General features: G+C 67.3%; 182 protein-coding genes and 1 tRNA gene. 104 read left to right on the plus strand and 79 right to left on the minus strand.

Going from position 1 to position 200,292, the window contains the following annotated elements; all coding sequences use genetic code 11:
* Positions 1 to 1,128 (minus strand): DNA repair protein RadA (gene radA, locus OPU70_RS10665; protein WP_498557725.1); only part of this gene is annotated, 1,128 nt, incomplete at its 3' end.
* Between the two features lie 100 nt (positions 1,129 to 1,228).
* On the opposite strand from radA, the gene OPU70_RS10670 reads away from it, so the two are divergent.
* The 5 genes from OPU70_RS10670 to cydC all read left to right on the plus strand — a co-directional run bounded on the left by OPU70_RS10670 (position 1,229) and on the right by cydC (position 7,909).
* Entirely contained in the window at positions 1,229 to 1,906 is a 678-nt protein-coding gene (locus OPU70_RS10670; protein ID WP_311878000.1) for a helix-turn-helix transcriptional regulator, read from the plus strand.
* Positions 1,907 to 2,015: 109 nt separating this feature from the next.
* The gene (locus OPU70_RS10675; RefSeq protein ID WP_042539936.1) at positions 2,016 to 3,431 is read left to right on the plus strand and encodes a cytochrome ubiquinol oxidase subunit I; all 1,416 of its coding nucleotides are present in this window, start codon (positions 2,016 to 2,018) and stop codon (positions 3,429 to 3,431) included.
* Positions 3,432 to 3,445: 14 nt separating this feature from the next.
* On the plus strand, positions 3,446 to 4,468 hold the full coding sequence (cydB, locus tag OPU70_RS10680) for a cytochrome d ubiquinol oxidase subunit II (RefSeq protein ID WP_042539938.1): 1,023 nt from the start codon (positions 3,446 to 3,448) through the stop codon (positions 4,466 to 4,468).
* A gap of 208 nt (positions 4,469 to 4,676) precedes the next feature.
* On the plus strand, positions 4,677 to 6,245 hold the full coding sequence (cydD, locus tag OPU70_RS10685) for a thiol reductant ABC exporter subunit CydD (protein WP_498557830.1): 1,569 nt from the start codon (positions 4,677 to 4,679) through the stop codon (positions 6,243 to 6,245).
* Positions 6,242 to 7,909 carry a thiol reductant ABC exporter subunit CydC gene (gene cydC, locus OPU70_RS10690; protein ID WP_498557726.1) on the plus strand — a complete coding sequence of 556 codons (1,668 nt, stop codon included), beginning with the start codon at positions 6,242 to 6,244 and terminating at the stop codon, positions 7,907 to 7,909. Before cydD ends, cydC begins: the two co-directional genes overlap by 4 nt.
* A gap of 285 nt (positions 7,910 to 8,194) precedes the next feature.
* On the opposite strand, the gene OPU70_RS10695 is transcribed toward cydC, so the two are convergent.
* Positions 8,195 to 8,971 (minus strand): hypothetical protein, encoded by a 777-nt coding sequence (locus OPU70_RS10695; RefSeq protein ID WP_042539944.1) that lies wholly within the window; start codon positions 8,969 to 8,971, stop codon positions 8,195 to 8,197.
* Between the two features lie 125 nt (positions 8,972 to 9,096).
* Between OPU70_RS10695 and OPU70_RS10700 the strand changes: the two genes are divergently transcribed.
* Positions 9,097 to 9,187 (plus strand) — tRNA-Ser (locus OPU70_RS10700).
* 789 nt (positions 9,188 to 9,976) lie between these two features.
* Positions 9,977 to 10,552: a TetR/AcrR family transcriptional regulator C-terminal domain-containing protein gene (locus OPU70_RS10705; RefSeq protein ID WP_498557727.1), complete on the plus strand. Its 576-nt coding sequence runs from the start codon at positions 9,977 to 9,979 to the stop codon at positions 10,550 to 10,552.
* Between the two features lie 32 nt (positions 10,553 to 10,584).
* On the opposite strand, the gene OPU70_RS10710 is transcribed toward OPU70_RS10705, so the two are convergent.
* From OPU70_RS10710 to OPU70_RS10725, 4 genes are all read right to left on the minus strand, one after another.
* On the minus strand, positions 10,585 to 12,999 hold the full coding sequence (locus OPU70_RS10710; RefSeq protein ID WP_498557728.1) for a glycoside hydrolase family 2 TIM barrel-domain containing protein: 2,415 nt from the start codon (positions 12,997 to 12,999) through the stop codon (positions 10,585 to 10,587).
* A gap of 89 nt (positions 13,000 to 13,088) precedes the next feature.
* Positions 13,089 to 15,503, minus strand: a complete 2,415-nt coding sequence (locus tag OPU70_RS10715; RefSeq protein WP_498557729.1) for a glycoside hydrolase family 3 N-terminal domain-containing protein — start codon at positions 15,501 to 15,503, stop codon at positions 13,089 to 13,091.
* Positions 15,504 to 15,800: 297 nt separating this feature from the next.
* Positions 15,801 to 16,793, minus strand: a complete 993-nt coding sequence (locus OPU70_RS10720) for an SDR family NAD(P)-dependent oxidoreductase (protein WP_498557730.1) — start codon at positions 16,791 to 16,793, stop codon at positions 15,801 to 15,803.
* Positions 16,794 to 16,847: 54 nt separating this feature from the next.
* The gene (locus OPU70_RS10725) at positions 16,848 to 19,247 is read right to left on the minus strand and encodes a glycoside hydrolase family 2 TIM barrel-domain containing protein (RefSeq protein WP_498557731.1); all 2,400 of its coding nucleotides are present in this window, start codon (positions 19,245 to 19,247) and stop codon (positions 16,848 to 16,850) included.
* Between the two features lie 264 nt (positions 19,248 to 19,511).
* Between OPU70_RS10725 and OPU70_RS10730 the strand changes: the two genes are divergently transcribed.
* The 5 genes from OPU70_RS10730 to tal all read left to right on the plus strand — a co-directional run bounded on the left by OPU70_RS10730 (position 19,512) and on the right by tal (position 27,580).
* Positions 19,512 to 20,933 (plus strand): MFS transporter, encoded by a 1,422-nt coding sequence (locus OPU70_RS10730; RefSeq protein WP_498557732.1) that lies wholly within the window; start codon positions 19,512 to 19,514, stop codon positions 20,931 to 20,933.
* 233 nt (positions 20,934 to 21,166) lie between these two features.
* Positions 21,167 to 23,281 carry a glycoside hydrolase family 3 protein gene (locus OPU70_RS10735; RefSeq protein WP_498557733.1) on the plus strand — a complete coding sequence of 705 codons (2,115 nt, stop codon included), beginning with the start codon at positions 21,167 to 21,169 and terminating at the stop codon, positions 23,279 to 23,281.
* 22 nt (positions 23,282 to 23,303) lie between these two features.
* Positions 23,304 to 24,305, plus strand: a complete 1,002-nt coding sequence (locus OPU70_RS10740; RefSeq protein WP_498557734.1) for a Gfo/Idh/MocA family protein — start codon at positions 23,304 to 23,306, stop codon at positions 24,303 to 24,305.
* 75 nt (positions 24,306 to 24,380) lie between these two features.
* Positions 24,381 to 26,471, plus strand: coding sequence for a transketolase (gene tkt / locus OPU70_RS10745; protein ID WP_498557735.1), 2,091 nt, complete (start codon positions 24,381 to 24,383; stop codon positions 26,469 to 26,471).
* Positions 26,468 to 27,580: a transaldolase gene (gene tal / locus OPU70_RS10750; RefSeq protein ID WP_498557736.1), complete on the plus strand. Its 1,113-nt coding sequence runs from the start codon at positions 26,468 to 26,470 to the stop codon at positions 27,578 to 27,580. The genes tkt and tal overlap by 4 nt, the downstream gene beginning before the upstream one ends.
* Before the next feature lie 527 nt (positions 27,581 to 28,107).
* Here tal and speB read toward each other — a convergent pair.
* The 10 genes from speB to OPU70_RS10800 all read right to left on the minus strand — a co-directional run bounded on the left by speB (position 28,108) and on the right by OPU70_RS10800 (position 41,241).
* Entirely contained in the window at positions 28,108 to 29,085 is a 978-nt protein-coding gene (gene speB, locus OPU70_RS10755; protein ID WP_498557737.1) for an agmatinase, read from the minus strand.
* An 88-nt stretch (positions 29,086 to 29,173) separates the two neighbouring features.
* Positions 29,174 to 30,412 carry a serine hydrolase domain-containing protein gene (locus OPU70_RS10760; RefSeq protein WP_498557738.1) on the minus strand — a complete coding sequence of 413 codons (1,239 nt, stop codon included), beginning with the start codon at positions 30,410 to 30,412 and terminating at the stop codon, positions 29,174 to 29,176.
* Positions 30,409 to 31,842, minus strand: a complete 1,434-nt coding sequence (locus tag OPU70_RS10765) for a purine-cytosine permease family protein (protein ID WP_498557739.1) — start codon at positions 31,840 to 31,842, stop codon at positions 30,409 to 30,411. Before OPU70_RS10765 ends, OPU70_RS10760 begins: the two co-directional genes overlap by 4 nt.
* A gap of 59 nt (positions 31,843 to 31,901) precedes the next feature.
* Positions 31,902 to 32,672 (minus strand): MBL fold metallo-hydrolase, encoded by a 771-nt coding sequence (locus OPU70_RS10770; RefSeq protein WP_498557740.1) that lies wholly within the window; start codon positions 32,670 to 32,672, stop codon positions 31,902 to 31,904.
* Between the two features lie 128 nt (positions 32,673 to 32,800).
* The gene (locus OPU70_RS10775; protein WP_498557741.1) at positions 32,801 to 33,457 is read right to left on the minus strand and encodes a TetR/AcrR family transcriptional regulator; all 657 of its coding nucleotides are present in this window, start codon (positions 33,455 to 33,457) and stop codon (positions 32,801 to 32,803) included.
* A 1,043-nt stretch (positions 33,458 to 34,500) separates the two neighbouring features.
* The gene (locus tag OPU70_RS10780) at positions 34,501 to 35,367 is read right to left on the minus strand and encodes an SDR family oxidoreductase (protein ID WP_192625729.1); all 867 of its coding nucleotides are present in this window, start codon (positions 35,365 to 35,367) and stop codon (positions 34,501 to 34,503) included.
* Between the two features lie 76 nt (positions 35,368 to 35,443).
* Positions 35,444 to 36,019, minus strand: a complete 576-nt coding sequence (locus OPU70_RS10785) for a TetR/AcrR family transcriptional regulator (RefSeq protein WP_498557742.1) — start codon at positions 36,017 to 36,019, stop codon at positions 35,444 to 35,446.
* Between the two features lie 806 nt (positions 36,020 to 36,825).
* Complete coding sequence (locus tag OPU70_RS10790; protein ID WP_498557743.1) at positions 36,826 to 39,843, minus strand: SIR2 family protein; 3,018 nt, start codon at positions 39,841 to 39,843, stop codon at positions 36,826 to 36,828.
* Positions 39,844 to 40,004: 161 nt separating this feature from the next.
* Positions 40,005 to 40,625: a hypothetical protein gene (locus OPU70_RS10795; RefSeq protein ID WP_498557744.1), complete on the minus strand. Its 621-nt coding sequence runs from the start codon at positions 40,623 to 40,625 to the stop codon at positions 40,005 to 40,007.
* The gene (locus tag OPU70_RS10800) at positions 40,609 to 41,241 is read right to left on the minus strand and encodes a hypothetical protein (RefSeq protein WP_498557745.1); all 633 of its coding nucleotides are present in this window, start codon (positions 41,239 to 41,241) and stop codon (positions 40,609 to 40,611) included. The genes OPU70_RS10795 and OPU70_RS10800 overlap by 17 nt, the downstream gene beginning before the upstream one ends.
* Before the next feature lie 46 nt (positions 41,242 to 41,287).
* Here OPU70_RS10800 and OPU70_RS10805 point away from each other — a divergent pair, with 46 nt between their 5' ends.
* The 6 genes from OPU70_RS10805 to OPU70_RS10830 all read left to right on the plus strand — a co-directional run bounded on the left by OPU70_RS10805 (position 41,288) and on the right by OPU70_RS10830 (position 50,930).
* Complete coding sequence (locus OPU70_RS10805; protein ID WP_498557746.1) at positions 41,288 to 41,899, plus strand: helix-turn-helix domain-containing protein; 612 nt, start codon at positions 41,288 to 41,290, stop codon at positions 41,897 to 41,899.
* Positions 41,900 to 41,996: 97 nt separating this feature from the next.
* Positions 41,997 to 42,374, plus strand: a complete 378-nt coding sequence (locus OPU70_RS10810) for a hypothetical protein (RefSeq protein WP_498557747.1) — start codon at positions 41,997 to 41,999, stop codon at positions 42,372 to 42,374.
* A 3,758-nt stretch (positions 42,375 to 46,132) separates the two neighbouring features.
* Positions 46,133 to 47,257, plus strand: coding sequence for a tyrosine-type recombinase/integrase (locus OPU70_RS10815; protein ID WP_498557748.1), 1,125 nt, complete (start codon positions 46,133 to 46,135; stop codon positions 47,255 to 47,257).
* Between the two features lie 51 nt (positions 47,258 to 47,308).
* Positions 47,309 to 48,496 carry an ABC-three component system protein gene (locus OPU70_RS10820; protein WP_498557749.1) on the plus strand — a complete coding sequence of 396 codons (1,188 nt, stop codon included), beginning with the start codon at positions 47,309 to 47,311 and terminating at the stop codon, positions 48,494 to 48,496.
* Positions 48,493 to 48,987 (plus strand): three component ABC system middle component, encoded by a 495-nt coding sequence (locus OPU70_RS10825; protein ID WP_498557750.1) that lies wholly within the window; start codon positions 48,493 to 48,495, stop codon positions 48,985 to 48,987. Before OPU70_RS10820 ends, OPU70_RS10825 begins: the two co-directional genes overlap by 4 nt.
* Positions 48,987 to 50,930, plus strand: a complete 1,944-nt coding sequence (locus OPU70_RS10830) for a DUF3732 domain-containing protein (protein WP_498557751.1) — start codon at positions 48,987 to 48,989, stop codon at positions 50,928 to 50,930. The genes OPU70_RS10825 and OPU70_RS10830 overlap by 1 nt, the downstream gene beginning before the upstream one ends.
* A 448-nt stretch (positions 50,931 to 51,378) precedes the next feature.
* On the opposite strand, the gene OPU70_RS10835 is transcribed toward OPU70_RS10830, so the two are convergent.
* Positions 51,379 to 52,335 carry a LacI family DNA-binding transcriptional regulator gene (locus OPU70_RS10835; protein WP_498557752.1) on the minus strand — a complete coding sequence of 319 codons (957 nt, stop codon included), beginning with the start codon at positions 52,333 to 52,335 and terminating at the stop codon, positions 51,379 to 51,381.
* A gap of 112 nt (positions 52,336 to 52,447) precedes the next feature.
* Here OPU70_RS10835 and OPU70_RS10840 point away from each other — a divergent pair, with 112 nt between their 5' ends.
* Complete coding sequence (locus tag OPU70_RS10840) at positions 52,448 to 53,767, plus strand: MFS transporter (protein WP_079113541.1); 1,320 nt, start codon at positions 52,448 to 52,450, stop codon at positions 53,765 to 53,767.
* A gap of 52 nt (positions 53,768 to 53,819) precedes the next feature.
* Positions 53,820 to 56,252 (plus strand): glycoside hydrolase family 2 protein, encoded by a 2,433-nt coding sequence (locus OPU70_RS10845; RefSeq protein ID WP_079113540.1) that lies wholly within the window; start codon positions 53,820 to 53,822, stop codon positions 56,250 to 56,252.
* Between the two features lie 87 nt (positions 56,253 to 56,339).
* Here OPU70_RS10845 and OPU70_RS10850 read toward each other — a convergent pair whose 3' ends face one another.
* On the minus strand, positions 56,340 to 56,969 hold the full coding sequence (locus tag OPU70_RS10850; RefSeq protein WP_079114061.1) for a TetR/AcrR family transcriptional regulator: 630 nt from the start codon (positions 56,967 to 56,969) through the stop codon (positions 56,340 to 56,342).
* A gap of 149 nt (positions 56,970 to 57,118) precedes the next feature.
* Here OPU70_RS10850 and OPU70_RS10855 point away from each other — a divergent pair, with 149 nt between their 5' ends.
* Both OPU70_RS10855 and OPU70_RS10860 read left to right on the plus strand, forming a co-directional pair.
* A complete protein-coding gene (locus OPU70_RS10855) occupies positions 57,119 to 58,450 on the plus strand; it encodes an MFS transporter (RefSeq protein WP_498557753.1) in 1,332 nt (443 codons plus the stop codon).
* Between the two features lies 1 nt (position 58,451).
* Positions 58,452 to 61,133 (plus strand): family 78 glycoside hydrolase catalytic domain, encoded by a 2,682-nt coding sequence (locus OPU70_RS10860; RefSeq protein WP_498557754.1) that lies wholly within the window; start codon positions 58,452 to 58,454, stop codon positions 61,131 to 61,133.
* A 57-nt stretch (positions 61,134 to 61,190) separates the two neighbouring features.
* On the opposite strand, the gene OPU70_RS10865 is transcribed toward OPU70_RS10860, so the two are convergent.
* The gene (locus tag OPU70_RS10865) at positions 61,191 to 61,652 is read right to left on the minus strand and encodes a MarR family winged helix-turn-helix transcriptional regulator (protein WP_079113538.1); all 462 of its coding nucleotides are present in this window, start codon (positions 61,650 to 61,652) and stop codon (positions 61,191 to 61,193) included.
* Positions 61,653 to 61,819: 167 nt separating this feature from the next.
* On the opposite strand from OPU70_RS10865, the gene OPU70_RS10870 reads away from it, so the two are divergent.
* Together OPU70_RS10870 and OPU70_RS10875 are read left to right on the plus strand one after the other, a co-directional pair.
* On the plus strand, positions 61,820 to 63,673 hold the full coding sequence (locus OPU70_RS10870) for a flavin-containing monooxygenase (RefSeq protein WP_498557755.1): 1,854 nt from the start codon (positions 61,820 to 61,822) through the stop codon (positions 63,671 to 63,673).
* 11 nt (positions 63,674 to 63,684) lie between these two features.
* On the plus strand, positions 63,685 to 64,683 hold the full coding sequence (locus OPU70_RS10875) for an SMP-30/gluconolactonase/LRE family protein (RefSeq protein ID WP_498557756.1): 999 nt from the start codon (positions 63,685 to 63,687) through the stop codon (positions 64,681 to 64,683).
* Between the two features lie 59 nt (positions 64,684 to 64,742).
* Here OPU70_RS10875 and OPU70_RS10880 read toward each other — a convergent pair whose 3' ends face one another.
* A complete protein-coding gene (locus OPU70_RS10880) occupies positions 64,743 to 65,777 on the minus strand; it encodes a LacI family DNA-binding transcriptional regulator (RefSeq protein WP_498557757.1) in 1,035 nt (344 codons plus the stop codon).
* 167 nt (positions 65,778 to 65,944) lie between these two features.
* Here OPU70_RS10880 and uidA (OPU70_RS10885) point away from each other — a divergent pair, with 167 nt between their 5' ends.
* The 8 genes from uidA (OPU70_RS10885) to OPU70_RS10920 all read left to right on the plus strand — a co-directional run bounded on the left by uidA (OPU70_RS10885) (position 65,945) and on the right by OPU70_RS10920 (position 77,213).
* Positions 65,945 to 67,717 carry a beta-glucuronidase gene (gene uidA / locus OPU70_RS10885; protein WP_498557758.1) on the plus strand — a complete coding sequence of 591 codons (1,773 nt, stop codon included), beginning with the start codon at positions 65,945 to 65,947 and terminating at the stop codon, positions 67,715 to 67,717.
* Between the two features lie 12 nt (positions 67,718 to 67,729).
* Positions 67,730 to 69,133 carry a glucuronate isomerase gene (gene uxaC, locus OPU70_RS10890; protein ID WP_475435763.1) on the plus strand — a complete coding sequence of 468 codons (1,404 nt, stop codon included), beginning with the start codon at positions 67,730 to 67,732 and terminating at the stop codon, positions 69,131 to 69,133.
* A complete protein-coding gene (locus OPU70_RS10895; protein WP_498557759.1) occupies positions 69,130 to 70,428 on the plus strand; it encodes a mannitol dehydrogenase family protein in 1,299 nt (432 codons plus the stop codon). Before uxaC ends, OPU70_RS10895 begins: the two co-directional genes overlap by 4 nt.
* Positions 70,429 to 70,559: 131 nt before the next feature.
* Entirely contained in the window at positions 70,560 to 72,113 is a 1,554-nt protein-coding gene (locus tag OPU70_RS10900; RefSeq protein ID WP_475435760.1) for an ABC transporter substrate-binding protein, read from the plus strand.
* A gap of 54 nt (positions 72,114 to 72,167) precedes the next feature.
* Positions 72,168 to 73,109, plus strand: a complete 942-nt coding sequence (locus OPU70_RS10905) for an ABC transporter permease (protein ID WP_498557760.1) — start codon at positions 72,168 to 72,170, stop codon at positions 73,107 to 73,109.
* Entirely contained in the window at positions 73,106 to 74,929 is a 1,824-nt protein-coding gene (locus tag OPU70_RS10910; protein ID WP_228385576.1) for a dipeptide/oligopeptide/nickel ABC transporter permease/ATP-binding protein, read from the plus strand. The genes OPU70_RS10905 and OPU70_RS10910 overlap by 4 nt, the downstream gene beginning before the upstream one ends.
* Positions 74,926 to 75,750, plus strand: coding sequence for an ATP-binding cassette domain-containing protein (locus tag OPU70_RS10915; protein WP_079113530.1), 825 nt, complete (start codon positions 74,926 to 74,928; stop codon positions 75,748 to 75,750). Before OPU70_RS10910 ends, OPU70_RS10915 begins: the two co-directional genes overlap by 4 nt.
* Positions 75,747 to 77,213, plus strand: a complete 1,467-nt coding sequence (locus OPU70_RS10920; protein WP_475435754.1) for a glycoside hydrolase family 43 protein — start codon at positions 75,747 to 75,749, stop codon at positions 77,211 to 77,213. Before OPU70_RS10915 ends, OPU70_RS10920 begins: the two co-directional genes overlap by 4 nt.
* Here OPU70_RS10920 and OPU70_RS10925 read toward each other — a convergent pair whose 3' ends face one another.
* Positions 77,214 to 77,828 (minus strand): TetR/AcrR family transcriptional regulator, encoded by a 615-nt coding sequence (locus tag OPU70_RS10925; protein WP_475435752.1) that lies wholly within the window; start codon positions 77,826 to 77,828, stop codon positions 77,214 to 77,216.
* A 99-nt stretch (positions 77,829 to 77,927) separates the two neighbouring features.
* Here OPU70_RS10925 and OPU70_RS10930 point away from each other — a divergent pair, with 99 nt between their 5' ends.
* The 11 genes from OPU70_RS10930 to OPU70_RS10980 all read left to right on the plus strand — a co-directional run bounded on the left by OPU70_RS10930 (position 77,928) and on the right by OPU70_RS10980 (position 91,358).
* On the plus strand, positions 77,928 to 79,172 hold the full coding sequence (locus OPU70_RS10930; RefSeq protein WP_079113527.1) for a family 1 glycosylhydrolase: 1,245 nt from the start codon (positions 77,928 to 77,930) through the stop codon (positions 79,170 to 79,172).
* Positions 79,173 to 79,199: 27 nt separating this feature from the next.
* Positions 79,200 to 80,570 (plus strand): MFS transporter, encoded by a 1,371-nt coding sequence (locus tag OPU70_RS10935; protein WP_498557761.1) that lies wholly within the window; start codon positions 79,200 to 79,202, stop codon positions 80,568 to 80,570.
* A 27-nt stretch (positions 80,571 to 80,597) separates the two neighbouring features.
* Positions 80,598 to 81,425, plus strand: a complete 828-nt coding sequence (locus tag OPU70_RS10940) for an SDR family NAD(P)-dependent oxidoreductase (RefSeq protein ID WP_498557762.1) — start codon at positions 80,598 to 80,600, stop codon at positions 81,423 to 81,425.
* Positions 81,426 to 81,503: 78 nt separating this feature from the next.
* A complete protein-coding gene (gene uidA / locus OPU70_RS10945; protein WP_498557763.1) occupies positions 81,504 to 83,297 on the plus strand; it encodes a beta-glucuronidase in 1,794 nt (597 codons plus the stop codon).
* 30 nt (positions 83,298 to 83,327) lie between these two features.
* The gene (gene manD / locus OPU70_RS10950; protein WP_079113524.1) at positions 83,328 to 84,566 is read left to right on the plus strand and encodes a D-mannonate dehydratase ManD; all 1,239 of its coding nucleotides are present in this window, start codon (positions 83,328 to 83,330) and stop codon (positions 84,564 to 84,566) included.
* Positions 84,563 to 85,078: a gluconokinase gene (locus tag OPU70_RS10955; protein WP_498557764.1), complete on the plus strand. Its 516-nt coding sequence runs from the start codon at positions 84,563 to 84,565 to the stop codon at positions 85,076 to 85,078. Before manD ends, OPU70_RS10955 begins: the two co-directional genes overlap by 4 nt.
* Before the next feature lie 23 nt (positions 85,079 to 85,101).
* Positions 85,102 to 86,139 (plus strand): LacI family DNA-binding transcriptional regulator, encoded by a 1,038-nt coding sequence (locus OPU70_RS10960; RefSeq protein WP_498557765.1) that lies wholly within the window; start codon positions 85,102 to 85,104, stop codon positions 86,137 to 86,139.
* Between the two features lie 184 nt (positions 86,140 to 86,323).
* Positions 86,324 to 87,763 (plus strand): MFS transporter, encoded by a 1,440-nt coding sequence (locus tag OPU70_RS10965; protein ID WP_498557766.1) that lies wholly within the window; start codon positions 86,324 to 86,326, stop codon positions 87,761 to 87,763.
* Positions 87,756 to 88,727, plus strand: coding sequence for a Gfo/Idh/MocA family protein (locus OPU70_RS10970; protein ID WP_498557767.1), 972 nt, complete (start codon positions 87,756 to 87,758; stop codon positions 88,725 to 88,727). Before OPU70_RS10965 ends, OPU70_RS10970 begins: the two co-directional genes overlap by 8 nt.
* Positions 88,728 to 88,755: 28 nt before the next feature.
* Complete coding sequence (locus OPU70_RS10975) at positions 88,756 to 89,556, plus strand: SDR family NAD(P)-dependent oxidoreductase (RefSeq protein ID WP_498557768.1); 801 nt, start codon at positions 88,756 to 88,758, stop codon at positions 89,554 to 89,556.
* Positions 89,553 to 91,358 (plus strand): family 43 glycosylhydrolase, encoded by a 1,806-nt coding sequence (locus OPU70_RS10980; RefSeq protein WP_498557769.1) that lies wholly within the window; start codon positions 89,553 to 89,555, stop codon positions 91,356 to 91,358. Before OPU70_RS10975 ends, OPU70_RS10980 begins: the two co-directional genes overlap by 4 nt.
* Before the next feature lie 245 nt (positions 91,359 to 91,603).
* Here the strand turns inward: OPU70_RS10980 and OPU70_RS10985 are convergent, their stop codons facing one another.
* Positions 91,604 to 92,719, minus strand: a complete 1,116-nt coding sequence (locus OPU70_RS10985) for an ROK family protein (RefSeq protein ID WP_498557770.1) — start codon at positions 92,717 to 92,719, stop codon at positions 91,604 to 91,606.
* 110 nt (positions 92,720 to 92,829) lie between these two features.
* On the opposite strand from OPU70_RS10985, the gene OPU70_RS10990 reads away from it, so the two are divergent.
* From OPU70_RS10990 to OPU70_RS11005, 4 genes are read left to right on the plus strand one after another with little or no spacing between them, the layout of a single operon-like run.
* Positions 92,830 to 95,010, plus strand: a complete 2,181-nt coding sequence (locus OPU70_RS10990; RefSeq protein ID WP_498557771.1) for an alpha-galactosidase — start codon at positions 92,830 to 92,832, stop codon at positions 95,008 to 95,010.
* Positions 95,011 to 95,046: 36 nt separating this feature from the next.
* Positions 95,047 to 96,342: an ABC transporter substrate-binding protein gene (locus OPU70_RS10995; RefSeq protein WP_498557772.1), complete on the plus strand. Its 1,296-nt coding sequence runs from the start codon at positions 95,047 to 95,049 to the stop codon at positions 96,340 to 96,342.
* Positions 96,339 to 97,277, plus strand: coding sequence for a carbohydrate ABC transporter permease (locus OPU70_RS11000; protein ID WP_079113516.1), 939 nt, complete (start codon positions 96,339 to 96,341; stop codon positions 97,275 to 97,277). Before OPU70_RS10995 ends, OPU70_RS11000 begins: the two co-directional genes overlap by 4 nt.
* The gene (locus OPU70_RS11005; protein ID WP_498557773.1) at positions 97,277 to 98,185 is read left to right on the plus strand and encodes a carbohydrate ABC transporter permease; all 909 of its coding nucleotides are present in this window, start codon (positions 97,277 to 97,279) and stop codon (positions 98,183 to 98,185) included. The genes OPU70_RS11000 and OPU70_RS11005 overlap by 1 nt, the downstream gene beginning before the upstream one ends.
* A 112-nt stretch (positions 98,186 to 98,297) precedes the next feature.
* Here OPU70_RS11005 and OPU70_RS11010 read toward each other — a convergent pair whose 3' ends face one another.
* Positions 98,298 to 98,882, minus strand: a complete 585-nt coding sequence (locus OPU70_RS11010; RefSeq protein WP_498557774.1) for a TetR/AcrR family transcriptional regulator — start codon at positions 98,880 to 98,882, stop codon at positions 98,298 to 98,300.
* Positions 98,883 to 98,886: 4 nt separating this feature from the next.
* Entirely contained in the window at positions 98,887 to 99,429 is a 543-nt protein-coding gene (locus tag OPU70_RS11015) for a hypothetical protein (RefSeq protein WP_498557775.1), read from the minus strand.
* A gap of 199 nt (positions 99,430 to 99,628) precedes the next feature.
* On the opposite strand from OPU70_RS11015, the gene OPU70_RS11020 reads away from it, so the two are divergent.
* Complete coding sequence (locus OPU70_RS11020) at positions 99,629 to 100,357, plus strand: MerR family transcriptional regulator (RefSeq protein ID WP_311878013.1); 729 nt, start codon at positions 99,629 to 99,631, stop codon at positions 100,355 to 100,357.
* Positions 100,358 to 100,386: 29 nt separating this feature from the next.
* On the opposite strand, the gene OPU70_RS11025 is transcribed toward OPU70_RS11020, so the two are convergent.
* Positions 100,387 to 101,055, minus strand: a complete 669-nt coding sequence (locus OPU70_RS11025; RefSeq protein WP_498557776.1) for a GOLPH3/VPS74 family protein — start codon at positions 101,053 to 101,055, stop codon at positions 100,387 to 100,389.
* Between the two features lie 221 nt (positions 101,056 to 101,276).
* Between OPU70_RS11025 and OPU70_RS11030 the strand changes: the two genes are divergently transcribed.
* On the plus strand, positions 101,277 to 101,798 hold the full coding sequence (locus OPU70_RS11030) for a small multidrug efflux protein (RefSeq protein ID WP_498557777.1): 522 nt from the start codon (positions 101,277 to 101,279) through the stop codon (positions 101,796 to 101,798).
* Between the two features lie 169 nt (positions 101,799 to 101,967).
* Here OPU70_RS11030 and OPU70_RS11035 read toward each other — a convergent pair whose 3' ends face one another.
* Entirely contained in the window at positions 101,968 to 102,471 is a 504-nt protein-coding gene (locus OPU70_RS11035; protein WP_498557778.1) for a hypothetical protein, read from the minus strand.
* 88 nt (positions 102,472 to 102,559) lie between these two features.
* Between OPU70_RS11035 and glsA the strand changes: the two genes are divergently transcribed.
* Positions 102,560 to 103,492: a glutaminase A gene (gene glsA, locus OPU70_RS11040; RefSeq protein ID WP_042539966.1), complete on the plus strand. Its 933-nt coding sequence runs from the start codon at positions 102,560 to 102,562 to the stop codon at positions 103,490 to 103,492.
* Between the two features lie 21 nt (positions 103,493 to 103,513).
* Here the strand turns inward: glsA and OPU70_RS11045 are convergent, their stop codons facing one another.
* Together OPU70_RS11045 and OPU70_RS11050 are read right to left on the minus strand one after the other, a co-directional pair.
* A complete protein-coding gene (locus tag OPU70_RS11045; RefSeq protein ID WP_042540138.1) occupies positions 103,514 to 103,831 on the minus strand; it encodes an NIPSNAP family protein in 318 nt (105 codons plus the stop codon).
* Positions 103,832 to 103,869: 38 nt separating this feature from the next.
* Positions 103,870 to 104,310, minus strand: a complete 441-nt coding sequence (locus OPU70_RS11050; protein WP_311878023.1) for a hypothetical protein — start codon at positions 104,308 to 104,310, stop codon at positions 103,870 to 103,872.
* A gap of 117 nt (positions 104,311 to 104,427) precedes the next feature.
* Here OPU70_RS11050 and OPU70_RS11055 point away from each other — a divergent pair, with 117 nt between their 5' ends.
* The 8 genes from OPU70_RS11055 to OPU70_RS11090 all read left to right on the plus strand — a co-directional run bounded on the left by OPU70_RS11055 (position 104,428) and on the right by OPU70_RS11090 (position 111,627).
* Positions 104,428 to 104,646: a hypothetical protein gene (locus OPU70_RS11055; protein WP_042539970.1), complete on the plus strand. Its 219-nt coding sequence runs from the start codon at positions 104,428 to 104,430 to the stop codon at positions 104,644 to 104,646.
* A complete protein-coding gene (locus OPU70_RS11060; protein WP_042539972.1) occupies positions 104,643 to 105,086 on the plus strand; it encodes a BLUF domain-containing protein in 444 nt (147 codons plus the stop codon). Before OPU70_RS11055 ends, OPU70_RS11060 begins: the two co-directional genes overlap by 4 nt.
* 183 nt (positions 105,087 to 105,269) lie before the next feature.
* A complete protein-coding gene (locus OPU70_RS11065; RefSeq protein WP_498557779.1) occupies positions 105,270 to 106,202 on the plus strand; it encodes an ATP-binding cassette domain-containing protein in 933 nt (310 codons plus the stop codon).
* Complete coding sequence (locus tag OPU70_RS11070; protein WP_498557780.1) at positions 106,199 to 107,041, plus strand: ABC transporter permease; 843 nt, start codon at positions 106,199 to 106,201, stop codon at positions 107,039 to 107,041. Before OPU70_RS11065 ends, OPU70_RS11070 begins: the two co-directional genes overlap by 4 nt.
* Positions 107,038 to 108,225, plus strand: coding sequence for a sensor histidine kinase (locus tag OPU70_RS11075; RefSeq protein WP_498557781.1), 1,188 nt, complete (start codon positions 107,038 to 107,040; stop codon positions 108,223 to 108,225). The genes OPU70_RS11070 and OPU70_RS11075 overlap by 4 nt, the downstream gene beginning before the upstream one ends.
* Positions 108,222 to 108,911, plus strand: coding sequence for a response regulator transcription factor (locus OPU70_RS11080; RefSeq protein WP_498557782.1), 690 nt, complete (start codon positions 108,222 to 108,224; stop codon positions 108,909 to 108,911). The genes OPU70_RS11075 and OPU70_RS11080 overlap by 4 nt, the downstream gene beginning before the upstream one ends.
* 89 nt (positions 108,912 to 109,000) lie before the next feature.
* Complete coding sequence (locus OPU70_RS11085) at positions 109,001 to 109,966, plus strand: TIGR03885 family FMN-dependent LLM class oxidoreductase (RefSeq protein ID WP_498557783.1); 966 nt, start codon at positions 109,001 to 109,003, stop codon at positions 109,964 to 109,966.
* Positions 109,963 to 111,627: an alpha-amylase family protein gene (locus OPU70_RS11090; protein ID WP_367824092.1), complete on the plus strand. Its 1,665-nt coding sequence runs from the start codon at positions 109,963 to 109,965 to the stop codon at positions 111,625 to 111,627. Before OPU70_RS11085 ends, OPU70_RS11090 begins: the two co-directional genes overlap by 4 nt.
* A gap of 45 nt (positions 111,628 to 111,672) precedes the next feature.
* Here OPU70_RS11090 and OPU70_RS11095 read toward each other — a convergent pair whose 3' ends face one another.
* The 3 genes from OPU70_RS11095 to OPU70_RS11105 are packed head-to-tail and all read right to left on the minus strand — an operon-like array spanning position 111,673 to position 113,489.
* Positions 111,673 to 112,533, minus strand: coding sequence for an ADP-dependent NAD(P)H-hydrate dehydratase (locus OPU70_RS11095; protein WP_498557784.1), 861 nt, complete (start codon positions 112,531 to 112,533; stop codon positions 111,673 to 111,675).
* Positions 112,517 to 113,278, minus strand: coding sequence for a histidine phosphatase family protein (locus tag OPU70_RS11100; RefSeq protein ID WP_498557785.1), 762 nt, complete (start codon positions 113,276 to 113,278; stop codon positions 112,517 to 112,519). Before OPU70_RS11100 ends, OPU70_RS11095 begins: the two co-directional genes overlap by 17 nt.
* Positions 113,238 to 113,489 carry a hypothetical protein gene (locus OPU70_RS11105; protein ID WP_042539990.1) on the minus strand — a complete coding sequence of 84 codons (252 nt, stop codon included), beginning with the start codon at positions 113,487 to 113,489 and terminating at the stop codon, positions 113,238 to 113,240. Before OPU70_RS11105 ends, OPU70_RS11100 begins: the two co-directional genes overlap by 41 nt.
* 127 nt (positions 113,490 to 113,616) lie before the next feature.
* Between OPU70_RS11105 and OPU70_RS11110 the strand changes: the two genes are divergently transcribed.
* Positions 113,617 to 114,009: a hypothetical protein gene (locus OPU70_RS11110; protein ID WP_079113498.1), complete on the plus strand. Its 393-nt coding sequence runs from the start codon at positions 113,617 to 113,619 to the stop codon at positions 114,007 to 114,009.
* Positions 114,010 to 114,027: 18 nt separating this feature from the next.
* Positions 114,028 to 114,642, plus strand: a complete 615-nt coding sequence (locus tag OPU70_RS11115; protein ID WP_153302249.1) for a cyclodeaminase/cyclohydrolase family protein — start codon at positions 114,028 to 114,030, stop codon at positions 114,640 to 114,642.
* On the opposite strand, the gene OPU70_RS11120 is transcribed toward OPU70_RS11115, so the two are convergent.
* From OPU70_RS11120 to OPU70_RS11135, 4 genes are read right to left on the minus strand one after another with little or no spacing between them, the layout of a single operon-like run.
* A complete protein-coding gene (locus OPU70_RS11120; RefSeq protein ID WP_311878036.1) occupies positions 114,628 to 115,479 on the minus strand; it encodes a galactosyltransferase-related protein in 852 nt (283 codons plus the stop codon). The genes OPU70_RS11115 and OPU70_RS11120 overlap by 15 nt on opposite strands.
* Positions 115,476 to 116,501, minus strand: coding sequence for a glycosyltransferase (locus OPU70_RS11125; protein WP_498557786.1), 1,026 nt, complete (start codon positions 116,499 to 116,501; stop codon positions 115,476 to 115,478). Before OPU70_RS11125 ends, OPU70_RS11120 begins: the two co-directional genes overlap by 4 nt.
* Positions 116,498 to 117,643, minus strand: coding sequence for a glycosyltransferase (locus tag OPU70_RS11130; RefSeq protein ID WP_498557787.1), 1,146 nt, complete (start codon positions 117,641 to 117,643; stop codon positions 116,498 to 116,500). The genes OPU70_RS11125 and OPU70_RS11130 overlap by 4 nt, the downstream gene beginning before the upstream one ends.
* Positions 117,640 to 118,752: a glycosyltransferase gene (locus OPU70_RS11135; protein ID WP_498557788.1), complete on the minus strand. Its 1,113-nt coding sequence runs from the start codon at positions 118,750 to 118,752 to the stop codon at positions 117,640 to 117,642. The genes OPU70_RS11130 and OPU70_RS11135 overlap by 4 nt, the downstream gene beginning before the upstream one ends.
* 85 nt (positions 118,753 to 118,837) lie before the next feature.
* Between OPU70_RS11135 and OPU70_RS11140 the strand changes: the two genes are divergently transcribed.
* Genes OPU70_RS11140 through OPU70_RS11155 form a run of 4 tightly spaced genes read left to right on the plus strand, consistent with a single transcriptional unit; the run spans position 118,838 to position 122,345 of the window.
* Entirely contained in the window at positions 118,838 to 119,767 is a 930-nt protein-coding gene (locus OPU70_RS11140; RefSeq protein WP_498557789.1) for a WcbI family polysaccharide biosynthesis putative acetyltransferase, read from the plus strand.
* Positions 119,764 to 120,738 (plus strand): hypothetical protein, encoded by a 975-nt coding sequence (locus OPU70_RS11145; RefSeq protein WP_498557790.1) that lies wholly within the window; start codon positions 119,764 to 119,766, stop codon positions 120,736 to 120,738. The genes OPU70_RS11140 and OPU70_RS11145 overlap by 4 nt, the downstream gene beginning before the upstream one ends.
* A complete protein-coding gene (locus OPU70_RS11150; RefSeq protein WP_052492926.1) occupies positions 120,735 to 122,036 on the plus strand; it encodes a glycosyltransferase family 2 protein in 1,302 nt (433 codons plus the stop codon). The genes OPU70_RS11145 and OPU70_RS11150 overlap by 4 nt, the downstream gene beginning before the upstream one ends.
* 15 nt (positions 122,037 to 122,051) lie before the next feature.
* Positions 122,052 to 122,345, plus strand: a complete 294-nt coding sequence (locus tag OPU70_RS11155) for a DUF7882 family protein (RefSeq protein WP_042540001.1) — start codon at positions 122,052 to 122,054, stop codon at positions 122,343 to 122,345.
* A gap of 24 nt (positions 122,346 to 122,369) precedes the next feature.
* Here OPU70_RS11155 and OPU70_RS11160 read toward each other — a convergent pair whose 3' ends face one another.
* Positions 122,370 to 122,651 (minus strand): hypothetical protein, encoded by a 282-nt coding sequence (locus OPU70_RS11160; RefSeq protein WP_498557791.1) that lies wholly within the window; start codon positions 122,649 to 122,651, stop codon positions 122,370 to 122,372.
* Between the two features lie 109 nt (positions 122,652 to 122,760).
* Between OPU70_RS11160 and OPU70_RS11165 the strand changes: the two genes are divergently transcribed.
* A complete protein-coding gene (locus tag OPU70_RS11165; RefSeq protein ID WP_042540005.1) occupies positions 122,761 to 123,087 on the plus strand; it encodes a hypothetical protein in 327 nt (108 codons plus the stop codon).
* Positions 123,088 to 123,125: 38 nt separating this feature from the next.
* Here the strand turns inward: OPU70_RS11165 and dinB are convergent, their stop codons facing one another.
* The gene (gene dinB / locus OPU70_RS11170; protein ID WP_498557792.1) at positions 123,126 to 124,322 is read right to left on the minus strand and encodes a DNA polymerase IV; all 1,197 of its coding nucleotides are present in this window, start codon (positions 124,320 to 124,322) and stop codon (positions 123,126 to 123,128) included.
* Positions 124,323 to 124,372: 50 nt separating this feature from the next.
* Positions 124,373 to 125,038, minus strand: coding sequence for an arsenate reductase/protein-tyrosine-phosphatase family protein (locus OPU70_RS11175; protein WP_311878042.1), 666 nt, complete (start codon positions 125,036 to 125,038; stop codon positions 124,373 to 124,375).
* A 113-nt stretch (positions 125,039 to 125,151) separates the two neighbouring features.
* Between OPU70_RS11175 and OPU70_RS11180 the strand changes: the two genes are divergently transcribed.
* The 4 genes from OPU70_RS11180 (at position 125,152) to OPU70_RS11195 (ending at position 127,349) form a co-directional block, all read left to right on the plus strand.
* Positions 125,152 to 125,412, plus strand: coding sequence for a DUF6458 family protein (locus OPU70_RS11180; protein ID WP_042540012.1), 261 nt, complete (start codon positions 125,152 to 125,154; stop codon positions 125,410 to 125,412).
* 7 nt (positions 125,413 to 125,419) lie between these two features.
* Complete coding sequence (locus OPU70_RS11185) at positions 125,420 to 126,094, plus strand: phosphatase PAP2 family protein (protein ID WP_311878043.1); 675 nt, start codon at positions 125,420 to 125,422, stop codon at positions 126,092 to 126,094.
* Positions 126,091 to 126,903, plus strand: a complete 813-nt coding sequence (locus tag OPU70_RS11190; protein WP_042540016.1) for a DUF1206 domain-containing protein — start codon at positions 126,091 to 126,093, stop codon at positions 126,901 to 126,903. Before OPU70_RS11185 ends, OPU70_RS11190 begins: the two co-directional genes overlap by 4 nt.
* Positions 126,904 to 126,995: 92 nt before the next feature.
* Positions 126,996 to 127,349, plus strand: coding sequence for a hypothetical protein (locus tag OPU70_RS11195; protein ID WP_042540017.1), 354 nt, complete (start codon positions 126,996 to 126,998; stop codon positions 127,347 to 127,349).
* Between the two features lie 63 nt (positions 127,350 to 127,412).
* Here OPU70_RS11195 and OPU70_RS11200 read toward each other — a convergent pair whose 3' ends face one another.
* Positions 127,413 to 128,438 (minus strand): zinc-dependent alcohol dehydrogenase family protein, encoded by a 1,026-nt coding sequence (locus OPU70_RS11200; RefSeq protein ID WP_498557831.1) that lies wholly within the window; start codon positions 128,436 to 128,438, stop codon positions 127,413 to 127,415.
* A 41-nt stretch (positions 128,439 to 128,479) separates the two neighbouring features.
* Positions 128,480 to 129,724 (minus strand): multidrug effflux MFS transporter, encoded by a 1,245-nt coding sequence (locus tag OPU70_RS11205; protein ID WP_079113486.1) that lies wholly within the window; start codon positions 129,722 to 129,724, stop codon positions 128,480 to 128,482.
* 102 nt (positions 129,725 to 129,826) lie between these two features.
* On the opposite strand from OPU70_RS11205, the gene OPU70_RS11210 reads away from it, so the two are divergent.
* The 8 genes from OPU70_RS11210 to OPU70_RS11245 all read left to right on the plus strand — a co-directional run bounded on the left by OPU70_RS11210 (position 129,827) and on the right by OPU70_RS11245 (position 136,546).
* Positions 129,827 to 130,717: a helix-turn-helix transcriptional regulator gene (locus OPU70_RS11210; RefSeq protein ID WP_079113485.1), complete on the plus strand. Its 891-nt coding sequence runs from the start codon at positions 129,827 to 129,829 to the stop codon at positions 130,715 to 130,717.
* Between the two features lie 107 nt (positions 130,718 to 130,824).
* Positions 130,825 to 132,543: an MDR family MFS transporter gene (locus OPU70_RS11215; protein WP_498557793.1), complete on the plus strand. Its 1,719-nt coding sequence runs from the start codon at positions 130,825 to 130,827 to the stop codon at positions 132,541 to 132,543.
* A 1-nt stretch (position 132,544) separates the two neighbouring features.
* On the plus strand, positions 132,545 to 133,000 hold the full coding sequence (locus tag OPU70_RS11220; protein WP_042540021.1) for a MarR family winged helix-turn-helix transcriptional regulator: 456 nt from the start codon (positions 132,545 to 132,547) through the stop codon (positions 132,998 to 133,000).
* Positions 133,001 to 133,074: 74 nt separating this feature from the next.
* Positions 133,075 to 133,593: a MarR family winged helix-turn-helix transcriptional regulator gene (locus OPU70_RS11225; RefSeq protein WP_498557794.1), complete on the plus strand. Its 519-nt coding sequence runs from the start codon at positions 133,075 to 133,077 to the stop codon at positions 133,591 to 133,593.
* 93 nt (positions 133,594 to 133,686) lie between these two features.
* Complete coding sequence (locus OPU70_RS11230) at positions 133,687 to 134,262, plus strand: NADPH-dependent FMN reductase (protein ID WP_042540025.1); 576 nt, start codon at positions 133,687 to 133,689, stop codon at positions 134,260 to 134,262.
* Between the two features lie 61 nt (positions 134,263 to 134,323).
* The gene (locus OPU70_RS11235; protein WP_042540026.1) at positions 134,324 to 134,959 is read left to right on the plus strand and encodes a DUF1684 domain-containing protein; all 636 of its coding nucleotides are present in this window, start codon (positions 134,324 to 134,326) and stop codon (positions 134,957 to 134,959) included.
* A gap of 62 nt (positions 134,960 to 135,021) precedes the next feature.
* Positions 135,022 to 136,110, plus strand: a complete 1,089-nt coding sequence (locus tag OPU70_RS11240) for an alkene reductase (RefSeq protein ID WP_042540027.1) — start codon at positions 135,022 to 135,024, stop codon at positions 136,108 to 136,110.
* 91 nt (positions 136,111 to 136,201) lie between these two features.
* A complete protein-coding gene (locus OPU70_RS11245) occupies positions 136,202 to 136,546 on the plus strand; it encodes a cupin domain-containing protein (protein WP_042540152.1) in 345 nt (114 codons plus the stop codon).
* A gap of 20 nt (positions 136,547 to 136,566) precedes the next feature.
* Here the strand turns inward: OPU70_RS11245 and OPU70_RS11250 are convergent, their stop codons facing one another.
* The 3 genes from OPU70_RS11250 to OPU70_RS11260 form a co-directional block, all read right to left on the minus strand.
* Positions 136,567 to 137,970, minus strand: a complete 1,404-nt coding sequence (locus tag OPU70_RS11250) for a threonine/serine exporter family protein (protein ID WP_042540029.1) — start codon at positions 137,968 to 137,970, stop codon at positions 136,567 to 136,569.
* A 19-nt stretch (positions 137,971 to 137,989) separates the two neighbouring features.
* Positions 137,990 to 138,334, minus strand: coding sequence for a DUF7882 family protein (locus tag OPU70_RS11255; RefSeq protein WP_042540154.1), 345 nt, complete (start codon positions 138,332 to 138,334; stop codon positions 137,990 to 137,992).
* Between the two features lie 128 nt (positions 138,335 to 138,462).
* Positions 138,463 to 139,413 carry a manganese catalase family protein gene (locus OPU70_RS11260; protein ID WP_042540031.1) on the minus strand — a complete coding sequence of 317 codons (951 nt, stop codon included), beginning with the start codon at positions 139,411 to 139,413 and terminating at the stop codon, positions 138,463 to 138,465.
* 232 nt (positions 139,414 to 139,645) lie between these two features.
* Between OPU70_RS11260 and OPU70_RS11265 the strand changes: the two genes are divergently transcribed.
* Together OPU70_RS11265 and OPU70_RS11270 are read left to right on the plus strand one after the other, a co-directional pair.
* A complete protein-coding gene (locus OPU70_RS11265) occupies positions 139,646 to 140,407 on the plus strand; it encodes a fatty acid desaturase family protein (protein ID WP_446499968.1) in 762 nt (253 codons plus the stop codon).
* A 94-nt stretch (positions 140,408 to 140,501) separates the two neighbouring features.
* Entirely contained in the window at positions 140,502 to 141,686 is a 1,185-nt protein-coding gene (locus OPU70_RS11270) for a zinc-dependent alcohol dehydrogenase (protein WP_498557795.1), read from the plus strand.
* A 74-nt stretch (positions 141,687 to 141,760) separates the two neighbouring features.
* Here the strand turns inward: OPU70_RS11270 and OPU70_RS11275 are convergent, their stop codons facing one another.
* Positions 141,761 to 142,198 (minus strand): SRPBCC family protein, encoded by a 438-nt coding sequence (locus tag OPU70_RS11275; protein ID WP_309691192.1) that lies wholly within the window; start codon positions 142,196 to 142,198, stop codon positions 141,761 to 141,763.
* 158 nt (positions 142,199 to 142,356) lie between these two features.
* On the opposite strand from OPU70_RS11275, the gene OPU70_RS11280 reads away from it, so the two are divergent.
* The gene (locus OPU70_RS11280) at positions 142,357 to 143,703 is read left to right on the plus strand and encodes a cytochrome P450 (protein ID WP_498557796.1); all 1,347 of its coding nucleotides are present in this window, start codon (positions 142,357 to 142,359) and stop codon (positions 143,701 to 143,703) included.
* 55 nt (positions 143,704 to 143,758) lie between these two features.
* Positions 143,759 to 145,042, plus strand: coding sequence for a hypothetical protein (locus OPU70_RS11285; RefSeq protein WP_498557797.1), 1,284 nt, complete (start codon positions 143,759 to 143,761; stop codon positions 145,040 to 145,042).
* Positions 145,043 to 145,392: 350 nt separating this feature from the next.
* Here OPU70_RS11285 and OPU70_RS11290 read toward each other — a convergent pair whose 3' ends face one another.
* The 7 genes from OPU70_RS11290 to OPU70_RS11320 form a co-directional block, all read right to left on the minus strand.
* Positions 145,393 to 145,950, minus strand: coding sequence for a hypothetical protein (locus OPU70_RS11290; protein WP_498557798.1), 558 nt, complete (start codon positions 145,948 to 145,950; stop codon positions 145,393 to 145,395).
* On the minus strand, positions 145,947 to 146,666 hold the full coding sequence (locus tag OPU70_RS11295) for a hypothetical protein (protein WP_498557799.1): 720 nt from the start codon (positions 146,664 to 146,666) through the stop codon (positions 145,947 to 145,949). Before OPU70_RS11295 ends, OPU70_RS11290 begins: the two co-directional genes overlap by 4 nt.
* A gap of 36 nt (positions 146,667 to 146,702) precedes the next feature.
* Complete coding sequence (locus tag OPU70_RS11300) at positions 146,703 to 147,590, minus strand: endo alpha-1,4 polygalactosaminidase (RefSeq protein ID WP_498557800.1); 888 nt, start codon at positions 147,588 to 147,590, stop codon at positions 146,703 to 146,705.
* On the minus strand, positions 147,515 to 148,210 hold the full coding sequence (locus OPU70_RS11305; protein ID WP_498557801.1) for a DUF899 domain-containing protein: 696 nt from the start codon (positions 148,208 to 148,210) through the stop codon (positions 147,515 to 147,517). The genes OPU70_RS11300 and OPU70_RS11305 overlap by 76 nt, the downstream gene beginning before the upstream one ends.
* Positions 148,211 to 148,271: 61 nt before the next feature.
* Complete coding sequence (locus OPU70_RS11310; RefSeq protein WP_498557802.1) at positions 148,272 to 149,678, minus strand: MFS transporter; 1,407 nt, start codon at positions 149,676 to 149,678, stop codon at positions 148,272 to 148,274.
* A gap of 37 nt (positions 149,679 to 149,715) precedes the next feature.
* Positions 149,716 to 150,786 (minus strand): carboxylate-amine ligase, encoded by a 1,071-nt coding sequence (locus tag OPU70_RS11315; RefSeq protein ID WP_498557803.1) that lies wholly within the window; start codon positions 150,784 to 150,786, stop codon positions 149,716 to 149,718.
* An 11-nt stretch (positions 150,787 to 150,797) separates the two neighbouring features.
* On the minus strand, positions 150,798 to 151,064 hold the full coding sequence (locus OPU70_RS11320; RefSeq protein ID WP_056374055.1) for a DUF7218 family protein: 267 nt from the start codon (positions 151,062 to 151,064) through the stop codon (positions 150,798 to 150,800).
* A gap of 123 nt (positions 151,065 to 151,187) precedes the next feature.
* On the opposite strand from OPU70_RS11320, the gene OPU70_RS11325 reads away from it, so the two are divergent.
* A complete protein-coding gene (locus OPU70_RS11325; protein WP_164481676.1) occupies positions 151,188 to 151,352 on the plus strand; it encodes a hypothetical protein in 165 nt (54 codons plus the stop codon).
* 45 nt (positions 151,353 to 151,397) lie between these two features.
* Here OPU70_RS11325 and OPU70_RS11330 read toward each other — a convergent pair whose 3' ends face one another.
* Entirely contained in the window at positions 151,398 to 151,604 is a 207-nt protein-coding gene (locus tag OPU70_RS11330) for a CsbD family protein (protein ID WP_498557804.1), read from the minus strand.
* Positions 151,605 to 151,934: 330 nt separating this feature from the next.
* On the opposite strand from OPU70_RS11330, the gene OPU70_RS11335 reads away from it, so the two are divergent.
* A complete protein-coding gene (locus OPU70_RS11335; RefSeq protein WP_475123665.1) occupies positions 151,935 to 152,210 on the plus strand; it encodes a four-helix bundle copper-binding protein in 276 nt (91 codons plus the stop codon).
* Positions 152,211 to 152,265: 55 nt separating this feature from the next.
* Here the strand turns inward: OPU70_RS11335 and OPU70_RS11340 are convergent, their stop codons facing one another.
* Complete coding sequence (locus OPU70_RS11340) at positions 152,266 to 152,613, minus strand: hypothetical protein (RefSeq protein ID WP_311878056.1); 348 nt, start codon at positions 152,611 to 152,613, stop codon at positions 152,266 to 152,268.
* Between the two features lie 313 nt (positions 152,614 to 152,926).
* Between OPU70_RS11340 and OPU70_RS11345 the strand changes: the two genes are divergently transcribed.
* Complete coding sequence (locus tag OPU70_RS11345) at positions 152,927 to 153,412, plus strand: FBP domain-containing protein (protein ID WP_498557805.1); 486 nt, start codon at positions 152,927 to 152,929, stop codon at positions 153,410 to 153,412.
* 3 nt (positions 153,413 to 153,415) lie between these two features.
* Here the strand turns inward: OPU70_RS11345 and OPU70_RS11350 are convergent, their stop codons facing one another.
* Genes OPU70_RS11350 through OPU70_RS11365 form a run of 4 tightly spaced genes read right to left on the minus strand, consistent with a single transcriptional unit; the run spans position 153,416 to position 158,948 of the window.
* Positions 153,416 to 155,719 carry a beta-xylosidase/alpha-l-arabinosidase gene (locus OPU70_RS11350; RefSeq protein WP_498557806.1) on the minus strand — a complete coding sequence of 768 codons (2,304 nt, stop codon included), beginning with the start codon at positions 155,717 to 155,719 and terminating at the stop codon, positions 153,416 to 153,418.
* 49 nt (positions 155,720 to 155,768) lie between these two features.
* On the minus strand, positions 155,769 to 156,650 hold the full coding sequence (locus tag OPU70_RS11355) for a carbohydrate ABC transporter permease (RefSeq protein ID WP_153302245.1): 882 nt from the start codon (positions 156,648 to 156,650) through the stop codon (positions 155,769 to 155,771).
* On the minus strand, positions 156,647 to 157,672 hold the full coding sequence (locus tag OPU70_RS11360; RefSeq protein WP_079113467.1) for a carbohydrate ABC transporter permease: 1,026 nt from the start codon (positions 157,670 to 157,672) through the stop codon (positions 156,647 to 156,649). The genes OPU70_RS11355 and OPU70_RS11360 overlap by 4 nt, the downstream gene beginning before the upstream one ends.
* Positions 157,653 to 158,948 carry an ABC transporter substrate-binding protein gene (locus OPU70_RS11365; protein ID WP_079113466.1) on the minus strand — a complete coding sequence of 432 codons (1,296 nt, stop codon included), beginning with the start codon at positions 158,946 to 158,948 and terminating at the stop codon, positions 157,653 to 157,655. The genes OPU70_RS11360 and OPU70_RS11365 overlap by 20 nt, the downstream gene beginning before the upstream one ends.
* Before the next feature lie 163 nt (positions 158,949 to 159,111).
* Between OPU70_RS11365 and OPU70_RS11370 the strand changes: the two genes are divergently transcribed.
* Positions 159,112 to 160,110, plus strand: a complete 999-nt coding sequence (locus OPU70_RS11370) for a LacI family DNA-binding transcriptional regulator (protein ID WP_498557807.1) — start codon at positions 159,112 to 159,114, stop codon at positions 160,108 to 160,110.
* On the opposite strand, the gene OPU70_RS11375 is transcribed toward OPU70_RS11370, so the two are convergent.
* The 6 genes from OPU70_RS11375 to OPU70_RS11400 form a co-directional block, all read right to left on the minus strand.
* The gene (locus tag OPU70_RS11375; RefSeq protein ID WP_498557808.1) at positions 160,088 to 160,993 is read right to left on the minus strand and encodes a PaaX family transcriptional regulator; all 906 of its coding nucleotides are present in this window, start codon (positions 160,991 to 160,993) and stop codon (positions 160,088 to 160,090) included. The genes OPU70_RS11370 and OPU70_RS11375 overlap by 23 nt on opposite strands.
* Positions 160,983 to 162,236, minus strand: coding sequence for a kynureninase (locus tag OPU70_RS11380; protein WP_475435662.1), 1,254 nt, complete (start codon positions 162,234 to 162,236; stop codon positions 160,983 to 160,985). The genes OPU70_RS11375 and OPU70_RS11380 overlap by 11 nt, the downstream gene beginning before the upstream one ends.
* Position 162,237: 1 nt before the next feature.
* Positions 162,238 to 163,299 carry an amidohydrolase family protein gene (locus OPU70_RS11385; RefSeq protein WP_498557809.1) on the minus strand — a complete coding sequence of 354 codons (1,062 nt, stop codon included), beginning with the start codon at positions 163,297 to 163,299 and terminating at the stop codon, positions 162,238 to 162,240.
* Positions 163,299 to 164,153 carry a tryptophan 2,3-dioxygenase gene (locus OPU70_RS11390; protein WP_042540062.1) on the minus strand — a complete coding sequence of 285 codons (855 nt, stop codon included), beginning with the start codon at positions 164,151 to 164,153 and terminating at the stop codon, positions 163,299 to 163,301. The genes OPU70_RS11385 and OPU70_RS11390 overlap by 1 nt, the downstream gene beginning before the upstream one ends.
* A gap of 93 nt (positions 164,154 to 164,246) precedes the next feature.
* The gene (locus OPU70_RS11395; RefSeq protein WP_498557810.1) at positions 164,247 to 165,962 is read right to left on the minus strand and encodes an amidase; all 1,716 of its coding nucleotides are present in this window, start codon (positions 165,960 to 165,962) and stop codon (positions 164,247 to 164,249) included.
* On the minus strand, positions 165,959 to 166,999 hold the full coding sequence (locus OPU70_RS11400; protein WP_498557811.1) for an agmatine deiminase family protein: 1,041 nt from the start codon (positions 166,997 to 166,999) through the stop codon (positions 165,959 to 165,961). The genes OPU70_RS11395 and OPU70_RS11400 overlap by 4 nt, the downstream gene beginning before the upstream one ends.
* 92 nt (positions 167,000 to 167,091) lie before the next feature.
* Between OPU70_RS11400 and OPU70_RS11405 the strand changes: the two genes are divergently transcribed.
* Both OPU70_RS11405 and OPU70_RS11410 read left to right on the plus strand, forming a co-directional pair.
* A complete protein-coding gene (locus OPU70_RS11405; protein WP_475435656.1) occupies positions 167,092 to 167,748 on the plus strand; it encodes a TetR/AcrR family transcriptional regulator in 657 nt (218 codons plus the stop codon).
* Between the two features lie 9 nt (positions 167,749 to 167,757).
* On the plus strand, positions 167,758 to 169,131 hold the full coding sequence (locus tag OPU70_RS11410) for a pyridoxal phosphate-dependent decarboxylase family protein (protein WP_079113459.1): 1,374 nt from the start codon (positions 167,758 to 167,760) through the stop codon (positions 169,129 to 169,131).
* A 17-nt stretch (positions 169,132 to 169,148) separates the two neighbouring features.
* Here OPU70_RS11410 and OPU70_RS11415 read toward each other — a convergent pair whose 3' ends face one another.
* Positions 169,149 to 170,204, minus strand: a complete 1,056-nt coding sequence (locus OPU70_RS11415; RefSeq protein WP_498557812.1) for an alpha/beta hydrolase — start codon at positions 170,202 to 170,204, stop codon at positions 169,149 to 169,151.
* A gap of 70 nt (positions 170,205 to 170,274) precedes the next feature.
* The gene (locus OPU70_RS11420) at positions 170,275 to 170,802 is read right to left on the minus strand and encodes a TetR/AcrR family transcriptional regulator (protein WP_042540074.1); all 528 of its coding nucleotides are present in this window, start codon (positions 170,800 to 170,802) and stop codon (positions 170,275 to 170,277) included.
* An 81-nt stretch (positions 170,803 to 170,883) separates the two neighbouring features.
* On the opposite strand from OPU70_RS11420, the gene OPU70_RS11425 reads away from it, so the two are divergent.
* Positions 170,884 to 171,594, plus strand: coding sequence for an MBL fold metallo-hydrolase (locus OPU70_RS11425; protein WP_079113457.1), 711 nt, complete (start codon positions 170,884 to 170,886; stop codon positions 171,592 to 171,594).
* Here OPU70_RS11425 and OPU70_RS11430 read toward each other — a convergent pair.
* The 3 genes from OPU70_RS11430 to OPU70_RS11440 are packed head-to-tail and all read right to left on the minus strand — an operon-like array spanning position 171,591 to position 174,915.
* The gene (locus tag OPU70_RS11430) at positions 171,591 to 172,142 is read right to left on the minus strand and encodes a cysteine hydrolase family protein (protein ID WP_042540078.1); all 552 of its coding nucleotides are present in this window, start codon (positions 172,140 to 172,142) and stop codon (positions 171,591 to 171,593) included. The two genes, OPU70_RS11425 and OPU70_RS11430, sit on opposite strands and share 4 nt — an antisense overlap.
* Complete coding sequence (locus OPU70_RS11435; protein ID WP_498557813.1) at positions 172,139 to 173,584, minus strand: purine-cytosine permease family protein; 1,446 nt, start codon at positions 173,582 to 173,584, stop codon at positions 172,139 to 172,141. Before OPU70_RS11435 ends, OPU70_RS11430 begins: the two co-directional genes overlap by 4 nt.
* 47 nt (positions 173,585 to 173,631) lie before the next feature.
* Complete coding sequence (locus OPU70_RS11440; RefSeq protein ID WP_079113455.1) at positions 173,632 to 174,915, minus strand: M18 family aminopeptidase; 1,284 nt, start codon at positions 174,913 to 174,915, stop codon at positions 173,632 to 173,634.
* A gap of 263 nt (positions 174,916 to 175,178) precedes the next feature.
* On the opposite strand from OPU70_RS11440, the gene OPU70_RS11445 reads away from it, so the two are divergent.
* The 3 genes from OPU70_RS11445 (at position 175,179) to OPU70_RS11455 (ending at position 178,789) form a co-directional block, all read left to right on the plus strand.
* The gene (locus OPU70_RS11445; protein WP_498557814.1) at positions 175,179 to 176,045 is read left to right on the plus strand and encodes an EamA family transporter; all 867 of its coding nucleotides are present in this window, start codon (positions 175,179 to 175,181) and stop codon (positions 176,043 to 176,045) included.
* Between the two features lie 168 nt (positions 176,046 to 176,213).
* Complete coding sequence (locus OPU70_RS11450) at positions 176,214 to 176,609, plus strand: GNAT family N-acetyltransferase (protein WP_367824203.1); 396 nt, start codon at positions 176,214 to 176,216, stop codon at positions 176,607 to 176,609.
* Positions 176,610 to 177,151: 542 nt separating this feature from the next.
* Positions 177,152 to 178,789 carry an HNH endonuclease signature motif containing protein gene (locus OPU70_RS11455; RefSeq protein WP_498557815.1) on the plus strand — a complete coding sequence of 546 codons (1,638 nt, stop codon included), beginning with the start codon at positions 177,152 to 177,154 and terminating at the stop codon, positions 178,787 to 178,789.
* 155 nt (positions 178,790 to 178,944) lie between these two features.
* Here OPU70_RS11455 and OPU70_RS11460 read toward each other — a convergent pair whose 3' ends face one another.
* A complete protein-coding gene (locus OPU70_RS11460) occupies positions 178,945 to 179,598 on the minus strand; it encodes a response regulator (protein WP_228385565.1) in 654 nt (217 codons plus the stop codon).
* Positions 179,599 to 179,824: 226 nt separating this feature from the next.
* On the opposite strand from OPU70_RS11460, the gene OPU70_RS11465 reads away from it, so the two are divergent.
* On the plus strand, positions 179,825 to 180,967 hold the full coding sequence (locus tag OPU70_RS11465) for a sensor histidine kinase (protein WP_498557816.1): 1,143 nt from the start codon (positions 179,825 to 179,827) through the stop codon (positions 180,965 to 180,967).
* 302 nt (positions 180,968 to 181,269) lie between these two features.
* On the opposite strand, the gene OPU70_RS11470 is transcribed toward OPU70_RS11465, so the two are convergent.
* Positions 181,270 to 182,013, minus strand: a complete 744-nt coding sequence (locus OPU70_RS11470; protein WP_042540093.1) for a GntR family transcriptional regulator — start codon at positions 182,011 to 182,013, stop codon at positions 181,270 to 181,272.
* 170 nt (positions 182,014 to 182,183) lie between these two features.
* Here OPU70_RS11470 and OPU70_RS11475 point away from each other — a divergent pair, with 170 nt between their 5' ends.
* The 6 genes from OPU70_RS11475 to OPU70_RS11500 all read left to right on the plus strand — a co-directional run bounded on the left by OPU70_RS11475 (position 182,184) and on the right by OPU70_RS11500 (position 188,821).
* Entirely contained in the window at positions 182,184 to 183,113 is a 930-nt protein-coding gene (locus OPU70_RS11475; RefSeq protein ID WP_498557817.1) for a phosphate/phosphite/phosphonate ABC transporter substrate-binding protein, read from the plus strand.
* Between the two features lie 137 nt (positions 183,114 to 183,250).
* Entirely contained in the window at positions 183,251 to 184,096 is an 846-nt protein-coding gene (gene phnC, locus OPU70_RS11480; RefSeq protein WP_079114046.1) for a phosphonate ABC transporter ATP-binding protein, read from the plus strand.
* Positions 184,093 to 185,835, plus strand: a complete 1,743-nt coding sequence (gene phnE / locus OPU70_RS11485; RefSeq protein ID WP_498557818.1) for a phosphonate ABC transporter, permease protein PhnE — start codon at positions 184,093 to 184,095, stop codon at positions 185,833 to 185,835. Before phnC ends, phnE begins: the two co-directional genes overlap by 4 nt.
* The gene (locus OPU70_RS11490) at positions 185,832 to 187,001 is read left to right on the plus strand and encodes a TIGR03364 family FAD-dependent oxidoreductase (protein ID WP_498557819.1); all 1,170 of its coding nucleotides are present in this window, start codon (positions 185,832 to 185,834) and stop codon (positions 186,999 to 187,001) included. The genes phnE and OPU70_RS11490 overlap by 4 nt, the downstream gene beginning before the upstream one ends.
* Positions 186,998 to 187,723, plus strand: coding sequence for an HAD family hydrolase (locus OPU70_RS11495; RefSeq protein WP_498557820.1), 726 nt, complete (start codon positions 186,998 to 187,000; stop codon positions 187,721 to 187,723). The genes OPU70_RS11490 and OPU70_RS11495 overlap by 4 nt, the downstream gene beginning before the upstream one ends.
* Before the next feature lie 9 nt (positions 187,724 to 187,732).
* The gene (locus tag OPU70_RS11500) at positions 187,733 to 188,821 is read left to right on the plus strand and encodes an alcohol dehydrogenase catalytic domain-containing protein (protein WP_079113449.1); all 1,089 of its coding nucleotides are present in this window, start codon (positions 187,733 to 187,735) and stop codon (positions 188,819 to 188,821) included.
* A gap of 47 nt (positions 188,822 to 188,868) precedes the next feature.
* Here the strand turns inward: OPU70_RS11500 and OPU70_RS11505 are convergent, their stop codons facing one another.
* Both OPU70_RS11505 and OPU70_RS11510 read right to left on the minus strand, forming a co-directional pair.
* Entirely contained in the window at positions 188,869 to 189,399 is a 531-nt protein-coding gene (locus OPU70_RS11505) for a CinA family protein (protein ID WP_309691108.1), read from the minus strand.
* Positions 189,396 to 189,917 (minus strand): FHA domain-containing protein, encoded by a 522-nt coding sequence (locus OPU70_RS11510; RefSeq protein WP_498557821.1) that lies wholly within the window; start codon positions 189,915 to 189,917, stop codon positions 189,396 to 189,398. The genes OPU70_RS11505 and OPU70_RS11510 overlap by 4 nt, the downstream gene beginning before the upstream one ends.
* Positions 189,918 to 190,066: 149 nt before the next feature.
* On the opposite strand from OPU70_RS11510, the gene OPU70_RS11515 reads away from it, so the two are divergent.
* The 3 genes from OPU70_RS11515 (at position 190,067) to OPU70_RS11525 (ending at position 192,463) form a co-directional block, all read left to right on the plus strand.
* Positions 190,067 to 190,411, plus strand: a complete 345-nt coding sequence (locus OPU70_RS11515) for a DUF7882 family protein (RefSeq protein WP_056373992.1) — start codon at positions 190,067 to 190,069, stop codon at positions 190,409 to 190,411.
* A 157-nt stretch (positions 190,412 to 190,568) separates the two neighbouring features.
* Positions 190,569 to 191,453 (plus strand): SDR family oxidoreductase, encoded by an 885-nt coding sequence (locus OPU70_RS11520; RefSeq protein WP_498557822.1) that lies wholly within the window; start codon positions 190,569 to 190,571, stop codon positions 191,451 to 191,453.
* A gap of 44 nt (positions 191,454 to 191,497) precedes the next feature.
* On the plus strand, positions 191,498 to 192,463 hold the full coding sequence (locus OPU70_RS11525; protein ID WP_498557823.1) for an EamA family transporter: 966 nt from the start codon (positions 191,498 to 191,500) through the stop codon (positions 192,461 to 192,463).
* 10 nt (positions 192,464 to 192,473) lie between these two features.
* Here the strand turns inward: OPU70_RS11525 and OPU70_RS11530 are convergent, their stop codons facing one another.
* Together OPU70_RS11530 and OPU70_RS11535 are read right to left on the minus strand one after the other, a co-directional pair.
* Positions 192,474 to 193,235, minus strand: coding sequence for a YidC/Oxa1 family membrane protein insertase (locus OPU70_RS11530; RefSeq protein ID WP_455905441.1), 762 nt, complete (start codon positions 193,233 to 193,235; stop codon positions 192,474 to 192,476).
* Positions 193,236 to 193,297: 62 nt separating this feature from the next.
* The gene (locus OPU70_RS11535; RefSeq protein WP_042540176.1) at positions 193,298 to 193,570 is read right to left on the minus strand and encodes a DUF6412 domain-containing protein; all 273 of its coding nucleotides are present in this window, start codon (positions 193,568 to 193,570) and stop codon (positions 193,298 to 193,300) included.
* A 105-nt stretch (positions 193,571 to 193,675) separates the two neighbouring features.
* Here OPU70_RS11535 and OPU70_RS11540 point away from each other — a divergent pair, with 105 nt between their 5' ends.
* On the plus strand, positions 193,676 to 194,722 hold the full coding sequence (locus tag OPU70_RS11540) for an NAD(P)H-dependent flavin oxidoreductase (RefSeq protein WP_498557824.1): 1,047 nt from the start codon (positions 193,676 to 193,678) through the stop codon (positions 194,720 to 194,722).
* Between the two features lies 1 nt (position 194,723).
* On the opposite strand, the gene purU is transcribed toward OPU70_RS11540, so the two are convergent.
* Positions 194,724 to 195,575, minus strand: a complete 852-nt coding sequence (gene purU / locus OPU70_RS11545; RefSeq protein WP_498557825.1) for a formyltetrahydrofolate deformylase — start codon at positions 195,573 to 195,575, stop codon at positions 194,724 to 194,726.
* Between the two features lie 84 nt (positions 195,576 to 195,659).
* Between purU and OPU70_RS11550 the strand changes: the two genes are divergently transcribed.
* Positions 195,660 to 196,874: a cation:proton antiporter gene (locus OPU70_RS11550; protein ID WP_498557826.1), complete on the plus strand. Its 1,215-nt coding sequence runs from the start codon at positions 195,660 to 195,662 to the stop codon at positions 196,872 to 196,874.
* Positions 196,871 to 197,329: a glutaminase gene (locus OPU70_RS11555; protein ID WP_498557827.1), complete on the plus strand. Its 459-nt coding sequence runs from the start codon at positions 196,871 to 196,873 to the stop codon at positions 197,327 to 197,329. The genes OPU70_RS11550 and OPU70_RS11555 overlap by 4 nt, the downstream gene beginning before the upstream one ends.
* A 37-nt stretch (positions 197,330 to 197,366) precedes the next feature.
* Here OPU70_RS11555 and OPU70_RS11560 read toward each other — a convergent pair whose 3' ends face one another.
* From OPU70_RS11560 to OPU70_RS11575, 4 genes are all read right to left on the minus strand, one after another.
* A complete protein-coding gene (locus OPU70_RS11560) occupies positions 197,367 to 198,089 on the minus strand; it encodes a glutamine amidotransferase-related protein (RefSeq protein WP_498557828.1) in 723 nt (240 codons plus the stop codon).
* A gap of 66 nt (positions 198,090 to 198,155) precedes the next feature.
* Entirely contained in the window at positions 198,156 to 198,896 is a 741-nt protein-coding gene (locus OPU70_RS11565) for a LysR substrate-binding domain-containing protein (RefSeq protein WP_498557829.1), read from the minus strand.
* Between the two features lie 52 nt (positions 198,897 to 198,948).
* On the minus strand, positions 198,949 to 199,356 hold the full coding sequence (locus OPU70_RS11570; protein ID WP_042540126.1) for a DapH/DapD/GlmU-related protein: 408 nt from the start codon (positions 199,354 to 199,356) through the stop codon (positions 198,949 to 198,951).
* Between the two features lie 82 nt (positions 199,357 to 199,438).
* Complete coding sequence (locus OPU70_RS11575; protein ID WP_498557832.1) at positions 199,439 to 200,212, minus strand: DNA-formamidopyrimidine glycosylase family protein; 774 nt, start codon at positions 200,210 to 200,212, stop codon at positions 199,439 to 199,441.
* Between the last annotated feature and the right edge of the window lie 80 nt (positions 200,213 to 200,292).

The following is a 200,292-nucleotide window of genomic DNA, read 5'->3' on the forward strand; positions in this document are numbered from 1 at the left end:
GATCGCGATCCCCAGGTCGGCGGCCGGTTCGGTGAAGCGCACCCCGCCCACGGTCGAGACGTAGACGTCGAGGGTGCTGGTCTTGATTCCCGCCCGGCGTTCGAGGATCGCCAGCACCATCGCCACGCGGGAAGAGTCGAGTCCGTGCACGACACGACGGGGGTTGGGTGCGGTCGTGTTGATGGTGAGCGCCTGCACCTCGACGGGCAGCGCCCGTCGACCTTCGAGCGAGATGGCGACGCACGTGCCCGGCTCCGTCGCGCCCTGCGAGAGGAAGAGGCCCGAGGGGTCGGGCACCTCGGAGATGCCCGCACCCGTCATCTCGAAGCAGCCGACCTCGTCGGTGGGCCCGAAGCGGTTCTTCAGCGCTCGAATGAAGCGCAGTGAGGTCTGTCGGTCGCCCTCGAAGTGGCAGACGACGTCGACCAGGTGCTCGAGCACTCGGGGGCCGGCGACCGTGCCGTCTTTCGTGACATGGCCGACCAGGATGATGGGCAGGCTGCGGTCTTTCGCGACGCGGATGAGAGTCGCCGCCACCTCGCGCACCTGACTCGGCTGGCCCGCTGCGCCGTCGATGAGCGACGACGACACCGTCTGCACCGAGTCGACGATGACGAGCTGCGGTGCCACTTCGTCGATGTGGCCGAGGATCGTCGCGAGATCGGTCTCGCTCGCCAGGTAGAGCTCGTCGTGCAGGGCACCGGTGCGCTCCGCGCGCAGGCGCACCTGGGCGGGAGACTCCTCGGCGCTCGCGTAGAGCACGCGACGCCCCGCGCGAGCCGCCTGCGCTGCGACCTCGAGCAGCAGCGTCGACTTGCCGACACCCGGTTCGCCGCTGAGCAGGATCGCCGCACCGGGCACGATTCCCCCGCCGAGGACGCGGTCGAACTCGCCGACACCGCTCGTGCGGCGCGGGGCGTCTTCGGTGGTGATCTGCGTGATCGGGCGGGCGGCCTTCGCCGCCGTCGGCGCGAGCGGGGTGATGCGGCTCAGGATGCCGGTCTGTGCGCCCTGCTCCTGCACGGTGCCCCACTGCTGGCACTCGGCGCACCGACCCACCCACTTGGCCGTCGTCCACCCGCATTCGGTGCAGACGTACGCGGGAGGGGCAGGTTTTCGGGTGGCCATGCAGCCAGGCTATCGCCGGGATCAGACATCCCTATCGGTTCGGGCATTATTCACGGCCCAACCCCTCGATGTCGCGCAGCAGCCACGGAATACTGGAGTCATGGCCAACGGCGGGCCCGTCTGCGGGCCGATCTCGACCTTCTCGCGAGTGCGGATCCTGCACGCGCTGTTCGAGGGCGGCTCGGCGCAGAACGACGGCACGCGGACGCGCGCGGAGCGAACGATCGGCGAGCTCTGCGAGGCGACCGGGCTGCACCCCAACACGGTGCGCGAGCACCTGCAGCGTCTGATCGAGGGCGGCTACGTCATCCAGGCCAGCGAGCACCGCACCACCCGCGGTCGCCCGCGCACGCTCTACAGTGCGGTGACGGGCGCAGCGGATGCCTCCAGCCCCATCGCCCGCAACAAGGCGAAGGCGGCCGCCCTCCGCGGCGATCTGCTGCGCCGAGTCCTTCCTGCTTCGGCATCCGCTCTGGGTCGCGATGCGACCTATCAGCTGGATGCCCTGATCGAACACTTGGAGGAGAGCGGCTTCGAGCCCGTCGTCGATGACGAGCAGCTCACCGTCGATCTCAGCCCGTGCCCGCACGCCGCGGGTCGCGCCGAAGACCGTCCGATGCTGTGCTCCGTGCACCTCGGCCTCATGCAGGGGGTGCTCACCGAAGCCGGTGGGCCGCTCGCTGCCGAGGCCGTGCGCACCCCCGCCCTCGCGGCGGACTGCGCTGTGCCTGCTGAGTGCGTGGTGCAGCTGCGCCTGACGGAGATGACCGCCGCCTAGGCGAGCATCTGTCTTATTCACGGTCTGCGGCCCCGCGGGGGCAGCGGGCACGTCGTTAGCGTGGCACCCGGGGCACGGAAGAACACGGGCACGGAAGAAGGAGTGGCTCATGGAATGGCTCGACCCGCTGGTCCTGTCTCGATGGCAGTTCGGTCTGACGACCGTCTACCACTACCTGTTCGTGCCGCTGACGATCGGCATGGCGCTCGTTGCAGCCATCTTCCAGACCGCGTGGGTGCGCACCGGCAAGGTGCAGTACCTGCACCTCACGCGGTTCTTCGGCAAGATCTTCCTGATCAACTTCGCCATGGGTGTCGTGACCGGCATCGTGCAGGAGTTCCAGTTCGGCATGAACTGGTCGGACTACTCCCGCTTCGTCGGTGACGTCTTCGGCGCCCCGCTGGCCTTCGAGGGGCTGCTCGCGTTCTTCTTCGAGGCGACGTTCATCGGCCTCTGGATCTTCGGATGGGACAAGCTCCCGCAGAAGCTGCACCTCGCCACGATCTGGTGCGTCTCGATCGGCAGCATCCTCTCGGCGTACTTCATCATCGCCGCGAACGCGTTCATGCAGAATCCGGTCGGCTACGTCTTCAACCCCGAGACCAACCGCGCCGAGCTCACCGACTTCTGGGCGCTGCTGACCAACCCCGTCGCGCTCGCCGCCTTCCCGCACACGATCTTCGGTGCGCTGATGTTCGCCGCCGGCGTCGTGATCTCGGTCTCGGCCTGGCACCTGGCTCGCGGCCAGCACTTCGACACCATGCGCATCTCGCTGAAGTTCGGGCTGTGGGCGATGATCGTCTCGACCGCCGGCGTCGTGCTCACCGGCGACCAGCTGGGCCTCGCGATGTACGCCGCGCAGCCGATGAAGATGGCCGCGGCCGAAGCCACGTTCAACACGGTCTGCGGGCCCGATGCCTCGTTCAGCCTGTTCACGCTCGGCACCCCCGACGGCAGCTCCGAGCTGTTCTCGATCCGTGTTCCGTACCTGCTGTCACTGCTGTCGACGCACACCTTCGACGCCTGCGTGCACGGCATCAACGACCTCAACGCCGAATACGCCACGACGTTCGCCGACACCGGCCTCACCGAGTTCGCCCCGATCCTGTGGGTCACGTACTGGGCGTTCCGCTGGATGATCGGCCTCGGCATGGCCGCAGCCCTCGTCGCCGTGGTCGGCCTCTGGGTCACCCGCAAGGGCGCCAAGAACCCGCCGGCGCCGTGGATGTGGAAGCTCGCGATCTGGTCGTTCCCGCTCGCGCTCGTCGCCAACATCATGGGCTGGGTCTTCACCGAGATGGGCAGGCAGCCCTGGATCGTGTTCGGCCTGATGACCACGCAGGACGGCGTCTCGCCGGGTGTGAGCGGCGTCGAGGTCCTCATCTCGCTGATCGCCTTCACCGCGATCTACGCCGCGCTCGCCGTGGTCGAGATCCGCCTCATCATCCGCGCGGCCCAGAAGGGCCCGGACACCGAAGAGCAGCCCCACGAGGAGACGGCCCAGCTGCCGTCCGTCGTGTACTGAGAAAGGGATCAGTCATGGAATACATGTGGTTCTGGATCGTCGCCTTCCTCTTCGTCGGCTACTTCGTGCTCGACGGGTTCGACTTCGGCGTGGGCATGTCGCTGCCGTTCCTCGGCAAGAACGACGTCTCTCGTCGCCAGGTGATCAACACGATCGGCCCGATCTGGGATCTCAACGAGACCTGGGTCATCGTCGCCGGCGCCTGCCTGTTCGCGTCGTTCCCCGAGTGGTACGCGACGCTGTTCAGCGGGTTCTACCTGCCGCTGCTGCTGATCCTGCTCGCGCTCATCCTGCGAGGCGTGTCGTTCGAGTACCGGCACCAGCGCGAGAGCGCGGCCTGGAAGCGCGGCTTCGACCGGATGATCGTGATCGGCTCTGCCGTGCCCGCGCTGCTGTGGGGCGTCGCCTTCGGCAACATCGTGCAGGGGGTGGCGATCGACGAGAACCACATCTACGTCGGCGGCTTCTTCGCCCTGTTGAACCCGTATGCGCTGCTGGTCGGCGTCACGACGCTGCTGCTGTTCTTCCTGCACGGCGTGCTGTTCGTCTCGCTCAAGACCGACGGACAGGTGCACGCGGATGCTCGTCGACTGGTGAAGCTCGCCGCCGGCCCGACGGTGCTCGCCGCCGCGGGAACCGTGATCTGGACCATCGGCATCGCCTGGGGGCGCCAGTCTCCACTGATGCTCATGGTGGTCGGCTGCGGGCTCCTTGCAGCGCTGGCGCTCATCGCCTCGGTCCTGTTCTCGCTGCGCGGACGCGACGGGCGGGCATTCACGGCGGGCGCTGTGACTGTGGCATCCGCTGTCGTGATGCTGTTCGCGGCGCTGTTCCCCTACGTCATGCCGTCGACGATCGACCCGGCCTTCAGCCTCACGATCGAGAACGCATCGAGCACGCCGTATACGCTGACCATCATGAGCTGGACCGCCCTGATCGCCCTGCCGCTCGTGCTGGCGTACCAGACGTGGACCTACTGGATCTTCCGCAAGCGCGTCACCCGCAGCTCGATCGAGGGGGCTCCGGCGCACGCGTGAGAGCTGACTCCTGTTCCGGTCGCAGTTCGTGCCGCATCCCTGTTCGGGGCGCGGCACGAACTGCGATCGGAGTGTCTTCGCTCGTGTCTGTGGCGCGGGAGGTGCGCTCGTGAAGCCGGTCGACGTCCGCCTGCTGCGGTATGCGAGTGCCGCGCGCGGATTCCTGCTGCTGTCGGGCGCGATCGGGGTCGTGCAGACGGCGGTCACGGTGGCGTTCGCGTGGATGCTGACGCAGGCCGTCACCGGCGTGCTCGCGGGGCGCGATGTCACGGCATCTCTCCTGTGGCTGCTCGGTCTGGCAGCGCTGCGGGGCGTGCTGATCGCCGCCTCGGATGCCGCCGGCACCCGTGCCGCGGCGAAGACGGGCATGCAGCTGCGGGCTGCGCTGATCGCGGCAGTCGGGCGTCTCGGGCCCGGCTGGCTCGCGCAGCGCAATCAGGCAGGGCTCGCTGTGACCGCCGGGCACGGACTCGAGGCACTCGACGCGTACTTCGCGCGCTACATCCCTCAGCTGGTGCTCACGGTCATTGCGACGCCGGTGCTGGTGGCGGTCATGTGGTGGCAGGACTGGCCGAGCGGACTCACCGCGATCATCACGCTCCCGCTGATCCCGCTCTTCCTGATCCTGATCGGCATCGCGACCCGCACGGTGCAGCGCACGCAGTGGCAGACGCTGCAGCGACTCGCGGCCCGGTTCGCCGACACGGTGCAGGGTCTCTCGACGCTGCGCCTGTTCGGTCGCGAGCGGCGGGCCGCCGCGCAGATCGAGGCCACGGCCGACGAGTACCGCCGCGAGACCATGAAGGTGCTGCGGTTCTCGTTCCTGTCCGGTTTCGCGATGGAGCTGCTGGCGTCGCTCGCCGTGGCGCTCATCGCGGTGGCCGTCGGATTCCGGCTGCTGTCGGGCGACCTGTCGCTCGAGGTCGGGCTGTTCGTGCTGCTTCTCGCGCCCGAGGCCTTCCTGCCGATCCGCCAGGTCGGCGTGCAGTTCCATGCCGCGTCCGAGGGGGTCGCGGCGACGGAAGACGTGTTCGAGGTGCTCGACGCGGCGGAGGCTCGCGTCGTCGGCGTTCACAATTCAGCACGGAACCGTGGCACGGTGCCGGAAGAAGAACTGAGCGCTGGTTTCCGCCGTATTCATGCTGAATTGCGAACGGGTAACGCGCGAGACCTCGTCGTCTCGGATCTGCGCGTGCGCGATCTGCCGCCGGTCTCGTTCACAGCCGTTCCTGGAACCATCACGCTGATCGAAGGACCGAGCGGCGCGGGCAAGTCGAGTCTGCTCGCGGCTCTGCGCGGTGCGGTCGAGTTCGAGGGTTCGGCTGCGATCGGCGGTGTCGATGTGCGCGAGCTCGCGCCGTCGGAGTGGCTGGCGTGGAGCGGGCAGCGCCCTCAGCTGAGCCGAGGCACGATCGCGGCGAACGTGGCGCTGGGTGATGCGGACCCGGATGGCGACCGCATCCGCCGTGCACTCGACGATGCGTGCGCGCAGGAACTGGATCCGACGTTCGACCTCGGCGTGCAGGGCAGCGGGCTGTCGGGTGGCCAGGCGCAGCGGGTCGCGGTGGCACGGGCGCTGTATCGGCAGGCCGGTCGCCCCGACGCGGTGCTGGCGCTCGACGAGCCGTCCAGCGCGCTGGATCCTGAGACCGAAGCGCGGCTCTGGGCGTCGCTGCGTGCGCGCGCGGATGCCGGTGCGACGGTGCTGCTCGTCTCGCACCGCCGATCGGCGAGAGACATCTCCGACCACGTCCTGGAGCTGGGGGTGAGCGCGTGAGCGCCGACTCCGCTCGCATCCGCGGCATCCTTCGCCTGGCGCAGCCGCCTGTTCGTCGCTTCCTCCCCGGCCTGATCTGGGGCTTCCTCTCGGCTGGTGCCGCGGTGAGCCTGCTCGCGGTCAGCGGCTGGCTGATCGTCAGCGCATCGATCGTGGACTCGCTCGTACCTCTGTCGATCGCGGTGGTGGGCGTGCGGTTCTTCGCGGTGTCGCGGGCCGTGACGCGCTACCTCGAGCGTCTGAGCGGACACGATGCGGCGCTGCGTCAGCTCGCGTCGACCCGCGCCGACATGGTGCGGCGGCTGACTCCGCTGTCGCCTGCGGGGCTCGGGCGCACCGACCACGGCCGGGTGCTGTCGGCCCTGGTCGACGATGTCGAGAACCTGCAGAACCTGCCGCTGCGGGTGGTGCAGCCGCTCGCCGTGTCGGGGCTCGTGGCGCTCGGCGCCGTCGGATTCCTCGCGTTCGTCTCGGTGCCCGCGGCTCTCACCCTCGCGGCATGTCTGGTCATCGCGGCCGCTGCGGCGATCGGTCTCGGCTGGTTGTTCGGCTCCCGGGCCGAGGCAGCCGTGTCGAGTCGCCGCGGAGATCTGTCCGCCGCGCTCATCGACTACTTCGGCTCGCTCGACGTGCTGCTCGCCTATGGAGCTGAGCCGCAGGCCCGCGAGCGCGTGCGACAGGCGGATGCCGAGCTGCGTCGCGCCGTGAGCACCGCCTCGCTCGCGCAGGCGATCGCCGCCGGGGTCGTGTCTGCGGTGGCCGGTGCTGCATCGGTGTGGGCACTGGTGGTGGCCGCGCCGGGTCTGCAGACCGGTGCGATCGACGGGCCCTGGTTGGCTGTCGCTGTGCTGGTGCCCATGGTCGTGTTCGAGGTGTTCGGCGCGGTGCCGATCGCGGCGGCATCCTGGCGGAGCGTGCGGTCGAGTGCCGAGCGCATCGTCGACGTGCTGCCCTCCGCGGTGCCGGGCGAACTGCGGTCGGACGACGGCGAGGACGCCGAGATGGTCGGCGTTCCGACTCTGCGGCTGCGGGGCGTGCGGGCGTGGTGGCCCGGTGGGGCGCCGGCGTTGCGTGGAGTGGATCTCGATCTGCATCCGGGCGAGCGCGTGCTCGTGTCGGGGCCGAGTGGGGCGGGCAAGAGCTCTCTGGCTGCTGCGCTCGTCGGATTCCTGCGGGTCGAGGGCGAGTATTCCGTGGGCGGCATGGATGCTGCAGCGCTGTCGGGTCCCGCGCTCCGCCGCACGATCGGGCTGTGCGAGCAGAGTACGCAGCTGTTCGACGAGGACATCCGGCAGAACCTGCTGTTCGCCCGCGACGATGCGACCGATGATGAGCTGCTCGCCGTGCTCGACCGGGTCGGACTCGGGTCGTGGGTGCGCGAGCGCGGGGGACTGGATGCACGGGTCGGCGACCGGGGAGGCCTCGTGTCGGGCGGTCAGGCGCAGCGCGTCGCCCTGGCTCGAGCGCTCCTGCGGGGATTCCCTGTGCTCGTGCTCGACGAGCCGACCGCGGGGGTCGATCCCGACGCATCCGATGCCCTGCTGCGCGACCTGCTTCAGGCGGCGGGGGAGCAGTCGGTGCTGCTAATCTCGCACGTCGCCCCTCCGGCAGGAACCGTCGACCGGGTCGTCAGGTTGGAAGAGGGGCGCACCGTATCGGGGTAGCCGCCGGTCATCCGCGTCCGCGGGGCCGGCCCCGCGGGCTCAGCGTCGCATGACGGGCGCGCCGCGTCGTGGCATCCGTCGTCTCGTGCGGTGTGTCGGTCTCTGCGTCCCAAGGTGTGCGCGCTGGCGCAGGCACCGATGCCCTCTCGAGACCCGGCTTCTGATCCTTCAGATGTGCCTCGGTCCTGCGATCGGTACGTGTGGACGGTCCCCGGTGTGGCGGCGGTTCGGCCCGCTCGTTGAGCGAGGAGCGCAGCGACGAGACGAAACGCGGTCAGCGTCCCGTCAGACGCTCAGGTCGGCCCGGGGCTCCATCACGATGCCCTGGGCTTCGAAGACGCGGCGGCGCTCTTCGATGCGGCGGTGCAGCTCGACCTGCGCGTCGTCGACGAGCTGCGGATCGAGATCGACCGTCGCGGGGTGCGGGTCGCCGTGGTTCGCCTCGATGTAGGCATCGAGCTCGGGGCCGGACGTCCACGACGTGATCAGGGCGTAGCGCGGAGTCGTGCCGCGGTGCCAGACCGCATGCCAGAAGCGCTGCGTGTCGACGATGATGCGCGAGCCCTCGCGCAGCGGCAGGCGGATCTCGGTCGCCGGGTCGAACCGGTCGGAGCGCAGGAGCAGCAGCGAGTCGGTGTCGTCGGAGAGGTTGTAGTAGCCGCGCACGACCCAGCCGGTGCCGTCTTCGTTGAGGCGGTTGTTGTCGTCCTGGTGCAGGTTGTAGACGGCGTCGGCGTATTCGTTGGGCTGCAGCTCGATGACGCGGCAGCGGCCGACTCCGGCACCGGGTTCGAGGGCGCGGCGCTGCAGGGTCGGGGCGATCGCGACCTGCGACTCGACCCACACGCCGTCTTTATCGGTGCGAGGAGGCGTGTGGTTCCAGAAACCGTTGCACTCGATCGCGCCGGCATAGCTCGCGAGCGGGGCGAAGCGCGTGACGCCCGACGAGCGCCACCCGATGTACTCGAGATCGAGCCACTCGGCGGGGTCGGATGCCTGGTCGTGGTCGTCGAGCACGACGTAGCCGGTCTCTGCCAGCGCCTCTGACCTGATGAAGCCCATTGCGTCCCCTCCGTGCCTGATTCCTTAGGCCATCCTAACCAGGGGACATGGTGGCCGACCGAGGCGCGGCCGGGGAAAACCCCGTCGATTCGCGCCGTGGCCCGGGTTGTCGTAAGCTAGTCCGCGGTGACGTGTCCGAGCGGCCGAAGGTGCAACTCTCGAAAAGTTGTGTAGGGTAACCCCCTACCGTGGGTTCAAATCCCACCGTCACCGCCATGGAAACCCCCGAGAAATCGGGGGTTTTTCCGTATCGGTGAACCATCGTGGTGCGTTCGTGGTGCAGATTTCGATGGTGCGCTCGGACACGATCCATTCGTCGGTCGAGGAGTCGAGATGCGATACGGGTTCAAGTCCCACCGTCACCGCCACCACGAAGGCCCAGTATCCCGTTGAAGAGATTGGGATGCGGGGTCTATGTCGTGGTGCAGATGCGGTGCCCGGTAACGCAGCGGTAATCACATCGATTCGGCGTGGGGCAAATGACGTAGTTCTCGACGTGCACCTCTCCGGGGGACCAGTAGAGCTGATGTCAGGCCGTCACGTGATCGCCGTTTCCTCGGTAGCGCTCTAACGCTGATCATCGCCCGCAACGGAGCGAACACAGGAGAACACCGCGAGGACGAAGAGGCCCAACGGCACCGCATCTCGGACGTGCGCTGGACTTCCGCAGGACCGCCAGCCTGGGCCCCGGATGATCACGAGAAGCCATGAGCTGGGGATGGTCCGGCCGGCGGATGACAGACCACAACGGTGCGGCTAGCGGCGTGGGGGAGGAGCCCACGGGCTTGGTCTTGGGGCGTCGGGAGTGGGGATCGCGCGCCGTGATAGTCCCCGCGCGGGGAGTATTCGGTATGGTTGCTGATGGTGATGACGCCTAGGTCATCGATCGAAGGTGGCACGATGACGAGTACTGATGGCGCAAAGCCACGGCGTGGACGACCACGCCTAGTCGACCGCGACAAGATCATCCAGGCTGCTCGGCTGCGGAACCCAGCAACTCTCACGATGCAGGCGCTCGCTGAGGACATCGGTGTGGACCGCAAGACGCTTCACTACCATGTGGAGAGCCGCGCGTCTTTGATGCGAATGGTCGCGGCTGATGCGTTTCGGGACGCTGTGGCGTCACACCACTTCACGGTCGAGAGCGACTGGCGCAAGGCCATCCACTCTTTCGCTCACATCACTCGGGATGCCGTGACTTCCGCCGGAGCATGGGCCAGCTACGTCGAGTTCGACAACGAGGAAGACCTCGAGGCGGTTCGTCCGGCCGAGGCAGCGACGGTGGCGCTCGTGAACGCGGGGCTTGCGGAGAGCGACGCCGGACGTGTGATCACGATGCTGGCGGAGTTGGCGTTCGCGTCGGCTCGGGCCAGGTCTGACGTTCAAGTCACTGGTAACGCCCCCCAGGAAGAGCTTCTCGAGCGGGCGTTGGACCAAGCACCGGCGGGGCAATTCGCCCTCACTCGTCGACTCTTGGGCAACAGGTCATCAACGGGTGGTGAGGAGCACTTCGCATTCCAGCTGCAGCTCGTCACCCTCGGCGTCGAGAAGCTTCTCGAAGATGTGGACGCATCGTCCTGAAAGCCGCCCGTTGCCAGACGCGTCGCCGGTGGTCAAACGGACGCGGCGATGTCCAACGGAACGACGACCGGTGAGAGGCCCGGAGAGCTGACCGTCACGACGGCGGTTCCTGCCTCCGTGGGCCGCACAACCGCAAGGGCTCGGCCGTCGAAGGTCGTCCATGTGCCGTTGTCGAAGCGTTCCGCGGTCCTAGGGTTCGCACTGCACATCCCCGCCAGCACGGCGTTGCCCTCCACCTGCACCGTCACAGAGCGATCGTCAGCGGTCACCAACGTGCCGTACTGATCGCGCAGCTCGACGGAGATGTACGCGAGCGCATCGTCGTCCGCGACGAGCTGCAACCGGTCTGCAACCGCTGAGAGGATAGGTTCGCCCCTGGCCGTGTTCAGCGCTGTACGGCCGACCTCGGCTCCATCGCGGAGCGCGATCGCTTCAAGCCGACCGGGGCGGTAGACGGTCTCAACAGACGCGATCATGGGTCGCTGCTCCCCCACGCGGGAACGTCCGATTTCCTCGCCATTCAGGAGGAGTACGACCTCTTCTGCGTCCGAATAGATCTCCACAACCACGGGCCGGCCCTCGTACCCGGGCCACGTCCATGACGCAATCGAGTCGCTCCATGCCCATTGTGATTGGGCTGCAAGGGCTTGACCGTGGCGCTCAGGCCGGAGCACGGCGATGTAGGGCTCGGCGCGGAGCCCGAACACGATCTCGCGGTAGTAGGACAGCGGACGTCTCCAACCGGTGATGTCGAGATCTCCGCACCACGCGGTGAGCCACGGGTACTCGCGCTCGAGCGACCCGTTGGAGTCGTCGTCACCGTAAGCGGTGGCTCCGAGGCCGACTTCCCCGAGGTAATCCCATCCGGTCCAGGTGAAGTCGCCGATGACGTTCGGATTCTGTGTCACCATGGGCCAGTTCTTGCCGATCTTACCGGGGAAGGTTTCGGAGCCCACGATGACACGGTTCGGGAACAGAGTGCCGTCGAGGCGGTAACGCGCTTCAGAGTAGTTGAGACCCAGCACATCGAGTGCGGCGCTTGATTCGGCGGTGCGGCGCGTCGCTGTCTCGCCGGTGCCGACGAAGTCGAAGCCGCCCTCTGCGGACATGGCTTCATTCAAACCTCCGGCGGCTTCCAGGATGGCGGGGAGTTCATCCATGACAGCGAGGAAGGGATTCACTCCGTTAGTGACGGGTCGGGTCGGATCGAGGGCGCGCACGTGCTCAGCCATGCGCCGGGCCCAGCGCGCGCCGTGGCTGGTGCCTACTTCCGCGATCTCGTTGCCGATGGAGTGCATGATCACACTCGGGTGGTTGCGGTTCTTGATCACCATGGATTCCAGGTCCGCTTTCCACCACTGTGGAAAGTCGAAAGCGTAATCATCGATCGTCTTGAACCGGGTCCAGACGTCGAATGCTTCGTCCATCACGAGCATTCCAAGTCTGTCGCAGGCGTCGAGGAGGGCGGGCGATGCAGGATTGTGGGCAGCGCGGATCGCGTTGAAGCCGGCCTCCTTGAGAAGTTCGATCCGGCGCTCGTCCGCACGTCCGATCGCTGCCGCGCCGAGCGGGCCGTTGTCGGAATGGATGCACGCACCGCGAAGAAGGACGCTCTGTCCGTTGATGCGAAGCCCTTTGCGCGGGTCGACGGTGATCTCGCGAATTCCGAAGCGGACGATGACGTCATCGTCGTCTTGGCCGTTCAGCCCGACGCGAGCGGTGTAGAGGTTGGGGGTGTCTGGTCCCCAGAGGTACGGGTCTTGGACGTACAAGCGCTGACGGACGAGTGTTGTCTCACCAGGGGCGACGGTCACAGGGGTGATATCCGCTTCGACGTTGCCGCCGTCAACTCCTTCGACGGCGGCGCGGAGATCCATCGTGCGCGTTCCGAGTCCGGAGTTCGTCACCGAGGTTGCGACCTCGATGACCGCTTGGTCGGGTTCGATGCGTGCGGTTCGAACGCTGACCCCGTCCGGCGCGATGTGGAAGGGGTCGTTCACATGCAGGAAGACTGGACGGTGCAGGCCGGCCCCGGAGTACCAGCGAGAGTCCTGACCGGAGCGAACTTCGATCCGAAGGGTATTCGTCGCGTCAAGTCGGAGGTAGGGGGTGAGGTCGACGAAGAAGCGTGCGTATCCGTCGGCGCGAGTTCCCACGAGCTCATCGTTGAGGAACACTTGAGCGCGCCGATAAGCGCCTTGCACTTCGATGCGGACGAGACGACCGTGCCATTCCCGTGGGGCGTAGAAAGACTTCGTGTACGAGTACGCGGCGTTCGGGTAGTACGCGCCCGCGCCTTTCCCCGGGACGTCCGGGGAGCGGATGGCGTCCCGCAGCGCGTCGTGGGGGAGGTGGACCGTCGTCGACTCTGCGTTTGCGCTTAGGCCTGCGAACATGCCGCTCGGTGCGCCGCACGTCCATTCGCGGTTGAACGGTGTGATGGACACGGGTATCTCCTTATGGTGCCGCTGCGCGGGACGGACTGGTCCGAGTGCGCCTGCCGCCGATGCCACGGACGGCAGGCGCACCGGCGGTGCTACTCGATCGTGCTGGAAGCGAAGAAGCCGCGCCGCGCACCATTGACGATTGCGCTGTTGTCGATGCGGAAAGAGCCCGTCGCCCTGATATCGGTCGACGACGCGCCGACGAGCACGGTCATGCTGCCCTCCTCGACCAGCCACTGCATGTCGACGTCCAGGAACGCGAACTGATCGGCGCGCACCACGAACCGGACGGTCTTCGTCGCACCGGCGGGAACTGCGAGACGACGGAAGCCGGCAAGCTCGGCGACGGGGCGCACCATGCTCGAGATGTCGTCGCGCACGTACAGCTGCACGACTTCCTCCCCGTCACGGTCGCCCGTGTTGGAGATGTCGATCGAGATGTCCACGGTACCGTCAGAGGCCACACGGGGGGTTACCGTCAGGTTGGAGTATTCGAACTCGGTGTAGCTCAATCCGGTTCCGAACGGGAACAGAGGAGCCTTCGAGTCGTCGACGTAGCGGTTCATGATCATCGAGCCGGCGCTGCTCACGCTGTTGCTCCGGCGGTGTCCCGCGTAGATGGGAATCTGACCAGCATGCCGCACAGCTGTCATAGGCAGGCGGCCAGCGGGGTTGTAGTCGCCGAAGAGGATCTCCGCGAGCGCCTGTCCCCCGGTTTCGCCAGGGAACCAGTATTCGATGACCGCGGGGAAGAGGTCAGCGACCGCCGCGCTGCCAAGCGGCTTGCTGTCCATGTGAACGAGGACAGTCGGAGTTCCCGTCTCCGCGATGCGAGCGGCGAACTCCTCTTGGATGCCGGGCAGCCCGACGTGCGCGGTATCGATGCCCTCGCCCGAGGTGCTTGAGCTTCCCCAACCGTATTTGCCCCCGAGAGTCAGGATCACCACGTCGGCGTCGGTCGCGGCGGCGATGGCTGCGTCGAAGCCGCTGCGGTCGGTGCCTGCAATGTTGCATCCCTTCTCGTAGACGACCTCGGCACCCGGAGAAGCCTGCTGGATCGAGGCGACGATCGTCGGGGTCTTGTGCCCGTAGATTCCGCGCAATGCTGCTTCGACCGCGGCCGGCTCCGAACGCACGTCACTGCCTTCATAGAGTGGGGCCAGCGGGGGGAGGTCGTAGTTCTCCATCAGCTCCGGAAGATCGAGCATCCCTGCCATCTCCGACATCGTCCCGCTCATCGCCAGGTCGACGGACGCGGGCCCGGTGTAGCAGCCGAAGAACAGACGAATCGAGTCGCCATGCGGTCCGATGACGGCGATCTTCGCGGGGCTTTTCGGCAGTGGCAGAATGCCCTCGTTCTTCAGGAGTACCGTCGCTTCGCGGGCGACCGTCAAGCTGTGCGCCAGGGCGGTGGTGGGCTCATAAGCGCTCTCGAGCAGCTCGGTGTGGGCTCCTTCGCGGTCGAAAAGCCCCAACTCGGCCTTCGTAGTCAGCCACCGGCGGACGGCACGGTCGAGGACGGCTTCGTCGAGTTCGCCGCTGCGAACCGCGTCGACGAGGCCTTCCCCGAACCCGAACGGGGTTGGGAGCTCGACGTCGAGTCCGGCCGCGAGGGCAGCAATTCCACCGGCGACAGCGTTTTCGGCGACGTTGAGATCGACGGCCAGGTTGATCGACATGTAGTCGGATACGACGACTCCGCCGAACTCCATCTCGTCGCGGAGAAGCTCAGTGAGAATGTGCTTCGAGGTGATGATGAGTTCACCGTCGATCGTGCCGTAGGAGTTCATGATGGAGGCGAGCCCCGCCTCCGTGATCGCGGCCTGGAATGGCTTCGCATACACCTCGCGGAGTTCGCGAGGGGAGATGGGATTCGATGTCATGTTGAGTCCCCCCTCGGAGAAGCCGAAACCGAGGAAGTGCTTGCCGGTGGCGGCGACACCGTTGCGCAGGTCCGAACTCTGGAGGCCACGCACGAATGCGACGCTCATCGCGGCGCACAGCGTGGGATCTTCGCCATAGGTCTCGCCTACACGCCCCCACCGAGGATCGCGAGCGACGTCCATGACCGGTGACAGCGCCTGGCGAACGCCGACGGCCATCATCTGGTGGCGGACGATCTCCGTCATCCTCTCGACGGATGCAGGGTTCCACGTTGCACCGAGCCCGATTGCGGAAGGGAACACCGTGCCTCCAGGGCCCGTCCATCCCGAGACGGCTTCACCATGCATCAGCGGCGGAATACCCGCTCCGGTCCGCTCTCGCACGTCGGCCTGGAGCTCGGTGTAGAAGGCTGCATCCGCCGTGGCGTCGCTGCCCGCGCTGATACTTCCCAGTGCGCCGACGCCGTGCGGGAAGTTGGCCAGCCCGGCTTCGTGGTGTCCTGCGACGAGAATGGTGCACTGCAGCTGTGCCACCTTCTGCTCGACAGTCATCGTCGCCAGCAGGTCATCGACGATCTGCTGCGTCGGGATCGATGAGCGGCTCTCAGCCGTGTCGTTGTTCAACGGTTCTCCTCTTCGAGCAGCGACAGCTCTCGCGTCGCTCTTTGTCGTTATGGGTAGACGCCGCGTTCAGGCGTCGACACTCGTTTTTCCCGAGGTGGGAAAAACTCTAATTTGTCTTGTTCTTGCCGTCAATGTTCATGGAGTTCAGGGCTACGTCCGCCGTTCGTCGGCGACGGTCGCCCAGAGCGCGTTCTGCCGCTCGCCCACCCGGGCCGTGTGCCCGACGCAATTGAAGGTGCAGGCCTTCGGACGTGAATACGCCGTCAGGCAAGTCTTCTGCGGTGGTTTCGGCTCGTGTCATTGGACCGACCACCCGCCGTCCGAGGCCAAGACGACGCCGTTGACGTTCGCAGAATCGTCGCTCAGCAACCAGGTGATGGAGGCCGCCATGCGGTCGGCCTCCGCGACCGCAGGCGTGAGTGACGCGAAGGGCGCCAGGCGCGCTCTGGCGAATTCGCTGGACATGCTGAATTCGATCGCGGTTGCGGTGGGACCGGGAGCCATCGCGTTGGTGCGGACGCCGGACGGGCCGTAGAGGAAAGCAGAGCTTTTCGTGATTCCGACCACGGCATGCTTGGAGGCGGTGTAGGCGGTGCCTGCTGCGTTGCCGCGCAAGGACGCTTCTGACGCCACGTTCACGATCGCTCCGTGGCCGGCGCGGAGCATCGCGGGCAGTACAGCCCGGCTGAGAGCAAAGGTACCGTCCACGTTCACTGCGAAAACGCGACGCCAGAGTTCGTCACCCGTCTCGTGCAGGGGCGTCATCGCGTCCATGATCCCTGCCACGTTCGCCAGACCGTCGATCGACGAGCCGGCGGCGTCGATGATCGAGGCGATGCCCTCGGGTGTGGTGATGTCAGCCGTCACCGTCACGAGCGCTTCACCGGGCAGCGCTTCGGCGAGAGTGTGGAGACCCGTCGATTGCACGTCGACGGCGATGACTCTGCCGCCTTCCTGGATGATCCGCCGAGCGGTTGCTCGACCGATCCCGGATCCGGCGCCGGTCACGATGACGGTCTTGCCGGCGAAGCGTTGCGGAGCAGCAGCGCTGATGTCCTCGATCTCGTCTGGGGGAATCACCCCGCCGTTGGCTTGTTTCACCAACGTCTCCACGAGCTCCTGCGGAAACGCAGCGCCCCCGAACTCCACCATCGACCGCAACGTGAGGTGTCGGGCCGGGTGCAACGCTTCTTCAGATTGTCCTGCTTGCGCGAGGATTGCACGAAGCAGCGGCCCGCCGGTGGCGTCGTCGAGCCATTCCTGGATCGTGTTCTTGGATGTGAGAGTCATCTGTCTTCTTCCGGGTGTGTCGCGGGGCGGCGAGGCGAGTGCAGGGCGAAGCTGCTACTCCGCGATGACGGTGGTCTCCGCCTGCAGACCGGTGGATGTCCGGACGACGATACGAATAGCTCCCGAACCCGTCGGGCGCACCACGGCGAGGGCGCGTCCCAGATAGGCCTGGGTCGTCGATGCCGTGTAGTCGTCCTCGCTGGCAGGCGCCGCGGTGCCGAGCCCTTGGAGCACCCCCGGTCCGTCGACGTCGACAGTGATGGTGTCATCGCGAAGGACGTGGACGATACCCTCGTCGTCGGTCAGCGAGATGTCGATATACGCGAGGTCGGTGTTGTCGGCGCGGATCTGCGCGCGATCGGCCTGCGCTGTCAGGACTGTGACGTCGGATGCCGAGTGGAGCAGACCGGTCTCTGACCGTACGCCGTTGCGAATCGCAACCGCGGTGAGATCTCCCGCTTGGTATGGGACGTCGAACGACGCCATCCAGCGGTGCGAAGGGCCCGCCGGAGCCGTGCCGATGACCTCGCCATTCAGCGAGAGCTCGACTTCATCTGCGTCGGAGTACACGTCGACGGTAAGAATCTCGCCCTCGTACCCCGGCCAGGTCCAGCTTTCCGTGCTGTCGCTCCAGGTGTAGATCGACGGCTGGAGATCCTCTCGAGGGACGTTCGGGCGATGCACGGCGATGTGAGGCGTGTGGCGAAGCCCCCACACGATTTCCCTCCAGTGGGAGATCGTGCGCCGCTGGCCGGTGATTCCAATGTCTCCTGTCATCGACAGCCGCCACGGGTAGTTGCCGAAGAACGGTTCGGATGCGGGCTTGTCAGCACCGAGTCCGGCCTCGCCTATGTACTCCCACGCGGTCCAGGCGAAGTCACCGATGATCTGCGGGAACTTCTCGACCAGCGGCCAGATCTCATCGAGCTTGTTGGGGGCGCTTTCGGTCCCGAGGAGAAGGCTCTGCGGATGCCGCTCGATGTCGAGCTGGTAGCGGGCAGAGGCGTAGTTGTAGCCGGCGATATCCAGCTGCGACATCGCGTCCTCGAGGCGTTCGGTGGCCATGTCGGATGCGACGACGTTGCCGAGGAGGGGGCCGAGATCTCGCATCAGCGAGTTGACTCCGCCTTCGCGGCCCATCTCGGCCTTGAGGTCGTGGAGCGAGCTCATCACCGGGTTGACGCCGTTGGTGACGGGGCGCGTGTCGTCTATGGCCTTGAGGGCGTCGACCATATCGCGGCCGAAGGTGGCTCCCCAGTCGTTCCCGGTGTCGGCGACCTCGTTGCCGATGGAGTACATGATGACACTCGGGTGGTTGTAATCGCGAGCGATCATCTCAGCGAGGTCCCGCTGCCACCATTCCGCAAGATCGTGACCGTAGCCGAAGCCGCCGGTGGTGGATGTCCACCCGTCGGTGAACTCGTCCATGACCAGCATCCCGATTCGGTCGCATGCGTCGAGGAGGGCCTCACTGATCGGATTGTGTGCCGAGCGAATGGCGTTGTACCCGGCTGCTTTGAGGAGTTCGATCCGGCGTTCGTCGGCACGCCCGATCGTGGCCGCACCCAGGACCCCATTGTCGTGATGGATGCACCCTCCTCGGAGCTTGACGGACTCTCCGTTGATGCGAACTCCGCGCCGGGCGTCCCACTCGAGGGACCGGATGCCGATGCGCGTTTCGTGCACCTCGACCTCAGCGTCGTTCACCATGACAGTCGTGCGGCAGGTGTGGAGGTACGGGCTCTCACACGACCACAGCTGCGGCGCCTCGACCGTCACCCGCTGCCGAAGCGTGGACGGACGGTTCGGGCGGACACCGAAGGTGGCGGAGTCTGCCGCGACGACTGTTCCTTCTGCGTCAAGGATCTCCGTCGTCACGAGAGCCGAGTGCAGCGAGCGGCCCGCATTCTCGAGAGTGATATCGATGTCGACAACGGCCGCGTCTCGATCAGCGCTCACGGTCCGGGCGCGAACGCCGTTTCGGGCGATGTGCACGGTGTTCCCGGTGAGGAGCCAGACGTCTCGGTAAATGCCCAGGCCCGTGTACCATCGCGCGTCCGCGTGGCTTCGGCACTCGACCCGGATCTCGTTCGACCCCTGATGCAGCTGCTCGTCGATCCGTACCGCAAAGGGGATGTACCCGTACGGCCGCTGCCCTACGAGGGCATCGTTGACGAAGACCATCGCACCGCGATACACACCGTCGAACTGCAGCTCGATCCTCCGGCCTTCCCAGCTCGCTGGAACATCGATGGTCTTGACGTACTCGACCACGCCATCCCCGTAGAACCCCGTCAGAGCACCCGGCACATTATCGGCAGATCGAGCGCGGCCGACAAGCGCGTCATGTGGCAGCGTCACCGGCATGGGAGGCTCGGCGTGACCGAGTACCTCCAGGAACGGACTCGTCGACGGGCGAATCGCCCATCCATCGTTGAAAGACGTACGTTCCATTGAGCTTCCTCACTCGTCGGGGGGTGGAGAAATCTCCACATAGCCGGGTGGTGGCGCGAACCCGTGCATCGACACGACTTTATTTCCCGCCCCGGGGAAAATCTACAAGCGTCCGGGGTTCTGGTCAACTCATGCTCGGTGCGCGTACGCGGAATCCCGATATTGGGGCCACTTGACGCAACCCCGATAGAGACCTATATTTTCCCTGCCCGGGAAAAACTACCCGTCATCTTGGGCGGACATCCACTTCAAGGAAGAAGAATCATGACCGACGCCACCTCTGAAACCGAACCGAAGACGGTTTCCAACGCGGTGCAATATCAGTCCAAGACCCCCGCGATGCGTCGGTACACGACGTTCTATGCCCTCGCAATGATGGGCATCTCCCTCCTGTGGGGGTCATTGCTCGCGATCCTCATCCCCCTTCATGTGCAGACGATCGAGTTCGCCAACTACTTCACCGGCGCTGACGCCGGCGTCGACCTGCAGGAACTGACGACGCTCCAAAGTGACGTCGCGGCCGGATCTGCCACCGCGACGCCCGAGCAGGAGCGGCTGCTCGATCTGCTCACGGCCTTCAACGCCGCCCGAGCGACGAGCCTCTCGCTCGTCACCTCGGCTGGTGTACTTCTCGCGATGCTGCTCTCGCCGATCATCGGCATGCTCTCGGATCGGACACGCTCACGATTCGGGCGTCGTGCACCCTGGGTGGCTGCAGGCGGTATCGCAGGGGCTGCGCTCATCTGCTTCCTCCCGGCCTCCCCCTCGATCGCAGTGGTCGTCGTCGTCTGGTCGGCGCTGCAGGTCGCCGTCGGGGTGGCGCAAGGGCCCCTGACCGCCACTGTGGCTGACCGAGTGCCCGAGGATCGTATCGGCGGCGTCTCCGCGATCACTGGTCTCGCGTCATACTTCGGCGCCATCGTCGGATCGATCGTGGCAGGAGTCCTCTTCGGGATCATCGGCCTCGGCGCTTACTACCCGATCGCGATCGTTCTTCTGCTCACCACCCTGGGTTTCGTCCTGTTCGCTCGCGACAACTCTTCGCGCGAGATGATCACGAAGAAACTCCGCTTCAGGGCCGTCGTGAAGTCGTATGGCATGGCGCTTCGGGATCGTGACTACCGCTGGGCATGGATCTCGAAGGTTGTGCTGTATCTCGGCTACGGCATCAGCTCGGTGTTCTCCCTCTACATGCTGCAGAGCTACATCACCCCCGCCCTGTCGATAGAGGCAGCGGCTGCGACGGCGCCGCTACTGCAATTCGCTGCACTCCCGGGGACGCTGATCGCCATGTATGTCAGCGGGCGATGGAGCGACAAGGTCGGCCGACGCAAGCCGTTCGTGATCGCCGCGTCGCTGATAATGGCCGGCAGCTTCTTGATCCCCTTCTTCTGGGCTACGCTCCCGGCTCTGTTCATCCAGGTCATCCTGACCGGTATCGGATACGGAGTGTTCGTGGTCGTGGACCAGGCGCTCTTCATCGACGTGCTGCCTGACCGCGATGCGGCAGGGCGAGACCTCGGGTTGTCTGCTCTTGGGCAGAACCTCGGAAACGCCCTGGGCCCGATCGTCGCCGGAGCAGTTGTGGCTATCGCCGCGGGAGCCTACGGGCCCGTCTGGCCAGTCGGATTCGCCCTGGTGGCGCTGTCCGCCGTCGCCATCGTCCGGATTAAGGGCGTCCGCTAGCCTGCGCGCGTGGAGCGGCTGGGCCGGGCGGGCAGTTCGTTGCCCTCCCGGCCATCTGCGTTTACGCCGCTATTGCTGGGCGATCTTGCTCATGATAGATTTTCCCGGTCCGGGAAATATACGCTCACCGGACATAAAGAGCTTCACGATGCTCCCATTCTTTCGTCTAGCCGAGGATCCTCATGTCACTGTCGACTACTGCCCCTACCCTCTTCGATGAAGCGGTTGCTCACGTGAGAAGCGGAGGCTCGGTCTCTGAGCAGACCGAGCTGTTGCTGTCGGAGCTCACCCCGGAAGAGAAACTCTGGCTCCTGGATGGCGATGCAGAGTTCTGGACGGGCATCGCCGAGATGAGCGCGGGGTACAACCTGCGCCCCATCGTGATGGGCGAGATCGCGCGGCTCGGCATTCCCGGTCTCCGTTTCAGTGATGGTCCTCGCGGCGTCGTGATGGGGGCCTCCACCGCGTTCCCTGTATCGATGGCCCGCGGAGCGACGTGGGACGTTGACCTCGAGGAAAGAGTCGGCGTCGCGATCGGCCGGGAGTTGCGCGCGCAAGGGGCGAATTTCTTCGGGGGTGTCTGCATCAACCTTCCTCGCCACCCGGCGTGGGGTCGCGCTCAGGAGACCTACGGGGAGGACCCCTACATTCTGGGAGAGTTCGGTGCCGCACTCGTGCGGGGGGTCCGTCGCAACGCGATGACGGTGGCCAAGCACTACGCGTTGAACTCGATGGAGAACGCGCGGTTCAAGGTCGACGTTCAGGCTGACGACGCCACGCTCCACGAAGTCTTCCTGCCTCACTTCCGGCGAGTGGTCGAAGAAGGCGTCGATGGCATCATGACGTCCTACAACGCGGTGAACGGCGAGTGGGCAGGACAGAATGAGGTTCTTCTCGAGGGCGTACTTCGTGGCCAATGGGGCTTCCAGGGCGTGACTCTGTCCGATTTTGTGTCCGGTCTTCGCGACGCAGGCCTGTCTCTCAAGGCAGGTCTGGACGTGGAAGCGCCGATGCGTCAACAGCGGGCCACTCACCTCCCGAACGATCTCGAGTCAGGACGCGTGACGTGGGAGCACGTCGACCGCGCGGCTCGACGCATCCTTCGCACGCAGCTCAGGCACTACGCCTCCGATCGCGAAGAGGAACCGTCTGTCGACATCGTCTTCTCGGAAGCGCATCGTTCGCTTGCTCGCGAAGTCGCTGCTAGCTCTATGGTGCTTCTGAAGAACGATCCAACAGGGGAGCGGCCGGTGCTGCCGCTGGACCCGACGGGTCTGTCGTCCGTCGCGGTCATCGGCCGTCTGGCTGATCTTCCCAACACAGGTGACCAGGGCTCGTCCGCGGTGCGTTCTCCTGAAGTGGTCACCGCGCTGGAAGGCCTTCGCCGTGGTCTTCCCGGTACCGATATCGCGACCGTACTCGAGGACGACCCCGCTGCGGCAGCAGAAGCCGCCGCGAGCGCCGAGGTCGCCATCGTGGTCGTCGGATACACCGCCGAGGACGAGGGAGAGTATGTCGGAGGTGACGCCATGTCCGACCCCGCCGTTCTCGCGCTGTTCCCGCCCTTCCCGGAATGGATCGACCCGTCAGCGATGACCAGCGCCGCCGGCGCTATGGGAGACGCGGAAGGCGGAGACCGAGCGAGTCTACGTCTTCGCCCGATCGACGAGGAGATCATCGCGGCGACGGCGGCGGCCAACCCGCGCACAGTCGTGGTGGTCGTGACTGCCGGCGCCGTCGTGATGGAGAACTGGCGGCACGATGTCCCTGCTGTTGTCGTCGGCTGGTACAGCGGAGTCGAGGGTGGCGGGGCTCTTGCGGATGTTCTGACCGGAGCAGTCGACGCGAGCGGGCGGCTTCCGTATTCCATCCCCACCACCGAAGATCATCTGCCGTTCTTCGACCGCGACGCCACCACCATCGTCTACGACCGCTGGTTCGGGCAGCGCCTCCTGGATCGCGACGGGCACTCTGCCGCTTTCCCTCTGGGTTTTGGCCTCTCGTACACGACCTTCTCCATCGAGGACGTCAGCATCACCTCGCGCGATGGCGAATCCATCGTCGCGTCGGTTCGGGTGCGCAACACGGGCGGCCGGGCTGGACGCCATGTGGTGCAGTTGTACGGGTCGACCGACGCTGCGGACTTTCCTTCCAGGGTGCTACTCGGATTCCGGCCGGTAGATCTGGAGCCGGGCGAGGAGAGGGTGGTTGAAGTGCAGGGGTCGCTGCGCCCCCTGCAGCGGTGGGAGGACGGCGGGTTCGTGTGGTCCGCGGGGGATGCGGTGATCTCCGCGGCCTCCTATTCGGGCGACCCCCGGGCAGTGTCGGCAACGCTGAAACTCGCCTGACCTGGTCGACGACTCGCGCAGAATGCCCGTCTCTTCCCCGCTGGTCCCTTCCCAGCCGATCCGAGTAGGAGTCCTCGGTGCTGCGAGGATCTCACCGACTGCGCTGATACGCCCTGCCCAGAGCATGGAGGGTATCGAGGTCTTCGGCGTGGCCGCCCGTGACCCTATTCGCGCACGACGTTTCGCGGCGGACTACGGCCTTGCGCGCGCCTACGACAGCTACGAGAACCTACTGGCCGACCCTCACATCGATGCCGTTTACGTGCCTCTTCCTGCGACACTCCACGCGGACTGGGTCATCGCTGCCATCGAAGCAGGGAAGCGCGTGCTGTGCGAGAAGCCTTTCGCAAGCAACTCAATGGATGCTGCACGGGTGGCAGAGGTCGCTGCGCACTCGAAGGTCATCGTGATGGAGGCCTATCACTCGGCATATCACCCTCTCCAAGATCAACTGCGAGCGATTCTGAACACGGACGTCCTCGGGCGCGTGTTCGACGCTCGAGCCGTATTCTGCATTCCGCTGCTCTCCCGCAAGGCGATCCAGTGGAATCCGGGGCTGGGAGGCGGGGGCCTTCTCGACGTGGGTTACTACCCGGTGCGTCAGCTGAGGGACCTCTTCGGAGAGCCGACCCGCATCATCGACGCGCGAGCCCGTCAATCGCGCGGGGTCGACCGCCGTTTCGATGCGTCGATGCAGTTCTCTGGAGGCGTGCACGGCGAGATCGTCACGGCCATCATGTCGCGCAGACTTCTCGCTTCACGGCTCGAGATCCGAGGGTCCGCCGGCACTCTCAGTGTGACCTGGCCGTATCACCCCCAGTCGGGAGCCAAAATGCTCCTCCGCACGAGCGGCGGAATGCGAGTCCTGCCCACCGATCGGCGATCGAGCTACATGTACCAGTTGGAGTCGTTCCGGGATTCTGTGCGAACGGGCCTCGAACCCCGCACTGGTGTCCGACAAGCTGTGACACAGATGTCTGTCATCGATCAGCTGTATCAGGCTGCGGGGATGCGCCCGCGCTAAACACCACGCGCCGGGCCAGAGAAGGCTGGTGTCGGCGAATCACGAAGCTACGACGGTCGAAGAAAGGCAATCCGAATGTTCACCTGGGATGAGATCGATCGGCGCGCGGTGGACACCGCTCGTCTGCTGGCCGCCGACGCGGTCGAGAAGGTCGGCAATGGCCACCCCGGCACCGCGATGAGCTTGGCTCCGGCCGCGTGTCTCCTGTACCAGCGCGTGCTGCGGCATGACCCGACCGACACCGACTGGCTCGGCCGCGACCGCTTCATCCTCTCGGTCGGACACTCCTCGCTCACGCAGTACGTGCAGCTCTACCTGGGCGGCTTCGGCCTCGAGCTCGATGACCTCAAGGCCCTGCGCACGTGGGGGTCGCTGACTCCCGGGCACCCCGAGTACGGTCACACCAAGGGCGTTGAGATCACCACCGGCCCACTCGGCCAGGGTCTCGCGTCTGCGGTGGGCTTCGCCTACGCCGCTCGCTACGAGCGCGGTCTCTTCGACCCCGAGGCCGCTGCGGGCACCAGCCCGTTCGACCACTTCGTCTACGTGATCGCCGGCGACGGCGACCTGCAGGAGGGCGTCACGAGCGAGGCCTCCTCGCTCGCCGGCCACCAGGAGCTCGGCAACCTCATCGCGATCTACGACTCCAACCAGATCTCGATCGAGGACGACACGAACGTCGCTTTCACCGAAGACGTCGCGAAGCGCTACGAGGCGTACGGCTGGCAGGTGCAGGTCGTCGACTGGAAGAAGACGGGCGAGTACGTCGAAGACGTCGCCGAGCTGCACGCAGCGATCGAGGCCGCGAAGGGCGAGACCTCGAAGCCCTCGCTCATCATCCTGAAGACGATCATCGGCTGGCCTTCGCCCGGCAAGCAGAACTCCGGCAAGATCCACGGCTCCGCCCTCGGCGGCGACGAGCTGGCGGCCACGAAGAAGGTCCTCGGCTTCGATGCCGACGAGCACTTCGCGATCGCCGACGACGTGCTCGCCCACACCCGCGGTCTCGCCGATCGCGCCGCCGAGACGCGTGCGGCGTGGCAGAAGTCGTTCGACGCCTGGGCCGCCGCCAACCCCGAGCGCAAGGCGCTCCTCGACCGGCTCGAGGCCAAGGAGCTGCCGGCGGACATCACCTCCGCCCTCCCCGTCTTCGAGAGCGGCAAGGACGTCTCGACCCGTGCGGCCTCGGGCCAGGTCATCAACGCTCTCGCAGCCGAACTCCCCGAGCTCTGGGGCGGGTCGGCCGACCTCGCAGAATCGAACCTCACCACGATCAAGGACTCCAAGTCCTTCATCCCCGCCGAGTGGTCGACCCACGAGTGGTCGGGTGACCCCTACGGCCGCGTGCTGCACTTCGGCATCCGCGAGCACGCCATGGGCGCCATCGTCAACGGCATCGTGCTGCACGGCCCGACGCGCGCCTTCGGCGGCACGTTCCTCATCTTCAGCGACTACATGCGCCCGCCGGTGCGTCTGGCCGCACTGATGAACGTGCCCAGCATCTTCGTCTGGACACACGACTCCGTCGCTCTCGGCGAAGACGGACCCACGCACCAGCCGGTCGAGCAGATCGCGACGCTGCGTGCCATCCCGAACTTCACCCTGGTGCGCCCCGCCGACGCCAACGAGACCTCGGCCGCGTGGCTCGAGATCCTCCGTCGGCATGAGGGCCCGGCCGGCATCGCCCTGACACGACAGAACATCCCGGTGTTCGAGCGCGGACAGGGCTCGGCTGAGGGCGATGTCTTCGCATCGACCGACGGTGTCGCGAAGGGCGCCTACGTGCTCGCCGAGGCTCCGAACGGCACGCCCGACGTGATCATCATCGCGACCGGTTCCGAGGTGCAGCTCGCGGTCGACGCTCGAGCGGCACTCGCCGAAGAAGGCGTCAACGTACGCGTCGTCTCCGCTCCGTCGCTCGAGTGGTTCGACGAGCAGGACGAGGCCTACCGAGAGTCGGTCCTCCCCAAGTCCGTCACCGCCCGCGTCTCGGTCGAGGCCGGTTCCGTGCTCAGCTGGCGCGGCATCGTGGGCGACCGCGGCCGCTCGGTCGGCATCGACCACTTCGGCGCATCCGCCGACTACAAGACCCTGTTCCAGAAGTTCGGCATCACCACCGAGGCCGTCATCGCGGCCGCACGCGAGACCATCAAGGAGAACGCATGAGCACCCCCACCGCAGACCTCGCAGCAGCCGGTGTCAGCATCTGGCTCGACGACCTGTCGCGCACCCGCATCTCCTCCGGCAACCTCGCCGAGCTGATCGAGACCCGCAACGTCGTCGGCGTCACGACCAACCCGACGATCTTCGCCAACGCGATCACCGACAAGAACAACACGTCGTACGACGCGCAGGTCACCGAGCTCGCAGCGTCCGGCGCCACGGCCGAAGAGGCCGTCTTCGCCGCGACCACGCAGGACGTCGCCGCCGCTCTCGACATCTTCCGCCCCGTGTGGGAGAAGTCGGGTCACGTCGACGGCCGCGTGTCGATCGAGGTCTCCCCCGACCTCGCACATGACACCGAGGGCACGGTCGCCCAGGCCAAGAAGCTCTGGGCCAAGGTCGACCGTCCGAACCTGCTCGTGAAGATCCCCGCGACGAAGGCGGGCCTGCCGGCCATCACCGAGGCGATCGCGGCGGGCATCAGCGTCAACGTCACCCTGATCTTCAGCCTCGAGCGCTACGCCGAGGTCATCGAGGCGTACCTGACCGGTCTCGAGACCGCGAAGGCCGCGGGCATCGACCTGTCGACCATCCACTCCGTCGCCTCGTTCTTCGTGTCGCGCGTCGACACCGAGACCGACAAGCGTCTCTCCGCGATCGGCACCGATCAGGCCGAGGCACTCAAGAGCAAGGCAGGGCTTGCGAACGCGCGTCTCGCCTACGAGCTGTACGAGCAGAAGTTCGCCGAGAAGCGTGCGCAGGACCTGATTGCGACCGGTGCAAACGCTCAGCGCCCGCTCTGGGCATCGACCGGCGTCAAGGACCCGGCTCTGCCCGACACGCTCTACGTCACCGAACTGGTGGCGAAGGACGTCGTCAACACGATGCCCGAGAAGACGCTCGAGGCGACGTTCGACCACGGCGTCGTCACCGGTGACACCATCACCGGCGGCTACGAAGAGGCACGCGCCGTGTTCGCCGGCCTCGCCGACCTCGGCATCGACTTCACCGATGTCACGCAGGTGCTCGAGGACGAGGGCGTCGCGAAGTTCATCGACTCCTGGCACGAACTTCTCGCGCAGGTCGCCGAGGGCCTGGAGGCCCAGCGGTGACTTTCGCCGTCCACGCGTCCGGTGCGGCGCGCGTGGCCATCGACGAGACCGTCCCGTCGCTCGTCCACGACCTGATCGCTTCTCGGGTGACCAGCGGCAGGCTATTCACTTGGGAGGGTCTACTCGCTTCGGTTGCATATGTCGTCCTCATCCGAGGGTTGAGCAGGCTGCAGCCTTTCGCTGCATGAGCGAAGCTCGCATTGGTTGTCCTGGCCTGCGGTTCCAGCGGCGGAGTGGCGGGCGGACGTCTATCGAAAATGCGAAGTAGCTGACCCTCAAATGCCGGAGCGCGTGCATCGTCGCTAGGTCGCCCCCCGTGATTTAGATGGGAGCTCGGTCTCGGTCGTTCTGATGTTGCCGAAGCGACTGCAGTGGCGAGGGCGACGCCACATCCAAGTGGATGCAACCGGACATCGGCGTGGACGTGACTTCGCTGCAGACCTCGACTCGGGCGCTATTCGCGCGCCGCAATCCGTCTTCTGAGCGCCGTTTCCTGCAAGCGCACGAACGAGGAGTACTCACACCCATCAACGAGGGGCCATCGCGCTGATCAATTCGTATACCGCGTGACAGGCGGCAACGGCAGTCAGCTGTGCGTGATCATACGCCGGCGCAACCTCGACTACGTCGGCGCCCACGATCTTGCGGTCCGAAAGAGCGCGAAGAATCATGAGCAGCTCTCGAGATGTCATTCCGCCAGCTTCAGGAGTGCCGGTGCCAGGTGCGTGCGCCGGATCCAAAACGTCGATATCGATAGAGACATAGAGCGGCGCGTCGCCGATGCGCGCGCGGATACGCTCGATTGCTGGGTTCACGCCGTCGCGTTCGATCGAGTCGCTCGTGACGATGGAGAAGCCCAGGCGCTCGTCATCGATCAGATCCTGCTTGTCGTAGAGCGGTCCGCGGATACCAACATGCATGCTCGCGGTCATATCAATCAGCCCCTCTTCGGAGGCGCGGCGAAACGGCGTTCCGTGAGTAGTGGGCGCACCGAAGTACGTGTCCCATGTGTCCAGGTGCGCGTCGAAGTGCAGCACAGCAATGGGGCCGTGCTGTGAGTTCAGTGCACGCAGAAGGGGCAACGCGACGGTGTGATCGCCTCCGATGACGACAAGGCGGTCAGCGCGTTCAGCGAGACTTCGCGCGGCTGTCTCGATCTCGCTCACCGCCGCGTCCAAATCGAATGGATTGGCAGCGATGTCGCCCGCGTCCGCAACCTGCTGCTGGCGGAACGGCGAGACATCTTGCGAGGGGTTGTACGGACGCAGCAGGCGCGAGGCTTCGCGAACGTGCGAAGGGCCGAAACGTGCGCCCGGGCGGTAACTCACCCCGCTATCGAAGGGAATCCCGACGACTGCGATGTCGGCGTGCTCGACCTCTTCAAGGCGCGGAAGACGGGCGAATGTCGCGATGCCGGCGTAGCGCGGGACCATGCTTGCGTCGACTGGGCCGGTGGGGTTGGAGCGGCCCTCGGTCTCGTGCGTCGGTGAGATAGGGGTGGTCATGGTAGGTCCTTCGACGTCGATGATGTGTTGAGAATCTCGGGCTACTCGGGCCACAACGCTGCGGCTGAGTAGGTGTATTGGCTGAGAACTAGCTGGAGCGGGCGTCGTCGTGCCAAAGGGCCTGGCGTGACACCTCGGGTGGCGAAATGGCATCCGCCGAACACAAATCCATCGCTGCCGAGAGATCCAGAAGGAGCGAGTCCTGGCGCTCATTGCAAGCCGCATCCACTGGCTCTGGCCATGAGGAGAACTTGACGACCACGGTGTCGGTACTTGGGTCCAACCATAAGTTCTGGCCATGAATGCCGATGGCGCTGATGTTTCCGCGTGCGTTCCCCATGCACCACCACTGGCGGGTGTAAGACCCCGCCGGGAAGGCGTTGGTGAAAGACTCATCTGTCATCGCAAGGGGATCCCCGCCCGCCATCACGGATTGAACCCACGCCCTCGGCACCACTTGACCCGAAGGGCCGCGGCCCTCGGCCAGCATGAGCATCCCCACCCTCGCGAGGTCGCGCGCCGTCGCGAGAACACCCCCGTTCGCGAAGCCGAAGCCAGACTTGTCGACCGTGATGGCCGCGTCGTAGTCGGCGCCAATCTCGGACCACAAGTAGATCGACAGGGCCGACGAGTATCGCAGTCCGGAAGCGCGCTCGATCACCCAAGCGAGAACATCAGTGTTGGCAGAGCAGTACTGGAAGGTGTCACTCGCTCCGCCGCCCCTCAAGGTCGTGAGGAACTGATAAGTGTTGACCGGGTCGCCGTCGAACCTCGGACGCCATCCGGCGGATCGGTCGTGGGTTTGCACCTGTGAAGTCGGGTCTAGATAGTCCTCGCGATACGTGACATCGACCTGCATGTCGAGGACGTCCCGAACGGTTGCACCGTCATAGGCGCTGCCGACCAACTCCGGGATGTACTGGGTGACGGAGTCCCGCGTATCGAGAAGGCCACGACCCTCTAGGATCCCGACGACAAGTCCGCACAACGATTTAGAAACGCTCATCAGCAGATGCTTTTGGTTTGGAGCAAGACCATCCCGGTGGTACTCACCGACGACACTTCCAGCGCGAACGACGAGGAACGCGTCAGTGTACGTGTCGATCAAGCGCTGGTCGAGGTCGGGCACGAGCTCCGAAAGAGCGGTCAGAGAGGCGCAGCCCCCCGAACTCGCGCGCCGGTGCGGTATCCGGGCGACCGGAAGCAGTTCTTCTAGGTTGCTGAAGGCCCAGCGATTGTGAGGAGCCGTCTGCCAGTTGTCGAGTGTTGGATCGGACACAGTTGCCCCCGAATAGCGAAGCGGATGAGATCCCACACGCGGGTTCACGCGAGCTCCTTCCGAGCCTTCGTGCGCCGAGAGAGCATTCGGTAAAGCAGGGCGGCCGTCAGCATGCCAACTGGGACAGATAGGTCGATATAGCCGAGGCGCTCTGAGATCGGCCCTGTCCAGACGTCGGTGGTGAGGCAGGCCGCAGTCGCGACGCCTCCCGCGATCATGGCGACGATTCCGGCGACGTTCCATCCCTTGAAATACCAGTACTTCGATCCTGGCCGGTCATCGAACAGATCAACCCCGCGATAGCGGGCATTCCGCATCGCAACATCCGTGACGAAGATCGCCATTGCAGGTCCCGACACGATGATCAAGAACTGCAACATGAGATTGATCGCGTCGAGAAGCGAACTTGACAGGACCAGGTAGATGGTGAGTGCGGTGCCGATGGCCCCGACAGTTACCGCCGCGGGAATTCGGCGGATGGGAAGTCCGACTGCTTGGAGCGTCATGCTCGAGCTGTAGGTTGTCATGGCATTCAAGGCCACGGTATTCAGAATCACGCCAACAACAAGTGCTGGTCCAAGCCAGATAGGAAGCGCATCCATCAGTGCCACGTCGATGCCCGCTGCAAAGGTGTCTTCGGTGAGTGCCGTCGCCAGTAGCGCACCGACGATGGTGAAGACGATCATGGGCAGCGCTCCTCCGAGCGCTGTCGCTGCGATGATATGGGATCTCTTGGTTCGGATCGGCAGGTAGCGGCTGAAGTCGGGGCTGTTCACATACGAAAGCGGTGTCGAGGCGAGGATCGCGAAACCGACAGTGGCGGCGGACCAGAGCCCGGTGCCCGAAAGTGGCTCCGACGGGCGATAACTCCAGTTGACCGTGGGGAGCACAAAGACACTCACAAGCAGGAAGATCAGTAGCAGCACGCTCGCGACCCATGGGTAGCTGCGAATGATCAGACCGTGCCCGTACACGGCGACGAGCACAGTCGCAATGGACACGACCACCGTGACAGTTATCGGCACCACGATCGGGTCGGAGAACCCGATTCTCCGCAAAGCTTCGGCGCCAAGGAATGACGATGCAAGCCAGTTAAGCGCCAAGAACACCGAAGACACCAGCCACCCGGTGAACGCGATGACGACCTTGTTCCCGATCACTCCGTACATCGCCCTCGAGATCACCGATGCGGAGGTTCCAGCGCGGGGCCCGGCGATGGAGAGAAACGCTGGGAAAACCCACGGCAACGATCCGGCGATGATGACAAGGATTGCTTGCCAGAGTTCGAGGCCGAGGAGGATCATCGTCGCCCCGATAGTGAAGTTCAGGAGGCTGAGGTTGGGCGCCGCCCACACCGAGAAAAGATCACGGGCTCTTCCGTGCCGCTGACTATCGGGGATGAGCTCGATACCCTTGGTCTCGGGATGGACTGGCGTGTCGGATGGTCGGGTTGACGCGCTCGTCTCGATGTCGTGCATCACAGGTCCTTTCGGGTGATCCGACGGCGTTGTCGGAGTGTTCTTCGATAGCGCCGCGGCTACTCGGCGGGGGCGTACGACCGCCGCGTGGCCTCGTAGGTGGCGATGAGTTCGCGCATGCGGGAACCGCTGAACGGCGCGCCGTGCCCGGGGTACACCACGCTCACGTCGAGGTCGCGCAGCCGCCGCATGCTCGCCAGGTACGACGGGATGTCTGACCCGTGGATGTCGTCCAGGAGAACGTCGTCGTACAGGACGTCGCCGCTGAAAAGGATTCCCGTGGCGTCTTCGAAGAGGCAGCAGCTTCCCGGGGAATGCCCTGGAAGGTGGAGAACACGAAAAGTCCGACCGCCGATGTCGAGCACATCCCCGTCTGCCAGATCGCTCGTCGGAGGTGCCGCCTTGACCGCGTAGTCTTCCAGGCGGAAGTTGCTCGAAGGGATCGCCGTCAGCAGGACGTCTGGCATATCGTCCCAGTCCAGACCGAGAATCCCTCGCAGTTCGTTCCCCCGGAGTGACCATGGGCGCGGGTCCTGGAGACGTTCTGACGGATGAGCCCGGCGGTCGGTGAACTCCCACGCAGATCCGGCGTGGTCGAGATGTCCGTGCGTGACGACGAGCGCAGGGTCGTTCGCGAATAGAGCGGGCAGATGCTGTCGCAACGACGCCACCCCTAAGCCCGAGTCGACGACGAGGTCGCGGACCGTGCCGCGGACGTGCCAGATGTTGGATCTCAAGAACTCATCGACGTGCGGCTCCTCGATTCGCGAGATCCAGGGCGCGACATGCTCAACACGAAACCACGGCGTTGCAACGGGCAGGCTGGACATACATTCCTCGGCGATGAGATGAGCGGTGTGGACTCACGCGCGCCAGATCTCTTATTGGCGCGAGTGCCAATAAGGAACCTAGCGCACTATTGGACATGAGCACAACAAGATCCCGATGTCGAAAGAGATCAGCCGTTCAACGCTCCGGTCGGAAGTCCCAGCTCGTGTTCCGCCGACCGGAACAGCATCGCCTTGACCTCTCCGTAGTTCAGACGGGAGTCGGCTAGCGCAAGTCGGACGGCCGCGTGGGCCGCATGTGCATCCACGAGCGCCAAGATGTTCGTGGCAGTCACAAAGGCGGAGGTGACTGAGAATTCCCCCGTATCGAGACCTTCCTGGATGAGTCTCGCAACGTGCAAGGCGTCCGCTTCCATCTCCGCGACCACGGCCATGCGGAGGCGCGGTTTGTCGGCAGCAGCCCGCCAGGCATCGAGCCACAACAGACCCATAGGATCGCGCTGGTCGGCAAGGTAGGTCTTGAGCAACTGACTCATTCGCCAGGTCGCGCTTGCAGACGCATCGCGCGAGGCGTCTAGAGCCTGCCGTTCAGACGCCACGACCTGCTGGAAGCAGGCTATGAAAAGGTCCTCGATGGTGGGGAAGTAGTGGGTGAGGAGCCCTGAGCGCACACCAACACGGTCGGCAACCCGCCTGGCCGTGAGAGCGGAAAGGCCATCTTCGAGGACGATGGCAGCCGCAGCGTCGAGTATCTCCCTCCGCCGATCCTCAGGTGATTTCCGCCGCCGAGGACCCTTCAGCTGTTCGCTCCTATCGCGGTCTGGCATACTTCCACCCTAGAGCCGAGCGCGGACGACACGTCTGCAAGCAAACACGGGCCAGGGCGCTTGAACCATTACGCCATCGATCGACACCGCCCGCGCAACTGAGGTTCGCGAAGCGTTTCTCCGTAAGACTGCGGGAGGCCCACGGCTCATACGAGCGGGAGCACCTCGCCGGGGCCGACGACGAGGAGTGGCAGTCCTGTATTCAGCTTTTCTCGCTCGAGGTGCACGGTTGCGGTCTGACCGGTCAGCCCGCTCTCTGAATTGACGTTCGAAGCTTCTACTGAGGTACCGAACGACGAACAGCCGACGCGTTGCCCGATGCGAGCTCAATCTCCGAGTCGGTTCTCAAGTTGAAGTGGTGACACAAAGTGTTACCTTGCTGATATTCGGGCATTCGTGTGTCGAGTTCGTCTCCGGCATACCGCCGCCAGCCTGCGGCGGAGCGGCGCGCGGAGATCATGCGCACGGCTGCGGGTCTAGCTCTCGTGGGCTGGCTCGATCGCGTAACGCTGAGGTCCGTCGCTGAGCGGTTGGGTGTGCGAACCGGGCTTATCAATCTCTACCTTTCGGCGATTGGCGACCTCGTCGATGAGGCGTCTGTCGTGTTTTCAGCCGTCGCGGGAGGCCAGGCTGCTGGCCAGGAAGAGGAGGACTTCGACCGGCGGGTCGTTCTCATTCGAGAAGGACCCGATCCGGAGAGTTTTTAATTCGCGACGCGGACTTCGCAGCCGCCCGGATCTTCACCGCCGTTGACGGCTTCGCCGCGTACGTCACCAGCCGGATAACGTTCGTCAAGGCCAGGTGCGAAGGCTTCATCTTGGACATCCCCGAATGATCCCTCGGGCTGGCCTCTGGTGCTCTCGGTCGCAAGTAGCTTTTCCGACGGGCGGAGGGCGTCCTCGAGCTTTGCCTTTGGGTGACGTCGCTGAAGCCGGCGCTCGAATCGATACTGGTGCTGAGCGAAGAAGACGAACGTTGCGAGACAAGCTCTTTGTTCGACCGCTGGGCCCGGTGAGGGCCCAGCGGTTGGACTCTAGGCGTGCCTAGTTCATACTCTGTCCGCCAGCGACATCGATCGTCTGGCCGCACATGTAATCGGCTGCCTCTGTCGATAGGTAAGCGACCATGTTCGCGACCTCCTCCGGTAGCGAGACTCGCCCAAGCTGGATGTACTTGTCGACAGCTTCGAGCATCGAACCCTTCGCTGCGAGGGACTGCTCGTCAGCCGCGTTGGCGAGTATGTCGCGAAGCAGTGGGTTGATCATCACCCCGGGTGCGACACCGAGAACGTTGATGCCACGGAGTGCGAACTCGTGGGCGAGGTTGCGAGTGAAGCCGATAACTCCGGACTTAGCGGCGTTGTATACCGTCAGTCCGCGATGCTGGATGCGACCACCGACCGAGGCGATGTTGATGATGCGACCGTAGCCCTGGGGCAAGAAGTGTTCAATGGCGGCGTGCGCCCCATACATCAGCATCGTGAGACTTCCGTGCACCGTGTAGTCGATGTCGTCCTTGGTGTGATTCTCGAACGAGTCCGAGACAACCTGAACGGGATTGTTCACCATGATGTCGAGTCCGCCGAGCATCTCGACGCTCGCGCGAACGACGTCATGGACCTGATCCCAATCGGAAAGATCCGCCTGAAACGGTATCGCTCGAGTACCCCAACGTGCTTCGACTTCCTTCGCCTTGGCTTTCGCGCCATCACCATTGATGTCGATGACCGCGACGTCTGCGCCGAGTCCCGCGAGCCGGTGCGCGATGGCCTGGCCCAAGCCTCCGCCGCCCGCACCCGTCACGATGGCTCGCTTGCCGCTCAGATCCATCAAGTCGGTGACACGCTTGCCGATGATGTGCGTCGGCAGCCGGTCAAACCCCATTGCATCCACAAAGTCGTGGTCGGTCATCTGCATCCTTCCGTTCACGGTCGCCTGGTGCGACTCTAAGGCAACACTATGTCGCCATAGAGGCTTTGGCTAGGGCTCACCGATGGAGGCAGAGACGAGCTAGAAAGCGGCAGTCCTCCTCTGACGGGCCATCCCGATGAGTCTGACGCCACATAACGAGGCTGAAGAAAGCGACGTGCGCGCGGTTCAGTACTTCGCTCGAGTCGATCTCTTGACGGTCAGCGGCCCTCTGCAGGACGCGGACGAAGGGAGCTAAGGCCAGGGTTCTCACTTCAGTTACGAGGGAAGCCAGCTCTTGGGGTGCCTCCAGGGATGCTTGACTGAACGCTCGTCCGACCGGGAGCTCTTCGGCCTCCTGAATGAGGAAGAGTAGCTTCTCTAGGTCACCCATCGACGACCCGGTGTCCGGTTCTTTCTCGTAGCGCGACAGAACCGGTGCGAGAACATCGCGGATCAGCTCGACTTTCGTCGGCCAGCGACGATACACAGTGGAACGGCTCACATCGGCGGCGCGGGCGACCCGCTCTATGGAGAAGCTCGCAAAGCCTTGACGGGTGAACTCATCTGCGGCTGCTGCGAGGACGGCTTCCTCTACTCGAGCGCTGCGGCCACCGGTCCTGACACGTTGAGTGCGTCTGGGCGCTTCTTTCATCACACCAACGTAGTCTCCGAAGTCCGGGGTGCCTCTTCCCGGCCGGATCGATCGCGGCGGAAGAAGTCGGCGCTGGATCGATGCTGCAGGCAAACATCGCGCCGTAGAACAGGACCACGATTCCAAGGCTGCCGTATGCGAGGTTATGTTGTGTGGCGGCCTTCATAGCGACTCGAAGAATGTGGGGTTTGCGAGCGCGGGATCGGACAGGTCGCGGAGGGCCTCGATGTCGGTGCCGTCGGGAAAGGGCTCAGCTGCTAGCGACAAGGAAGACCCCCCCTGTGCCGAAGTTCGGGATCGGGCTGTCGAAGAGCGGGGGAGGTCGGCGACAATGACGCCTTCGCCGGCGGGCTGCGTCGAGCTCATCGAGGCTCGGCGCCTCGGAAGTGAGTCTTAGGCGCGCAAGGTTTGTTGCGCTGCATTTAGTCCATCACGGCGGACGAAGGTGGGGCGATGGGTGCTGCGTCGAATACACAGGCGAGAAGTCTCCTTTACGTGACACGTCGGCTGCATGTTCGCGCCGATAGTCCGGATAAGTGGTCCTATCGTCGGTAAACGGCCAGACGGGGAAGCAAGAAGGGGCTGAGCAGGTGAGACCGCGTTTCCAGTGCTGGCGGCCGACAGGCGCGCGTCGCCCGAGATATCGTCGTCTCCGTCGTGTGCCGCCTCGTCGTGGGGGAGAAGGGGTGATGCTCAGATCGGCCATGCGCTCTCCCTGCGCGGTGCTCCGGCAGACCGTTCACGCAGCGCCGACGTCATACCTGCCGCCAACGGTCCAGTTTGGGCGTGCTGATAGGTGAGTGCGGCTAGGCCGCCGACTCGGTGTCGGAATCATGCTCTGCGCCCGGATGACTCTGGTCCAGGCGAGCCCGCTTTAGGGACTGGCGAATCTGCTCCCGGTGAGCTCGGCGCTGCCCGTCGTGCTCGTACCGATACGCGTTCACCACGATCTCCGCGCACAAGTTCCGGAGGTCTTCGTCGTCGTCCTCCGAGACGTTCTTCAGCGCATAGTCGTTCATGAGGAGAGGGAGTAGGAAGTTGCGGACGACCCAGATGTTCCTCCGGTTTTCCAGGAGCGCCCTCAATGCCCTCGGCCAGCCAGCTTCCTTGACCGAATAGAGCATGAAAGCCGAGGCAATCGTGATCTCGAGTCGCTCGTCTGACTTCGCTGCCTCGGCAACATCGTTGAGAGGTCGGAGAAGCCGTCGGGAGGCGAGGTGCTCAGTGAGCCCTCCGAGTGCGATGGCGGCGGGGAAGAGTCGGCTGAGTTCGTCGAGTACTTCTGCCCGCTCAGGGTCTTCGCTCTTCGAGGAAGAGTCGTGTGCGCCGCGGTTGACCGTTCGGTCGTATAGGCGTTCACCGAGCTCCTGCACGAACCTCTTGAAATCAGGATCCTGCTCGAGGGTGTTCATGAGGTGCCCCCAATGTTCGAGCACGTTACGGAGGACGGCTTGCTTCTTCACCCCGTCCTCGATCTGATCCGAGTCGCGCAGCACGGCGGAAACGAGCTCCAGCACACGCATTAGCCTCACGCCGGGAGGGAGCTGTTCGTGTTGAGTCGTCGGGAACGGTGTGGTGTCGCCATCGCTGGTCATTTCGAAGAAGTCGAGGTCCGTGCCAGGTGCCTCACGGGCAGGGAGCGCGTCGTCGATGCTCCGCTCTTCTATTGTTCGGGGGCCGTCGAGGACGTCCAGCTCCGAGAACACGCCCCCTGCATCGCCTTCCCACTCACCATCAACGAGCAACCGGTTCAGGCTGTCGACAAGTGGGGCGTCGTGTCTGTTCAGGGCGGCGTAGTCCCGAATGATCTGTGTGTAGTAGAGCGGGTCGGTGAGGAGATGATCTCGGAAGTCGGAATCCTGAATGCCGCGCTTGGCGGCGAACAAGTGCAAGAAGCTCGAACGAGCGAAGACGATCTTCCCGTTCGTCCGGCGCAGGACTCGTCGGTCGATGAGGCTTTGAAGCACCTCAATCGGCGACTCGCTCCACGATAGCCGCGTGAGCGCTTCCTGGAACGCTTGCACCGCGTCCGGCTCCTGAACGCCACCGGTGTTGCTGAGGACGAAGTGCTTCGCGAAGGCAGACAGTAGCGCTTCACGGGAGTTCTGGTCCAGGCCGAGACGTGCGTCCTCGTGCGGGTCGCCGCGTCCCAGAAGCGCACCAACGTAGTCATCGAGCACCGTAGTCTGCGAAGCATTCGCCGTGAGCGTCGTCCCTCGCATGAGAACAGAGATGAGCAGACCCACGGTGTACGGAGTGCGAGCGAGGCTCTCGGCAGTGAGGATGTCAACGACTCGAGCCGTGATGATGCTGTAGCCCAGTGGGCTTGCTGCGCGTGCATACTTTTCGATGTCGCGTCGATTGAGTTTGCCGAGATAGCGAATCGAGAAGTCCACGTCGAGATCCTGGAGCTTCTCCGCCACATCATCCTCCGCGCCGAGCGCGCAGGTGATGATTCGGACTTCTGCGTCGCTGTCCGCGAAATCTGAGATTGCGCGGTCGCTGATCTTCTTCACGTAAGGGCTGTAGTCGTCGAGGATCAGGACGTGCGCGGGCAGAGGGTCCTCCGTGGTTGCGGTCCATCCGTGTGAGCGAGCAGTCGCTCTGATAAGCCGGTGCAGCGGTCGAGGCCCGTTCCCTACCTGCCGGAAGGAAACGGCAAACGGAATCACACCGCCCAGGTATGTGGCAGCTTCGAGGGCGAGCCACTTGGAGGCCGTCGATAGACCGGAGCCTTCTTCGCCTACGAGCAGGAGAACCTTGCTCGTCCGTGCGTCTTCGACAGGATCCGTGCGCTTGACGTCTTGGCCGCCATCGCTAGAATCTTGCTGCGCCTTGATGAACTCTGCATGGGGCACCGGTAACAGCACGGGTGGCAGGACGACGTCGTGGAACGAAGGCTGATCCTCGCCCTCGCGGGTCTCCGCGATGATGGACTCGTTCATCAATGACTCGCTTAGCGACGCGCAAGCGTCCCCGGCCAGGTCACGCACGATGCCCGCTGAGGAGACGACGGCATCGCTGACGTTACCGGCAAGCGCTTCGATGAACACCGGGAGGTCGTCGTACGAATCTCCGTAGGAGACCGGGATGATGTGGTCCCCTAGATGCTCGCGCTCCAGCCTTTCGAGGTCGCTTGAGCGACAGAGTCTGAAGTGCTTGACCTGGCCCGCGCCGAATTGCTCGCTGTGAAGCCGGATGAGCCGCTCGAAGTTCGGATCCGCTAACCCCGCGCCGTACCCGACATAGATCAGGGACTTCAAGCTGTGGACAGAACGCTGCAGCGTTTGGAAGGCGTCTGCCCTTCCCAGAGCGTCATAGTCGTTCTTCGACAGGACGATTGATGACGCGTCGTGCCACGCACCGTGCAGGTGGCCGATATCCCTCGAGGACCCCGCCATGATGCCCTGCAGCGCCTCGTGGTCGCGCCACGTCACCGGGCGCCGGTCAGACGTCGAGAGTAGGGTGTCGTAGTTCGTGGTGAGGATCGGGAACGGGAGTCCACGGAGCGCCTCGCCTAGGCGGCCGTCCACCGTCGGAAGCTCGCCGATGTCGTTGTCGAGCCACTTCTTGATAGCAGCAGCCCCGACACGGTCGAACTCCGCCTTGAGTCGGTCGGCAGCATGGAGAACGCTCGTTAAATCGTCGTTCTGGAAGCCGAACTCGATGTTGTCACGGATGTTCTTCAACAGGGCAGCGGATGACACGCCTTCGAGCCGGTTCGTGCCCGAGTCCAGCAGGCCTTTCCATGTCGCTGTCGGAGATTTGCTGATCGCCGCGCTGACTCCGGTGCCCACGACGATGACGACGTTCTTGCTGCGCACAGCGTTCAGTACGCGCGAATCGATTTCCCCCACTGTGTCCCCCAGCCATCCCAAACCAGTATTCTGCGACACTATCGCCTACCCGCGCCGAAGGAACGGATCGTTACGACGACTGTGTGCCGCTCGTGCACGGCCGCCACCTGCATAGATGACTCAAACGGCTACAGATTTGTTTCGGCTTCGTCTTGGATCAGCTCGACAATTCTCGCCGGATCCAGCCCAACGATCAGCCAGGTCCGCGGCGTAGTCGGTTCGCCATGCACTCGTGGGCCTGTCTCAAGCGTCGTCATGAAGGACTGAGTTCTCTCGGGACCCCAATCCTTCGGGATCTTCTGGACGACGTCACGAAGACCGGGCAGGACGCCGAGCCGCTCATCGAACTGCCAAGCAGGGTAGCGGCGCCTTTTTCCAACGACGAAGAAGTACAGCTCGTTCATCTGCGCGCGGCGTCTGACCTGACGCGTTCCGATGCTGAGGAAGCTCGATACTTCGTCGTCGCTGAGGGAATCGACGACTGCTTCGATGCGTGCTCTGTATTCGGGGCGGAGTCGCCGCGTCGAGGAGGCTGAGTCGGATGGGGCGAGTACATCTTCGCCGGACTCGGCGATGAAAGCGGTCAAGGTGAGGAGTATTGCGTCGATCAGCTTGTAGTCGCGGCCCTGCTCTGCTGCCGTTTCGATAAGCGCCTGTAGGGATCGCGAGACTGTCTCGGCGTCGACAGCGGTCCAGGCGCGCTGCTCTGCTTCGTGGCTGCTCTCCTGGGATCTAGCTTCCGATGTCATAGGAGTATTTCTCGAGGATGCCTGCGACTACGTGGGGATTCTCTCCGAGATCAAGCCATTCGGACGGGGAGCGATGCCGGCCCTCGATTGTGAGTTCAAGACGTGGAGCGGCCATGAAGAAGTGCTCGGCCGATAGCGACCACGTGTATGGGACCGAGGGTCCGACGACGTCGATCCCGGAGACGACGGGTTTGTCGGAGCGCTCCGAAAACTGCCACGCGGGGTACAGCGCTTGATCAGCGACCTCAACGAGTCGGAGGTATCCCGCCTTCGTGAGACGGTCCAAGGAAGCTCTGCTGATGTGTAGCCGAGCCGCGGCGGCGGCCGGTGTGAAGGAGGCTGAAAGCGCGGCTTCATGCGAGCCTCTGCCTGAGCGGGGAGGCTTCTTGCTGACAAGAGCACGCACATACGACTTCCGAATTGCGAGTTCCTGGAATCGAGGCCCAGTGCGAAGGCTGCGCATGACGCCATCATCGAAGTCGATGTAGCCGTCTCGTTGCCATTTCGTCAGTACGAAATGGCGGAACCGGTGAACGGCGCGCGTCCGCTCTGAAGGCGGCCACTCCGCGAGAGCGGGCGAGGGGACCCCTCCTGTCTCCGGAAGCAGGTGCTTCATGACCTCCTGGAAGGTGGGGCCCACCGAGTGTCTGCGACGATAGTGCATGACGAAAAGCGAGGCCGCCAAGCCCCATTCGCTTGCTGTCTCACCTTGGGTGAAGTCAGCGACCGCAACGCTCCATGCCGCGGGAGGACATCCTCGCCCGCCCCACCAGCGAGGCGGCCTGGGGGTCGACCTGGGCTTCACCATCTCAGTTGTCGTCCTCTCATTCTTGGTCACTCAGCCCGATCGTTTGCGTAGTTCCCTCGGCAGAAGAGGGGGTGGGCTGCTCTGGGGGCGACCAAACCGACACGCATCTGGACTTGCGTGTCCACAGTATGGCTTACCAGTAAGCCCATACAAGGCTGCCATTCCCGAAACGCTTGTAGTTGTGACGAGTGGCACGAGCGCGGCCGATGCTGAGTGGCAGGACTTCGTCCTCAAACTCTCGGTGCAGCTACGACGCCACCGGTTTGCGGTTGGACTTAGCCAGGAGGAAGTCGCCCACCGTGCCGGCCTGAGTCGTTTTATCTACCGCCAGTACGAGAGTGGCGAGTCGCGACGCGGAACCGCCGCGAACCCTGCGCTTCGGTCAATCCTCGCGATCGCGCAGGTGCTGCAGGTGCCCATCGGCGAGCTGCTCCCGAATCCCGTGCCGGACTTGCGTAGTCGATAACCGCTGCGCGCGTCTGTTCTCTGCTCGGCGATGGTTGCAGTCCGGTGGATCGGTCAATGAACGCGATTGACCCGAACCACTCCGATATACAGGACTCATGCTTCGCACTCGTCTCGCGCCCGCTCTCGGTGCTCTGCTTCTCGCCGTTGTCGTGACCGGATGCTCCGCATCCGGATCTGACTCGGCAACTGACTCGTCGCCGTCGCCGTCGCCGTCGCCGTCGCCGTCGGCGACTACAGTCGCCGAAGCCACGCCGGCGCCCTCGGACACCACGGTCGAGCCGGTCCCAAATGAGTTTCCTCCGGCGCTGCAGCTGGTGAACTATTTCCAGACCGCGGGTCTCGTCGTCGAGGATCTCCGCGACAACACTGCCAAGGGTTGGTGCGACGCTGACATGTGGGACTGCTCCGAGTTCCTGACCTCGGAGCAGGTATCGATCGCCATCCTGCCAAGCCCCAAGGTGCCGAGCGACTGAGGTCCACCGGCAGCGCCTACGTTTCCAGCGACGGTCGAGTCGGACTGTCCTTCGCCGCGCAGCGCACGCCCATCGAGCAGCAGGATCAGTTCACCCGCGCGCTCGAGGACTACCTCCTCACGGTGCCCGCTCAAGGCTGAGCTGCGCTCACACTTCTTTGAACCTTCGTTGTAGTCGGGCAGCGGGGATTCTTCTTTTCGCCGGCGCTGCGCTCTGGCGACTCTGGAGATCGCCCCGGCAGCAATGACCGCGTTCTGGTCCGCTGGCGGTCACTCCCCGGTCACGTCGCGCCCACAAATGGGCGCTCTGCCCGGTCGCCGTGGTGGTTTCGAGGGCGTGTTCCCGCATTGTGACCGCGCGGTGGCCGCCTCGTGCCCGATTGTCGGTCACGGCGCTGATTTCGGGGCGAGTTTTCTCGGACGGAGTCTCGGTTCTTCCGGTCAGCCCGTTGTGGGGCCGCTAACTGGTCATGTTCCGGGCACTCGACGGCAAGACGATTCCGTCAGGGGGGCGCATAGTGACCGGATGTCGGTCATCTGTCGGCATCGATTCTCGCGCGCTCGGCGCTGGAATCCGATGTGTGAAGTGAGAAGGAAGGTGGGAGCGGAGAGCGATCTGGGCTCGCATCGGGGCCGGCGTCTGCGGCGGAGGGGGTTCCCCAGATCCCCCGTCGCTGTCTCCCTGGCTGGGTGACTCGGCAGGCTCCTCCTGCACTGTCGCCATCGCAACCGCTGGATAATCTATGCCTTGTGGCGAGCCCTGGCCCCTCAATCGATCACCTGTGAGTCCGTGCTTCCTGGCGGCTCTCGCCTCGCTGGGCACCCAGCTGGACGAAGATCGAACGGTGACCTTTCGGGCGATGGAGCGCGGGGGATCGTGAGCCGTCACCGAGGGTTCCGCCCCGGCGACGTGGATGCGTTCGCAACCGGGTCGCGTTCGCCCCAGCCGGCTCGTCGCGCCCGGCTGATGGCGCAAGAGCGAATGCCCTGGTCTCAGAACCGGACGCCGATAGACCGGCGCATCAACCAAGCTCGAAGTTCATGACGGAGCGCCACTACGACCGCGTAACCAATATCGAAGGGGCCGGCGGTCAAGGCGTCTCGGTCCGGTTTCTCAGACCGGTGCCCGCCGTGTTCTTTGGTGTCCTACGAGCTGGATTCGTCGACGCCGCTCATCCTCCGATGAGGTGCTGTGCGCCGGTCGCGCATCCTGGGGAAGTCTCAACCTTGGAGACCGATGACTTGTCTGATTCTGTGCCTGCCGCGGCGTCGCAGAGGTGGTGTCCTGGTCACTCCACAGTCGCGACCGATGGGGTCAAGGAAAGTGCTCAACGGTGTCGCTTCGCTCCGGTCGACGGTGTCCGACCGGCTCTCCTTCGTCGACCCCATCGATGGAGTGATAACCGTCAGAAGGAGGCTGCAGCACAGCTGCATCCTGCGCTGCTTGAGGACCAACCGCGACCGCCTCCGGGCGGCCGCGCCGGGGGTGGTACCGGTCCGCTTCGCTCCCCTTTCGGCGCTTCGCTCGACGACTGGTACCTGTGTGCCACTTCGTTCCAAACACCGGTACCAGTCGACCCCCGACTTCCCGGGCAAAAGGGGTACCCCAGGTACCTGACCGCCCTCTGGGTCCTGCGGATTCCGGCCAGGTACCTGGGGGTCAGGTACCGCCCCTTTTCCCCGATCAAGCAGCAAATCTGAAGCCGTTTTCTCGCTGAAGCTCGAAACTGGCGCAAAAGAGCTGAAGAGCATAAGGGGAGGTGGCACCGAGCTGCGTTTCGACCCTCGCTCCGCTCGGTCGGAATCTTGCTCTGTGGTCGGCGGGGCCGACACCTCTTCGGTCTGCCATTCGACTGTCGCTTCGCTCCGTCGCCTGGCTTCCTCACCCTCTCCGCTGCGCGTCGAAGGCCCCACGTCGGAGCTCACGCTCCTTGCCCGACAACGCCCCATCGGGGGCCTTGTCGGGTGCTCCCACCGATGCCGCATCTCCGCTTCGCTGCGACTCGGACATCGTCGACTAACCACGCCCTTCACGGGCGTGGAGCAAGAGCGCGGCAGTGCCGCGTGATGAGGCATAGGGAACCAGCGGCGAGGAGCGAACCGACCCCTCGGGATCGATATGCGGACGGTGCTCTGCACGTCAACGGCAGGAGGAAGGCGGTGCCGACCCAGGAGTTGGTTCGATGTCCGTCACAGGCTTGTTGTCTGTGACGTTTCCCGACCGTGATGGCCATGAAACCGAGGAGGCTGTTCGCGGTGGCGATGGACACGAACCGGGGTAGCCGCGAGACGGGAAGCCGGCGTGCGAGATTGGATCGAGTGTCTGACCTCGGTCGGATCTCGATGCTACGGAAGAAGAGTCGGCTGGCGAGTATGAATGTCGCGGCCGAGGCGCTTCTGTGGGACCGGCGACGTGTCGCCCGGACCGCGGAGCGACGCGTTCGACGACGTCTGGTGCTCGAGCCGGCGCGCCACCTCGCGAAGGGCCAAGGTCGGCTGATGTTGACGACGATGACTGGCTGGGGTTATGACCGCCCCTCGCAGATGTTCACGCCGACCAGGTCACTCCGGAGGGACCGGAGCAACTCATCCGACCTCGCTCGTGCGCAGTTCATCGAGGTGCATAGACACCTCTCGGAGGGCTGTCTCACCTGTTTCTGGGCACCGTCGACCCCTCCCCGAGGGTCGAGTCGTCCGCGATGCTGATCCGAACGAAATTCGCGCAGCGAGTTTTCGGAGAAATGTCCTTCACCGATTTCCCGCGATCATGCGCACGTCATACCGGGCGCTAGGCGACCACTCCCACGCCGAGAAAGAACCGCATGAGGACCCCGTCGGCTAGCAGATGCTCGTCTCGAGCGTCAAAGTCCCAACGCGCACGCCGCGATGAGGCGGGCCTGCACGTGCGCAGCGGGCAAGCGGTGCGAGACGGGTTCTGCCTCAGGGACGTGTATTGCGGGCGGTGCGTACCTGGAGGTGCCTACAGGGGTGCAGGTACACGCTCCGGCACGATTAATCCCAGGTCTGGGGTGATAAAGGCGCTCCAGTACCGCGAGCCGGTGCGAAGTGCCATTTGTGTCGTAAACCTACGCTGATCGGGCGTTTCCCGAACCGTACCTGGTGTGCCTCCACTTGAGGCGAAACCTTTCTATAGGAGGGTGTGTGTACGGGCTCAGATGGCGTGGAGGGTGGACGGCGTCTTTATCTGATTCTTCAGATCAAGCAGGTACACCAGGTACTCCGCTTCAAGGTCGTCGGAGATCCCTGCAATCACGCGGGAGTGCACGTACCTACTGGTGTGCCTGGAAGGGCCATTTCGCCAGTTACACACCAGGTACGCCGAACAGGCGAAACTGGCAAGACCCGCGGCGTGGGCGTTTGTGTACAATTGAGAGCAAGCCTCATATAAACAAACGGGCCAGAGCAAACGCTCGACGAGTGGATACGCCAAGCAACCGCTAATGGGTTCGGCTACGAAGGTCCTCTTGAAAGTTGAACCGTGCTTCTGCACGGATCTTTCAAGAGGAGACCTGTGTCTACTTCAGCCCCCACGAGCACCGCGCTGCTCGACTCTCTGATCACCCCGGCAACCCTCGCCGCGCGGCTCGGGACGACCGAACGCAGCCTCAGTGAATGGCGTATCACCGGCCGAGGACCGAAGTTCATCCGGGTAGGTCGCAGCCCGAGGTACAGGCCAGAAGCGGTCGACGCTTGGTTGCTTGCCCAGGAACACGCGAGCACCTCCGAGGAAGCCGCCTGATGGGGACCGTCAAGGCATATGCCACGAAAACTAAGGGGCGGATGTACGAGGTCTGGTACACCAAGCCCGATGGGACTCGCGGCCACGACCGCGGCTTCAAACTCAAGCGAGACGCAGAAGCGCATCTTGCCACTGTCGAGGTATCGAAGCTCCGTGGCTCTTACGTCGACCCCGCCGACTCGAAGATTCGAATCTCGGAGCTGGGACCAGCTTGGCTCGAGAGGCACAAGTCAAAAGTCACAGCCAGCAGCCACCACTCAGTCGAGAGCACCTGGCGCGTTCACGTCCTACCGCAATGGGGTCACTACTCGGTCGGCGCGATAACGCGACGCGATCTCGCAATGTGGTTGACGAAGCTGGGGGAGTCTCGATCACACACCACGGTGGCTCGAGCCCGCGACCTCCTCGGCGGCATCTTCGACGAGGCGATTGAGGACGGGCGCATCGTCAAGAATCCCGCCCGTGGAATCGCGATCAAGAAGAAGCCCTTGCCCGAGGAAACCTTCCTCACCCATCGCCAGGTTGAAGAACTCGCGCGTGCTTGCCGCTATCCGAGTCTCGTGCGCTTCCTCGCGTACACGGGTCTCCGGTGGGGTGAGGCGACAGCCCTGCGTGTCCGCAACGTCGACCTGGGCAAACGACGTCTCATGGTTCGGGAAGCTGTCGCGGAGGTGAATGGCAAACACATCCTCGGGAGCGTGAAGAGCCACGAGAGGCGGGTTGTTGCCTACCCTGGCTTCCTGGATGCCGAACTTGCTGCGCAGTGCTCAGGGAAGGGCCAGGATGATCGGCTGTGGGCAGGCGCTGACGGCGGATTCCTTCGCTCCGGCAACAGCCGAGACGGCTGGTTTCAAGCTGCGGTCAAGCGCCGCATGGCGGTCGACCCGGACATGGCTCGGATCACTCCCCACGATCTTCGACACACCGCAGCGTCCCTCGCGATTAGTGCTGGCGCAAACGTGAAGGTGATTCAGCGGATGCTCGGACACAAGTCGGCGAAGGTGACTCTTGACACCTACGCCGCGTTGTTCCCCGATGATCTCGACAACGTCACTCAGGCGCTCTCGCGCCAGCGCTTCGAACGGCTCGTCCTGGATGGGAGGGGAGAGGGGTCGCTATATTGAACGGACAATGAGTCCCCACGCCCTCTGGCCAGTTCGGGTCAGGCATCGCCCATGAGCCAGTTCGACGCGTCCGCCTCGGCCGTTGGCCATCTACATCAGTTGCGGATGGCGCTCGTCGAGTTGCTCCGCGCCGGGCGCCGGGACAAGAGCATCAGGGTCTCCATCGAAACGTACGACGACATCGCTCTTCTGGACAATCAAGGGACGGTTCAGTCAGCGACGCAGGTGAAGCACCACGGGGATCCCAACACGCTCACCGATGGCAGTGAAGATCTCTGGAAGACATTGAGAGTGTGGCTGTCCAGCCCCCGGCTTCGGGATGCCAGCGGTCCAAGACTGTACCTACTCACGACATCGTCAGTCGCTGCGGGCTCGGCCGTTTCGAAGCTTACGGCGAGCAACTTCAAGCCGGAAGAAGCAGCAGAAGAGCTGTCTCGACTGGCAACGAGCCTTAAAGGAAAAGGCACCAAAGTCGCGCGCCAACTCTGGGTCGACGCGACGCCGGCCGAAAGGCTTGGTGTTCTGCGGCGCGTGCTAATCATCGCTGATGGGCCGGACGCCGCGAGAACCGATGATCTCCTGAGGGAGGAGCTCGCCACTGCAGTTCGCGATGAGCATATGGAACTCTTGATCGAGCGACTTTGGGGGTGGTGGCACCAACTCGCACTGAAGGTCTTACTGTCAGAGGACGTTCAGACGATTTCGGCAGACATGCTCTACGGGCAGCTACACACCTTGAGAGATGACTTCCGATCTGGGTCCCTCCCGCTGGACTTGTCACTGGTGAACGTCGATGACGTGGTGATCGAGTCGCACCTTGACCGTCCGTTCGTGCAACAGCTCGAGTGGATCGGCGTTCACACGAACAACCTTCGCAAGGCGATGGTCAATTTTCACCGTGCCTACGCGCAGGCCACGAAGTGGGTGCTTGACGGAGATCTTGTCGAGGACGACATCACTTCATTCGAAAAAGAGCTAATCGAGGAGTGGGAGATTCAGTTCGAGAATATGTGCGACCGCCTCGCCTACGAAGAGGAACTGACTGAGGCGCGTCAACGACGTGCAGGCAGAGAGCTCTTCGACCTTCTATACGACACCAACAAGGTTCGCATTCGTACGTCCTTCACGGATCACTTCCTCGCGAACGGGGCTCGACACATGCTGGCAGACCGAGGTGAGCTGGGCTGGCATCCAGACTTCCGTGCTCGGATGGCCGCGCTGCTCGGAGTGGACGCGTGAGCTCACTGTTGCCATGGGATGAACGACCGAGTCTCACGGCTTCAATCCTGAATCCGGCATTGATCGCCGCGACCATCACATGGTGCGTTGCTAGATACTCCGACGCAGAACCCTCGGGCATGCCCTGGGAGTTGAGCTACCTTGTTCCGCCATTGGTCTTGCACCACGACACGCGAAAAGTGCTTCCCCGTTCAGCGGCAAGTCACCTCGCGTCATGGTCCACCAAGAATCGAGGCGTTCTTGCGGGGTTCCCTGATCGTTCGCGACGCTTCCATCCGCACGTCAACGAAGGGGTCCGGTTCGGGCTTCGAACCGGTCTACTGACGATGAGCGGATCGGCGCACCTTTCGGCGGCTATCCCCGACGGCGTGCGTCTGACTGCGGACAACGAGCTACGAGAAATTCTTCGAAAATCGGCCATGCTTGGGGTCGTGTTTGGTCAGGCCGGTTCGAGCGCAAACATTTTCACCATATTGGGAGTGAGCCCCTAGTGCAGATTGTCAGTATCAGCATCTATAGTCACGACGGCGAGCGCAGGGACGTCGAGTTCCATCCGGGCAAGCTGAACATCGTCACGGGCGACTCCAAGACCGGCAAGAGTGCGCTGCTGAGCATCGTTGACTATTGCCTGGGACGCGAGTCGTCCTCGATCCCGCATACCGTACCGTTTCAGAAGATCGCATGGTACGGCCTCTTGCTGCAGTTCCCAGATGGGAGTCGCGCGTTCGTGGCCCGAGCTAGCCCAACTCCCGGGAAGCTGAGCGCACGAGCAATGATCGAGTTCGGGGGTCCTTCATTCGTCCCGCCCGAGCATGAGCAGTTGCGCATGAACACGGACAAGGAGGGCCTGAGGTCTCAACTCGGAGCCCGAATCAAGTTGGCCGATGTGCGGGTCGAAGCTAGCGAGTACTCAAGTCGCGGTGCCGTAACCATTGGACTTGGACACGCCGTGCCGCTGAGTCTGCAAGAGCAGCACGAGATCGATAGCAAGAGCGTTCTGTTTCATCGACAGAATGAGTCCGGTATCGCTGTCGGACTGCGAGATAGCCTCCCGTTCTTCCTTGGCGCTGTCGATGAGAAGCAAGCTGCAAAGCGCTCGCAGCTTCGGGATGCGCGTAGCCGGTTGAGACACCTCGACGCGCAGATCGGTTCAGCTGAGGTAGAGCGAAGCACCTGGACGCAGCAACTCAATGATCTGTTAGCCGAGGCCAGATCAGTGCAGTTGATCACAGGTGGGTCGCAAGACGCAGATGTCCTGACGGTTTTGAATCGAGTTCGATTTCAGCGAGTTCGCCCTCCTGTTGCAGACGACGTGGACCTCCGGCGGCAAGATGATCGTCGCGACGATGAGGTGCGACGAGCGAGAGTCTCGAATGAACTACAAGCCCTTGTTGTGCATCGAGACCTTTTGCTGGATGAACGCGACAGCCAGGGCGGGTACGACGATTCGCTGGACTCTCAGACTGGGCGCTTGGCAGCTCTTCGGCTAGTCCCGGAAAACGCGGGCGCATCGCACGTTTGTCCGGTGTGCGCTCAAGCAATGCCACATCCGGATCCGACCGCCGTGCAGATGACCGCGAGACTAAATCAACTCCGTGAGGAACTGAAGGAAGTAGCCGCGCATAGGCCGGGAACGCAGAAAGCGGTGGCGGCAGTGGACGCCAAGATGCTCTCGCTTCGACGCGAGCTAAATACGCTCGATGCGGCTCTTGACGCAGCATCACAGGCCGACTCCGCTGCGTCATTGGAAGCTGCTCAAGAGTTTGTCCGAGGCCGAGTCGATGCAATCTTGAGCAGGCTTCAGTCGTTCGACGACGAAGGGCTCGCGAAACTGCGACGAGAGCGGGCCGCACTCGGTGCGCTCGTTGAAAAGCTCGGCAAGGAGCTGGATGGGGGGTCCGCTCGGGAACAGCTTCACTCACGACTTAACGTCCTGAGTGGAATCCTCGGCCGATACGCGCGCGAACTGAACCTGGAGCAAGCGGACGATCCGATCCGGCTGGACATCGACAAGCTGACGATCGTAGCGGACACCAGCTCCGGACCGCTCCCGCTCGCAAACATTGGTAGCGGTGAGAACTGGGTGGGATACCACGTTGCGGCGCATCTGGCCCTTCACGAGTTCTTCATGGAGCAAAAACGTCCTGTCCCCCGGTTTCTAATGATCGATCAGCCAAGCAAGGCACACTTTCAATCAGATCTCGCCTTGGAAGGCGAAGACCCTGATCGCGAGACGGTTCGAAACATGTTCCAACTCTTCGCGAGGTACGCAGAAGATCATCAAGAGCAGTTCCAGCTGATCGTGGTCGATCACGCAAACTACGACGACGAGTGGTTCCAAGACGCAGTGCGTTACAACTGGCGCGGGGGGCGAGCTCTTGTTCCGGAGCGCTGGCGTCCGCTCGACGAATCTGCAGAGAACGGGGAGGGCTGAGCAACACGTTCGGCAGGTGACCCCGTGGTGCATTTTGGTGCAGGACTCGGCGTCCGCATATGTACGACGATGTGAGCATCCGGGCTTGAATTCCTCGTAAACGAGTAGTTTCCAAAGAATTCAGGAGCCATCCCGGTGACCAGTAATGGGTTCAAATCCCACCGTCACCGCCACCACGAAGGCCCCGACTCCCTGGAAGCACAGGGATTGCGGGGCCTTCGTCATGTGCGGAGTGCTGGCAGCGGTAACCCAGCGATGGCCGTCTTGCTGCGCACGCTCAGACGGCTGATCGAGTGGTGAACAGCTTGATCCGATGCTGATACGGATCGCGGAGGTACAGGAACAGCGCATTGCTGATGCCGTGCCGGCCGAGGTCACGATCGATCTCGTCTCCGAAGCCGAGATCTTCGGCGACGTCGGCCGCGTGCAGAAGAGCCGTCCCTCGGCGTCAGGCGGAGTCCCCCGGTACGACGGTGAGGACGACTGGGTCGGTCGGGCGGGCAGGACGAGCGGATCCGGAGACTCGGCTCACGACGTCCCGGATCATTCTGTCCATGGCGGGCGCTGCCTCGACCTTGATCGTGGTGAGGCGTGGCGCCACGAGCGTCCCGATCCGCGTCGCGTCCATGCCCATCAGCGCGACATCTTCGGGAACCCGACGGCCGAGTTCGCGCGCTGCGCCGAGAAGGGCGATGGCCACGTCGTCGTTGTAGCAGGCGATGGCTGTTCCGAGAGGCAGAGTCCGAAGCAGGGAGACCGCCTCGTCGAGCTCGAGCGGAAGCCGGATCGACGTCGGCGCGTCGATTCCGTGCGCGAGGCAGTAGTCGGCGAGCCCCTGTTCCCGAGCGTCGCCGAAGACATCGAGGCGGGCATCTCGGAGGTGCGCGTAGACGAGGTGCCTGTGTCCTTTCGATGCCAGGTACTCGCCCTGGAGCTGGCCGATGCGGTGGTTCTCATCGCGACCGCCCTCCACGTGCAGGTCGATGAGGGTGATTCCGGCGGCATCGATGGATTCACGCTCCGCGGCTGTGGGAGCGACGAACGGCGCGATGACGGCGCGCGGTCGCACGGTGGTGATGAAGTGCTCGAGCAGCTCCACCGGCGAGCTTGCGAAGCGCAGCACGAGGATCAGTCCCGCGCGAGCGAGCTCTTCGGTGAGAAAGTCGACGAAGTCCTGCAGGTTGGTGCCGAAGGTGGTGTTCGGGACCAGGGCGATGACGACATCGCTCGTGCCTGTCGCGAGAGTGCGAGCCGCCGCCGAGGGGTGATAGTTCATGGCCGCGGCGGTCTCCTCGACCCGTCGGATGGTATCCGCTGAGAAGCGACCGCGACCGTTGAGGATCTGACTGACAGCGGGGCGGGAGACCCCCGCTGCGCGCGCGACGTCGTCGCTGGTCACTGTCATCGGGGCCCCTCCGGTGTCGTCTGCACCAGTGTAGTTGACGCGCGTAATCAGATGGTGTTCACTCGGTGATAACGCGCGTTAGCGCAGTCCCTCACAATGACGTGGAGATCAAATGACCAGCAACATCCATCCGGAAACCGGCCCCTTCGAAGCAACCGTTCCCGGAGCTGCCGTCCGCCCCGATGCCCTCCTCGAGCCGTCGGAAGGCCCGCAGCGGATGAGCCGGTGGCTGTGGGTCATCTACCCCCTTGCACTGATCAGCGTCAACGTCGTGTGGGGTGGAGTGCTCCAGGTCATGCTGGGCAGACAGGTCGCGGAGCTCCTCGGGGAGACGACCGCGGCGGCAGGCGTGCTGGGTCTCGTGATCAGCGCAGGGGCCATCTCGAGTCTGGTCGCGCAGCCGCTTCTCGGACTGCTCTCCGACAAGACGAGCAGCCGCTTCCTGGGGCGTCGCAACATCTGGATTCTCGGATCCGCCATCGCTGCGACCATCGCCCTACTGGTGACGGCCAGCAGCCCGAGCCCGGTTGTGCTCGCCATCACCTGGGCGATCGCAATGTGGCCCCTCAGCGGGTTGCAGGCCGCGCTGACCGCCGTGCTGCCCGAGCGCGTGCCCGTCCGCAATCGCGGCACCATGTCGGGGCTGGTCGGCGCCTCTTCGATCCTCGGCGCCTTCGGCGGTATCGCGATCGCCGGCCTGACGACGAGTCTGTTCGTCGGATATGTAGGCATCGCCGCCGTCATGCTCGTCTTCGGAACCATCTTCGCGCTCACGACCAAGGATTACGTGCCGTCCCTCGCGGGCTCCGGTGCATCCAAGGCGGAGCGTCGCGCCGCCTCCCGTTTCCCCAGCTTCCGCAGCGCACCGGACTTCTGGTGGACATTCGTCGGGCGGTTCCTCATCGTCTTCGGGTACAACTTCATGTCCGGCATGCAGCTCTACATCCTTGCCGACTACATCGGCGTCGGCACGGTCACCGAGGCGGCCGCGGTTCTCGTCGCCGTCCAGGGTGTGAGCACCCTCGCTTTGCTGGTGTTCTCGATCGTCGGCGGGTGGCTGTCGGACCGATTCGGACGAGTCCGGGTGTTCGTCGCGCTGTCGAGCCTGCTCTTCGCACCGGGCGCACTCGTCTACCTCCTGGCTCCCACGCTGACCGGCGCGTTCGTCGCGAGCGGGATCCTTGGTGTCGCGTTCGGTGTGTACCTCGCAGTCGACCAGGCCCTGATCACGCGCGTTCTGCCGAACATGAACAACGCCGCACGCGACCTGGGCGTGATGAACGTCGCCAACGCGGGACCGCAGGTGATCGCCCCTGCCCTCGCCGGGGCGCTCGTCGCCGCGACAGGGCTCTATCAGCCGCTGTTCATCGTGACCATCGTCGCCGTGATCCTCGGGGCGATCAGCGTCCGCTTCATCAAGGGTGTCCGGTGACGACCGACACGCGCTCTTCTCAATCCCTGGCACACAATCAGAAAGCACCGGCATGATACGCACACCCTTCAACAACGACTGGACCGTCGGGCCCAAGGGCTCGATCTTCGACGCCTTCACCGGTGGGGCTGCCAAGACGGCGGTGACCCTGCCGCACGACGGTCTCCGCGATATGCCGCGTTCGGCGAGCAGCCCCAACGGAAGCCACACCGGGTATCACCCCAGTGCACATCTGGAATACAGCAAGACCTTCGACGTGCCCGCAGAGTGGCGTGACAAAAGCGTGGTCCTCGATATCGAAGGGGCATATCGCGACGCCGTCGTCTACGTCAACGGCGACTTCGCCGCCCAGCGCCCGAACGGGTATGCAGGTTTCGCCGTCTCGCTCGATCCTTTTCTCCGTTTCGGCGAGTCGAACACGATCAGCGTGGAGGTCCGCACTCACGAAGACAGCCGCTGGTACACCGGGGCCGGCTTGTATCGCGACGTCTGGCTCGTCGCCACCGCCCCTGTGCACATCCCGCTCGACGGCGTGCGGATCACCACTCCTGTGATCGACCCCGACCTCGCATCCGTGGTCACGACCGTCGAGGTCGTCAACAAGACCCGCCACACCCGCACCGTGCGGGTGGAGACGGAGATCCACGGCGATTCCGGTGATCTGCTCAGCCTGCAGACGGCACCCCTCACCGTGCTTCCCGGCACGACGGGGCTGGTGCACCTGCGCCACTACCTCGCGGAGCCGGTGCTGTGGGACGTCGACGGTCCTCGCCTTCATGTCGCGCGCACCCGGATTCATGAGAGGGGCGCAGTTCTCGATGAGGACGAGTCGGTGTTCGGCATCCGTTCCGTGACCGTCGACCCCATTCACGGACTGCGGATCAACGGGCGCTCTGTGAAGCTCCGCGGGGGGTGCATTCATCACGACAACGGGCCGCTCGGCAGCGCCGCACACCCGCGCGCAGAAGAACGCCGCGTCGAGCTGCTCAAGGCCGCTGGCTACAACGCGATCCGCAGCTCTCACAACAGCATCAGCCGTGCGTTCCTCGACGCCTGCGATCGCCACGGCCTCCTCGTCTGGGACGAGACCTCCGACGTGTGGACGAAGACCAAGACAGCGTTCGACTACTCGCTCGATTTCCCCGAGTGGTGGGAACGGGATGTCGAATCGATGGTCGCGAAGGACTTCAACCACCCGAGCGTCATCATGTACTCGATCGGCAACGAGATCTTCGAGACCGGCAGTCCGATCGGATCCACCTGGGGTCGCGCTCTCGCCGAGAAGGTCCGTTCTCTCGACAGCACCCGGCTCGTCACGAACGCCATCAATGGCATGGTCTCGGCAATCGACGTCCTTGCAGCACATGCCGCCTCGGGCGACGGTGATACCGCCTCGACGAGCGTCAACGCATTCATGGCTTCGATGGAGGACATGGGGAACACTCTCGGTGCATCAGAGCTGGTCTCCGAGCGAATCGAGGAGGCGCAGTCCCAGCTCGATGTCAGCGGTGTCAACTACGCCGAAGCTCGCTATGTCATCGACGCGGAGCGGCACCCCAACCGGATCGTGGTCGGGTCTGAGACCTACCCCCGCGCTCTCGACAGGATCTGGCCGCTCGTCGAGCAGCACCCGACCGTGATCGGGGACTTCGCATGGACGGCCTGGGACTATATCGGCGAGGCGGGTCTCGGGAGAGCGATCTACGCGGATGACCCCGATGCGCCGCAAGGGCCGAGCTCGCCCTTTCCTTGGCTTCTCGCCCAGTCCGGAACCATCGACATCCTCGGGAACAGGCGCCCCATCTCGTTCTGGCGAGAGACGGTCTGGGGGCTGCGAAGCGAGCCGTACATCGCGGTTCATCGTCCTGAGAACCACGACCGTGAGGTGTTCATCGGCGGTTGGTCCTGGGACGATGTCGTCAGCAGCTGGAGCTGGGACGTGCCCGCCGGATTCCCGGTCGTGGTCGATGTGTACAGCGATGCGGAGGAGATCGTACTCCAGCGCGACGGAATCACGGTCGGCCGTGCGCAGGTAGGCGTGCACAAAGCCTTCATCGCAAGGTTCGAGACCGAGTATCGCCCAGGGGAGCTCACGGCGATCGCCATTCGAGATGGGCAGGATGTCGGCGTCAGCAGTCTGCGCACGCGCCAAGACGACGTCCGTCTCGCTCTCGCTGCCGATCGTGCAGACCTGCGCGCCGACGGTTCCGATCTCGCGTACATAGCCATCGAGCTCGCCGATCGCGGAGGAACCCTGGCGACCGACGCCGCTGCCGTCGTCTCGGTGGAGATCGAGGGGCCGGCGGTCCTCGCGGCATTCGCGAACGCGCAGCCGGACTCGATCGAAGAGTTCAGGGCCGTGACCCGCACCACCTATGACGGACGGGCGTTGGCGATCATCCGTCCGATCGGTCCAGGATCGATCACCGTTCGCGCCACCGCGGCGGGTCTCGACGCGCAGCAGGTGGATCTCGTAGCGCGCTGACCGGGGTGGGCGAGTTGACCCTCTCGAAGCGGTGATGCTCACACCGCCGCAGCTCTCCATCGAGTCGTCCGGCGCGTCGGCAGAACCTCACGATAGCGAGGAAGCGGCGGCTGGAGGCTGAGCGGCCACCAGCCGCATGAACGTGGTGAGCAGGCCGAGGGCGTCGCGGGAAGGATCGAGCAGAGCCTGGATGCGCAGTCCGTCGACCATCGCGAGCACGAGCGTCACCTTCTCGTCGGCCGTGAGGAGCTCGCTGTCGCTGGTGGGCAGGGGGCCGTCTGTGAAGCGCGACCGCATGCGTTCGCGGCGGCCGAGGAAGAACTCGTGTGCAGGGTGCTCCGGGTTCGTCGCGGCGACGGCGAGGGCGAGCCAGTTGCGCTGGAACTCCGAGTTCGAGAACTCGTCGGCGAGTACCGCACTCAGGATCTGCTCACCTGGAACGTTCGCGGTCATGATGCGTGAGGCGAGGTCTTCCTCGTGCTCCTCGCGCTGCGCGAGCGCGGCGGGGAGGAGTTCCTCTTTTCCGGAGAAGTGCCGCAACAGGGCGGCATGGGTGAGTCCGGCCCTGCTGGCGATGTCACGGAGAGACGCCCGCTCATAACCGTGTTCAGCGAAGCTGGCGAGTGCCGCTTCGACGATCTCGGCCCGTCTCGCCGGTGTGGATGCGCTCTTGCCTCGTCGGCGAGGTGATGGCGTTGCGGTCGGCGGTGACGTCATGTGTCCACTTTCTCACTTTTGCCTTCTGTAACCAAAGTGGTTACTATCGCTCAGGATCGACAATCGGTTGCCAAACGGATTTCGACCACATCTCGCGAAGGACGCCCATCGACGGGCGCCGCGGATCACTGAACGATGAAGGAGTCCAGGTGACCAAGAGTGAATACGACCGCAGCGACACGATCGACTCGATCGCCGCGGCCCAGCCGGTAGGCGGGAACACCCCGGACGGCACCCCGCTCGAGCCGACGGCCAAGGTCAGTGGCGGCTACATCTTCTGGCTGATGCTGGCCAACTTCGGTGCATCCATCGCGATGATGGTGCCGCTCGCGTACGGCCTGGCACTGCGCATCACCGAGCTCGCCCCCGGGCATGAGGAGGTGCTCGGTTACGTCACCGGAACCGCGCAGCTGATCTTCCTGGTGCTGAGCCCCATGATCGGCATCTGGAGCGACCGCACCCGGTCGCGCTTCGGTCGACGCACGCCGTTCCTGTTCCTCGGCGCTGCCCTCGGCCTCGTCGGAGCGGTCATCATCGGCTTCGCCCCGAACCTCCTCCTCGTGGGTGCAGGCTGGGTGGTCGCGATGACCGGATGGTCGACCGCGGGCGCCGCCATCCAGACGCTGCAGGCCGACAAGCTCCCCGAAGAACAGCGCGGCAAGGTGTCGGCGCTCACAGGGCTCATGACGCAGGTGGCGCCGGTGCTCGGTATCGGCATCGCCTACGCCGTGTCGTACAGCACCTTCCTCGTGTTCTTCGTCCCCGCGGTGATCGGTGTCGTCCTGCTCGTGCTGCTCCCGACGTTCAAGAGGGAAGGCAGCTCGAAGGATCTCGTCGTCGACTCGACGGTGACTCTCAAGAAGGTCATCGCCGGCTACGGCTTCAACGCCCGCAAGTACCCGGACTTCGCCTGGAACTGGGTCGGCCGGATGGTGTTCTTCATCGGTCTGTACTTCAACACCACGTTCGGCACGTTCTTCTACGCCCAGCGTCTCGACCTGCCGGTGCGCGAGGTGGCCGGTGTCGTCGCCACCGTCGGGATGCTCGGGGTCGTCGCCGCTGCCGGCGGCGCACTGCTCGGCGGCTTCCTCTCGGACAAGCTCAAGCGCCGCCGTCTGTTCGTGCTCGCGGCCGCATTCATCTTCATCGGAGGCGCGCTCGCCGAGGCGTTCGCCTGGTCGCTGCCGCAGCTGATCATCGGCGCCGTGCTCATGCAGCTCGCGATCGCCGTGTTCGCCACAGTGGATCAGGCCATCGTCTACGCGATCATCCCCGACCGCGCCGAGTCCGGTCGATACATGGCCGTCGTCGCCTTCGCGCAGAAGATCCCCAGTGCGATCGCCCCGCTGATCGCGCCGCTCATCATCACGATCGGTGCCGTCGGCGCGGAGAAGAACTACACGCTGCTGTACCTCATCGGCGCGGTGTTCGCTCTCATCGGTGGTCTGATCATCATGTTCAAGGTCAAGGGAGTGCGTTGAGATGATGCTCGAGTCGACCGCGGCATCCGTGCCTGCTGCACCGTACGACCTGCGGATCGACAGCGGCGGAGACGACTTCACCGTGTCGGAAGCCACACCGCGACTGTCGTTCACCGTGCCCGTCGAGGCGGAGACATCGAACGGTTTCGAGCTCGAGGCGATCGTCGACGGCGAGAGCCGGGCGCGCGCGCCGCTCGATGCCGGCTCTCATCTCTTCGTCGAGTGGCCCTGGGTTCCGCTGACGAGTGGGCAGCGCGTGCGGTGGCGGGCGCGGGTGCAAGCCGGGGACGCCCCGTCGGAGTGGTCCGACTGGTCGACCTTAGAGTGCGGTCTGCTCGACGCCGACTGGTCGGCGGAGTGGATCAGCCCGGTCGAGCACGATGACCCTGGCTACGGAGCTCGCGGCGCCCACACACTGTCCCGCGCGTTCGAGGCGGACGACGTCGTCGCGGCTCGTCTCTACTCGACGGCGCTCGGGGTCTACGAGGCCAGGGTCAACGGACAGCGGGTCGGCACCGCCGAGCTCGCTCCGGGTTCCACGTCGTACGACCGCACGGTCTACGCGCAGGCGGCCGATGTGACCTCCCTGCTCCAGGGCGGTCGCAACGCACTCGAGATCGAGCTCTCCGACGGCTGGTATCGAGGTCAGGTCGGTGCCTTCCGCCTGCCGGCGGGATGGGGTACGACGCTCGCGGCTCGGGCGGAACTGCACCTCGAACTCGCCGACGGATCGCGGCGTGTGATCCGCACCGACGGCGAATGGACCAGCGCTCAGTCGACGATCGTCCGGGCCGACCTGATGGACGGGCAGACGACCGACTTCCGCGCGGAGAGCGGATCCGCGGTGCCCGTGATCGTCGGCGCGGTCGAGGGGCCGCCCATCTCCTGGTCGCCCGCCCCGCCGGTGCGCGTGGTCGAGACGCGCGACGCGGTGAATGCGAACCGAATCGCAGAAGACACCTGGGTGCTCGACTTCGGTCAGAACGCCTCGGGATGGATCCGGCTGACGGACCTCGGCCCCGCCGGCACACGCACGGTGATCGACTACGGCGAGCACGTCGGTCAGGATGGCGATCTCGACACCTCACACCTCGACTCGACCAAGCCGGGCGAACCGTCCGTCGTGTTCGTCCAGCACGACGAGGTGGTATCCGCCGGAGGAGGCGAGGTCTTCGAGCCGCGCCACACGGTGCACGGGTTCCAGTACGCACGGATCACGCGCGAAGGCTCGCCCTTCGAGGCGTCCACGGCGCAGATGCGCATCGTGCAGACGGACCTCCGCCGCACCGCATCGTTCGGGTCGAGTGATCCCTCGCTCAACCGCCTGCACGAGATCGCCGACTGGAGCTTCCGCGGCAACGCGGTGGACGTGCCGACCGACTGCCCGACGCGCGAGCGCCTGGCGTGGACGGGCGACTACCAGGTCTTCGCTCCCTCGGCGGCGCGGCTGTACGACGTGCTCGGCTTCACTCGCAAGTGGCTGCAGTCGGTGCGCGATGATCAGCTCGATGACGGGCGGATCGCGAACTTCTCGCCCGATGGGCGGCGCATCAAGCAGAAGCTCGACGATCAGTTCGCGATGATGACCGGATCCTCCGGGTGGGGCGACGCGATCACCTTCGTGCCGTGGGAGATGTACACCGCGTACGGCGACTCCCTGGTCCTGGAGGAGAACTGGGGCGCGATGGTCCGCTGGGTCGAGTGGGCCCTCGGGGCTGCGCGCACGACCAGGCATCATTCCCGCGTGGAGCGGTCGGAGGAGCCGCAGTCGCACGAGGAATATGTGTGGGACGGCACCTTCCATTGGGGGGAGTGGACCGAGCCCGTCCCCAAGGCGGAGGACGGCTCGCGCCTCGACCCGATTAAGTCCAACCCCATGGCCTGGTTCATGGCCGACAAGGGAGAGGTCGGCACGGCCTACCTCTACCGTTCGACGCGGATCCTCGCGGACGCGGCGACGGTGCTCGGGCGGGACGAGGACGCCGAGCGGTACGCCGTGCTGGCCGACCGCATCCTCGACGCCTGGCGCACCGAGTTCCTCGCCGGCGACGGACGCACAGTGCAGGACACGCAGGCCGCCTACGTGCGGGCGCTGACCTTCGGCCTCATCCCGGAGTCTCAGCGCGCTGCGGCGGCGGAGCGGCTCGTCGACCTCATCCGCGCTGCCGGCACCCATCTCGGCACCGGATTCCTCGCCACCGGCGACCTGCTGCCCGTGCTCGCCGACACCGGCCATGCCGGCGTCGCCTACGAGCTGCTGTTCCAGCGGAGCGCACCGTCGTGGCTGCACATGATCAACAAGGGTGCGACCACGATCTGGGAGGACTGGGAAGGCATAGACGACGACGGCGCTGCCCACGAATCGCTGAACCACTACAGCAAGGGCGCGGTCATCCGCTTCCTGCACACCCACACCCTCGGTCTTCGTCAGGACCCGGATTCGATCGCTTGGCAGTCGTTCACGATCGCCCCCATCCCGGGCGGCGGACTCACCTGGGCGACCGGGCATCTCGACACTCCGCGAGGGCGGATCCGCGTCGAGTGGCGGATCGAGGGTGACGAACTCCGGATCGACGCGGAGATCCCGGCCGGGGCGAGCGCGACGGTTGTCTTCCCCGACGGCTCGACGCGCACCGCGCCCCCCGGAGCGTTCACCGGTCTCGGGCGTCTCGCCGTCCGCTGAGTGCGACGGCTGTGTATGGCGACGGGTGCGCAGATCCAGGGCTGCGCACCCGCCGCCTCAGCGGCCGTCGGAACTCGCGGCATGCAGCTCGCGGCTGATGGCTCGCAGGCCGACCGCCAGCGATTCGAGTTCGTCGAGGGAGAGGCCGTCGAGGATGTCGGCACCCATCTCCGGGCGTGCCGCCATGATCTTCCCGATCACGTCGCGACCGAGCAGGGTGGGATGCAGCCGGCGGACTCGGTGATCGTCGGCATCCGTCATCCTCTCGACGAGTCCCTGCTCGACGAGACGTTCGATCAGCTTCGACATCGTCGCGAGGGACACCTCGAAGGTCGAGGCCAGCTCGCTCGCGCTGCTCTGCTCGGACACGACGATCGCCGTCAGCACCTTGAGCTGCTGGATCGTCAGCTGGGTGCTGAGCAGGGATCCCACCATGCGGGGGAGCGAACGCACCGAGATAGCGAGGGTGAGCGCATCGATGTTCTCGAGCGCGGCGGTTCGTCTCAGTTCGTCTCCCACGTCTGTACCGTAGTGCCTTCATAGCGTCTTCCCAGTGAGATTTACTTAGCTTCAAGCTAACCTTTTGTCGAAGGAACCGATCCGGGGTCGTGTCGGGCCCAGGCTCGTGCGCCATCCCCGACGTCGGCCTCCTGTGCCCGCACCCCCGAAGACAGGAGGGTGGAACGATGGCGTATCAGGTGCAGCAGACCCGGAGTGGGCAGGAGCGGGAGCGCTCCCTGCAGGAGATCCGAGAGAAGTATGCGTACGAGCGCGATCGGAGGATCCGCCCGGACGGCGCGACGCAGTACCGCTCGGCGCTGGGCGAGTACGGCTACTACGCGAAGGATCCCTACACGATGCGTGTCGAGCGGGAGCCGCTGCACGATCGCGTGGACGCGCTGATCATCGGCGCCGGATTCGGCGGGCTGCTCGCGGGGGCAGGTCTGCGCGACACGGGACTCTCGTCGATCCGCCTGATGGACGAGGCGGGAGACGTGGGTGGCACCTGGTATTGGAACCGTTATCCCGGCATCCGCTGCGACATCGAGTCGTACGTCTACATGCCCCTCCTGGAAGAGACGGGATACGTGCCCACCGAGCGCTACTCGACGGGGGAGGAGATCCGCCGGCATGCCGTGCGCATCGCCGAGCACTACGACCTGCGGCGCGACTTCGTCGGGCACACCCGCGCGACGGGTCTCACGTGGGACGAGGGCGCGTCGGAGTGGCAGGTCGAGACGGACCGGGGTGACGTCTTCCGTGCCCGCTACGTCATCACCTCGTCGGGAACCCTGACGCAGCCGAAGCTTCCGGGCATCCCGGGCATCGAGCGCTTCGCCGGCCACACGTTTCACACGAGCCGTTGGGACTACGGATACACCGGCGGATCGCCGGACGGCGATCTCTCCGGTCTGGCAGACAAGCGGGTTGCGGTTGTCGGCACGGGAGCGACCGGGCTGCAGGTGATCCCGCACCTCGCCGAGCACGCAAAGCAGCTGCTCGTCTTCCAGCGCACGCCGTCGACGGTCGACGTGAGGGACAACCGCCCGACCGATCCGGAGTGGGCGGCATCCCTCGCGCCCGGATGGCAGCGCGAGCGGATGGACAACTTCCTCGCCGTGCTCGCGGGGGAGGTCGAGGAATCGCTCGTGCAGGACGGGTGGACGGCGACGCACGCGCTGCAGCGCAGCATCCTCTCCGGTGCCGTCGACGAGGGCGTCTCCGAGGAGGAGCGGCAGCATCGCGAGGAGCTGGAAGACGCCGCGACGATGGACAGGATCCGAGCGCGTGTCGACGAGATCGTCGAGGAACCGGCCACCGCGGAGGTGCTGAAGCCCTGGTACCGGTACATGTGCAAGAGGCCCGGGTTCAGCGATCTCTACCTGCAGGCGTTCAATCGGTCGAACGTTGTACTCGTCGACACGGCGGACACCCACGGTGTCACGGCGCTCACCGAGACGTCGATCGTGGTCGGCGACGCGGAATACGAGGTGGACTGCCTCATCTTCGCCACCGGATTCGACGTGGGCGTCTCGGGTGTGGTCTCTGGAACGCTCCCCGTCGTCGGTCGAGGCGGGCGTTCGCTGCTCGAGGCCTGGGGGTACGGACCTCGTACGCTGCACGGGTTCAGCACGCACGGATTTCCCAACCTCTTCCAGCTCGGCCCCATGCAGAACGCGAACTCGGTGAACTTCGTGCACATCCTCCAGGAGCAGGCGACGCACATCGCCGCGGTCATCGCACGCGCCGCGCAGGTCGGGGCTCGCCGTATCGAGCCCACGGCAGAGGCGGAGGATGCGTGGTGCCGCACGGTGGCCGAGACCGCGAGAGACGTCTCGGACTTCCAAGCTCAGTGCACTCCCGGGTACTACAACGGCGAGGGATCCCGATCGATCGGCGGCCTCACGTTCTCGCCGGGGCCGGTGGTCTTCCATCGTCTTCTGCGCGAGTGGCGGGAGGGTGACATGGGTGACGTGCTCGTCGTCTCGGATGCCGATGAGCGCATTCGTGAGACGGTCTCGGTCGGGGTGCCCGCATGAGAGTGCCGGTCGTGACGGCCGCGACGGCCGTCGGAGTGATGGTCGTGCTCGCCGGATGCGCGCCCGCGGCGGACGATGGCGGGTCGGTGGGCGAGGCTGCGGGGCCGGCACTCGAGCAGACCTCGACGGAACTCCTGCAGGTCACCGAGCCGCACGAGCTCACCGGGGGGACACTGCTCGAAGGGCCGACCTTCCACGACGACGGCTCTCTGTTCGTGGTCGACGTGATGGCACCCGCGGGCGAAGCCAAGGTGCTGCGAATCGATGTCGAGGAGGCCTCGGCGGAGCAGGTCTTCACGGATGAGACGAGCGCATTCACCTCGGCGCAGTTCCATCCGAGCGACGGGCGTCTGTATCTGACCGACTTCCTCGGAGGCGGCGTGCTGAGCATCACGCCCGATGGCGAAGACCCGCAGGCCCACTTCACGGGTGCGGTCGAGGGCGTCGCGATGCTGCCCGACGACATCGCCTTCGCCCCCGACGGGACGATGTTCGTGACCGACACCCGCGGCATGGACGGGCCCGGGTGGGAGACGCCGGGCAGGGTGGTCAGGATCGGCGTCGACGGGTCGGCGAGCGTGCTGGCCGACGATCTGCCCTCGCCGAACGGCATCGTGTTCGACGAGGAGGACGCCGGGCTCTGGGTCGCCCAGTACAACGCGAACCGCATCGACTACTTCGCCCTCGACGAGGAGCGCACGCGTGTCGTCTCGGCGTACCCGGCGATCCATGTCGACGGCGGGATCGGACGCATCGACTCGACCGCGGTGGATGCCGAAGGGAACATCTACCAGGCGTTCCACGAGAAGGCGGAGATCGTGGTGTTCGCCAAGACCGGCGAGCAGATCGGGGTGATCCGCGTGCCCGGGGAGGGGCTCGAATCCGCGACGAACATCGCCATCGCGCCGGGGACCACTGACGGCTATCTGGTGGTCAGTGGGCCCGCGGGCGGGTTCGTGCACACCTTCGAGGCGTACGGCGAGGGCATCAGGCAGTCGAACGGGGGATGATGCCCGGACGCGACCCGTACCGGCAATCGCTCGGCTGCGGGTCGCGTCCTCTCAAGGCGTCACCTCGTCGGTGCCGCCGTGGAGTCCCGCACGACGAGCTCGAGCGGCAGGACGACCTTCGTCGGTGTCCTGCTCCGCTCCGGGTCGATGAGTGTCTCCATCGCGCGGGTGCCGATCTCGCGGAGCGGAGAGCGCAGAGTCGTGAGCGCGGGAACGGCCAGCTCGGCGCTGAAGATGTCGTCGAAGCCGATCACGCTGAAGGCCTCGGGCAGCTGCAGACCGCCGCTGCGCGCGGCCCGAAGGAGTCCGTGCGCGACGAGGTCGTTGTAGGCGAGGACGGCGGTGACGCCGCTGGCCCGGACGCGTCGGAGGGACTCAGCGCCGCCCGCGACCGTCGGCTCGTCCACGGTGATCTCCACCACCCCCAGGCCTCGTGCGGCCGCGAGATCGAGAGTGAGCTCCCATCGTGCCCGGTTGATCCGGGCGCCGCCGAGACCGAGGTACGCGACGGAACGGTGTCCGAGGTCGCGCAGATGGTCGAGTGCGTCGGTGAGGCCGGACTCGAGGTCTGGGGTGACGCTCGGCAACGACGGTGTGGAGTGATTGGCTCCGACGATCGGCTTGCTCGCAGCCAGCGCTGCCAGCGAGTCGTCGTCGAGGCGAGAGGCGACGACGAGGAGGCCGTCCACGGACGGCTGCAGCGTCTCGATCGTCTCGAGCTCGATCTCGGCAGCACCCTCGGTCTCAGAGACGATCAGAGTGAAGCCGCTCCTCCGCGCGACCTGCTCCGCGCCACGGATCAGCTCGAAGTGCACGGGGTTGGTGATGTCGGGGAGGACGATCGCATACGTCCCCGAGAGCCCTGTGGGAAGCGCCCGAGCCATGGGGTTCACCCGATAGCCGAGTTCTGCAGCAGCCGCGCGGATCTTCTCCTCGGTGGCGGCGTTCGTGCGACCGGGCTTGTTCAGGGCGCGCGACACGGTCGACGGATTGAGTCCGACCCGCTGGGCGATGTCGTAGATCGTGGGGCGTCGGCCGATGCGACCGTCGATCGCGGCCGCATCCTGCGAGGCGTTCGGCTCGTCTGTCGACATCGTGCTGTCTTCCCCTCGTCGCGACGGCATCCGGTTCCCCGATCGTACGGCAGAAGTCATCCGTCCGATCGAGACGCGTCTTGGCAACCGCTTGCCAAAACGCGTCGATCATGGTTGTCTGGTCTGACGATGTCGGGGCGGGGCGCCCCGGAGAGGATTGAGCGACGATGCTTCGACCCCAGTGGTCCCCGACGCGGGAACTGGTCTCCCTCGACGGCCTGTGGAGATTCGCGGCGGATGACGACGCGGTGCCCGAGCCGTGGTCGGATCGCCTCCGCACCGAACTCGAGGCGCCGGTCCCGTCGAGCTACGACGACCTGTTCGCCGACCAGGAGATCCGCGACCACGTGGGCTGGGTCTGGTATCAGCGCACGGTCCGCGTGCCGCGCGGATGGGACGGCTCCCGGATCCTCGTGCGGGTCGAAGCGGCATCGCACCGAGCCCGCGTCTATGCCGGACATTCCCTCGTCGCCACCCACGACGGCGGGTTCACTCCGTTCGACGCCGATGTGACCGATCATGCGATCCCCGGCGAGGAGTTCCGCCTGACGATCGGCGTCGACAACGAGCTGACGAAGACCACGCTCCCACCCGGCTTCGTGACCGTGGCCGACGACGGCCGCAGACAGCAGCGGTACCTGCACGACTTCTACAACTACGGCGGTCTGCCGCGCTCTGTGTGGCTCGCGGCTGTTCCGCCCGTGCGGATCGAGGACATCACGGCGGTCCCCGACGTTGACGGCGCCGACGGCATCGTCCGCTACGACATCGTCCTGTCGGACCCGTCCGTCGCCGCCGACCTCTCGATCAGAGTGCTCGACGGCGCCGGACGCCAGGTCGCCGAGGGGCACGGGCGCACCGGGGAGATCCGGATCCCGGACGCGATCCTGTGGCGTCCGGGGGCGGGCCACCTGTACGACCTCGTCGTCGAAGCGACGACCGAGACGGGCGTCCGTGACGTGTACACGTTGCCGGTCGGCATCCGCACCGTCGAAGTGAGAGGAGCCGAGTTCCTCATCAATGGCGAGCCCTTCTACTTCCGCGGATTCGGCAAGCACGAGGACTCCCCGGTTCGAGGCAAAGGTCACGACCCCGCGTACATGGTGCACGACTTCCACCTGATGCGCTGGGCGGGGGCGAACTCGTTCCGAACCTCCCACTACCCCTATGCGGAGGACGTCCTGGAGTACGCCGATCGGCACGGAATCGTCGTGATCGACGAGACCGCGGCCGTCGGTCTCAACCTCGCGATCGGCGCCGGGATGGGCACGGGAGCGACCAGGGCGACGTTCGGACCGGAGGGCTTCGGAGACGAGACGAGAGCCGCTCACGCTCGCGCGATCCGCGAGCTGGTCGCCCGGGACAAGAACCATCCCAGCGTCGTGATGTGGTGCATCACGAATGAGCCGGCGTCGTTCGAGGAGGGAGCCCGCCCCTACTTCGAGCCGCTCGTGGCGCTGACACGGGAACTGGATCCTCACCGCCCTGTCACGTTCGCCAACCTCATCCAGGCATCGCATGAGACCGATCGCATCGCTGATCTGTTCGACGTCATCTGCCTCAACCGCTACTACGGCTGGTATGCCGACGGCGGCGACCTGCGCAGCGCCGAACGGCACCTCGAGGCTGAACTCCGCGGGTGGGAGAGCACCTACGGCAAGCCTCTCGTCATGACCGAGTACGGGGCCGACACGATCGTCGGGACTCACTCGGTATACGACCAGCCCTGGACCGAGGAGTATCAGCTCGCCTTCCTCGAGATGTACCACCGGGTCTTCGACAGGATCCCGGCGGTCGTCGGAGAGCAGGTCTGGAACTTCGCCGACTTCCACACGCCAGGCAGCGCCTTCCGCGTCGACGGGAACAAGAAGGGGATCTTCACACGTGATCGACGGCCGAAGGCCGCCGCTCACGCACTTCGTACCCGCTGGCGCGGCTGAAAAGGACCTTCCATGTCACACGCATCACTCGTCCGTCGCGACCGCGACCGACTGCTCCCCGCCGATCCGACGACGCGCTCGGTCGCGCGCGCCCTCTACGAGCGCGTCGCCGATGCCCCGATCATCTCGCCGCACGGTCACGTGCCGGTGGAATGGCTGGTCGAGGATCGCCCGTTCTCCGACCCGGCATCGCTACTGATCACACACGACCACTACGTCACCCGGCTGCTCCACGCGTCCGGGGTCGGCCTCGACGAGCTCGGGGTCGGCGGCAGTGCCGCGGACCCGCGCCAGGTGTGGCGGAGGTTCGCTGAGCGTTGGCCCCTGTTCGCGGGCACGGCGTCGGGGTACTGGATCTCGGAGTCTCTGCAGAATGTGCTCGACGTGACGGTGCCGCTCTCGGCGGCGACGGCGGATGAGGCGTACGACCGCGTCGCGGATCAGCTCGCCACGCCCGAGCTGCGGCCGCGTGCGCTGTTCGAGCGCTTCGGCATCGAGGTGCTGGCGACGACCGACGATCCTCTGGACGATCTCGCAGGGCACGCGGCGCTCGCCGCGGAGGGCGCGGTCGGCCGGGTTCTGCCGACGTTCCGCCCCGACCGGTACCTGGATCCTGATGCGGCAGGGTTCGCGCAGAACGTCGAGCGGCTCGTCGCCGAGACGGGCAGCCCGGGCACGTTCGCCGGGTACCTCGCCGCCCTCGAGCAGCGGAGGCGGTACTTCATCGAGCACGGGGCCGTGTCCGCAGATCACGGTGTCGAGGTCCCCGACACGCTCGACCTCGCGCCCGAAGAAGGCGAGGGGCTCTTCGCCCGCGTCGTCTCCGGTGATGCGGATGCCGGGGAGCGTCACTCGTTTCGGGCGCACATGCTGCTGCAGATGGCCCGGATGAGCGTCGACGACGGACTCGTCATGACGGTGCACGCCGGCGTCGTGCGCAACCACAGCACGCAGACCTTCCGCCGCTTCGGCCCCGACTCCGGGCATGACATCCCGCGGCGCACAGACTTCGTCGGCGGTCTGCGGCCGCTTCTCGAGCGCTTCGGCCTCGAGCGCGATCTGCACCTGGTGCTCTTTGCCGTGGATGAGACCGTCTACTCTCGCGAGATCGCCCCGCTGGCGGGGTTCTACCCGAGCGTCTACATCGGCGCTCCCTGGTGGTTCCTCGATGCCCCGGATGCCATGGCACGGTTCCGCTCGGCGGTGACCGAGACGGCCGGGTTCTCGCGCGGGTCGGGGTTCATCGACGACACCCGCGCCTTCCTCTCCATACCGGCCCGACACGACACCGCACGCCGTGCGGATGCCGCATTCCTCGCCCGGCTGGTCGTCGAGGGGCGTGTGGACGAGGACGCGGCCGGCGCCGTCATCGACGACATCGTCGGGCCCCAGCCGAAGAGGGTGTTCAAGCTGTGAGCGGTGTGATGCTCGGAGTGCGCGAGTCGCCGGCACCACCGGTGCGGATCATCCATATGGGGCTCGGCGCCTTCCACCGCTCGCATCTGGCCTGGTACACGGCCCATGCCGGTGACTCGGCGCAGTGGGGGATCGCGGCGTACACCGGAAGGAGTGCCGGGCTCGCGGATGATCTCTCCGCCCAGGACGGTCTGTACACACTGATCGTGCGTTCGCCGGCAGGCGACGACGCCGAACGAATCGGGAGCATCGTCCGGGCGCATCCGGGCACGGACATCCCGTCATTCGTGAATGACGTCGCCGCTCCTGCGATCGCCATCGTCAGCCTGACTATCACCGAGGCCGCCTATGCCGATGATCGGACGGCTCTCGATCGAGCCCTGCTGGCAGGACTCCTCGACGACGACCTCGTCAGCGTGCGTCCTGTCACCGCCGTCGGTCGCCTCGTGCTCGGTCTGGAGGCGCGCAGGCGTTCGTGTTCCGGAGCTCTCGCTCTCGTCTCCTGTGACAACCTGGCCGACAACGGGGGAGTGCTGCGCGCCGCCGTCAGCTCTCTCGCGAGGGAGGTGCCGGGGCTTGTCGACTGGATCGATGCGCACGTGTCGTTCGTGTCGAGTTCGGTGGATCGGATCACCCCTCGACTCTCGGATGAGGAAACGACCGAGCTCTCGCGGCGCTACGGGGATCGTGCACCGGTGGTCGCAGAGAGCTTCTCCGACTGGGTCATCGCCGGAGAGTTCCCCGCGGGCCGGCCGCAGTGGGAAGTGGCGGGAGCCCGCCTCACCGACGACCTTGAACCGTGGGAGGCGCGGAAGCTCTGGCTGCTGAACGGCGCTCATACGCTTCTCGCGTCGCTCGGTCGGCTTCGTGGTCATCACACGGTCTCCGAGGCGATCGCCGACATGGTGTGCTTGCGCGCCGTCGACGCGTACTGGGATGAAGTCTGCCGGCATCTTCCGGCGGAGCTCGGACTGCAGGAATACCGGTTGGCGCTGCTCGACCGCTTCCGAAACCCGCGCATCCGGCATCTCCTCGCGCAGATCGGTCTCGATTCCGACACCAAGATGCGTGTGCGCGTCGCGCCGGTCGCAGAGCTCGAACGCAGGGCGGGGCGCCCCGCCGACGCGTGCGCAGCTGTCGTCGCGGCGTGGCTGGCGATCGGCGGACAGCGAGGGGATCGTTCATCCGTCGAATGCGCGGTCGACGAGCTCAGCCCCGTGCTCGGCGACGACGAGGCGTTCGTCGATGAGGTGCTCGCGAGTCGGCGATCGATCGATGATCTCACACTTCGATAACGAGTTGGCAATCGGTTGTCATTGACTCGAATCCCTGCTTTACTGACATCAGACGCCGCCGTCCTCGTCCGCTAGACCCTTAATGACAAGCGGTTGCGCATCAAGTCGTTTCATCCAAAGGAGTATGAACAATGTGGAACACCCGTAAGCACCGTCGTGGCGTGGTCCTGCCCGCCGCGATGCTCATCACCGCACTCGCGGTGTCCGGCTGCGCGGCCGGAAGCGACCCCGAACCCGCAGGCACGTCGGCCACCGTCGTCGAGAAGGATCTCGCCATCGCGGCTGTCTCGGCGCCGAACTCGCTCGACCCGGCGCAGCTCGTCGATGGGCAGCAGATGTTCGTGTGGTCATCGATCCTCGACACTCTGCTCCGCAAGGATCCGGCCACGGGGGAGATCATCCCGGGTGCCGCGGAATCGTGGGAGTACAACGAGGACGGCACGCAGCTCACGCTCGTGCTTCGTGAGGGAATGAGCTTCAGTTCGGGAGACCCGGTGAACGCGGACGCCGTCGTGGCGACCATGCTCCGCTCGCGGGAGACCGCCGGCAACGTGCAGAGTCGTCTGGCTTCGGTCACGGATGTCGTCGCCGAGGACGACCGGACGGTCGTGGTCTCGTTCGATGGCTTCGACCCGCAGTTCCTCGACAACCTCTCCTCCGGCCCGGGGGCGATCGGCGACCCTGCCACGATCGACGAGGAGCGCACCGCCACAGATCCCGTCGGCTCGGGGCCGTTCACACTCGACACCGAAAAGACCGTTCCCGGGAGCAGCTACGTGCTGGTGAAGCGAGACGACTACTGGGACGCGGAGAACGTCCCGTTCAAGACGCTGACGGTGAAGGTCCTTCAGGATCAGACGGCGTCGTTCAATGCGCTCCAGGCGGGCGAACTCAACGCGGCGACAGTGCAGACGCAGGTCGTCGGGCAGCTCGACAAGGAGAAGTTCTCGATCAAACAGAACGATGCGGTCGCGACGAGCTTCCTGAACATCCTGGACAGAGGCGGGGAGAAGTGGCCCGCTCTCGGAGATGAGAAGGTACGCCAGGCGATCAACCTCGCCATCGATCGGGACGCCGTCCTCAAGGGGCTGTACAGCGGAGTCGGAATCGCCACGACGCAGCTGGTGAGCCCATTCGGCGCCATCTACGACGAATCGCTCAACGACGAGTACGAGTACGACCCAGAGAAGGGGCGTGAGCTCGTCGAGGAGGCGGGCTACGCGGGGGAGAGCTTCCAGATCCCCAGCACCTTCCTGTCGACCACTGTGGAACCCGTTCTCACCCAGGCGTTCGCCGACATCGGCCTGACGCTGGAATGGGTCACGGTTCCTCCGCAGCAGGCGCAGTCGGCGGCTCGCTCCGGCGACTACGGTCTGTACTTCCAGATCCTCGGGTTCAATGCGGACAGCGCGGACCTGGCGACGACCTTCGCCCTGGACGGAGTCGGCAACCCGCGCGGCTACACCGATGACACCTTGGACCGGCTGTTCTCGGAGATCGACTCGACGGTCGCCTTCGACGACCGCGTACCGCTGTATCAGGAACTGAACGAGTACGTCGTCGATCAGGCATTCGTCGCGCCGCTGGTCTACGTCGGCGCTGTGTGGGCTACCGCCGACGGCATCAGCTACGTCGGAGAGGCGAACACCCTCTCCACGATCCGACAGTTCGACGTCACCGAGTGAGTGAGGGGTGGGGATGCGGTCCGCCGCATCCCCACCCGCACCGGGAGTTCTTTGATGCTCAGTTATATCCTTCGCCGTCTCGGTGCCGGGATCGTGCTCGCGATCCTGGTGACCCTGATCACCTTCCTGCTGCTCAGCACGTCGTTCGATGACGTCGCGCAGTCGATTCTCGGCACCGGTGCGACGCCGGATGTCGTTGCGGGGCTCATCGAGCAGAAGGGGTGGGATCGACCTGTCCTCGTCCAGTACTTCGACTGGCTGATCCACGCGGTTCAGGGCGACTTCGGCGTCTCCGTGTACACGTCGCTGCCAGTCGGACCGACCGTTCTCCAGCGCCTCGCCGTCACGCTCTCGATCATCGTCCCCGCGCTGATCCTGACCGTCATCATCTCGGTGGTGCTCGGCGTCTGGTCTGCCTCGCGCGGGGGAATCGTCGATCGCATCGCGCAGGGGATCTCTCTCATCGGGTACATCGTCCCCGGCCTCCTGCTGGCGATCGTGCTGGTGGTGGTGTTCGCAGTGCAGCTCAGATGGCTTCCCGCCACCGGCTTCACACCGTTCGCCGAGGACCCGGCGGCGTGGGTGCGTAGCATCACGATCCCGGTGATCGTGCTGACCATCGGCGGCGTCGCCAACATGGCGGCTCAGGTGCGAGGGCGCATGATCGACGAGCTCCGCCGCGACTACATCCGCACCCTGCGGACGCGCGGCTCATCGACCACCTCGATCGTCATCAAGCACGCGCTGCGCAACGCTGCGAGCCCGGCGCTCACGGTGATGTCGCTGGAGTTCATCCAGATGTTCGGCGGCGCGCTCATCATCGAGAACGTCTTCGCTCTGCCGGGCTACGGCAGCTTCGCGTTCAACGCCTCTCTTCAGGGCGACATCCCCGTGATCATGGGCATCACCGCCTTCGGTGTGCTGCTGGTCACCGTCGTCAACCTCCTCACCGACCTGGCCAACGGCTGGTTGAACCCGAAAGCGAGAGTCCATTGAGCGACGAACGCCCACTCCAGACGAACACCGGAACCGTGACGCCGCCCAGCACCGAGCTGCTCGTCACGCTCGAGAACGCGGCGAAGACCCGGACGTCCACCTGGCGTCGAATCCTGCGGGATCCTCAGGCCGTCGGGACCCTCGGCATCCTCGCCGTGATCTTCCTCCTCGGACTGCTCACGCCGTGGCTCGCGCCGCACGGTCCGAACGACGCCGATCTCGCGATGATCAACGCCCCCGTCGGTACGCCCGGGTACCTGCTCGGCGCCGACGAGGCGGGCCGCGACATCCTGTCTCGGCTGCTCCACTCGATCAACACGGCGGCCATCTCTGCTCTGATCGGCGCCGGCGTGGCGCTGGTCGTCGGAGTGATCGCCGGTCTCATCGGCGGGTACTTCGGCACGGTGACGAGAGCCACCACCGAGTGGCTCTTCAACCTGATCATGACGTTCCCCGGCATCCTGCTGCTGATCATCCTGATGCCGGTCACGGGTGGCGACTACCGCTTCACAATGCTGATCTTCGGTGTGCTCCTCTCGCCGGGCATCTATCGCATCGTCCGCAACCTCGTGCTCGGGGTGAAGAACGAGCTCTATGTCGACGCGGCGCGGGTGTCGGGTCTCGGCAATCTCCGCATTCTCGGCCGCCACGTGCTCTTCGTCGTTCGCGGTCCGATCATCATCGCCGCAGCCTTCCTTGCCGGGTCCGCGATCGCCGTGCAGTCCGGGCTCGCCTTCCTCGGCGTCGGCTCGCTGCAGATCCCCAGCTTCGGATCGATGATCTCGTCGGGCTTCCGCAACCTCTACATCGCGCCGACGCAGTTCCTCTGGCCGAGCCTGCTGCTCGGCGTGATCACGGCGTCGCTCGTGCTGCTCGGCAACGCTCTGCGCGACATCCTCGAGGGCTCCATGCCGAAGCCGGCGAAGGTCGGACGCGGTCAGCGTGTGCTCGACAGCGCCGGAGAGGCGACGGCCGCGCGGACGGGGCTGCTCGAGATCAACGACCTCGCCATCGCCTACCCGCGTCCGAGCGGAGGACTGAACGAGGTCGTGCGCGGCGTCGACCTCTCGATCGCCAGAGGGCAGGTCGTCGGACTCGTCGGGGAATCGGGCTCGGGCAAGTCGCAGACCGCCTTCGCCTCCCTCGGCGTGCTCCCCAACGAGGCGGTGATCACCCGCGGGTCCATCCGTTTCGACGGGCGTGAGCTCGTCGGTCTCACGGACGCGCAGATGCGGCCCCTCCGCGGCAAGGAGATCGCCTATATTCCGCAGGAGCCCATGTCGAACCTCGACCCCTCCTACAAGGTGGGCGCTCAACTGGTCGAGGGAGTGCGCTCGGCGCTCGGCGTGACGCGCGCCGAGGCGACCGCTCGTGTGCTCGCGCTCCTCGAGCGGGTCGGCATCGCGGATCCGAAGCGGACCTTCGACTCGTATCCGCATCAGATCTCGGGCGGCATGGCGCAGCGCGTGCTCATCGCCGGTGCGGTCGCCAGCCGACCGAAGCTCCTGATCGCCGACGAGCCGACCACGGCGCTCGATGTCACGGTCCAGGCGGAGATCCTCGATCTTCTGCGCGATCTGCAGTCGGAGCTCGACATGGCGATCCTCCTCGTCACCCACAACTTCGGCGTCGTGGCTGACCTGTGCGATCGCATCGCGGTCATGCAGAACGGCGTGATCGTCGAATCCGGCACCGCCGCGGAGGTGTTCGCCCACCCGACCCACGAGTACACGAAGATGCTGCTCGGGGCGATCCTCGACGAGAGCACGGTCCGCACGGACCCGCCCGTCGCGATCACTGAAGAAGGGACGCAGCGATGAGTCTTCTCGAGGTCGATGAGCTTCGCGTGTCGTTCCCCGGCAAGGGGTGGCGGAAGAAGCCGGTGGAGGTGCTGCACGGCGTCTCGCTGAGTGTGGCGCCCGGCGAGACGCTGGGGCTGGTGGGGGAGTCCGGATCCGGCAAGACCACCATCGGTCGCGCGGTGCTGGGGCTGGTGACGCCATCCGGAGGCGACATCCGCTTCGACGGGACATCCATCGCACGGATCTCGGCGCGCGATCGACGCCGGCTGTCGCGAGACATCCAGGTCGTCTTCCAGGATCCGTACACCTCGCTGAATCCCTCGATGACGGTGGGCGACATCCTCGCGGAACCGCTCGTCATCCAGGGGGCGACCGCCAAGGACGCGCGCTCGCGCGTCAGAACGCTGCTCGACCAGGTCGGATTGCCCTCGGATGCGATCGAGCGGCTGCCCCGGGAGTTCTCGGGCGGTCAGCGCCAGCGTGTCGCCATCGCGCGTGCGCTCGCCCCCGAGCCTCGCCTCATCGTGTGCGACGAGCCGGTGTCGGCGCTCGACCTGTCGACGCAGGCCCGAGTGCTCGATCTGTTCGTCGAGATCCAGCGGGCGACGGGGGTGGCCTATCTCTTCGTCTCGCACGACCTCTCGGTCGTCAGACACATCAGCCATCGCGTGGCCGTGCTGTACCGCGGCGACCTCGTCGAGACGGGATCAGCCGAGCATGTGACGTCGAGCCCCGACCACCCGTACACCCAGAAGCTGCTCCTGGCGGCTCCGGTCGCCGACCCCGCCAGGCAGCGCGAGCGGAGGCTCGAGCGTCGCCGCCTCATGGAGGCGTCATGACTCAGAATCCGATCATCCCCGGCTACCACCCGGACCCCTCGATCTGCCGCGTCGGCGACGATTACTACCTCGCGAACTCGAGCTTCGAGTACTCGCCGGGCGTCCCGCTGTTCCACTCGCGCGACCTGATCTCATGGACGCAGGTCGGCAATATCCTCGATCGGCCGGAGCATCTCGATGTGCGCCCAGGACTCGCGGGCGCCAGCGGAGGGATCTACGCTCCGACGCTGAGGCATCATGACGGCCGGTTCTGGATGATCACGACGAACATCCACGAGGTCGGCCGCGGTCACGTTCTCATGCACGCGAACGCCCCCACCGGGCCGTGGAGCGATCCCGTCTACGTCGCAGGGCTCATCGGCATCGATCCGGACATCGCGTGGGATGACGACGGCACGTGCTTCGTGACCTGGAGCGATGTGATGCGCGGCGGCATCTCGCAGGCCGTCATCGATCCGGTGTCGGGCGACGTCCTCTCGGAGCCGCGCCCGCTGTGGGCGGGAACCGGCGGGGCGCACGCCGAAGGGCCGCATCTGATCCGTCGGGGGGAGTGGTGGTACCTGCTCGTCGCCGAAGGTGGCACGGGCCCCGGACACATGGTGACGATCGCGCGATCCCCAAGCATCCGCGGACCCTTCGAGCCGGCGCCGACGAATCCGATCCTGACCCACCGCAGCACGAGTGCGGCCGTGCAGTCGACAGGGCACTCCGATCTCGTCGAGCTCGCCGACGGCTCCTGGGCGCTCGTGTTCCTCGCGACACGGCCGCGGGGAACATTCCCTCGCTGGCACACCAACGGCCGCGAGACGTTCCTCGCGGGAGTCGACTGGGTCGACGACTGGCCCGTCGTCGACGAGGCGCGCTACGACGTGCCGGTCTCGACGTCATCGTTCGTCGACGAGTTCAGAGGCGAGGTACTGCATCCGCGGTGGATCGCGCCGGGCACCGCACCATCGACCTTCGCCCGCACGAGCGCGGATGGTCTGCGCCTCGACCTGGGTCGGGACGCGCTCACCGTGAGCGCCGAACGACTGCTCGCGGTGCGCGCCGAAGACGAGTTGTGGTCGGCTCGCCTGCACGCCACGGGTGACGTGGCACTCTCGGTCCGTATGGATGACGCGCACCAGCTGCTGGTCGAGCGCATCGGTGAAGAGGTGCGTGCGCGGATCGTCATCGGTCCGCTGAGCGACGTCGTCGCGAGTGCGACGGTGTCGGCTGACGCGGCGCTCGAGATCAGGGCTGTGGAGTTCGAGGCCGAGCGCGGCGCTCGCCGCGGGCCGGATCTGCTGCGTGCCGGGGTTGCCGCGGCAGAGGGCTTCGTCGAACTGGCGGCCCTTGACGGTCGGTATCTGTCCACCGAGGTCGCGGGGGGATTCACCGGACGGGTCATCGGGATCGAGGCGCTCGGAGAGCAGGTCGCCGTCATCCGGTTCGAGTACGAGTCGGGTGTCGCCGCGGGGTGATCAGCCCTGCGCCGTGGGCCTCAGCTCCGGCACGAAGGTCGACATGAGCGAGGTGACGCACGCATCGACGTCGATCGTCGAGCGATCGAAGAGCCACTGCGTGTGCAGGCCGTCCATGGCGGCGATGGTGATCGCTGCCAGATGCCTCGGAGGCAGGTCGGTCGACAGGCGTCCCTCGTCTCGGAGTCGCGTGAAGAGGCGGGTCATGAACGAGCGGATGTTGCGGTATCGAGTCTCGAAGTAGACGTGCGCCGGGTGGGCCGGCGCTGTGGCCTCACCGGTGAGCACGGCGCTCAGCTCCACCAGGCCGACTCGTTGATCCCGTTCGATCAATGTCGTGGCCATTCCGCGGAGGACATCGAGCGGGTCGGCGTCGGTGTCGAGCGCGGCATTCCGCGAGAGATAGTCGGCGCTGCGCTCGTCCTGCAGCTCGAGAACCGCCATGAGCAGATCCTCCTTACGCGGGAAATGATGCAGAAGTCCCGTGTGGCTGATGCCGGCGCGACGCGCGATCTCCGCCATCGATGCGCCGTGGAACCCGGATTCTCCGAAGATCGTGAGACACGCGTCGAGGATGCCGCGGCGTACGGCCGCGGTCTTGGCGTACTGCGCCATCAGTCCTCCTCAGATCAAAATAGTGAGTGCTTTCTAATTTTATGTTACCGTGGTGTGGCAATCGGTTGTCATGATTGCTCCGATCGAGAGGATCCCTCAATGACGAACTTCCCCACCGGCTTCCTCTGGGGTGCCGCCACCGCCGGACACCAGATCGAAGGCAACAACGTCAACAGCGACTGGTGGGAGCGCGAGCTGACCATGCCCGGCATGGAACCCTCGGGTGACGCGGTCGACAGCTATCACCGGTATCGCGAGGACATCGACCTGCTCGCGGATGCGGGGCTCACGACCTACCGGTTCAGCCTCGAGTGGTCACGCATCGAGCCCGTCGAGGGTCGCTTCTCGCGGGCCGAGCTCGCGCACTACCGACGCGTGATCGACTACTGCTTCTCGCGTGGAGTCGTTCCCTTCGTCACCCTGCAGCACTTCACGACGCCGCGCTGGTTCGCGAACGACGGCGGGTGGACGTCGCCGAAGGCCAAGGACCGCTTCCTGAGTTTCGTGACCGAAGCCACGACGATCCTCGACGGCGTCGAGTGGGTGGCGACCATGAATGAGCCCAACATGCAGGCGGCCATCATGACGGCGATGCGCCGCATGGCGGAGACGCAGGGCGGGCAGTGGACGAGTCCCACGGTCGAGAGCGACGCCGAGCGCGAGGGCGGCGAGGAGACGAAGCTCGAGAAGAAGCAGCACGGTGCTTTCCTGCAGGACGCCGACCCCGAGATCGGCCGCGCGTTCGTCGAGATCCACCATGCTGCACGCGAGATCGTGCGCGCCCGTACGGACGCCAAGGTCGGCTGGACCATCGCGGCGGGCGCGCTCACCGCCGCCCCCGGCGGTGAGGAGAAGCTGAAGCAGATCCGCTACGGCAAGGAAGACGTCTACTGGGAGGGATCCCGGGGCGACGACTTCGTGGGCGTGCAGGCGTACTCGTCGCAGGAGGTCGATGCGGACGGTCTCGTGCCGCACCCGCCGCACCCCGACAACACGCTCGTCGGCACCGCTTTCCGCCCGGACTCTCTCGCCATGGCCGTGCGGCACGCATGGGAGGTCTCCGAGGGCGTCACGGTCATCGTGACCGAGAACGGCATCGCCACCGGCGATGACACCCAGCGGATCCGTTACACGGATGCCGCGCTGCGCGGCCTCGCAGACACGATCGACGAGGGCATCGACGTGCGCGGCTACCTGCACTGGACGCTGCTGGACAACTTCGAGTGGGGTCACTGGGCTCCGACCTTCGGTCTGATCGCCGTGGACCGCGAGACGTTCGTGCGCACGCCCAAGCCGAGCCTCGGCTGGCTCGGCGAGGTCGCGAAGCGCAACGGTCTGGGCTGACCGGCACCACGCACAGAGGCCGAGCAGATGACCGTCGACGTCGACGATCCCCAGGGCGAGAGCGCTGCGGAGGCTGCGGGGCGCGTTCCGGAGGGCAACCTCGCGCTTCCGCAGCCACCCTCCCTGACCCCCGCGCCCGACGGCGCGGGGGCCGGGCAGGCAGCCGTCTCGGCGTGGTCGATCGTCCTGCTCGTCGCCGCGACGTTCGGGGCCGGCATGGCGATGATCGTGCCGATGGCTTACTCGCTGGCGGTGCGTCTCGACCAGTTGGCGCCCGGGCGCACCGAAGCCCTCGGCATCGTCCTGGCCGTCGGCTCGGCAGCCACTCTCGTGCTCGCCCCTCTCACCGGCATCCTCAGCGATCGCCTGCGCAGTCGCTGGGGGCGACGGCGTCCGTTCACCGTGATCGGTCTGCTGATCGGCGTGGCTTCGGTGCCGGTCATGGCCGTCGCGCCGAGTCTCGTCGTGCTCACGATCGGATGGACGCTGTCGACCGTCGGCTGGGGAACAGCGGCAGCCTCGCTCGGCAACTGGCAGGCGGACCGTCTGCCGCCGCATCAGCGCGGACGCGTATCCGGACTCACCGGTGTCACGATGCAGGTCGCGCCCGTCATCGGGATCATCCTCGTCGGATTCTTCCGCGATCAGGTGCTCGTCGTGTTCGCGCTCCCGGCCGCGATCGGTGTGGTGCTGGTGGTCGCGTTCCTCGCTGTCGTGCGCGACCCCGACAGCCGGGGGATGGTGATCGAGCGGCGGCTGACCGTCGGTGGACTGCTGCGGAGTTACGGCTTCGATCCGCGCAAAGCCCCGGACTTCGCGTGGAACTGGCTCGGACGCTTCATCTTCTTCTCCGGGCTGACCCTCACCACCAGCTTCACCGTGTTCTTCGTCGCCCAGCGCCTCGAGCTGCGCGTGCCGGATGTCGCCGGAGTGCTCGCGATCGTCTCGGCGTCGAGCATCGTCACGGCCACCCTCGGCTCCCTCGGGGGCGGATGGCTGAGCGATCGGGTGGGCAGGCGCAAGCCATTCATCCTCACGGGTTCCGCTCTCTTCGCTGCGGGATGCAGCGTCTCGGCGTTCGCCCACGACCTGCCGACGCTCATGGTCGGCACCCTGCTGAACTCCCTCGGCATCGCCACTTTCTCGGCCGTGGCTCAGGCGCTGCTGCTCGACGTGCTCCCCGATCGCGAGCGCGAAGCGGGTCGGTACATGGCCATCGCCCTGTTCGCTCAGAAGATCCCCGGCGTCTTCGCGCCCGTGCTCGGCGGGGTGGTCCTGGCGACCGGCACCGGGGTCGGTGCCGGCACAGAGAACTTCACGGCCCTGTACCTCCTCGCCGCCGCGCTGGCGTTCGCCGGTGGTCTCCTCATCACCCTCTCGGTGCGCAGCGTCCGCTGAGCACCACCCCTTCGAAACGGAGCACTGATGTCCTTTCCCTTCCCCGATGTCTCGTCGAATCCGCTCGCCTCGCTGATCGATCTGACGGGCCGCACCGCACTCGTCACGGGAGGCGCGCAGGGTCTCGGTCGCGCGATCGCCGATCGGCTCGCCGAGGCCGGTGCGAGCATCGTGATAGCCGATCTCGATGAGGGTCGCTCGCGAGCGGCGGCGGTCGAGATCGCCGAGCGTTTCTCGGTGCGGACGGTGGGCGTGCGCATGGATGTGACCGACTCGGCGTCGGTGTCTGCAGCGACCGACGCCGCGGCGGCTGAGGTCGGTGCCCCGGACATCTGGGTGAACAACGCGGGGATCTTCCCGAGCCAGTCTCTGCTCGAGATGAGCGACGAGACCTGGGAGCAGGTCTTCGCGGTCAATACGCGCGGTGTGCGCAACGGCGCCCGCGAGGCGGCGCGTCGGATGCCGCAGGGTGGCGTGATCGTCAACATCGTCTCGACCGCGGGCTTCCGCGGGACTGCGCCCGGCCTGTCGGCCTACGTCTCGTCGAAGCATGCGGTGCGGGGGCTCACGAAGCAGCTCGCCCTCGAGCTCGCCCCCCAGGGCATCCGCGTGCTCGGCGTCGCTCCCAGCTACGTGCCGACCGAGGGGAACATGGCGATGGCGGCCGCGGCGATCGAGCAGATGGCTGCAGCGGGCATCGATCCCACCACCATGCCTGCGGCCATGTCGCAGAGCCTGATCGGTCGCCAGGGGACGCCCGACGACATCGCACGGGTGGTGCTGTTCTGCGCCAGCGACCTCTCGACGGTGATGACCGGCAGCACCCTTCTGGCTGATGCGGGCGAGACCGTCTGACTGGCAATCGGTTGCCATTTACCTCGAACTCTGCTGTACTGAAATCAAGAACGCAAAGAAGCGCACGAAAGGCCCTTGATGCTCAAGCCCATCGCCACCGCGACCCGTGACCTCGTCAAGCTCGACGGCGTCTGGAAGTTCGGGATCGACTCCCGCCTCCCGGAGGAGCCCTGGCTCGCCGCTCTCGATACGCCTCTCGAAGCAGCCGTTCCGGCGAGTTACAACGATCTCTTCACCGATCCGGCGATCCGCGACCACGTCGGCTGGGTCTACTACCAGCGGTCAGTGCAGGTGCCGCGCGGTTGGGCAGGAGAGCGCATCCTGCTGCGCTTCGATGCGGCGACCCATTCGGCGAAGGTCTACGTCGACGACCGGCTCGTCGGGGGGCACATCGGGGGGTACACGCCGTTCGACATCGACGTCACCGATGTCGTGAAGCCGGGCACCGCGTTCCGTCTCACGGTAGCCGTGAGCCCCGACCTCACGAACACCACCATCCCGCCGGGCAAGATCGAAGTCGGCATGACCGGCGCCAAGACCCAGACCTACTTCCACGACTTCTACAACTACGCGGGGCTCGCGCGATCGGTGTCGCTGTACTCACTGCCGCAGGTGCACGTCGACGACGTCACTGTGGTGACGACCTTCGAGGGCACCACCGGTCTCGTCGACTACCGCGTCGAGACCGTCGGTGGTGCCGACGTGCGCGTCAGCCTGGCGGATGCCGCAGGCAGTGTCGTGGCGACGTCGTCCGGCCCGGAGGGCCGTCTCGAGATCGCAGACGTCGTACTCTGGAAGCCGGGCGCCGCGTACCTCTACGAGCTGACGGTCGAGGCCGTCGACGGAGAGGACGTGCTCGATACGTACTCCCTGGCGGTCGGTGTGCGAACGGTCGCGGTTCGAGGCGAGGAGTTCCTCGTGAACGGCGAGCCTTTCTACTTCACCGGATTCGGCAAGCACGAAGACACGTTCGTGCGTGGCAAGGGTCACGACGACGCCTACATGGTGCACGACTTCCAGCTGATGGAGTGGACGGGTGCGAACTCGTTCCGCACCTCCCACTACCCCTATGCCGAAGACGTCCTCGACTTCGCCGACCGCCACGGCATCCTCGTGATCGACGAGACCGCGGCCGTCGGCCTCAACATGGGCGTGGTCGGCGGTCTCAGCGGCACCCCGCCGTTCCCCACCTTCTCGGAGCAGTACGCCGGGGCGGAGACGCAGGCTGCGCACGCACAGCACCTGCGCGAGCTGATCGGGCGTGACAAGAACCACCCGTCGGTGGTGCTGTGGTGCATCGCCAACGAGCCGGCCTCGAACGAGGACGGCGCGCGCGAGTACTTCGAGCCCCTGGTGGACCTCGTGCGCGAACTCGACCCGACGCGTCCGATCACCTACTCGATGGTCATGTTCGCCACGTTCAAGAACGACCAGATCATCGACCTCTTCGACGTCGTGAGCCTCAACCGTTACTACGGCTGGTACATCAACGCCGGCGATCTCGCGACGGCGGAGATGTATCTGCAGGGAGACATCCAAGGCTGGATCGATCGCACCGGCAAGCCCATCATGATGCTGGAGTACGGCGCCGACACGATGCCGGGTCTGCATTCGGTGTGGGACCAGGTGTGGACCGAGGAGTACCAGACCGATCTCCTCGCCATGTACCACCGGGTGTTCGACCGCTTCCCGCAGTTCGTGGGCGAGCAGATCTGGAACTTCGCCGACTTCGCCACCACCAACGGATTGCACCGCGTCGGCGGCAACCGCAAGGGCATCTTCACCCGCGAGCGCAAGCCCAAGGCTGCCGCATTCGCGCTGAGGCAGCGCTGGCGCGGGCTCGACGGACGCAAGCCTGCAACAGACGCCTGACCTGCCGGCTTCACGCAGAGGAGAAACCACATGACCATCGACAGAGCCGACGTCATCGTCACGAGTCCCGACCGCAACTTCGTCACGCTCAAGATCACGACCGCTGACGGCGTGACAGGGCTCGGTGACGCGACACTCAACGGGCGCGAGCTCGCGGTCGTCGCCTACCTGACCGAGCACGTGGTGCCGCTGCTGATCGGCGCGGACGAGTCCCGCATCGAGGACACGTGGCAGTTCCTCTACCGCAGCGCTTACTGGCGTCGCGGACCCGTGACCATGGCGGCGATCGCCGCAGTCGACATGGCGCTGTGGGACATCAAGGGCAAGGTCGCCGGCCTTCCGGTCTACCAGCTGCTGGGCGGTGCCAGCCGCAAGGGGTTGTTGGCCTACGGGCACGCCTCCGGCAAAGAGCTGCCCGAGCTGTTCGACTCGATCCGAGCCCACCAGGAGCAGGGGTACCGAGCGATCCGGGTGCAGACCGGTGTGCCGACGCTGAAGGCGATCTACGGCATCGCCTCGCAGTCGGCCGACACCGGAGGAGGAGAGGCTCGATACGACCACGAGCCGGCCCGTCGCGGAGCGAAGCCCGTCGAGGAGGACTGGGACACCCGCGCCTACCTGAACCATCTGCCCGGTGTGTTCGAGGCGGTGCGCAACGAGTTCGGCCCCGACATCCCGCTGCTGCACGACGGCCACCACCGGATGACGCCGATCCAGGCCGCGCGCCTGGGCAAGGACCTCGAGCCGTACGACCTCTTCTGGCTCGAGGACTGCACGCCGGCGGAGAACCAGGAGGCGCTGCGCCTGGTGCGCCAGCACACCACCACACCGCTCGCCATCGGCGAGATCTTCAACACGGTGTGGGATTTCAAGGACATCATCCGCGACCAGCTCATCGACTACGTCCGCGGTGCCGTCACCCACATGGGCGGCATCAGCGCGCTGAAGAAGACGCTCGACTACGCCGCGATGTACCAGATCAAGTCGGGCATGCACGGCCCGACCGACATCTCACCGGTCGGGATGGCGGCGGCGATGCACCTCGGGCTCGCGATCCACAACTTCGGAATCCAGGAGTACATGCAGCACGGCGCCCGCACCGATCAGGTCTTCCAGCAGTCGTTCACCTGGACCGACGGCTACCTGCACCCCGGTGACAAGCCGGGACTCGGTGTCGACCTCGACGTCGACGAGGCGGGCAAGTATCCGTACGAGCAGGCCTACCTGCCCTACAACCGGCTGCTCGACGGCACCGTCCACGACTGGTGAGCGAGTCGATTCGCCCGTCGGTCGTGGTGATGGGCGTCTCAGCCGCGGGAAAATCCACCGTGTCCCGTCTGCTCGCGGAGCGCCTCGGCATGGATTTCCTCGATGCGGACGACCTGCACCCCGCGTCCAACCGGGCCAAGATGAGTTCGGGAACACCACTGACCGACGAAGACCGGATGCCGTGGCTCGACCGCGTGGGTGAGGAGCTCGCCCTGCGGTCGGCATCCGGTGCCGTCATCGCCTGTTCCGCGCTGCGCCGGGTCTACCGCGACCGCATCCGGGCTCGGGTGCCCGGCGCGGTGTTCGTGCATCTGCATGGGAGCGACTCTCTGCTCGCCGAGAGGGCTGCGGGGAGGACAGACCATTTCATGCCTCCGTCGCTTCTGCGGTCTCAGATCGACACGCTGGAGGCGCTCGAACCGGACGAGATCGGCGTGACGATCGATGTCGCGCCCGCGCCGGAGCAGATCGCACGCGCCGCCGTCGAATGGCTCGAAAAGCCCCGGACATGACACGCTGGGAGCTGGGAGGAACCATGGACGACGAACTGCCCGGCGAACTCGCGGAGCGCATCCGCCGTCGCAACGGCGCTGCGACCATCTACGACATCGCGGAACTCGCTGGAGTGAATCCGTCGACGGTCTCGCGCGCGCTCAGCAAGCCGGGGCGGATCAGCAAGAAGACGGAGGAGCGGATCCGCGCGGCCGCCGATCGCCTCGACTTCCAGTTCAACCCGATGGCTCGCGCGCTTCCCACCGGACGCAGCCACACGATCGGACTGATGGTGGCTGATATCACCAACCCGGTGATCTTCGGGATCGTCCGTGGCGCGGAGCACACCGCGGCTGCTGCCGGCTACACGTTGGTGATCGCGGAGTCCCAGGAATCGGGGGAGGCAGAAGCAGAGGCGGTCTCTCGTCTGCTTCCGAGTGTCGATGGACTGATCCTCGCGACCACCCGACTGGGCGACGAGCGCATCACCGCTCTGTCGGAGCGCAAACCCGTCATCCTCATCAATCGACAGGTCGACGGAGTCGTCGGCGTGCTGCCTCAGGTCGAGGAGGGCGTCGTCGCACTCGTCGCTCATCTCGCCGAACTCGGGCACACCTCCCTCGCCTACCTCTCCGGACCCGAGACGTCGTGGATCAGTCGGCGACGCTGGGAGAGCCTTCTCGACGCCGCTGAACAGCGTGGCATCGCGGTGGTCGAGATCGGCCCGCTCAGCCCCACCATCGACGGAGGGCGAGAGTCGCTCCGCCGAGTGCAGGCGGCCAGGGCGACGGCCGTGATCGCGTTCAACGATCTGATGGCGATCGGCCTGATCCAGGCGGCATCCGCCTCCGGCATCCGGGTCCCCGACGAGCTGAGTGTCGCAGGCTTCGACGACATCTTCGGCAGCGAGCTCATCGTCCCTGCGCTGACCACCGTGCGGGCGCAGTTGGAGCTGGCAGGCGAGCGCGCCGTCGGCAAGGTCCTCGAGGCTCTCGGTGATGCGACGGAGGCCGTGAGCGACGAACCGCTCGCGACCACGCTCGTCGTGCGCGGGAGCACCGGCCCGGTCGCTCGGGGCTGAGACCGGGGGTCCGAGACGTCTCGGAGCGCCAGCCATCCACCATTTCTGGCAATCGGTTGCCTTGTTGTTCGGAATCTGTTTTGATGGAACCGTCTCAACAGCGAGACGGTCTGGAGTCTTCGATGTCGAATGCACTGTCCCCACTCCCCGGTCGCGGGGAGCGCATCACCGCAGGGCCGCGGCCATGAGCGAGCCCCTCACGCAGGTGGCCGGCGAGGAGTCTCGCTGGACCTCGACGGTCGCGGTGCACTACGACGCGAAGAGGCCCCTCTCGCGCTACATCCGCTGGTATCTCCTGCTCTCGCTGGCCGTCTCGGCGGTCTGGGCGGCGACGAACGGCATCCTGATGCCGAACCAGATCCAGATCCTGGAGTTCGGCTCGTTCTTCGCGGGCGCGGATGCCGGGGTCGATCTGCAGGCGCTGACCGAGCTCGGCCGAGCCGTCGCCTCTGGCGAGGTCACCCCGACCGCCGAGCAGACGCGACAGCTCGCTCTCCTCTCCGACTTCGAGGCGGCGCGCGCGAACGGGCTGGCTCTGGTGACGACGACCAGCGCCATCATCGTGATGATCCTCCAGCCGGTGATCGGTGTGCTCTCCGACCGGACCCGCTCGCGTCTCGGTCGGCGCGCTCCCTGGATCCTGTACGCCGGTCTGATCGGTGCTGTGCTCCTCGTCGCCGTCCGTTACGCGCCGTCGCTCGTCGTGCTCGTCGTGCTGTGGTCCGCGACCGAGCTGGCACTGAACGTCGCGGGCAATCCACTGCAGGCGACGGTGGCCGACCGGGTGCCGCGGGATCGTCGCGGGCGTGTGACCTCGTGGACGAGCATGGGCGCCATCATCGGCGGCATCCTCGGCGGAATCGGCGCCGGCGCTCTCTTCGGGATGATCGGCCTCGACTTCTACCTGATCCTGGGCCTGATGGTGGCGATCGCCACCATCCTGTTCGTCACGCGCAATCGCGACGAGTCCTCGAGCGACCTGGAACGCGAGCCGTTCGCCTGGAAGCCGTTCCTCCTCGGATACGCGAGCGCGCTCACAGCCCGCAACTACCGCTGGCTGTGGATCTCGCGCGTGCTCTTCTTCTTCGGCTACAGCACGTCGACGGTGCTCAACCTGTACATGCTGCAGAGCTATGTCCGCCCTGCGCTCAGCGCCGCCGAGGCATCGGCGATGGTGCCGATCCTGGGGCTCGCGGGGATCCCCTTCACGCTCATCGCCGTCGCGATCTCGGGCAGGCTCTCCGACCGCGTGGGGCGCCGCAAGCCGTTCATCATCGTCGCGTCTCTTCTCATGGCCGTGTCCATGGCGATCCCGCTGATCTCTCCGACCCTGCCGGCGCTGTTCGCCCAGGTCGTCCTGACCGGACTCGCCTTCGGCATCTATCTGCCGGTCGACAACGCCATGTTCATCGACGTTCTGCCCGATCCTGCACATGCCGGACGCGATCTGGGACTCGCGATCGTCGCCATGAACCTCGGCCAGGCACTGGCACCCGCCCTCGCTGCTGCTGTGGTCTCGCTGACCGGCGGCTACCAGCTCGTCTGGGGCGCGGCCCTCGTGCTCGTGGCACTCGCGACGCTGACGGTGGCGCCGATCAGAGAACGCAAGGGCGCGGATGCCTAGGTGGGGCATCGTCGGTACGGGAGACATCTCCGACCGGGTCGTCGCCGACCTGCTCGACATCAGCGGTGAGATCAACGGGGTCTGGGGGCGTACCGCTGAGCGAGCTGACGCATTCGCCTCGCGGCACGGAATCGCGTTCGCGACGTCGGATCGTTCTGCGCTCCTGGGGCGTGACGACATCGACGCGGTGTACATCGCCACGCCTGCCGACACGCACACGGCGATCACGCTCGAGGCGCTCGACGGGGGCCTGCACGTGCTCGTCGAGAAGCCGATCACCACGTCCGCCGCCGATGCGGAGATGCTCTTCGCCCGAGCTGCACAGGCCGACCGCTTCCTCATGGAGGCGATGTGGATGCGGTTCAATCCGCTCCACGTCGAGCTGATCCAGCGCATCACCGGAGGGGAGCTCGGCGCGATACGCAGCGTGCGAGCGAGCTTCGGCACGCCGTTCTTCCCTCGGCCGGGCAAGGCGCGACCCGAAGACGGTGGCAGCATCCTTCGAGACCGTGGCATCTATCCCGTGACGCTCGCGCACTGGTTCCTCGGTGATGCCGATGCCGTGACCGCGCGGGGAGTGATCTCGGACGGTGTCGACCTCGCCGGTCACGCGACTCTCGAGCACACCGGTGGAGCCTTCGCCCAGCTGGCCTGGTCCGGTACGGAGTTCCTCGATCTCTCCGCGGCCGTGAGCGGCGAGCGCGGATGGATCACGATCGACCCGATGTTCTGGGCGGGCAGCACCGCCCATGTGCACGCCGGCTCGGCCGAGCGCATCTTCCGCGCGCCGGAGCAGGTGGAGCATCCGCGAGTCGGCCACGGCTACGGGCCGATGCTCGAAGCTGTGACCGCCGCGATCGACTCCGGCGTGCGCGAGCACCCCTGGCACGACGCTGCGACGACGATCTCGGTCACCCGAACGCTCGACCGCATCCTCGCAGAGATCTCTTCCCCGTCGCTCTGATCGCGACCCACCCACCCAGAAGGAACCCATGGACATCTCAGGCAAGGTCTTCGTCGTCACCGGCGCAGGGAACGGCATCGGACGCGAGGTCACGCTCAGACTGCTCGCCCAGGGGGGCTCCGTCGCCGGCGTCGACCTCAATGAGGTCGGTCTCGACGAGACGGCCCGCCTCGCGGGGGCCGGTGGCCGTTTCACCGCGCACGTCGTGAACATCACCGACCGGGATGCGATCGACGCGCTGCCCGACGCTGTGATCGCGGCTCACGGACAGGTCGACGGCGTCGCGAACATCGCCGGTGTCATCCAGAAGTTCGTCAAGGTCAACGATCTGCCGTTCTCCGAGATCGAGAAGGTCATGAACGTGAACTTCTGGGGCGTGATGAACGTGTGCAAGGCGTTTCTCCCGCACCTGCTCATCCGCCCGGAAGCCTCCCTGCTGAACGTCGCGAGCATGGGTTCCTACGCTCCCGTGCCCGGCCAGGCGGTCTACGGAGCGTCGAAGGCGGCGGTGAAGCTGCTCACCGAGGCGCTGTACGCCGAGCTCCTCGACACGAACGTGCACGTCACCGTGATCTTCCCCGGAGCGATCAGCACCGGCATCGCGGCGAATTCGGGTGTCGATCTGGGAGGTGACGCGTCGGCGGAGAACAGCTCGTACAAGACGACCACGCCGCAGGAGGCCGGACGCGTGATCGTCGACGCCATCGTCAAGAACCGCTTCCGCGCGACGATCGGCTCGGACGCGGCCACCATGGATCGCCTCTCGCGCCTCAACCCCAAGCTCGCGACGACCATGATCGCGAAGCAGATGGGAGCCCTGCTGTCATGACCTCGACGACGTCGCCCTCGACCCGCCGGATCTACTGCAACCCGCTCGACCTCGAATACCGCTATCAGGACGTCAGATTCACAGGTGTCGTGCGCGGCCTCACCATCGGGGAACCGCGACGAAGCGTGCACAGGGAAGGTGCTGATCCGTCGCTCGTTCGATACCGCGGTCGGTACTACCTCTTCGTCTCGATGTCGCGGGGATTCTGGCACTCGGATGACCTCCTCGACTGGCAGTACGTCGCGACGGACAAGATCCCCCCGTACGATTACGCTCCGGACGTCAGGGTCGTCGACGACGCCCTCATCATCAGTGCATCCCGGAAGACGAACTCCCCGTTCTTCCGCAGTGTGGATCCGTTGGCCGACGACTTCGAGGAGATCACTCCGGGGACGTTCGAGTTCTGGGACCCGCACGTGTTCCAGGACCTCGATGACCGGGTGTACTTCTACTGGGGCTGCAGCAGTGACGACCCGATCCGCGGGGTGGAGATGGACTCCACCTTCACGCCCATCGGGCAGCCGGTCGATCTCATCACCACGGACACCACGACCCGCGGCTGGGAGAAGACGGGGGAGGACTATGTCGTTCCCGAGCCGGTCACCGAGCGAGAGAAGCTCGTCGCGTCGTTCTCCAACGGCAAGCCCTATCTGGAGGGCGCGTGGATGACGCGCGTGGATGACACGTACTACCTGCAGTACGCCGCCCCGGGAACGGAGTGGAACACGTATGCCGACGGCTACTTCACGGGTGCGCATCCGCTGGGGCCGTTCACCTATTCGCCGACGAATCCCTTCTCCTCCAAGCCCGGCGGCTTCATCACCGGGGCCGGGCACGGGAGCACTGTGCAGGACGAGTACGGCAACTGGTGGCACACCGCCACCATGCGCATCAGCATCAATGACGTCTACGAACGGCGGGTGGGACTCTTCCCCGCAGGATTCGATGAAGACGGAGTCCTCTACTGCAACCAGAACTTCGGAGACTATCCCTGCGCCGTGCCCGCCGGTCCGGTGGATGCGCGGGAACGGATCGCGCCGGAATGGATGCTGCTCTCCTACAGAGCCGGTGCGCGCGCGTCGTCGTCGGCGGAAGGCCACCTGCCGGGCCTTGCCGTGAACGAGAACATCCGTGACTGGTGGGCATCCGACGGACCGGGCCGCGGGCACTGGATCGAGATCGAGATGGACGGCGGGCACGAGGTGCACGCCATCCAGGTCAACCTCGCCGATCACGAGCTCGCCGACTACGCGTCCGCGGACCTGATCGTCGAAGGAAAGGACCAGGGGCACACGTGGCGCGGCATCCATGCGGACCATACGGCGGCGCAGTTCACCGTCGAGGGGTCGATCGACGGCCAGGAGTGGGTCACGCTCCACGACTCGCGTGACGACGAGCGGGAGCGCCCGCATGCCCTGATCCTGCTCGACGCCCCTGCGGAGTATCGACTCATCAGGGTGCGGGCGGATCGGGTTCCGTTCGACGGCCCGTTCGCGGTGAGCGGCATCAGGGTCTTCGGCGTCGGAGTCGGCGAGCCTCCCGCTGAGACGACGCCCCGTGCCGTGCGCACCGATGGGACGACCGCGGAACTGGACTGGCCTCCCGTCGACGGAGCGCACGGCTACAACATCCGCTATGGCCACGCGCCTGACCGCCTGTACCACAGCTGGCTCGTCTACGAGCAGAACCACCTGCGCCTCCCGTCGCTGAACGACGGGGAGACCGTGTGGGTGAGCGTCGACTCCTTCAATGAGAACGGAGTCACTCCCGGCCGCGCATTCGAGGTTCCTCCTCGTGTGTGAGCACGGTCGCGTTTGAGGATCCCCGCTCAAAACCATCGGCCAGGGTTTCATGGTCGGTGTGACCAACCCCAAGAGGATCGTGTTCTCTCATCTCCGTGCGTGACGCGTCGTGGGAGCGGACCTTCGCGTGGTTCGCCGCAAGGCATGCTGCGCACCGCGCCCGAGAACGACGGCAGCCGCCCGCCGGTGTCGACGAGGGCGGGCGATGATCATCGCTGATCCGGTGACGAGGCGGCGATCTCGGGTCAGCGTGCCAGTGAGAGGGTCGCGATCGCCGATTGGATCGCCACCGCGGCGGCTCCGCGCGCCCAGGCGGTGAACCCGGGCTCGTCGATATAGAGCTCGATGGGATCCGCGAGCGGGTCGCGGTCGGCGGCGATCGCGCGTCGGATGGCGGGTTCAGCGACCGAGAACAGACCGATGCCATCGCCGGCGAGAACCGTGGCGGGCTGCATCGTCAGGTTCGCTGCGAGGGCGATGAATCGGCCGAGCGCTTCGCCTGCTGCATCCGCCACCGCAGTCGCTGCGGGGTCTCCGTCTGCGGTGAGCGCCAGGAACTCCTCGTAGTCGACCGCGCGTCGCAGGGCACCGGAGACCTGAGCGGTGATCGATCCCGACGTGAGCATCGCCTGTGCGCACCCGCGGTGTCCTCGGTCGCAGAGGGGCCCGTTGGCTGCGAGCGGGATGTGTCCGCCGAGACCCGCGCCGACTTCGCGCGTGCGCACGACCTCGTTGTGAGCGACGACCGCGTATCCGATGCCCTCACCTATGGTGATCACTGAGAATCCGGGCAGGCCGCGGCCCATTCCGAACCACCTCTCGGCCTCGGCGAGCGCGACGAGGTCGTTCTCGACGGTGACGGGCAGTCCGGTCGCTTCGGCGAGCATCGCCGCGAACGGCACGTCGTGCCAGTCGAGGAACGGCGCGAACTCGACGACGCCGTCGTCGACGGAGCCGCCGAGGCTCACGCCGATGCCGCGGATGTCGCCGTCGAAGTCGTCGATCGCCGCGCGGATGTCTGTGACCACGCTCGACGGGTCGGAAGCGGTGAGGGGGCGTGTGGAGGAGTCGACGAGAGTGGCGCGGACGTCGGTCAGAGCCGCGTGCAAGGTGTCGCCGGTCAGCTTGATACCGACGAAGAAGCCCCGGTCAGGGGCGATGTCGAGGGGCCTGGTCGGTCGGCCGACGGAGCCGTCGACGACGTCGTCGAGCTCGATGAGCAGCCCGGTGTCGAGGAACGGCTTCGCCAGTCGGGTCAGGCTCGCTGCTGAGAGTCCGAGTCGACTCGTCAGGGCCGAGCGCGAGATCGGCCCGTGGATCAAGACCGCCTCGGCGAGCGCGTTCTCGCTCTCTGTGAGCATGATCACCTCCTCGTTGTTTCCATTGTGGCAGTAAAACGGGGTTCCTCCCTGAAATCGAGGGGTCAAAATCGGGTCTTGGCTCGTAGTTATTTTCGTGATAGAACTAATCCATGCATTTCAGCAATGAGGCTCTGCAGGAGAGCGTGATGGATGATCTCGAGTCCCCGGCCACCCGCGATCGCGTGATCCACCTTCACCGCGGCGGGACGAGTGTCGTCATCGACCTCGAGTCCGAAGAGGTGCCCGTCATCGTCCACTGGGGTGAGGAGCTCGCCGACTCGACTCCGGAGACGCTGCGCAGCCTCGCCGTCGCCGCGCGTCCGCAGCGGGTGTCCGGCGGTCTCGACCGCACGGCACGTCTCAGCACGGTCGCCACCGAGGCCTCGGGCTGGCTGGGAACGCCCACAGTCGAGGGGCACCGTGGGGGAGTCGGCTTCAGCATCAAGCCCGAAGTCGTCGAGGTGCGCGTCGATCACCACGCGGCCGCCGTCGAGCTGCAGGATGCGGAAGCGGGGATCCGCCTTCGGTGGGACGTCGAAGTCGGCGTCGCAGGGCTTCTCCATCAGCGCATGACCGTGAGCAACACCGGCGACGGCGGCTATTCCCTCGATGCTCTGCAGCTCGCCTTCCCCACCCCGGGGGATGCCACGGAACTGCTCGACACGACCGGTCACCATCTTCGCGAGCGCAGCGCTCAGCGGCACGTCTTCACTCTCGGCACCCACCTGCGCGAGAGCCGGAGGGGACGTCCGGGGGCGGACGCGACGGTGCTGCTGGCCGCGGGGCGGCCCGGGTTCGGGTTCGAGTCCGGTCGGGTGCACGGCATCCACGTCGCGTGGAGCGGAAACCACCGCGTGCTCGCCGAGCGGGTCGTGACGGGCGATGCCTTCCTCGCCGGCGGTGAGCTGTTCGCCCCCGGTGAGGTCGTGATCGCCCCCGGAGCGTCCGTATCGTCGCCCTGGGTCATCGGCTCGTGGGGCGAGGGTCTCAACCAGCTGGCGCAGCGCTTCCATTCCGAGTGGCGCGACCGTCCCCAGCATCCGCGCCGTGCGCGTCCGATCACTCTCAACACGTGGGAGGCCGTCTATTTCGACCATGACTTCGACCGCCTGGCTGCGCTCGCCGATACGGCAGCGGCCGTCGGGATCGAGCGGTTCGTGCTCGACGACGGGTGGTTCACGGGGCGACGCGACGACACCCGAGGGCTCGGCGACTGGGAGGTGGATGCCGAGGTCTGGCCCGAGGGTCTGCATCCTCTCGTCCGCAAGGTCACAGGGCTCGGCATGGAGTTCGGGCTCTGGGTGGAGCCCGAGATGGTGAACCCCGACAGCGACCTCGCCCGCGCGCATCCCGACTGGATCCTTCAAGGCCGGTCGTCGCTGCCGCCGTCCGCACGGCAGCAGCAGGTGCTGGACCTCGCGAATCCCGACGCGTACCGACACATCGCCGATCGGCTTCTCGCCCTCCTGGGCGAGTACCCGATCGCCTACCTCAAGTGGGATCACAACCGGGATCTCGTCGATGCGGGCAGCGGCCCCGGCGGATCCCCGCGGGTGCGCGAACACACCCTCGCGCTCTACCGACTGCTCGATGAGCTGAAGGCGGCCCACCCCGATCTCGAGATCGAGAGCTGCGCATCGGGCGGTGCTCGAGTCGACCTCGGCATCCTCGACCGCACCGACCGCATCTGGACCAGCGACAGCCTCGACCCGATCGAGCGGCTCGAGAACCAGCGCTACACCGGCCTCGTCGTGCCGCCCGAGATGATGGGCATGCACCTCACGAGCCCGGTCGTGCATTCGTCGGGGCGCACGGTCTCGCTCGAGCTGAGCGCCGCTGTCGCCCTGCTCGGACACTTCGGTATCGAGTGGGACCTCACCTCCGCCGACGAGGAGACCCGGGGTCGTGTCGCCGCCTGGATCGCCCTCGCCAAGCGGCTGCGTCCGCTGATCGCCGACGGCACCGTCGTCCACGTCGACGGTGTCGAGCCGGGCATCGACGTGCGCGGGATCGTCGCCGAGGATGCCGCGCACGCGGTGTTCACCATCACGCAGGTCGCGACGAGCGCCGCCTACCCGGCGGGGCGCGTCCGGTTCCCGGGGCTCGACCCTGCCCGCTCGTACGCACTCCGCATCCTCTCGCGTCCCGCGCACGACCCTGCGCAGTCGCCGCTCGCGTGGGTCGAAGAGCCCGTGACGATGACCGGCCACGAGCTCGGGAGCATCGGCGTCCGCCCGCCCGTGCAGTTCCCGCAGCAGGCGACCGTCGTCGAGATCGTTTCACAGCACTGACAACCGAGCAGTTCTTCCGCGCAAGGAGGCGCACACATGAGAATCAGACATCGGCAGACAGCCAGGGCGGTCGCCATGGCGGCTGCACTCGGCGCCGTCGTGGCGCTGGGGGGATGCGCGTCGTCGCCGGACGACGGCGTCACCACCCTCAGCTTCTTCCAGTTCAAGGGGGAGGCACTAGAGGACTTCAACGCGATCATCGCGGACTTCGAGGCCGCGAATCCCGATATCCGCGTCGTGCAGAATCAGGTCGCGGACTCCGAGACCCTCATCCGCACGCTGCTCGTCAAGGACAAGGCGCCAGACGTCATCACCCTGAACGCGAACGGCGGATTCGGGGACCTCGCTCAAGCCGGGGTGTTCTACGACTTCTCCGATGAGCCGGTTCTCGAGACCATCAACCCCGCGGTGCAGGAGATCCTCGCAGATCTCGGCACCAAGCAGGACGAGGTGAACGGACTCGGTTACGTCAACAACGCCAACGGCGTCATCTACAACCAGGACATCTTCGAGGAGCAGGGGCTCGAGGTCCCCGAGACGTGGGACGAGTTCATCGCGGTGTGCGAGGCCCTCGAGGCTGCGGGGATCACCCCGTTCTACGGCACCCTCGCGGACTCGTGGACCGGCATGCCGTCATGGAACGCTCTGGGGGCGTACGCCTCGCAAGGCGGCTTCTTCGACGACCTTCGCGCGGAGGGTGAGGATGTCGGCGCCGATTCGGCCGTCTCGTTCGAGAAGGACTTCCCCGAGGTGATGGCTCAGCAGGCAGAGCTCTTCTCGTACATGCAGGAGGGATACCGCGGCCGCACCTACGACGACGGCAACGCGGCCTTCGCCCGCGGCGAGTCCGCCATGCTGCTGCAGGGCATCTGGGCGCTGAACCCCGTCAAGGCCATCAACCCCGACATCAAGGCGGCGATCTTCCCCTACCCGGCGGCGGACGATCCTGATGATCGTCTGCTGGTCTCCGGTGTCGACGTCGTCGTGACCATGGCGAAGGACACACCTCATCGCGAGGAGGCGCTCCGCTTCATCGAGTACCTGTTCGACGTCGGAGTGATCGAGGAGTTCGCCGCTTCTCAGAACATGATCCCGTCGGTGGAGGGCGCCGAGCTGAGCGACGACCCTGCGCTGCAGTCGGTCAAGCCCTTCTTCGACGAGGGGAAGATCACCGGCTTCATCGATCATCAGGTGCCGCCGAGCATCCCGCTGGTCGCGATCGTGCAGCAGTTCCTGTTCGACGGCGACGCGGATGCGGCGCTGTCGACCCTCGACAGCGAGTGGCGCAAAGTCGCCGCCCGCACCATCCCCGTGACGGGAGACGAAGAATGAGCACCCTGACCAGCGCTGTGCGCGCCACGACACCGGGGCCCGAGGGCACGAAGCGAGCGCGCCGGGTCCGCACCGCGAGCTCCCGCGCGCTGCCCGCCTATTACTGGATGGTCTGGCCCGCCGTCATCGCCTTCGCCGCGTTCCACACCATCCCCGTCATCGTGGGCATCTTCTTCAGCTTCACGAACTACGCCGGCTACGGCGACTGGAACTTCGTCGGCATCTCGAACTACCTCAACCTCTTCAAGGACGACAGAGTCCTGAAGGCCTACGGGTTCTCGTTCCTGTTCGCCATCGTCGCCACGATCCTCACGAACGTGATCTCGCTCTCGATCGCCATGGGGCTCAATGCCAAGATCCGCGCACGGAACTTCTGGCGCGGCGTCTACTTCGTACCGTACGTGCTCGCGATCCTCGTGATCGGTTACGTGTTCCAGTTCCTGTTCTCGAACTCGCTGCCGAAGATCCTGTCCGGCATCCCGCTGTTCCGCGACAACATCCTCACCAACCCCGATTGGGCGTGGACGGCGATCGTCGCACTGGCGGTCTGGCAGGCCTGCGCGTTCTCGATCATCATCTACCTCTCCGGTCTGCAGACGATCCCGAGCGAGTTGTACGAAGCCGCATCTCTCGACGGTGCATCCTCATGGCGGCAGTTCGGATCCATCACCTTCCCGCTCATCAGCGCGTTCTTCACGATCAACGTCGTGCTGAGCCTCAAGGGCTTCCTGCAGGTCTTCGACCCGATCGTCGCCCTTACGAACGGAGGGCCGGGCACGTCGACCGAATCGGTCACCCTGCTCGTCTTCCGCGGCGGATTCTCCGGTGGAGAGTTCGCCTACCAGACCGCGAACGCCGTGATCTTCTTCATCGTGATCACGATCGTCTCGCTCCTGCAGTTCCGGGTCCTTCAGCGCAGAGAGGCCGATATCTGATGACCACCGCAACCACAATCCTCGCCGAAGCCGAGGCGACAACACCTCGCCCCGGATGGCGCGCCAGGCGCGCCTCCGAGAACGACGACACCCGCAAGACGAACTGGTGGGCGACCGCGCTCATCGCCGTCTGCGCGCTGACCGTGCTCATCCCGCTGTACCTCGCGGTCGCCGTCGCGCTGAAGACGCCAGAGCAGCTCGCCGCCGGCAACGGGTTCGAATGGCCGAACCCGATCCGCTGGGAGAACTTCGCCGACGCGTGGGCGCGGACCGCGTTCCCGCAGGCGCTGCTTAACACGGCGCTGATCACGGTCGGAGCGGTCGTCTTCACCCTGCTGACCAGCTCGGTGGTGGCGTACGCGCTCGCCCGCAACAGCCACCGACCGTTCTTCAAGGGGGTGTTCTTCTACTTCCTCGCCGCGCTGTTCATCCCGTTCCCGATCATCATGCTGCCCCTGGTCAAGCAGACGTCGCTCCTCGGTCTGGACAACCAGGTCGGCATGATCGTGCTCTACACGATCTTCGGCATCTCGCTGAACGTCTTCATCTACAGCGCCTACATCCGCTCGATCCCGATCGAGCTCGAGGAGGCGGCGCGCGTCGATGGAGCATCCACGTGGCGGGTGTTCTGGCAGATCGTGTTCCCGCTGCTCACGCCCATGAACGCCACCGTCGGCATCCTCACCTGCGTCTGGGCATGGAACGACTTCATCATGCCGCTGGTCGTCCTCACCGACCCCGGTGCGCGCACGATCCCGCTGGCGCAGTACGTGTTCCAGGGCCAGTACAACACCGACTACACGACCGCCTTCGCCTCATACCTGATGGCGATGGCGCCGCTCCTGATCGTCTACATCTTCTCGCAGCGGTGGGTCATCTCCGGGGTCACCCGGGGATCCATCAAGTAGGCGTGATCGGGGGAGATGCCGCACTGCGCCGAGTGACGGGGCGGAGAGGTCACCTCAGACAGGGCCATGCACGCGGGTATCCGCAGTCTGGGAGTTCGGTCATCGCGGGGGCTCAGGCCGCGAGGGTGTCGATGTGTCGCTGCAGCACCCGGTCGGCCTGACCGGCGGGGTCGTCGGAGGTGTTCCACAGCAGGTGGAGCGCAAGCCCGTCGAGCAAGGCGTGCAGTCGTGCCGTCTCGAGATCGGGATCGAGAGTCGGGTCTGTCACTCCCGACTCTGAGAGCTGTCGCAGCACTGATGAGCACACTCGGCGGACGCCGTCGTGAAGGTCGGCTGCGCTTCCCCTCAGGCTCTCGTCGGTGAGGGCGAGCCGGCTCAGCTGCAGCTGCACGACGAGCTCTGTGCGTCGTGTGTCGTCGAGGGGGAGCAGTTCCCGCATCCACTGCATCGCTCTCTCGCGACCGTCGCCCGTCACGGCGCGCAGTCGGGCCGCGACGGACTGTCGGATGCGGTCGAAGCAGAAGCGGCGAAGGGCGTCCTGCGTCGGGAACGCGCGTCGGAGCGACGCCGCGGCGATCTCCGCCTCCTCCGCGACCTTGCGCACCGACAACCCGGCGATGCCATCGCGCACCAGCACGCGGAACGCCGCCGCCCCGATCTCGTCGTTGCGGTCGTCGTGGTCGATGAGGCGGGGCATGACCTCATTCTCGTGCAGTGGCGGGTGATCGCTTGGGCCAGATCGAGTAGCTGACGGCCCACAGCAGATCTATCGCCACGATCATGCCGAGGATCGGGAAGAAACCGAGCAGCTCGGCGGTGCGCGCCGCGTCGCCGACGAGAGCGATGAGGCCCCCGAGGAGCCCCGCTGCGATCGCGGCGGCCAGCATCGTGCGCGCGACGTCCTTCCAGCAGGCGATCGTGTACGCAGAGCCGAACAGACGCGGTCGAGGCGCCGCCCCACGAAAGCGCGAGGCGAATTTCGCATCCGCCCACGCGACCATCCGGTGGCCGTATGCGACCGAGATGCCGATGTAGAGAGCGGCCAGACCGTGGTGCCACGAGGCCGTTCCGCCGCCCATGAGATCGAGGGCGACGAGCGCCAGCAGAACCAGGTCGATGGCCGGCGCCGCGAGCAGCAGCATCCTGCCGAGTCGGGGGAGGTCGAAGGCGTAGCGGGCGATGAGGCCGGCTGCGATCGCGACCCAGAAGCCCACCTCGCACGCGATGATCGCCATAAGGATCATGGACGGTCCTCTCGGTCGACGGTCCGATTATGTTAGTACGACTGTGCTACCACCCGACGTGCGGACGCCGCAGGACTTGAGTGTGTGGCGACCACAGGGTTTCTACTACGACATGCACTCGACGGAGCACGGCGTCGCCCCAGGCGCCGCCGCGAGCCAGAATGAGTCAGAAGACGGCCGCGCAGGAAAGGGACCCTTCATGGCGTGGAGCACGAGAGAGGTCGCTGACCTCGCCGGAACCACGGTGAACACCGTGCGGCACTATCACCAGGTGGGCCTGCTCGAACAGCCGAGCAGGTCGTCGAACGGGTACAAGAGCTATGAGGTGAGTCACCTCGTGCAGCTGCTCCGCATCCGTCGTCTGCGCGAACTCGGGGTTCCCCTCGATCAGATCGATCGTGTCTCCGCCGGGGACGATCGTGCCCTCGCGGCGTTGGAGGACATCGACGCCGAGCTCGCCGTCACGATCGAGCGGCTGCAGCAGGCTCGGGTGGAGATCCGCACCATCATCGACGGCGCGACGACGACGGATCTGCCTCGGGGCTTCGAGAACCTCACCGCACGCCTCACCGAGACCGAACGGTCGCTGATGCTCATCTACTCCCAGGTCTACGACGACGAGGCCATGCGGGATCTCCGGGTGATGCTCGAATCCGATCCGGCCGACGTGCGCGCCGATTTCGATGCGCTGCCACCGGATGCCGACGAGCAGACGCGGATCCGCATGGCGGAGAGGTATGCGGTCGGACTCGCTCATGATCTGACGACCTATCCGTGGCTGCAGGATCCTCTGGCGCATCACCGAGGGCGCCCGCAGATGACATGGGAGGCGGTCGCGGAGTCGGTCGCCGCGCTCTACAACCCCGCCCAGCTCGATGTGATCGCCCGAGCGCATGTGATCGCGCTGGCGACGATCGCCGCAGGCTGAGCGGGAGCACGACTCCGGGCGCCCTCGATTCACAGACGCGGCAGCACCGTCGCCGCGATCACGGTGTTCATGATGACGGCGTTCATCGTGCGCACCACCGCGCTCGATGCCGCTGCGGCACCCCAGTCGCCGTCCTCGAGCCGCTTCGCCCGCGCGTAGACATCGCTGTCCCAGGGGATCTCCGCGTGGAACTGGGGGAGCGTACCGCTCGCCGACAGGAGGGCGATGCTCGCCGCGGTGCGGGGGTCCGGATCGTCCCCGTCGATGAGCGCGGCTCGCACTCTGCGGATGAGGTCGGAGCGGCGTTCGCCGGCGAGTGTGAGCTTCGTCGTCGGGAAGAGTCCGAGGACCTTGCCTTCCGCGCGGTTCAGATCACCGCGCGCGACGACACGGTCGAGGACCGGGCCGCGCAGCTGGGGACCGATGCCGGCGAGAACGGCCTGGACGTCCTGAGCCTTCTTCGACAGCGACGTCAGCGCCGGCGCGAGCAGTGGGTCGGGCGCGTCGCCTTCGCCGACCGCGCGCACCCGGGTGAAGAGTCCGTGCTCCTCGGCTTCGACCCGACCGGCGAGCGCGAGGTCGGCCAGCACGGCGCCGCCGAGCACGTAGAAGAGGATGTTCTCGCCGGCGATGGTGCCCGAATCGGGTTGGAAGAGCAGGAGCAGGGTGTCTTCGACGATCAGGGGTTCTTCCGACATGGGTGCTCCTCGGGTCCTCGGCGTCGCGGCCGCGACCTGTCGTCACGGTCGTCACGAGCGCCTGTAGACGCGAAGTCAATACGGTGTTCCGACCACAGGGTCAAGCGGGTCGGCGATCGGAGAGCTCACGCTTGACCCTGTCCCGGGCACACGGTCTTGACTGCCTTCAGACATCCGCGGTACGCACCGTCCGCGGCATCCGACAGAGAGAGATACGACCGATGGACAACCCCTATCCCTGGTTGCAGGACTTCATCAACCAGGTCCCCGAGATCCTGCAGCCGATCATGGTCGCGCTCGTCGCCGCCATCCCGTACATCGAGGGCGAGGGCGCCGCCGCGTTCGGCATCATCGCCGGAATCAACCCGATCGTCGCTGCGCTCGCCGCCATCACGGGCAATGTGCTCTGCGTGATCGCGGTCGTGCTGCTCGGATCGCGGATCCGCGGCGGGGTCGTCGCGCGCCGCGCGGCGCGATCGGCTGCGGCCTCGCCCTCAGCGATCGGTGGCTCGGCGCATGTCACGTCGACGGTGGCGACCGCGACGGCATCCGACGCAGCCGAGGTCTCCGGCTCAGCGACAGCCGACGACGATGACACGACGCGGCGCGGGAAGGGGCGCGCGAAGCTGCGGCGCTGGCTGGTCAGGTTCGGTGTCCCCGGCGCCAGCATCCTGGCACCGATCGCTCTTCCGACGATGCTCACCGCGGCCTTCTTCGTCGCATCCGGCGTGCGCAAGGAATAGGTCATCCTGTGGCAGGTCATCGCGATCGTGCTGTGGACGGGAGCTGTCGCGGCCGCTGCCACGGGACTCCTCGCCCTGCTGGGCTGGTGAGGTGGCGCTCCTGCCCGAGAGCATGCGGCGTCATCCTGGAGATGACGGACCTCGAGATCGCCTGATCAGTCGTCCACCGTCAGCGGAGGACGCCGCAGGCGGTCTCGACTCGGAGCATGACCGTGCCACCTGCTCCCATCGGGTAGCTCAGCAGGTACGAGCCGGTCTCGTCCTCGATGAGCGTGTGCCCGCCCGTCACCGGCCAGGTGGTGCCGTCGGAGTACTCCACGTCCTGCGAGGACGTGCCGGTGGAGGTCACCGCGTCGCCGTACTCGTCCTGCAGATCGGCGATCGTTCCCTCGACATCGGTGCTGGGGATGCCGAGCGCCCACACCCACCGCCCGATGCCGTCGTCCTCGCCGGGGCACGCGTACGCGTTCGCGTCAGCCTCCGCGAACCGCTCGCCCGCGGCGAACGCGGCGACGAGCTTGTCGACGACGTCATTCGAAGTGTCTCTCACCTCGTTCATGCTCTGGTCGAACTTCGGCGGCTCGACGTCGGTGGGGGCGCTCGGGGAGCATCCGGCCACTGTGGCGAGGGCGAGAGGCAGAGCCAGGAGAGGTGCGAGTCGAGTGGAGCGCATAGGCACAGTCTTGCTCATCCCGACGGGCGGCACGTCAACCCCGTCGGCCGATCTCCTCTTTCCACACGACACGTGTCACTGTGGACGGATGAGACCAGACGCGCGAAGCTACGACCTCGACGATCTGCGGCAGCGGGTCATGCAGGAGCAGGGCGGAGCGGTGGATGACAGCATCCCCGAGCTGGCCGACGCGGACGCCGATCTGTGTGCTCTGGCGCTGGTGCTGCCGGACGGCACGATCCGCACCAGTGCTCAGTCATCGGTCCCGTTCAGTGTTCAGTCGGCGGTCAAGCCGTTCCTCTTCGCTCTGGCGCTGTTCGACACCGAGGGCGAAGCGCTCGACCTCGTGGGCATCGAACCGACAGGCGAGGCCTTCGACGCGATCAAGCTCGAGAGCGGAACCGGCCGGCCGCCGAACCCGATGGTCAATGCCGGTGCGCTGCTCACGGCATCGCTCGTCGACGGCGCGACCGTGGACGAGCGCGGGGAGCGGATCCTTCGAGGGCTGTCGGCCTTCGCCGGACGCCGGCTCGAGGTCGACGAGAGCGTCGCGCGGAACGAGCATCTGCTCGGCGACCGCAACCACGCGCTCGCCCACCTCATGCGGGCAGAGGGAACGCTGCATGTCAGCGCCGACGATGCCGTCGCCGTCTACGCGCGGGCGTGCGCCGTGCTCGTCGACGCGGAGGCGCTGGCCGTCATGGGTGCGACCCTCGCCTGTGGCGGGGTGAATCCGGTGTCGGGGGAACGCGTCGTCTCGCAGAGCGTGGCTCGCGACGTCGTCTCTGTCATGGCGACCTGCGGCGTGTACGACGGTTCCGGGCGGTGGATGCGCGAGGTCGGCATCCCGGCGAAGTCGAGCGTGTCGGGTGCGATCGTGCTCTCGGCGCCCGGACGCCTCGGCGCCGCCGTCGTCAGCCCTCCTCTGGACGAGCTCGGCACGAGCGTGCGTGGAAGAGCGGCATGCGACGCGCTGAGCGTCGAGCTCGACCTGCACGCGTTCGGGACGTCGGCGAACTGAGGAGCGAGCCCCGCCGGAGTGTCAGTCTGCGTCGGGGGAGAAGACGGGGCTGAGGAAGCGACGTTCGTAGCGGCGGATGCACTGCGTTCTCCGCGCCAGTTCGAACGCCTCTATGCACTCGGGGTCGCTCTTCGAGGCCGTCCGGTAGATCTCGTACTCAGCCAGGGACGGGAAGGTGAACAGCGCGAACGCCTCGTCGCTGTCGCCTTCGCTCGGCAGGAAGTAGCCGTGGTGGGTTCCTCCGTGCTTGGCCACCAGTCGGATCCATGCGCGCCCGTACTCGGTGAAGTCGTCGAGTTTGTCGGGGTCGATCTCGTAGCGCAGGTGAACGGTGATCATGTCGTTCATCCTCTCAGAGGGTGAACGTCGTCTCGCTCTCAGCCCGCATCCGCGACGTTCCGTTCCTCGTCGGAGTTCGGGGTCCAGCCGAACCATCCGCCGTCAGTGCTCATGACGCTCCAGTCGCCGCACGCGAAGACGGTCTTCGCCGTGTACGGATCGGGAGCGTCGTCGAGCACCCAGGCCGGCGCCGAACTCCGTTCCACCTCGGTGCAGTCGTCGCCGAGCGCGGATCCGCTGGAGAGCAGAACGACGGCGTCCGCGGCGTCCTCGATGGTCGACGTGCGCACGGTGATCTCGGTGGCGTCGGCCGGGATCCAGCCGGCCTCGACCTCGGCCCCGTCGTCGAAGGCCTCGACGTCGTCGAAGGTCGATGTGGCCTGCTTGTGGACGATGCTGTCGTAGGCGGAGCATCCGGTGAGAGAGATCAGCCCCACGACGATCAGGGCGGAGGAGGCGAGGGCCGTTCGTGCGTTCATGTGTTCCACACTGGTCGACCCGAGCGGCGTCGACATCGGGCGAGCGAGGTAGCGGCATACATCTCGAGGATGATCCCGCGCCGACCCCGCCCCTGAACGCGAAGGTACGCTGAAGGCATGGGTGATCAATCGCCGCTCGCCTCTCGACCCCTGTGGGCGAGCGTGGCCGACGGCTTCTACGTGGGCAGCCGGGACGGCTCCTTCCTCGGCTACGTCGACCGTCAGGCGGATGGCATGTGGCGTGCTTTCGACGCGGTCTCGCGTTCCATCGGCGACTATGCAGACCACCACCGCGCGATGGCCGCTGTGACCACTCGGGGAGAGGATGCCGGATGACCGCCGAGCACGCACTCGTCTCGCTCGTCTACTGCAGCAGCGCGACGCACCCGTTCAGCGAGCAGGAGCTCGCCGACCTGCTCGCGGTGAGCCGGGCCCGTAACAGCGCTCGTGACATCACCGGCATGCTGCTCTACCGGGGCGGCGAGTTCGTCCAGATCCTCGAGGGTGCCAGGTCGGACGTGGAGAGCCTGATGGAGATCATCGGCCGGGATCCCCGTCACGAGGACGTGCGCGTGCTGATCGAGGAGCCGCTGCATGAGCGGCGCTTCGCCGAGTGGACCATGGGGTATCAGTCCCTGGTCGCTGCGGAGCCGAAGATGCTGTCGGGATATCGCGATTCCTTCGACGACCTCCGCGTGGGCGACCACGACATGATCGGCCGCGCGATCATGGAGCTCACCCTGTGGTTCCGCGTGCGGGAGTCCGCCGCGCGGTAGACGCGGTCCCGTGAGCACGTGCGGCTCGCCCGCCCGCTGCGCCGCGAGCTCGCGCTCTCCGAGCTCGCGCTCCCGTTCTCGGGGTATAGACCCTGGTACTGCCTCGTCGCCGTGGTCAGGACTGCAGCCCGATGTGCCCGCGCGCCGTCGTTCGTAGCGTCGAAGGCGAACGAAAGGCGCGACATGATTCGAGTTCAGTCCCTGACGAAGCACTACGGCGAGAGGGTGGCCGTGAACGGCATCGACTTCACCGTCGAACCGGGCACGGTCACCGGGTTCCTGGGACCCAACGGGGCAGGCAAGTCCACGACCATGAGGATGATCGTCGGCTTGGACCGGCCGACCGCGGGCACCGCGGAGGTCAACGGTCGGGCCTATGCGGATCTGCCCTCACCCCTGCGCGAGGTCGGCGTGCTGCTCGATGCCCGGTCGGCGCACAGGCGCCGCACCACTTACAAGCACCTGCTGGCGATAGCGGCCACCCACGCCATCGGCGCCGCCCGGGTGCGTGAGGTGATCGAGATCGCGGGACTGGGTGCTGTGGCAGACAGGCGAGTCGGCGGGTTCTCGCTCGGCATGAACCAGCGGTTGGGGATCGCCGCGGCTCTGCTCGGCGATCCGCAGACGATCATCCTCGACGAGCCGGTGAACGGCCTCGACCCCGACGGCATCCTGTGGATCCGCGGCCTGCTGCGACAGCTCGCGGGGGAGGGGAAGACCGTGTTGCTCTCGTCGCATCTGATGAGCGAGATGACACAGACGGCCGACCATCTGCTGGTCATCGGTCGAGGGACGATTCTGGCAGACGGGCCTCTGCACGACGTGGTCGCGGGTGCGACCCGATCCGTGGTGCGCGTGCGGACCAGAGAGGTCGAGCGACTCATGAGCACCCTCGCGGGCCCCCGGGTCACCATGACGACGCACGCGGATGGCGCGGTCGAGGTCGACGGCCTCGCCGCCGAGGACGTGGCGCGTGCCGCGGCCGACGCGCGCATCGTGCTGTACGAGATCGCCGCCGTCGAGGGCTCGCTCGAAGACGCCTACCTCGCCCTCACCGCGCACGACACCGAATACCGCGCGACCGCGCAGGATGCCATCGAAGGAGCCGGACGATGACCCTCACCACGAGTCCCCGACGAGCGGATGCGCGCACTCGCCGCCCCGCGTTCGCCCACGTGCTGCGGTCGGAGTGGATCAAGCTGTTCAGCCTGCCCTCCTCCGTGCTCGCCCTCGCGGCGATCTTCCTCATCGGGGTCGGCGGCAGCCTGCTCCTCGGCGTGACGCTCGAGTCGTCGGGCGCGCCGTCGGTGCTCCTGATCGAGCGCACCATGGCCGATGTCACGGTGCCGACCGTCGTGCTCGGCCAGATCATCGCCGGTATCCTCGGAGTCATGCTGATCGGCGGCGAATACGCATCGGGCTCGATTCAGCCCACGTTCGTCGCGGTGCCCGACCGGTTGCGCGTCCTGCGCGCGAAGGCGGTCGTGGCGTTCACCGTCGTCACCGCGACCGCCCTCGTCACCGTGTTCAGCGCATGGGCGCTCACCACGCCGATCTATGCACAGTTCGGCCTCGCGGCACCGCTCACCGCACCGGGGGTCGTGCTCGCGCTTCTCAGCTCGGCGGGGTATCTCGGGCTCTGCGCGCTGTTCGGGGTGGGCATCGGGGCACTCGTGCGATCGACGACAGCGGGAGCGATCATCGTCTTCCTGGCCACGCTGCTGCTCCCCGTCCTGACGTCGCTGCTTCCGTACGGGCTGCTGTCCCGCGCTCTGCGCCTCACCCAGCTGGGCAATGCGGGCGATGCGATGAGCCGGGTCGGCGCAGAAGGCGGTCCGTTCCTCGACCTGTGGAGCGGTCACATCAGCGTGGGTGCCGGCTGGCTGATCGCGTCGATCTGGGCGGCGATCGCGCTCGCTGCAGGCGCGATCGCCCTGCGCAAGAGAGACGTATGACACCGCGGCGATCCGACCTCGTGGTTCTCGGGTCGTACTCGGCGGTCTCGCTGGCCCTCGGCTACCTGTCGCTCGAGTCGTCACTGACCACACCCGCGTGGGCGCTCGTGGCGCTGTTCGTCGCGGGCATCGCGACGATCCTCGTCTCACGTCGGCATCCGTTCGTGGCCTTCATCGCGGTTCTCGTCCTTCTCCCGCTGTCGTTCGCCGGCGGTTCAGGCGCCGAAGGGGTGCTCGCGGTCGCGGCGCTGTACCGGTGCGGAGTCGACCTCCGGCCGCGACAGGCATGGACGGCGTTCGCGGCGGCCGTGGCGTCGGGCATGCTCGCTGCGCTGGTGCTATCGCTGCGCGTGCGCCTCGGCCCGCCGCTGCTCGGACTGGCGCCGCGAGTGGACCTCGACGCCTGGCCGCTCGACTGGCTCGGAATCGCCACCGTCGTGGTCGCGATCTCGCTGATGTCCATCCTCGTCGGGCTCAACGTCGGCCACCGGCGGCGCGAGGTCCGCGCACTCGTGGAACGAGCGGAGCAGATGCGCCGTGAGCGAGACCAGGAGTCGCACATCGCTGCCGCGCTCGAACGCGAGCGGATCGCGCGGGAGATGCACGACGTGATCGCCCACAGTCTCGCCGTGATGGTCGCGGTCGCCGACGGCGCGCAGGCCTCCGCCGCCGCTCGACCAGAGGAGTCCCGCCGGGCGATCGGGCAGGTCGCCGAGACCGGACGCCGGACTCTCGTGGAGATGCGTCGCCTGCTGACGACTGTCCGCGGCGAGCGTGACTCGGTCGACCGTCAGCCGACGCAGGCGACCATGGAGCGCATCCCGTCTCTGGTCGAAGAATCGCGGAGCGCGGGTCTGCCGATCCGATTCGAGCAGACGGGCGTCATCGACGCCGACGCGCTGGTGGGGCTGACCGTCTATCGCATCGTGCAGGAGGCGCTGACGAACATCATGCGGCACGCGCGCGACGTGCAGGAGGTCGTGGTGAAGATCAGCATCGCAGACGACGACCTTTCGATCCTCGTGGAGGACACGTCTGCGCCGGCTCTCCCTATCGTCGACCAGGGCCGTGGCCTGGTCGGCATCCGCGAGCGCGCCGCGTTCTATGACGGGCACGTCGAGGCCGGACCTCGACCGGGCGGAGGCTGGCGCGTGTTCGTGCGACTTCAGACGGAGAACCGATGACGATACCCGATGCCCACGCCGCCCGGATCCGGGTGCTGATCGCCGACGATCAGGAGCTGGTCCGCTACGGACTCCGTCTCGTGCTCGAGGCCGAGGACGACATCCATGTCGTGGGCGAAGCCTCCGACGGGGCGTCTGCCGTCGACGCCGCGATCGCGCTGGGGCCCGACGTGATCCTGATGGATGTGCGCATGCCCGGCACGGACGGCATTGAGGCGACCCGAGACCTCACCGCACGGCTGCCACGAACCCGGGTGCTCGTGCTGACCACCTACGACCTCGACGAGTTCGCCTTCGGGGCGCTGCAGGCCGGAGCCGCAGGGTTCCTGCTCAAGAACACTCGGCCGGCCGAACTCGTCGCCGCGATCCGCACGGTCGCGACGGGCGATGCCGTGGTCGCTCCGCGGATCACCTCGAAACTCATCGAAGTCGCCTTGCCGCACCTGGCTCCCCGCACTCGGGCTCAGGATCACGCTCTCTCGGTGTTGACCGACCGCGAACGCGACGTCTTCGTTCACGTCGGCCGCGGCCTCACGAACGACGAGATCGCGAGGGCCCTGCACCTGAGCGAATCCACGGTCAAGGCACACTTCGGCCGCATCCTCATGAAGCTCGCCCTGCCGCACCGTGTGCAGGCGGTCATCCTGGCGTACGAGCTCGGCATCGTCAGGCCCACCGGCCAATAGCCCCGCCGCGCAGGGCCGCTCATCCTCGCAGACTCACTGCGGCGTGTCCACCACTGCCGTGCGGCCCTGTTCGTTGCAAGACTCGGCGCATGGTCTTCATCGGTTTTCATGCCTCGCACGAGCAGATCGCACCGAGCGCGCTTCTCGACGCGGTGATCGGCGCCGAACGCGCGGGGTTCGACGGAGCCATGTGCTCCGACCACCTCGCGCCGTGGACCAGAGCCCAGGGCGAGTCCGGCTTCGCGCTGAGCTGGATCGCGGCCGCGCTCGCCTGCACGGAATTCTCGATCGGGATGGTCAATGCCCCCGGGCAGCGCTATCACCCGGTGATGATCGCCCAGGCGTTCGCGACTCTCGAGGAGATGTTCCCCGGTCGCTTCTGGGCGGCGATGGGCAGCGGCGAGGCGGTCAACGAGCACGTGACCGGCGACGCGTGGCCCGAGAAGCAGGTCCGCAACGAGCGACTGCGCGAGAGCGTCGACGTGATCCGCCGACTGATCGAGGGCGAAGAGGTCGACCATGACGGCCTGGTGCGCGTCCACGAAGCGCGAGTGTGGAGCAGGCCGGCCGAACCGCCGCCCCTGTTCGCGACCGCGGTGAGCGCCGAGACCGCCGAGTGGGCGGCCTCGTGGGCGCAGGGTCTCGCGACCGTGATCCAGGAGCCCGCCGCGCTGCAGCGGGTCGTCGACGCCTACCGAGGCGCCGGGGGCTCTGGCCCCTGCATCCTGCAGGTGCACCTCAGCCTCGCGGAGAGCGACGAGGCGGCGTTCGCCATCGCCCGCGAGCAGTGGACCAACGGTCTGCTCTCGCCTCCGCAGACCTGGGATCTCGAGCAGCCCGAGGACTTCGAGGCGGCGGTGGCCGGCCTCGACAGGGACGAGCTGAGAAAGGCCGTGCTGATCGACCGTGACGCCTCGGCGTTGGCCGGCCGCATCGCCGATCTCGCGGAGATCGGATTCGATCGCGTGTATCTGCACCACGTCGGCACCGAGCAGTCGTACTTCCTCGCCGCCGCAGAAGCCGAGCTCATCCCCGCACTCAAGGAGCGACTGTGAAGATCACCGATACGAGCGACCTCTGGTGGAAGACCGCGGTCGTCTACTGCCTCGATGTCGAGACCTTCCTCGACTCGAACGGAGACGGGGTCGGCGACCTGCAGGGCCTCGCCCAGCGGATCGACTACCTGTCGCAGCTCGGCGTCACCTGCCTCTGGCTGATGCCGTTCTATCCGAGCCCCGACCGTGACGACGGCTACGACGTCAGCGACTTCTACGGCGTCGACTCGCGCCTGGGCACCCACGGCGACTTCGTCGAGGTCATCCGCACCGCGCGCGATCGGGGGATGCGGGTGATCGTCGACCTGGTCATCAACCACACCTCCGACCGGCATCCGTGGTTCCTCGCCGCCAAGCGCAGCGTCGACTCGCCCTACCGGGACTATTACGTCTGGCGCGACGACGCGCCTCCGAAGGGTCAGAAGAACGAGGTCTTCCCCGGCCAGGCGAACGGCATCTGGGGCAAGGACGAGAAGTCGGGGCAGTGGTATCAGCACAGCTTCTACGAGCACCAGCCCGACCTGAACATCGCCAATCCCCGCGTGCGCGACGAGATCGCGAAGATCATCGGGTTCTGGCTGCAGCTGGGCGTCTCGGGGTTCCGCGTCGATGCCGTACCGTTCCTCCTCGAGATCCCCGAGGGCGCCGGCATCCCCGAGCCGCACGATCTGCTGCGCGACATCCGCCGGTTCCTGCAACGCCGGTCGAGCGAGGCGATCCTGCTCGGCGAGGTCAACCTGCCCTACGACGAGCAGGTGCAGTACTTCGGTGGTGACGACGGCGACGAGCTCACGATGCAGTTCGACTTCGTCGGGATGCAGTCGCTGTACCTGTCGTTCGCGCGCAAGGACCCCGCGCCTCTGATCGAAGCGCTGCGGGCCCGACCCGTGCTCGGCTCTGAGGTGCAGTGGGCGAACTTCCTGCGCAACCACGACGAGCTGACCCTCGACAAGCTCAGTGACAGCGAGCGGAACGAGGTGTTCGAGGCGTTCGCGCCCGACGAGCGGCAGCGGGTGTTCGGACGAGGCATCACCCGGCGCCTCCCGCCGATGCTCGACGGCGATCCGCGCCGCATCCGCATGGCCTACAGCCTGCTGTTCACCCTGCCCGGCACGCCTGTGCTCTTCTACGGTGAGGAGATCGGCATGGGCGAGAACATCGAGATCCCGGGCAGGGAGGCCGTGCGGACTCCGATGCAGTGGTCCGACGATCGCAACGGAGGATTCTCGGATGCCGCGCCCAGCCGGCTCGTCGCCCGTCCGCCGTCCGACGGGTATGCGCCGGAGCACGTGAACGTCGCCGCCCAGCTGGCCGACCGCGGCTCACTGCTGTACTTCATCCGCGCTCTCACCTCGAGCTACCGGATCTCGCCGGAACTCGGATGGGGCACGCTCGAGGTCATCGACCAGCCTGCCGAGTCGCTGCTCGTGCACTCGCTCTCGGCGGACGTCGGCCGGATGATCGCCCTCCACAACTTCGCAGAGGTGCCGGTGACCACGTCCTTCCGGCTGTCCGACGAGCCGGAGGGCACGACTCTCGTCGACCTCCTCGAGGCGTCACGCCTGGCACTCGACGCCCAGGGCGGGGTCGAGCTGGAGGTGCCGGCGTACGGCTACCGCTGGCTTCGCGTATCGCGTCCCGGTGATGGCCGAGTGACCTGACCGGCGACGCACCTCGTCGGCTCCCGGGTGCCGCGGATCGTCGCGTCAGTCGCCGGCGTCGCGTGCACCCTGCACCTCGAGCACCACGGCGGGGAGCTCTCCGGCCAGTTCGCGGGCGAGGAACCCGAGGCCCATCCGCTCGGCCAGCCGGTCGCCCGCGCGGGCATGTGCCCAGGCCCCCCACACCGCAGCGCGTTCCGGGTCGAGCCCTCGGGCCGCGAAACCCGTGATGGTGCCTGCGGCCACATCTCCCGAACCGGCGGTGCCGAGGCCGGGTCCGCCGACATCGAGGCGCCACACCGCACCCGACGGCGCGACGACCGCGGAGTAGCAGTGGATCACGGCATCGAGCTCTCGTGCGAGGGGCCGAAGGTCGCTGAAGAGTTCATCGACAGGGCGCCCCAGCAGCAGCTCTGCTTCGTCGAGGTTGGCATTGATGATCAGGGACCGCGGAAGATCGGACCGCGGCACCTCTCTCACGGCTCCGACGGCGAAGGCGTCGACGACGAGGCAGGCGATGTCGTGGCCTGCCAGCCGCCGCAGCCACTCGGCGGCATGCTCCGGATCATCCAACCCCGGCCCGACCAGGACCGCATCGGCCCCGTCGAAGGCCGTGCTCAGGGCATCCGGTGTCGGCTCGTCTGCAGCGGGCGACTCGTAGATCCCTGCTTCGGGCACGGTGATGCGCACGACATCGGCGATGGCGGCATCGGTCGTCACGGCGACCTTTCCCGCTCCGACGCGCAGCGCCGCCTCGGCGGCCAGGACGACCGCGCCCGCCGACAGAGGGGAGCCGCCGATGATCATCGCCGTTCCCCGGGAATTCTTCGAGTCGCCGGGGTCGGGGAGTCCCCACTGCTGCAGGAGGCGCGGCGTGACGGTCGTCGGCTCACTCGGGACGGACATCGGGGCTCCCTGGGTGCACGGTGACCGCCGCACCCAGCTGCTTGAGGTGGCTCACATCCGAGAAGTCGATGAGTCGCCACTGCTCGCCGTCGAACCGGAGCCGCGTCACGGAGGCATTGAGGACGGTGTTCGCGGACGCGAACTCCATGAGGCGCTTCTCGTCCATCCCGGTCAGCAGCGCCATCAGCAGCATGACGACCGCATCGTGGGCGACGACCAGTCCCACTCGCGCATCCGCATCGAGTGCGTCGTGCAGGAACGACCGCAGACGCAGCGCGACGTCGGCCCAGGACTCGCCACCGGGTGGCCGGTGATAGTACTTGCCCAGACGCGCGCGACGAACGGCCTCCTCGGGGTGCCGCGCGGCGACGCCCCACCGCGTCAGCAGATCGAGGATGCCGAGCTCCCTGTCGCGCAGTCGCTCGTCGGTGAGCACCTGCTCGACGGCCGGGGCGTCTTCCATGCTGAGCGCGAACGTCTGCTGTGCACGCAGGTACGGCGACAACCAGGCGACCTGCGGCGAGATGGCGCCGCCGTGCAGTGCGGCCGACAGCGCCCGCGACTGTTCTGCACCTGTCTCCGACAACGGCACGTCGGCATCTCGGCTCGCGAGCTCGATCATCTCTGCGCGCGCTGCCTCCGCTGCGGTCGCGGCGATGTTACCCACACTCTCCCCGTGCCTGACCAGCCACAGCTCTTCCACGTCACAGCTCCCAATCGTCGAACGGAAGGCTCCAGGGGCCATGGTCCGGCTCGACGTGGTCGTCTTTCTCGACCGAGATCACCACCCGTGTCGTCGCGCGGATGAGCACGCTGATGCTGCGCCCTTCGGCAGACAGGGTCACGAACGCCGGCGGCGAGGACGCAGCCGCTTCGATCTCAGCCATGATCTCGTTCAGGGGCTGATCGTCCTGAAGCACGAAGCTTCTGCCGTCGATCTCAATATGAGTTCTCACGGTTCTCCTTCCCCTCGTGGGCGACGTTAGGCGAGACGGTCGAGTGTGCAGAGGGCCTTGCGCCCGGGGCGCGCAGTGGTTAGCGGTTTCGCCGCCGAGCGCGGGCGGCACTCTCTACGATGGGGTGATGCAGGTCTTGGACACTCTCGCTCTCGTCGGTGAGGTGCTCTCCTGGGTGGGCCTCGGCATCGGTCTGCCGCTGCTTCTGCTGGCGTTCCTCATCCGCACGGTCGAGGGAGCGTGGCTGCCGATCGAGATCGCGGTCATCGAGCGCGAGGGCTCTCTGATCGGCCGCTGGTTCGCCGGCGGCGACTTTCACGAGAGGGCTCTGAGAAGGCACGAGGCCGTCACGACGGATGATGGCTGGGCCGACGGAGTGGTCAGCGCGAACAACCCCGCCCATGCGCGGGTGGGCGAACCGCCTCACACGCGGCGCGTCATCCTGACCCTGGGGATCGTGTTCGCCGGCGTAGGGTTCGTCGGACTCGTCGTGTCGCTGCTGCCGCTGCTGATGTCCTAGCTCGATAGTGTGACGCTCATGCAGGACTCCGCCGACATCCCCCCGTCCACCCCGCTGGATGACTGGTTGGACGCACTGAGTCGACCGACGGGTTCTCCCGGGGGAGGTGCGGCGTCCGGTGTGATGCTGGCGATCGCCGCCTCGCTGATGAGCATGGTCGGCGGGTATTCCGATGACGATCCGCGAGCGGCGGACATCGTCGACCGCCTCGCCCGGCAGCGGGCTGAGGCGCTGCGAGCGGTCGAGGCGGACGGCGTCGTCTCTTCGAGCTTCGGGGCGGCGCTCGCTCTGCCGAGCGACGACCCCTCCCGCGACGAGCGCGTGCGCAACGCTGCTGTCGAGGCGGCCCGGTCAGCAGCGCAGGTCGGCGTGATCGGCATGGCGATGCTGCGCGACGTGCGCGTGCTCGTCGAGGCGGGCAACCCGCATATCGTCGTCGATCTCGCGGTGGCGGCGGAGGCGCTCCGTGCCGGACTGTCGGGGGGAGCCATGAACATTCGCGCGAACCTGCAGATCGCGCGTCGTCACGGCGCCGAGACGCTGGCCGATCTCGAGGCCGACGTCGAGCGCGTCGCGGGTGCGGAGCGAGAGGTCGGGGAGATCATCCGGGAGCTGTCCTCACGCCTGGACTGAGCGAACGCCGGTGCCCGATGCGACCCGGCGATATCCGTCGCCGTGGGGTTCGACCGCGCCGCCCTCGATGAAGCTGTCTATCCAGCCGCGCATCGGCCACTCGCCCCAGCGCTCGGCGAACAGGGCGCCGTTGCGCAGGATGTCGTCGAGGTGGCGCCACGGCGGAGAACCGGCCGGGTGCCACTGGTGGTAGGCGTGCGCGCCGCCGACCCACTGCACTCGCATGCCGAGAGACCGAGCCCGTCGGCCCAGGTCGGTGTCTTCGGCGCCATACCCTTCATACGCCTCGTCGAAGCCGCCGAGACGCGTCCACGTCTCAGTGGTCACTGCGAACGACAGCGACCAGAAGAGATCGAACTCGTCATCGGTCGCCGTCACCACGTCGCCGTCCGGTGGCAGGGGACGAGCCGGATGCGGTCGGGTCATGGTGCCGAGGTCGGCCATCCTCGACGGACGCTGCACGCTGTGCAGGTAGGTCACCGGTCCGCAGAGCAGGTCGTGCGGGTGGTCCTGTGCTGCGTCGACGTATCTCTCGAGCAGGTCCGGACCCGGCAGGCAGTCGACATCGAGGAACACGAGCAGGTCGACACCGTGATCCAGCGCGAGCGCGGCGGCGGCGTTGCGCGCCGCGCCGACGCGCATGCCGTCGCGGCCGGGCGGCACATGCACGGACAGAACTGACGGCACTGCGGGCGGTGCGTCGACGTCGAGCCACGCCTCGACACGCACGACCTCGATGCCCGGCGTGCGCACCTCGGTGAGGAATCGGCGCTGGCGCTGCAGGTGGTCGAGACGGTTCATCGATGCCGGGGTGATGACGGCGACGCGGATGCTCATCGCGCCAGCTCCTCGATCGCGGCCGCGGCTCGTGCGGCAGAACCCGACACCTGCCACACGTCCCAGCGGGGAGCGGTGTCGGCTGCGCGCCGGATGCTGTCGACCACCTCGGCCGGCGACGCGTCAGCCGCGACGGTCCGGGCGAGCCCGTGGGCGGCCAGCACGCGGGCCATCTCCTTCTGCTCGTCGAAGGGTCGCTCCTGGGCGATGACGACAGCTCGGGCATCCGCGGCCGCGAGGTCCGCGATGCTGTTCTGACCCGCCGCGCTCACGACGACGGTCGCACGGCACAGCAGCGGCCACACGTCGTCGATGCGATCGTCGCTGCCCGCCCCTGCGTTTTCGACGACCCATCCGTCTGCGCTCAGCAGCTCCCTCGTCTGCGCGAGCCGCACCGGGTCGAGCGCGAGGCCGAGGAACAGCACGCGGCGCACGTCGTCAGCGTCTGCGTCTGCGTCTGCCTCGGTGCAAGCGCGGCCGTCGTAGCGCGAGATCGCGCCGACCGATCGCACGCGGTCCTCGCGACCGATGAGGGCCTTCGCGGGGATCGTGCCGGGAGCCCAGGGCGCCAGGATGCGGTCGGCGAGGTCGTAGCCCAGACGGTGCGGAGCGTCGGTGCGATCGCCCGGCTGCGCGACGGAGATCGTCGGCACCCCCAGCAGACGAGCCAGGATCGTGACCTCGACGCTGACGTCGACGACGAATGCGGACGTCGGGTGAATCGCCACCCATTCCGCGATCGCCGCGAGGCGGGCCTGGTGGCCAGGGTGCCCGAGCGGCGCCCAGTGCAGGGTGCCTCGGGCTGTGACATCGCCGAGCTCATGCGCCTCGCGGCTCACACCGTCGGGCCCCACGACGGCGTCGGAGTCGGAGGGCAGCTGGACCCATACGGTCTCCGGCGGCAACGAGGCGGGTTCGGGAAGGCTCGAGAACACCGTCACCTCGTCTCCGAGGTGCGGGCGGATCGCTTGCATCCGGGTCATGTGGCCCCAGCCGTGATGATGCACGTACCAGCCGATCATGCTCCGACCGCCTCTGCGTCGGCGAGCTCGTGCGCGGGCACCGCGCTCTGAGCGGCGACGGTGAGGACCCGCTCGATCTCGCGGTGCCTGTGATCGAGCGAGTGGCGCGCGGAGGCGGCCTCGCGCACGACCCGACGCGACAGCCCCAGCCGTGTCTGCTCGACCAGCGCCGTCGCGGCGTGGGCGAGTGCATCGGTGTCGGCGGAGGGCACGATGGCGGTGCCGGGGATTCCGGCCAGCACTTCGCTGGTGCCGCCGGAGTCGAAGGCGGCGACGGGCGTGCCGGTCATGAGCGCCTCGGCCATCACCAGTCCGAAGGGCTCCGACCACACCGGGGTCACGAGAGCGACGGATGCTGCCCCGACGAGGGCCGAGAGCTCGGGCTGTCGCAGGGCTCCGACATAGTCGATGCCGTGGCCGAGCAGCGGTCGGACCTCGCGATCGAAGTACGCGGCATCGCCCACGCGGCCGGCGAGCTTCAGGCGCGCGCCTGCCTGCCGCGCGGCGATGATGGCGAGGTGCGGTGCCTTCTCGGGCACGATCCGTCCGAACCACACCCAGTCGCCTCCGCCGGGCCCCAGGCTCCACTGCGCCGTGTCGACGCCGTTGGCGAAGACGAACGCCTCGACGCCCTCGGCCGACCAGGCCCGCGCCGTGTACTGGCTGACCGCGAGGAATCGGTGCGGTGAGGAGCCGGTGAGCGCGTTCGAGGCGATCACCATGTCGGCGAGGGGCGGCGTGTGCAGCGTGGTGACGACCGGCACTCCAATGTCACGGCTCCAGAGGATCGGATCCCCGTGGAGACTGTGATTGTCGATGACATCGACGCGTGTCGCGGGGGCGTCGAGCTGATCCCGCACGCGCGCGAAAGCATCCGTCATCAGCCGGCGGTGGCCCTCGGGGAAGTCGGTGTCGGACGCATCCCGTGACTGATGCCAGCGGGGGCTCGGCAGGTGCAGATCGATGTCGGCGCCCAGGAAGTCCGACCCTTCGGCCGCACAGAGCTGCACGTCGTGGCCACGGCTGCGCAGCCAGCGCACGCGGTTCCAGACCACGGCCTCCAGGCCGCCGGCGTGCGGTTGGCGGAGGGCATGACGCTCGGGGGCGACGACCATCACCCGCAACCGCTCGCGGCCGATCATGCGCGTGCCTCCGTCGAGATCTCGGCGCGTGCGGTGGAGTAGAGCAGGGCGTGCGCGTCGCGCACGGCCTCCCGTTCGGCCACTCTCTCAGAGCGCCGCCGCTCGACCAGCGACGCACGGGGCGACGAGGCGCGCGCATCGGAGGCGAGAGCCACGGCCTCGACCAGCGTCTGCGGGTCGTCGAGGTCGATGACGAACAAGTCGTCGGGATGCTGGGACTTGATGTGCCCGACGTCGGTTCCCGCCACGGGAACCCCCAGGTCGTAGCAGAGCTCGACCCACCCGGAGTGCGTGCCGTGCAGGTAGGGCAGGACGAAGAGGTCGAGTCCTCCGATCCACGCATCGATGCCGGCGTCGCTCAGACGCGGAGTGCGCCGCACTCGCACGGCGGGGTGCTCTTCGGCGACCGCGGTCACGCGAGCTGCCGTCGCGTCATCGCGGACGCGCTCGTGCATCAGCAGCTCGAACTCGACGGCTCGCCCTGTCTGTGCGAGCAGCGCGGCAGCATCGACGGCTGCGCGCACCGCACGCTCGGCGGCGATGTTGGGGCGCAGGTCTCGCAGGTGGATTCCGACCCGCAGGGTCTCGTCGACCGCGTGCTCGGACACGGCGGCACCGTCGAGCAGAGTGGGGTGAGCCAGCACCCGACTGCTGCGGTGCCACCGGCGTTCGATCTCGTCCGCTGCCGTCGAGGTGAGCGTCACGAGGTGGTCGGCTGTCGGGATGATCACGTCGAGCAGTTCACGATAGGGCCGCTGATCGACCAGCTGCGGGTTCTCCAGATCGTGCACGGTGTAGACGATCGGCCTGCCGACCCGGTGCGCGGTCTCGAGAGCCTCGCGCAGCTCGCCGGGAGAGAACGACTCGAGCCCGAAGTGCACATGCAGCACGTCGAAGTCGGCACCGTGTGACGCGAGCCACTGCGAGGTGAGCGCCACCGGCGGCCACCACACGTCGGCCGGCGCGCCCGGAACAGCAGGGTCGGGCAGCACACGCACACGTCGTGTGTCGGTGATCGCGCGCACGTAGGGGTGGGCGGCCGGGATCGAGGCGACGCGAATGAAGGCGGGTTCGGTGACGATGTGGTTCTCCGTTGGCGGGCTGAGCACCCGACGTGCGTATATCGCGATGACGGAGAGACCGCGTTGCAATGGGGACGCAAGACTGATGAGATCGAGGGGGTACGTTCGAATCATGAGCCATGATCCCGAACTACGCACGGCCGTTGCGCCGGCTGGCTCCCTGGTGCTAGCGCGCCGCCAACACTACTCGGAGTTCTACGGTCTGGCTCCGCTTCCCGAAAGCTACGGCGTCGTCCTCGGCAACTGCCAGGCCGAATCGCTGCGCATGGTGATGGACGCTCCCGAGCACCGCTTCGTGCGCGTACCCGCCGTGCACGAGATGACCGCCGACGACGCCACGCGCCTGCACGAGATCGTCCGCACCGCCGACACCGTCGTGAGTCAGCCCATCCGTGACGACTATCGCGATCTGCCTTTGGGCACGCGCCAGATCGCCGCGGCGACGGATGCCCGCGTGCTGACCGTGCCCCCGGTGCGCTTCGCGGGCCTGCATCCGTTCCAAGCCGCGATCCGCGTGCCCGGCGTCGAGGGAGACCCGCCGATCGTGGCGTATCACGACATCCGCTCGCTCGCTGCCGCCGCCGGCATCCCGGTCGTCGCCGCGCTCGCACCCGACGAGGTGCGTGCCGTGGGGGAGTCGTCGATCGACACGCTGCGCGTCCGCGAGCAGAGCACCGACGTGCGGGTCTCCGACCTGTTCGACTCGGTCACGGCCGATCACGCGCGCACCGTCAACCACCCGGGCGATGCGGTGTGGATGCCGTTGGGGGCTCGCCTGCTCGAAGCCCTCGGCCACACCGGCGGTCCGACCGATCCCGGGCGTCCGCTGCTGAATTCGGTGCGGGCGCCGCTGCACCCGGAGGTCGTCGAGGCGTGGGAGCTGACCGACGAGCCGCGCGCGCACTGGATCGTCGACGGCGCACCGATCGATGACGCCGAGGTGCGGGCCGCTCACCTCGAGTGGTACGCCGCCCACCCCGAGTTCGTCGATGCCGCCCTGACTCGCCTCGCCCCTCTGCTCGACGTGTGGCGGGCGCGATGAGCGCCGCTCCGTTGCTGCTCGTGCACGCCGGAACCCACGGCGTCGCCATGTACGGGCGTGAGATGGCCTCCGCCGTACGGGCCCAGGAGCCGTCGATCCGCACGATCGACGCGGCCGATCTGGATGCGACGCCCGCGGATGCCGCGCTGCACGTGCACTTCACGGATCGACTGTGGGGTGATTCTCCCGAGCAGGCGTCGCAGGCGTTCACCGCTCTCGCCGCGCGGCGGCCGGTCAGCGTCACCCTGCACGACGTGCCGCAGGCGTCGGACGGCGAGCGCAATCTGCCCCGTCGGCGGGAGGCGTACGCAGCCGTGGCCGCGGCGGCGCGAGGGGTGGCCGTCAACAGCGAGCACGAGCGTGCGCTGCTCCGTGAAGAGGGGGTCTGGTCGGGACCGGCGGCGAGCATTCCGCTGCCGGTGGACCTCGAGACCGACGCGGGGCGGATGCCGACGGACGGGTCGGTCGGTGTGCTCGGCTACTTCTATCCCGGCAAGGGACATGACGAGGCAGCTCGCGCGGCCGCGCAGGCGGGCATCGGCAGGATGACGGTTCTCGGCCGTGCCTCGGAGGGGCACGCCGCCGAACTGGAGGACTTCGTACGCCGAGCGGGTGACCTCGGGGTCGAGGTCGAGGTGACAGGCTGGCTCGACGACGCGGAGATCGCGCGGCGGGGCCGCGCTGTGTCGGTGCCGGTGATCGCGCATCGTCACGTGTCGGCATCCGGCTCCCTGGCGTCGTGGATCGGCTGGGGTCGCCGACCGGTCGCGGTGCGCAACCGCTACATGGACGAGATGGCGACACTGCGCCCCGGGACTCTGCACACGGTCGACGAACCCGAGGTCGCGGTGGCGGTGCGGCGCGCCTTCGAACACCCGGAGTCGACCTGGCACGGCCTGACGAGGCTGCCGATGTCGTGGCCGGAGGCGGCTGAGGCGTACGTGCGCTGGTGGAGAGGGCTGGCCCGGTGACGCGGCGGCCCTGGGTCGTCGGCAACAGGTGGGACACGCTCGACGGCGTCGACCCCGAGACCCTGCCGAGAGTGTCGGTGATCGTGGCCCACTATGAGCAGCCGGCCGAGCTCGCCCGCACGCTGTCCGCCCTGTCGGTGCAGGACTATCCGCACGAGCTTCTCGAGATCGTCGTCGCCGACGACGGCTCCGCCGGCGATGTCCGCGTGCCGGACGGGGTGATCCTCGTGCGCCAGGACGACCGGGGCTTCCGGCTCGCGGCCGCACGCAATCTCGGCGTGCGCGCGAGCAGTGGCGACGTGCTCTGCTTCCTCGATGCCGACACCGCCCCCGAACCCGGGTACGTGCGAGAGCTCACCCGGCTTCCGGCGCTGCTTCCCGAGGCCGTCACCGTCGGACGCCGTCGGCACGCGGACTTCTCGGGCATCGCCCCGGAGACCCCCGTGCTCGAGGCGGTGGTCGACCGTGAGCTCCCCGAGCCGACGTGGCTCGCGCAGGAGTACGCCCGAAGCCGCGATCTGCTCGACGCCGATGACCGGTCATACCGGTTCGTCATCGGCGCGGTGATCGCCTGCTCACGCCGCCTGTTCGACGAGACCGGCGGATTCGACGAGTCCTTCTCGGCCTATGGGGGCGAGGACTGGGAGTGGGCGCATCGGATGTGGCAGGCGGGTGCCGTGCTGGCCCACGTGCCCACGGCCGTGGCGTGGCACGACGGACCCGAATGGGCCGAGCGCAGCGGTTCGGGGCTCGAGCGCGCGAACGCCCAGACCATGACGCTCGTCTCATCGATTCCGGTCGGCGGTTCCGCCCCGCGAGGTCTGCTGTCCGACGTGCCCGACCTCGTCGTCAGGCTGCGCGGGACCCACACCCCGGAGGCGCTGTTCATCGCCGTGGACTCGATCCTCGCCGCGTTCCCGCTGGCGCGAGTGGTGGTCGATGCGACGATGACCGCCTTCGCGGGCGACCCGCGCATCACGGTCGACGATGGCCCGCTCGACGCCCGGGTGATCTGGGAACTCGATCGACCGGTCGTGGTCCTCGAGCGGGACTGGATCACCGAGCGCATCGCGGGTCTCGGCACGGGCGATGTCGGCGGGGTCGATCTCGTCGATGCCGAGGGCTCGTCGCTGGGCGTGCTGCGCTCGCGGCGGGCGATGCGGCGCGCCGTGCGGTGGGGCACGTCAGACGCCTTCGAATCGCACCGTGCCGTCGCGGACGGCATCCACCTCCTGCGCTCAGACCCGAGGGTGGAGGCCTGGGTCGGAGGATGGGGTTCACGCGATCAGTTCTGCTGAGCGTACAGTTCTCCTATGGGGAAACTGGAGTACAACAGCTCGCGACCGGCGATCGAGATCGAAGAAGTGACCTTGGCGCACGTGAAGATCGTGATCGGCACGAAGCTTCGTCGCAACGAGAGCTTCATGATGACCTGGCTGCCGAAGCCGGAGGCGTCATCGGGCCGCCTGACGATCTGGGTGCACCCTGCCATCCCGCTGGTGTTCGAGTTCGATCTTCCGACCGTGCACGCGATCGACCCCGCGCGGGTCGCTCACATGATGGATCAGCTGAACTCGCGGGGCGAACTGGTGCTCGACCAGCTCTGAGCCCGACGGCCCCGTCGCCCGCGGTCAGAGCAGGTCGTAGTGGCCGCCGTAGGGGAAGTCGACGTCTCCCGTGTCGCGGGCGTCGAAGAGCACGGTCGCCACAGCGATCGAGACCTGTGAGCGGGGCGTGACCAGAAGGCTCACCTGACGATTGCCGACGACGACGAAATCGACGAACCTGCCGGCCGTCGCGATCGCGCCTTCGATGCGACGCTTGAGCTCGCCGAGGTCCTGATCCTGAGCGAGCAGATAGGTCACCCCATCGGCCCGGACCTCCGTCTGGATCATCGTCTTCTGATCTGCCATGGAGTCCACATTACGAGGAAAAGCCTGCCCCGTTCGCAAGTCGCTATCAGTCGCACTGCCCCGGGGCAAGGGGCGGACGGAACGGCCCGGACTGCTCTAGAACGGAACCATGCAGACGATCATCTACGGCGGCGACGCCTATCTCACGGGGGACGACATCGCAGATGCGCTGCTGGCATACGGGCGCGCACTGGGCGAAGAGGAGCGTGCCGAGCTCGTGGAGATCCCGGTGCAAGAGCCGGACGGCGCGGTCGTCACCGCGAAGTTCCTGATCGGGCCTGCCAGCCAGATCGTGGCCAAGGAAGTGCCCGGCCGAGGGCCCGAACTCGAAGATCCCGCGCTGGTCGACCGCCTGCGCACGCTCACGCGTGGCGTCGAGTCTCCCACGGCATCGCCGGTGGAGATGCCGGACGGCGTCGCCTACGACCTCGGCTAGAGACGCGGCTGACCCGGCTCACGCGGTGCGCCCATCGGTCACTCGTGCTCGGGGAGTATCGGGCTGGACCACCCGGGATCACGACCCATCTGCGCGGCGCGCGAGACCGACGTCGCGCCGAACCGATCGCGCAGGGTGTCGAGAACCGTGTCGAGGCGTTCTTCGTCTCCCCAGTCGATCGGCAGCTCGGGCTGCATGCGGTCTGCGTGATCGAGGTGCGACAGCGACAACCCGATCAGCGTGATGCCACGTTCAGCGATCTCGGGATGCGCGGCGGCGAGCAGTGCGCGAGCGACCGTGAGCAGGATCGCGGTGCGATCGGTGGCGGATCCGAGCGTGCGCGATCGGGTCGCCTTCGCGAAGTCGCCGAAACGGAGGCGCAGCACCACCGACCGGCAGACCCGGTCTCCGTCGCGCAGCCGTCGCGCGAGGCGGTCGACGATCTGCGTCAGGATCAGATCGAGCTCCTCGGCCGAGCGCGAGCCCGTGCCGAGGGCGCGCTGCGAGCCGATCGATGCGCGGCGGCGGGTCGTGTCGACCGGACGCGGATCCCGCAGGCGGGCGAGGGCGTGCAGGTGCGCGCCGACCGCTGTGCCCAGCATCCGCTCGGCAGTGGCTGCCTCGAGTTCGGCCAGCTGGCCGACCGTGCGGATGCCGTAGCGCTGCAGCTTCTCGGCGGTGACGGCGCCCACGCCCCACAGCCGCTCGACCGGCAGAGGGAGCAGGAACTCCTCTTCGCGTTCGGGTTCGACCACGAGCAACCCGTCGGGCTTGCTGACGGCGCTCGCGACCTTGGCGAGGAACTTCGTGCGGGCGACGCCCACCGAGATGGCCAGCCCGACCTCGGTGCGCACCCGCTCGCGCAGACGCACGGCGACGTCTTCGGGGGTGCCGACGATGCGCCTGAGGCCCCCGACCTCGAGAAAGGCCTCATCGATCGAGAGTCCCTCGACGAGCGGCGTCGTGTCGCGGAAGATCGCGAACACGTCTTTGCTGGCTGCGGAGTACGCCTCCATGCGCGGGGGGACGACCACGGCATCCGGGCACAGCTGCAGCGCCTGTCGTCCGCCCATCGCCGTGCGCACTCCGCGCGCCTTGGCCTCATAGCTCGCAGCGAGCACGACGCCGCCGCCGACGATGACCGGTCGGCCGCGCAGCTCGGGGGCATCGCGTTGCTCGACCGAGGCGTAGAACGCGTCGAGGTCGGCGTGCAGCACGGTGGCTTCGCCCCGCATCCTGTTCTCCCGTCGACGTGCAGATCGTCGCACGCACCGGGGACATCGGCTCAGGCGGCGACGAGGCGAGACGAGAAGGCGCCGATGCGCTGCACGAGCGCATCGAAGGTGGCGTCGAAGGCGGCCGGCGTGCCGATGCGGGCAGGGTCGCGGATCGACCAGTGCAGGTCGTCGCGCTGACCGAGACGCTCGTGGGCGTCGTCGCACACCGTGATCACGAGGTCGCCCTCGGCGAGCACGTCGTCGAGGTGGCGGGGTGGATGGTCGCCGTCGATGACGAGCCCGTGCCGAGCGGCCGCCGCGGTGGCCTCGGGATTCACCATCTCGGCAGGTCGGGTTCCTGCCGAGGCGACGGCCACCGGACTCGTATCGCGCCAGATCGCCTCGGCGAGTTGCGACCGCGCGGAGTTCGCGGTGCAGACGAACAGCACACGGCGAGGCGGGGCGACGCTGGGGGGCGCGAGAGTGGTGAAGACCTCGGGGCGCAGTCCGATGTAGCTGCGCCGTCTGTCTAACTCCGAGCGCGTGCGCGCGATGATCTGGGCCGACTCGAGCACTCCCAGGTGGTGCGCGATGAGGTTCGATCGCAGGTCGAGAGCCGTCCCGATCTCGGAGGACGACAGATCTCCGAGCGTGAGCAGGTCGACGATGCGCAGGCGCGTCTGATCGGCGAGTGCGGCGAAGATGCCGGCGCGGCGTTCGAGATCGATCATCATTCCCATCCCTACCACGAGACGCAGGGTGTGTCCATGCCCATTGACTCAATCTGCACTGACCCTATTCTGGGCGTCGCGAGTCCGCGAACGCGGCCTCGGAGAGGAATGGACATATGGGTATCGGAAGCGGCATCGCGCTCTTCGTCATCGGAGCGATCCTCGTCTTCGCACTCAACATCGACACCGGCGGCTATGTCGATCTCGACCTGATCGGCTACATCCTCATGGGTGCAGGAGTCGTCGTCTTCCTGATCAGCCTCATTCTCGTGATGCGCAGTCGGCGCACCGAGACCGTCGACCGCACGGCCGTCGACCCCGCGACCGGCGAGCGTGTGACCCGCCGCAGCATCCGCGACAACGAGCCCCTCGCCTGATCTCGGCATGACCGTGGCGCAGCGCGGCACCGGCGCGATCGTCGTCGGTGCCGCAGCGACCCTCGCGTTCGTCGTGCTGCGCGCCGTGGTGGCCCTCGGCGGTCACGAGCCGCTCGCGGTCGACATCTGGTGGCACGACCTCATGGTCGCGCTGAGCAGCGACGCCTGGCTCGTCGTCGCCTGGGTGCCCGCCGTCGTCGGCGGCACGATCGGCATGATCGTGGTCGGAGCGCTGCTGATCGCGGCTCTCCTCTGGCGCGGACGGCGGTGGGATGCGGCGACGCTGGCGATCGCGATGGTCACCGTGGTCGCCATCGGGGCGACCATGGCCGCGGTGATCGGTCGCACGCGCCCGGTCGACTCGCTCGCAGAGAGCGTCGCGACCTCCTTCCCGTCCGGGCACACCGCCGTCGCCACGACCGTGGTGGTGATCCTCGGACTCGTGCTCCGACGCCGGTGGGTCTGCGTCGTCGGTGTCGCGTGGATCGCGCTCATGATGTGGAGCCGCACCTACCTCCACGCCCACTGGCTCAGCGATGTGGTCGCCGGAATGCTCGAGGGCGTCGCCGTCGCCACGTTCGTCTGGGCCTGCGTGGAAGCGACGCGCGCGCGCCGCCTCGCGCGGTCCCGCAGCACGTCAGACATCTCCGAAGAACCGATCGAAAGCCCCGTGAACCCATGAACACTCGCGACTCGGCCGCCTCCACCGCGAGGGCCGCTCAGGACTCCACCGCCTTCCGCGTCCTCGCCCGCGTCGGGTACGTCGTGCTCGGCATCCTGCACATCCTCATCGGCGGGATCGCGATCTCGATCGCCACCGGCGGCGGCGGCGAGAACGCGGATCAGGGCGGTGCCCTGCAGCAGATCCAGGAGTCGCCTGCCGGCGTGTTCCTGCTCTGGCTGATCGTGCTCGGTCTGTTCGCACTGGCGATCTGGCAGATCGCCGAGGCCGTCATCGAGCGCGATCCCGATACGAAGAAGATGTGGGCGCACCGGGCGAAGTTCGTGGGCACAGCCGTCGCCTACCTGGCGATCGGCGCGACGGCTCTGATCTATGCGCTCGGCGGGCAGTCGCAGTCGTCCGAGTCTTCGCAGTCGTTCAGTGCGAGGCTGCTGGCGGCGCCGGCCGGTGTCGTGCTGCTCGTGCTGGTCGGGCTCGGGGTGGCAGCGGTCGGGATCGCCTTCATCGTGCGCGGCATCACCCGCGCGTTCATGGAGCATCTCTCCGTGCCGTCGGCGAAGGCCCGTTCGGGAATCACCGCGTTTGGAGTGGCCGGCTACGTCGCCAAGGGCATCGCGGTCGGCGTCGCCGGCGTGCTCTTCGTCATCGCGGCGCTCACCCACGACCCCGAGACCGCAGGCGGCCTGGACTCGGCGCTGCGTGCTCTGGCCGGGTTGCCCTTCGGCGCTGTGATCCTGTGGGTGGTCGGCGCAGGTCTCGCCCTCTACGGCCTGTTCTGCTTCGCCCGGGCGCGCTACGCCCGCATGTGAGCCGGGCCGATCCGGCTCCGGAGCGCCTATCGAACCGCGACGGGCGGCGCAACCCCGAACCACGGATTCGCGAGCTCGGCGAGGATGGAGCGATGAAGATCGTCTCGTATGCAGGCCAGCAGCTGGTGACCACCGATGACGTGGCAGATTCCCTCGTGACCCTCGCCGCAGCAGTCGCGAAGGAGGGGGAAGCCGACGCGGTCGAGATCCCCATCCTCGTCGGCGGGCGCGAGGACTGCGCCGATCTCGTCATCGGCGTCGGCAACGACCTGCTGGTCGGACCGCACGAGTTCGACGACGACGAGCCGGACTTCACCGAGCACGCGGCGAGGCTGCAGGCGCACCGCCTCTATCCAGACTCCCCGGACGTCGATGACGACTCCGAGCCCGACTGGCACGTGGACGTGGATCTCGACCTCGACAACTCCAGCTCTCTCCCGCACTGAACCCGACTGCTCCCGCGCCCGCGGGAGGACGCGGTGTGCGCCCTCCCGCGTCATCCATGAGGTTCAGTCAGTGGTGAGCAGCACCTTCGTGGCGCGACGCTCGTCCATCGCCTTGTATCCCTCGGCGGCCCGCTCGATCGGCAGCGTGAGGTCGAAAACGATGCCCGGATCGATCTGATCGGTCATGATGAGGTCGATCAGCTCGGGGAGGAACCGGCGCACCGGTGCCGGTCCGCCCAGAAGGCTGACGGTCGAGAAGAAGAGGTCGAGTCCGTCGAGCTCGACGCCATGGCTCACGCCGACGTAGCCGACGTGTCCGCCCGGGCGTGTGGCGTGGATCGCCTGCATCATCGACTCCTGCGTGCCGACGGCTTCGATCGTCGAGTGCGCGCCGTACCCGCCGGTGAGCTCCTTGATCTTCGCGACGCCGTCGTCGCCGCGCTCCTCGACGATGTCGGTGGCCCCGAACTTCGTCGCGAGCGCCTGACGGTCGGCATGACGTGACATGGCGATGATGCGCTCGGCTCCGAGCTGCCTGGCGGCGAGGATGGCGAGCAGGCCGACGGCTCCGTCGCCGACCACCGCGACGGTCTTGCCTGGCCCCGCCTCGGCGGCGACAGCGGCGAACCAGCCAGTGCCGAGAACGTCGGATGCCGCCAGCAGGCTGCGGGTCTGCGCGGGTGTCGGGTCGCCCTCGATCACGACGAGGGTGCCGTCGGCGAGGGGGATGCGGGCGTAGTCGGACTGCGTGCCGACCCCGCCCATCATGACCTGGTGGATGCAGCGCGACTGGAAGCCGGCCTGGCAGATCTCGCACGTGTTGTCCGAGGCGACGAACGACCCCACGACGAAGTCGCCGACTTCGATGTCGCGGACCTCGTCGCCGATCTCCTCGACCACGCCGATGTACTCGTGCCCCATCGGCGTGGGGTGATCCACCGGCTCGATGCCGCGGTAGGGCCAGAGGTCCGAGCCGCAGATGCAGGCAGCGGTGACGCGGATGACCGCATCCGTCGGCTCGACGACGGCGGCGCGGGGGATCTCCTCGACGCGGACGTCTCCGGGGGCGTGCATGACGACGGCGCGCATGGTGCGTGTGCTGACGGTGTCTGTGTTCATGGTGTTCTCCTTCAGTGAGTGAGGGCGGTGGATGAGATCGTGGGCGGGGAGTGTCGTGCCGCTCGCCCCTGTGCGGTGCCGATCAGCACCAGGGCGACGGCCGCGAGCGCGGTCGTGGTGACGGTGACCACGCCGAGCGGCAGGATGCTCGAGGCGCCGGCGACGCCGACGAGCGGGGCGGCGATGCCCCCGAAGCCGAACCGCACCATTCCGAGAAGCGACGAGGCGGTGCCGGCGATCTGCGGGTATCCGATCAGAGCGAGGGTCGTGGCCGGGGGAGACGAGATGGAGACGCCCGCGGCGAGGGCGAACAGCGACGCGAGCACGACCCACAGCGGCATCGGCACGAGTCCGGCGGCGAGCAGGCCGATGGCGCCGGCGGTCGCGACCACGACACCCGTGGCAAGGACGGCGTGCACGTGACCTCGTTCGGAGAAGCGGCCGGCCAGGTGACCGAAGACCATGAATCCTGCCGAGTTCGCGCCGAACGCGAGGGCGTATCCGAGGGGCGACAGGCCGTAGATGTCCTGCAGCACGAACGTTGCGCCGGAGAGGTAGGCGAAGAGCGCGGCGTACATCAGCCCCTGGTTCAGGACGGCGCCGACGAAGACGCGGTCTCGGAGGAGCGTCCGATAGTCGCTCAGGGTGCGGGTCAGGCCGCCCGTCGTCCGTGCCTCGATCGGCAGCGTCTCCCTGAACCGTGCGAGCGCGGCGATCAGGATGGCGGTGCCGATGACCGCGAGGAAGACGAAGAGTCCCCGCCAGTCGATGATCGTGTTGAGGAGGCCCCCGAGCAGCGGGCCGACGACCGCCGCGAAGCCGCCGACGACGGTGAGCCGCGCGTAGAAGCGGATCAGCTCTCGGCCGGAGAACACGTCACGGCCGGCCGCCTGTGCGATCACGATGCCGACGCCGCCGGCGAGTCCTTGGACGAATCGTGCGGCGATCAGCAGCTCGACGGTCGGACTGATGGCGCACAGCGTCGACGTGACGATGTACGCCACGATGCCGATGAGCAGGATGCCGCGGCGTCCGTACCGATCCGACACCGGCCCGGCGATGAGCTGACCGGCCGCGAGACCGATGAGGCAGGCGGTCACGGTGAGCTGCGCGACGGATGTGGCGGCGTCCAGCTCCGCCGTGAGAGCCGGAAGGGCGGGCAGATAGAGGTCCATCGAGATCGGTCCGAACACGGTCAGCAGAAGCAGCAGGGCAGGAAGCACCCGGTCGGCGGAGGGGCGGGCTGCGGATGTCATGCCGTCCACTCTGCGCCTGTCGGGTGCTCTGAGGGAGTCCCTGTCGAGGGGTGTACTGCGAGAGCCTCCCTGCGGAGCGCGGTCGGGGGTAGCGTCCTGAGCATGGACAACAGATCCGAGGTCCGCGAGTTCCTGATGACCCGCCGCGCGCGTGTCGCGCCCGAGTCGGTCGGCATCCCGGCCGGCGGGAACCGACGTGTCGCCGGCCTGCGGCGCAGTGAGGCCGCAGCGCTCGCCGGAGTCAGCGTCGAGTACTACGCGAAGCTCGAGCGCGGCGCGATCGCCGGCGCCTCCGCCGCGGTGCTCGACGCGCTCGCGTCAGCCCTCCAGCTGGACGACGCCGAGCGCGCGCATCTGCTCGACCTCGCCCGCGCGGCCGACGGCATCCCGTCGAGCGGTCGCTCGCGTCGCCGGTCGGCGAAGCCCGGGGTTGCACGACCCAGCCTGCAGTGGGCGCTGTCGTCGATCACCGACGCGATCGCGTTCGTCCGGGACCCCCGCCAGAACCTGGTCGCCACGAACGATCTCGCCCGCGCGTTCTACTCGCCGGTGATCGGCGACGGCGGGCGGACGCCCAATCTCGCTCGCTTCCAGTTCCTCGACCCGGCGGCGCGCGACTTCTATCCGGATTGGGATCTCTTCGCTGAGATGTGCGTCGCGATCATGCGCGCCGAGGCGGGGCGCGATCCACACGACAAGGGGCTGCAGGATCTCGTCGGCGAGCTGTCGACCCGCAGCGAGACGTTCCGGCGACTGTGGGCCGCCCACGATGTGCGCATCCACGGCGCCGGCACGAAGCGGTTCCGGCATCCGCTCGTGGGCGAGCTGACATTGGCGTACGAAGAGCTCGCGATCACCGCCGAACCCGGCAACGTGCTGCTGGTCTACACGGCTGAACCGGGCTCGCCATCCGCTGAGCGCCTCGGTCTGCTCGCCTCGTGGTCGATGAAGCAGCGCAGCGCCGAGCCCGCGAACGACACGAGCCGAGGCTGACGCTCCGCCCCACTCAGAGATGGTTGCTCCCGGTCTACAGTTGCACTTTCGCAACCAATAGGCGTATAGTTGACTCTTATCAACTTTCTACACAGGAGCTCTCCACTGTGACCAACATCACTCCCACCTCTTCAGCCGAGGCGACGCGTTCGCCTCGCGAGGTCTTCACCGCGATCTCCGGCCTCGTCGTCGGAATGTTCGTCGCCGTGCTCTCGGGCACCGTGGTGTCGACCTCGATGCCCGTCATCATCGCCGACCTCGGCGGCACCCAGTCGCAGTACACCTGGGTCATCACGGCCAGCCTGCTGGCGACCGCCGTCTCGACGCCCATCTGGGGCAAGCTCGCCGACCTCGTCGATCGCAAGATCCTCGTGCAGCTGTCTCTCATCATCTTCACCGTCGGCACCGTGATCGCCGGCTTCTCGACTGACACGAACATGCTCATCGCCGTGCGCGTGATCCAGGGCATCGGCGTGGGTGGTCTGATGTCGCTCGTGATGATCGCGGTCGCCCTCATCATCTCGCCGCGCGAGCGTGGCAAGTACATGGGCGTGGTCGGCGGCATCATGGCGCTCGGCACCATCGGCGGCCCGCTGCTCGGCGGACTCCTCACCGACGTGTGGGGCTGGCGCTCCAACTTCTTCGTCGGCGTGCCCTTCGCGATCCTCGCCCTCGTGCTGCTGCAGTTCACGCTGCACCTGCCCAAGCCGCAGCGCGACCGCAAGGTCTCGATCGACTACTTCGGCATCGTCCTGCTCGCCGTCGGCGTCTCGACCCTGCTCATCTGGGTCTCGATGGGCGGCAGCGAGTTCGATTGGGACTCGTCGACCAGCATCATGCTCGCCGTCATCGCCGCCGTCGCGATCGCCGGCTTCATCACCGTCGAGTTCTTCGTCAAGGAACCGATCGTGCCGATGTCGCTGTTCCGCAACCGCACCTTCACGCTGTCGGTCATCGCCTCCATCGCCATCGGCGTCTCGATGTTCGCGACCTCGGTGTTCCTCGCCCAGTACTTCCAGCTCGCGCGCGGCGCCACACCGACCGAGTCGGGCCTCATGACGATCCCGATGATCATCGGCCAGATGGGTGCGTCGATCATCATCGGCCAGCTCGTCAGCCGGTTCGGCAAGTGGAAGGGCTGGATGCTCACGGGCTCCATCCTCACCACGGTCGGCGTCAGCCTGATGTCGACGCTGCGCTACGACACCCCGTTCCCGCTGGTCGCCGTCTACATGTTCGTGCTCGGCGCGGGCCTCGGCATGGTCATGCAGAACCTCACCCTCATCGTGCAGAACGACACGGCTCCGCAGCAGCTGGGCGCCGCCTCGTCGAACGTCAACTTCTTCCGCACGATCGCCGGCACCATCGGCGTGACGGTGATGGGCGCGACCCTCTCGACGAGCGTCGCGAACTACATCACCGATGCGCTCGACGGCTTCACGCCGACGACGCCGGAAGAGGTCGACGCCCTGAAGCACCTCGCTTCGGGTGACGTGCCGAAGGTCACGCAGCTTCCTGACACGATCCGCACGATCGTCGAGGGAGCCTACGGCCACGGCATCGCCGACGCGTTCATCATCGCCATCCCGCTGGCGCTGATCGCCATCATCGCGATCGCGTTCATCAAGAACAAGCCGCTCTCGACGAAGAACGCCGCCGAGCAGCTGCGCGAGCAGGCCGAGGAATCGGTTCTCGAGGTCTCGGAGGCAGAGGTCGGCGCCACGATGTCGACCGGGACGATCCGACTCTCGGGCGTCGACTCCGCCTCACCGACCACCGGCTCTGTGACGGTGCTCGAACGAGACGACCAGGAGCCGAGGCGCTGACATGGCCACCCCCGTGGCGGTCGAGCCCGCCGACGTCGACACCGCGCTCGGCGACCTGCAGACGCATCTGAACCTGATCTTCGCGAGGACCAGGACGCTCTGGAAGGAGTCGGCTGCGCGCATCGACCCCGAGCTGCAGGTGGGCGGCTACAAGCTGCTGACCTTCATCGAACGGGCCGAATCGGCGAATGCGCACGAGCTGGCCGAGCGCTTCGAGATGGACAAGTCGGTCATCAGCCGCCAGGTGCGCATGCTCGAGGAGCTGGGGCTGATCGAGTCCCGGCCGGACGAGCGGGACGGCCGGCTGCGGGTTCTGACGCCGACACCGGCCGCCTGCACCGTGCTCGCAGAACTGCGCAGAGATCACGCGTCGCGTCTGCGGACGATCGTGGCCGAGCTCACGCAGGACGAGATCCAGGCAGCATCCAAGGTCTTCCGTCTGCTGGCCGAGGTCTGACCGCCCCGAGCATCCACCTCGATCGAAGCCCCGCCGTCTCTGAGACGGCGGGGCTTCGCCGTAAGCTGGCGACCATGAGTGCCTCGCCCGACGAACCCGCCCGAGAGGGCGCGCCCGCCGCAGACTCCGCAGGTGCCGAGCCCCTCGATCCGGCCGCCCTCGGTCCGGCCGAGCTCGACCAGGCGATCTCGAGGGTCGAGCACGAGCTGGGACGGCTGTTCGCCCGCATCCGGGTGAGCTGGCGCGAAGCGGCGCAGACCGTGCACCCCGACCTGCAGCCCCTCGGATATCAGGTGCTGACCTCGATCGCGACCGGCAAGGCGACCTCGGCCGGGGCGATCATCGAGCGTCTGCAGACCGACAAGTCGGCCGTCAGCCGTCACGTGCGGCAGCTCGAGCAGCTCGGGCTGGTCGAGAGCGTCCCCGACCCTGACGATCGCCGGGCGCGGGTGCTCGTCGCGACCGAGCTGGCGCAGGAGCGGGTCGCTCTGGCCCGCTCGCGCTACGAGGAGCGCCTCGGCGAGCGGCTGCGCCGCTGGTCGGCCGAAGACCTCGATCACTTCGCCGAACTGCTCGCCGCGTTCGGCGACTGACCGAGGTCGGCGGCGTTCTCGTCGCGCAAGGGCTGGACTCGGCGACGAGCCAGGACGAGACTGATCCCACGGCTACAGGAATGAGGAACAGTCATGGCGTACAGGGTCGGATACTTCGTCGGAAGCCTCTCGTCCACCTCGATCAACCGCATCCTCGCGACGGCGCTGATCAGGCTCGCTCCATCCGATCTCGAGTTCTTCGAGATCCCGATCAGAGACCTCCCTCTCTACAGTCAGGACTACGACGCCGACTACCCCGCTGTGGCGGTGGATCTCAAGGAGTCGATCGCTTCGGCGGATGCCGTGCTCTTCGTCACACCCGAGTACAACCGTTCGATCCCCGGGGGACTCAAGAACGCGATCGACTGGGCCTCGCGACCGTGGGGTCAGAACTCGTTCGATCACATCCCGGCCGCCGTCATCGGAGCATCGGTCGGTGCGATCGGCACGGCCGTCGCCCAGCAGAGCCTGCGCGGCGTGCTCAGCTTCTGCAACGCCCGCCAGATGACCGCCCCCGAGGCCTACATCCAGTTCTCGCCCGACACCTTCTCGGATGACGGCACGGTCACGAACGAGGGCACGGCGAAGTTCCTCCGCGACTACCTGGTCGAGTTCCGCGACCACATCGAGCGCGTACTCACCGTGCTGCCGCGCGACACGGATTCGTGAATCGGCCGCCTCGCAGGTCGTTGCGGCCGCTACGTCACCGCATCCGCGTAGCCTGAAGGACATGACGCTCACGAAAGCCCGCACCGCCGCCGAGGTCGTCGACTGGAGGCGTCGGGTCTTCGCCCTCTACGACGCGGTGCGCCGCGCGGACTCCGCCGAAGAGGCGCACGAGCTGTGGCGCATCGAGCGCGACGACCTGATGCTGCATCACGCGGCGACCCCGCTGCTGGCTGACGACCGTCCGCTCTTCGAGGGGCTGCCGATCGCCTCCTACGACCCGCAGTGGCGCTTCGAGCTGCCCATCCTGCCCGCGGAGCCCGGCGGCTTCGACTTCGCGACCGGCACCGACGGCGTGGTGCCGTTCGAGCGCATAGGAAGGGTCGAGATCCCCGACACCGGATCGCTCGACGTCTGGCGGCTGACGACCTACGGCGGTGGGATCTTCGTCCCGGTGCGCGACGCGCTCGCCGGTCGTCCGGGCGGCACGTACGGGGGAGGCCGCTACCTGATCGACACGATCAAGGGTGCGGACCTCGGATCGGATGCCGAGCGCGGCACCATCGTGCTCGACTTCAACTTCGCCTACAACCCGTCCTGCGCGTACGACCCCGCATGGGCGTGCCCGCTCGCGCAGCCGGGCAATGTGCTGCCGGTGGCGGTCCCCGTGGGCGAGATGTACGGCGGCGCAGCAGGCTGAGCATCCGGCCTGCATATCGCGGCGGGGGAATACCGCACCCCTCGCGCGCCTTACCCCTGAGCGTGACTCTCTTCGAACCGGCCGTCTTCGGCGCCCTCCAGTTGTCCAACCGCGTCGTCATGGCGCCTCTCACCCGCACGCGTGCAGATGATGACGGCGTGCCGACCGAGACGATGGTCGAGTACTACCGCCAGCGGGCGGGTCAGGGCCTCATCATCTCGGAGGGGACGTGGCCGGCGGCCGAGGGCAAGTCGTACTCCGGACAGCCCGGCATCGTCACGACCGAGCAGATCGCCGGCTGGCGGCCCGTCGCCGACGCCGTGCACGACGCGGGCGGCACCATCGTCATGCAGCTGATGCACGGTGGCCGCGTCTCTCACCCCGCGATCTCGGGTGAGCCGCGCGTCGTCGCCCCGAGCGCACTCGCCGCTCCCGGCCAGACCCACACTCCTGAGGGCAAGGTCGACATGCCTGTCGCCCACGCCCTGACCCTCGACGAGATCCCGATGGTCGTCGAGCAGTTCGCGCAGGCCGCGCGCAACGCGATCGCCGCGGGCTTCGACGGCGTCGAGGTGCATGGAGCCAACGGCTACCTCGTGCAGGAGTTCCTCTCGCCGGTGTCGAACATCCGCGAGGACCAGTACGGCGGATCACCCGAGAACCGCGCCCGCTTCGCCATCGAGGTCACCCGTGCGGTCGCGGAGGCCGTCGGTGCCGACCGCACCGGCATCCGTCTGTCGCCGCAGCACAACATCCAGGGCGTCCTCGAAGAGGACGACGACGACGCGCTCGCCACCTACCTCGCCGTCGCCAAGGGCCTCGCACCGCTCGGCCTCGCCTTCGTCGACATCCTGAACGCCGCCCCGACGAGCGAGCTCGTGCAGCGCATCCGTCGCACGCTCGGAGCGCCCCTCATCATCAACTCCGGCTTCGGTTCGCCCACGACCCGCGACGAGGCGGAGATGCTCGTCTCAGAGGGATGGGCAGATGCCGTGGCCGCCGGCCGACCCGTGATCGCGAACCCCGACCTCGTCGAGCGCTGGCGTGAGGATGCCGAGCTGAACGAGCCTCGTCCCGCGCTATTCTACGGCCGCACGGCCGAGGGCTACACCGACTACCCGTCGCTGGAGTCCGTGCGCGCCGACGCCTGATCGTCAGGTCCAGGGGCTGAGCGGTTGCAGGCGGCGCAGGCCGCTCGAAATGCCCCTGTCGGAGTGGGATCGCGGAGCGTACAGTGACCGCATGATCACCGACGATCCCACTCTGACGAATCCTGATCACTACCGGACGCTCTGGGAGAACGAGTTCGTCCGCGTGCTCGAGTACACCGATGAGCCAGGTGATCAGACGACTCCGCACGACCACCCGAACACCGTCATGATCACCCTGAGCGACTTCTCGCGTCGGCTCACAGCCGGGGAGCGAACCTTCGACACATCGTTGACCGCGGGCCAGGCGGTGTGGATCCCGGCCCAGCGGCACTCGGGCGAGAACACGGGAACGACGCCGACGCACACGATCCTCGTCGAGCTGAAAGGGGACGCGGCGGGAGAGGCTGACGCGGGGACGCTCGGACCCCGAGTCTGACAGGGCCGAAACGCGGCGGCTCAGCGCCGTACGACCCGCGCCCGCGTCTTCGCGACGCTGGTGAGGGTGGCGCGCACCGGCGTGCCCAGATACAGACCGAGCGAGGCCCCCGAGGCCAATGCGATGCCGATGACCACGGCGTCGACCAGCGACCCTCCGATGCCCACCACGCCCGATGCCGACCCGGCCGAGTGGATCATCTCGAGCAGCCCCTGGAACACCGCGACACCGGGAACGAGCGGCACGATGGCCGCCGTCGTCACCGCGACCGACGGCACATGCAGCTTCACGGCGATCAGCATCCCGATGAAGCTGGCGAGCAGTGCGCCGATCGCGCTCGCCGCCGCCGGGTGCAGGTTCACGCCGACCATGGCGGAGTATCCGGCGATGGTCACGGCGCTGAGCAGCGCGCTGACGAGGATGATGCGGATGCCGGCGCCGTTGAAGACGGCGACGGCGATCGCGATGATGATCGCCCCGAGGAACTGATTCAGCAGCGGACCGAACGGGGCCGGGTCGTCTGGCAGGCCCATCGTGAAGCCGAGCACGCTGCCGACTTCGAGGCCGACGAGGATGCCGATCACGACGCCGAGCGTCTGCATGGTCAGGTCGAGGATGCGCCCGCCCGCGGTGAGCGCGAACCCGTCGATCGCGTCCTGCGCGGCACCGACGACGGTGAGGCCGGCGAGCATGAGCACGATTCCTGAGGCCACGATGATCGAGGGGCGGATGCCGACGAACGGCTCGATGCCCGCGGAGCCCAGCGCCGAGACGGCGACCGCGACGACCGTGGTGACGAAGCCTCCGGCGATCTGGCTGAAGAACAGGGGGACCCTGGCGCGGGCGAGACCCGCCTGGGTCAGTGCCGCACACAGCGCCGCGACGAAGGTGAGCCCGACGATGAGCGCCGAGGCGCCGAGCATGATGCTGACGCCGACGGCCAGCAGCGCCCTGGCCACGATGACGACAGGCTGCTGGTAGCGGAACGGCACGCGGCGCAGCACGCGGTAGGCGGTGCGCGCCGATTCCAGATCGAGGCCGTCGTCGATGTCGGCGACCAGGGCCTGCACACGCTGCAGCTTGGCGTGGTCGGGCGCCGCCACCCGCACGACGCGCACGAGCGTCTCGGGCCAGACCTCACCGCTCAGGTGGAACGACACCGTGATCGAGTTGTAGGTCACATCGACCTGCACGTCTCGCATGCCGTACGCGGCGCAGACGCGGGTGATGGCCAGCGTCACCTCGTGAGCGGAGGCACCGACACCGAACATCGATTCGCCGATGCGGGTGGCGAGATCCAAGACCCGCGGCACGGTGCGTTCGTCGATGACGGGCATCGCCTCGGTGTGGGCGACGGCGGAGGGATCGGTATGCAGGATGCGCTGCACGGAGGCGAGCAGTCGCCGCGGGGGGTTCGGGGACACCTCCCCATTCTCCCCTTCGTCAGGCGTGCGCGGGAACGTCGAGACGCTCTGCCGGCGGTGCGCTGCCCTCTGCGGGCTCGGGCACGAGGTAGAGACCGCTCGGCGCGCTGGCCGTGAACGCGAGGGCTTCGATCCAGGCGCGGTTGATCGAGGGCTGACGGCTTCCGCTGTACTTGAAGACGAGCGAGCTGCCTGCGTGCACCCAGACGGTCGTGCGGCCGCCGCCGACGCTCATGTCCTCGCGCCAGGTGAAGCTGAAGGGCTCCCCTCGACGCAGCTTGGCCGTGATCACGAGCTGCAGGTGCGTGAGGGCGCGGTCTTCGATGTCGGCCTTGACGCTGCCTTCGTAGACGAGCTTTCCCATCATGATCTCCTCACTGCGCCACGGAACCCATGTCATGAGACGCGATCGGATGATCACCGGGGGCGATACCAGCATCCCATAATATCGTGGGCCGGCGGCTGTGCATCCGCCGGCCCGCACACCGTCTTTCAGGACATGCGACCGAAGGTGGCGTCGATGTCGGCCATCTCCATCGCGGCGGTCGCCTCGATCAGCGCACGCAGCTCCTTGTCGGCACCCGGCGAGAACTCCTCGAGCCGCTCGGGAGAGATCGTCATCGGCACGCCGACGGGCGCCTGCTCGCTGGCATCCAGGGTGGTGCCGTCGTTCGACGGCGAGGCGCCCTGGAAGATCTTGCCCGCTTCGGACTGCGCGGTCAGATCGAACGAGTAGTTCTTGCTCTGCAGACCGAGATCGAGCAGCTTCTTGACCTCGGGGAACTGCTCGGCGTTGGTCTTGGGAATGGGCAGCGACGTGCGCCAGTTGACGCCGAGGGTCTCGAGCGCCTTGGCATACGCGTTCTCGTGCGCCTGGTCGCGGACGATCAGGTACGAGATGGTGCTGCGGGCGGTCTTGTTGTCGGTCATCTCGTACAGTCGGCACTTCTGCAGGCGGCCGGTCGACTCGAGCATCAGGTTGTAGAGCAGATCGAGCACGAGGTTGCCCGAGTTGTAGACGTAGCTACCCGACCACGGGTTGCCGACCGCGTCGACCGGAAGGGCGCCCTGAGCTCCGACGAGGTAGTGGTGGATGTTGCTCGTGTCGAGGGCGATGTTCAGTGGCGTCGCACCGCCGGCACCGGGCTTGTCGACCGGGTCGGTCGGCTTTCCCTGATACTGCGGCGATCCGTCGAGCAGGCGTGAGATCGTCGTGCCGATGAGCTCGACGTGGCTGATCTCCTCGGTGCCGATGCCCTGGATCAGATCCTTGTACGGCTTGCCGTCGGGGCCTCTGAAGTTGATGCTCTGGAACAGGTACTGCATCATCGTGCGCATCTCGCCGAACTGTCCGCCGAGGCCCTCCTGCAGTGCGTTCGCCGCGGCGGGATCCGGCTCGTCCTGAGCGATCTCGTTGATGAACTCCTGAACGTGGAAATACATGTCGGCCTCCGTCGGTCGTTGCTGGGTGTGGGGCCACTGTGCGCCTCAGCGACGGATCGACACCCTCCCTCGACGTGGCGAGGGGATGGACGTACTATGCGTGCCGACGGAGAGCGGCCGGCCCCACACCCGCACCGGGGAATTGTCAAGGCCCGCTGTGCGCGGACGCGACCGGCGTACCGTCGGCATCAGAGCCCGCAGGACACCACAGTGGGCCGTAGCGGAGCTGTTCGTGTCGACAGCGGATGACTTCGGAGAAGAGGTCGTCATGGACGCCACCGGTCAGACCATCCGCACTCGCCCACGCGACACCGCGCGCGGCGGATCGAGCACCTTCACCGAGCTGGCGCAGCAGATCCGCGAACGCGGACTGCTTCGCCGTCGGTACGGCTATTACTGGACCAAACTCATCGCGGCCCCGCTGGTCGTCGCCGTCAGCCTCGCCGCCTTCGTCTGGATCGGCGACACGTGGTGGCAGCTGTTCACCGCTGCTGTGCTCGCGATCGTCTTCCTCAGCATCCGGATGATCGGATTCGTCACGCTGGTGTTCATCGTGCTGTCGCCGGGCATCGCGTTCGTGTTTCTCGCGGTGCAGCTGGGCCTGTTCGGGTTCTACATGGGCATCTCGTTCGCGCCGAACCACAAGGGCATGCCCGTGGTTCCGAAGGACCTGACCCTGGACTTCCTCCGGAGGCAGGTGCTGATGAGCCGCAACGTGCGGGGGAGTCGCGTGATCGACGTCGTGATGGGCGGCCTGAACTACCAGGTCGAGCACCACCTGTTCCCGTCGATGCCCCGGCCGCACCTGCGCCGGGCAGCGCCGCTCGTCGCCGCCTACTGCGAGGCGCACGATGTGAAGTACACCCAGGTCGGGTTGTTCGCGTCCTACGCGATCGTCGTGCGCTACATCAATCGGGTCGGACTCGGACAGCGCGACGTCTTCTCGTGTCCGCTCGCCGAGCAGCGCGCCCATCTGGTCGCCGCGCCGCGCTGACCCCCGCCCACCGAGGGCGAGGTGTGTCAACCCTCTGTCGTATCGAGCGCGAGCGACGGAGGGTGGGCATTCGACATCCCCCGAGGAGGACACCATGAAGGCACTCACCTGGCAGGGCACGCGCAACGTGACGGTCGAGGAGGTGCCCGACCCGGTCATCGAGCATGCGACGGATGCGATCGTCCGGATCACCTCTTCGGCGATCTGCGGCTCGGATCTGCACCTCTACGAACTGCTCGGCCCGTTCCTCGACAAGGGCGACATCCTCGGCCACGAGCCGATGGGCGTCGTGGTCGAGGTGGGAAGCGCCGTGCGCGATCTGGCGGTCGGCGATCGAGTCGTCGTGCCGTTCAACATCTCGTGCGGCCACTGCTTCTTCTGTCTGCGCGGCCTGCAGTCCCAGTGCGAGACGACGCAGGTGAAGGAATACGGCAGCGGCGCCTCGCTGTTCGGCTACACGAAGCTCTACGGGCAGGTCCCCGGCGGGCAGGCCGAGTACCTCCGGGTCCCGCTCGCCGACTACAACCACATCAAGGTCGCCTCCGACCTGCCGGACGGGCGCTACCTCTTTCTCAGCGACATCCTGCCGACCGCCTGGCAGGGCGTCGAGTACGCGAATGTGCCGGACGGCGGAACGCTCGCCGTGATGGGACTCGGGCCGGTCGGCCAGTTCGTCGCCCGCGTCGGCGCGCACCGCGGTTATCGCGTGCTCGCGGTGGACCCCGTCGCCGAGCGACGCGAGATGGCCGCCCGACACGGCGCCGAGGTCTTCGACCTGACCGACGATGTCGTCGCAGAGCTGCGAGACCTCACGGACGGACGAGGGGCGGATGCCGTCGTCGACGCCGTCGGCATGGAGGCGCACGGCAACCCGGGAATCAAGCTCGTGCAGCGCGCTGTCGGTCTGCTGCCCGACCCCGCCGCAAGGCAGGTCTTCGACAAGGCGGGCATCGATCGCCTCGCCGCCCTCTATGCGTCGATAGACGTCGTGCGCCGCGGCGGCACGGTGTCGCTCAGCGGCGTCTACGCCGGGGATGCCGACATCATGCCCATGAAGACGCTGTTCGACAAGCAGGTCAGCATCCGCATGGGCCAGTGCAACGTCAAGCGCTGGATCGACGACCTGATGCCGCTGGTCGAGGATCTCAGCGACCCGCTCGGCGTGATGGATCTCACGACCCACACCGCACCGCTCGAAGACGCTCCGGGTCTCTATGAGACCTTCCAGCGCAAGGCCGACGGCTGCATCAAGGTCGTGCTCCAGCCCTCCACCGTCTGACGGTGACCGCCGGCTGTGCAGCCCGTACTGCGCAGCCGGCTCACGTTTCTGTCAGCCCCGCTCGGGCTCCGGACTCAGCCGGCCTTTCCCTCGGCGAGGTATCCCAGCCGGTGCAGGGTCTCGGAATTGCGCCAGCGCAGCAGAGGAGCGGTCAGCACGCTCGGCACGAGGGTGGCGGGGCCACGCACCGGCTCTTCGTCGATGCGGACGAGAGATCCGTCGCCGTGCGAACGCACTCGCAGCGTGACGCGGGCCTCGCCGATCGGCCACCCCTTCGCACGCATGACCATCCGGTGCGGGGGATCCCATTCTTCGACCACCGTCGTGTCGTCGAGCAGGGCGGGCCAGACGCCCACCGAGTGGTGCAGTTCGGCGCCGGGCTGCGGCCAGGTGTCATCGACGTCGCGCATGCGCGACGCGCCGACGACCCACGCCGGGTAGAGCCAGGCGTCGGCCAGCACCCGGAACACGTCATCGGGGCGGCAGTTCATCGTGCGCACGTTCTTGGCCATGTCGGCTCCTTCTGTGACGGTTGCCTTCATGCTCCTGCCTCCGCGTCGATCCACCGAGGGGGTTGACGGGCCGCGTGCGGCGCCGACCGGCCGTACCACAGACCCCGCATCGGCGCCTCCCCCTGGAACAGCGCACGCGTCTCTGCGAACGTCGGGTCATGGCACTCATCGATCTTCCCGTTCGCGCCGCTCGCAGACTCGGCGCTCTCGCGCACGACGACGCACCCACTCTGCTCACCCGCGGTTACGGCTTCGGTCCACGGATCTGGCGCAGGGTGCGACCGGGTGCGAGGTCGGCGCCGATGCGTCTGCTCGGTGACGACACCGTGTTCGTGCGCGGCGTCGAGGGCGTCGAGCTGTTCTACGACGAGACCCGCATCGCGCGCTCCGGGGCGATGCCGGCCCTGGTGCAGGAGAGTCTGTTCGGCCACGGCTCCGTGCACAGCCTCGACGGTGACGCGCACAAGCACCGCAAGGCGACGTTCATCGACGTCGCCTATGAAGACGAGCAGGTCGAGCGGCTGACACCATGGCTCGAGCGCGAGTGGCAGAGCGAACGTCGGGCCTGGCTCGACGGCGGAACCCGCAGCGCCTACGACGCGGCGGTCGGTGCGCTGGGCCGAGCGATCATGGGGTGGGCCGGTGTGCCCGGCACGCCCGCAGCGAAGACACGGTGGGCGGCCCGGCTCGCCCAGATCGTCGACGGCTTCGGCTCGCCGTACTCACCGGAGTACCTCGCCGCTCTGGCCAACCGCTGGTGGTCCGACCGCCACTCCGCGCGGCTCATCGAGGCCGTGCGGCACGGTGCGCTCAGTGCTGAGCCGGGGACAGCGCTCGAGCAGTGGGCGCACCACCGCGATCACGATGGCGAGTTGCTGCCCGCGCGCATCGCGGGGGTCGAGCTGCAGAACAGCATCCGTCCGATGATCGCCGTCGCGCGCTTCGTCGCGTTCGCCGCCAAGGCGCTGAACGAGCACCCCGAGTGGCGTGAGCGCATCGCCGCCGAGGCCGCCGAACGGGGCGCCCTGGTCGGTGGACCGCTGTCGATCATGTTCGCGCAGGAGATCAGACGGACGTCCCCGTTCGTGCCGATGCTCCCCGGGTGGGCGATCGCCGACGTCGAGCTCGACGGGCAGAAAGTGTATGCCGGTGACCGCGTCGTGCTCGACATCCTCGGCACCAATACCGACGACCGCTTCTGGGCGCGTCCCGAGCGGTTCGACCCGGAGCGTTTCCGCGATGTCGGCGCAGACTACGAGGCGCTCGCCGCGTTCATCCCGCATGGCGGGGCCGACGTCGCGACCGGCCATCGATGCCCCGGCGAGAAGCTCGCGATCGCGGGGCTCGCCGCAGCGGTCACGGTGCTCAGCGACCCCGGTCTGCGGATCCTCGACGACGGGCTGAACGTCAACCGGCGCCGACTGCCCACGAAGCCCCGCTCCGGGGGCAAGGTCCGCTCGGCGTCGGCACCCGCGTCGGGCGGGTGTCCCTTCCACCGGTCGTGAGACTGCGCCTGGTCGGGGACTCGGCCGCGAGTGCCCGACCGGTACGGTAGGGCACATGTCACAGGCCCTCCGGACGTTCGGGCGCATCATCGCGCGGCACTGGCCCGCGCTCATGGCCTGGTATCTCGGCGGCGAGGCTCTGCACCGTGTGCTCATCGAGTTCGCCGGATTCGTCGGCGGCCACACCACGCTCGGGGGCCTGCTGCTGCTGCCGCTGGCGGTCGCCGCTCGTCTCGTCTCGTACGTCGCGATGTATCTCACGGTGCGGCCGTCGCTGCCGCACAGCCGCAGGGAGGATGCGGGTGGCATCCGCGAGTTCGGCTCGGCCACGCTCGCGGCGATCCTGCCGTTCTTCGCGTTCTACACCGCGTGGGGTCTGCTCGACGCCGACCAGATCGAGTTCTTCCAGATCGCGCTCGCCGTGGCGCTGCCCCAGTCCGGGGAGGGATTCTCGCAGATCGGCGACCGCGGCGGACTGATCTCGGTCGGTGTGCTGCCGGTGACGGTGCTCGTGATCGCCCTGGTCGCGCGACTGCTCTTGACCCGGTTCGCCGCCAGGCTGCCGCGCTGGACGATCATCCTCGCCACCTATGCCGAGGTGCTGTGGACATTCATGCTCTTCACGCTCGTCGCACGGTGGTGGACGAGCGTCCTCGACTGGTTCGCCGAGCGCCAGGCGGTCGGCTGGCTGCGAGGATTCGGCGACTGGTTCGCCGTGAACCTCGAGCCCATCGCCGCGGTCTGGGAGGGAACGACCTGGCTCGTCGGGATCCTCGTCGCCGCACTCATCGTCCCCGCTGCCTGGCTCACCGTCGCCGGCGTGATCTTCGGCACGACCTTCGACTCGACCCCGGCGTTCTCGCCGTTCGGTGGGGGAGCGGCACGCGGCGCGGCGATGAGCATCGCGCGCACCCTGGTGATGCGGCTCGAGGGCCTCTGGGCGGCCGTCACGGTGATCTGGCGCGGCGGACCGCTGCTCTTCGGCGCCTACGCGCTGGCCTATGCGCTGTGGGCGTTCGCCGAGCAGGCGGGGACCCGCGGCGTGCTGCTGATCATCGGCGGCCATGAACGGTGGTTCTGGGCCGGGGTCTTCCCCCTCATCACCGTCGCGATCGCGGCAGTGGCCGAACCGCTGAGGGTGGCGATCGTCGCGACGGCGTACGACAGCGTCATCGGCCGCCCCCGCTCTGGCCTCGACACCCGTCCCTCAGGGGTCGATGCGGAAGCGAGCGAGGTCGTCGTCGCTCCCCTCGATGTCGAGCAGGAAGGGACCCTCGGCGTCCTCGGGCAGCAGGAACGTCAGCAGGATGCGGTACGACGCCGATTCGGGAAGGCATGAGTTCTCGCCTTCGTCGGAGGGTACGACGAGGTTCTTCCGAGAGCTGAGCCAGGTCCGATCCCTGTCGATCTCGGTGAGTGCGGCCTGCCCGCAGAGTGCGGCATCCGACCCGCCGCTCGACGCCAGTCGGATGCTGAGCACGCGTGTGTCCTCGGGCGTCTCGAACTCACCCCACTCGGTCGGGCCGAGCGTGAGCGTCTGCCCCGCGATGTCGACCGTCGACTCGGCTTCGATCACGCGATCGGTCGGCCGGATGCTGGGCACGATGTCGAGCCACACGGTGGCACCGAGCATGGCCACGGCGGCGATCGCCAGCGCGATCAGTGCCCTGCGCTGCCTCCTCCACCATGTCACGGCGCCCTCAACTCGGGGTCGTCGAGCTCGATGCTCGAAGTGCGGGGCAGATCATCGAGGTCGAGCGGGATCGTGATCAGGTCGTCGAGCTCGGCGGTGAGATACGACGAGGTGAGCCGCAGCTCGGCGCGTCCGGACGTGACATCGGGCGGCAGCTCGAAGGCCAGGGTGCCGACGGTGTCGATACCCAGCCGCAGCGGGGTCGACATCAATGACGCATCCGGTCGCTCGCTCGCCTGGAACACGTGGTCGCCGACGGCCAGCGTCGCCAGATTCATCGCAGCGTCGACTTCTGTGTGCGCGGCCGAGGCGATGACCGTCACGACGAGCCAGTTGCCCTCCGCGCTCCAGTCGGCACCCGGCACCGCGACCTCATCGGCGAAGGTCGCATCGGTCGCCGCCGCGATCAATGTGCGCGACTCGACGGGTTCGCCGAAAGATCCGCGCACCTCGGTGGGGCCGATGACGTCTTCGTCGGTGGGGGTCACGGCGGTCACGGCACCGGCGGCGATCACCAGGGCGGCACCGAGCAGCCAGGGCGTCGCGCGCCTCACGGTGCCTCCTGCGCGGTCATGGAGATGCGCGAGCTGAGTGCGGCGGGGCGCCAGCTGACGGCTCGCGACGAGAGGACGACCTGTCCGCGGCGCGTCTCCACCTCGTACACGTCGAGCGACACCGCACCGTCGGGGAACGCATCCTCGGGAATCGTCCAGGCGAAGGTCACCTGGCTGGGGACGCCCGGCTGCAGGACCACCTGCCCCGATGAGCCGTCGGCTCGCCATACGTCGACCGAGTCGGTCGCGGTGACGCCCTTCAGCGCGAGGAGCGGACTCTCGGTGTTGACGAACCCCGTGCTCACTCGGTCGGCGGTGGTGCCGACCCCGATCGGTGAATTCGAGAGGTTCTCCATCCGGGTGCTCATCACGAGGAACTTCTCGCCCGGCTCCGCCTCGAGGTACTCCGATTCGATCTCGGTGGCGAACTCGGCGCCGAGCACGGTGATCGCATACATCGAGGTGCGCGCCTCGTCATCGGGGCCGAGCATGGCCGGCGACGCCTCTGCCCGGGCGAGCCCGCCCATCGCCGCGACGACGATGGCCAGGGCGACCAGGGCGGCAGCCGCCACCCAGATCCAGCGGGGGAGCTCTGCGACGGCGTGCGCCCAGCGCGCGAGTGCCGCCCGAACGACGGTTCCGGCACGCGCGGCAGCAGGTGCGGCGAATGGCGCGGCTGATCGCGACGCGCCGTCGTGATCCCCCGTCTTGCTCACGAGGTCAGCCTACCCAGGGGGTTCGCCCGCCGGCGATCAGGAGCACGTCTCGAACACGTACTCCTCGTGCCCCGGCGTGACGAGGTCGCGATCCCGCAGCACCATCGACCCCGGCGCCTCGTCGTCGGCGCACATCTCGGCGAACGACCGCGGCAGCTCATCGGAGTACTCGATGTCGATCACGGCGTCGCCGTAGACATCGGTGAAGGCTCCGCACTCCTGATAGACGGAGCACTCCTCGACCACGGCGAAGTCGAACCCGGCGCGCTCGCGCAGCAGGGGCGCATCCTCGGCGGCGTTCTTCTGCCCGGCCGCGAGCCCGGAGTCATGTGCCACGTCGACGAGCAGCGCCGCGAGGGCGAGGTTGTCATCGAGGGTGAGCGCGCCGTCAGAGCGGGTGTACGAGTCGAGGTTGTCGAACTCCACCGCCTCGAATCCCGAGTCGGCGCACCCCTCGATCCACGGACCGACGATCTCGGCGATGCGCTCGCGGCGGTCGTCGGTCGAGGTGTCGAGCAGAGCCTCGTCCGGCCAGTCCGGGTCGAACACGGGCTCGCCGCCGCTCTGCAGCACGAGGTCGTCGGGCCAGGTGTCGAGCTCGCCCGGCTGGGTCTGGAAACCGTTCACGTAGCAGATCGAGTACAGCCCCTCGGCGGGGTCATCCGAGCGGTCCCGACCCACGATGCCGACACCGTCGGCGGGTGCATAGGCGCCGCCGAGCTGGTAGTCGGGTGTCGCTCCCGCCGGTGGAGGCAGGAAAGGCGCAGGCGGGTCGGAGATGGTCGTGACGCAGCCCGAGAGGGCGAGGACCAGCGCGGCGACGGCGGTGACCGCGACCGTCGCGCGCCTCAGCTGCCGGCCCCGTACAGAGCGGCGATCTCTTTCGAACCCATCCCTTGATCGTACGTGCCGTGCTGGGGCCATCCGGCCGGGGAGTCCTCCCACTCCTCCTGGCGGCCGTAGGGGAGCAGGTCGACGAGCCCCTGCAGCTGACTCATGCGCTCGGTGCCTCGTCCGTTCGTGTGCCAGGTGCGATGCACGGTGTCGCCGTCGCGCAGGAAGACGTTCACGCCGAAGCCCTCGTTCGGACCGGCATCCATGTCGGCGCCGAACGTGCTGTCGGCGCTCGAGAACCACGTCATGCGATTGCCCACCCGGTCGCGGTAGGCCAGTGCCTCATCGATCGGCCCGTTCGTCACGATCACGAAGCGGGCGTCGTAGTACCGCTCGAGGAAGTCGAGCCGCGTGAACTGCGAGGTGAAGCCGGTGCACCCTGGGCACTGCCACTCGTTGCCGTCGGTCCACATGTGGTTGTAGACGATGAGCTGTCGATGCTCGCCGAAGATCTCCGACAGCGAGACAGGACCGTCGGCCCCGACGAGCGTGTAGTCGGGCAGCTCGACCATCGGCAGCCGCCGTCGCTGGGCCGCGATCGCATCGAGCTCTCGCGTCGCCGCCTTCTCCCGCACGCGCAGTGCGTCGAGCTCGCGCCGCCACGTGTCGGCGTCGACGACGGGCGGAAGGGGCGTCTGGGTGGTGCTCACGGTGGACCTCCGGATGCTCGGGAAGACGGTGCCCCCAGTGTGCGCTCGCCCACCGACATCGTCAACCGATCGGCGAAGGGGCCCCGTCGACCGCGGGCGCATCGACCTCTTCGGCCGGATTGCGTCGGATGCCGATCCACGACACGACGCCGCCGAGCACGAGCAGCGCGGCCGTGACCCAGGCCGCGTTGTGGAAGCCCGCGAGGTCGAGCGTGCCGCCGATGATGGTCGACAGCATGGCGACGACGAGCAGTCCGGCGACGCGCGAGACCGCGTTGTTCACCGCGGAGGCGATGCCCGAGCGCGACTCGTCGATCGCGCCGAGGATCGCCGAGGTGAGCGGAGCCACGGTGAGCGAGAGCCCGAGACCCAGCACGATCATGGCGGGCAGCACCTGCCACCAGTAGTCGAAGTCCTCGCTGACGACGAGCAGCATGAGGGCGCCGACGGCCATGACGAGCGGACCGACCGTCATGAAGATCCGTGGACCGAAGCGCCCGGCCCATGAGCCTGCGCGCGAGCTGATCAGGATCATCAGGATGGTCATCGGCAGGCTCGCGAGGCCGGCGGCGGTGGCGCTGAGACCGGCGCCCTGCTGCAGGTAGACGCCCACGACGAAGCCGTTCAGCGACAGAGCGGCGTAGACGAAGAGAGTGGCGAGGTTGCCCCAGGCGAAATCGCGCACCCGGAACAGCGAGAGCGGCATGAGGGGAGAGGCCGACCTCTGCTGCCGCACCAGGAACCAGGCGAAGAGCGCAGCTCCGATCAGGCCGGGCAGCCAGATGGCGGGGGACTGCCAGCCGAGGTTCGGCTGCTCGATCAGCGCGAACACGACCGCGCCGAGGCCGATCGCGCACAGGGCTCCGCTGAGCCAGTCGACGCTCACCCCGCTCGGGTGCTCCTTCAGCTTCAGCCGGGAGAGCAGCACGAGGGTGACGGCGATCGGCACGACGTTGATGAGGAACACGAATCGCCACGACAGGAAGTCGACGAAGAGTCCACCGAGCAGCGGGCCGACGAGCTGCGCGGCAGTGGTGAATGCGGTCCACACGCCGATCGCCCGTGACTGCACGTCGGCGCGCATGGTCGCCGTGATCAGCGCGAGCGAGCTCGGCACGAGCAGAGCGCCGGCTGCTCCCTGCGCGGCGCGCGCGATGATCAGGATGAGGGGATCGGCGGCGGCGGCGACCGCGACGGATGCCACGCCGAAGGCGATGAGGCCGATGCGCATCACGAGCACCCGGCCGTAGGCGTCCGACAGCGATCCCGCGAGCAGGATCAGCGCGCTGAGGGTGATGAGGTACGCGTCGACCACCCACTGCTGCGTGGTGATGCCGCCGCCGAGTTCATCGCTGATCGCAGGCAGCGCGACCGTCACGACGGTGCCGTCTAGGAAGGTCACGAAGGATGCGAGGACGGCGATGGAGATCACGAGCCGCTGCAGCGGCGCGAAGCGAGAGGATGCCACACGCTGACACTACTGCCGCCGCGGACATGACGGGCGGTCAGATGGCAGTCGTGCTCGCGCGATACAGGTCGCGCAGACCCGCTGTGCCGTGCTCGGCATAGGCCCGTCGCTGTCGCTCGGCACCCGTGCCGTCGGTGCGGATGCGAGCGATGCCCTCGGCGACGAAGTCCTCGTCGCCCAGTCGAGCGAGTGCGGGGCGCAGTCTGTCGAGCAGATCTCGCGCGACGTCCCAGAACGACGCGATCCCGCCGTTCGCCGGGTCGACGAGACGCGCCTCGGTTCCGAATCTCGCTGCCGTCCACAGGGAGGCATCGATCGCGTCGACGCCGATCTCGGGTGCATCATCGATCGCGTCGCTCACCATCAGAGCGCGCGTGAGGGCCACGGCGAGCAGCGTGTCGTCGACCGTCAGTTGCGCGTCGAACACCCTCACCTCGACGGTGGGGAAGCGCTCGGACAGGCGGATGGCCCATGACAGCGAGCCGGCATCCGCGATCGCTTTCATCGCGACGAGCTGCTCGACGTGTACACGGTAGTCGGCGAGATCGCGGAAGTGCGGAGGGCTCCACGACGACGGCAATCGTCGGATCAGGATGCTGCGCCAGCTGGCGAACCCCGAATCCCTGCCGTGTGCGAAGGGCGCGTTGCCGGTGAGAGCCAGCAGAACGGGAAGCCACGGTCGCACGCGATTGAGCACGCGGACGCGCTCTTCGTCGTCCACCACCTCGACATGCACGTGCAGCCCGTTGACCTCGTGCTCGCGGGTGATCTCGACGAGCTGCGCGTCCACCGCGTCGTAGTGGGGCGAAGAGACCACCGTCAGGCGCTTCGGTGAGATGAACGGGGTGCCGATGGAGGCGAAGACCGCACCCTGATCGGCGGCGTACGTGCCGATCAGGCTGCGCGTGCGTCGCAGCTGCGCCTCGGCATCCGCCCTGGTGGTCGCGGGCGATGTCGCCGACTCGAGCTGACAGGTGAGGTATTCGGGGGTGAGGCCCGCAGCAGCGTCCTCGGGGATGCGCTCGCGGGTGGCTGGGCTCATGGCCGCGGGTACGAGTGTCTGCTCATCGAGCAGGACGAACTCCTCCTCGACGCCGAACCGGGCCATATACGCGAGCCCTAGTGGTCGCGCAACGCCGAGATGAGCTCGGCCTTGCGCTGACGGCTGTAACCGGTGAGGCCGATCTCCTTGGCGCGGGCGCGCAGTTCGTCGACGGTCCAGTCCTCGTAGTCGCCGTGTTCGCCGCCTCGGCGCCCGACAGCGCTTCGGCCGTCGCGGGCGGCGGCGTTCGAGATGCGGGCGGCCTTCTCCTTCGAGGCGCCGTCGTCGCGGAGCTCTTCGTACAGCTCCGGATCCTTCAGCGAGTTGTTCCTGCGTCCTGGCATGTCGTGTGCTCCTCTCGCACGGCGGGAAGGCCCGAGTCAAGGCCCTCGGGGCATGGGATGAGGCGGTCTAGGTTGGGAGACCGTAGATGGGCGCCTCCCCCGCGCCCCGAGAAGGGAAGACCGATGAACATCCTGCTGATCATCATCATCGTCGTCGCCATCATCCTGGCGATCACCGGCGGACTCGTGCAGTCCCTGCAGTTCCTCCTGTGGGTCGGCCTGGTGCTGCTGGCCATCGCGGTCATCGCCTGGTTGATCCGAGCGATCTCCGGCAACCGCACCCGCTGATCCGCGCAGTGAGGCCCGCTCCGGCGGGCCTCACTCCGTCCGGGATCAGTCCCTGGAGCTGTCGCGCAGGTTGTCGCCGACGTTCTTGGCGGCGTCCTTCACGTTCTCGCCGACCTGCTTGGCGGAGGCCTTCGCCTGATCGCCGCGGCCCTCGGCTTCGAGCTTCTCGTTGTCGGTCGCCTTTCCGACGCCCTCCTTGATCTTTCCGCCGGCCTTCTCCGCTGCGTTCTTGATGTCGTCTGCTCCACTCATGGGGCTCTTCCTTTCATCAGTCGATCAATGTCCGTCCACCGTTCCACGGGACGAGAATCCTGCACACGGGATTGACAACGACGAGCACTCGTGACAGCGTCCGCCGGGCATCGACGTGGATGCCGCACACGACTAACCTGGCCCCAGGCGGGTGGTCCTGCCCGCTCTCACCTCGGCTGCGGCCGACGAAGGAAGCGGTAGAAAATGGACTCGATGATGATGGGCGCCATGCGCTCGAACATGATGTCGATGCCCGACATGGCGACGATGGACATGTCCGTCTTGCAGGCCTGCATGGACGCGTGTTCGGCGTGCGAGCAGGCGTGCACGGTGTGCTCGACGCAGATGATGGACTGCTCGCCCGCCTGCATGAACTGCGCCGACATGTGCAACACCATGATGCGGTCGATGATGCGGATGCAGGGCATGACCCCCGCGTCGATGATGTCCATGCTCGACGCCTGCATCGCGATGTGCCAGACGTGCATGGACGAGTGCATGCAGCACGCCGACCACAGCGAGGTCTGCAAGATGTGCGCTCAGGCCTGCAAGGACTGCATGGACGCATGCATGGCCGTCAAGGACATGATGATGGCGACCGCCTGAGCCGCATCCCCTGTCATCGAGCGAGGACGGCCAGGCCGCCCGAGACGACGCGCGCTCAGCCGAGCGCGACGTTGAACTGCGCGCGGCCGACGGCCAGCACGCCGTAGCGCACGTGCAGCGCGATCGGCGTGCCCGCGGGTGCCTCGAGCGCCGCACCCGACGCGTTCCACAGCGTGTGCGTGGCGTCGTCGAGCGTGCGCACGAGGAGCTCGCCCGTGGTCGCGTCGGCGTGCTCGACGATCGCGTCCGCCCACTCGCTCGGCGTCGCCGACGCGATGCGCGCCTGAATCAGGTGCAGCGCGTGGCCCGCCTCGAAGGATGAGCAGGCGAAGCCGTGACGGCACATGCACGCCGAACGCTCGCGCACCGAGAGGGGCGAAAGGTGGTTCAGCGGCGTGGACACGGCGGTCTCCTTCGTGAGCGGACGTTCCGGCAAGAGTAGGTCGGTCGCGCGAGAGACGGAACCCGGGCCGACACGCTGTGAAACAAACGGGCGTAGACTCGCCGGGTGCTGTTGTCGAAGAGTGCTCTCCGGATCCCGGATCGAGCGCAGATGGGAGCCGTGGGCGCGTTCAGCGCCACGGACAGAGGCTGACGATCGGCCGGAGGCGGAACACCCCGTCTCCGGAGCCTCGTCGTACCCGGCATCCACTCGGATGCCCGCTCCTGTTCCTTCTTCCGCCGCTGCCTGCGGCCCACACGAAAGCACTCTCCTCATGCGTCCCATCGACGAGCGCACCCTGCGCGCCTCCTTCATCAACGCCTCCCGCAAAGAGGTCTCCGACCTCACGCTGCCCGTCGGCTTCGCCGACCTCGACTTCGACAGGCTCGACTACCTGGGATGGGTCGACCCCAAGCTGCCCCGCCGCTCGTATGTCGTCGCGTGGGTCGACGACGTCGCCACCGGGGTGATCCTCCAGCGAGCCGAGCAGCGCGTGATCGCGCGTGCGCAGTGCTCATGGTGCGAAGACGTGACCCTCCGCAACGACGTGCAGCTCTATGCAGCCCGCAAGGCCGGACCCGCGGGGCGCAAGGGAGACACCATCGGCACCCTCGTGTGCGCCGAGTTCGGATGCTCGAAGAACGTGCGGGTGCTGCCGCCGCTGGCCTACGACGGCTATGACCGCGAGCTCGCGCGCGAGCTGCGCATCCTCAAGCTGCAGGAGCACGTGAGCGCTTTCATCGCGGCCGTGCGGAGCTGATCCTCACACGATCTCGAGTCGCGCCACCGTCTCCTCGTCATCGCAGGCGCTTCCGACCCACAGGCGGATCGCGCCCGGCTCGACGCGCTTCACGCCGTCGAGTCCCGTGAAGGCGAGTCGGTCGATCGGCACGTCGAACTCGACGAGCGCATCGGCGCCGGGCGCGAGCGTGACCCGCCGGAAGTCCAGCAGCTGGGCGACCGGGCGGGTCACGCTCCCGACCTCGTCGTGCGCATACAGCTGCACGACATCCGTCGCTGCGACCTCGCCGGTGTTGCGCACCCGCACCGTCGCCCGGAAGATCTCGCCCGCGGCGATCGACGCGGGCGCGGTGAGCTCGTCGTGTGCGAACGTCGTGTAGCTCAGACCGAAGCCGAAGGGTCGCACCGGGGTGGAGTCGGCGCTGGTGACATCCGTGCGTCCGCCGAGCACGGGGTGCAGGTACGAGTACGGCTGCGCCCCGGCCGATCGCGGCAGCGACACCGGCAGACGCCCCGACGGTGCGACGCGACCGCTCAGCAGCCGCGCGAGAGCGGGGCCGCCCTCCTCGCCGGGGAAGAACGTCTGGAGCACCGCGGCGGGGATTCCCGCAGACGCCGTGCTCGTCGTCGCCGAGGCGTCGACCGCTCCGAGACCGGTCATGGTCCCGGCGGCGCCCGCGCGAGCAGGCAGAGCCCAGTCGAGCACGTATGGACGCCCGGTCATCGCGATCAGGATCACCGGAGTGCCGGTCGCGACGACAGCCTCGACCAGCTCGCGCTGGACGCCGGGGAGCTCGAGGTCGTCGACGTCGTTTCCCTCGCCGACCGTGCCTCGTCCGAAGAGGCCCGCGCGGTCGCCGACGACGACGATCGCGACGTCGGCGGCTGCGGCGGCCTCGACGGCGGCCGGGATGCCGGAGCGGTCGGAGCCCTCGACCCCGCATCCGATCGTCGAGGTGATGTCAGCTGCGGGGAACTCGGCGCGCAGCGATCCGGTGACCGTCGGCAGCTCGATTCCCGCGGGGGTGTCGGGGTGATGAGCGAGCACGTGGTTGACGAACGAGTAGCAGCCCATCAGCGCTTCAGTGCTGTCGGCATTGGGGCCTATCACCGCGATCCGCGAGGTCGTCGTCGGGGCGAGGGGGAGTGCGCCGTCGTTGCTCAGCAGCACGACCGACTCTTCGGCGAGGCGCCGTGCGAGCGCGCGGTGCTCGGCCGGATCGAGATCGATGGCGGTCGGAGGAGTGTCGAAGTCGGCATCCAGCAGCCCGAGCTCCTCCTTCTGCGCGAGCACCCGGCCCACCGCCCTGTCGAGGATCTCCGGTGAGAGCCGACCGTCGCGCACCTGCTCGGGGAGGGTGACGAAGGCGTCGGGCGAGGGCAGCTCGACGTCGATTCCCGCGGTGAGCGCGAGCCGGGCGGCATCAGCCGAGTCGGCGGCCGCGCGGTGCATGCTGTGCAGGAAATCGACGGCGAAATAGTCCGACACGACCACTCCGTCGAATCCCCAGCGGTCGCGCAGGATGCCGGTGAGATAGCGCGCGTCGGCCGTGACGGGCACCCCGTCGATGTCGACGTAGGAGTTCATGACGCTGCGGGCACCGCCCTCGTGGATCGCCATCTCGAACGGCGGGAGCAGCACGTCCTCGATCTCGCGCAGGCCTGCGCTCACGGGGGCATGGTTGCGTCCGGCCTTCGAGGCGGAGTATCCGATGAAGTGCTTGAGGGTCGCGTGCACGCCCTCAGACTGCAGGCCGCGGACATAGGCGGTGCCCACCCGGCCGACGACCAGGGGGTCTTCGGCGATGCACTCGTCGACCCGACCCCAGCGGGGGTCGCGGATCACATCGAGCACCGGAGCCAGACCCTGATGGATGCCGAGGGACCGCATGGACGAGCCGATGGCCCGACCGACCTCCTCGACCAGCTCGGGGTCGAAGGCCGCGCCCCACGCCAGCGGCGTCGGGAAGGTCGCCGCCTTCCACGCGGCGAGGCCCGTCAGGCATTCCTCGTGCACGAGCGCCGGAATGCCCAGTCGCGTCTGCTGCTGCAGTCGCCGCTGCTCGGTCCACAGCCAGGCGGCCCGCTCGACGGGGTCGACGGGGCGGGTGCCGTACACACGCGTGAGGTGTCCGATGCCGTGCGTGGAGGCATCCTCGTAGCGCGTCGAGCTCTTCTTCTCGCCCGACATCGGGGCGACCACCTCGACGCCCTGGTCGACCCAGAAGCCGACGAGCTGCGCCTGCTTCTCTTCCAGAGTCATGCGGGCGAGGAGCGCCTCGACGCGGGGGGAGTGCGGCGCGGAGCCTGCGGGCTGCAACATCATGTTCTCTTTCTCGTTCTCGTCGACGTGGGGTGTCGCGACGGCGACCGCATCAGCCCTTGACTGCACCGGTCAGCCCTCCCACGATGCGCCGCTCGAACAGGCTGAAGAAGATCAGCGCCGGGATCATCGACAGCGATGTGAACGCGAGCACCTTCGCGGTGTCCACGGAGTATTGGGATGCGAACGACTGCACGCCGAGGGGCAGCGTGAACGCCGCATCGTCGTTGAGGATGAACAGCGGCAGCAGGTAGCCGTTCCAGCTGCCGATGAACGCCAGGATGCCCGTGGTGATGACCCCGGGGAGTGAGAGCGGCAGCACCATCCGCCAGAAGAACCCGATGCGACTGCATCCGTCGATGAACGCGGCCTCCTGGATCTCGTCGGGGATGGCGCGCAGGAACGGCACGAGGATGATGATCGTCGTCGGCAGCGCGAACGCGATCTGGGGCAGGATCACTCCGCCGAGCGAGTTCATGAGCCCGAGACTGCGCACCACGATGTACAGCGGGGTGATCGCCACGGTCAGGGGGAACATCAGCCCGGCGGCGAAGAACGCGTAGAGCACCCCGCGGCCGGCGAACCGGTATCTCGCGAGGACGTAGGCCGCCATGAGTCCCAGGGCCACCGTGCCGACGGTGGTGGCGAGAGCGACGATGGTCGAGTTGCCCACGAGCCGCCAGAACACGCTGCCGGTGAGCACGTCGAGGTAGTTCGACACCACCCACGGCTGCGGGAACCCCGACGGATCGGTCGTGATCTGCGCGTTCGTGCGGAACCCGCCGGTGATGATGTAGGCGATGGGCGCCAGCATCAGACCGACCGCGATCAGCGCGACGAAGTACACGGCGGGGTTGGCCCACGGCAGCCGCGGCTTCGCGACGCGACCCGTGCGGGCCTTGCGCTGGGTGACGAGCACCGAGGTGGCGGTCATCGGACGGACTCCTTCTGTGTGGTGGCGTCGGCAGTCGCGCGGGCGTCTGCGTCGGCCTCCTGCGGCGCGGCGTCCTGCCGCGCACGGGATCGGGTGCTCTTCTTCCGGCCGGAGGCACCGGTGAGGGCGCCGTCGGTGTCCTTGCGCAGCACGGCACGCTGATAGATGAGAGCGACCACGAGCGAGATGAGGAAGAGCACGACCGCGACCGCGTTGCCGTAGCCGTAGTTGCCGGCGTTGCGTCCTTCGGAGACCATGTAGGTCGCCATCGTCGAGGTGCCGGCGGTGGAGGCGATGTACTGCCCCCAGATGATGTAGACGAGGTCGAACAGCTGCAGCGAGCCGATTATCGACAGGAACGCCCAGATGCGCAGAGTGGGTGCGAGCAGCGGCAGCGTGATCCGCCACTGGATCTGCCAGTAGGACGCGCCGTCGATGGCCGCGGCCTCGTTCAGCTCCTCGGGAATGCCCTGCAGGCCGGCGAGGAACAGGATGACCGCGAAGCCGACGTACTTCCAGGTGATGATCGCCATCAGCGTCCAGATCGCGATCCCGGGGTCCGACAGCCAGTCGGTCGCCAGGAATCCCAGACCCATGTTGGTCAGCATCGCGTTGAGCGCGCCGTTGGTCTGCAGCATCAGGCTCCACCCCGTGCCCACGACGACCTCGGAGATCACGTAGGGCACGAAGATCAGCACGCGGATCAGCGACTGACCTCGCATCTTGCGGTTCAGCAGCAGCGCCAGCACGATGGCGACCGGACCCTGGAGCACGAGGGAGAACACCAGGATGAAGCCGTTGTGCGCGAGCGCGTCGTGGAAGAGGGGATCCTGAAGGATCGTGAGGTAGTTCTTCAACCCGACGAAATCGGTGGGCGGGCCGTAGCCCTGCCAGCTGAAGAACCCGTAGTACGCCGCCATCAGCACCGGGAAGATGACGAAGGCGAGGAAGACGAGCAGGGCGGGCCCGGCCAGAAGCATCACTTCCAGCCGGGCACGCGTGTCACGCTTTCGCTGCGGCATCCTGCACAGCCTTGACCAGGTCCTCCGCGCTGCTGTTGCCCGCGAGCAGGTCGACCACCGCGACGTTCAGCGCATTGCCCACGTTCTGGCCGTAGACCGTGTCGAGCCACTGCGTCGCATACGGAGCCGCGTTGTAGGCCTCGAGGATCGTCTGCAGGTAGGGCTCGGTGACGGCCTCCTGAGCGACGGTGTTGACCGGCGGTGCGTTGAAGGCCTTGTAGTACGCCGTCTGCACGTCTGACGTGCCGATGTAGTTCAAGAAGTCCACGCAGGCGTCCGGCGCATCGACCGAGCACGAGTAGCCGTCGACGCCGCCCATCATCGAACCGGGCTCGCCGTCTCCGCCCTCGACCTCGGGGAACGGGAACCAGCTGAGGTCGGCCAGCGGCTTCTGGTCAGGGGTGAGCGAGCCGATGACTCCGGGGTTCCAGGCGCCCATGAGCTCCATGGCGGCCTGGTGGTTCGCGATGAGGCCGGCGGAGCTGCCGGCGCCCTGCTGTGCCGGAGTCGTCAGGAAGCCCGAGTTGAAGGGCTCGGTCTCGGCGAACGACTGCAGGTCCTCACCCGCACGCACCCAGCACTCGTCGCTGAAGTCCATCTCGTCTGCGGCCTTGGCGAGCGTGTCCGAGCTGCACTCGCGCAGTGCGAGCCAGTAGTACCAGTGCGCGGCGGGCCAGGCGTCCTTGGCGCCCAGCGCGATCGGGTCGATGCCGGCGCCCTTGAGCGCGACCGTGGCCTCTTCGAGCTCGTCGAGGGTGGTCGGGTTCTCGGTGATGCCGGCCTGATCGAAGAGGTCCTGGCTGTAGAACAGGCCGCCGGGCAGCACGGCGACGGGCATGGCGTAGATCTTGCCGTCGAGGCTGTTCGCCGAGTACGACGCGTCGGGGATCTCGTCGGCGGCAGGACCCGAGATGGCGTCGGTGAGGTCCTTCAGCTGGCCGGCCTTGACCATCGCGGCCATCTTGCCGCCGCCGCGCTGCAGGAAGATGTCGGGAGCGTCTCCCGAATTGAGGGCGGTCTGCAGCTTTCCGTCGAGATCCTCGTTCTGGATCGACTGGATGTCGATCGTGACGCCCGGGTTGTCCTTCTCGAAATCGGCGACCGTCTGCTCCCAGAACTCCACTCCGGGGCCTGTCGTGGAGTTGTGCCAGAGGGTCATGCTGGTGTCGCCGCCGTCGCCGGTGCCGGACGAGTCTGCGGTGCAGCCCGAGAGCGCGAGCGCTCCGACGGCCATTGCTGCGACCGCGGAGGCGAGGGGGAGCCTTCTGCTGTTCATGTGATCGTTCTCCTCATCGAGTTGCGCGCCGCTTCGCTGCGGGGCGCCTGCGGACGCTCAGTCGAGACCGCAGTGGCATGAGTCTCCAGTCGGAGCACTCGTCCGTCAAACGTTTTCGAAAACAGTTTCCATATACCGCTGTGCCGGACTACGCTGGCGTCTCATGGGGGGCCGAACGACGATCCACGATGTCGCGAAAGCGGCGGGGGTGTCGGTGTCGACCGTCTCGAAGGCGGTGAACGGTCGATACGGGATCGCGGATGCCACGGTGCAGCGCGTCCTCGACGCGGTGAAGCAGCTCGGGTACGAGTCGAGCCTCGTCGCGAGCAGCATGAGGGCACGGCGCACGGGGGTGATCGGCGTTCTCCTGGCGGACTTCGAGCCCTTCAGTGCCGAGATCCTCAAGGGCGTCGGCTCGGCGGTGCACGACACGGCGTTCGACCTCCTCGCCTACAGCGGGTCGCACCTCGGCGCAGGCGACGGCTGGGAGCGGCGATCGCTGAGCAGGCTCTCGGGCACGCTGATCGATGCGGCGATCATGGTCACCCCCACGGTCGTGAGCGCCGGCACCGAGATCCCGGTGGTCGCGATCGATCCCCACACGGGCCGGGCCGACCTGCCCACGGTCGAATCCGACAGCTTCGGCGGCGCTCTCACGGCGACCAGACACCTGATCGAGCTCGGCCATCGCCGGATCGGATTCGTCGCGGGCCGCCCGGATCTCCGATCCGCCGGGCTCCGTGACGCCGGCTACCGCAGGGCGCTCTCCGACGCGGGGATCCCGCTCGATCCGTCGCTGGTGGGCATCGGCCGCTACGAGCTCGACGCGACCAGGGAGTCCGCCCGCATCATGCTGAGCGGCGAATCCCGACCGACGGCGATCTTCGCGGCGAACGACCTGTCGGCGATCGCGGTCATCGATGTCGCTCACGAGCTGGGGCTGCGGGTGCCGGATGATCTGTCGGTGATCGGGTTCGACGACGTGCCGGAGGCGACCAGAAGGACGCTGCCGCTCACGACGATCCAGCAGCCGATGCGCAGACTCGGGGCCGTCGCAGCCGACATGGTGTTCACGCTGCTCTCGGGGCGGGAGATCGACGAGATGCACGTGATCCTGCCGACGCGGCTGGTGGTGCGGGCTACGACCGCCCCGCCCCGGTGACCTGCGCTCTCGTGGCTTCCGCTCCGGTGGTTTCCGCTCCCGTGGCTTCCGCTCCCGTGACTTCGCGCACGCGCTGCCACGCGGCATCCGACAGCTCCGTCGACAGCCTCAGGAACTCGGCGATGCTGTGCCTTCCCGGCCAGTCGGCCGGCAGCATCGAGGGCGGCAGGCCCGGATCGACGTAGGGCAGCACGCGCCAGCGGTCGATCAGCTGCACGTAGGCGGCGAACGGCGCCTCCGGAAGCGTCTCGAGCGACGACTGGAACTCGAGGTGCTCGGCACGCAGGGCGTCGAGGTCCCACCAGTCCGCGGCCGCCTCGGGCAGGGTGCGCGCGGTCGTCGGAGTGCCGGCCTGGAACAGCGTCACCCACTCACTGGCGTCGAGATCGTCGACGATCTCGAGAACCTCGCCCTGCAGATGCCCCGGGCAGATCCACAGGGCGGGAGACACGACGCCCGCCCCGATCCACTGCAGGCGACGGCGCAGCTGGTGCCTCGTGGCGCGGGCGCTCTCGGGCATCGAGAAAGAGACGAGGCACCAGCTGTCGGCATCCGTCATCTCGCGCATCTCGAAGATGCGTCGATCACCCCGCTCGAGCATCGTGGCGGCATCAGGGTTGAGCCGATAGCCGACGGCGTGTCTGCGCTCGGCGAGCAGCAGTCCCTTCTGCTTGAGGCGTGTGACGCCGGTGCGTGCCTGCGCCGTGGGGATCCCGAGATCGCCGGCGAGCGCGACCAGATCGGCCGTCGAGATCCAGTCGCCGAGCGGTCGCAGATACAGCCCCACCAGGGTGCGCAGCAGCGATGCCGTGCTGCCTGGGCGTGCATCGATGTCGTCGAGCACGGGTCCCGCGGCGATCTGCTCGGTGGGCTCAGCGGTCATGCGACTCCAGGGCGTCGCGCACGGCGAGGACGCCGGTGAGCGTCTCGACATATGAGGTGCTGAGCGGCGAGAGCCCCAGGCGGATGCCATCGGGGAAGCGGAAGTCGGGGATGATTCCGTCGGCCCACAGGCGCTGCGTCACGGCGCGGAAATCAGGGTGGCCGATCGTCACGTGGCTTCCTCGGAGTGCGGCGTCGCGCGTGCTGAGCAGCCGCACGCCGAGCGGGGCGAGCGCCTCGTCATAGGCACGGACGGCGAAGTCGGTGAGCGAGAGGGACTTCTCGCGGATCGCCTCGATCGACGCCTGCTCGATGAGGTCGAGCATGCCCTGCATCGCGAGCATGGAGGTGATCGGGGGAGTGCCGCTGAGCAGCTGCCGGATGTCGCCGGCCGGGACGTACTCCGGCCCCATCGCGAAGATGTCGGCGGCGCTCCACCAGCCCTGGATCGGCTGGCGCAGGACGCCCTGGTGCTCGCGTCGCAGGTAGGCGAACGCGGGGGAGCCGGGGCCGCCGTTGAGGTACTTGTACGTGCATCCGACCGCCATGTCGACGCCCCAGGCGTCGAGCTGCATCGGGATCACGCCGGCCGAGTGGCAGAGGTCCCACATCATGAGGGCTCCGACCTCGTGCACCGCGGTCGTGATGCCTGGCATGTCGGCGAGGGCGCCGGAGCGGTAGTCGACGTGGCTGAGAGAGACGAGCGCCGTGCGCTCGGAGATGGCGGCGACGACATCGGCGATCTGCACGCCGAGCACCGGGTCGGGCTCGATCCAGCGCACCGTCATGCCGGTCTCAGCCGCGACGCCCTCTGCCATGAACCGGTCGGTGGGGAAGTTGCCCGCCTCGATCACGAGCTCGGTGCGCGACGGGTCGGCGGTCGCGCCGGCGCGCATCAGCTTGTAGATCAGCACGCTCGTGGAGTCGGCCACGACGGTCTGGCCCGCGGCGGCTCCGAGCGTGAGGCTGCCGATGCGATCGCCGAGCTCCATCGGCAGCGCCATCCACTGCTCGTCCCACGAGCGGATCAGCCGGGTGCCCCAGTCGTCGCGCACGAACGCCGAGAGCTTCTCGGGTGTGTCTTTCAGCGGCCGCCCGAGCGAGTTGCCGTCGAGGTAGGCGCCGACGCCCGGGGCCTCGGCGAACGCCTCGAGGTGGGCGTGCAGCGGGTCGGCGGCGTCGAGGGCGCCGGCGAGGTCGAGGAGCGAGCGTTCGATGGTCGCGGCGTCGCGGGTGTCGGTCATGTCAAGCCTTCAGATCGGCGCTGGTCAGCGGGCGGGCGAGTGTCGGGTCGGCGTCGGTGCCGGGGAGCCTCAGGAGGAGTGCAGCAGGGTCGAGAGGGTTCTGCGGTGCGAGGGCGCGCAACAGGTCGATGCCGTCGAGACCCGCGTCGCGGAGGGCAGTCAGTTCGCTCGGGTTCAGACCGACGGGCATCGGGCCGTTGCCCATGTCGGTGCCGTAGAGCACGGTGCCGCCGGCGGCATGGAAGCGGCGGACGTTGTCGACCGCTGTGGCGTGCGTGTCGCCCTCGTGGATGGCGAGCGTCGAGATCCACGAGACGGATGCTGCCTGGGCGGTGACCTCGGCATCGTCGAGTCGCTCGGTGAACGGGGCGTGTGCGAGGCGCGCGGCGCCGAGGCGGACTGCTCGCTGCGCTTCTCCCACGCCTTCGGCATGGGCGACGACGGGGAGGCCGCGTGCGGCGGCGGCCTCGACGATCGCGCGGAACAGGAGGTCGCTGAAGACGGGCCCGGCAGTGCTGTTGTTCGCGACCTTGATGCAGGATGCTCCGGCATCCGCCATCTCCGCGACGGCCGCGGTGGCTGCTGCGGTGTCTGCGATCTCGCGGAAGGACCCCGCTGGAGCCCAGTCGCGGTCGCTCGGGTACCCGCCGACGGACGTGAGGAACGCACCCGCGAACTCGACGGCGACGGCGTGTGGGCGTTTCGTCTGGCTGCGCTCGCTCGACGACCGGGGTGCGGCGGCTTTCTGGTCGTTGAGCGAGGGAGCGCCAGCGACCGAGACGAAACGCGCCGCGCCTTCGGACAGCGCGGCGACCGCCGCAGGGTTCCCGCCGAGGTCGATCACGCGTCCGAGAGTCGAGTCATGCAGCAGTGCGTGATCGACGAGCTGGAGGTGCACGTGGTGGTCGGTGAAGCCGCCGACGATCACGCCGTCGAGCCTCGGCAGGTCGGACAGACGCAGATCGGATGCCGGTGATCCGGGGCGCAGCAGCATCCGTCCGTCGACCATCTCGATGGTGCCGTCGCGCCATTCCTCGCCATCGAAGAAGGTCGCAGCGTTCATCAGCCGCCGATCTCGGTGCGCACGGTGTAGAGCTCGGGGAAGAACGTCAGGTCGAGAGCGCGCTGCAGGAAGCCGACTCCGCTCGAGCCGCCGGTGCCGACCTTCATTCCGATCGTGCGGGCGACGGTCTTCAGGTGGCGGAAGCGCCAGAACTGGAAGTTGTCTTCGAGGTCTACGAGGTCTTCGCAGGCCTCGTAGAGGTCCCAGTGCTGTTGATGGTTCTGGTAGATCTCGCGGATCGCGGGCACCAGTTCGGGTGTCTCGCGGTAAGGCAGGCGCACGTCGCGCTCGAGGATCTCGGCCGGGATCGGCAGGCCGCGCCGCGAGGCGTAGCGCAGGAACTCGTCGTAGAGCGTGGGCTTGTGCCACTCGGCCGTGAGCAGCGCGAGGTTGGCGGGGTGGTCGGCGAAGACGCTGAGCATCTTCTCGTTCTTGTTGCCGAGGGCGAACTCGACCGCGCGGTACTGCACCGACTGGAAGCCCGAGGAGTTGCCGAGCGCTCCGCGGAACTGCGCGTACTCGGTGGGGGTGAGGGTCGCGAGGATCGCCCACTGCTGCGTCATCACGTCTTGGATGCGCTTGACCCGGGCCACCCGCTTCAGTGCCTCGCGCAGGTCATCGCTCGCGAGCAGTTCGCGGGCGGATGACAGCTCATGCAGCAGCTGCTTCAGCCAGAGCTCGGTGGTCTGGTGCTGGATGATGAACAGCAGCTCATCGTGGTGCTCGGGGACGCTGACCGGATTCTGCGCGGTGAGCAGCTGGTCGAGCGACAGGTACGACCCGTAGGTCATGCGGCCGGACAGATCGGTGACGATGCCGGCCTCGAGCTCGCGCTCGTTGTTCTCGGTGCTCATGGGTCGCTTCCTGTCGTGACGGACAGGCCAAACATATAACAATCGTGGCGAGCGTCACAATAGTGAAATGTCGCGCTGGTGCTGATCAGCGAGTCAGAGCGCGGGCGTCCTCGGCGGCGGGGTGCGGCGCTCGCCCGGTGCGCCGATCGCCTCGAACCCGGCGGCGAGACGCAGCAGCGTCGCGTCGTCGTAGGCGCGGCCTGCGAACGTCAGCCCGATCGGCATGCCGATGTCGGCCATGAGCCCCATCGGAACGGTCACGGTCGGGATGCCGAGGTGGCGCACGGTCAGGTTGCCGTTGGCGATCCAGGTGCCGTTGCGCCATCCGAGGTCGGCGGAGGCCTCATTCACGTCCATGTCGGCGGGGCCTACATCGGCGACGGCCGGGAACACGACCGCGTCGAGCTCGTGCTCGTCCATCCATTCCTCGAGGTCGAGGCGACGCGTCTCCTCCAGGCCGCGCAGGCCGTCGGCGAGCTCGGACATGTCCTGGAATCCGACGCCCCGGTTGGCGCGCACCCACTCGGGATATTCGGCGATGTCGTCGTCGAAGCCCGTGTAGCGGTCGGGAAGTGCGCCCTCCGGATGCGGGAAGATCGTCGCTCCGTCGACGGCGGCGAGGGTGTGCAGTCGGGGGTCGCCGTTCGCCTGCAGGAAGTCCTCCCACCCCCACGCCGACAGGTCGACGATCTCCTGTCGCAGATACTCCGGCGACACGAGACCGCGCGTCGCGATGGTGGGTGCACCCGGTCGGTCGCCCTCGTAGTTCGACACCACGGGGAAGTCGACCTCGATCACGGTCGCGCCGGCGGACTCGAGGTCGCGTCGTGCGGACTCCCAGCGCTCGATCACCGAGGCGCGCGTCTCGATCCGCTGCCCTGTGGGGCCGCCGATGCCCGGTTCAGCGGCGGTGCCGGCATCCGGGTCCGCGTTGATGTACATGCGGGGGATGCCGATGCGGATGCCGCGCAGGGCTGTCGCCGCCTCGGCGGCCAGGGCGTCGTACGACTCCGGGCGCACCTCTGACGAGAGCGGCAGCGTCACCCACGGCTGCGCGCGCCAGAAGTCACCGCGCGTCTCGGCATCGTCGGCGACGATCACGTCGAGCACCTCGAGCAGGTCGGCCATGGTGCGCGCATGCGGCACGACGACGTCCATGGTCGGCACGAGCGGCCAGTTGCCGCGGGTCGAGATCACGCCGCGCGAGGGCGTGTAGGCGCACAGGGCGTTGTTGGTCGCGGGACCGCGGCCGCTCGACCAGGTCTCCTCGCCCAGGCCGAACGCGCCGAAGCTCGCGGCCGTCGCGGTGCCCGATCCGTTGGACGACCCCGAGGCGAAGGGCGCGGTGAGGAAATCGGCGTTGTACGGACTCTCGGCTCGGCCGTAGACCCCTCGCTGCATGCCGCCGTTCGCCATCGGGGGCATGTTCGTCAGCCCGAGGCAGACCGCACCGCCCGCCCGCAGTCGTTCGATCGTGAACGCATCGCGCTGCGCGACGAGCTCGGCGAAGGCGGGGCTGCCGGCGGCGGCGGTCAGCCCGCGCACCAGGTAGCTGTCCTTCGCGGTGTACGGGATGCCGTCGAGCGGCCCGAGCGTCTCGCCGCGTGCCCGTCGCGCATCCGATGCCGCCGCCTCTGAGCGGGCGTCGGGGTTGCGGACGACGACGGCGTTCAGAGCCGTCTCGGTCTCCGGGCCGTCGTAGGCGTCGATGCGCGCGAGGTAGGCGTCGACGAGCTCGACGGCGGTGACCGCGCCGGTCTGGAGCGCTCGCCGCAGCTCTGCGATGGAGGCTTCGACCACGTCGATCATGCGGGAACCCCCACGCTCGGCTGCTGCTGGGTGATGCAGTGGATGCCGCCGCCGCGGTCGAACAGCGGGCGCGCATCGACCGTGACGATCCGGCGCCCGGGATAGACGTCGGCGAGGATCGCCCGTGCCGCGGCATCGGCCTGCTCGTCGCCGAACCCGCAGGCGACCACGCCATCGTTCGTGACCAGGTGATTGACGTAGCTCCAGTCGACGAAGCCCTCGTCGTCGCGCAGGGTCGCCGGCGCTGGCAGGTCGACGATCTCGAAACGGCGACCAGCGGCATCGGTCTGCTGCTCGAGATGCGCGCGCAGCCGGCGCGTCACCGCGTGGTCCGGGTGCTCGGGGTTCTGCTGCTCGTGCAGCAGCAGTCGGCCGGGGGAGACGATCGTCGCGACGATGTCGACGTGCCCGTTCGTGCCGAAGTCGTCGTAGTCGCGAGTGAGGCCCCGAGGCAGCCACACGGCCTTCGTCGCCCCGAGCGTGCGCGCCATCTCGGCCTCGACGCGCGCCTTGTCGGCGTAGGGGTTGCGGCGCGGGTCGAGCTGCACGGTGTCGGTGAGCAGCACCGTGCCCTCGCCGTCGACGTGGATTCCGCCGCCTTCGTTCACCAGCGTCGAGCTCACGAGCTCGGCGCCGACGGCTCCGGCGATGATGCGGGCGTGCTGCGCCGCCTTCTGCCACTGCGCCCACGCCGGGGCGCCCCAGCCGTTGAAGATCCAGTCGACCGCGCCGAGCACTCCGGGACGCTCGTCATCGATCACGAAGGTGGGGCCGGAGTCGCGCATCCAGAACTCGTCGACCGGCGCCTCGACGATGTCGATGCTGCTGCTGAGCATCCGCCGAGCGCGGGCGACCTCGGCAGGGTCGACGATCATCGTGACCGGCTCGAACTCGGCGACCGCGTGGGCGACGGCCGTCCAGGTGTCATAGCCCTCGTCGCGCTCGGACGCCGTCTCGCCCAGCGTCGGCCCCTCGGCGGGGAACGCCATCCAGGTGCGATCGTGCGGTGCGGTCTCGGCGGGCATGTGCCAGGCCATGATTGTCTCCCTCGCTGCTGATCGCGACCTCGGGAATGAGGGGCCGTGATCCCTATTGAACACGTGATCAACGAGTGATACGGTAGCCCGTGATGAAGACCACGTCAAGAGCCGCCGCGCCCCGTCGGCTGCCGCCGGAAGAGCGCGAACGCTCCATCGTCGACGCCGCCGTCTCGCTGGCAGGGGAGAGCGGGCTCGAGGCGCTCACCGTGCGTGCGGTCGCGGCCAGGGTCGGCGTCACGCCGGCTCTCGTCGCGCACTACCGGCCCGTGATGGAGTCGTTCGTCGCCGAAGTCTTCACCACGATCGTCGCGGCCGAGCGAGACGAGGTCATCGCCTCGTACGACCCGAGCGTCGACCTGCGCACGAACCTGCTGCGGCTCATCGAGACGCTGCTCGACGACTCGCGAGACGACGTCGCGATGGTGTGGGTGCAGTCATGGGCGCTCGGCGCCCGCAACGAGGCGCTCGGCGCCAGGGTGCGCACCGAGATGGACCTCTGGCACAGCGCCCTCGAAGACCTCATCGCCCGCGCGATCGCCGAAGACCCGGCGCTGAGAGAGAACCCGCTGCAGGTCGACCCGGACTCGTCGGCATGGATGCTGCTCGCCATGGTCGACGGCATGAGCGCCCACTCGCTCGTGCACTGGGCGCCCCGCGATCGAGCCGATCTCGCTCGCCGCACTCTCTCCGCGGTGCTCGACGTTCCGGTGGTCGAGCCCGTACAGCCCGCAGAAACCCTCAGGTAAGGACAGCTCATGGGAGCAGAACGCATGCACGCGGCCTCGGCCGAATCGACGGCGATCGTCGACGCGGTGCTCGACTACTCGAGACGGCGGATGCTCGCGGCCGACGTGCCGCTCGACAAGCCCCAGTCGCCGGCCGAGCTCGATCGTCTGGTCGGGACGACGATCACCGACGCCGGTCTCGGTTCGCAGCGCGCGCTCAGCGTGTTCGAGCACATCCTCGCCCCGGCCTGCCTGACGACGAGCCACCCGTCGTATCTCTCGTTCATCCCGACCGCCCCGACGATCGCCTCGATCGCCTTCGACCTCGTGGTCTCGGCATCCGGCCTCTACGGAGGCAGCTGGCTCGAGGGCGCCGGAGCCGTGCACGCCGAGAACGAGGTCCTCTCGTTCCTGGCGGCCGAGTTCGGCCTCCCCGACACCGCCGGCGGGGTGTTCGTGCAGGGTGGCACGATCGGAAACCTGTCGGCGCTCGTCGCCGCACGCGAGGCGGCGAAGGCGAAGCTGCTCGAGGCGGGCAAGGAGCTTCCTCGCCGCTGGAAGATCGTGTGCAGCGTCGAGGCGCACTCCTCGAACAAGTCGGCGGCGAAGGTCATGGATGCCGACGTGCTGCTCGTGCCCGCGGGCGACGACGGCATGCTGAGGGCGAATGCCGTGCGTGAGGCGCTCGCCGAGCACGGCGATGAGATCTGCGCGGTGGTCGCCACCGCCGGCTCGACCAACTTCGGCATCGTCGACGACATCGCCGGCATCGCCGCGCTGAAAGACGAGTTCGACTTCTGGCTGCACATCGACGGCGCCTACGGGCTCACCGCGATGCTGGCGCCCGAGGCCCGTGGCATCTTCGCGGGAGTGGAGCGCGCCGACTCGGTGATCGTCGATCCGCACAAGTGGCTGTTCGCCCCGTTCGACTGCTGCGCGCTGCTCTACCGCGACCCCGACACAGGGCGCCGAGCGCACACGCAGCACGCCGAGTACCTCGACACCCTCACGGACGCCGGTGACTTCAGCCCGTCGGACTACTCGATCCAGCTGACTCGGCGCCCTCGGGGGCTGCCGCTGTGGTTCTCGCTCGCGACCTACGGCGTGGCCGCCTATCGCGAGGCGGTGAGCGCGACACTCGCCCTGACCCAGCGCATCGCCGCAGAGATCGCTGCCCGCCCCGAGCTGAGGCTCGTGCGCGACCCGCAGCTCTCTGTCGTCGTGTTCGAACGCGAGGGCTGGGATCGCGCCGACTACGACCGCTGGTCGGACGAGCTGCTCGACACGCAGCGAGCGTTCGTGGTGCCGAGCTCGCACGGCGGGCGACCGAACACCCGCTTCGCGATCCTCAACCCGCTCACGACGTTCGACGACCTCGTGGGCATCCTCGACACGATGAAGTAGACCGCCCGCAGACCCCCTCAGCGACTGGTGTGGGCGTCGAGGAAGTCGATCGTCTGCTGCAGCGCCGTCTGCGCGTCTGGCATGTCGAGGTGGAACTGGTACTCGTGCGGCAGGGCCGGCTCGTGCGCCGCCGGCCAGAACAGGGTCGTGACGTCGACCCCCAGCTCGTCGAGACGCTTGGCCATCGGGATCGACTGCAGCCAGGTGAGCCCGTCGCCGTTCCCGCCCGAGATGTATGTCGTCGGGAAGTCCTCGGTGACCCAGTCGATCGTCGACATCGTCGAGCCCGTCGAGCTCTCCGCCCATGTCTTGGTTCCCGCATACGCCCACATCGACGTCTTGAGGCCCCAGCCGACGACGCCGTCGAGCGATGCGAGTGCCGCGAGGTCGTACACCCCGCAGTTGAGCACGGTCGCCACGACCTGCTCGGCCTTCAGCGCCGGCGTGATGCCCATGATCTCGGCATAGTCGGGGCTCGTCATGAGCGTCGCCATCTGACTGGCCAGTTGGCCGCCGGCGGAGTCGCCGGCGAGCACGATCTGGTTCGGATCGACATTCAGCTCATCGGCGTGCGCGTCGATGTAGGCGAGCGCGTCGTTGAGCTGGTGCACCGCGAGCGGATACTCGCCTTCGGGCCCGATCGTGTAGTTCACCGCGATGGTGGTGTAGCCCTCGGCCGCGAGGATGCGCATGTAGGGGTCGACGTTCTCCTTCGACCCCGAGATCCAGGCGCCGCCGTGGATCCAGACGACCGTCGGCAGCGGCCCGGTGGCGGATGCCGGTGTGAAGACGTCCATCGTGGTGTCGGCGCCGCCGTCGGCATAGGCGACGTCGAGCTGCTCGGTGAGCGCCGTGTCGGGGACGTGCTTCTCCATCTCGGCGGCGGTCTCGTCACCGCCCTTCGTGAACACCGAGCGGATGAGCATGGCCGAAGGCCAGGGGGTGAGCGCGCCGATGATCGCCACCACCGCGGTGACGAGGAGGACCAGCCCCACCGCCACCTTCGTGCGGTGCCACGGGCGTCGAGCCCTCTGCGGGCGGTCGGACTCGTCTTCGTGCGCGCTCGTGGTCATGGAAACCCCTCTCCGCGCATCATCTTGGCAGTATTCCGGTAGTCAGGCATCCGCTCGGGCGCGCGTGCGGTCAGGCGGCCGTGAGCCCGGCGATGATGCGATCCATCGCATAGTCGAAGGCCTCGTCGACGTCGCCGCCGAGACGGAACATGCCGGCGAGCTCCATCTGCAGGAACCCTGTCGCCCAGGCGGTGAACAGGCGGGCGGCGTCGAGAGCATGCTCCGGTCCGACGAGGTCGGCGCAGGAGCGCAGCACCGGAGCGGAGGTCCGGTGGAGGGCGTCTTCGGGGGCGGACGCCGTGAACAGCAGACGGAACGCCTCGGGGTGCTCGTGCGCGAAGGAGCGGTAGGCGGCGGCGAGGAGGGGGAGCTCGTCGCCCGCGGTCTCGAGTCGGCTCGTCAGCGCATCGGCGGAGGCCTCGGCGACCGCCGTCAGCAGGGCGTCGCGATCTCTGATCCGTTTGTAGAGAGAAGGTGCCCGCACTCCGACGCGCTCGGCGACGGCCTGCATGGTGAGTCCGGCGGGGCCGGCGGTCTCGAGGATGTCGCGGCCGGCGTCGACGATCGCCGCCAGCGAGGTTCGTTCGGGGGTCGGCATCGGGGCTCCTCCATGGCTATTGACAATAGCTATGATAGCTACGTAATGTAGCCATCATAGACCACCTCGAAAGGGACGACCATGAAGCTCGCACCGCACCTGCATCGACTCGGAAACGACGTCGTCGCCTCCTATCTGGTCGACCTGCCCGAGGGGATCACTCTCGTCGACGCGGGGCTGCCCGGTCACTGGAACGACCTGCAGCGAAAGCTGGCCGAGCTCGGTCGCCCGCTCTCCGACATCCGCGGTCTGGTGCTCACCCACGGCGACGGAGACCACATCGGCTTCGCCGAGCGATTGCGCAGTGAGGCGGGCGTGCCCGTCTTCATCCACAGCGCCGATGCGCATCGGGTGCGCACGGGTGAGAAGCCGAAGACCCCGATGGGGCCCGCGCGCATCGGTCCGACGCTCGGGTTCTTCGCCTACGGCGTGCGCAAGAACGCGCTTCGCACACGGCACGTGTCCGAGGTCGTGACCGTCGCCGACGGCCAGGTGCTCGACCTCCCCGGATCCCCGGTCGTCATCGGCATGCCTGGTCACTCGCCCGGCAGCATCGCGGTGCACATCCCCGGGGCGGACGCGGTCTTCGTCGGCGACGCGCTGACCACGCGCCACGTTCTGACGGGGCGCGTGGGTCCGCAGCCCGCGCCGTTCACGGACGAGCCGGATGAGGCCGATGCATCTCTCGACCGGCTGGCCGCCGTATCGGCATCCTGGGTGCTTCCCGGACACGGAGCACCGTGGCGGGGGTCACCCGCCGACATCGCGGCGGCCGTGCGCGCTGCAGGCTAGCGCTCCGTCAGCACCCTCGCCGTGTCGCTGACCGTGATCTGCGGCGGATACAGCCCCATGATCCGGATCGCAGCGGCGTGGTTCTCGGCCGTCGAGCCGGCACAGGCGTCTGCGGCGATCGTGACGTGCGCCCCGGCATCCGCTGCGGCGAGGGCGGTCGAGATCACGCAGCAGTCTGTCGAGACTCCCGCCAGCACGACGTGCGCGCCACGGCCGACGATCTCTTCGATCGCGGAGCCCCACTTGCCGAACGTCGGCAGATCGAGGGTCGGGTGCGGCGACAGGCCGATCGCGTCGGGAACCAGGTCGAACATCGGATCGTCGGAGGGCTGGTCTGCGAACGGCCAGGCGGCGAAGTACGCGCCCCACGAGGTCGAGCGGTCGGCGGTCGGCATCCAGCGCGTCACGATCACGCGGTCGCCGAAGGCTTCGGCGAGCTCGCGGATGCGGGGCATCACGTCACCGAAGAACGGTGACCCCCAGGCCGAGTCGGGTGAGGCGAAGATCACCTGCGGATCGATCACGACGAGCCAGGACTCCCTGCTCACGCAGCTGCCTCCTGCGCGCGGATCCGTCCGGCGCGGGCGAACCAGGTGAAGACGAACGACAGCACCAGTGCGAAGAACACCCCGAGGTTCGCGTAGGCCCAGTCGCCGTCGACTCCGCCGACCAGCCCGAGCAGATAGCCCTGCCAGTTGTTCCATGGGGCCGCATCCGCGAAGCCGTTGAGCACGAAGCCCCAGCCGATGACGCTGGCGACGACCATGGTGCCGATCGAGATCCAGTCCCAGGCGCCGTAGCGTCCGCGGCTGTCGAACAGGGCCTCGTCGTCGTAGTCCTTCTTGCGTCGGAGGATGTCGGCGATCAGGATGCCTGCCCAGGATGCCAGCGGCACGCCGAGCGTGATGAGGAAGCTCTGGAACGGGCCGAGGAAGTCGGTGGCGAAGAACACCACGTAGATCGTGCCGAGGGTGAGGATCACGCCGTCGATCGCCGCGGCGGACGGGCGCGGGATGCGGATGCCGAGGCTCAGCAGCGTGAGGCCCGAGGAGTAGATGCCCAGCACGGCGCCCGAGACGAGTGCGAGCACGGCGGTGAGCAGGAACGGCACGAGCACCCAGAGGGGCAGAAGCGTGGCGAGAGCGCCGATCGGGTCGGAGGCGATCGCGGCGCTGAGGTCGTCGTCGGATCCCGCCAGCAGCAGACCGAAGACGACGAGGATCACGGGCGCGACCGAGCCGCCGATCGTGTTCCAGACGACGATCGCCCCATCGGACGCCGTGCGCTTCTGATAGCGCGACCAGTCGGCGGCGATGTTGATCCAGCCGAGCCCGAAGCCCGTCATCACCATCACGAGTGCGCCGATGACCTGGCCGAGGCCACCATCAGGGCGGGCCATGACGGCGGCGAGATCGATGCTGGGCGCGGCGAGGACGATGTAGAGGATCGTCACCGCGCCGGTGACCCAGGTGAGCACCGACTGCAGCTTCATGATCGTGTGATAGCCGAGCACGGAGGCCACGACGATCAGGGCGGCGACGATCACGGTGGCGATGATCTTCAGCGCGATGCTGTCGCCGTCGCCGCCGAGCTGCGTGATGACGGTGGCAGTGGCGAGCACGGCCATGATCGCGAGGAACGTCTCCCAGCCGATCGAGGTCAGCCACGAGACGATGCCGGGCACCTTCTGGCCCTGCACGCCGAACGCCGCCCGCGAGAGCACCATGGTCGGCGCCGATCCGCGTTTGCCCGCGATGGCGATCAGCCCGCACAGCAGGAACGACACCATGATGCCGATGACCGACACGATCGTCGCCTGCCAGAAAGAGATTCCGAAGCCCAGCACGAACGATCCGTACGACATGCCGAACACCGACACGTTGGCCGCGAACCACGGCCAGAACAGGTCGCGAGGCTTCGCCGTGCGCTCGGATTCGGGGATGATCTCGATGCCCGCGCGCTCGATGAGAGCAGGCTTGATGTCCGTCATGCCATCATCCTGGCACTGTGCAGGGCCCGCGGGGGCGCCGGCGGCGATCAGCTGGCGAAGAAAGCCCCCGCGACGCGGGTGAGGTCGTGCAGGTCCGAGACGCCGGCGAGCTCACGGGCCGAGTGCATCGACAGGATCGGGATGCCGACGTCGACGGTCCGGATGCCGAGACGCGTCGCCGTGATCGGGCCGATGGTCGATCCGCAGCGCACGTTGTTGTTCGACACGAACTCCTGCGTGACCACGTCGGCGCTGTCGCACCAGTCGCGCCAGGCGGCCGAGCCGATGGCATCCGTCGCGTACCGCTGGTTCGCGTTGATCTTGAGGATCGGACCGGAGCCGAGCACCGGCTGCACCACGGGGTCGTGCTTGTGCACATAGTTGGGGTGCACCGAGTGGCCCACGTCGCTCGACAGGCACCACGACGCCGAGAGGGCGCGGCGGCGCTCGGAGGCGTCGGCACCGAGGGCGTCGTACACGCGTCCGAGGATGTCTTCGAGGAACGGGCCGGCCGCGCCGGAGCGGGAGTTGGAGCCGAGCTCCTCGTGGTCGAAGGCTGCCAGGATCGCGATCGGTCCGGATGCCGCAGTGTCGATCGTCTCGAGGGCGACCACGCCGGCGTGCACCGAGGCGAGGTCGTCGAGACGACCTGAGGCGAAGAACGCGCGGTCCTTGCCGAACACCGCTCCGCGTGCCGTGTCGGCGATCACGACGTCATAGCCGCGGATGTCGGATGCCGAGACTCCGGCCGTCTCGGCCAGCTCGGCGAGGATGTCCTCCTGCGTCGGGTCTCCGAGGCCCCACACGGGCTGCGTCTGGAACTGCTTGTCGAGTGCGAGGCTCGTGTTCGCGTCGCGGTCGAGGTGGATCGCGAGCTGGGGGAGGCGCAGCAGCGCTCCCGTGTCGGCGAGCACCACACGTCCGTCGGCGAGTGCGAGTCGGCCTGCGAGGCTCAGCTCGCGGTCGAGCCAGGAGGTCAGCAGCGGGCCGCCGTAGACCTCCACGGCTGCCTGCAGCCACCCCTTCGATCCGGTGGTCGGCTGCGGCTTGAGCTTGAAGCCGGGCGAGTCGGTGTGAGCGCCGAGGATGTGTGCGGGCGTGGTGGCGGTGGCATCCGTCGGCACCGTCCACGCGATCGCCGCGCCGTCCCTGACGACGACGTAGCGCCCGCCGGGGGTCACCTCCCACGCCTGTTCCTCGTCGAGGTGCACGAACCCGGCATCCTCGAGTCGCCTGGCCACCTCGGCGGCGGCGTGATAGCTCGAGGGCGAGGCGGCGACGAAGTCGGCGAGATCCTCGGCGTGGGCGAGAGCGTCCGGGGTGACGGGCATGGGAGACCTTCCTGCAGGGGCGGTTCTTCGATCGTAATCGCCGTATCGACGACGGCGATCCGGTCGGGTGGAAGGGCGCGCCGTTCACCTCCCGGTCACCCGCGGCGGTTACTGTCGCTCTCGATAGCGCCTAGGGTTCCGGGGTTCGTCCCGTCTGGTCCGAGCGGCGCCACGGTGCCCCTCCGCAGGGGCGCCGTCATCTGACAGGACAAAAGCCCGGAGGACCCTGTTCGTCGCGCCCGCGGTGAACGGAAGGGTCTCTCGTGTCCGCACTCGCTTTCGTTCTCGTCATCGCCGCAGCGATCACCCATGCCGCGTGGAACATCGTCGCCCATGGTGTGAGCCGGGCAGGGATGCCGTTCCTGTGGTGGGGAGCCGTCGGTGGAACGGCCGTGTGGATCGGCGTCATCCCGTTCACCGGCGGGCTCGGCACCGATGACCTGCTGGCCTTTCTGCTGGGTGTCGGCGTGTCCGGTGTGCTACACGTCGCCTACATGGCGGTGCTGCAGCGCGGATACCGTGAGGGCAATCTCTCCACCGTCTACGCGACGGCGAGGGGCACCGGGCCGTTCCTGTCGGTGATCGTGGCCATCCTGCTGTTCGGCGAGCGGCCGTCCGTCCTCGCTCTCGTCGGCGTCGCGGCGATCATCGTCGGAGTCGTCGCGATCGGTCTCGTCGATCGGGGGCGCGCCGAGCGTCAGGACCGCTCGCTCGATCTCGGGCTCGTGTTCGGGCTCCTCACCGGCGTCGCGATCGCGATCTACACGATCTGGGATGCGCATGCCGTGCGCACCTGGAACCTGTCGCCCGTCGCGTTCATGGTCGGGACGATGCTGCTCGAGATCCCGTTCTACTCCTTCGGCGTTCGTGGCCGATGGGCGGCGGTCCGCACCCTCGGACGCACGCAGTGGCGACGCATCGTGGCATTCAGCATCCTGTCGCCGCTGTCGTACATCCTGGTGCTCACCGCCATCCAGATCGCTCCGGTCGCTCTCGTCGCTCCGCTGCGCGAGGTCAGTGTCGTGCTCGTCAGCCTCTTCGGGGTGTTCGCGCTCAAGGAGAGCAGGCCGGGGTGGCGTCTGGCTGCGTCCGCGGTCGTCGCCGGCGGGATCGTGCTGCTCGCCCTGTAGCCGTGGCTGTGGCTGTGGTTGTGGTTGTGGTTGTGGCTGTGGCTGTGGTTGTGGCTGTAGCTGTGGCTGTGGCTCTGCGCGGCTGGGCGTGCTGCTGCTGATGGTTGTATGGATGCTGTGTCAGTGGGATGGAGTCTTCGAGCGAGCGGCCTTTCGGATGCCTCCTGGATGGCCGAGCTCAGGGCCGTCGTGATGAGACCTGACCTCGAGCGTCTCGGCCGATATGACCCCGTGCGCGTGCGGCAGCGCTTCCTCGATGCGTTCGTTCCCGAGAACACCCGCGTGATCGTCGTCGACGGCGATGACGTCGGTCTGGTCGCGGTCAGGCACGAACCGGACGCGCTCTGGATCGAGCACTTCTATCTCGCGCCGGAATCGCAGGGCCGCGGGATCGGGGCAGCCGTGCTCGCCCACCTGCTCGCGGACACCGACGGCACTCTGCCTTTCCGGCTCAACGTGCTGCAGGCCAGCGCAGCACGTCGGCTGTACGAGCGCCACGGCTTCGTTCTGGAGAGCGAGGACGCCGTCGACGTCTTCATGAAAGCGGATGCCTCCCGCGCGTGACGGCGTCTGAGCCACTTCTTTCGTCTCGTCTCTTCTCTGTTCTCCTCTCTCTTCCCTCGGCTCGTTGGTGTGACTTGCTTCTCTTCTTTTGGCTCGTTGGTGTGACTCGCTTCTCTTCTTTCGGCTCGTTGGTGTGACTCGCTTCTCTTCTTTCGCCTCGTTGGTCTCGCTCGCTTCCTTCTCTTCTTTCGCCTCGTTGGTCTCGCTCGCTTCCTTCTTTTCTCTCGCCTCGTTGGTCTCGTTCGCTTCTCCCTCCTCGCGTTGGCCGCTCTCTTCTCTTCTCTCGCCTCGTCGGTCTCCCGTTCTTCTCCCTCCTCTCGTTGGCCTCTCTCTTCTTCTCTCTCGCCTCGTTGGTCTCGCTCGCTTTCTTCTCCTTCCCCTCGTCGGTCTCCCTCTCCGTCCTTCCCATCTCCTGAACTTCCGGCGCCCGGGGGTGCGAATCTCGCGTGTTGTACTGAGAGATTGGAATATGGCGTTGAACTGGGGTAAATCCAGACGATTCGGGGTGCTGAATGTCGGTGGTCGCGGGTTGACTGGGGAGTATGAACAGCACCGCGGAGCTTCTGAATCGGGTCATCACCGACCTCGATGCGGTGCTGTCCGATGACGCGTTGGCGGGGTTGTCCGATGCGGAGCGGATCGGCGTTCTGGTGGCGGCGGGGGCGGCGTTTCGTCGGGTGGAGGCGGTGGTCGTCGAGACCGTCGCGACGGGCGAGATGGGTGACTTCCCGCACTCCGCAGGCTGCCGGGGCGAGAACGAGCTGCTGCAGCGGACGGTGCTCGTCGATGCGCGGGGTGCGACCCGGGTGGGGAAGGTCATCGACCGGGTGCGGCGGGATGTGAGCCTGGTGTCGGGGGAGCGGCTCCCTGCCCGGTGGCCGGAGTTGCGGACGGCGCTGTTGGACGGGGTGATCGGGATCGACGGGTTCCTCGCCGCGACGGGCCCGATCGAGAAGGTCTGGGACAGGCTCAGCGTCGACCAGCGGTTGGCGGCGGATGTGGCGTTGGCGGGGTGCGCGCGCGGGCACGGCCTGAAGGCCGACCCGGATATGGACCCAGATGCGCCTGGTCCGTCGCCGACGACGGAGGATCTGAAAGCTCTCGCCGAGGATCTCGCATCGATGTTCGACCCCGACGGGGAAGAACCCAAAGACGAGGACGCGAGGCGTCGGCGGGGCGTCACGATCGGGCGATTCAAGGATGGTGTGCACGCGATCCGCGGGTATCTGACCCCGGATGTCGCGGCCCAGTTCCAACTCATCATGGACGCGATCCTCAACCCCAAAGGCGACGGCCCGCCCCGGCCAGGGGTGTTCTTCGCCCCCGGCGGCGGCGCGGGCTCAGATGCGGATGCGGATGCGGATGCGGATTCAGGTGCTGGTGCTGGTGCTGGTGCTGGTGCTGGTGCTGGTGCGGATGCGGATGCGGACCCGAACTCTGACACGGATGCGGGGGAGGATCCGTTCAACTCGGATGAGCGGAGCGTGCTCGATGACCGCACCGCGGCGCAGAAACGTCACGACGCTCTCGCCGCAGCGCTGGCGATCGCGGCGCGGCACAAGGACATGCCCACCCTCGGCGGTGCATCACCGGTCGTCGTCGTGACGGTCGACGCGACAGACCTCGCCCACCATGCCGCTCAGGCCACCGGCGCTGCCTTCGGGGGTGCCGCCTTCGGAGGTGCCGCAGCCGGGGGCTCTGGGGCCGGAGCGGGTGGCAATGGTGGGTGGGCGACGATCCCCGGTTCCGGTGCTCATGTTCCCGTCTCTGTCGCGGCGCAGGTCGCGTGCTCGGGGGCGATTCAGCGCGTGCTCATGGACGAGGGGCGGATCATCGGGATCACGACCACGGATCGGATCTTCACCGTGCATCAGCGTCGGGCGATCATCGCCCGCGACAAGGAGTGCCTGATCCCTGGATGCCACGTTCCCGCGTCGTGGTGTGAGATCCACCATGTCACCGAGCACGCCCGGGGCGGCCCGACGCATACGGATAATGGTGTGCCGTTGTGCTGGTGGCATCACCGGTCCCTCGGCACCTCGGGGTGGGAGATCCGGATGAACGACGGCCTTCCGCAGGTGCGCGGCCCGGCATGGTGGGATCTCGCACAGCACTGGCGCACCCCGAAACTCAGCCTCCCCGCCGACCTGCCCCGGAAGCACCTCGCCCGAACGGGGTGACCTGCGACTCGGTCGCGGTCGCCTTGCACGCTTTGGGATCTGGTTCGACTTCGGTGGGATCCAGCCGTCGTGATCCGGCTTCAGCGCGCCCCGTGAGCAGACGCCAGCGTGGGCAGCCCCCGCGTGAGCAGACGCCAGCCTCGACCGTCTCCGCGTCAGCGGAAGTCGACCAGGCCGGCGTGCGCCGCCGTGACCAGGATCTGCACACGGTCGCGAACGTGCCACTTCGACATGATGCGGCCGAGGTGCGCTTTCACCGTTCCCTCCGACACGATCAGCGTGCGCGCGATCTCAGCGTTCGACATCCCCTGGGCGAGACGCTGCAGCACCTCTTGCTCGCGGTCGGTGAGCGCCTCGAGCGAGTCGTCGCCGCCTACCGGCTCCGTATCGCGCACGTGCTTGATCAGCAACGAGGCGATGCGAGGTGACAGAGAGCTCGCTCCGCTGTACACCTCACGCACGCCCTCGAGAATGCTCGCCGCGCTGGAGTCCTTGAGCAGATAGCCCGATGCACCGGCACTGAGCATCGGAAGCACGGTGTCGCTGCCATCGAGCGTCGTCACCGCCAGGATCTTGACCTCGGGCCACCGCTCACTGATGACCGCAGTCGCCTCGATGCCGTTCATCTCCGGCATCTGCACGTCCATCATCACGACATCAGGATGCTCGCGCTCCACGACTTCAATGCCCTCGAGGCCGGACTCCGCCTCCGCGACCACCGTGATCTCCGGGTCTCGTGAGACGAAGTGAGAGAGCGCTGAGCGCACCAGGGGATCATCATCGACGATCACGACTCGGATTTGGGACATGGAGGAAGCCTAACCGGGGTGTACCTGCGGCGCGATGTCTTAGACCTTTGGCTATCGAGGTCTAGACGTGCGACAGATGTGGTGCGAGAAGATCACCGAGAAGATGAGTACATCGCTAGTCAAAAGTGCAATAAAGGAGGTGAATCTCTATGTCTTTCTGGAACCAGGTTGGACTCTTTTTCGGCTTCTACCGTTAATCTATATGGCGGAAAGGAGATACTGAAGTATGGCTTCAAGTCTTCCGGCGGGTGAACGCGCAGACGTCACTCGACTCGGAAAGGGCGAGAAGCTCAGCACGATCGAACGGATCGCCGTATTGTCGGTCGTCGGAACGATCGTCACCTTCGACATCGTCGGACTGTTCCTTCCTCCGGGATTGGATCCTCTGACGGCGGCACTCGGGATCGCATCCACCGCGGTCTTGGCCCTGTATCTCTGGTCGCCACTGATCGCGACATACGCCCTCGGCGTGGTGTTCGCACTCTCCTTCATCCCCGGCATCGAAGCCCAGGTGCTCACGACCGCCGCTTTCGCGGCAGGCCTGATCGTGCGTCTGGGATGGACCTCCTTGGTCCTGTCCTATGCCGGAGTTTTCCTCCTCGCATCCGCACTGGTCGTCACTGGCGACTCGAGGGATGCCTTCAATATCGCGATCTTCCTGGTCGGCGCCGCAGTATCCGGAGCCGTCGGCTTCGCACTTCGCATCGCGTTCGCCCGAGGGCGGACGCTCGAGGTGCAGCTGGCTGAGAAGGCCGAGCAGGAACGGCAGGCAGTACTCGCTGAGCGACGTTGGATCGCCGGCGAGTTGCACGACAGCATCGCGCACCACCTCACGGTGGTGGCGCTGCACGTGCAGATGCTCGACGACGATCGCACCAGCAGCGAATCGCAGGAGGCGATCCGCATCGCCGCACGCAAGGCGATGACCGATCTCCGCTTCGTGATCGACCTCGCCGACGACGGGCCCAGATCCGAGGGCATGCCCTCGGGTGATCTGGCGGCCTCCGTCGACGAAGCCCAGCAGGAATTCGAATCCGCGGGCCACTCTGTGATCGTCGACGGTGACCCCTCGGACGAGCGCATCCCCCGCGCGGCCGAGATCATCCTCGCGCGCATCCTGCGCGAGTCCGCCACCAACGTCCTCAAGTATGCGGGCGAGGGCGAAGTCGCCATCCGATTCGACATCGATGACGACTCCGCAAAGCTGACGGTGAGTAGCCCTCTCTCTGTCACGCCGCGTCGCGAGCTCTCGTCGAGCCGCACCGGCATCGGGCGGATGGCCGAACGTGTTCTCGGTGCCAGTGGTGAGTTCAGTGCCGGAGAAGCGGACGGACGCTGGGTCGTGACAGCTCTCCTGCCGATCGTCTGACCAAACCGGTATTCCGGCATCTTGGCGACGGAACGCGGTCAGAATCCTCGTCCAGCATTCCGATACTCTGGGGGAAAACCCGCGGAATTCCGGGGATGCACGCTCAAGGACTAGACGAAAGTCCAGGGTAGGTCTCGACTATAGACCGTGTTCCATGGTGTAGCCGGGAGCTTACATTGGGTATACCCCAGAAATAGCGCATCCCCAGCGCTGTGATCGCGAGCGCGATCTCTGGAATCTGATCCCCAGCGCGCTCGCGATCGGCTTCTTCCCTCGAGGAATCGAAACCGACCTGCTGGCTCCTAGCCGCCGACTGCACGCATGTAGTGCCCGTCTGTCGATATTCCCGACGCTGCGACGGTGAACCGCACCACCTCGCTGAGATAGCGGTCCTCCGATGCTTCGAAGATGCGTCCGCTCGCATCGCGGGAGATGCGGCTGAGCCGGAGGATCGGCGTTCCCTGCGGCACCCGCAGGAGCGCGGCATCCTGGTCATCGGCCGCCACCGCGTCGATCTGGTGCTCGAGGCCGACGATCGGGTGTCCGACTGACCCCAGGTATTCGGTGATCGAGATCTCGTCGGTGTCGACGTCGAACAGCCGGCGCCCGACGGCCTCGGTGTAGAAGAGGCGCTCGAGCATCGTCGGTCGCCCGTCGAGCAGTCGGAGTCGCACGACGCCGACGATCGTGTCATCGGGGGAGACCCCGAGAAGCTCGGCGCGGTCACCTGCCCGGCGAAGACTCAGCTCCTGCGTCTGGGCGCCGGGGGTCACGCCGAGATCGCGAGCCCAGCGGGTGAACGGCACCGACACGTCGACGGCCTGACTCGCCTTGCGGGAGACGACCCGAGCGGGGCGGCCTCTTCCGGTCTCGATCAGGCCCTCGCTGCGCAGCGCAGCCAGGGCGTTCCGGATGGGACCACGAGACGTGCGCCAGCGTTCGGCGAGCTCCGACTCGGTGGGCACGTCATCCCCGGGGCGCAGAGAGCCGGCCGCGATCTGGGCGCGCAGGTCGTCTGCGATCTGGGTGTATACAGCTTCGGCCACATAGGCATACTACTTGGTGACATCACAGGGAGGTCGAGCGTTCTGTCTGTGTTCATCCCAGGAAAGCCCGGGTGAACGAACCTTGAACTCTTGCAAGTTAGGTATATATCTCGGCCCGCGCCCTGTCAGAGTTGCTCGTGGATCACCCCCTCCCACTCTGAAAGGTCCTCATGAAGCTCCGCGCTCTCCCCGTACTCGCCGGCGCCGCGATCCTCGCGCTCGGCCTCGCCGCCTGTTCCGGCACCGCCGAGGCCACCGGCGCGTCCGATGCCGAGGCATCGTCGACCGCGAGCGGCTTCGCAGTCGACGAGAACACGCTCGTCTTCGGCGTCGTGCCCGACTCGGTCGACACCGAGACGAACTACCAGCCGCTGATGGACTACATCGCCGAGATCACCGGCAAGTCGGTCGAGTACCACGAGTCGACCGACTACGCCGCGCTCATCGAGGCCGCTGTCGCCGGCAAGGTCGACGTCGCCTCCTTCTCGGGATTCACCTACGTCACCGCCACCAACAACGGTGCGAAGCTCACCCCGATCTCGTCGATCGTCACGGAGGAGGGCCAGGAGCCCGGCTACTTCTCACAGGCGATCGTCCCCGCTGACAGCGACATCTCGAGCATCGACGACTTCGCGGGCAAGAAGGTCTGCTTCGTCGACCCGTCGTCCACGTCCGGATACCTCTTCCCCTCGTACAACCTCATCGAGGCGGGCATCGACCCGAAGACCGACATCACTCCGGTCTTCGCGGGCAAGCACGACGTGAGCGTGCAGAAGGTCGGCGAGGGGGTCGAGTGCGAGGTCGGCTTCGCCGAGGACTCCGAGGTCGAGAAGTCGGATGCCGTCAAGGTCATCGACGAGACCATGGTGCCCGGTGCCCCGCTCGTCTACTCGTCGACGCTTCCCGACGACGTCGCCCAGAAGCTCATCGACGGCCTCTCGGAGATCACGATCGACGACATCATCGCCGCCGGCATCGACAGCGCCGACACCGACTCGTTCCGCAGCGTCTTCTTCGCCACGAAGCCGGTCGACGACGCGTACTACGACCTCATCCGCGACATCTGCAAGGAGACCGAAGCGGAGCAGTGCCAGGGCTGACACCCTGACATCCGCTTCGCTCCCGCTCGTCGAGCGGGAGGTCACGGCGAGCGAGACGAGACGCGCTGAGGTCGATGCGCTTCGTCTCGCTCGCCACCTCTGCCGACGAGCTTCAGAGATTCACGAGGAGAACTGACATGAACACGGCATCCGATGCCCTCATCCGCCTGAACGGCGTGACGAAGACCTTCGGCACGACGACGGCGCTCAAGAACGCGTCTCTGCAGGTGTCTCGCGGCGAGATCGTCGTGCTGCTGGGCCTCTCGGGCTCGGGCAAGTCCACGCTCCTGCGACACGTCGACGGGCTCGAGGTCCCGACCTCGGGCGACATCGAGGTGCTCGGTTCCCCGGTGCCGACTCTGAAGGGCAAGGCGCTCCGCCGCCTGCGCAGTCGGGTGGGATTCATCTTCCAGCAGTTCGAGCTCGTGCCCTCGCTCACCGTGCTCGAGAACGTGCTCACCGGATCGCTGTCGGAGGTCCGCGGACCGCGCCTCGGGCTCTGGGGCTATTCGAAGGCGGCGAAGCTGCGCGCCCTCGAACACCTCGACCGCGTCGGACTCCTCGATCGCGCCTATCAGCGCAGCGACACCCTCTCGGGCGGCCAGCAGCAGCGCGTCGCCATCGCCCGCGCCCTGATGCAGAAGCCCGACATCCTTCTCGCCGACGAGCCCGTCGCCTCGCTCGACCCCGAGTCGAGCGATCAGGTCATGGCGCTGATCCGCGAGATCGCCGCCGACGAGGGCCTCACCGTCGTCTGCAGCCTGCACCAGGTCGACCTCGCGATCTCGTGGGCCGACCGCATCGTCGGCCTGCGCCACGGTGAGATCGTGCTCGACACACCGACCGGCGACCTCACCAAGGCCGAGGTCATGGAGATCTACGGCCGCGTCGCCACGACCACGGCTGAGATCCGCGCCGTCCAGAACGAGCTCACCGAGATCGCGGTCGACATCGCCGACATCGACACGGCCCGGGTCTCATGACCGTGCTCTCGGACGCCCCCTCGTCCTCCGCGGCCCCAGGGCACTCCACCGTCTCCGACCGCGCACCCCGACGCCCGCTCTCGGCCGAGCGCATCGCCGCCGGGCTCACCCTGGTGGCTCTCCTGGTGCTCGGCATCCTCGCGGTCGAAGAGGTCGGCATCTCGATCCCGGCGATGGTGCAGAGCTGGGGCAATGCCGAGAACTTCGTGGCCCGCGTCGGCGGACTCTCGTTCCCCGAGCCGGCCGACCTCGCATGGCTGATCGCCCTCACTGTGGGGCTCGTGCTCGTCGGCACGCTGCTCGCCGCCGTGCTCTCGGTGCCGATCGCATACCTCGCAGCCTCGAACACGACCCCGGGCAACGGATGGCGGGCCGCGGCCCGATTCGTGGGAGTGCTCACCCGCGCGCTGCCGGATGTCGTGCTCGCCATGGCGTTCGTGCTCATGTTCTCGCTCGGCACCCTCCCCGGCATCCTCGCCATCGGCATCCACTCGATCGGCATGATCTCGAAGATGTTCGCCGATGCGATCGAGCAGATCGACGAGGGTCCCCGGCTTGCGATCCGCGCCGCCGGCGGATCGAAGATGCAGGAGTTCGCCTCGGGGATCCTTCCCCAGGTATTGCCGAGTTGGGTCGCGACGGTGCTGCATCGCAACGACATCAACCTGCGCGGCAGCGTCGTGCTCGGCTACGTGGGTGTGGCGGGCCTCGGGCTCGAGATGTCGTACGCGTTCAAGTCGCTGAACTACGGCAAAGGCCTGGGCATCGCGCTGGTCATCTTCATCCTGTGCGTCGCGATGGAGATCGTCTCGAGCCTGGTGCGCGGGGCGATGCTCGGACAGCAGAGGCAGACCCGGTCGTGGATCGACCGCATCATCCACCCTCGACTGCGCGGCTCGTCGAGCGCGAGTTCGACGGGGACCGCACGACCTGCATGGGCGGCAAGCCCTCAGACCGCGGTGCGACGACCGTGGACGGCAGAGCGCGTGCGCAACACGAGCGGCATCATCGTCGCGGTGCTCGTCGTGATCGGCAGCGTCGTCGTCAGCCAGATCAACTGGCTCGACTTCTTCACCTTCTGGGCCAAGCTCCCCGAGGTCGCCGCGAAGTTCTGGCCGCCGTCGTTCGGAAGCTACGAGGCGTCGGCGATGATCGCCGCCATGCGCGACACGATCGCGATCGCACTCGCAGCGACCGTGCTCACCCTGCTGCCTTCTCTGATCCTCGGCTCGCTCGCGGCCAGCAACGTCGCACCCGGCCCTGGCGCGCGCGGCGTCGCACGATTCCTGCTCGTCGGCATCCGCGGCATCCCCGAGCTGATCCTCGCGATCGTGCTCGTCGTGATCACCGGGCTCGGTGCGCAGGCGGGAGTCATCGCACTCGCCATCGGCGGCATCGGACTGCTCGGCAAACTGATCGCCGACTCCCTCGAGGAGGTCGACCGAGGCCCCGAGCGGGCGCTTCGCGCGGTCGGCGCCACTCGTCTGCAGACCTACACCTCGGCGACAGTGCCGCAGGGGATGCAGGCGCTCATCGGACACAGCTTCTACATGCTCGACACGAACATCCGTGCGGCGACGATCCTCGGCATCGTCGGCGGCGGCGGAGTGGGCTACTACCTGCTCAACGCCAGCCAGGGCTCTCGCTACGAGACGGTCACCGCGATCGTGCTGATGATCCTCGTCACGGTGCTCGTCGTCGAAGGACTCGCGATGTGGATGCGGAAGGTGTTCCGATGAACGGCACTCAGCACAGCGCGACTCAGCACAAAGGCGCTCAGCGCAGCGCGGATCTCGTCGTCGTGGGTTCGGGGATCATCGGCCTCGGCGCGGCCTACGCCGCTGTTCGGCGGGGCCTCACGGTGATCGTCGTCGACAGGGCGGATGCCCCTGTCGGGGCGACGATCCGCAACTTCGGCCATCTCTGCATCGGCGCACAGACCGGCGAGGCTCGCCGCTATGCCGACCTGTCTCGCGACCTGTGGCTGCGCCTCGCTCACGACGCGGACTTCTGGCTGCGCGAATCCGGCACGCTGGTCGCCGCCCGTCACGCAGACGAGATCGCGGTGCTCGAGCAGGCGGCGGCCGACGGCGGCATCCGGATGCTGGAGACGGACGAGCTGCTGCGTCTCGCCCCGCTCCGTGCCGAGGGGCTCGTCGGCGGGGCGCACATCGAGACCGACCTGCAGACCGATCCGCGCACCGCCGCGGCCGCGATCGTGCGACACCTCGCCGCGCAGGGAGTCGACTTCCGCTTCCGCACAGCGGTGACCTCGGTCGCCGGGCGACGCGTCGAGACGACGAGAGGCGCCATCACGGCCGGCGCGGTGGTCGTCGCGGTCAATCACGACGTCGACCAGCTGCTGCCCGAGGTGGCCGCACGCGCCGGTGTCGAGCGGTGCGCGCTCGACATGATGCGAGCGGCGGTGACGCTGCCGCATCCGCTCGCTGCCCCGCTGCTGACCGGATGGTCGCTCGTGCGGTACGGACGCTTCGCCGACGGTGCGGCGGCCGGTGCCCTCCGTGAGCGACTGCACTCCGAGCGCCCCGACCTCGCGGCACTCGACCTCAATCAGATGTACACCCAGTTGCCGGACGGCACGCTCATCATCGGCGACTCGCACACCACGTCGAGTGCGCCCGGGCCGTTCCAGCCGGAGGCGGCGTTCGCCGCGTTCCTCGCCGAGGCGGAGGCGCTGTTCGACATGCCCGCACCGCGGGTGCTCGAGCGCTGGCAGGGCGTCTACGCCAAGGCGCAGCACGAATTCCTCATCGACAGGGTCGAGGAGGGGGTGCTGGTGCTCGCCGCGACCACCGGCATCGGAATGACCACGGGTCTGGGGCTCGCCGAAGAGAATCTCACCGCCGCCTTCGGGTGGGCACCCTCAATGGAAGGAACCTCATGACCACGCACCTCTCCGCACCTCCGGCACTCGAACTCGTCGTGCTCGACATGGCAGGCACGACCGTGCTCGACGACGGCGTCGTCGAGACCGCGTTCCAGCGCGCCGCCGAGCGCACCGGAGTCGCAGATCGGATGCCGTGGGACGACGCGCTGGCCCATGTGCGCGCGACCATGGGCCAGTCCAAGATCGACGTCTTCACGCATCTCGCGGGCGGCGACAGGGCCGCAGCCGAACGGGCGACGGCGGAGTTCGAGGGTGCCTATGCCGAGATCGTGGCGGAACAGGGGGTCGCCGAGATCCCCGGGGCGGCGGATGCGATCCGGAGTCTGAAGGATGCGGGTCTGACCGTCGTGCTCACGACCGGGTTCGCTCCGGTCACCCGCGACGCGCTGATCGACGGTCTCGGATGGAACGGCCTCGTCGACCTGGCGCTCTCGCCCGTCGACGCCGGACGAGGGCGCCCTGCGCCCGACCTCGTGCTCACCGCGCTGATCCGCACGGAGACCTCGTCGGTCGCGTCGGTCGCCGTCGCGGGAGACACCGTCAGCGATGTCGAATCAGGGCGCCGCGCCGGTGCCGGCTTCGTCGCCGGCGTGCTCACGGGCGCCCACGACTCGAGTGCCCTCGAACTCGCCGGTGCCGACGCCGTGCTCGCAGACGTCACGCATCTCCACAGCGCGCTGGCCGAGCGCGGGCTGCTTCCGCTCGTGCCCACCGTCTGAGTGGCCCTCATGGGAACTCTGCTTGTCCGACCTCCCGGCCATCGCCGCGACGTCGCTCTGCGCCCCGCAGCCACAGCGATGGTGTGGATCGGCGAAGGCCACCCGCACGAGACCATCGCGGTGCCCGGTGTCGCTCTCGGCGAGAACGACGTGCTGGTCGCGGTCGAGATGTCGACGATCTGCGGGTCCGACGTGCACACCGTGCAGGGGCGGCGATCGGCTCCGGTGCCCCTGGTGCTCGGCCATGAGAGCGTCGGACGCGTGATCGCCATGGGCGATGCCGGGGCTGTCGCGGTCGACGGCACCCCGGTGCGCATCGGCGATCGGGTGGTCTGGTCGGTCACGATCTCGTGCGGCACCTGCGACCGGTGCACGCGGGGCGTGCCGCAGAAGTGCCGCACGCTGGGCAAGTACGGCCATGATCGCATCGGCGTGCACGGCGATCTCAGCGGAGCCTTCGGCACGCACGTCCAGGTGCGAGCGGGCACCGCGATCGTGCGGGTGCCCGAGTCGCTGCCGGCCTCGGTGCTCGCGCCGGCATCGTGCGCGACCGCGACCGCCTGGGCCGCCGTGGCCAGGGCAGCGCGCGACCATGACCTCGAGGGCGCGGCCGTGCGCATCCACGGAGCCGGACTCGTCGGGCTCTCGGCTGCCGCGATCGCCGTGGAGCACGGCGCGACGGTCGAGGTGCTCGACCCCGCACCCGCACGGCTGGCGCTCGCCGCACGGTTCGGTGCCGGCCGGATCGATCGTGACCCGGACATCGTGATCGAGGCCTCGGGGCATGCCGTGTCAGACGCGGTCGCCGGCGTGGGCACCGGGGGCACGGTCGTGCTCGTCGGAAGCGTCTTCCCTGCCGAGCCTGTGCCGCTCGACGCCGAGAGCATCGTGCGTCGACTGGTGACCGTCACCGGGGTGCACAACTACACCGGAGCCGAGCTGGCCGAGGCCGTCGGATTCCTCGCCGGACGAGGACGCGCCTACCCGTTTGCGGATGCGGTCGGCGAGGTGCGGCAGCTCGCAGCCATCGACGAGGCGATAGCCGCGGCATCCGCTCCCGGTGCGCCGCTGCGCATCGGACTCGTGCCTGGGCGATGAACCTCAGCGGATCCGGCGGAGAGTGCACGGTGGAGAGCGCAGGGCTCTCAGTCGGCCGGCCCGTTCAGCTCAGTCGACGCCGCGCCTGATCGCCGAGGACCGGCAGGCCTGATGCCCTCGGCATGGAAGGCGAGCAGTCGGATCGCGGTGTCGACCGTCTCGTCGAGCACCTCGTGCGGATCGCCGGTGAGCGCCAGCATCCGATGGCCGACTCCGTCGTCGGTCGCCCACCCGATGAAGACGGTTCCGGGGTCGTGCCCACCCTCGGGCTCCGGGCCCCCGACGCCCGTGGTGGAGATGCAGACGTCGGCGTCGAAGAGCCGTCGCGCGCTCTCGGCGAGTTGCTCGGCGCACTCGGCCGAGCACGGGTCGGTTCCCGGCGTGAGGCCGAGCAGGCTCTCTTTGACATCGGTGAGGTAGGCGACGATGCCGCCGGCGAACCAGTCGCCCGCGTCGTCGCCCGCGCCGATCGTGCTCGCCAGCCGCCCCGAGGTCAGAGACTCGACGACGCAGATGCGCAGCCCGCGCTCAGCGGCGACCTCGCTCAGACGATCCAGCGACGGCTGCTCCGCCGTCACTTCTCCTCAGCGGAGTCGGCGGGCGTCGGCGCGTCCGACTCGATGTTCGCCTCGTCGGAGTAGTCGGGCCGCGGGGGCTGCAGCGGCTGGTCGGAGTACTCGCCGCCGAGGCGTCCGCCGAAGGGACGACCATGGTCGGCGAACTCGTCGCGTGCGTAGACGAGCTCCCACTCTCCGACAGTGAAGCGCGCGCCCGTGCGCAGTGTCTGCGACCGGTCGCCCGGGTGCGTGGCGGTGGCGTCGGGGTTGCTGTTCATCTCGCCCTCGCCGTGCAGCTCGAGCACGTACTCGTCGCGGTCGTCGTGCGTGATCGTCGCGTGCACGGGGTCGGCGCCCTCGAGCCGCAGCTCGTTGTCGGCGGCCGAGCCGATGCGCACCACGTCGACCTCGAGGGCGAACTCCGTGCGCTCGCCGTCGCGGGTCACCCGCAGACGGGGGTTGCCTTCGCCGAACTCGGCGTGAGTGGTCGTGGGGGTGTAGCCCTCGTCGGAACGGTCGTCGATGTGTCGTGCGTTCATGGTGGGTCTCCTCGCGGTCCCTCACAGGATATGCGGGGGAGGAATCCGAGCGCAGGGGGTTGACTTCGGCGGCGGTTTCATCGACGCAGCCGGGCTGGAGATTCCCATAAACTGCAAGGCGAAGACCCGGACACCTGAGGAGACGCGGCATGGGCAAGTTCATCTACGAGGGCAACGTGAAGACCGAGATCGAGGATCGCGCCCTCACCCATCTGCAGCTCGTGATGACCGCCAAGCTGCGCCGCGCGGAGCCCTTCCCCTTCAGCTGGCGTGAAGACGCCAGCGTCGGAGGCGGCCGCACGACCGTATGGGTTCAGCCGGGCAGCTCGCTCGTCTTCAAGTACTTCGGCAGCCGGCAGCCGTCGGTCAACCGGGCCTGGATCGAAGCGCTCGCCTTCACGGCCAACGCTCCGAGCGGTCTCTATCTGGTTCCCGAGCCGCAGGAGGCTTCCGTCTCCACGGGCGACGACGAGCCGTCCGCTCCCGCGGCCTGAGCGCGTCGAGGAACCCGCTCCGCCTCCGCGCCCCGGCCCTGGATCGTGGTGCCGATTGTCAACCCCCTGCCGAGGGCGTCGAGAGGCCACGAGGCTCGGTTGACGCCCGACTCGCGCCACGAACGGTGGTCGCGGGTCGCGAGGAAGAGGAGACACCATGGCCGACAGCACGCCCGACCCCCGCAGCCAGCATCGCCAGGAGGAGTTCCCGGGGCAGCAGCAGGACCAGCCGGGGCTGACCGATCAGATGCGGCCGGTTCCCGACCACGGTGAGCAGTCATACGTCGGTCACGCGCGGCTCGAGGGCCGTCGAGCCCTGATCACGGGCGGCGACTCCGGAATCGGTAGGGCCGTCGCCATCGCCTTCGCGCGGGAGGGCGCGGACGTGGCGATCGTGCACATGCCGGAGGAGCAGTCGGATGCCGACGACACGATCGAGCTCATCCGTGCCGAAGGCAGGCAGGGGCTCAGCCTCGCCGGAGATCTGCGGGACGAGGCCTTCGCGACGGAGGTGGTCTCCGAGACGAGGAGCGGCCTCGGCGGGCTGGACATCCTGGTGCTCAACGCCGCCTACCAGCACGACATCGACGGCTTCGAGAATCTCGAGACCGACAAGCTGCGTCGCGTGTTCGAGACGAACCTGTTCGGACTGCTGTACTCGGCCAGGGCCGCGTATCCGCATCTGGAGCCGGGGTCGAGCATCATCGTGACGGCGTCCGTGCAGGCGTTCGAGCCCTCGCCCAACCTCATCGACTACGCGATGACGAAGGCTGCACAGGTCGCATTCGTCAAGGCGCTCGCCGAAGAGGCTGGAGAACGAGGCATCCGCGTGAACGCGGTCGCCCCCGGACCCATCTGGACGCCGCTCATCCCGGCCACCGGATGGAGCGATGAGCGGGTGAAGACCTTCGGCTCCGACACGCCTCTCGGCCGGGCGGGACAGCCGGCCGAGCTCGCCGGCGCATACGTCTACCTCGCCTCGGCGGAGTCGTCGTACACGTCCGGCGCGGTGCTCGCCGTCACCGGCGGCAAGCACCTCTGATCGCCGGCGTTCGCCGCCGCCTCCCTGCGCCGTAGGCTGGCGGGGTGAAGCAGTCCGCGTCGTCCCGCCCGCTCGTGGGCGTCGCACTGGTCGTCTGCTCCTGCCTGTCGTTGCCGTTCGGGGCCGCTGTCGCGGCACAGCTGTTCCCGGTGCTCGGCCCGTGGGGCGTGACCTCTCTGCGCGTCGCGATCGCGGCGCTGCTGCTGGTGGTCATCGTGCGCCCGCGGCCGGTGCGCTGGACGAGAGTGCAGTGGCTGGCTGCCGTGCTGTTCGGAGTCTCGCTGGCGGCGATGAACGGCTTCTTCTACGCGGCCATCGACCGGATCCCGCTCGGCCCCGCCGTCGCGATCGAGTTCCTCGGGCCACTGGTGCTGGCGGCCGCGCTGACCCGACGCCTCGCCGACGCCGCCTGGGTGGGCGTCGCGCTGCTCGGCATGGTGCTGCTCGGCGTCGACGGACTGATCGGCGCCGAGCCGCTCGACCCTCTCGGTGTCGTCTTCATCCTGATCGCCGCGGCCTTCTGGGCCATGTACATCCGCATGAGCGCCCGAGTCGGCGCCGTCATCCCCGGCACGAGCGGGCTCGCGGTCGGGCTCGTCGTGGCGGCGGTGCTGCTGATCCCGGTCGGAGTGCCGGCGGCCGTCACCGTCTCGGGCGACATGCAGCTGCTGCTGCTCGCCGCGGTCACGGCCGTGCTGTCGTCGGTGATCCCCTACAGCTTCGAGCTCGCGGCGCTCCGTCGCCTGCCGCAGCGCGTGTTCGGAGTGCTGCTGAGCCTCGAACCCGCGTTCGCGACACTCGCCGGGTGGCTGATCCTCGGCCAGTCCGCCACTCCGCTGAGGATGCTCGCGATCGCCCTCGTCGTCGCAGCGAGCGTCGGCACGACGCTCGGCGTGCGGCGACAGCGCCGCCGCGCCGACGCCGCCGCACGAGACGACACCGGCGCGGACGATGAGGGCCGCGGCGACGAGACCGGGCCGTTCACGGCGCCGATCCCGCTGCCGGAGTGAGTGCCGAACGTCAGACGCTGACCCCGGCCGGCACGGGCAGGGGATAGCGACGCCGCAGCAGCATGCGCTGCACCAGAGTCCAGACGACGGTGACCGTGAGGTAGAGCGCGGCCGCCAACGGCACGAACACGGCGAACACTGCTGTCAGATAGTGCAGAGCGCTCGTCACTCTCTGCATCGTCGGCGAGTTCAGCGGCGAATCATCGTCGACCGGCGCCGGCCGGAAGACTCGCCGCGTGATCTCGGCCACCGCGATCATCACGGCGATCAGGGCGCCGAACACCAGCAGCGTCTCGGGTGTCGCCGTGCCGCCGAAGACGGCCGAGACGAGGCTCGTTCCCAGCGGCGCACCGAACAGGTCGTGCGTGAGCAGGTCGTTGGCGTGCGCCGCGATGTCGGGGCGGATGAACAGCGTGTACAGGATGCCGACGACCGGTGCCTGCGCGAGAACAGGCAGCATGCCGGCGAACGGAGACGTGTTCTCCGAGCGATAGAGCTCGAGCATCTCCTTCTGCAGGCGTTCGGGATTCTTCCTGTGCCGACGCTGCAGCTCGCGCAGCCGGGGCGCGAGGCGCGCCCTGGTCTGCTCGGCCTTGGCCTGCGAGACACCCACGGGAATCAGCAGGGCGCGGACGAGAAGCGTCACGAGCACCACGGCGAGGGCTGCGGCGGATGCTCCGGCGAGTGGCTCGAGCAGCGAGGAGAGCCCGGCGAGGGCGCCGTACGCCGCATCGAGCAGAAAGGTCAGGGGTGGGAAGGCGAAGATGTCCATGGAAGTCCGTTCGTAGGTCGGGAAGGGTCGGCGAAAGCCGCGCAGTCCCGTACGAGGACGGACTACGCGGGAACGGCGACTCCCGGCGCACGAGGGCGCGGGTGACCGGCGGCATCAGGATCGCTCTGCGCGAGCAGCGTCGAGACGTCGATCGCCCGCAGCGGATGCGGAGCGGTGCTCGGCGAGGGCGGTGCCAGGCTCAGAGCGACGGCGATCGTGAGCGTCGTCAGGGCGATCAGCGCGATCGCGACACCGAGGGCTGCGGCATCGGGCACCGCGACGATCCCGAGCGCGGCCGCGACGAAGCCGAGCATCTGCCCGAACCACTCGCTCATGTGCGCCTCTCTGATCCCTCCCGCCGAGATTATCACCGGCATCCGAGCAGGGGATCGGTGATCCGCGCTCACCTCCGGGCAGGAGAGCGGAGATAGCCTCGATGTATGACTGATCTGCGTGCGCTGCTCGGCATCGAACACCCCGTCCTGCTCGGTCCGTTCGGCGGGCTCTCGTCCGTCGCGCTCGCCGCGGCCGTCAGCGAGGCGGGTGGACTGGGCGGCTACGGGCTGTACGGCTACGACGGCGACCGCATCCGCTCGACCGTCGCGTCGCTGCGGGAGGCGACCTCGCGCCCGTTCGCCGTGAACATCTGGCTGCCGACGGGCGACGAGGTCCCGCCGAACCCGCAGCACACCGTGTTCGCGCAGGCGCTGCAGCCGTTCTACGACGCGGTCGGCCTCGAAGTGCCGGCACGACCCGAGCGGTACGTGCCCCCGCTCGACGAGCAGCTCGACGCGATCTGGGAGTCCGCGCCGCCCGTGCTCAGCACGGTGTTCGGCGTCCCCTCCGGCGACCTCATCGAACAGGCGCATCGCCGAGGCATCCGCGTGGTGGCGACAGCGACGACGGTCGCCGAAGCCGCAGCCCTCGCCGAGGCCGGGGTCGACGCCGTCATCGCGACCGGCTTCGAGGCCGGAGGCCATCGCGTGTCGTTCCTGCGACCGCCCGAGGAGTCGCTCGTCGGCACCTTCTCGCTCGTGCCGCAGGTCGTGGATGCCGTCGATGTGCCGGTGATCGCGGCCGGCGGCATCGCCGATCGGCGCGGTGTCGCGGCCGCTTTCGCGCTCGGTGCATCGGCCGTGCAGGTCGGCACGGCCTTCCTCGCGACAGTCGAGTCCGCCGCGAACCAGGCGCATCGTGACGCCATCCGCGCGACACCCGCCGACGGCACCGTTCTCACACGGGCGATGAGCGGACGCCTCGCCCGCGGTGCTCGCAACCGGGCGGTGCGGGCGATCGAAGCGAGCGGCACCATCGCCCCGTTCCCGATGCAGAACTGGCTCACAGGGCGATTCCGGGCTGCGGCAGGCGAGCAGAACCTCGGCGAGCTGCAATCCCTCTGGATGGGGCAGGGGTCGCCGCTCGCCCGCTGTTCCACTGCGGCGGAGGCCTTCGCCGAGCTGGTCGCCGGGGTGCCGCAGAAGCCCTGACTCAGAGGATGACGGTCGAGCGGCCGTGCACGATCACACGGTCCTCGGCATGCCACTGCACGGCGCGCGCGAGCACGAGGCGCTCGACATCGGCGCCGCGGCGCTGCAGCTCGGCCGCGGACTCCGAGTGCGTGACCCGCGTGACGTCCTGCTCGATGATCGGCCCCTCGTCGAGGTCGGCCGTCGCGTAGTGAGCGGTCGCCCCGATCAGCTTGACGCCGCGATCCTTCGCCCTGGCATACGGGTTGGCCCCGATGAAGGCGGGCAGGAACGAGTGGTGGATGTTGATGACGGGGGCACCGAGACCCGTGATGAAGTCATCGCTCAGGATCTGCATGTAGCGGGCGAGGACGACGAGATCGACGTTGCCTCGGAGCATCTCGAGCTGGCGCTGCTCCATCGCCTGCTTGTCGCCCGAGGGGATGTGCACGAACGGCACTCCGAACGTGCGCACCGACTCGGCGAGGTCGGGGTGGTTCGAGACGACCATCGTCACGTCGATGTCGAGCTGTCCGCGCTGCGTGCGCCACAGCAGCTCCATCAGGCAGTGATCGTACTTCGACACGAAGATCGCGACGCGCTTGCGGCGGGCGGTGTCGTGCAGTGACCACTCCATGCCGAAGCGCTCGGCGATCGGGGCGAGGTCGGCCTCGAGCGCGGTGCGCGCCGCCGAGAGACCGGGGAGGTGGATCACGGTGCGCTGGAAGAACCGACCACCCTCGGAGTCGGTGGAGTGCTGATCGAGGGAGATGATGTTCGCTCCGTGGGCGGAGAGCACGCCGGCGACGGCGGCGACGATGCCGGGCTGATCGTCGCAGGCGATCAGCAGGCGGGCGGTGTCGGGCTGAGACATGGGGGCTCCTCGGGGGTGTGCATCGATTCTGCCGTGGATGCGACCACCGGGCGAATCGTCGCCCCGGGTCGCTACTCTGGGAGCGTGGACGCGGGCGATCTCGGACTGGTGCTGATCCCGCTGCTCGCGGTGGCAGCGCCGCTCCTCGCGCGCGGCATCCGACCCGTCATCCGAGTGCCGATCATCGTGTTCGAGCTCGTGCTCGGGATTCTCGCGGGGCCCGCCGTGCTCGGCTGGGTCGAGCCGACGCCCATCCTCGAGAAGCTCAGCGATTTCGGGCTCGCGATGCTCTTCTTCATGGCCGGATCCGAGATCGATTTCCGCGCCGTCTCCGGGCGCCCGCTCCTGCGGGCCTCGATCGGCTGGAGCATCAGCGTCGTGCTCGGGATCGCGATCGGCTTCTTCCTCGCACCCGGCGAGGGGATGGTCGTGATCGCCATCGCTCTCAGCTCCACCGCACTCGGCACCCTGATGCCGATCCTGCGGGATGCGAGGGAGACGGACACTCCGTTCGGTCGTGCCGTCACCGTGATCGGCGCCGTGGGAGAGTTCCTGCCGTTGATCGCGATCTCGCTCTTCCTCAGCACCCGCACCACGCCGCTCGCCACCGCCGTGCTGCTCGCCTTCGTGGCTCTGGCGGGGCTCGCCGTGTGGATGGCCCAGTGCATGCAGCATGGGCGCCTGCATGCCTTCGTGCGCGCCACGCTGCACACCTCCGATCAGTTCGGCGTGCGCTTCGTGCTGCTGCTCATCGCGGCGCTGGTCGGTGTCAGCGTCATGCTCGACCTCGACATGCTGCTCGGCGCCTTCGTCGCAGGAGCCGTGTGGCGCATCATCATGGCGCGCGCGCCCGAGAAGGACGCAGCGGCGATGGAGACGAAACTCGAGGCCATCGCGTTCGGGCTCTTCGTGCCGATCTTCTTCCTCTACACCGGCGTGAACTTCGACCTTCAAGCGCTCACCGGCTCGTCCTCGGCGATGCTGATGCTGCCCCTCTTCCTCGTGGCGCTGCTCGTGCTCCGGGGCACCACTGCACAGCTCTCCGCCCCACTCGGCGCGAGCGTCAGGGACCGCACGGCGCTCGGGCTGCTGGCCGCCACAGGGCTGCCCATCATCGTCGCCGTGACGGCCATCGGGGTGGACCACAAGATGATCGACACCGGCACAGCCGCAGCGCTCGTCGGCGCGGGGATGCTGTCGGTGCTGCTCTTCCCGCTGTTCGGCATGCTGATCCGCGGCGACGCGGCGCGACTGGTCGACCCCGAGCTGGTTCGCGCGCGACCCCAGGGGGAGCTGTGACCACGGCATCCGCGCTGATAGCCGACGCCGTGCGTGCGCTCTCGGGCCTGCCGCAGGAGGGACTCGGCGAGGAGCGGGAATCCCGGTGGCGCGGACGCCGCATCGTTCGCGTGGGCGCGGCCTGGCACATCGGAGTGCTGCTGTTGACCGAGACGCAGGCCCTGGCGACCGCAGAGGTGCTGCGCGCTGCCGACCCCGGCCGCCGCGGCTATACGGCCGAGTCCGCACGAGAGCGCGCCGAGCGTCGCGCGCTGGCTCTGCGGGGCGGATTCGACGAGGGCGATGTCGTGCACGTCGGGTGGTCGGTGATCGACCTCGACGCCGTGGATGCGGGTGGGGCATCGGGGCCGCTCGCGATGATCGACGCAACGCCGTCGGTGCGGTGGAGCACTGCCGGCGGGTGGATGCCGCTCGAGGCATACCTCCGCGAACGGGTGGAGCTGCTGCGCGGCTGAGCCCTGCTCGCCTGCTCGCCTGCTCGCCCGCTCGGAGTCAGGCGGGGGCGAACGTCTGCGCGAAACGGCGCAGCAGAGCGGCGCCCTCGGTGACCGACGCTGCGAGCACCTGCCCCTGCACCTCGTCGAACTCGTCGGGGTCGAAGTACCCGGTGGTGCGGTAGAACGTCATCCGGTCGGCGAAGTCCCTCGGGGTCGGCTCCGGGTGGAACTGCGCCGTGTAGAGGTGAGTCCCGACGCGATACGCCTGCACCGGGCAGGTGCCGTTCGTGGCGAGAAGGACCGCACCGTGCGGGAGAGCCGCGGCGCTCTCCTTATGGGCGGTGAAGACGGTGAGGGCGGGAGAGCTCGGGCCGAACACCGGATCCGCTGCGCCGGCCTCGGTCGTCTCGATCACGGTGGCGCTGGCCGATTCGGGAGTGTCCACCGTGATCTCGCCGCCGAGCATCCGCGTCACCACACCGATGCTGAAGCAGGTGAAGAACGCCGCGATCCGGCCGTCGATGGCCCGCCGAGCGATGCGCTCGAGATCTGCTTCGACACGCAGCTGCACTGCAGACTTCTCGGCGTCGCTCACGTTGAAGGGAGAGCCGCCCACCACGACTCCGTCGTATCGCGCGAGGCGCGCAGGGTCGAGGGGCTCGGTGAGCAGGTCGAGGCGGTCGACGACGTCGACGCCGAGCGCCCGTCGGAACGAGGCGTGCTCGGCATCCGCCGCCCCGAGCTCGGGGCGCACACAGACGTAGAGAAGCGAGACCACCACGAGAGTCTAACGACGACCGGAGGGGGTCGCCGTCATCGCTGTCATCGGGACGTCACGCTCGCATCACCGTGACGAGTTGGAGGTGCGACCCCGCACGATCCCGATGAACGTCTCGACGTCAGGGGTGGTGTGGTCGCGGCGCCAGACCAGGGCGACCGTCGACGTCGGGCCGTCGACGAGGAGTCGATGGCGGACATCCTTGCGGTGGTGCACGCGTGCGAGAGACATGGGCAGGATCACGATCCCGGTTCCGGCGGCAGCGGTCGGGATGGCTTCTGCGACGGTCAGCGGCGCGAACGTCGGGGCGAGGGCACCCGGGATGTCGATCGGACCCAGGGGATCGTCAGTGGGGACCATCACGATCTCACCTGCGAGGTCGGCGATGGTCAGTTCGTCGGCCGCGAGCAGGTGCGAATCGATCGAGGCGACCACGACCGGCACCTCGTCATACAGCGTGATGACGTGCAGGGTCTCGTCGGTCAGTGGCAGACGCACCAGCGCGGCGTCGAGATCGTCGAGCGCCGCGCGCTGATCGGCGACCTCCACCGGCACGAGTTCAAGTGGCACGTGCGGCATCCGCTGCTTCCAGGCGTCGATCCACTTGCCTGGTGTGGCGCCGGGCACGAGTCCGAGTCGGAACGTGCGCGGCTCCTCGGACTCGCGTTCCGGCGCATCGAACACGACCTTGGCGGTCTTCTTCGGCGGCTTGGGCGGCGGGAATCGCTGCGCCGGTGCCGCCCTGTTGCGTCGCACGGGCGAGCCTTTGCCGGCACGTCCTGCCGGTCGTCGTCCCTGAGTCGCCATGTGCTCCAGGGTACCCGGCGCGCGGCGAGACGGTCTGGGGTCGCGGCCGTGATCAGGCCGCGAGCCACAGCCCCTTCGGGTCGGTGGCGACCGTCAGGCCGGCGGCGACCGTCTCGTCGTCGCCGATGCGCGCGCCGCGGACGATGCGAGCACCTGCTCCGACTTCGGTGCGGACCCCGATGTGCGCGCCGTCTCCGACGGCAGCGCCCTGGCCGATGTGTGCGTGAGCGTCGACGTGCGCACCCTCGCCGATCACGGCATCCGGTTCGATCCACGCGCCGCGGGCGATGGTCGCCCCCGCGCCGATACGCGCGCCGGGTTCGATGTAGGCGCCCGCTTCAACATGCGCCTTCGGATGGACCTTCGCGCCATGCGCGACGAGACCGCGACCGTTGGCGTGCTTGCGATACCGCAGCGTCGCGCCCTGGTCGTTCTCGATGTCGACGTAGTTCTTGCCCACGATTCCTCCCCGTGTTCCGGAGTGCTCCGGATATATCAATAACCACGGGTGTGCCGGATTCATTCCCGAGCATGGATGCGGGTCATCGCTGACACACGGGACACCAGAAGGTGATGCGTTCACGGGTCGGATCCGCGCCCAGTTCGCCGCGCTTGATGAGCGTTCCGCAGCGACGGCATGGCTTGCCGGCACGGCCGTATACCCACGTTCCCTGACCGGGTCGATCGACTCCGGTGAAGGTCCGGTGACGACGATCGCGGTTCACTCGGATCGTGCGCACACCGAGGTCGAGCAGCGCGGGCACGTCGACCTCCGGGGCGGGCGTGGTCGGCAGGATCCCGCGCAGGAACAGGAGTTCGGCGGCGTACTCGTTGCCGAACCCCGCGACGTTGCGCTGGTCGAGAAGGGCGACGTGGATGCTGCGGGAGTCGGCGCTCACGCGTCTGGCGGCCTCGACGGCATCCCAGTCGGGGCCGAGGGGATCGGGCCCGAGGTATCCCACGAGCTCGTCCTCTTCGCGCGTCGGCACCACCTCGATCTCGGCCAGGTCGATGCCCACCGCCTCGCGCTGCGCGGTGCCGACGATCGCGCGCGCCTTGAACGCCGGATGCCGCCACTTCTCGCCTGTGCGGTAGACCAGCCAGGCCCCGTCCATGCGCAGATGGGAATGCAGTGTGCTGTCGCCGATGCGCAGCAGCAGGTGCTTGCCGCGAGCGATCGAGGAGAGGATCGGCTGACCCGTCAGATCGACAGTTGCGAAGCGCGGGACGCGCAGGTCGAAGCGCGCCACCTCGGCGCCGACCAGGGCCTCGTCGAGACGTTTCGCCGTGCGGAAGACGGTATCGCCCTCGGGCATCAGACGTGCCCTGAACCGGCGGGCGGCGGAAGCGGCGCGGAGACGCTGCCCGGCGCGGGCGGCGCGGGCGGCGCGGGCGG

Source organism: Microbacterium sp. SWDP-B6 (assembly GCF_059803615.1).

Bases quoted from the DNA above. Each gene is read 5' to 3' on its own strand.
- OPU70_RS10670 (WP_311878000.1), top strand. From the start codon at position 1,229: ATGGCCAACGGCGGGCCCGTCTGCGGGCCGATCTCGACCTTCTCGCGA.
- OPU70_RS10675 (WP_042539936.1), top strand. From the start codon at position 2,016: ATGGAATGGCTCGACCCGCTGGTCCTGTCTCGATGGCAGTTCGGTCTG.
- cydB (WP_042539938.1), top strand. From the start codon at position 3,446: ATGGAATACATGTGGTTCTGGATCGTCGCCTTCCTCTTCGTCGGCTAC.
- OPU70_RS10695 (WP_042539944.1), bottom strand. From the start codon at position 8,971: ATGGGCTTCATCAGGTCAGAGGCGCTGGCAGAGACCGGCTACGTCGTG.
- OPU70_RS10705 (WP_498557727.1), top strand. From the start codon at position 9,977: ATGCAGGCGCTCGCTGAGGACATCGGTGTGGACCGCAAGACGCTTCAC.
- OPU70_RS10720 (WP_498557730.1), bottom strand. From the start codon at position 16,793: ATGACTCTCACATCCAAGAACACGATCCAGGAATGGCTCGACGACGCC.
- OPU70_RS10725 (WP_498557731.1), bottom strand. From the start codon at position 19,247: ATGGAACGTACGTCTTTCAACGATGGATGGGCGATTCGCCCGTCGACG.
- OPU70_RS10730 (WP_498557732.1), top strand. From the start codon at position 19,512: ATGACCGACGCCACCTCTGAAACCGAACCGAAGACGGTTTCCAACGCG.
- OPU70_RS10740 (WP_498557734.1), top strand. From the start codon at position 23,304: ATGCCCGTCTCTTCCCCGCTGGTCCCTTCCCAGCCGATCCGAGTAGGA.
- tkt (WP_498557735.1), top strand. From the start codon at position 24,381: ATGTTCACCTGGGATGAGATCGATCGGCGCGCGGTGGACACCGCTCGT.
- tal (WP_498557736.1), top strand. From the start codon at position 26,468: ATGAGCACCCCCACCGCAGACCTCGCAGCAGCCGGTGTCAGCATCTGG.
- speB (WP_498557737.1), bottom strand. From the start codon at position 29,085: ATGACCACCCCTATCTCACCGACGCACGAGACCGAGGGCCGCTCCAAC.
- OPU70_RS10765 (WP_498557739.1), bottom strand. From the start codon at position 31,842: ATGCACGACATCGAGACGAGCGCGTCAACCCGACCATCCGACACGCCA.
- OPU70_RS10770 (WP_498557740.1), bottom strand. From the start codon at position 32,672: ATGTCCAGCCTGCCCGTTGCAACGCCGTGGTTTCGTGTTGAGCATGTC.
- OPU70_RS10775 (WP_498557741.1), bottom strand. From the start codon at position 33,457: ATGCCAGACCGCGATAGGAGCGAACAGCTGAAGGGTCCTCGGCGGCGG.
- OPU70_RS10780 (WP_192625729.1), bottom strand. From the start codon at position 35,367: ATGACCGACCACGACTTTGTGGATGCAATGGGGTTTGACCGGCTGCCG.
- OPU70_RS10785 (WP_498557742.1), bottom strand. From the start codon at position 36,019: ATGAAAGAAGCGCCCAGACGCACTCAACGTGTCAGGACCGGTGGCCGC.
- OPU70_RS10795 (WP_498557744.1), bottom strand. From the start codon at position 40,625: ATGACATCGGAAGCTAGATCCCAGGAGAGCAGCCACGAAGCAGAGCAG.
- OPU70_RS10800 (WP_498557745.1), bottom strand. From the start codon at position 41,241: ATGAAGCACCTGCTTCCGGAGACAGGAGGGGTCCCCTCGCCCGCTCTC.
- OPU70_RS10805 (WP_498557746.1), top strand. From the start codon at position 41,288: ATGACGAAAAGCGAGGCCGCCAAGCCCCATTCGCTTGCTGTCTCACCT.
- OPU70_RS10810 (WP_498557747.1), top strand. From the start codon at position 41,997: ATGCTTCGCACTCGTCTCGCGCCCGCTCTCGGTGCTCTGCTTCTCGCC.
- OPU70_RS10815 (WP_498557748.1), top strand. From the start codon at position 46,133: ATGGGGACCGTCAAGGCATATGCCACGAAAACTAAGGGGCGGATGTAC.
- OPU70_RS10820 (WP_498557749.1), top strand. From the start codon at position 47,309: ATGAGCCAGTTCGACGCGTCCGCCTCGGCCGTTGGCCATCTACATCAG.
- OPU70_RS10835 (WP_498557752.1), bottom strand. From the start codon at position 52,335: ATGACAGTGACCAGCGACGACGTCGCGCGCGCAGCGGGGGTCTCCCGC.
- OPU70_RS10840 (WP_079113541.1), top strand. From the start codon at position 52,448: ATGACCAGCAACATCCATCCGGAAACCGGCCCCTTCGAAGCAACCGTT.
- OPU70_RS10845 (WP_079113540.1), top strand. From the start codon at position 53,820: ATGATACGCACACCCTTCAACAACGACTGGACCGTCGGGCCCAAGGGC.
- OPU70_RS10850 (WP_079114061.1), bottom strand. From the start codon at position 56,969: ATGACGTCACCGCCGACCGCAACGCCATCACCTCGCCGACGAGGCAAG.
- OPU70_RS10860 (WP_498557754.1), top strand. From the start codon at position 58,452: ATGATGCTCGAGTCGACCGCGGCATCCGTGCCTGCTGCACCGTACGAC.
- OPU70_RS10870 (WP_498557755.1), top strand. From the start codon at position 61,820: ATGGCGTATCAGGTGCAGCAGACCCGGAGTGGGCAGGAGCGGGAGCGC.
- OPU70_RS10880 (WP_498557757.1), bottom strand. From the start codon at position 65,777: ATGTCGACAGACGAGCCGAACGCCTCGCAGGATGCGGCCGCGATCGAC.
- uidA (WP_498557758.1), top strand. From the start codon at position 65,945: ATGCTTCGACCCCAGTGGTCCCCGACGCGGGAACTGGTCTCCCTCGAC.
- uxaC (WP_475435763.1), top strand. From the start codon at position 67,730: ATGTCACACGCATCACTCGTCCGTCGCGACCGCGACCGACTGCTCCCC.
- OPU70_RS10900 (WP_475435760.1), top strand. From the start codon at position 70,560: ATGTGGAACACCCGTAAGCACCGTCGTGGCGTGGTCCTGCCCGCCGCG.
- OPU70_RS10905 (WP_498557760.1), top strand. From the start codon at position 72,168: ATGCTCAGTTATATCCTTCGCCGTCTCGGTGCCGGGATCGTGCTCGCG.
- OPU70_RS10915 (WP_079113530.1), top strand. From the start codon at position 74,926: ATGAGTCTTCTCGAGGTCGATGAGCTTCGCGTGTCGTTCCCCGGCAAG.
- OPU70_RS10920 (WP_475435754.1), top strand. From the start codon at position 75,747: ATGACTCAGAATCCGATCATCCCCGGCTACCACCCGGACCCCTCGATC.
- OPU70_RS10925 (WP_475435752.1), bottom strand. From the start codon at position 77,828: ATGGCGCAGTACGCCAAGACCGCGGCCGTACGCCGCGGCATCCTCGAC.
- OPU70_RS10930 (WP_079113527.1), top strand. From the start codon at position 77,928: ATGACGAACTTCCCCACCGGCTTCCTCTGGGGTGCCGCCACCGCCGGA.
- OPU70_RS10935 (WP_498557761.1), top strand. From the start codon at position 79,200: ATGACCGTCGACGTCGACGATCCCCAGGGCGAGAGCGCTGCGGAGGCT.
- OPU70_RS10940 (WP_498557762.1), top strand. From the start codon at position 80,598: ATGTCCTTTCCCTTCCCCGATGTCTCGTCGAATCCGCTCGCCTCGCTG.
- uidA (WP_498557763.1), top strand. From the start codon at position 81,504: ATGCTCAAGCCCATCGCCACCGCGACCCGTGACCTCGTCAAGCTCGAC.
- manD (WP_079113524.1), top strand. From the start codon at position 83,328: ATGACCATCGACAGAGCCGACGTCATCGTCACGAGTCCCGACCGCAAC.
- OPU70_RS10960 (WP_498557765.1), top strand. From the start codon at position 85,102: ATGGACGACGAACTGCCCGGCGAACTCGCGGAGCGCATCCGCCGTCGC.
- OPU70_RS10965 (WP_498557766.1), top strand. From the start codon at position 86,324: ATGAGCGAGCCCCTCACGCAGGTGGCCGGCGAGGAGTCTCGCTGGACC.
- OPU70_RS10970 (WP_498557767.1), top strand. From the start codon at position 87,756: ATGCCTAGGTGGGGCATCGTCGGTACGGGAGACATCTCCGACCGGGTC.
- OPU70_RS10975 (WP_498557768.1), top strand. From the start codon at position 88,756: ATGGACATCTCAGGCAAGGTCTTCGTCGTCACCGGCGCAGGGAACGGC.
- OPU70_RS10980 (WP_498557769.1), top strand. From the start codon at position 89,553: ATGACCTCGACGACGTCGCCCTCGACCCGCCGGATCTACTGCAACCCG.
- OPU70_RS10985 (WP_498557770.1), bottom strand. From the start codon at position 92,719: ATGCTCACAGAGAGCGAGAACGCGCTCGCCGAGGCGGTCTTGATCCAC.
- OPU70_RS10990 (WP_498557771.1), top strand. From the start codon at position 92,830: ATGCATTTCAGCAATGAGGCTCTGCAGGAGAGCGTGATGGATGATCTC.
- OPU70_RS10995 (WP_498557772.1), top strand. From the start codon at position 95,047: ATGAGAATCAGACATCGGCAGACAGCCAGGGCGGTCGCCATGGCGGCT.
- OPU70_RS11000 (WP_079113516.1), top strand. From the start codon at position 96,339: ATGAGCACCCTGACCAGCGCTGTGCGCGCCACGACACCGGGGCCCGAG.
- OPU70_RS11005 (WP_498557773.1), top strand. From the start codon at position 97,277: ATGACCACCGCAACCACAATCCTCGCCGAAGCCGAGGCGACAACACCT.
- OPU70_RS11010 (WP_498557774.1), bottom strand. From the start codon at position 98,882: ATGCCCCGCCTCATCGACCACGACGACCGCAACGACGAGATCGGGGCG.
- OPU70_RS11015 (WP_498557775.1), bottom strand. From the start codon at position 99,429: ATGATCCTTATGGCGATCATCGCGTGCGAGGTGGGCTTCTGGGTCGCG.
- OPU70_RS11020 (WP_311878013.1), top strand. From the start codon at position 99,629: ATGGCGTGGAGCACGAGAGAGGTCGCTGACCTCGCCGGAACCACGGTG.
- OPU70_RS11025 (WP_498557776.1), bottom strand. From the start codon at position 101,055: ATGTCGGAAGAACCCCTGATCGTCGAAGACACCCTGCTCCTGCTCTTC.
- OPU70_RS11030 (WP_498557777.1), top strand. From the start codon at position 101,277: ATGGACAACCCCTATCCCTGGTTGCAGGACTTCATCAACCAGGTCCCC.
- OPU70_RS11035 (WP_498557778.1), bottom strand. From the start codon at position 102,471: ATGCGCTCCACTCGACTCGCACCTCTCCTGGCTCTGCCTCTCGCCCTC.
- glsA (WP_042539966.1), top strand. From the start codon at position 102,560: ATGAGACCAGACGCGCGAAGCTACGACCTCGACGATCTGCGGCAGCGG.
- OPU70_RS11045 (WP_042540138.1), bottom strand. From the start codon at position 103,831: ATGATCACCGTTCACCTGCGCTACGAGATCGACCCCGACAAACTCGAC.
- OPU70_RS11050 (WP_311878023.1), bottom strand. From the start codon at position 104,310: ATGAACGCACGAACGGCCCTCGCCTCCTCCGCCCTGATCGTCGTGGGG.
- OPU70_RS11055 (WP_042539970.1), top strand. From the start codon at position 104,428: ATGGGTGATCAATCGCCGCTCGCCTCTCGACCCCTGTGGGCGAGCGTG.
- OPU70_RS11060 (WP_042539972.1), top strand. From the start codon at position 104,643: ATGACCGCCGAGCACGCACTCGTCTCGCTCGTCTACTGCAGCAGCGCG.
- OPU70_RS11065 (WP_498557779.1), top strand. From the start codon at position 105,270: ATGATTCGAGTTCAGTCCCTGACGAAGCACTACGGCGAGAGGGTGGCC.
- OPU70_RS11070 (WP_498557780.1), top strand. From the start codon at position 106,199: ATGACCCTCACCACGAGTCCCCGACGAGCGGATGCGCGCACTCGCCGC.
- OPU70_RS11075 (WP_498557781.1), top strand. From the start codon at position 107,038: ATGACACCGCGGCGATCCGACCTCGTGGTTCTCGGGTCGTACTCGGCG.
- OPU70_RS11080 (WP_498557782.1), top strand. From the start codon at position 108,222: ATGACGATACCCGATGCCCACGCCGCCCGGATCCGGGTGCTGATCGCC.
- OPU70_RS11085 (WP_498557783.1), top strand. From the start codon at position 109,001: ATGGTCTTCATCGGTTTTCATGCCTCGCACGAGCAGATCGCACCGAGC.
- OPU70_RS11095 (WP_498557784.1), bottom strand. From the start codon at position 112,533: ATGTCCGTCCCGAGTGAGCCGACGACCGTCACGCCGCGCCTCCTGCAG.
- OPU70_RS11100 (WP_498557785.1), bottom strand. From the start codon at position 113,278: ATGGCCCCTGGAGCCTTCCGTTCGACGATTGGGAGCTGTGACGTGGAA.
- OPU70_RS11110 (WP_079113498.1), top strand. From the start codon at position 113,617: ATGCAGGTCTTGGACACTCTCGCTCTCGTCGGTGAGGTGCTCTCCTGG.
- OPU70_RS11115 (WP_153302249.1), top strand. From the start codon at position 114,028: ATGCAGGACTCCGCCGACATCCCCCCGTCCACCCCGCTGGATGACTGG.
- OPU70_RS11120 (WP_311878036.1), bottom strand. From the start codon at position 115,479: ATGAGCATCCGCGTCGCCGTCATCACCCCGGCATCGATGAACCGTCTC.
- OPU70_RS11125 (WP_498557786.1), bottom strand. From the start codon at position 116,501: ATGATCGGCTGGTACGTGCATCATCACGGCTGGGGCCACATGACCCGG.
- OPU70_RS11130 (WP_498557787.1), bottom strand. From the start codon at position 117,643: ATGATCGGCCGCGAGCGGTTGCGGGTGATGGTCGTCGCCCCCGAGCGT.
- OPU70_RS11140 (WP_498557789.1), top strand. From the start codon at position 118,838: ATGAGCCATGATCCCGAACTACGCACGGCCGTTGCGCCGGCTGGCTCC.
- OPU70_RS11145 (WP_498557790.1), top strand. From the start codon at position 119,764: ATGAGCGCCGCTCCGTTGCTGCTCGTGCACGCCGGAACCCACGGCGTC.
- OPU70_RS11155 (WP_042540001.1), top strand. From the start codon at position 122,052: ATGGGGAAACTGGAGTACAACAGCTCGCGACCGGCGATCGAGATCGAA.
- OPU70_RS11160 (WP_498557791.1), bottom strand. From the start codon at position 122,651: ATGGCAGATCAGAAGACGATGATCCAGACGGAGGTCCGGGCCGATGGG.
- OPU70_RS11165 (WP_042540005.1), top strand. From the start codon at position 122,761: ATGCAGACGATCATCTACGGCGGCGACGCCTATCTCACGGGGGACGAC.
- dinB (WP_498557792.1), bottom strand. From the start codon at position 124,322: ATGCGGGGCGAAGCCACCGTGCTGCACGCCGACCTCGACGCGTTCTAC.
- OPU70_RS11175 (WP_311878042.1), bottom strand. From the start codon at position 125,038: ATGATGATCGATCTCGAACGCCGCGCCGGCATCTTCGCCGCACTCGCC.
- OPU70_RS11180 (WP_042540012.1), top strand. From the start codon at position 125,152: ATGGGTATCGGAAGCGGCATCGCGCTCTTCGTCATCGGAGCGATCCTC.
- OPU70_RS11185 (WP_311878043.1), top strand. From the start codon at position 125,420: ATGACCGTGGCGCAGCGCGGCACCGGCGCGATCGTCGTCGGTGCCGCA.
- OPU70_RS11190 (WP_042540016.1), top strand. From the start codon at position 126,091: ATGAACACTCGCGACTCGGCCGCCTCCACCGCGAGGGCCGCTCAGGAC.
- OPU70_RS11195 (WP_042540017.1), top strand. From the start codon at position 126,996: ATGAAGATCGTCTCGTATGCAGGCCAGCAGCTGGTGACCACCGATGAC.
- OPU70_RS11200 (WP_498557831.1), bottom strand. From the start codon at position 128,438: ATGCGCGCCGTCGTCATGCACGCCCCCGGAGACGTCCGCGTCGAGGAG.
- OPU70_RS11205 (WP_079113486.1), bottom strand. From the start codon at position 129,724: ATGACATCCGCAGCCCGCCCCTCCGCCGACCGGGTGCTTCCTGCCCTG.
- OPU70_RS11210 (WP_079113485.1), top strand. From the start codon at position 129,827: ATGGACAACAGATCCGAGGTCCGCGAGTTCCTGATGACCCGCCGCGCG.
- OPU70_RS11220 (WP_042540021.1), top strand. From the start codon at position 132,545: ATGGCCACCCCCGTGGCGGTCGAGCCCGCCGACGTCGACACCGCGCTC.
- OPU70_RS11225 (WP_498557794.1), top strand. From the start codon at position 133,075: ATGAGTGCCTCGCCCGACGAACCCGCCCGAGAGGGCGCGCCCGCCGCA.
- OPU70_RS11230 (WP_042540025.1), top strand. From the start codon at position 133,687: ATGGCGTACAGGGTCGGATACTTCGTCGGAAGCCTCTCGTCCACCTCG.
- OPU70_RS11235 (WP_042540026.1), top strand. From the start codon at position 134,324: ATGACGCTCACGAAAGCCCGCACCGCCGCCGAGGTCGTCGACTGGAGG.
- OPU70_RS11245 (WP_042540152.1), top strand. From the start codon at position 136,202: ATGATCACCGACGATCCCACTCTGACGAATCCTGATCACTACCGGACG.
- OPU70_RS11255 (WP_042540154.1), bottom strand. From the start codon at position 138,334: ATGGGAAAGCTCGTCTACGAAGGCAGCGTCAAGGCCGACATCGAAGAC.
- OPU70_RS11260 (WP_042540031.1), bottom strand. From the start codon at position 139,413: ATGTATTTCCACGTTCAGGAGTTCATCAACGAGATCGCTCAGGACGAG.
- OPU70_RS11270 (WP_498557795.1), top strand. From the start codon at position 140,502: ATGAAGGCACTCACCTGGCAGGGCACGCGCAACGTGACGGTCGAGGAG.
- OPU70_RS11275 (WP_309691192.1), bottom strand. From the start codon at position 142,198: ATGGCCAAGAACGTGCGCACGATGAACTGCCGCCCCGATGACGTGTTC.
- OPU70_RS11280 (WP_498557796.1), top strand. From the start codon at position 142,357: ATGGCACTCATCGATCTTCCCGTTCGCGCCGCTCGCAGACTCGGCGCT.
- OPU70_RS11285 (WP_498557797.1), top strand. From the start codon at position 143,759: ATGTCACAGGCCCTCCGGACGTTCGGGCGCATCATCGCGCGGCACTGG.
- OPU70_RS11300 (WP_498557800.1), bottom strand. From the start codon at position 147,590: ATGGCCCCAGCACGGCACGTACGATCAAGGGATGGGTTCGAAAGAGAT.
- OPU70_RS11315 (WP_498557803.1), bottom strand. From the start codon at position 150,786: ATGGCCCGGTTCGGCGTCGAGGAGGAGTTCGTCCTGCTCGATGAGCAG.
- OPU70_RS11320 (WP_056374055.1), bottom strand. From the start codon at position 151,064: ATGCCAGGACGCAGGAACAACTCGCTGAAGGATCCGGAGCTGTACGAA.
- OPU70_RS11325 (WP_164481676.1), top strand. From the start codon at position 151,188: ATGAACATCCTGCTGATCATCATCATCGTCGTCGCCATCATCCTGGCG.
- OPU70_RS11330 (WP_498557804.1), bottom strand. From the start codon at position 151,604: ATGAGTGGAGCAGACGACATCAAGAACGCAGCGGAGAAGGCCGGCGGA.
- OPU70_RS11345 (WP_498557805.1), top strand. From the start codon at position 152,927: ATGCGTCCCATCGACGAGCGCACCCTGCGCGCCTCCTTCATCAACGCC.
- OPU70_RS11350 (WP_498557806.1), bottom strand. From the start codon at position 155,719: ATGATGTTGCAGCCCGCAGGCTCCGCGCCGCACTCCCCCCGCGTCGAG.
- OPU70_RS11355 (WP_153302245.1), bottom strand. From the start codon at position 156,650: ATGACCGCCACCTCGGTGCTCGTCACCCAGCGCAAGGCCCGCACGGGT.
- OPU70_RS11360 (WP_079113467.1), bottom strand. From the start codon at position 157,672: ATGCCGCAGCGAAAGCGTGACACGCGTGCCCGGCTGGAAGTGATGCTT.
- OPU70_RS11365 (WP_079113466.1), bottom strand. From the start codon at position 158,948: ATGAACAGCAGAAGGCTCCCCCTCGCCTCCGCGGTCGCAGCAATGGCC.
- OPU70_RS11370 (WP_498557807.1), top strand. From the start codon at position 159,112: ATGGGGGGCCGAACGACGATCCACGATGTCGCGAAAGCGGCGGGGGTG.
- OPU70_RS11375 (WP_498557808.1), bottom strand. From the start codon at position 160,993: ATGACCGCTGAGCCCACCGAGCAGATCGCCGCGGGACCCGTGCTCGAC.
- OPU70_RS11380 (WP_475435662.1), bottom strand. From the start codon at position 162,236: ATGACCGACACCCGCGACGCCGCGACCATCGAACGCTCGCTCCTCGAC.
- OPU70_RS11385 (WP_498557809.1), bottom strand. From the start codon at position 163,299: ATGAACGCTGCGACCTTCTTCGATGGCGAGGAATGGCGCGACGGCACC.
- OPU70_RS11390 (WP_042540062.1), bottom strand. From the start codon at position 164,153: ATGAGCACCGAGAACAACGAGCGCGAGCTCGAGGCCGGCATCGTCACC.
- OPU70_RS11395 (WP_498557810.1), bottom strand. From the start codon at position 165,962: ATGATCGACGTGGTCGAAGCCTCCATCGCAGAGCTGCGGCGAGCGCTC.
- OPU70_RS11400 (WP_498557811.1), bottom strand. From the start codon at position 166,999: ATGGCCTGGCACATGCCCGCCGAGACCGCACCGCACGATCGCACCTGG.
- OPU70_RS11405 (WP_475435656.1), top strand. From the start codon at position 167,092: ATGAAGACCACGTCAAGAGCCGCCGCGCCCCGTCGGCTGCCGCCGGAA.
- OPU70_RS11410 (WP_079113459.1), top strand. From the start codon at position 167,758: ATGGGAGCAGAACGCATGCACGCGGCCTCGGCCGAATCGACGGCGATC.
- OPU70_RS11415 (WP_498557812.1), bottom strand. From the start codon at position 170,204: ATGACCACGAGCGCGCACGAAGACGAGTCCGACCGCCCGCAGAGGGCT.
- OPU70_RS11420 (WP_042540074.1), bottom strand. From the start codon at position 170,802: ATGCCGACCCCCGAACGAACCTCGCTGGCGGCGATCGTCGACGCCGGC.
- OPU70_RS11425 (WP_079113457.1), top strand. From the start codon at position 170,884: ATGAAGCTCGCACCGCACCTGCATCGACTCGGAAACGACGTCGTCGCC.
- OPU70_RS11435 (WP_498557813.1), bottom strand. From the start codon at position 173,584: ATGACGGACATCAAGCCTGCTCTCATCGAGCGCGCGGGCATCGAGATC.
- OPU70_RS11440 (WP_079113455.1), bottom strand. From the start codon at position 174,915: ATGCCCGTCACCCCGGACGCTCTCGCCCACGCCGAGGATCTCGCCGAC.
- OPU70_RS11450 (WP_367824203.1), top strand. From the start codon at position 176,214: ATGGCCGAGCTCAGGGCCGTCGTGATGAGACCTGACCTCGAGCGTCTC.
- OPU70_RS11455 (WP_498557815.1), top strand. From the start codon at position 177,152: ATGAACAGCACCGCGGAGCTTCTGAATCGGGTCATCACCGACCTCGAT.
- OPU70_RS11460 (WP_228385565.1), bottom strand. From the start codon at position 179,598: ATGTCCCAAATCCGAGTCGTGATCGTCGATGATGATCCCCTGGTGCGC.
- OPU70_RS11465 (WP_498557816.1), top strand. From the start codon at position 179,825: ATGGCTTCAAGTCTTCCGGCGGGTGAACGCGCAGACGTCACTCGACTC.
- OPU70_RS11475 (WP_498557817.1), top strand. From the start codon at position 182,184: ATGAAGCTCCGCGCTCTCCCCGTACTCGCCGGCGCCGCGATCCTCGCG.
- phnC (WP_079114046.1), top strand. From the start codon at position 183,251: ATGAACACGGCATCCGATGCCCTCATCCGCCTGAACGGCGTGACGAAG.
- phnE (WP_498557818.1), top strand. From the start codon at position 184,093: ATGACCGTGCTCTCGGACGCCCCCTCGTCCTCCGCGGCCCCAGGGCAC.
- OPU70_RS11490 (WP_498557819.1), top strand. From the start codon at position 185,832: ATGAACGGCACTCAGCACAGCGCGACTCAGCACAAAGGCGCTCAGCGC.
- OPU70_RS11495 (WP_498557820.1), top strand. From the start codon at position 186,998: ATGACCACGCACCTCTCCGCACCTCCGGCACTCGAACTCGTCGTGCTC.
- OPU70_RS11500 (WP_079113449.1), top strand. From the start codon at position 187,733: ATGGGAACTCTGCTTGTCCGACCTCCCGGCCATCGCCGCGACGTCGCT.
- OPU70_RS11510 (WP_498557821.1), bottom strand. From the start codon at position 189,917: ATGAACGCACGACACATCGACGACCGTTCCGACGAGGGCTACACCCCC.
- OPU70_RS11515 (WP_056373992.1), top strand. From the start codon at position 190,067: ATGGGCAAGTTCATCTACGAGGGCAACGTGAAGACCGAGATCGAGGAT.
- OPU70_RS11520 (WP_498557822.1), top strand. From the start codon at position 190,569: ATGGCCGACAGCACGCCCGACCCCCGCAGCCAGCATCGCCAGGAGGAG.
- OPU70_RS11530 (WP_455905441.1), bottom strand. From the start codon at position 193,235: ATGGACATCTTCGCCTTCCCACCCCTGACCTTTCTGCTCGATGCGGCG.
- OPU70_RS11535 (WP_042540176.1), bottom strand. From the start codon at position 193,570: ATGAGCGAGTGGTTCGGGCAGATGCTCGGCTTCGTCGCGGCCGCGCTC.
- OPU70_RS11540 (WP_498557824.1), top strand. From the start codon at position 193,676: ATGACTGATCTGCGTGCGCTGCTCGGCATCGAACACCCCGTCCTGCTC.
- purU (WP_498557825.1), bottom strand. From the start codon at position 195,575: ATGTCTCAGCCCGACACCGCCCGCCTGCTGATCGCCTGCGACGATCAG.
- OPU70_RS11565 (WP_498557829.1), bottom strand. From the start codon at position 198,896: ATGGCGACTCAGGGACGACGACCGGCAGGACGTGCCGGCAAAGGCTCG.
- OPU70_RS11575 (WP_498557832.1), bottom strand. From the start codon at position 200,212: ATGCCCGAGGGCGATACCGTCTTCCGCACGGCGAAACGTCTCGACGAG.